This window comes from Sporolactobacillus sp. STSJ-5 (assembly GCF_024385605.1).
Classification (GTDB): Bacteria; Bacillota; Bacilli; order Bacillales; family Sporolactobacillaceae; genus Sporolactobacillus.
Genome location: NZ_JANFOJ010000003.1, coordinates 57,173 through 275,731, shown reverse-complemented (window position 1 = coordinate 275,731; position 218,559 = coordinate 57,173). Strand labels below are relative to the sequence as shown.

Annotated in this window: 205 protein-coding genes, 1 tRNA gene, 2 pseudogenes and 3 riboswitches; of the genes and pseudogenes, 66 read left to right on the top strand and 142 right to left on the bottom strand. The window is 43.1% G+C overall.

The genetic code is table 11. The features are described from left to right. Window positions 1-157: 157 nt before the first annotated feature. Entirely contained in the window at window positions 158-1,396 is a 1,239-nt protein-coding gene (gene fabF, locus NOM01_RS05500) for a beta-ketoacyl-ACP synthase II (RefSeq protein WP_255747074.1), read from the bottom strand. Between the two features lie 82 nt (window positions 1,397-1,478). Beyond that, entirely contained in the window at window positions 1,479-2,414 is a 936-nt protein-coding gene (locus tag NOM01_RS05495; protein ID WP_255747072.1) for a beta-ketoacyl-ACP synthase III, read from the bottom strand. Between the two features lie 202 nt (window positions 2,415-2,616). Here NOM01_RS05495 and NOM01_RS05490 point away from each other — a divergent pair, with 202 nt between their 5' ends. Continuing rightward, window positions 2,617-2,967 (top strand): YppG family protein, encoded by a 351-nt coding sequence (locus NOM01_RS05490; protein WP_255747070.1) that lies wholly within the window; start codon window positions 2,617-2,619, stop codon window positions 2,965-2,967. Between the two features lie 90 nt (window positions 2,968-3,057). On the opposite strand, the gene NOM01_RS05485 is transcribed toward NOM01_RS05490, so the two are convergent. Continuing rightward, entirely contained in the window at window positions 3,058-3,729 is a 672-nt protein-coding gene (locus NOM01_RS05485) for a hypothetical protein (RefSeq protein ID WP_255747069.1), read from the bottom strand. A gap of 433 nt (window positions 3,730-4,162) precedes the next feature. Continuing rightward, window positions 4,163-4,489 (bottom strand): metal-sulfur cluster assembly factor, encoded by a 327-nt coding sequence (locus NOM01_RS05480; protein ID WP_370645942.1) that lies wholly within the window; start codon window positions 4,487-4,489, stop codon window positions 4,163-4,165. Between the two features lie 183 nt (window positions 4,490-4,672). Between NOM01_RS05480 and NOM01_RS05475 the strand changes: the two genes are divergently transcribed. Further along, window positions 4,673-4,924 carry a NifU N-terminal domain-containing protein gene (locus tag NOM01_RS05475; RefSeq protein WP_255747067.1) on the top strand — a complete coding sequence of 84 codons (252 nt, stop codon included), beginning with the start codon at window positions 4,673-4,675 and terminating at the stop codon, window positions 4,922-4,924. A 145-nt stretch (window positions 4,925-5,069) separates the two neighbouring features. Here NOM01_RS05475 and nagE read toward each other — a convergent pair whose 3' ends face one another. Together nagE and NOM01_RS05465 are read right to left on the bottom strand one after the other, a co-directional pair. After that, entirely contained in the window at window positions 5,070-6,974 is a 1,905-nt protein-coding gene (gene nagE, locus NOM01_RS05470) for an N-acetylglucosamine-specific PTS transporter subunit IIBC (protein ID WP_255747065.1), read from the bottom strand. Between the two features lie 216 nt (window positions 6,975-7,190). Continuing rightward, window positions 7,191-7,391 carry a hypothetical protein gene (locus tag NOM01_RS05465; protein ID WP_255747064.1) on the bottom strand — a complete coding sequence of 67 codons (201 nt, stop codon included), beginning with the start codon at window positions 7,389-7,391 and terminating at the stop codon, window positions 7,191-7,193. A 315-nt stretch (window positions 7,392-7,706) separates the two neighbouring features. On the opposite strand from NOM01_RS05465, the gene NOM01_RS05460 reads away from it, so the two are divergent. Then, the gene (locus tag NOM01_RS05460) at window positions 7,707-9,626 is read left to right on the top strand and encodes a S53 family peptidase (RefSeq protein WP_255747063.1); all 1,920 of its coding nucleotides are present in this window, start codon (window positions 7,707-7,709) and stop codon (window positions 9,624-9,626) included. Between the two features lie 94 nt (window positions 9,627-9,720). Here the strand turns inward: NOM01_RS05460 and asnB (NOM01_RS05455) are convergent, their stop codons facing one another. After that, the gene (asnB, locus tag NOM01_RS05455; RefSeq protein ID WP_255747062.1) at window positions 9,721-11,571 is read right to left on the bottom strand and encodes an asparagine synthase (glutamine-hydrolyzing); all 1,851 of its coding nucleotides are present in this window, start codon (window positions 11,569-11,571) and stop codon (window positions 9,721-9,723) included. Between the two features lie 220 nt (window positions 11,572-11,791). Between asnB (NOM01_RS05455) and NOM01_RS05450 the strand changes: the two genes are divergently transcribed. Next, window positions 11,792-12,388, top strand: a complete 597-nt coding sequence (locus tag NOM01_RS05450) for a lysozyme family protein (RefSeq protein ID WP_255747061.1) — start codon at window positions 11,792-11,794, stop codon at window positions 12,386-12,388. Between the two features lie 47 nt (window positions 12,389-12,435). On the opposite strand, the gene abc-f is transcribed toward NOM01_RS05450, so the two are convergent. The 4 genes from abc-f to NOM01_RS05435 all read right to left on the bottom strand — a co-directional run bounded on the left by abc-f (window position 12,436) and on the right by NOM01_RS05435 (window position 16,587). Continuing rightward, window positions 12,436-14,052: a ribosomal protection-like ABC-F family protein gene (abc-f, locus tag NOM01_RS05445; RefSeq protein ID WP_255747059.1), complete on the bottom strand. Its 1,617-nt coding sequence runs from the start codon at window positions 14,050-14,052 to the stop codon at window positions 12,436-12,438. 127 nt (window positions 14,053-14,179) lie between these two features. Further along, window positions 14,180-14,314, bottom strand: a complete 135-nt coding sequence (locus tag NOM01_RS17195) for an RAxF-45 family protein (RefSeq protein WP_370645941.1) — start codon at window positions 14,312-14,314, stop codon at window positions 14,180-14,182. Window positions 14,315-14,462: 148 nt separating this feature from the next. Next, window positions 14,463-15,359, bottom strand: a complete 897-nt coding sequence (locus tag NOM01_RS05440) for an RpnC/YadD family protein (protein WP_255747057.1) — start codon at window positions 15,357-15,359, stop codon at window positions 14,463-14,465. A 370-nt stretch (window positions 15,360-15,729) separates the two neighbouring features. Next, window positions 15,730-16,587: a YitT family protein gene (locus NOM01_RS05435; protein ID WP_255747056.1), complete on the bottom strand. Its 858-nt coding sequence runs from the start codon at window positions 16,585-16,587 to the stop codon at window positions 15,730-15,732. 176 nt (window positions 16,588-16,763) lie between these two features. Between NOM01_RS05435 and NOM01_RS05430 the strand changes: the two genes are divergently transcribed. Beyond that, complete coding sequence (locus tag NOM01_RS05430; protein WP_255747055.1) at window positions 16,764-17,291, top strand: hypothetical protein; 528 nt, start codon at window positions 16,764-16,766, stop codon at window positions 17,289-17,291. Window positions 17,292-17,368: 77 nt separating this feature from the next. Here the strand turns inward: NOM01_RS05430 and NOM01_RS05425 are convergent, their stop codons facing one another. From NOM01_RS05425 to NOM01_RS05400, 6 genes and pseudogenes are all read right to left on the bottom strand, one after another. Then, a complete protein-coding gene (locus tag NOM01_RS05425) occupies window positions 17,369-17,851 on the bottom strand; it encodes a hypothetical protein (RefSeq protein WP_255747053.1) in 483 nt (160 codons plus the stop codon). Window positions 17,852-17,876: 25 nt separating this feature from the next. Beyond that, window positions 17,877-18,476, bottom strand: coding sequence for a TetR/AcrR family transcriptional regulator (locus tag NOM01_RS05420; RefSeq protein ID WP_255747051.1), 600 nt, complete (start codon window positions 18,474-18,476; stop codon window positions 17,877-17,879). Between the two features lie 154 nt (window positions 18,477-18,630). Further along, window positions 18,631-22,194 (bottom strand): annotated as a pseudogene (gene nifJ / locus NOM01_RS05415) (pyruvate:ferredoxin (flavodoxin) oxidoreductase); the annotation flags it as partial. Window positions 22,195-22,405: 211 nt separating this feature from the next. Next, window positions 22,406-23,569 (bottom strand): ABC transporter permease, encoded by a 1,164-nt coding sequence (locus NOM01_RS05410; protein ID WP_255747048.1) that lies wholly within the window; start codon window positions 23,567-23,569, stop codon window positions 22,406-22,408. Continuing rightward, window positions 23,556-24,698 carry an ABC transporter permease gene (locus NOM01_RS05405; protein ID WP_255747046.1) on the bottom strand — a complete coding sequence of 381 codons (1,143 nt, stop codon included), beginning with the start codon at window positions 24,696-24,698 and terminating at the stop codon, window positions 23,556-23,558. The genes NOM01_RS05410 and NOM01_RS05405 overlap by 14 nt, the downstream gene beginning before the upstream one ends. 15 nt (window positions 24,699-24,713) lie before the next feature. Continuing rightward, on the bottom strand, window positions 24,714-25,646 hold the full coding sequence (locus NOM01_RS05400) for an ABC transporter ATP-binding protein (RefSeq protein ID WP_255747044.1): 933 nt from the start codon (window positions 25,644-25,646) through the stop codon (window positions 24,714-24,716). Between the two features lie 176 nt (window positions 25,647-25,822). Between NOM01_RS05400 and NOM01_RS05395 the strand changes: the two genes are divergently transcribed. After that, window positions 25,823-26,896: a sensor histidine kinase gene (locus NOM01_RS05395; protein WP_255747042.1), complete on the top strand. Its 1,074-nt coding sequence runs from the start codon at window positions 25,823-25,825 to the stop codon at window positions 26,894-26,896. Continuing rightward, entirely contained in the window at window positions 26,893-27,513 is a 621-nt protein-coding gene (locus NOM01_RS05390) for a response regulator (RefSeq protein ID WP_255747040.1), read from the top strand. Before NOM01_RS05395 ends, NOM01_RS05390 begins: the two co-directional genes overlap by 4 nt. A 151-nt stretch (window positions 27,514-27,664) precedes the next feature. Here the strand turns inward: NOM01_RS05390 and NOM01_RS05385 are convergent, their stop codons facing one another. The 7 genes from NOM01_RS05385 to NOM01_RS05355 all read right to left on the bottom strand — a co-directional run bounded on the left by NOM01_RS05385 (window position 27,665) and on the right by NOM01_RS05355 (window position 41,132). Then, entirely contained in the window at window positions 27,665-31,069 is a 3,405-nt protein-coding gene (locus NOM01_RS05385; RefSeq protein ID WP_255747038.1) for an AAA family ATPase, read from the bottom strand. Beyond that, window positions 31,056-32,261, bottom strand: coding sequence for an exonuclease SbcCD subunit D (locus tag NOM01_RS05380; protein ID WP_255747036.1), 1,206 nt, complete (start codon window positions 32,259-32,261; stop codon window positions 31,056-31,058). Before NOM01_RS05380 ends, NOM01_RS05385 begins: the two co-directional genes overlap by 14 nt. After that, on the bottom strand, window positions 32,258-36,004 hold the full coding sequence (gene addA / locus NOM01_RS05375; protein ID WP_255747034.1) for a helicase-exonuclease AddAB subunit AddA: 3,747 nt from the start codon (window positions 36,002-36,004) through the stop codon (window positions 32,258-32,260). The genes NOM01_RS05380 and addA overlap by 4 nt, the downstream gene beginning before the upstream one ends. Then, entirely contained in the window at window positions 35,994-39,491 is a 3,498-nt protein-coding gene (addB, locus tag NOM01_RS05370; protein WP_255747033.1) for a helicase-exonuclease AddAB subunit AddB, read from the bottom strand. The genes addA and addB overlap by 11 nt, the downstream gene beginning before the upstream one ends. 199 nt (window positions 39,492-39,690) lie before the next feature. Then, window positions 39,691-39,981: a thiamine-binding protein gene (locus NOM01_RS05365; protein ID WP_255747032.1), complete on the bottom strand. Its 291-nt coding sequence runs from the start codon at window positions 39,979-39,981 to the stop codon at window positions 39,691-39,693. Window positions 39,982-40,005: 24 nt separating this feature from the next. Continuing rightward, the gene (locus NOM01_RS05360) at window positions 40,006-40,443 is read right to left on the bottom strand and encodes a peptidylprolyl isomerase (RefSeq protein WP_255747031.1); all 438 of its coding nucleotides are present in this window, start codon (window positions 40,441-40,443) and stop codon (window positions 40,006-40,008) included. A 14-nt stretch (window positions 40,444-40,457) separates the two neighbouring features. Beyond that, the gene (locus NOM01_RS05355; protein WP_255747030.1) at window positions 40,458-41,132 is read right to left on the bottom strand and encodes a phosphatase PAP2 family protein; all 675 of its coding nucleotides are present in this window, start codon (window positions 41,130-41,132) and stop codon (window positions 40,458-40,460) included. Between the two features lie 114 nt (window positions 41,133-41,246). Between NOM01_RS05355 and NOM01_RS05350 the strand changes: the two genes are divergently transcribed. Next, a complete protein-coding gene (locus NOM01_RS05350) occupies window positions 41,247-41,693 on the top strand; it encodes an OsmC family protein (RefSeq protein WP_255747029.1) in 447 nt (148 codons plus the stop codon). Here the strand turns inward: NOM01_RS05350 and NOM01_RS05345 are convergent. Continuing rightward, window positions 41,677-42,006 (bottom strand): hypothetical protein, encoded by a 330-nt coding sequence (locus NOM01_RS05345; protein ID WP_255747028.1) that lies wholly within the window; start codon window positions 42,004-42,006, stop codon window positions 41,677-41,679. The two genes, NOM01_RS05350 and NOM01_RS05345, sit on opposite strands and share 17 nt — an antisense overlap. A gap of 182 nt (window positions 42,007-42,188) precedes the next feature. On the opposite strand from NOM01_RS05345, the gene fabL reads away from it, so the two are divergent. Beyond that, a complete protein-coding gene (gene fabL / locus NOM01_RS05340; RefSeq protein ID WP_255747027.1) occupies window positions 42,189-42,944 on the top strand; it encodes an enoyl-[acyl-carrier-protein] reductase FabL in 756 nt (251 codons plus the stop codon). 198 nt (window positions 42,945-43,142) lie between these two features. Here fabL and NOM01_RS05335 read toward each other — a convergent pair whose 3' ends face one another. Continuing rightward, a complete protein-coding gene (locus NOM01_RS05335; RefSeq protein ID WP_255747025.1) occupies window positions 43,143-43,697 on the bottom strand; it encodes a superoxide dismutase family protein in 555 nt (184 codons plus the stop codon). A gap of 152 nt (window positions 43,698-43,849) precedes the next feature. Here NOM01_RS05335 and mscL point away from each other — a divergent pair, with 152 nt between their 5' ends. Next, window positions 43,850-44,311 (top strand): large conductance mechanosensitive channel protein MscL, encoded by a 462-nt coding sequence (mscL, locus tag NOM01_RS05330; protein ID WP_255747024.1) that lies wholly within the window; start codon window positions 43,850-43,852, stop codon window positions 44,309-44,311. 139 nt (window positions 44,312-44,450) lie between these two features. Then, window positions 44,451-44,732 (top strand): hypothetical protein, encoded by a 282-nt coding sequence (locus NOM01_RS05325; protein WP_255747022.1) that lies wholly within the window; start codon window positions 44,451-44,453, stop codon window positions 44,730-44,732. Here the strand turns inward: NOM01_RS05325 and NOM01_RS05320 are convergent. Continuing rightward, window positions 44,722-45,216: an NUDIX hydrolase gene (locus NOM01_RS05320; protein ID WP_255747021.1), complete on the bottom strand. Its 495-nt coding sequence runs from the start codon at window positions 45,214-45,216 to the stop codon at window positions 44,722-44,724. The two genes, NOM01_RS05325 and NOM01_RS05320, sit on opposite strands and share 11 nt — an antisense overlap. A gap of 215 nt (window positions 45,217-45,431) precedes the next feature. On the opposite strand from NOM01_RS05320, the gene NOM01_RS05315 reads away from it, so the two are divergent. The 3 genes from NOM01_RS05315 (at window position 45,432) to NOM01_RS05305 (ending at window position 47,939) form a co-directional block, all read left to right on the top strand. Then, window positions 45,432-45,707, top strand: a complete 276-nt coding sequence (locus NOM01_RS05315) for a YdbC family protein (protein WP_255747019.1) — start codon at window positions 45,432-45,434, stop codon at window positions 45,705-45,707. Between the two features lie 280 nt (window positions 45,708-45,987). Further along, window positions 45,988-46,902, top strand: a complete 915-nt coding sequence (locus NOM01_RS05310; RefSeq protein WP_255747016.1) for a 1,4-dihydroxy-2-naphthoate polyprenyltransferase — start codon at window positions 45,988-45,990, stop codon at window positions 46,900-46,902. A gap of 101 nt (window positions 46,903-47,003) precedes the next feature. Next, window positions 47,004-47,131: riboswitch (FMN riboswitch) on the top strand. Between the two features lie 205 nt (window positions 47,132-47,336). Next, window positions 47,337-47,939, top strand: a complete 603-nt coding sequence (locus NOM01_RS05305; protein WP_255747013.1) for an ECF transporter S component — start codon at window positions 47,337-47,339, stop codon at window positions 47,937-47,939. A 79-nt stretch (window positions 47,940-48,018) separates the two neighbouring features. On the opposite strand, the gene NOM01_RS05300 is transcribed toward NOM01_RS05305, so the two are convergent. Further along, complete coding sequence (locus NOM01_RS05300; RefSeq protein ID WP_093673370.1) at window positions 48,019-48,114, bottom strand: YjcZ family sporulation protein; 96 nt, start codon at window positions 48,112-48,114, stop codon at window positions 48,019-48,021. Window positions 48,115-48,212: 98 nt separating this feature from the next. Then, a complete protein-coding gene (locus tag NOM01_RS05295) occupies window positions 48,213-48,725 on the bottom strand; it encodes an acyl-CoA thioesterase (RefSeq protein ID WP_255747012.1) in 513 nt (170 codons plus the stop codon). Window positions 48,726-49,169: 444 nt separating this feature from the next. Between NOM01_RS05295 and NOM01_RS05290 the strand changes: the two genes are divergently transcribed. Then, window positions 49,170-50,141 (top strand): 3D domain-containing protein, encoded by a 972-nt coding sequence (locus tag NOM01_RS05290; RefSeq protein ID WP_255747010.1) that lies wholly within the window; start codon window positions 49,170-49,172, stop codon window positions 50,139-50,141. Window positions 50,142-50,426: 285 nt separating this feature from the next. Here the strand turns inward: NOM01_RS05290 and NOM01_RS05285 are convergent, their stop codons facing one another. The 3 genes from NOM01_RS05285 to lplA all read right to left on the bottom strand — a co-directional run bounded on the left by NOM01_RS05285 (window position 50,427) and on the right by lplA (window position 54,027). Next, a complete protein-coding gene (locus tag NOM01_RS05285) occupies window positions 50,427-51,530 on the bottom strand; it encodes a D-alanine--D-alanine ligase (RefSeq protein WP_255747009.1) in 1,104 nt (367 codons plus the stop codon). 143 nt (window positions 51,531-51,673) lie between these two features. After that, window positions 51,674-52,939, bottom strand: coding sequence for a M48 family metallopeptidase (locus tag NOM01_RS05280; RefSeq protein ID WP_255747008.1), 1,266 nt, complete (start codon window positions 52,937-52,939; stop codon window positions 51,674-51,676). Between the two features lie 98 nt (window positions 52,940-53,037). Further along, window positions 53,038-54,027 (bottom strand): lipoate--protein ligase, encoded by a 990-nt coding sequence (gene lplA, locus NOM01_RS05275; RefSeq protein WP_255747007.1) that lies wholly within the window; start codon window positions 54,025-54,027, stop codon window positions 53,038-53,040. Window positions 54,028-54,252: 225 nt separating this feature from the next. Between lplA and NOM01_RS05270 the strand changes: the two genes are divergently transcribed. After that, entirely contained in the window at window positions 54,253-54,903 is a 651-nt protein-coding gene (locus tag NOM01_RS05270) for a histidine phosphatase family protein (RefSeq protein ID WP_255747005.1), read from the top strand. 80 nt (window positions 54,904-54,983) lie between these two features. On the opposite strand, the gene hemH is transcribed toward NOM01_RS05270, so the two are convergent. The 3 genes from hemH to bcaP form a co-directional block, all read right to left on the bottom strand. Further along, window positions 54,984-55,937: a ferrochelatase gene (gene hemH, locus NOM01_RS05265; protein WP_255747003.1), complete on the bottom strand. Its 954-nt coding sequence runs from the start codon at window positions 55,935-55,937 to the stop codon at window positions 54,984-54,986. 316 nt (window positions 55,938-56,253) lie between these two features. Next, window positions 56,254-58,404: a transglycosylase domain-containing protein gene (locus NOM01_RS05260; protein WP_255747000.1), complete on the bottom strand. Its 2,151-nt coding sequence runs from the start codon at window positions 58,402-58,404 to the stop codon at window positions 56,254-56,256. Window positions 58,405-58,620: 216 nt separating this feature from the next. Continuing rightward, the gene (bcaP, locus tag NOM01_RS05255; RefSeq protein ID WP_255746998.1) at window positions 58,621-60,033 is read right to left on the bottom strand and encodes a branched-chain amino acid transporter BcaP; all 1,413 of its coding nucleotides are present in this window, start codon (window positions 60,031-60,033) and stop codon (window positions 58,621-58,623) included. 306 nt (window positions 60,034-60,339) lie between these two features. Between bcaP and NOM01_RS05250 the strand changes: the two genes are divergently transcribed. Continuing rightward, window positions 60,340-60,412, top strand: a tRNA-Ala gene (locus NOM01_RS05250). Window positions 60,413-60,431: 19 nt separating this feature from the next. Then, window positions 60,432-60,602 carry a hypothetical protein gene (locus NOM01_RS05245; protein WP_255746995.1) on the top strand — a complete coding sequence of 57 codons (171 nt, stop codon included), beginning with the start codon at window positions 60,432-60,434 and terminating at the stop codon, window positions 60,600-60,602. A gap of 8 nt (window positions 60,603-60,610) precedes the next feature. Here NOM01_RS05245 and NOM01_RS05240 read toward each other — a convergent pair whose 3' ends face one another. Then, window positions 60,611-61,117, bottom strand: coding sequence for a ClbS/DfsB family four-helix bundle protein (locus NOM01_RS05240; RefSeq protein ID WP_255746993.1), 507 nt, complete (start codon window positions 61,115-61,117; stop codon window positions 60,611-60,613). Between the two features lie 356 nt (window positions 61,118-61,473). Between NOM01_RS05240 and NOM01_RS05235 the strand changes: the two genes are divergently transcribed. Both NOM01_RS05235 and NOM01_RS05230 read left to right on the top strand, forming a co-directional pair. Then, window positions 61,474-63,414 (top strand): ABC transporter ATP-binding protein/permease, encoded by a 1,941-nt coding sequence (locus NOM01_RS05235; RefSeq protein WP_255746990.1) that lies wholly within the window; start codon window positions 61,474-61,476, stop codon window positions 63,412-63,414. A gap of 52 nt (window positions 63,415-63,466) precedes the next feature. Then, window positions 63,467-63,652 (top strand): annotated as a pseudogene (locus NOM01_RS05230) (GNAT family N-acetyltransferase); the annotation flags it as partial. 64 nt (window positions 63,653-63,716) lie between these two features. Here the strand turns inward: NOM01_RS05230 and NOM01_RS05225 are convergent. Both NOM01_RS05225 and NOM01_RS05220 read right to left on the bottom strand, forming a co-directional pair. Further along, window positions 63,717-64,013 (bottom strand): YggT family protein, encoded by a 297-nt coding sequence (locus tag NOM01_RS05225; RefSeq protein WP_255746989.1) that lies wholly within the window; start codon window positions 64,011-64,013, stop codon window positions 63,717-63,719. A 217-nt stretch (window positions 64,014-64,230) separates the two neighbouring features. Further along, window positions 64,231-65,586, bottom strand: a complete 1,356-nt coding sequence (locus NOM01_RS05220; protein ID WP_255746987.1) for a glucose-6-phosphate isomerase — start codon at window positions 65,584-65,586, stop codon at window positions 64,231-64,233. Window positions 65,587-65,797: 211 nt separating this feature from the next. Here NOM01_RS05220 and NOM01_RS05215 point away from each other — a divergent pair, with 211 nt between their 5' ends. After that, window positions 65,798-66,028, top strand: coding sequence for a DUF378 domain-containing protein (locus NOM01_RS05215; RefSeq protein ID WP_255746985.1), 231 nt, complete (start codon window positions 65,798-65,800; stop codon window positions 66,026-66,028). Between the two features lie 64 nt (window positions 66,029-66,092). On the opposite strand, the gene asnB (NOM01_RS05210) is transcribed toward NOM01_RS05215, so the two are convergent. Beyond that, complete coding sequence (gene asnB / locus NOM01_RS05210) at window positions 66,093-67,979, bottom strand: asparagine synthase (glutamine-hydrolyzing) (protein WP_255746983.1); 1,887 nt, start codon at window positions 67,977-67,979, stop codon at window positions 66,093-66,095. 172 nt (window positions 67,980-68,151) lie between these two features. Further along, window positions 68,152-68,364 carry a helix-turn-helix domain-containing protein gene (locus NOM01_RS05205; protein WP_255746981.1) on the bottom strand — a complete coding sequence of 71 codons (213 nt, stop codon included), beginning with the start codon at window positions 68,362-68,364 and terminating at the stop codon, window positions 68,152-68,154. A 168-nt stretch (window positions 68,365-68,532) separates the two neighbouring features. Here NOM01_RS05205 and NOM01_RS05200 point away from each other — a divergent pair, with 168 nt between their 5' ends. Next, complete coding sequence (locus NOM01_RS05200) at window positions 68,533-68,895, top strand: helix-turn-helix domain-containing protein (RefSeq protein WP_255746979.1); 363 nt, start codon at window positions 68,533-68,535, stop codon at window positions 68,893-68,895. 305 nt (window positions 68,896-69,200) lie between these two features. On the opposite strand, the gene NOM01_RS05195 is transcribed toward NOM01_RS05200, so the two are convergent. The 7 genes from NOM01_RS05195 to NOM01_RS05165 all read right to left on the bottom strand — a co-directional run bounded on the left by NOM01_RS05195 (window position 69,201) and on the right by NOM01_RS05165 (window position 74,102). Further along, on the bottom strand, window positions 69,201-70,418 hold the full coding sequence (locus NOM01_RS05195) for an NAD(P)/FAD-dependent oxidoreductase (protein ID WP_255746977.1): 1,218 nt from the start codon (window positions 70,416-70,418) through the stop codon (window positions 69,201-69,203). Between the two features lie 443 nt (window positions 70,419-70,861). Beyond that, the gene (locus NOM01_RS05190) at window positions 70,862-71,419 is read right to left on the bottom strand and encodes a YfbU family protein (protein ID WP_255746974.1); all 558 of its coding nucleotides are present in this window, start codon (window positions 71,417-71,419) and stop codon (window positions 70,862-70,864) included. Between the two features lie 252 nt (window positions 71,420-71,671). Then, complete coding sequence (locus tag NOM01_RS05185; protein WP_255746972.1) at window positions 71,672-72,040, bottom strand: TIGR02328 family protein; 369 nt, start codon at window positions 72,038-72,040, stop codon at window positions 71,672-71,674. 111 nt (window positions 72,041-72,151) lie between these two features. Beyond that, the gene (locus NOM01_RS05180) at window positions 72,152-72,517 is read right to left on the bottom strand and encodes a HesB/IscA family protein (RefSeq protein WP_255746969.1); all 366 of its coding nucleotides are present in this window, start codon (window positions 72,515-72,517) and stop codon (window positions 72,152-72,154) included. A 70-nt stretch (window positions 72,518-72,587) separates the two neighbouring features. After that, a complete protein-coding gene (gene dapF, locus NOM01_RS05175; RefSeq protein ID WP_370645937.1) occupies window positions 72,588-73,460 on the bottom strand; it encodes a diaminopimelate epimerase in 873 nt (290 codons plus the stop codon). A gap of 54 nt (window positions 73,461-73,514) precedes the next feature. After that, entirely contained in the window at window positions 73,515-73,745 is a 231-nt protein-coding gene (locus tag NOM01_RS05170; RefSeq protein WP_255746964.1) for a hypothetical protein, read from the bottom strand. A gap of 39 nt (window positions 73,746-73,784) precedes the next feature. Then, window positions 73,785-74,102 carry a DUF1462 family protein gene (locus NOM01_RS05165; RefSeq protein WP_255746961.1) on the bottom strand — a complete coding sequence of 106 codons (318 nt, stop codon included), beginning with the start codon at window positions 74,100-74,102 and terminating at the stop codon, window positions 73,785-73,787. A gap of 178 nt (window positions 74,103-74,280) precedes the next feature. On the opposite strand from NOM01_RS05165, the gene NOM01_RS05160 reads away from it, so the two are divergent. After that, window positions 74,281-74,502, top strand: a complete 222-nt coding sequence (locus tag NOM01_RS05160; RefSeq protein ID WP_255746959.1) for a NifU family protein — start codon at window positions 74,281-74,283, stop codon at window positions 74,500-74,502. A 57-nt stretch (window positions 74,503-74,559) separates the two neighbouring features. Here NOM01_RS05160 and NOM01_RS05155 read toward each other — a convergent pair whose 3' ends face one another. The 3 genes from NOM01_RS05155 to NOM01_RS05145 all read right to left on the bottom strand — a co-directional run bounded on the left by NOM01_RS05155 (window position 74,560) and on the right by NOM01_RS05145 (window position 77,061). Continuing rightward, the gene (locus tag NOM01_RS05155) at window positions 74,560-75,522 is read right to left on the bottom strand and encodes a hypothetical protein (protein ID WP_255746958.1); all 963 of its coding nucleotides are present in this window, start codon (window positions 75,520-75,522) and stop codon (window positions 74,560-74,562) included. A gap of 376 nt (window positions 75,523-75,898) precedes the next feature. Next, the gene (locus NOM01_RS05150) at window positions 75,899-76,666 is read right to left on the bottom strand and encodes a TIGR01457 family HAD-type hydrolase (protein WP_255746957.1); all 768 of its coding nucleotides are present in this window, start codon (window positions 76,664-76,666) and stop codon (window positions 75,899-75,901) included. A 104-nt stretch (window positions 76,667-76,770) separates the two neighbouring features. Then, entirely contained in the window at window positions 76,771-77,061 is a 291-nt protein-coding gene (locus NOM01_RS05145; RefSeq protein ID WP_255746956.1) for a YutD family protein, read from the bottom strand. Between the two features lie 258 nt (window positions 77,062-77,319). Between NOM01_RS05145 and NOM01_RS05140 the strand changes: the two genes are divergently transcribed. Continuing rightward, a complete protein-coding gene (locus tag NOM01_RS05140) occupies window positions 77,320-78,312 on the top strand; it encodes a M23 family metallopeptidase (RefSeq protein ID WP_255746954.1) in 993 nt (330 codons plus the stop codon). A 37-nt stretch (window positions 78,313-78,349) separates the two neighbouring features. Here NOM01_RS05140 and yunB read toward each other — a convergent pair whose 3' ends face one another. From yunB to NOM01_RS05065, 15 genes are all read right to left on the bottom strand, one after another. Continuing rightward, window positions 78,350-79,171: a sporulation protein YunB gene (yunB, locus tag NOM01_RS05135; RefSeq protein ID WP_255746952.1), complete on the bottom strand. Its 822-nt coding sequence runs from the start codon at window positions 79,169-79,171 to the stop codon at window positions 78,350-78,352. Window positions 79,172-79,298: 127 nt separating this feature from the next. Continuing rightward, entirely contained in the window at window positions 79,299-79,601 is a 303-nt protein-coding gene (locus tag NOM01_RS05130) for a YunC family protein (protein WP_255746950.1), read from the bottom strand. 55 nt (window positions 79,602-79,656) lie between these two features. Continuing rightward, the gene (locus tag NOM01_RS05125) at window positions 79,657-81,033 is read right to left on the bottom strand and encodes a bifunctional metallophosphatase/5'-nucleotidase (protein ID WP_255746949.1); all 1,377 of its coding nucleotides are present in this window, start codon (window positions 81,031-81,033) and stop codon (window positions 79,657-79,659) included. 194 nt (window positions 81,034-81,227) lie between these two features. Continuing rightward, entirely contained in the window at window positions 81,228-82,631 is a 1,404-nt protein-coding gene (sufB, locus tag NOM01_RS05120) for a Fe-S cluster assembly protein SufB (protein WP_255746947.1), read from the bottom strand. A gap of 140 nt (window positions 82,632-82,771) precedes the next feature. After that, window positions 82,772-83,227, bottom strand: a complete 456-nt coding sequence (sufU, locus tag NOM01_RS05115; RefSeq protein ID WP_255746945.1) for a Fe-S cluster assembly sulfur transfer protein SufU — start codon at window positions 83,225-83,227, stop codon at window positions 82,772-82,774. After that, window positions 83,217-84,437, bottom strand: coding sequence for an aminotransferase class V-fold PLP-dependent enzyme (locus NOM01_RS05110; RefSeq protein WP_255746943.1), 1,221 nt, complete (start codon window positions 84,435-84,437; stop codon window positions 83,217-83,219). Before NOM01_RS05110 ends, sufU begins: the two co-directional genes overlap by 11 nt. Continuing rightward, entirely contained in the window at window positions 84,437-85,744 is a 1,308-nt protein-coding gene (gene sufD, locus NOM01_RS05105; protein WP_255746941.1) for a Fe-S cluster assembly protein SufD, read from the bottom strand. The genes NOM01_RS05110 and sufD overlap by 1 nt, the downstream gene beginning before the upstream one ends. Before the next feature lie 27 nt (window positions 85,745-85,771). Further along, a complete protein-coding gene (gene sufC, locus NOM01_RS05100; protein ID WP_255746939.1) occupies window positions 85,772-86,554 on the bottom strand; it encodes a Fe-S cluster assembly ATPase SufC in 783 nt (260 codons plus the stop codon). Between the two features lie 265 nt (window positions 86,555-86,819). After that, window positions 86,820-87,659, bottom strand: coding sequence for a MetQ/NlpA family ABC transporter substrate-binding protein (locus tag NOM01_RS05095; protein ID WP_255746937.1), 840 nt, complete (start codon window positions 87,657-87,659; stop codon window positions 86,820-86,822). A gap of 73 nt (window positions 87,660-87,732) precedes the next feature. Beyond that, the gene (locus NOM01_RS05090; protein ID WP_255746936.1) at window positions 87,733-88,398 is read right to left on the bottom strand and encodes a methionine ABC transporter permease; all 666 of its coding nucleotides are present in this window, start codon (window positions 88,396-88,398) and stop codon (window positions 87,733-87,735) included. After that, window positions 88,391-89,410: a methionine ABC transporter ATP-binding protein gene (locus tag NOM01_RS05085; protein ID WP_255746934.1), complete on the bottom strand. Its 1,020-nt coding sequence runs from the start codon at window positions 89,408-89,410 to the stop codon at window positions 88,391-88,393. The genes NOM01_RS05090 and NOM01_RS05085 overlap by 8 nt, the downstream gene beginning before the upstream one ends. Window positions 89,411-89,562: 152 nt before the next feature. After that, a riboswitch (SAM riboswitch) is annotated at window positions 89,563-89,676 on the bottom strand. A gap of 141 nt (window positions 89,677-89,817) precedes the next feature. Beyond that, window positions 89,818-90,762: an anti-sigma factor domain-containing protein gene (locus NOM01_RS05080; protein ID WP_480952867.1), complete on the bottom strand. Its 945-nt coding sequence runs from the start codon at window positions 90,760-90,762 to the stop codon at window positions 89,818-89,820. A gap of 25 nt (window positions 90,763-90,787) precedes the next feature. Continuing rightward, a complete protein-coding gene (gene sigI, locus NOM01_RS05075; RefSeq protein ID WP_255746930.1) occupies window positions 90,788-91,546 on the bottom strand; it encodes an RNA polymerase sigma-I factor in 759 nt (252 codons plus the stop codon). Window positions 91,547-91,854: 308 nt separating this feature from the next. Continuing rightward, complete coding sequence (gene gcvH, locus NOM01_RS05070; RefSeq protein ID WP_255746928.1) at window positions 91,855-92,235, bottom strand: glycine cleavage system protein GcvH; 381 nt, start codon at window positions 92,233-92,235, stop codon at window positions 91,855-91,857. A 105-nt stretch (window positions 92,236-92,340) separates the two neighbouring features. Continuing rightward, on the bottom strand, window positions 92,341-92,709 hold the full coding sequence (locus NOM01_RS05065) for a Spx/MgsR family RNA polymerase-binding regulatory protein (protein ID WP_255746926.1): 369 nt from the start codon (window positions 92,707-92,709) through the stop codon (window positions 92,341-92,343). A 163-nt stretch (window positions 92,710-92,872) separates the two neighbouring features. On the opposite strand from NOM01_RS05065, the gene NOM01_RS05060 reads away from it, so the two are divergent. The 5 genes from NOM01_RS05060 to NOM01_RS05040 all read left to right on the top strand — a co-directional run bounded on the left by NOM01_RS05060 (window position 92,873) and on the right by NOM01_RS05040 (window position 98,431). After that, a complete protein-coding gene (locus NOM01_RS05060; RefSeq protein ID WP_255746924.1) occupies window positions 92,873-93,151 on the top strand; it encodes a hypothetical protein in 279 nt (92 codons plus the stop codon). Next, entirely contained in the window at window positions 93,151-93,486 is a 336-nt protein-coding gene (locus NOM01_RS05055; RefSeq protein ID WP_255747088.1) for a spore coat protein, read from the top strand. The genes NOM01_RS05060 and NOM01_RS05055 overlap by 1 nt, the downstream gene beginning before the upstream one ends. 173 nt (window positions 93,487-93,659) lie before the next feature. Next, window positions 93,660-95,645, top strand: a complete 1,986-nt coding sequence (locus NOM01_RS05050; protein WP_255746922.1) for a S9 family peptidase — start codon at window positions 93,660-93,662, stop codon at window positions 95,643-95,645. Window positions 95,646-96,696: 1,051 nt separating this feature from the next. Next, the gene (locus tag NOM01_RS05045; RefSeq protein ID WP_255746920.1) at window positions 96,697-97,506 is read left to right on the top strand and encodes a CAP domain-containing protein; all 810 of its coding nucleotides are present in this window, start codon (window positions 96,697-96,699) and stop codon (window positions 97,504-97,506) included. Window positions 97,507-97,798: 292 nt separating this feature from the next. Next, window positions 97,799-98,431, top strand: a complete 633-nt coding sequence (locus tag NOM01_RS05040) for a GDSL-type esterase/lipase family protein (RefSeq protein WP_255746918.1) — start codon at window positions 97,799-97,801, stop codon at window positions 98,429-98,431. A gap of 203 nt (window positions 98,432-98,634) precedes the next feature. Here NOM01_RS05040 and NOM01_RS05035 read toward each other — a convergent pair whose 3' ends face one another. From NOM01_RS05035 to gltB, 8 genes are all read right to left on the bottom strand, one after another. Beyond that, window positions 98,635-99,264, bottom strand: a complete 630-nt coding sequence (locus tag NOM01_RS05035; RefSeq protein WP_255746916.1) for a YpjP family protein — start codon at window positions 99,262-99,264, stop codon at window positions 98,635-98,637. A 188-nt stretch (window positions 99,265-99,452) separates the two neighbouring features. After that, window positions 99,453-100,433, bottom strand: a complete 981-nt coding sequence (nrdF, locus tag NOM01_RS05030; RefSeq protein WP_255746915.1) for a class 1b ribonucleoside-diphosphate reductase subunit beta — start codon at window positions 100,431-100,433, stop codon at window positions 99,453-99,455. A 63-nt stretch (window positions 100,434-100,496) separates the two neighbouring features. Then, window positions 100,497-102,602, bottom strand: a complete 2,106-nt coding sequence (gene nrdE, locus NOM01_RS05025) for a class 1b ribonucleoside-diphosphate reductase subunit alpha (RefSeq protein ID WP_255746913.1) — start codon at window positions 102,600-102,602, stop codon at window positions 100,497-100,499. After that, on the bottom strand, window positions 102,565-102,948 hold the full coding sequence (gene nrdI / locus NOM01_RS05020) for a class Ib ribonucleoside-diphosphate reductase assembly flavoprotein NrdI (RefSeq protein WP_255746911.1): 384 nt from the start codon (window positions 102,946-102,948) through the stop codon (window positions 102,565-102,567). Before nrdI ends, nrdE begins: the two co-directional genes overlap by 38 nt. 281 nt (window positions 102,949-103,229) lie before the next feature. Then, a complete protein-coding gene (locus NOM01_RS05015; protein WP_255746910.1) occupies window positions 103,230-105,383 on the bottom strand; it encodes an RNA degradosome polyphosphate kinase in 2,154 nt (717 codons plus the stop codon). Window positions 105,384-105,387: 4 nt separating this feature from the next. Next, complete coding sequence (locus tag NOM01_RS05010) at window positions 105,388-106,905, bottom strand: Ppx/GppA phosphatase family protein (RefSeq protein ID WP_255746909.1); 1,518 nt, start codon at window positions 106,903-106,905, stop codon at window positions 105,388-105,390. A gap of 323 nt (window positions 106,906-107,228) precedes the next feature. Then, complete coding sequence (locus tag NOM01_RS05005) at window positions 107,229-108,689, bottom strand: glutamate synthase subunit beta (RefSeq protein ID WP_255746908.1); 1,461 nt, start codon at window positions 108,687-108,689, stop codon at window positions 107,229-107,231. A gap of 54 nt (window positions 108,690-108,743) precedes the next feature. Next, window positions 108,744-113,291: a glutamate synthase large subunit gene (gltB, locus tag NOM01_RS05000; protein WP_370645930.1), complete on the bottom strand. Its 4,548-nt coding sequence runs from the start codon at window positions 113,289-113,291 to the stop codon at window positions 108,744-108,746. A 188-nt stretch (window positions 113,292-113,479) separates the two neighbouring features. Here gltB and gltC point away from each other — a divergent pair, with 188 nt between their 5' ends. Continuing rightward, the gene (gene gltC / locus NOM01_RS04995; RefSeq protein ID WP_255746906.1) at window positions 113,480-114,385 is read left to right on the top strand and encodes a glutamate biosynthesis transcriptional regulator GltC; all 906 of its coding nucleotides are present in this window, start codon (window positions 113,480-113,482) and stop codon (window positions 114,383-114,385) included. Between the two features lie 45 nt (window positions 114,386-114,430). On the opposite strand, the gene lipA is transcribed toward gltC, so the two are convergent. Both lipA and NOM01_RS04985 read right to left on the bottom strand, forming a co-directional pair. Continuing rightward, window positions 114,431-115,360, bottom strand: a complete 930-nt coding sequence (gene lipA, locus NOM01_RS04990; protein ID WP_255746905.1) for a lipoyl synthase — start codon at window positions 115,358-115,360, stop codon at window positions 114,431-114,433. Between the two features lie 39 nt (window positions 115,361-115,399). Continuing rightward, window positions 115,400-116,221, bottom strand: coding sequence for a lipoate--protein ligase family protein (locus NOM01_RS04985; protein ID WP_255746904.1), 822 nt, complete (start codon window positions 116,219-116,221; stop codon window positions 115,400-115,402). A gap of 618 nt (window positions 116,222-116,839) precedes the next feature. Here NOM01_RS04985 and NOM01_RS04980 point away from each other — a divergent pair. Together NOM01_RS04980 and NOM01_RS04975 are read left to right on the top strand one after the other, a co-directional pair. After that, complete coding sequence (locus tag NOM01_RS04980; RefSeq protein ID WP_255746902.1) at window positions 116,840-119,914, top strand: DEAD/DEAH box helicase; 3,075 nt, start codon at window positions 116,840-116,842, stop codon at window positions 119,912-119,914. Between the two features lie 2 nt (window positions 119,915-119,916). Further along, entirely contained in the window at window positions 119,917-120,471 is a 555-nt protein-coding gene (locus NOM01_RS04975) for a hypothetical protein (RefSeq protein ID WP_255746900.1), read from the top strand. A 9-nt stretch (window positions 120,472-120,480) separates the two neighbouring features. On the opposite strand, the gene NOM01_RS04970 is transcribed toward NOM01_RS04975, so the two are convergent. Then, window positions 120,481-120,984, bottom strand: a complete 504-nt coding sequence (locus tag NOM01_RS04970) for a hypothetical protein (RefSeq protein WP_255746898.1) — start codon at window positions 120,982-120,984, stop codon at window positions 120,481-120,483. A 702-nt stretch (window positions 120,985-121,686) separates the two neighbouring features. On the opposite strand from NOM01_RS04970, the gene NOM01_RS04965 reads away from it, so the two are divergent. The 3 genes from NOM01_RS04965 to thrB are packed head-to-tail and all read left to right on the top strand — an operon-like array spanning window position 121,687 to window position 124,941. After that, entirely contained in the window at window positions 121,687-122,973 is a 1,287-nt protein-coding gene (locus NOM01_RS04965) for a homoserine dehydrogenase (protein WP_304654774.1), read from the top strand. A 4-nt stretch (window positions 122,974-122,977) separates the two neighbouring features. Continuing rightward, window positions 122,978-124,036, top strand: a complete 1,059-nt coding sequence (thrC, locus tag NOM01_RS04960) for a threonine synthase (protein ID WP_255746896.1) — start codon at window positions 122,978-122,980, stop codon at window positions 124,034-124,036. Then, window positions 124,033-124,941 (top strand): homoserine kinase, encoded by a 909-nt coding sequence (gene thrB, locus NOM01_RS04955; RefSeq protein WP_255746895.1) that lies wholly within the window; start codon window positions 124,033-124,035, stop codon window positions 124,939-124,941. Before thrC ends, thrB begins: the two co-directional genes overlap by 4 nt. A gap of 250 nt (window positions 124,942-125,191) precedes the next feature. Here thrB and NOM01_RS04950 read toward each other — a convergent pair whose 3' ends face one another. Next, window positions 125,192-126,031 (bottom strand): MurR/RpiR family transcriptional regulator, encoded by an 840-nt coding sequence (locus NOM01_RS04950; protein ID WP_255746894.1) that lies wholly within the window; start codon window positions 126,029-126,031, stop codon window positions 125,192-125,194. A gap of 387 nt (window positions 126,032-126,418) precedes the next feature. On the opposite strand from NOM01_RS04950, the gene hisC reads away from it, so the two are divergent. From hisC to serA, 3 genes are all read left to right on the top strand, one after another. Then, window positions 126,419-127,507 (top strand): histidinol-phosphate transaminase, encoded by a 1,089-nt coding sequence (hisC, locus tag NOM01_RS04945; RefSeq protein ID WP_255746893.1) that lies wholly within the window; start codon window positions 126,419-126,421, stop codon window positions 127,505-127,507. A gap of 438 nt (window positions 127,508-127,945) precedes the next feature. Continuing rightward, on the top strand, window positions 127,946-129,115 hold the full coding sequence (locus NOM01_RS04940; RefSeq protein WP_255746892.1) for a pyridoxal-phosphate-dependent aminotransferase family protein: 1,170 nt from the start codon (window positions 127,946-127,948) through the stop codon (window positions 129,113-129,115). Further along, a complete protein-coding gene (gene serA / locus NOM01_RS04935) occupies window positions 129,108-130,712 on the top strand; it encodes a phosphoglycerate dehydrogenase (RefSeq protein ID WP_255746891.1) in 1,605 nt (534 codons plus the stop codon). The genes NOM01_RS04940 and serA overlap by 8 nt, the downstream gene beginning before the upstream one ends. Window positions 130,713-130,767: 55 nt before the next feature. Here the strand turns inward: serA and coaW are convergent, their stop codons facing one another. From coaW to NOM01_RS04910, 5 genes are all read right to left on the bottom strand, one after another. After that, the gene (gene coaW, locus NOM01_RS04930) at window positions 130,768-131,586 is read right to left on the bottom strand and encodes a type II pantothenate kinase (RefSeq protein ID WP_255746890.1); all 819 of its coding nucleotides are present in this window, start codon (window positions 131,584-131,586) and stop codon (window positions 130,768-130,770) included. Between the two features lie 79 nt (window positions 131,587-131,665). Continuing rightward, the gene (locus NOM01_RS04925) at window positions 131,666-132,814 is read right to left on the bottom strand and encodes an HAD family hydrolase (protein WP_255746889.1); all 1,149 of its coding nucleotides are present in this window, start codon (window positions 132,812-132,814) and stop codon (window positions 131,666-131,668) included. A gap of 60 nt (window positions 132,815-132,874) precedes the next feature. Continuing rightward, on the bottom strand, window positions 132,875-133,813 hold the full coding sequence (locus NOM01_RS04920; RefSeq protein ID WP_255746888.1) for a beta propeller repeat protein: 939 nt from the start codon (window positions 133,811-133,813) through the stop codon (window positions 132,875-132,877). 139 nt (window positions 133,814-133,952) lie between these two features. Next, window positions 133,953-134,747, bottom strand: a complete 795-nt coding sequence (locus NOM01_RS04915; RefSeq protein ID WP_255746887.1) for a TIGR00266 family protein — start codon at window positions 134,745-134,747, stop codon at window positions 133,953-133,955. Window positions 134,748-134,828: 81 nt separating this feature from the next. After that, complete coding sequence (locus NOM01_RS04910; RefSeq protein ID WP_255747084.1) at window positions 134,829-135,599, bottom strand: class I SAM-dependent methyltransferase; 771 nt, start codon at window positions 135,597-135,599, stop codon at window positions 134,829-134,831. 217 nt (window positions 135,600-135,816) lie between these two features. Here NOM01_RS04910 and NOM01_RS04905 point away from each other — a divergent pair, with 217 nt between their 5' ends. Then, window positions 135,817-136,401 (top strand): manganese efflux pump MntP, encoded by a 585-nt coding sequence (locus tag NOM01_RS04905; protein WP_255746885.1) that lies wholly within the window; start codon window positions 135,817-135,819, stop codon window positions 136,399-136,401. A gap of 184 nt (window positions 136,402-136,585) precedes the next feature. Here the strand turns inward: NOM01_RS04905 and NOM01_RS04900 are convergent, their stop codons facing one another. From NOM01_RS04900 to alsS, 3 genes are all read right to left on the bottom strand, one after another. Then, window positions 136,586-136,864 (bottom strand): hypothetical protein, encoded by a 279-nt coding sequence (locus NOM01_RS04900; RefSeq protein ID WP_255746884.1) that lies wholly within the window; start codon window positions 136,862-136,864, stop codon window positions 136,586-136,588. A 210-nt stretch (window positions 136,865-137,074) separates the two neighbouring features. Then, window positions 137,075-137,794: an acetolactate decarboxylase gene (gene budA, locus NOM01_RS04895; RefSeq protein ID WP_255746883.1), complete on the bottom strand. Its 720-nt coding sequence runs from the start codon at window positions 137,792-137,794 to the stop codon at window positions 137,075-137,077. Window positions 137,795-137,865: 71 nt separating this feature from the next. After that, window positions 137,866-139,557 (bottom strand): acetolactate synthase AlsS, encoded by a 1,692-nt coding sequence (gene alsS, locus NOM01_RS04890; RefSeq protein ID WP_255746881.1) that lies wholly within the window; start codon window positions 139,555-139,557, stop codon window positions 137,866-137,868. A 246-nt stretch (window positions 139,558-139,803) separates the two neighbouring features. Here alsS and alsR point away from each other — a divergent pair, with 246 nt between their 5' ends. Continuing rightward, window positions 139,804-140,694 carry an acetoin biosynthesis transcriptional regulator AlsR gene (alsR, locus tag NOM01_RS04885; RefSeq protein ID WP_255747082.1) on the top strand — a complete coding sequence of 297 codons (891 nt, stop codon included), beginning with the start codon at window positions 139,804-139,806 and terminating at the stop codon, window positions 140,692-140,694. Here the strand turns inward: alsR and NOM01_RS04880 are convergent, their stop codons facing one another. After that, window positions 140,695-141,804 (bottom strand): AI-2E family transporter, encoded by a 1,110-nt coding sequence (locus NOM01_RS04880; protein ID WP_255746879.1) that lies wholly within the window; start codon window positions 141,802-141,804, stop codon window positions 140,695-140,697. A 218-nt stretch (window positions 141,805-142,022) separates the two neighbouring features. Here NOM01_RS04880 and cls point away from each other — a divergent pair, with 218 nt between their 5' ends. Beyond that, window positions 142,023-143,471: a cardiolipin synthase gene (gene cls / locus NOM01_RS04875; RefSeq protein ID WP_255746877.1), complete on the top strand. Its 1,449-nt coding sequence runs from the start codon at window positions 142,023-142,025 to the stop codon at window positions 143,469-143,471. A gap of 73 nt (window positions 143,472-143,544) precedes the next feature. Here the strand turns inward: cls and NOM01_RS04870 are convergent, their stop codons facing one another. Both NOM01_RS04870 and NOM01_RS04865 read right to left on the bottom strand, forming a co-directional pair. Then, window positions 143,545-143,982: an acyl-CoA thioesterase gene (locus tag NOM01_RS04870; protein ID WP_255746875.1), complete on the bottom strand. Its 438-nt coding sequence runs from the start codon at window positions 143,980-143,982 to the stop codon at window positions 143,545-143,547. Window positions 143,983-144,086: 104 nt separating this feature from the next. Continuing rightward, complete coding sequence (locus NOM01_RS04865) at window positions 144,087-144,800, bottom strand: helix-turn-helix domain-containing protein (protein WP_255746873.1); 714 nt, start codon at window positions 144,798-144,800, stop codon at window positions 144,087-144,089. 311 nt (window positions 144,801-145,111) lie between these two features. On the opposite strand from NOM01_RS04865, the gene larD reads away from it, so the two are divergent. The 8 genes from larD to NOM01_RS04825 all read left to right on the top strand — a co-directional run bounded on the left by larD (window position 145,112) and on the right by NOM01_RS04825 (window position 153,518). Next, a complete protein-coding gene (gene larD, locus NOM01_RS04860) occupies window positions 145,112-145,822 on the top strand; it encodes a D/L-lactic acid transporter LarD (RefSeq protein WP_255746871.1) in 711 nt (236 codons plus the stop codon). Window positions 145,823-146,328: 506 nt separating this feature from the next. Then, window positions 146,329-147,234 carry a LysR family transcriptional regulator gene (locus NOM01_RS04855; protein WP_255746869.1) on the top strand — a complete coding sequence of 302 codons (906 nt, stop codon included), beginning with the start codon at window positions 146,329-146,331 and terminating at the stop codon, window positions 147,232-147,234. 270 nt (window positions 147,235-147,504) lie between these two features. Next, on the top strand, window positions 147,505-148,779 hold the full coding sequence (gene larA, locus NOM01_RS04850; RefSeq protein ID WP_255746867.1) for a nickel-dependent lactate racemase: 1,275 nt from the start codon (window positions 147,505-147,507) through the stop codon (window positions 148,777-148,779). Window positions 148,780-148,833: 54 nt separating this feature from the next. After that, a complete protein-coding gene (gene larE, locus NOM01_RS04845; protein WP_255746866.1) occupies window positions 148,834-149,688 on the top strand; it encodes an ATP-dependent sacrificial sulfur transferase LarE in 855 nt (284 codons plus the stop codon). Then, a complete protein-coding gene (larB, locus tag NOM01_RS04840) occupies window positions 149,681-150,451 on the top strand; it encodes a nickel pincer cofactor biosynthesis protein LarB (RefSeq protein WP_255746864.1) in 771 nt (256 codons plus the stop codon). The genes larE and larB overlap by 8 nt, the downstream gene beginning before the upstream one ends. Continuing rightward, window positions 150,448-151,659: a nickel pincer cofactor biosynthesis protein LarC gene (gene larC / locus NOM01_RS04835; RefSeq protein ID WP_255746863.1), complete on the top strand. Its 1,212-nt coding sequence runs from the start codon at window positions 150,448-150,450 to the stop codon at window positions 151,657-151,659. The genes larB and larC overlap by 4 nt, the downstream gene beginning before the upstream one ends. Before the next feature lie 78 nt (window positions 151,660-151,737). After that, window positions 151,738-152,466, top strand: a complete 729-nt coding sequence (locus NOM01_RS04830) for an MIP/aquaporin family protein (RefSeq protein WP_255746861.1) — start codon at window positions 151,738-151,740, stop codon at window positions 152,464-152,466. A gap of 50 nt (window positions 152,467-152,516) precedes the next feature. Beyond that, entirely contained in the window at window positions 152,517-153,518 is a 1,002-nt protein-coding gene (locus tag NOM01_RS04825; protein ID WP_255746860.1) for a HoxN/HupN/NixA family nickel/cobalt transporter, read from the top strand. 242 nt (window positions 153,519-153,760) lie between these two features. Here the strand turns inward: NOM01_RS04825 and NOM01_RS04820 are convergent, their stop codons facing one another. Further along, window positions 153,761-154,420: a VTT domain-containing protein gene (locus NOM01_RS04820; RefSeq protein ID WP_255746859.1), complete on the bottom strand. Its 660-nt coding sequence runs from the start codon at window positions 154,418-154,420 to the stop codon at window positions 153,761-153,763. 252 nt (window positions 154,421-154,672) lie between these two features. Next, entirely contained in the window at window positions 154,673-154,942 is a 270-nt protein-coding gene (locus NOM01_RS04815) for a glutaredoxin family protein (protein ID WP_255746858.1), read from the bottom strand. A 141-nt stretch (window positions 154,943-155,083) separates the two neighbouring features. Between NOM01_RS04815 and NOM01_RS04810 the strand changes: the two genes are divergently transcribed. The 6 genes from NOM01_RS04810 (at window position 155,084) to NOM01_RS04785 (ending at window position 159,115) form a co-directional block, all read left to right on the top strand. Continuing rightward, window positions 155,084-155,596 (top strand): GNAT family N-acetyltransferase, encoded by a 513-nt coding sequence (locus NOM01_RS04810; RefSeq protein ID WP_255746857.1) that lies wholly within the window; start codon window positions 155,084-155,086, stop codon window positions 155,594-155,596. A 115-nt stretch (window positions 155,597-155,711) separates the two neighbouring features. Beyond that, a complete protein-coding gene (locus tag NOM01_RS04805) occupies window positions 155,712-156,287 on the top strand; it encodes an ECF transporter S component (RefSeq protein WP_255746856.1) in 576 nt (191 codons plus the stop codon). An 87-nt stretch (window positions 156,288-156,374) separates the two neighbouring features. Continuing rightward, window positions 156,375-157,235: an energy-coupling factor transporter ATPase gene (locus NOM01_RS04800; protein WP_255746855.1), complete on the top strand. Its 861-nt coding sequence runs from the start codon at window positions 156,375-156,377 to the stop codon at window positions 157,233-157,235. Beyond that, entirely contained in the window at window positions 157,222-158,085 is an 864-nt protein-coding gene (locus NOM01_RS04795) for an energy-coupling factor transporter ATPase (protein WP_255746853.1), read from the top strand. Before NOM01_RS04800 ends, NOM01_RS04795 begins: the two co-directional genes overlap by 14 nt. Beyond that, a complete protein-coding gene (locus tag NOM01_RS04790; protein ID WP_255746850.1) occupies window positions 158,082-158,894 on the top strand; it encodes an energy-coupling factor transporter transmembrane component T family protein in 813 nt (270 codons plus the stop codon). The genes NOM01_RS04795 and NOM01_RS04790 overlap by 4 nt, the downstream gene beginning before the upstream one ends. 104 nt (window positions 158,895-158,998) lie before the next feature. Then, window positions 158,999-159,115, top strand: a complete 117-nt coding sequence (locus tag NOM01_RS04785) for a YjcZ family sporulation protein (protein WP_255746849.1) — start codon at window positions 158,999-159,001, stop codon at window positions 159,113-159,115. A gap of 201 nt (window positions 159,116-159,316) precedes the next feature. Here the strand turns inward: NOM01_RS04785 and NOM01_RS04780 are convergent, their stop codons facing one another. The 5 genes from NOM01_RS04780 to NOM01_RS04760 all read right to left on the bottom strand — a co-directional run bounded on the left by NOM01_RS04780 (window position 159,317) and on the right by NOM01_RS04760 (window position 163,741). Then, window positions 159,317-160,057, bottom strand: coding sequence for a YdcF family protein (locus tag NOM01_RS04780; RefSeq protein WP_255746848.1), 741 nt, complete (start codon window positions 160,055-160,057; stop codon window positions 159,317-159,319). 157 nt (window positions 160,058-160,214) lie between these two features. Further along, window positions 160,215-160,883 carry a DUF421 domain-containing protein gene (locus NOM01_RS04775; RefSeq protein WP_255746847.1) on the bottom strand — a complete coding sequence of 223 codons (669 nt, stop codon included), beginning with the start codon at window positions 160,881-160,883 and terminating at the stop codon, window positions 160,215-160,217. Between the two features lie 13 nt (window positions 160,884-160,896). Then, complete coding sequence (locus NOM01_RS04770; protein ID WP_255746846.1) at window positions 160,897-161,349, bottom strand: DUF3290 family protein; 453 nt, start codon at window positions 161,347-161,349, stop codon at window positions 160,897-160,899. 260 nt (window positions 161,350-161,609) lie between these two features. After that, window positions 161,610-162,647 (bottom strand): N-acetylmuramoyl-L-alanine amidase, encoded by a 1,038-nt coding sequence (locus tag NOM01_RS04765; protein ID WP_255746845.1) that lies wholly within the window; start codon window positions 162,645-162,647, stop codon window positions 161,610-161,612. A gap of 152 nt (window positions 162,648-162,799) precedes the next feature. Next, entirely contained in the window at window positions 162,800-163,741 is a 942-nt protein-coding gene (locus tag NOM01_RS04760; RefSeq protein ID WP_255746843.1) for an aldo/keto reductase, read from the bottom strand. A gap of 366 nt (window positions 163,742-164,107) precedes the next feature. Here NOM01_RS04760 and NOM01_RS04755 point away from each other — a divergent pair, with 366 nt between their 5' ends. The 5 genes from NOM01_RS04755 to NOM01_RS04735 all read left to right on the top strand — a co-directional run bounded on the left by NOM01_RS04755 (window position 164,108) and on the right by NOM01_RS04735 (window position 169,069). Next, complete coding sequence (locus tag NOM01_RS04755; protein ID WP_255746841.1) at window positions 164,108-164,794, top strand: response regulator transcription factor; 687 nt, start codon at window positions 164,108-164,110, stop codon at window positions 164,792-164,794. Window positions 164,795-164,798: 4 nt separating this feature from the next. Further along, window positions 164,799-166,157, top strand: a complete 1,359-nt coding sequence (locus NOM01_RS04750; protein WP_255746839.1) for a sensor histidine kinase — start codon at window positions 164,799-164,801, stop codon at window positions 166,155-166,157. Next, window positions 166,154-166,885, top strand: coding sequence for a PepSY domain-containing protein (locus NOM01_RS04745; RefSeq protein WP_255746837.1), 732 nt, complete (start codon window positions 166,154-166,156; stop codon window positions 166,883-166,885). The genes NOM01_RS04750 and NOM01_RS04745 overlap by 4 nt, the downstream gene beginning before the upstream one ends. Before the next feature lie 126 nt (window positions 166,886-167,011). Then, window positions 167,012-167,464 carry a PepSY domain-containing protein gene (locus tag NOM01_RS04740; protein WP_255746835.1) on the top strand — a complete coding sequence of 151 codons (453 nt, stop codon included), beginning with the start codon at window positions 167,012-167,014 and terminating at the stop codon, window positions 167,462-167,464. A 218-nt stretch (window positions 167,465-167,682) separates the two neighbouring features. After that, window positions 167,683-167,788, top strand: a riboswitch (SAM riboswitch). Between the two features lie 150 nt (window positions 167,789-167,938). Beyond that, a complete protein-coding gene (locus NOM01_RS04735; protein ID WP_255746833.1) occupies window positions 167,939-169,069 on the top strand; it encodes a vitamin B12 independent methionine synthase in 1,131 nt (376 codons plus the stop codon). Between the two features lie 163 nt (window positions 169,070-169,232). On the opposite strand, the gene NOM01_RS04730 is transcribed toward NOM01_RS04735, so the two are convergent. The 4 genes from NOM01_RS04730 to hemA form a co-directional block, all read right to left on the bottom strand. Continuing rightward, window positions 169,233-170,000 carry a LytR/AlgR family response regulator transcription factor gene (locus tag NOM01_RS04730; protein ID WP_255746831.1) on the bottom strand — a complete coding sequence of 256 codons (768 nt, stop codon included), beginning with the start codon at window positions 169,998-170,000 and terminating at the stop codon, window positions 169,233-169,235. Further along, a complete protein-coding gene (locus tag NOM01_RS04725; protein ID WP_255747080.1) occupies window positions 170,000-171,658 on the bottom strand; it encodes a sensor histidine kinase in 1,659 nt (552 codons plus the stop codon). Before NOM01_RS04725 ends, NOM01_RS04730 begins: the two co-directional genes overlap by 1 nt. Before the next feature lie 203 nt (window positions 171,659-171,861). After that, complete coding sequence (locus NOM01_RS04720) at window positions 171,862-173,085, bottom strand: L-lactate MFS transporter (protein WP_255747078.1); 1,224 nt, start codon at window positions 173,083-173,085, stop codon at window positions 171,862-171,864. Between the two features lie 536 nt (window positions 173,086-173,621). Then, on the bottom strand, window positions 173,622-174,980 hold the full coding sequence (hemA, locus tag NOM01_RS04715) for a glutamyl-tRNA reductase (protein WP_255746828.1): 1,359 nt from the start codon (window positions 174,978-174,980) through the stop codon (window positions 173,622-173,624). 422 nt (window positions 174,981-175,402) lie between these two features. Between hemA and NOM01_RS04710 the strand changes: the two genes are divergently transcribed. Then, window positions 175,403-175,549 carry a hypothetical protein gene (locus NOM01_RS04710; protein ID WP_255746826.1) on the top strand — a complete coding sequence of 49 codons (147 nt, stop codon included), beginning with the start codon at window positions 175,403-175,405 and terminating at the stop codon, window positions 175,547-175,549. A gap of 860 nt (window positions 175,550-176,409) precedes the next feature. Here NOM01_RS04710 and NOM01_RS04705 read toward each other — a convergent pair. After that, window positions 176,410-176,655: a hypothetical protein gene (locus NOM01_RS04705; protein ID WP_253059780.1), complete on the bottom strand. Its 246-nt coding sequence runs from the start codon at window positions 176,653-176,655 to the stop codon at window positions 176,410-176,412. After that, on the bottom strand, window positions 176,652-182,735 hold the full coding sequence (locus NOM01_RS04700) for a DNRLRE domain-containing protein (RefSeq protein WP_255746822.1): 6,084 nt from the start codon (window positions 182,733-182,735) through the stop codon (window positions 176,652-176,654). The genes NOM01_RS04705 and NOM01_RS04700 overlap by 4 nt, the downstream gene beginning before the upstream one ends. 685 nt (window positions 182,736-183,420) lie before the next feature. Between NOM01_RS04700 and NOM01_RS04695 the strand changes: the two genes are divergently transcribed. Next, window positions 183,421-184,725, top strand: coding sequence for a hypothetical protein (locus NOM01_RS04695; RefSeq protein WP_255746820.1), 1,305 nt, complete (start codon window positions 183,421-183,423; stop codon window positions 184,723-184,725). Between the two features lie 23 nt (window positions 184,726-184,748). Here NOM01_RS04695 and NOM01_RS04690 read toward each other — a convergent pair whose 3' ends face one another. The 8 genes from NOM01_RS04690 to NOM01_RS04655 all read right to left on the bottom strand — a co-directional run bounded on the left by NOM01_RS04690 (window position 184,749) and on the right by NOM01_RS04655 (window position 190,702). Continuing rightward, window positions 184,749-185,294, bottom strand: a complete 546-nt coding sequence (locus NOM01_RS04690) for a tyrosine-type recombinase/integrase (protein WP_255746817.1) — start codon at window positions 185,292-185,294, stop codon at window positions 184,749-184,751. A 2-nt stretch (window positions 185,295-185,296) separates the two neighbouring features. Further along, window positions 185,297-185,695 carry a sigma-70 family RNA polymerase sigma factor gene (locus NOM01_RS04685; protein ID WP_255746814.1) on the bottom strand — a complete coding sequence of 133 codons (399 nt, stop codon included), beginning with the start codon at window positions 185,693-185,695 and terminating at the stop codon, window positions 185,297-185,299. A gap of 24 nt (window positions 185,696-185,719) precedes the next feature. Then, window positions 185,720-186,487, bottom strand: coding sequence for an IS21-like element helper ATPase IstB (gene istB / locus NOM01_RS04680; RefSeq protein WP_255746811.1), 768 nt, complete (start codon window positions 186,485-186,487; stop codon window positions 185,720-185,722). Next, window positions 186,484-188,049, bottom strand: a complete 1,566-nt coding sequence (gene istA / locus NOM01_RS04675) for an IS21 family transposase (protein WP_255746808.1) — start codon at window positions 188,047-188,049, stop codon at window positions 186,484-186,486. The genes istB and istA overlap by 4 nt, the downstream gene beginning before the upstream one ends. 212 nt (window positions 188,050-188,261) lie before the next feature. Further along, window positions 188,262-188,405: a hypothetical protein gene (locus NOM01_RS04670; protein WP_255746805.1), complete on the bottom strand. Its 144-nt coding sequence runs from the start codon at window positions 188,403-188,405 to the stop codon at window positions 188,262-188,264. Between the two features lie 285 nt (window positions 188,406-188,690). Further along, window positions 188,691-189,821, bottom strand: a complete 1,131-nt coding sequence (locus NOM01_RS04665) for an ImmA/IrrE family metallo-endopeptidase (RefSeq protein ID WP_255746802.1) — start codon at window positions 189,819-189,821, stop codon at window positions 188,691-188,693. Next, a complete protein-coding gene (locus tag NOM01_RS04660; RefSeq protein WP_255746799.1) occupies window positions 189,802-190,470 on the bottom strand; it encodes a hypothetical protein in 669 nt (222 codons plus the stop codon). Before NOM01_RS04660 ends, NOM01_RS04665 begins: the two co-directional genes overlap by 20 nt. Before the next feature lie 64 nt (window positions 190,471-190,534). Next, entirely contained in the window at window positions 190,535-190,702 is a 168-nt protein-coding gene (locus NOM01_RS04655) for an XtrA/YqaO family protein (protein WP_255746797.1), read from the bottom strand. A 395-nt stretch (window positions 190,703-191,097) separates the two neighbouring features. On the opposite strand from NOM01_RS04655, the gene NOM01_RS04650 reads away from it, so the two are divergent. Further along, window positions 191,098-191,349 carry a hypothetical protein gene (locus NOM01_RS04650; protein WP_255746796.1) on the top strand — a complete coding sequence of 84 codons (252 nt, stop codon included), beginning with the start codon at window positions 191,098-191,100 and terminating at the stop codon, window positions 191,347-191,349. On the opposite strand, the gene NOM01_RS04645 is transcribed toward NOM01_RS04650, so the two are convergent. After that, window positions 191,346-191,576: a helix-turn-helix transcriptional regulator gene (locus NOM01_RS04645; RefSeq protein WP_255746795.1), complete on the bottom strand. Its 231-nt coding sequence runs from the start codon at window positions 191,574-191,576 to the stop codon at window positions 191,346-191,348. The genes NOM01_RS04650 and NOM01_RS04645 overlap by 4 nt on opposite strands. A gap of 180 nt (window positions 191,577-191,756) precedes the next feature. On the opposite strand from NOM01_RS04645, the gene NOM01_RS04640 reads away from it, so the two are divergent. The 3 genes from NOM01_RS04640 to NOM01_RS04630 are packed head-to-tail and all read left to right on the top strand — an operon-like array spanning window position 191,757 to window position 193,790. Beyond that, complete coding sequence (locus NOM01_RS04640) at window positions 191,757-192,053, top strand: hypothetical protein (protein WP_255746794.1); 297 nt, start codon at window positions 191,757-191,759, stop codon at window positions 192,051-192,053. A gap of 2 nt (window positions 192,054-192,055) precedes the next feature. After that, a complete protein-coding gene (locus NOM01_RS04635; protein ID WP_255746793.1) occupies window positions 192,056-193,198 on the top strand; it encodes an FtsK/SpoIIIE domain-containing protein in 1,143 nt (380 codons plus the stop codon). Beyond that, a complete protein-coding gene (locus NOM01_RS04630) occupies window positions 193,191-193,790 on the top strand; it encodes a replication-relaxation family protein (RefSeq protein ID WP_255746791.1) in 600 nt (199 codons plus the stop codon). The genes NOM01_RS04635 and NOM01_RS04630 overlap by 8 nt, the downstream gene beginning before the upstream one ends. Window positions 193,791-193,856: 66 nt before the next feature. Here NOM01_RS04630 and NOM01_RS04625 read toward each other — a convergent pair whose 3' ends face one another. The 32 genes from NOM01_RS04625 to NOM01_RS04470 all read right to left on the bottom strand — a co-directional run bounded on the left by NOM01_RS04625 (window position 193,857) and on the right by NOM01_RS04470 (window position 218,541). Continuing rightward, window positions 193,857-194,048 (bottom strand): hypothetical protein, encoded by a 192-nt coding sequence (locus NOM01_RS04625; RefSeq protein WP_255746789.1) that lies wholly within the window; start codon window positions 194,046-194,048, stop codon window positions 193,857-193,859. A gap of 16 nt (window positions 194,049-194,064) precedes the next feature. Then, window positions 194,065-195,342, bottom strand: coding sequence for a hypothetical protein (locus NOM01_RS04620; protein ID WP_255746788.1), 1,278 nt, complete (start codon window positions 195,340-195,342; stop codon window positions 194,065-194,067). A 148-nt stretch (window positions 195,343-195,490) separates the two neighbouring features. Then, the gene (locus NOM01_RS04615) at window positions 195,491-196,516 is read right to left on the bottom strand and encodes a glycoside hydrolase domain-containing protein (protein WP_255746786.1); all 1,026 of its coding nucleotides are present in this window, start codon (window positions 196,514-196,516) and stop codon (window positions 195,491-195,493) included. Continuing rightward, window positions 196,516-196,914 carry a phage holin family protein gene (locus tag NOM01_RS04610; protein WP_255746784.1) on the bottom strand — a complete coding sequence of 133 codons (399 nt, stop codon included), beginning with the start codon at window positions 196,912-196,914 and terminating at the stop codon, window positions 196,516-196,518. The genes NOM01_RS04615 and NOM01_RS04610 overlap by 1 nt, the downstream gene beginning before the upstream one ends. Window positions 196,915-197,072: 158 nt before the next feature. Further along, a complete protein-coding gene (locus NOM01_RS04605; RefSeq protein WP_255746783.1) occupies window positions 197,073-197,561 on the bottom strand; it encodes a hypothetical protein in 489 nt (162 codons plus the stop codon). Between the two features lie 18 nt (window positions 197,562-197,579). Continuing rightward, window positions 197,580-198,335, bottom strand: coding sequence for an NUMOD4 domain-containing protein (locus tag NOM01_RS04600; RefSeq protein WP_255746781.1), 756 nt, complete (start codon window positions 198,333-198,335; stop codon window positions 197,580-197,582). Between the two features lie 135 nt (window positions 198,336-198,470). Beyond that, a complete protein-coding gene (locus NOM01_RS04595) occupies window positions 198,471-199,196 on the bottom strand; it encodes a GDSL-type esterase/lipase family protein (protein WP_255746779.1) in 726 nt (241 codons plus the stop codon). A 19-nt stretch (window positions 199,197-199,215) separates the two neighbouring features. Further along, window positions 199,216-200,493: a hypothetical protein gene (locus NOM01_RS04590; RefSeq protein WP_255746777.1), complete on the bottom strand. Its 1,278-nt coding sequence runs from the start codon at window positions 200,491-200,493 to the stop codon at window positions 199,216-199,218. Window positions 200,494-200,567: 74 nt separating this feature from the next. Further along, the gene (locus tag NOM01_RS04585) at window positions 200,568-200,864 is read right to left on the bottom strand and encodes a hypothetical protein (protein ID WP_255746775.1); all 297 of its coding nucleotides are present in this window, start codon (window positions 200,862-200,864) and stop codon (window positions 200,568-200,570) included. A gap of 15 nt (window positions 200,865-200,879) precedes the next feature. Continuing rightward, window positions 200,880-202,697: a hypothetical protein gene (locus NOM01_RS04580; RefSeq protein WP_255746773.1), complete on the bottom strand. Its 1,818-nt coding sequence runs from the start codon at window positions 202,695-202,697 to the stop codon at window positions 200,880-200,882. Further along, the gene (locus tag NOM01_RS04575) at window positions 202,697-204,175 is read right to left on the bottom strand and encodes a phage tail protein (protein ID WP_255746772.1); all 1,479 of its coding nucleotides are present in this window, start codon (window positions 204,173-204,175) and stop codon (window positions 202,697-202,699) included. Before NOM01_RS04575 ends, NOM01_RS04580 begins: the two co-directional genes overlap by 1 nt. 12 nt (window positions 204,176-204,187) lie before the next feature. After that, on the bottom strand, window positions 204,188-205,012 hold the full coding sequence (locus NOM01_RS04570; protein WP_255746770.1) for a phage tail domain-containing protein: 825 nt from the start codon (window positions 205,010-205,012) through the stop codon (window positions 204,188-204,190). A gap of 4 nt (window positions 205,013-205,016) precedes the next feature. Continuing rightward, on the bottom strand, window positions 205,017-207,917 hold the full coding sequence (locus tag NOM01_RS04565; RefSeq protein WP_255746768.1) for a phage tail tape measure protein: 2,901 nt from the start codon (window positions 207,915-207,917) through the stop codon (window positions 205,017-205,019). A 218-nt stretch (window positions 207,918-208,135) separates the two neighbouring features. Then, window positions 208,136-208,540, bottom strand: a complete 405-nt coding sequence (locus NOM01_RS04560) for a hypothetical protein (protein WP_255746767.1) — start codon at window positions 208,538-208,540, stop codon at window positions 208,136-208,138. A 14-nt stretch (window positions 208,541-208,554) separates the two neighbouring features. Continuing rightward, window positions 208,555-209,370, bottom strand: a complete 816-nt coding sequence (locus tag NOM01_RS04555; RefSeq protein ID WP_255746766.1) for a major tail protein — start codon at window positions 209,368-209,370, stop codon at window positions 208,555-208,557. A 1-nt stretch (window position 209,371) separates the two neighbouring features. After that, window positions 209,372-209,704 (bottom strand): hypothetical protein, encoded by a 333-nt coding sequence (locus NOM01_RS04550; RefSeq protein ID WP_255746765.1) that lies wholly within the window; start codon window positions 209,702-209,704, stop codon window positions 209,372-209,374. After that, complete coding sequence (locus NOM01_RS04545; RefSeq protein ID WP_255746764.1) at window positions 209,701-210,063, bottom strand: HK97 gp10 family phage protein; 363 nt, start codon at window positions 210,061-210,063, stop codon at window positions 209,701-209,703. The genes NOM01_RS04550 and NOM01_RS04545 overlap by 4 nt, the downstream gene beginning before the upstream one ends. Then, entirely contained in the window at window positions 210,047-210,397 is a 351-nt protein-coding gene (locus NOM01_RS04540; protein ID WP_255746763.1) for a phage head closure protein, read from the bottom strand. The genes NOM01_RS04545 and NOM01_RS04540 overlap by 17 nt, the downstream gene beginning before the upstream one ends. Continuing rightward, the gene (locus NOM01_RS04535) at window positions 210,378-210,677 is read right to left on the bottom strand and encodes a hypothetical protein (protein WP_255746761.1); all 300 of its coding nucleotides are present in this window, start codon (window positions 210,675-210,677) and stop codon (window positions 210,378-210,380) included. Before NOM01_RS04535 ends, NOM01_RS04540 begins: the two co-directional genes overlap by 20 nt. Continuing rightward, window positions 210,677-210,838 carry a hypothetical protein gene (locus NOM01_RS04530; RefSeq protein ID WP_255746759.1) on the bottom strand — a complete coding sequence of 54 codons (162 nt, stop codon included), beginning with the start codon at window positions 210,836-210,838 and terminating at the stop codon, window positions 210,677-210,679. Before NOM01_RS04530 ends, NOM01_RS04535 begins: the two co-directional genes overlap by 1 nt. 14 nt (window positions 210,839-210,852) lie before the next feature. Then, window positions 210,853-212,121 (bottom strand): phage major capsid protein, encoded by a 1,269-nt coding sequence (locus tag NOM01_RS04525; RefSeq protein WP_255746757.1) that lies wholly within the window; start codon window positions 212,119-212,121, stop codon window positions 210,853-210,855. Next, complete coding sequence (locus tag NOM01_RS04520; RefSeq protein WP_255746755.1) at window positions 212,112-212,693, bottom strand: HK97 family phage prohead protease; 582 nt, start codon at window positions 212,691-212,693, stop codon at window positions 212,112-212,114. Before NOM01_RS04520 ends, NOM01_RS04525 begins: the two co-directional genes overlap by 10 nt. Continuing rightward, window positions 212,677-213,909 carry a phage portal protein gene (locus NOM01_RS04515; RefSeq protein WP_255746754.1) on the bottom strand — a complete coding sequence of 411 codons (1,233 nt, stop codon included), beginning with the start codon at window positions 213,907-213,909 and terminating at the stop codon, window positions 212,677-212,679. Before NOM01_RS04515 ends, NOM01_RS04520 begins: the two co-directional genes overlap by 17 nt. Before the next feature lie 17 nt (window positions 213,910-213,926). After that, entirely contained in the window at window positions 213,927-214,181 is a 255-nt protein-coding gene (locus tag NOM01_RS04510; RefSeq protein WP_255746753.1) for a Gp49 family protein, read from the bottom strand. 5 nt (window positions 214,182-214,186) lie between these two features. Continuing rightward, window positions 214,187-215,905 carry a terminase large subunit gene (locus tag NOM01_RS04505; protein ID WP_255746752.1) on the bottom strand — a complete coding sequence of 573 codons (1,719 nt, stop codon included), beginning with the start codon at window positions 215,903-215,905 and terminating at the stop codon, window positions 214,187-214,189. Then, window positions 215,902-216,252: a P27 family phage terminase small subunit gene (locus NOM01_RS04500; RefSeq protein ID WP_255746751.1), complete on the bottom strand. Its 351-nt coding sequence runs from the start codon at window positions 216,250-216,252 to the stop codon at window positions 215,902-215,904. The genes NOM01_RS04505 and NOM01_RS04500 overlap by 4 nt, the downstream gene beginning before the upstream one ends. Window positions 216,253-216,335: 83 nt before the next feature. Then, on the bottom strand, window positions 216,336-216,530 hold the full coding sequence (locus NOM01_RS04495; RefSeq protein ID WP_255746750.1) for a hypothetical protein: 195 nt from the start codon (window positions 216,528-216,530) through the stop codon (window positions 216,336-216,338). A gap of 5 nt (window positions 216,531-216,535) precedes the next feature. Further along, window positions 216,536-216,709: a hypothetical protein gene (locus NOM01_RS04490; protein WP_255746749.1), complete on the bottom strand. Its 174-nt coding sequence runs from the start codon at window positions 216,707-216,709 to the stop codon at window positions 216,536-216,538. Between the two features lie 278 nt (window positions 216,710-216,987). Next, window positions 216,988-217,296 (bottom strand): hypothetical protein, encoded by a 309-nt coding sequence (locus tag NOM01_RS04485; protein ID WP_255746748.1) that lies wholly within the window; start codon window positions 217,294-217,296, stop codon window positions 216,988-216,990. A 58-nt stretch (window positions 217,297-217,354) separates the two neighbouring features. Further along, window positions 217,355-217,585, bottom strand: a complete 231-nt coding sequence (locus NOM01_RS04480; RefSeq protein ID WP_255746747.1) for a hypothetical protein — start codon at window positions 217,583-217,585, stop codon at window positions 217,355-217,357. A 329-nt stretch (window positions 217,586-217,914) separates the two neighbouring features. Beyond that, complete coding sequence (locus NOM01_RS04475; RefSeq protein ID WP_255746745.1) at window positions 217,915-218,382, bottom strand: sigma factor-like helix-turn-helix DNA-binding protein; 468 nt, start codon at window positions 218,380-218,382, stop codon at window positions 217,915-217,917. Between the two features lie 15 nt (window positions 218,383-218,397). Next, window positions 218,398-218,541 carry a hypothetical protein gene (locus NOM01_RS04470; RefSeq protein ID WP_255746744.1) on the bottom strand — a complete coding sequence of 48 codons (144 nt, stop codon included), beginning with the start codon at window positions 218,539-218,541 and terminating at the stop codon, window positions 218,398-218,400. Window positions 218,542-218,559 lie beyond the last annotated feature (18 nt).

The window sequence follows — 218,559 nt, the reverse complement described above, 5'->3', positions numbered from 1 at the left end:
TTGTAAGAAAAAACGGGGAAAAAGAGTCCGGTCCTTAACTTCTGCAGAACGCGATCGCTTTCGCGTTGCATACAAGATGTATGCGTACATACTTACCTCTTTATTTGTGCAAAAAAACGCCTGCGAATGAATCGCAGACGCTTTAAAAAAGTAAATTTTAAACTTCGTATCTTTTAAACGCAAGTGTCGCATTATGACCGCCAAAACCAAATGAATTGCTAAGTACCACATTAACTTCTTTTTTCAGTGCTTCATTCGGCACATAATTCAGATCACATGCCTCATCCGGCGTCTCATAGTTGATGGTCGGCGGAACAATTCCTTCTTCAATTGCTTTAATACAAAGAATTGCTTCAACACCGCCTGATGCGCCAAGCAAGTGACCAGTCATTGATTTCGTTGAACTGATTGCCAAATCATAGGCACCGTCTCCAAACACTGCCTTAACAGCTTTCGTTTCTGTGGAATCATTGGCTTCTGTACTCGTTCCATGTGCATTTACATAATCAACTTGATTCGATTTCACACCAGCATCATCGAGTGCCATTTGCATCGAACGGATTGCACCTTTTGCTTCAGGATCCGGACGTGTCACGTGAAAAGCATCGCTCGTGGCACCGTATCCTGCGATTTCGGCATAAATATGTGCGCCGCGCTTTTGAGCCGATTCCAAAGATTCAAGAAGCAGCACACCTGCTCCTTCGCCCATGACGAACCCGTCACGATTTTTATCAAACGGACGGCAAGCCGTCTTCGGATCTGGATTCGTAGAAAGTGCCCGCGCCGACGTAAACCCGGCAAAGGACATATTTGTAAGTGGTGCTTCACTTCCGCCGCAAAGAATTGCGTCGTTGTCTCCACGCTGTATAGCCTTATACGCGCTTCCGATTGAATCTGTTCCAGTAGCGCAAGCCGTTACCGTGCACGAGTTAATTCCTTTCGTTCCAAGTAAAATAGAAACTTGTCCGGACGCCATATCCGGAATCATCATCGGAACAAAAAACGGACTTACACGTCTGAAGCCTCTTTCCAAAGCGACGCGCAGTTCTTTTTCGTAAGTTTCCATTCCACCAATACCAGATCCAATCCAGACACCGGTACGTTCAGCATTCGTTTCATCTATTGTATAATTAGCATCTTCGACTGCCATTTTTGCTGCCGCTACGGCAAATTGCGCAAAACGGTCCATGCGAAGCGCTTCCTTGCGATCAACATATTTTTCAGGATCAAAATCTTTCACTTCACCGGCAACCTTGGCGCGAAAATCGTCAGGGTTTACACGTGTGACAATACCAATGCCCGATTTGCCGGCAATTGCATTTGCCCATGTTGTCGCAACATCGTTGCCAAGTGGCGTCACAGCTCCTAATCCGGTCACAACGACTCTTCTTTTCATTCAATTCTCTCCTTTTGATAGGATTGGAACCTTTTTATCATTAGGTAATCAATAAATGATAGCTATACGATATAATTATAAATTATTTGCCCCATTTAAGCGTGAGCGCGCCCCAGGTGAGCCCTCCACCGAAGCCTACCATCACAAGCACATCTCCGTCTTTAACTTTCCCCTCTTCAACAGCGTCGACTAACGCCAGAGGAATCGAAGAGGCAGATGTATTTCCGTACTTCTGAATCGTCTTAATCATTTTTTCTTCAGGTATTTCCAGTCTCTCACGCGAAGCTTCCATAATTCTTATATTCGCCTGATGAGGAATAAGATAATCAATATCTTCTTTTTTCAGACCAGCTTTCTCTACGACATGAACAGCCGATTCACCCATTTGACGAACTGCAAATTTAAAAACTTCCCGTCCGTTCATTTTAATGTATTTGCCGTCCTGATACAAATAAGAGCCGCCGCTTCCGTCGGCGCCTAATTCAAAGGACAGAATTCCATGACCTTCCGAAACATTGCCAAGAACTGCCGCCGCAGCTGCATCGCCAAAGAGAACAGCGGTACCGCGATCATCCCAATTTGTAATCTTTGACAGTTTTTCAACACCGACAACCAGAACATGGTGAAAAGTGTCGTTGTCAATAAACTGTTTTGCTGTAACCATTCCATAAATAAACCCGGAGCATGCGGCACTAATATCCATTGCAGGTATCCGCCTTGCTCCCAGTCGATCTTGAAGCATGCATGCAACAGAAGGAAAAGGATGATCAGGCGTAACCGTTGCAACGAGAATCAAATCAATGTCAGAAGCTGTCAAACCTGCGTTTTTGATCGCCTGCTCGGCAGCGGCAAATGCCATGTCCGAAGTGTCTGTTTCATCATTGGCGATTCTCCGCTCTTCAATTCCGGTTCTTGTCCGAATCCATTCATCTGAAGTATCCATGACTTTCTCTAAATCAGTGTTCGTAACCACACGTTCGGGAATAAACTTGCCCATTCCCAGTATTCCTGCGGACATCCGCAAATCCCCTCTCAGATCTTAACAGTATATATAATGACTTGGTAACAATATAATACACTAAAAATCATTTGTCCAACAAGCTTCCCGATAAAAGGACACCTGTCTCCGGTTAAATCATCACCTAAAGGCGAATGAATCACACATTCATCACTTAAAGGCATAAGATATGATAAAGACCAGATGTAAAGGAGGGAGACTCTTGATTCAACCTGCTCAAAATCCAAGAGACAGTCACTTTGACCCATTTACGTATCTCATGTTCGGTTCACAAATCCCGCCAGTGCAACAAACACAAACCTATCAACCGCCACAAGCATTCTATCAGAACAGCGGCTGGCAAGCAAGTGGAATGCAAGTACCGCCTGTACAGCCGGTGCAACCGACACAGCCTGCACAACCCGGATTCTTAAAACCGTTTCTCGGCCAAGACGGACATATTGATGTGAGCAAAATGGTAAATGGCGCCACCCAGCTGGTCAATGTCATTAATCAGACAGCACCGGCGATCAAACAATTGTCTCCGCTGCTCAATTTCTTTAAAAAGCCATGATTGAAAATGGCAATAGTAAAAGAACTGCAAGGGTGAACTCAGATCCACTCAGCAGTTCTTTTAATTCGATCAAAAGAAAAAGAAGTTTAATCAAGATTTTCTTTGCAGCCATTTCTCATAATTCCGCGGTAAAAGGCTCCTGAGTTTTTCATTTATCGCATCATTCGAATCAAGTCCTTTTTTAAAATGGACGACATCAAGTCCTTCATGTTCCTGCTCCATTAACCCGTTAATTAGTGCTGCTATGATTTCACCATCGCACTTGTCGGAAATTAAATTCAAATCCGTCCGTAAAATAATTGCCTCTTTCCTCTTACTTTCGTGCAAAAGATTAATGAAGAACAGTTCCATTTCATTGGCAGCTCTTCCGCGAACAGAAGTCGGACAGGCCGCTCTTCTTTTCCCGTTTTTATCAACATGCTGCCCGCATACCTCCAGGGAAGAGAGAAAAAGCACACGTTGACATTGCGGCGAATCAGTAAGTAGATGACCCATCTTTTTCTTCAATTCATCATTGCTTTCCTGTTTCATCCGGAAAGTGTCAGCAAGAATAAGATGCTTTGCTACTGAACGCGGCTTGTCTCGGTCATTATGAAAAAGTGCGTTGCGACCCAAAAAAAGCTCATTCTCTTCCTCACGATCTTTCTCTTCATCAGTAACTGCCGAACTAATTGAATAGACGACAACTCCCGCCTCAAGCAGTCTTTCAGTAAGAAGAAAACCAATAGACGAGAGTCCGCCAAACACCATTGCTTCTTCCATCATTTTCCCCCCTGCTCACGCAAGAAAATATATATATAAAACGGGTAAATGCTCAAGAGCTGCATCAACTAGCACGACTGCAGGAGTCTTGTGCACGTTTGCTTCACAACCTTTACTTGGGAATAATTATTTACTTTTGTACATAATACATGGCACTTTATCACCATTGTATTTTCATTCAAGTGTCCAGTACCACCTTAAACGGGTTGAATGGTTCTTTATTTGTTAGAAAACTTGATTTCATCAGATTTTTGAAAGCAAATTTTTAGTTGCACTTACATGAACTATTGCTGATCTGTACTATTTTTTTGATATGTATAAAGAAGATATGCCAAAAATGGTGTGATCATCACCTGCGGGGGCTTTTGGGTTCGAAACACAAAAAGCCGAGGCAGGATATACATCCTGCTCCGGCTGATACGTGGCAAATGGTTTACTCTGATAGTCCAAGTGCAATTCTAGCATACCGCGACATGCGCTCTTTCGTCCACGGTGGATCCCATACAAAATTCACTTCTACTTGATTTACTTCTTCGATCTCTCCAAGCGTACGCTTAACGTCATAGGAAAGGGACGCAGACAATGGGCAACCCATAAAGGTCAGCGTCATGGTCACAATTACATTGTTTTCTTCATCTATGTCGACGCCATACACGAGCCCCAGGTTGACGATATCCACACCGAGTTCAGGATCAATAACATCTTCCAGCGCTTCAAGTATGCGGTCTTTCAATTCCTCAGAAGAACTGTTCTCAGCCACTGCAAATACCTCCTTCCTCATTTGGGTTACGTTTAGTATAACCGAATATCTGGTCTATTTCATCTCTCAGACAGTCTCTTGTCCACAGCCTCAGTATTCTAACAATGCGCTCCATTCCATCATGATATATAATGAAGAAAACGACACAATAGAATCCGTTTATTAACAGAAAGGAAGATACAGATGAACTTTACGATGACTTCTACGCCAAACCCGAACGCATTAAAATTCACCGCTGAAGGACCTCTTTTTTCAAATCGAGTCGAAGTTTTCAAAGATGACCAAACAAATTCCCCATTTTTAACAAAATTGATTGAAATAGACGGCGTCATCAGCCTTTTCGGCTTTAATGACTTTGTAACCATCTGCAAATCTCCGGATGCCGCATGGGAAAATCTGCTTCCTCACGTCAAAGAAACGCTCGAAAAATTCTAATGACACCATTACCTCTTCTTAAGGTGGATACTTCTTTCAATGTACAGGTTGCCTTATGTTTGCTGTATTTTTCAGTAAAACAATGAACGAATCAACAAAAAAAGTCTGTGCTATAAATGCGCAGACTTTTTCATTAATAAATCAATTAATCAAAGGTAATAATATCAGATTCGTTAAGTGCGACGTAACCACTCTTTTTAAGTACAACATGCTTTGAAGGATCAAGGTTTGTAAAAATTACAGGACTGATCAGTGATGGAACTTTATCTTTAAGTGCAGGAAGGTCAAAAGACATCAGTTTCTGCCCTTTTACAACTGTATCGCCTTCCTGCACATAATTAACAAACCCATCACCATTCAGCTTGACCGTATCAATGCCGACGTGAATCAGGATCTCTAAACCATCGCTTCCCGTCAAACCAATCGCATGCTTTGTTGGGAACACACCGCTAACCTTTCCATCGACAGGAGAAACAACAACCCCTTCATCCGGATCAACAGCAAATCCGTCGCCCATCATTTTTTCAGAAAAAACCTTGTCCGGAACATCGGTAATCGGAAGCATTTTGCCTTTAATGGGTGCGCATACAGATTCCGCCCCGACAGATACAGTGGCTAAACCAGACTCTGTCGATGAACCGTCCGCTTCTTCCTTCGTAAGATCCGCAGAAGATTTGATCAAGTTCTTCATCGCATCAGCCACAAATTCTACATCCGTGCCTATGATAATCTGCAAGCTTTTCTTATTCAGCTTGACTACTCCGTGCGCACCATGATGCTTGATTGCAGCACTGTCCGCTGCCTCTGAGTTCGCGACGGTTAGTCGAAGGCGCGTGGTACAATGATCGACATTTGTAATATTCTCTTTACCACCGATATCCTCAATAAACCGAGCAGCCATCACTTCATATTTATCATTCGTATTGAGGGCAAGGGCCTGATCCGGATTTTCTTCGACGAGGTCATCATCCTCACGACCTGGTGTCTTCAGATCAAACCATTTGATGGCAAAGTAGAAAACAACGAAATAGATCACAGCAAAAATAACGCCGACAACCAGCAGCAACAGCGGCTTTTGGGCAATTCGATAATTAATTATATAGTCAATTGCTCCTGCTGAAAAACTGAACCCGTCATGGATGCCTAGAGCATAGGTGATCGCTAGTGATAGCGCGGTCAACAAAGCATGGATAACATAGAGTACGGGTGCGAGGAACATAAATGAAAATTCAATCGGTTCTGTAACACCAGTAACAAAGGAAGTAAGCGCAATACCTGCGAGCATCCCGGTGACCGCTTTACGTTTTTCTTTTTTTGCTGCAGCGATCATAGCAAAGCATGCAGCCGGCAGACCGAACATCATGATCGGGAAAAAACCGGAAAGAAGCAGGCCGGCATGCGGATCACCATTGAGAAAACGGGTGATTTCACCGTGGAAACCTTTATACGTACCAAACTCAAACCAAACAAGTGTATTAATGACATGGTGCAGTCCAAGCGGCAAGAGCAAGCGGTTTAAGAGACCATAAATAGCTGCACCAAATACACCTGCGTCATAAAGCCATGTCGCAAGTTGTGACATACCGTTCTGAACATAAGGCCAGACATAACCAAAGATAAAACCAAGAACCAGCATTGCTCCTGAAGTGACAATAGGAACAAATCGGCGGCCGCCAAAGAATGCAAGCCAATCAGGAAGTTTAATATTGTGATAACGATTATAGAGCATGCCTGCAATGATTCCGGCAATAATACCGCCAAGAACACCAAGGTTTATTGTCTTATTTAATGAAGTCGCACAGGCGCTGAGTACGAAAAAACCCATTGCTCCGGCAAGAGCAGCTGCTCCATTGTTATCCTTAGCAAATCCCACGGCAATACCAATTGCAAATATTAATGCAAGATTTGAAAACACCGCATTTCCTGCAGCTGCAATGAACGGTATATTGAGCAAGTCAGGCTGACCGAAACGCAATAATAAAGCTGCTGCGGGCAGCGCAGCGATTGGAAGCATGAGCGATTTGCCTATTCTTTGAAGAAAACCCAACATAATATCTCTCTCCCCTGTTATCAATAATAAAAAGATAAAGTCATAGACCACAAAATGATGGATCGCTTCTCACAAACAAATACTTGCCTCCTTTATCTCTGTCACATTTTATCTACTATTCTGTCATTTTTGCATAAAAGCAGTGGGTTGTCTAGACATTCAATCAAATTATTTGTCAGATTAATTTACTTGTTATGTAATTTAATTTCACATTTATTAAACAATATAGAACAGAAAAATGTCTGCACCAAATGCAAATTCGAATTCAGTATTGTTAACGAGGCAGGTAGCGGCTGTATAGCTCAATGGATTCTGATACATTAAATCCTCTTCGCTTACCTTTAACACTTCAAAAATTTCGTGTTTACTCGTATCTGGTAAATCCGACAAATGACTATCTAAGGATCGCTTAATCATAGGTTTTCTCTTTTCTATTCGTCTACAATCAGCAAACGTAAACATGAGGGCCTTATGTACCTTTTTTTCTCTTACTCTAATCGTGTATATTTACTTTCTATGAACATTCCACAGGTTTTCAGTGACGTTTGTCCTATTCATTACTAGGCATTTACTCCTGTTTTTACCAATTAATCGCGAATATTGTCAAATTATTTCGAATAAAGATGCTTAATCTATCAATCAATCTAGCGTATAATCAATTTTATTTAATAGAGAAAAGGGAGCATCGTTCATCATTATATAAAATCGATTACATGGGGAGATGATTTACCAATGTTAAAAAAATGGGGCAAACTATTCTTTACCGCTTTTCTATCATTGATGCTTGTATTCAGTTTACTTCCTTCTTTTGCAGCTGCAGCATCGAGTAAAGCAGATCAAGAACTGACATCTGTAAAACAAGGAACCGGACAATCCGTATTGGAAAATGCTGATTATTTCGGAGATCTTCCAAATGAAACGCCGGTTTCTGTAGATATTGTCTTAAAAACCGGAAATGAACGCCAGCTGCAATCCTATATAGAAAAAACAGTTGATCCTAGCAGCGCATTCTATCACAAGTACCTGAGTGTCCCTCAATTTAAAAAAGCATTTGGTGCACCTGATATCACTGTTAAAGCCCTCACTCAATATCTGAAAAAATACCATATTCATTCTAAAGTATACGATAATAACTTGATTGTCTCCGCAAGTGGGACAGCAGGAGATTTCAACAAAGCATTCAGCGTCACCATTCGAAAAGCAAAGTTCAGAGGCAAAAGCTTCCATGCTGCCAAAAAAGGACCAAAGCTGCCACGCTTTCTCGCGACTCATGTACTGGCGGTTCTTGGCTTAACCAACTATTCCGAACTGACACCTCGTGCAGTGAAACGGCCGCTTAAAATGACACCGAATTCAAGCGGCGGGCCGCTTAATCTTGATCCTTCCGATTTAATTAAGCAGTACAATGTCGGTCCATTATATGATCAAGGGGCCAACGGCAAGGGACAGACGATTGGCATCGTTACCTTAGCAGATTTTAACACTGAAGATGCCTATAGTTTCTGGAAGCAAGAAGGTATTGATGTTAAAGCAGACCGTATTCACAAAATTCTTGTCGATGGCGGATCCGATTGGAACGGATATGAGGAGACATCGCTCGACGTTGAGCAATCCGGGGCACTCGCACCGCAGGCGGACGTTAATGTCTACGTTGGACCGAATACAGATGCAGGCTTTGTAAACGCATTTGCTACGGCGATTAACGAAAATAAAGCCTCTCAAATCTCTGTAAGCTGGGGACTCAGTGAATCAGCCATCAGCGCCGCGATTAAAGACCAAACGGAAGATCCGGCTTACGCACTTGTCTTTAATCAGTTATTTGAACAAGCAGCAGCACAAGGTATCTCGATGTTTGCTTCCGCCGGTGACGCCGGTGCATATGATGCAAGCCGCGATATGGGCACCTACAACTTAGCTGTTGACAATCCTGCCGACAGTCCTTATATTACCGCTGCCGGCGGAACAACATTGCCATGGTCCTACACAACGAAAACGGGTGTGCAGCTTAATGTATCGTCTGAACGTGCCTGGGGCTGGAATTACCTTTATCCATACTTTGATTCACTCGGACTCAGTACACCGGAAGGATGGGCAAACTATTACTTTGTCGGCGGAGGCGGAGGATTCAGCCAGCTATTCCGAACTCCTGATTATCAAAAAGGAGTTTCCGGTGTGAATCGATTTACAGCCGTTCAGCAATGGCAGCCAAGTACTGATTTTGGTTCAGTCACTCCGCTCAGTGATCCAAAAATCGTTTCAGGAACGTCAAGCGGTCGAAACATGCCAGATGTGTCGCTTAATGCAGATCCATATACAGGTTATAAAGTGTTTCTCTCCGATCCTAATGCGCCAGGCAGTAATTCCGGTTTTAGCACATTTGGCGGAACAAGTGTCGTATCCCCTCAACTTGCCGGCCTGACTGCATTAATGAACAGCAATCAAAAAGGTCGCATCGGATTTTGGAACAGCCAAATCTACCGATTCGCAAAGCAAAAGAGTTCTCCGTTCCATCCGCTGAATGCGACGGGAACGGAAAATACCAATCTCTATTACACCGGTACGAAAGGAACCATTTATAACCAGAGTACCGGACTCGGAACAATTGATGTCGCTTCACTTGCGAAACATTTTAAATATCCTTATACGCGCTAATCCAATTTTCAAATGATTGCGGAAAAAACGACTCCACCGTTAACACTTGGTGGAGTCGTTTTTTCTTTACACAGCATCGAAAACAACAATTCTGTTATTGATCAAGAATATTCACATTGTATGTTTTAAGCCATTCGTTCATTTGCGCCATATGGGCAATCAGCTGAGGACCGGACATCAGCTGACCGAACCATGGTGTTTTAAATGAATCGCCTTTCGTATCAATGAGCGCCTGCAATTTCTGTTTGTCTACCAATTCAAGTAATGGCGAACTTGGCGTATTAATAACTTTTTGCAGCCATGCCGAGACAGCTTCCGTATACTTTGGATGATACGTTTTTGGATACGGGCTCTTCTTACGATAAAGCACATCATCGGGCAGATAGCCTTTGAGTGCCGCTCGCAAAATACCTTTCTCATGACCGTCCAGCATTTTCATCGCCCACGGAACATTCCACATATATTGTACGATACGATGATCGGCAAATGGCACACGTACCTCAAGGCTGGCACCCATACTCATACGGTCTTTTCGATCAAGCAATGCAGTCATAAACCAGTTCATGTTAAGATAGAACAATTCGCGCCGTTTTGCATCGATTACCGATTCACCCTCGAGCTTAGGTGTTTCGGCAATCGTTTCATTAAATCGTGCCATTTCGTATTCTTTTAGATTTAATTTACTTCCCCATTTGTCATTGAGCAAATCCTGTCGCGCACCGATTGAACGCATCCATGGGAAGCCTTCCTTAGCTGATGTTTCCGGGCTGTGAAACCAAGGATAGCCTCCGAAGATTTCATCGGCGCACTCACCGGAAAGTGCGACAGTAAATTCTTTGCGAATTCCTTCGCAGAGCCAGAGAAGTGAAGAATCGACATCAGCATAACCAGGCATATCGCGAACGACAATCGCTTTTTTTAGATAAGAAACAAGGTGTTCATTATCAATGATAAGATTATGATGTACCGTACCAAGATATTTGGAGACCTCTTCAATAAAAGGCGCGTCACTGTTTGGCTGAAATTTACTTGTTTTAAAGTAGTGATCATTGCCAACATAATCAATTGAAAAAGTGTGAAGCGGCGGACGTTTCTGTTCTTTAAAATATTCGGAAGCAATGGCCGAAATACCGCTGGAATCCAGCCCACCAGACAGAAAGGTTGCCACCGGAACATCCGCATAAAGCTGACGTTTAACCGCGTCAGTAACAAGATAACGCAGGTTGGCAATCGTATCCTCCAAACTGTCAGTGTGAACATGACTCTCCACATTCCAGTAGCGCCAAATCTTCATACCGTCTTTTGTATACGTGAATGCATGAGCCGGGCGCAGATCGTCCATTCCTGCATAGACACCATGCCCCGGTGTTCGCGAAGGACCGAGTCCGAATACTTCATAGAGCCCCTCGCGATCAATTTCCGGACGTACATCGGGATGTGCCAGAATCGCTTTCAATTCAGAACCAAACAGCAGCCTGCCTCCCGATTTCTTATAGAAAAAAGGTTTAACACCCATGCGGTCGCGTGCGCCGAACAAGGACTCTTTGGCGGCATCCCAAATAGCAAAGGCAAAAATACCATTAAAATGATCGACGCAGTTTTCCCGCCATTCAATGTAAGCGGTCAGCAGCACCTCAGTATCCGAATGTCCTTGAAAGGTGTACCCTTTTTTTAATAAATCCGAACGTATTTCTTCAGTATTGTACAATTCACCGTTATAAACGAGCACATACTCGTTATGATTCACCGTTTTTTTCATTGGCTGACAACCGCCTTCCGGATCGACGACAACCAGACGCGCGTGTCCAAGCGCTGCATGCTCCGACAGCCATGTATTCAAATCGTCTGGCCCACGATGATCCATCGTCTCAGCCATTCGTTTCATTGTCTTTCCCTCGCCGCGTAAATCCTGCCGCCAGTCAATCCAGCCTGTGATTCCGCACATTTTTCATGTCATCCTTTCTTGCCGCCATTGGGCATTAACCTCAACACATCTTATGCAGAACTGCTGGGCACGTGAGAAATGATGCCATTCAGGTATTATCTGACGCCTATCTGACCAGTCAATAAACGATAGAATCATTCAATTTTTAATCAGACGGACGAAAAATGCGATTTTCATTGAAAAATATAATGAACGAAATGAAAAGGCAGAGGAATAACGGATGACCAAAATCATTAAATTAATCGTCTCTTCTTCACTGATCATCGGTATTGCTTTTGTGCTCCTCTATATCATTTCAAGCATGTATAGTCCTCAAGCAGATCATGTACCGCTTCTTAATGACCAGCGAGTCATCAGCCCTGAGGTTGAACATTATCGCCCGATTATTGCTCAAACAGCCAAAGCGAATGGTGTCGGACAATATACAGATATCATTATGGCGATTGCCATGCAGGAGTCAAAAGGAAAAGCTGCTGACGTGATGCAAGCCTCTGAAAGCTTGGGGCTGCCCAGGAATGCCATAAATTCCCCGCAAAAAAGCATTCAGGCAGGAACGCACTATTTTAAAAAAGCATTGACACGATCAAACGGGAATCTTGAGCTTGCTCTCCAAAGCTATAATTTCGGCCTTGGCTTCGTCGATTATGTTGAGGCACACGGCGGTAAATACACGCCAAAACTTGCTCGCCAATTTTCAGAAGAGAAGTCTAAAGAACTCAACTGGAGCAGCTACGGCGATCCTAAATATGTCGAACACGTCATGCGTTACTACACCAATGAAAAACAAAAACGCGCATTAACGAAAAAAAAGGATTAAAAGAATCCCGCGAGTTGGCATTCATCTCGCGGGATTTCTCTATTGGTTTAACGAGTATGTGCGGATTCTGAAAAATGTTCTTCCTTCGTCAGTCGACCGTTCTGAAGCCAGTAAATTTTGCTAAAACATTTGGTCAAAAAATAACGATCATGGCTCACTGCAAGTACTGTTCCCGTAAAATGGTTCACAGCTTCTTCCAAAACTTCGCGCGATTCAATATCTAAATGGTTTGTTGGCTCGTCAAGTACGAGCACATTGATCTTCTTCATCATCAAGTCAGCCAGGCGAATGCGTACACGTTCACCGCCGCTCAGTGAACCGATCTTGCGGAATACATCCGAACCGTAAAACATAAACTTTGCAAGTTCGTGTCTCGCCTCCCCTTCGGTCAAACGGGCATGCTCGCGAAAGACATCGATCACACGCCGCTCCTTTTCTGTTTCCTGCTCAAACACATGCTGTGACAATAGCCCAATATTTAAGTTGGTTCCTTGATGAATATTTCCGTGGCTTGGCCTTAATTTTCCAAGTAAACAGTTTAATAAGGTGGTTTTCCCGGCTCCATTTGGTCCAGCGATCGCTACTCGGTCTTGATAACGAATATCCATGCTTACATGTTCAAATAAAGGGTTATGATTAAAACCTGCGGACAGATCAAGACAGCTGAGCACGCGATTTCCAGTGCGGCTGCCACGTGCGAAATCGAGCGCCATTTTATCAGTCTCCATTTTTGGACGCTTCAGCCGGTCAATTCTGTCCAGCGCCTTTTCCATGCTCTTTGCTCGTCGATGCAAGGCAGCATTTGGCGGCTTTGCCTGATTTGCCCATTCTTTCAGACGCTTGATAGCCTCCTTCATTTTTTTGATTTTCTTCTGTTGATCTTCATAAGCAGCAAATTCATTCAGCAGTCTTTCTTGTTTTTCCTTAACAAAATAAGAGTAATTTCCATTGTAAGCAACCATTTCGCCCTCATCAAGTTCCAGAACCTTAGTTACCGTACGATCCAGAAAAAAACGGTCATGCGAGACAAGTAAAATGGTTCCTTTGTATTGCTTGATGTACTGCTCCAGCCATTCTAAAGCAAGAATATCCAGATGGTTCGTCGGTTCGTCAAGTAAAAGCAGATCGGGTTCAGATAAGAGCTGAAGCGCAAGCCCGACTTTTGTTCGCTCACCACCGCTCAGCGAGGCAAATGAGCGTCCCAACAGCCACTTAATTTCAAGGCCCTCGGCGACTTGGTCAATTTTGTAATCCATCTCATAGCCGCCCATTTCCTGAAACTGTTCTTGAACACGTGCATATTCAGTCAGCAGCTTTTCAAGCCGTCCTTCGATCGTACCCGCCAATTCCCTTTCCAGCGCTCTCATCTTTTTCTCAACCTTTATGCATTCCGCGAAAGCATGCATCAGTACTTCGCGCGCCGTACTTTCCTGCCCGTCCGGAAGCTGGCGCAAATAACCGATTGATGCCCCATTTTTTATCGCAATAGCGCCTTGATCCGGGGTATCAATTCGTGCGAGTAAATTGAACAAAGTCGTTTTCCCGCTTCCGTTCGGTCCGACAACCGCAACTTTTTCATTATCCAGCACTGAAAAACTGACATCCCGCAATATTTCATTTCCCGCTATATTTTTTCGTACATGATCTGCTTGACATATCATCATTTTCTCGTCACTTCCTTATTTTTTGCATGCAAAAAAATCCACGGGCGCTCATTTACCCATGGATGATTTTGATCTTGATTCAATTAAAAAAACAATTGAGTTCCGCTTCAGTGGGTCACGCGTCCATTCACAAAGCTATGCTGTTTTTTAAAAAAGGGCAGACTGATCCCTTGAAGAAAAATGCAGCAAAAATCGCGCGAACTGTGTACAAGAATGATTCCAATGTTGCGCGATACTTCGTGAATAGTGACAATAGACCCACCTCCTTTTCTGCTTTACACAAAGTTTATCAGATCGATCGGTTAAGCGCAATAACCTAGTCAATTCCTTTTTCAAAGCTGTTTTTCATTCCGCGATCATAGAAGGAGTTCGGCCACTTGAGCACTTCTTCACGGATATCCTCGCTTATTTCATTCATTGTTTGCCTCAAGCTCAGTGATCTCTTTGTTGCTTAATCCTGTCCACTCACTGATTTGCCCATGACTTATTCCATTTTGCAGCAACTTTCGCGCGAACTGCTTTTTGGCATTTAATTCACCTTTTTCAATTCCTTTTTTAATTCCTCTTTCCATGCCGTCCTCCACTCCGCGATCATAAAAGGAGTTCGGCCACTTGAGCACTTCTTCACGGATTTCCTCCGGGAGTTTTTTCGCTTGATCCATCAATTGATTCACCTCTTTCTCGTTTAATTGAAGATAGGTTTCAAAAAATCCATTGATCATGCTTTCACGCGCTTCTCCAAGATGCATGCCGATCATCTGCCTGATAAAGGCGAGCCGAACCTGCACACGTTCCTTTTTTGAGTAGTTCATCCTGCTCATGAGCGCGGCTGCAACCGGATTATTGCTGCGCATAAATTTTCGCCAATTCATTTGGGCAAGCTCAAGCTTCAAAAAATGGAATTCACTGATAATCATAAAATGAGGTACTTCTACCACAAATTCATCCGGTTCATCTCTTACTCCATCATAACTGAAAATGGCAATCGGTAAAACAGGTTTTCGAAATTTCAGATAGATCATGATGTAGTAGAGATACATCCGTTCAGAAAAATCATCTTGATAATAGTTTTGCGCCTCGATATGGACAATCAGGATTACATCTTTTTTGGATTTAAGCTTCGTTTCCGCAATGATGTCCGCCCTCTTCTTGTCGCCCTCGATTAGATCCGGAAACAGCTCCTCCGAAAGGAATGTTTTCTCAGACAGATCAAGCATGTGATAAATCTTTGGGAAAAAGGCTTCGAGAAACTCATCAAAAAATTCGTGAAGCAACACTTTGAAGCGCCGATCGTGGTCTGTAGGCATATGAGGCCTCCTTACGCGGTATGGTTGTCGTTGTGCAAGAGGGATTAGGAAGAAAATTTGGAGATAACAGAGAACAAGTGATCGTATACATAAAGGATAACCGAATCCGATTCATAATGTCTAGATAATTCACCAGAGTTTAATCCACACAGTATTAAAGCGCAGATTGGGAATTTTGCATCCCATCTACGCTTTTTTGTGCATTTACTGTATTAGTTCACATCAAAACTGACATGCCAATTGGCTCACATGACAGCCCATTCTTGGTCACAGATTGGTTCACACTTTCCGATTTTAATACAGCAGCGGAAGATTCACCAACATAAAAAAGAAACGGATTTCTTCGCCACTTCATTCACGCATTTTCCCATCATGCATCCTTCTTACGCACAAACAACCCGAAAACATCCGTCGTCTCGACAATATTGGTAAATGCGCGCGGATCGACTTCTTTGATGATCTGCTTCAACCGATACAGTTCATAACGAGTGAAAACAATCATCAGCAAGTCCTTATCCTTGTTCGTATAGCCGCCCTTTGCCGATATTTTCGTAATCCCCCGGTACATTTGAACGGAAATCGCTTTTTGAAGTTCGCTCGCCTTATCGGTGACAACCCAGGCAGTTAGTTTCACATAACTTGTGTGAATGGCATCGACAACACGAATGCTGACGTAGAGTTGAAGAAGCGTATACAACGCACGCCGCCAACCAAACAGAAAACCGGCGGAAAGAATAATTACTCCATTAAGTGCGAACATGTAAAAGCCGATCGGTCGATCCTTGACTCGCGTCAAAATCATGGCGATGATATCCATTCCTCCGCAGGATGCACCGAATTTCAGTGTAATCCCCGAACCGATCGCCTGCACCACTCCTCCAAAGACCGCATTCAGTAAGATATCATTGGTCAGTGGATGAAGCGGGATAACCGCCATAAAAAATGTTGTTAAAGCCACACTGATTGTACTATATAAAGTAAAACGGCGCCCGACTTTAATCCAGCCGGCATAGATAACCGGGATGTTCATCAAGAGAAGCAAAATCCCAGTACTGATATGAAAAGAGGTCGGCTCCAGCATTGAATTAACGAGCTGAGCAATACCAGTAATTCCTCCGGCCAGAACCTTTGCAGGTATGAGAAATAGGTTTAGGGCAGCCGCATTCAGCAGCGCGCCCGTAATAACGACCAATAATACTTTAAATTCTTGATAGAGTGATACTTTCATATCGCCGTTCCTTTCAGAATGGCAGCTCATATTCATCTCGTTCACAAGACAAAGCTGCCGATTCACCATGTATTATTAACAAATTAACACATGGACAGCCAATGCTCAAACCTTTTTATGAATCATTTTTGTAAAATCTGCACAAACTAAGCAAAACTTAATTTGGAGGCTCATTTATGAAACTGACACGTTTGCTTATTCTGCCTATTCTGATGCTTACTATGATCATCCCACAAGCAGGACATGCCGCATCCGGACATAATCCTATGGGTATGCCAGGCCATGATTTTAGGCATCAGTGGCTCTCGCAGATTATCGATCAATATGCACCTGCTGACCTTAAACAGACAATGAAAAAAGATATGGAGACACATCATCATCTGATGAGCGAATGGCGTCAAAGTGCAAATTTCAAAAAAGGTAACCGAGACTGCCAGAATACTTGTGAAAAGCAGGCAAAAAAGATCCAAGCCATAAAAAAAGATCAGGCACAAGGAAAAATTTCAGCTGAGGATGCCCATCAAAAAATAGCACAGTTGTTCCACCATGCTAAATTTGGCGGTCACCATCAAGCATTCGGCCAGTTAAAAACCGCAGTCAAACAAAATGATCGGACAGCAATTATCAAAGCTTTAGAACAGATTGATCAACACATTCAGCAATCCAATAACCGACTAGTCAAAAAGCTTGGCAAAACCGGATGATCGTGTAGATAATAAATGCCATTAGATTGAGTCTTAAGCATCGCAAATTCATTAATTGAGTTTGCAATGCTTTTTGTTTACCGTTTGCCCAGCCCACTAATGGAATAATGCTTTTTCACCGAGGGAAGCACGGTCACCGCTTGGATGGCAAGCCCAAGAAAGATGTAGAAGACATGGATAAACACAATGTCGTGCATAAGATAGGCCTCAATCGTTATCCATCCGATCAGGAGGAACCCAATGTAAAGTGAATGGTTCCACGCACCGGAAGCTGAAGAATCAAATCGGATACGTTCTCCAATAAGCATCGGTTTTTCAAAGATCAGCAGGAATGCGATATAGATCGGATAGAGACCGAGAACAGAAAACAGGATGATACCCGGAATCAGAAATGAATCGAAAGCCGTGTATTTCAGCAACTCAAGCGGCATATGCAGCAGTGTTCCATCTGGCGATAGAATTAATGCACCACCGCCAAAAACTGCACCGACACCAAGAAAGAAATGCAAGATGATCAAAATGAAGCAAGAAATTGTCTTTCCATTGTTCGTTTCGGTCATGATAAATCCTCCAATGAATTAATTTTTAGTCGTACATTTCAAGTCCAGCAAATAAATAGTCGGCGCTTGCCATCATCACGGCTGCGAGTTCAGCTCGTTCTGTGTCCGATGTGCAGTGCGCGTATTGCATACTGAGCATAAGCTGCTCATTGTTGAAAAGCGTTGCAATGAGTTCTTTCCTGCATTTCTTGATTTTCTTTCTCTGCTCCATAATTGTTAAAACTGAAACGTAATAGGCGATATTTTCTTGAATGAGCTCCTTCTTAAATACCTCCCCGGCTGTTTCATTATAAAAATGTTCGGAAAAAATGATTCTTGCCATCTGAGTCCAAGTTTTATTGATCTTCTCGCCATATGCCCTAATTAAGGATTGAAAGAGTTCAACTGCGTTCATTTGATCGAGCATCTGATCAATTTGCGATAAAGGTGGCCGGGACACATCCAGTGTTTGAGCAAATGTTTCACAAATATCATCCATGATTGCCTTTTTTCCGTTGTAATGATTATAGATCGAGCTTCCTTTGATTCCGACTTTTTGCGCGATATCTCGCATGGATACCCCATTGAATCCGCTCATCGAAAAAAGCTCCAGCGCACAAGCAAATATCTTCTGTTTTGTTAACATATCCATCACCTAACGATCGTTCGTTACCTTCATTATATCTGTTTATTCGTCTTTCGGTCAATTCTGATTTGAAAGATTTACATTCATTTAAAATTTGACAAATAAAAAACCGTCCGTTCGCTATGAACAGACGGTTAACTATCAATAATTATTTTTTCAATGCGGCGAGACTCTCTTTAATTTTTTCTTCCTGTCCGGTTAAGCGGGCATAGTGAAAGAATCTTTTTTCTGCATCTTGTTTCGTTTTTTCAAATAACCGATCAGCGATTTCAGAATTAACCTTTTTCAAGGCAGAAAAACGTGTTTGTTTCATCATAAAATCAGTTAATTCATCAAATTGCGGTCGTTTGAAATCAAGCTGCATCGGCGGTTCGCCTTTGACCTTGCGCTCGGGATCATAGCGGTAAAGCGACCAGTATCCGGATTTCACGGCATCCGTCGCTTCAGCAAGTGCGTTGGTTAATCCACCTCGCAGACCGTGTGATATACAAGGCGTATAAGCGATGACTACAGAAGGTCCCGGATAGCGTTCCGCCTCCGTGAGCGCCTTGATTGTCTGCATCTTGTTCGCTCCCGAAGCGATTTGCGCCACGTAAACATGGCCATAATTAATCGCCATCATGCCCAAATCCTTTTTCGCCGTCCGCTTACCGCCTGCGGCAAACTGAGCAATAGCCGCTGCCGGGGTTCCTTTTGACGATTGTCCGCCTGTGTTGGCGTATACTTCATTATCCGTGATCAGAATGTTGACGTCCGCCCCGCTGGCAATGACATGGTCGATTCCGCCAAAGTCAATATCATACGCCCAACCATCGCCGCCAATAATCCATTGGCTTGTTTTAATAAAGAGATCGCGTTCTTGGTAAATGGTTTCAAGCAGTGGCAGATGAACCTTCTCCTGAAGCAATCCGCGCTCGAGTTTTTCCGCACGATCCCTTGTTGCTTCGCTTTCCGTCATCTTTTCGATCCATTCGTTCATCAAGTCCTTTAAGCCGTCACTGACTTCATCACATTGCACTACGTCCTTCATTTGATCAGCAAGCCGTGCACGCCTTGTATCACGCGCAAGCTTCATACCGAGACCGAACTCGGCATTATCTTCGAAGAGTGAGTTCGACCAAGCAGGTCCGTGGCCCTGTTGATTTGTCGTGTAAGGAACAACGGGATTGGATGCTCCCCATATTGAGGAACAACCGGTTGCATTTGCGATCATCATCCGGTCGCCGAAGAGCTGCGTTAATAGTTTTATATAAGGCGTTTCGCCGCATCCGGAGCATGCGCCTGAGAATTCCAGCAGCGGCTGTTCGAATTGTGATCCTTGAATGGTCGCTTTCTTCACCGGATTGGTCTTTGCCTTCAGTGTCATTGCGAACGCCCAATTGACCGCCTGATCCTGCTGTGACTCCGCCGGTTTCATAAACAGCGCTGTTCCAGCCTTCGGGCAAGCTTCAACACATAATCCGCATCCGGTACAATCCGCAACGGAAACTTGAATGCGATAGTTCAGTCCGTCTGCACCGCGCATCGTCCGGACAATAAAGCCTTCCGGCGCCTTCTCCATCTCTTCTCCATTGGCAAGAAACGGCCGGATCGCTGCATGCGGACAGACGAACGCACACTGATTGCAATTGATGCAAAACTTCGGGTCCCATTCCGGAACCTGCAGCGCAACGTTTCGCTTTTCATAGGCAGATGTGCCCAGCGGCATACTGCCGTCCGCCATATTTTCCTTCAGCAGTGTGCTTACTTTAATCTTACCGCCTTCCTCGCGGTTCATCGGCTTTAAGATATTCAAGACATAATCCGGCTGCTTTTTAACTGAATTCATACTCATTGGTTTTGGCTTGTCATCCGCTTCACCCCATTGCTGCGGAATCGTTACCTCATGAAGCAAATCCACCGTTTGATTGATTGCGTCCACATTCAGCTGTGCGATCGCCATCGACTTGCGGCCGTAGGTCTTTATTGCAGATTGCCGAAGCCACTCAATGGCGTCAGCAAACGGTACAATATTGGTCAGCTTGAAAAAGGCGGTTTGCATGATCGTATTAATTCTGCGTCCCAGCCCGATTTTACCGGCAAGGCCGATTGCATTGATTGTGTAAAAGCGAATCCTATTTTTTGCTAAATAACGCTTCATTGACTTCGGTAAATGGGCTTCCAAGTGGTCGTCATCCCAGATCGTGTTCAGTAGAAAAGTTCCGCCTGTTTTCAAACCCTTGAGAAGATCATAGGAGCGCAAATACGACGATGCATGGCAGGCAATAAAATCCGCATGTTCAACCAAATAGGCCGATTTAATCGGTTGATCCCCGAAACGAAGATGCGATACCGTGAGGCCGCCGGATTTTTTCGAATCGTAGGAAAAATAGCCTTGAACATTAAGATCGGTATGGTCGCCGATTAATTTTATCGACGCTTTATTTGCGCCGACCGTACCATCAGACCCAAAGCCCCAAAACTTCGCTTGGAAGGTACCCTTTGGCGTCAAATCCAGACTTGGAAAAGCCGGAAGCGACAGGTGTGTTACATCGTCATCAATGCCGATTGTAAATCGTTTCTTCGGATGCGCGCTGCCAAGATGTGCGTATACGGCTAAAATGTCCGACGGAGTCACGTCCTTAGAACCGAGCCCATAACGTCCGCCGATCACTCGCGGATGGCGGTCGCTTTCATACAGAGCACTTTGAACATCAAGCAGCAACGGTTCTCCTGAAGCTCCCGGTTCCTTTGTCCGATCCAGAACAGCAATATTTTCAACCGTTTCAGGAAGCTTTTCCAACAGCTTTTCTGTCGGAAACGGGCGGTATAAATGGACGGACAGCAAGCCGACTTTCTCGCCTTGTTCAGTCAGATGATCAATTGCCTGTTCAATCACCGAGGTTGCCGAGCCCATGGCCACAATCACACGCGTAGCATCCGGTGCTCCATAGTAATTGACGAGATCATAATTCGTGCCTCTCAACTTATTTATTTCTTGCATATAGTGAGCGACAATTTCAGGCACTCGGTCATAATAGCTGTTAACCGCCTCCCTCTGTTGAAAGAAGAGATCCGGACTCTGGCTCGATCCGGTTGCTGTCGGGTGATTCGGGCTCATGCCTCTCCGACGAAACGCAGCCACCGCATCATGATTCAGCAATCGCTTAAAATCGTCATGGTCGATCACATCAATTTTTTGAATTTCATGACTCGTACGGAAGCCATCGAAAAAGTTTACAAAAGGAATCGATGCCTCAACCGTAGCGAGATGTGCAACTGTCGAAAGATCCATAACTTCCTGAACACTGCCTTCAGCGAGCATGGCAAATCCGGTCGCACGTGTTGCCATGACGTCCGAATGGTCGCCAAAAATGCATAACGCATTAGAGCTCACTGCGCGTGCTGCAACATTAAAGACAGCCGGAAGCAGTTCCCCGGCAATTTTATACATATTCGGTATCATCAGCAGCAAACCTTGCGATGATGTATATGTAGATGTAAACGTTCCTGTTTTTAACGAACCGTGAACCGTGCCGGACGCACCTGCTTCAGATTGCATTTCAACAACACGGACCGGACTTCCAAAGATATTCTTTTTGCCTTGGGCGGACCACTCATCGACCATTTCGGCCATAGGCGAGCTTGGAGTGATCGGATAAATGGATGCTACTTCGGTGAATGCATAGGATACATACGCAGCCGCCGTATTGCCATCCATCGTTTTTTTATTGGTCATTTTCTCTTCCTCTCCATCAAATCGCGTATTTAGAACACGCCTCTATTAAATCTACTTATCCCTATATCAATCCTTTTCTATTTTAGCGCTTCAAAAGTACAAGCGACTATGTATGCTGTGATAAAAATCGCACAATTTATACAAAAAAAAGACTGTTTCCCGAAATAGTTCCGGAAAACAGCCTTTCTTGCAATTTGTATCGAACCGCATGCTAGTCCATTAATCGTTTTCTTTTGCCGATCACAAGAGAAAGTGCAGCGAAGGCGACAGCGAAAGCAATCACCACAGTCATGCTATAAATAATAGATGAAAGATCAGACCATCCAAATTGAGTGAGCTTAGCGATATGAGCATTGGCCTGCACATACCAATACGTCGGTGTGAAGCTGGCAAGCTTAAGCACCGTATCATTCAAGAATTCCTGTGGAACGAACACCCCGCTTATAAAGCAAGGGCCAAGCGTAATCACATTGCAGACTGCGGACATCGCCTCAAGATTTTTCATCAAAGTACCGATCAAATAACTCATACTGGTCATACAACCCGTAAATACTAAGGAATTAATTAGGAAGTAAATGATATTTTGTGTACTGTAGCTGCCGGTGTCCAGCAGAAAATCAAATGCAATCAAAATGACCCAAGCGATAGCCGCAAACAATAGATTCGCCATAATCAGCTGAGCATTAACGCTGCCGGCGGAAAGCGGCGAGCAGCGATGCCGGCGGCTCAAATCCTGTTTGTTGAAGACAATCATGATCGTCGAAATGCCCATGATAAGAACGGCAGATAAAGCATAGGCAAAATAATTGAAATAGTATAAGGAAAAACTCCCCGAGGTTTTTGCACTCTGATGTGCTTTAATCTGTACAGGTGTCTCGCCGGATAAATTTTCTTGGAGGCGTTCTGCCAGCTCCTCTTGGCTTATACCTGGTTCATGCTTCGCGTAGAGTCGCGCCAAGTTCCAATATTGGTCGACATTAATGTCGACATAGGCATTCTGAATCGATCCGGGCACAACGGTTTTCTTCATTTGCGCCGATCCTCCGTTCAGCACACTGTCCGTGAAGCCCTTTGGAATGCGTAAAATATAAGTGACCTGACGGAAAAACAGGGCGTCCTGGAGTTCTTCCGTACGATCGGGCAAATTGACAAACTGAGCGCTGCGCGACAACTCATGGCGAAACGCTTCAGTCAGAGGGGTCTTTTCCTCCGAAATGAATGCCACTTTAGCTTTCTTTTGAGAATAACCGTTACTTAGTTCTGACGTCCCATTCGTTGCCAGTGCAATCGAGATGGCTAGAAAGATAACAATATAAATAGAGACTGAGATCCAGTTGTGCAGGAAAATTTTCAAACATAGCTTAAAGACTGGCATATTTCCGCCTCCTGACGATCAGATAGGTCGCGGCGCTGAATAGAACAATGAAAAGGAGCATTGCGCCTACGTTCAAGGCATACCGATTTAAAGAATCATAATAATAGAGTGCGTAGAATGCGTCGGTCAGCAGGTTTACCGGATTCAGCCAAACGAGTGGCGGAAGGTATTCGGCAATTATATACTTCATATCTAAGAACATCATTCCCGAGAGAAACGAGCCGACCATGGTTACCACCATTAAAATAGCGACTTTCAGTCCTCCGCCTTTTTTAATGAGCGCACTGATAAATGCCCCGAATGATAGGCCGAGCACGCTGCCGACGAGCGCGGTCAATAAGACATACCCTGTGCGCGGACCGAAGCTGATGTTCAATCCGAGGCGCAAATAAGTAAGCAAAATGAGAATTTCTGTGTAAAGAATAACTAGAGCGGCTGAACTGCCGGCAATAAATGCCTTAAGTTTGTGTACCGGCGCCATATTTACACGTGCGGCGCGGTCAGTGATATTCGCCTGAATATCGCTGACCTCTTTCATGCCCCAGAAACTTCCATAGAGACAGGCCATCGCAATTAAGGAATAAAAATAATTCAATATATTATTCGGTTCCGCGCTTCCACCCGAAATCTCCTTGACATAATTTTGACGGTTGCCGACATCATTCAACAATCCGTTCTGCAAGGCTTCAGGATGATCAGACGCGATTTGCATGACAGCGGAGTTACTGGAACGATATTGATCGGCAAAGGTTGTCATTATGCTCTGATTGAATCCGGATTCCTTTACGGTCAATTTAATCGTCTTTCCGCTTGTATAATAACCGTCAATCTTCCCCTGCTTCAGCCATTCAGCTGCCTCTTCCTGATTCGACGCCGCCTTCATATTAAACAAGCGCTTTTTTCCCTTCGAAACACTGTTCAATGCTGATTTAAACGGGGCATCGTACTGATTGTGACCGCTGACAACAACTGCTGCGTCAATAGGATGAAAGGTCTCATCGTCATTCAAGTTCATAAAGGCTAAGTAGAAAAATGTAGCGAGCAGAATGGGGAAAAGGAGTGTCCAAAACACCAACTGTTTGTCTCTGATTAAGCACTTAAATCGATAACGGAACACATGCGCAAACATTTGATTCATCTCCTCTCAGTCGCGAAGCTGCTTCCCGGTTATTTCAAGAAAAACATCATTCAGAGTCGGCAATTCAGAATAAATACGACCAAATCCAATTTGATTGTTTTTCAAAAAGTTAAGGACAGACTCGAGATTGTTCGTTCCCTTTCCTGATTTGATGATTAAACGTTTATCAATCTTATCAACCGAAACAACACCGGGAAGCGCGCGCAATTGACACAGCTGCGCTTCTTCAATAGAGAACGTTTCTACGGTGATCTTTTCACCTAGCGTAATCATTGCCTTCAGCTCCTCCTTGGTTCCTGAGGCAATGACCCGGCCCTTGTCCAGGATGACAATTCTTGAGCAGATCTGCTCTACTTCCTCCATGTAATGGGAGGTATAAACAATGGTCGCTCCCTGTGCGTTTAGTTTCTCGATACCCTCAAGTATTTTATTTCGACTTTGCGGATCAACGGCAACAGTTGGTTCATCTAAGAAAATGAGCTTCGGTTTATGAGCGATTCCACAAGCGATATTCAATCGGCGCAAAAGGCCGCCGCTCAATTTCTTCGGATAAAACTTTCGAAAATCCTCAAGCTCAACAAAAGCAATCGCTTCTTCGACCAGCTGCTTTTGCTCTGCCTTGTCTCGAACATAAAGGCCGCAAAAATAATTGATATTTTCATACACCGTTAATTCGTCGAATACCGCGACGTTCTGCATAACAATACCAATATTGCGTTTGATAGCGTAAGCATCCGGCGTCATTTTCTTACCGAAAATTTCAACTTCTCCTTTGTCATAGCTCAGCAATGACAGAATGCAGTTGATCGCTGTACTTTTCCCCGAACCGTTCGGACCAAGCAGACCGAAAATTTCCCCTTCTTTAATATCTAAAGATAAATGATCCAGAGCGACAAGGTCTCCGTACCTTTTCACCAAATTCTTTACATGAATCATCATTTACGTGTCTCCTTTCCTATCTGTATTCAGTTTAGCTGCTTCGTTATATCGATGTAAGTGTCGTTCATCATCGATGTTCATGACAATTGTCATCATTCCCCATTTGGAATTGTGTGCACAGAGAAAAAATGGTTAAATGAAAACATAAAAGGAATGAACGAAGACGGACGGTGGCTATGAATCATATTATTGATAAATTAATCCTTCTTGTTTGCTGTCTTGCCGTATACCTGTTCGGCCGGACGTTCGATAGTGATGTTGTCCCGATTCTGCTTGCTGTCATTTTCACCTGTCTGCTCAGCTATTTTGATCAGAGTCGTTGGCAAATCATTCTGACTGCATTCTTTTTGTTCATCGCACTGCTCTTGCCGTGGGCTTGTGTTTTTCTGCCATTAGTCTGCTATGATCTGCTTTTTTCAAAGAAACAATGGTTTTGCTTGCTAGCGCTGCTGCCTTTAACACTCTTTTTCCCGAATGCTCCTTTGGCTGCGGATACAGCACTCTGCGCACTTTTTGTTTTTTCCGCTCTATTAAAATACAGAACGATTGCATTTAACCAACTTGCAGAACGTTATTATAATCTGCGTGATACGACAAAAGAAATGTCTTTGCGTTTAAAGAAACAAAATCAGGATTTGCTGAAGAAACAGGATACCGAATTAACAATGGCAACGCTTGGCGAACGCAACCGAATTGCGCGTGAAATCCATGACAGCGTGGGACATCTGCTGTCGCGTGCACTGCTGCAAATTGGCGCTTTTCTCGCTGTGAAGCAGGATCCGCAAACGAAAGAAGCACTCTCCACTCTGAAGGATACCCTTTCAGAAGCGATGACGAGCATCAGAGCAAGCGTTCACGACCTCCATGACGAGTCCATTGATCTGCGTACTCAGCTCGTTGATCTGAATCATAAATTCACCTTTTGTCCGCTAGCCTTCGATTATTCTGTCCAAAACACGCCGGGAAGCAAGTTAACCTATGCGTTGATCTCGATCGTAAAAGAGGGCTTATCCAACATCGTCCGGCATTCTGCTGCCACACGTGCGGCAATTACGCTCCGCGAACATCCTGCATTTTATCAATTGATCATTTCCGATAACGGGCGGGTGCGAAACTATGATCCGAATAACGGAATCGGTTTAAAGAATATAAGCGATCGTGCCGAAGCCTTTAACGGTCTTCTCAATATCGAAACAAAGAACGGATTTGAACTCTTCATATCGATTCCTAAGGAGGAAGAAGGATCATGAATGTACTGATTGTCGATGATGATCGGCTTGTCTCCTCATCGCTCAAAACGATTCTCGAGGCGGATTCTACGGTTCATGTCTCCGGAATCGGCAACTCCGGAGCGGAAGCCGTTGCCCTTTATAACGAACTTAACCCCGACATTTTACTCATGGATATCCGGATGGACGGAATGACAGGGATTGAAGCGACCAAGATCTTGCTTGGAGAAAATTCTGAAGCAAAAATTCTTTTTTTGACCACTTTTTCGGATGACGATTACATTGTCGAAGCTCTTCGTATAGGTGCCAAAGGCTATATTTTGAAGCAGAATTTTGAGAGTATCGTTCCGGCTCTGAAGGCTGTTTTCAGTGGTCAGCGTGTATTCGGCGATGCCATCGTCAGTAAAATCCCCTCATTGATGAAACAAAAAGAACAGCCAAACTTCAGCCGGTTTAAACTGAGCGAACGTGAACTTTCCATCATTAAACAAGTAGCAAACGGCAAATCCAACCGTGAAATCGCGCAAAACCTTTTTCTCAGTGAGGGTACGGTACGCAATTATATCAGCACAATCCTTGAAAAGTTGGCGCTGCGCGACCGCACCCAACTCGCCATTTTCTACTACAAACAGCTTTGAGTAAAATGAATATCTTATTTGGGCAGTGTTGCGTATGATTGCGAATACAGGTCTGCTGCATTAATCGTTAAAAAGGCGGTTCAGCATTCAATTAATGAATGCTGAACCGCCTTTTTCCGGCTTTAATTGATCAAAACACTTTATTTAGATTTCAGAGCATTTCCATGTGCACGCGGCTTCCTCTGCCCGATGGGACCGCAGGCGAAACAATTAATCGTCGCGGCAGTCGCTCACGCATCTCAGGCACGTGACTGATGACACCGATTGCTAAACGCCGCATATGCAGCTTTTCGAGTGCGGTAACCACTGTATCAAGAAGCTCGGGGTCGAGCGAACCAAATCCCTCATCGAGAAAAAAGAATTGAAGCGGAACATTGCCCCGGAGCTGGATCTGTTCTGAAAGAGACAAAGCCAGAGCAAGCGAGGTTAAAAACGTTTCTCCTCCTGATAAAGACGAAACCGGGCGATAAACACCGCCGTTTCCATTGTCTCGAATAACAAAGCCGCCATCCTTATCTACTTCAAGCACATAGCGGTCATGCGTCAGTTCACCAAGCCGTTTCGATGCGGCGGCGCAAACCTGTTGAAGCTGCTCTTCCGCAACGAATTCTACAAATGCATTGCCGCGAAAAACGCGTTGCAATTTTTCATACTGATCGGAAGCCTTCTGATTTTTCTTTCGTTCCGATTCCAGCTTAAGGAACAATTTATGATCTTTCTCTAGATTTTCTCGTTCTTTTGAAGCGGCGCCAACGCGTTCTATCAGTGACTGCACCTTCTCCTTCAGTTCCATCCACTGCTGTCGCAATTCATCCAGTTGATTTTTAGAAACCGATTGATCACCGAGTTTTTCAGAGATTGACTGAATTTCAGAAGAAAGCTTTGTTGTCTTTTCTTCATAGCTTATCAGATTTTCAGAAAGCTTGACCCGCACGTCATCGCTTAAGTGAGCCTTTTGTACTTGATCACGCTTTTCAAATTGGGAAGCAGCGAGCCGTTCCTCCCATTTTGCACTTGCTGATTGATATGTCTTTTCCGCCCGTTCCTCTCGTGCAGAAGCATTTGTACAGTCCTTATCAACACGGTGATACGTGTCTATTGCGGCTTGAGTAATGCGTTCGGCAGATTCCATTTCTTGTTTCAATCGGACCATTTCCTGCTCAACATCGAGTGCCAATTGTTTCAGTGCCATATCTTCGCTTAATTCCAGCGCGTGTAATTGGTCGCGCCACTGAAGCAACGATCTCTCTGCCGCTTCCTGTCTGCCGACCCCTTCGCTCCATTGCTCGTCAAGGCTGCCTAAGGCCTCCTGATCTTGACCAGCTTTTTGTTCAAGTTGGCCAAGGTCTTTTTTCATCCGCTGTACCTCCAAGCGCAAGTGCTCCGCCTTTTGATCAGATTCACGGATCGCGTTAGCCTCTTCCTGTACTTTTTTGAATGAAGAAAAGCGGGTATTCCATTCATTTAACCGCAGATCACGTTCCCGTTTTCTTTCGATTGCTTGGTCTTTAAGGGACGACATCTTTTCTATGTACATGGCAGATCGAGCATCACATGTCGAGTGTTGTGATTCGATAGTACGCGCTCGGTCCAGCTGCGTCGCCAATTGATCCGCAACCTGCAGCTGATCCTGTTTCTCCTCTTTAATCGCGAGCGTGATTCGATTGAGCAGATCCTTTATACCGGAACGCTCCCATTCTGCGAAATCAACTGATTGATCCATGTCATGATTTTCTCGACTAGACGGTGATGCTGCCTGCACAGAAGCGGGAAAGGCTTTCGCCTGCTGCTCTAATTGTGCTGTGCAGATTCTGGTTTCCTGAAGTTGATTCATTAAGAATTCAGTTGTTTTCTGATAAAAAGTTCTCTTTGCATCAATTTCAGTCTCTGAAAGCATTTCATCTCCTGCCACCGGAGTTGGATGGTGAAGCGCGCCGCATACCGGGCACGGCTCGCCGTCACGCAGTGCAGCAACCAATTGCAACGACAGATTATGGCGATTGATCCGGTCGCGTTCTTGCTCAATTCCTTTGTTTTGCATGTCAACAAATGTCTGCGCAGATCGAATGAGCCTGCTTGTATTAACAGCGCGGTTATAAATTTCCTGATTTTGATTGAAAAGCGATGAATCTTTTTTATTAATCTGCTCCTGCTCACTTTCAAGATGCTTGATTTCCTGTTCGCATTTTTCAAGTGTGTCGCGCAGTTGAATCCATTCACCGCGTTTCTCGCTAAGATAAACATCTAGAGTATCGATCTCTTTTTTTTCTTGCAGAGCTTGTTGAATGAGCGTTCGTCTGTCGCTTGGCACTTCCAGTGCCGTCAGTTCACGCTCTTTCTTATCCAGGCTCGCCTTCATTTCATTAAAGTGCTTCTGCTCTTGCTCTAGTGCTGTTCGCGCCTTGCCTCGTTTTTGCTCGAGCGATTTTTTTTCTGTTTGGAGCTCTTGCAAAGCGTTCAATTCACTCTTAAGCTGATTTTGAATCGATGCGCCTTGGAGAAATTTTTGTTTACTCTCATCAAGCTTCGGCATTTGCTCATCCAAATTTTTCTTTATGCCTTCACGTTTCTTTTTTACCGCTTCAAGCTGTGCCTTTTCAAGATCAAATCGGCGTCGTGCTTCCACGTGTTCATTTTTTGCCTTTGTCGCTTCCAACTCTGTATCGCTCAACGCCTCTAGGTAAGGCATCAACTTATCCGCTGCCTCATTACGATCAAGCTTGATCCTTATTGTTTCATAGTTGTCCTTTTCCCGGATCAACTCCTGAAGTACCTGAGTCTTTGCTTCCTTGTCTTCAATCATGCTGTAGATCTGCTCAAATAATTGCTTCTCAGCTTCCACGTGCTCAAGCTTAGTCCGCGATAAAGTGAGTTCATGCTCAATCTCTGTGCATCGTTTGATTGCCGCGTTGACCGCCTCTATAGATGCATCACCAAGCATTGCCTGCTTCTCAACAATAATCTGGAGCTGCTGTTTCCGTTCGTCGAATGCTCGTTTCAGACGTGCAGATAATTCATCACCATATTTTTCAAGATGAAAGAGCCGTTGGAGCATCTTGCGACGATCATTACCTTTGAGTGTCAAAAATTCAGCGAATTTACCTTGAGGCAGCACAACCGCCCTTGTAAAATCATCATGTGTCAATCCAAGAATCTCTTGTACGGAACGCGTCAAATCACGTTCTTTATCAGCAATCACCTCATTGACGGCGTCAAGCTTCAGCAAACGGCAGCTTGCCAGACGCAAACCGCCGTCCTTTGTGCGCTTATAGCTGCGTTCCGCGCGGTATCGTTCCGTTTTATCTCCGGAAAGTTCAAAGGTGAAACCAACCGACATCTGTTCTTCAAGCTGATTTAAGATCCCGGATGTGTTATTTGCCGCACGCTCCACCGTTCCATAAAGTGCGAGCGTAATTCCATCCAAAATCGTCGATTTTCCGCTTCCTGTCGGACCGAAAATGCCGAATAATCCGTCCGCACACAACGCTTCAAAGTCAATATGCTGTTCCTCACGAAAACTATTCAATCCGTTTAAGGTCAATTCAATCGGTTTCATTCGGAACCCTCCCCGCCGCAACTTCACGCGCGGCTTCATCCTCGTCAATCAGCTGCATGAATAGACGAATAAGATCGGTACCAGGCTCAGCGCCATCTGTCTGCTTTTTATAAAATCGAACAAAAAGTTCATCAATAGGCAGATTAGAACGTTCAGAACGTTCTTTGTCTTCTTCAACACTGTTGTATATCGGTCTTATGGTGACGATCCGCGGACGTGCTTTACGTAGTGCTTGAATGTCATGCATGCTCATGGCTTCATCCAGCCGGATTTCCAAATCAATCCATGCTTCAGGATCACGTGCTTCATCAATCCACTGATGCACTTCATTTAAGCCATTCTCCGCATGCCATCGAGTCAGCGGACGACCCGATTTAAGTTCAATCTCTCTTAATGCAAGCGGTGCACCAGGCATACCCTCAAGAATACTAATTGATTTAGGCCTGCCGGCTTCTGAAAAACTATAAGCAAGCGGCGATCCGGCATATCTTGCCGGAACCGGTGAGTCCAATAAGTTTTGCGGTCGGTGCAGATGTCCGAGCGCAACATATTGAGCAGAACGAGGAAAAGCAGATGGATGGACTGTATAAGCACCGCCTACTTGAATCGGCCGTTCAGAATCAGATTCTTTGCCTCCTGCTGCAAAAAGATGAGTCATCAAAATGTTCACTGCATCCTTATTAAACGACTTTGCCTGCTCACGAAAAAGCGCAGCAAGACGTTCGTTATATGCAGCCTTAATCATGTCTTCATCATTGATTTCACTGAGACATTCATTTAAGCGGGATTCGGAAGGATAAGGAACACACCCGAGCACGAGTGTCTCGTCTGTCCTTTTGATCGGGATGACCAGGGGCTTAAGCACTGGCCGACCGACAATGGTTATGCCCTGCCTTCCGGCGAGTGGCCTGGAAGCCTCCAGCCGCTCCGGACTGTCATGATTACCGGCAATGATCAGAACAGGACGTTTTCCGCCGAGTGACAAGCGCTGCGCGGTTTCGTAAAAAAGTGCTTCGCTAGCAGCAGGAGGATTAACCGTGTCAAAGACGTCGCCCGCCATCAGAATCGCGTCGACATTTTCTTCGTCCGCAATGCAGCAGATTTCATCCATAACCTGCTCCTGTTCCTCTGCTCTTGAGCGGCCCTCAAGACTGCGCCCAAGATGCCAGTCGGCTGTGTGCAAAAGTTTCATGACTGATTCCCCCCGCTTGTCAGATCGATAAAGCAGCCAATATCAAAAGCATAAAGACCGACAAGTGCTACTTTCTGCTTCCAAATTTGTTCAATGGCTTGTCTGTACAGATCGAGCTGCACTTCATAACGACGTTTCAGTTCAGCTGCAGCAGTTTCCTGATCAGGAAAACGACCGGAAAGGTGATCGGTTTTATAATCCAAAAGAATTAATCCGTCTTTATCTTCAATAATGCAATCAATAACGCCTTGAACGAGCACCGATTCTTGATGATTTGATCGTTTCCATGTTGGATAAACATCATCTGTCGATAAAGCAAGACTGAACGGACATTCTCGGACAACTTTACTCGCTGCTCGCATCTTTTCTCCGATCGGTGTCTGGAAAAATTGATATACTGCTTCATAATCGAAACTCTGCTCCTGCACGTCAGTAATCACTTCATTTTCTACAAGCACGCGGCCTTGTTCCTGAAGCTGCTCCTGATCATCGACTTTATTTAAATTTAGATGCTGCATAAACAAGTGAAGTGCGGTACCTCGCTCAGTTGCAGAGAGTGCAGATTGCTGCAGGAATTGTGGACGGTCTCTGCCGATCGAGGAAAAATGTTCCGGGTCGCTAAGCAGGCGATCATCGGTCCCATCGCTGAAGTAGTCTTGCTGTGCTTTAATTTCCGTAACCGTCTGTTTCGCCATTGATGTGGTGGCCGCAAAATCGGGATACGACCACTCGAGACGCTTTGCGACCTCATCCTGAAATCCGGAATGGGAAACGACAGCTTTACCTTGATGAAGTCTCTGCAGACGTTCCCGATTCACGGCCTGACGATGATCCTCTGCTTGAGTAAGTCCTGAAGCAGCAATAATCTGTACGATCCATGAAGAGGGGTCCATTGATACTGCTCTCTTATCAGGCTGATCATCCAGCAAGTCATGAAGTGCTTCAGCTGCGTGATGACGCGCAACTGCCGGGAGAATCCAATCAAAGAAGGTTACGGCAGACGCACGCGCATCTTCCGGAAGCAGCCACTCCCTGGTTTGCAGAACAGGTCTGAATTTCTCTATTTGTTTTTTCGCGTCTTTAACGGTTCCAATCAGAATCAGTTTTTCTTTTGCCCGCGTAACCGCGACATATAAAATACGTAATTCTTCAGCAGTCGCATCCGCTTTCATTCGTTCTTTGATCGCCAAATAAGGCAGCGTGGGAACACTGGTACGCATGTCGGGATTAATCCATTTCGTACCGAATCCCAAATCTTTGTGCAAAAGTGCTGGTTCAGCGGTGTCACGCATGTTGAACCGTTTATTCATACCCGCAACGAAAACAACAGGGAATTCCAATCCCTTGCTTTTATGGATGGTCATAATGCGAACAACATCTTCCTGCTCACTAAGTGCACGTGCTTCCCCAAGATCGCCGCCGTTTTCTCTCATTCTTTCAATAAATCTGAGAAACCGAAACAGTCCGCGAAATGTCGTTTTTTCATATTGACGCGCGCGATCGTAGAAAGCTTTCAGATTTGCCTGGCGCTGCGTGCCTCCAGTCAATCCGCCGACATAGTCGTAATAACCGGTATCGCGATAAATTTGCCAAATTAATTCAGCAACCGAATGATTTTTAGAAAAATCACGCCACTCTTCAACCTTTTCAAGAAATAAACTCAATCGTTGTGCTAAATCTTGTTCATTGTCTTCTGTATAACGTTTTAAGGCATGATAAAAACCTGATTCCCGATCAGACATACGGATGGCAGCCAATTCATCCGCGTTTAACCCGATGATCGGGGAACGCAGAACTGCCGCGAGCGGTATATCCTGCTCCGGGTTGTCAATCACTTGCAGAACAGAGAGCATGACCGACACTTCCACCGTGTCAAAATAGCCTCTGGATAACTCTGCATAAGCGGGAATAGCGCGGCGTCCGAGCACATCTTTCATGACTGCCGCGGATGTGCTTGCAGAGCGCAGCAGAATCGCAATATCTCGATAGCGGATTTGACGCATATGTCCTAAATCACGATCAAAGACTTGGTAGGACGGGGATGTTCCGTCGCCGATCATCGCCTGAATTCGATCGCCGATCGCACTCGCCTCAAGTTCCGAGGAGTCCAGATCGTCTGCGCCCTCCGAATCTTCATCTTCAGCACCAGCGCGATTAATCATTTCCAGATCAATTGGACGGCTCTCCTGAGGGTAGCTCGCCCCGCAGCGCAATTCTGCTGCGGCATCATAAATCACACCGCCGACCGCCTCGTCCATGGTTTGTCGAAAAAGAAAATTCGCTCCGTCGACGATTTCCTGCCTGCTGCGGAAGTTGTTTGACAGATCAATAACTTGTCCATCGCTTTCCGGCGCGGAAAACAGTTTATATTTTTCAATAAAGAGTCCTGGTTCGGCTAATCGAAATCCATAGATACTCTGTTTTACATCGCCAACCATGAAGAGATTGCCTCCATGGGTACTGTCTTTAGTAATTAATTGAATAATCGTTTCCTGAACACGGTTGGTATCTTGATATTCGTCAATCATTACTTCATTGAATTGCGCGCGGAACTGTTCGGCAACCACAGACGGCACCTCGTGATTCGTCGAAGACCCTTCGCCGCGCAAAACAGTGAGACATTCATGCTCCAGATCGGAAAAATCGAGAACGGCTTTGCGCCTTTTTTCCTTTTTAAACTGCTTGGTGAATGCCTTTACAAGCTCAATGATCAGATCAACAGAAGGTGCCATATCACTTAGATCGTTCAGACATTCTTCAGAAGAGCGCGAAAACCATTGCTGCTGCAGCTCAGCAACTGTGGTCTTAATCTTATCTCGTATTTTCTTTACTTGATCCTTGAGCGCTGCGTCAACCTCTTTACCGCGAATCGCCTTCAGCTTGCCAAATGACACGGTCAGACACACAGAACGAAGCGTCTCCCAATCTGAGTCTACCTTAGATAGAATTTGCTGCAGTGCCGCCAAATCTTCAGTCAAAGTCTCCGCGTAAGCCGCAGGACCTCCCGGTTCGCCGCACAACCGTATCGCATCTTGAAGACTATGGACTGCTCCGGAAATCGTGCGCCATAATGCCTTCTTCAAATCAGACAGCCATCCGAATTGATCCAGTCCCCTTGCACTGTCCACACGATAGGCTTCAGCCATTTGATCCAGCCAATGCTCCGGCCAGGGATGACTCATCGAAAATTCATAAATACGTAAAAGCAAATGATTCAATGCATCATCGCTTCGGTCACTTGAATAGCGATCCACCAAACGATAGAATTCCGGATCGTCTGCTGCATAATACTTTTCGAGAAGATCATCCAAGACCTCCTCACGCATCAGCGCTGCCTCCGTTTCATCAAGCAGGCGGAAGCCTGGATCAAGATCAAGAAAATAATAGTATTGCTTGACGACCGACATGCAAAAGGCGTGCAGAGTCATGATTGACGCTTTGCCAAGCAGCCCCTGCTGCCTCCGCAAGAATAAATTTTCAGGCTCATCAACCAACCGCTTTTCGATTGCCTGTCCAATACGCTCGCGCATTTCAGACGCCGCTGCTTTTGTAAAGGTAACAATCAGCAAGTCATCGATATTCACACGTTGATCCAAATCCGTCATTTTTTGGATGATACGTTCAACAAGAACTGCGGTTTTTCCGGAACCTGCTGCTGCAGCGACAAGCAAATCATGACCACGTTCTGTTATTGCACGCCATTGTGCCTCTGTCCATTTTCTTTCTTTCGGGTTAGTGCTCATCCGGTTTCTCCTCCAACTTCGCCAATTTGCCTAAGACATCCTCGTCCTTCATCTTTTTCAACAAGCGATACTGATTGCCAGGTTGTGATTGATCAAAACGGCAAACCGGACGAAATGAGCAGTAGGTACATGGGACTTGCCCATTCATTTTAAAGGGGGTGATCGACACATCGCCGTCAATAATTTTACAACCGACGTCCGTCATCACCTCGCGAGTGTAGCGTCGAAGTGTTTTGAACTCCTGCACACCTGCGAGTGACGAACTTTTGTAGAAATCCCCGTTCTTTTTAATGCCGAATGGCGCAACATCCGAAATCTTTCCTTCTGCAGTCTTATCTGTCAGGAGCAGCGCGTCTTCATCTTCAAGAAGTAAACCTTTCATTTTAAAGTGCTTGTAGAGTTCACGTTCCAGCTGATCCTCCGGCAGTTTTTCATCCAAATTCAATACAGGGTTATGCACATGGAAATAAAGCACACCTGCAGGATCAGCTTCAGAACCCAGCCATTGTTTCGAATACGTGATGATGACATCAAGATAGGTCAGCATTTGAAGCGCAAGGCCGTAAAAAATCTCTGACAGATCAAGAGTTTTCGAACTCGATTTATAATCGATTATTCGTAAAAGCAACCGCCCCTGTTCGTCTTTGGCTTGATCCACACGATCGATTCGCCCGACAACATCCATTCTCGCTCCGTGTTTTAAAGGAAAGCTGAGCGGAGGCAGCGGTCGGCCGGGACCGAAAGGAAGCTCAAGACTCACTGGGGAAAAGCCACTCGACAATGCGTGACGGCGGAGGACACGTGCCACACGTGCCACGACCTGTGCCAACTTATGCTGCAGATATCGATAACGGTTCGAACTGGTCAGAATCTGTCTCTGCAGACTCGGTGCAAGCTCATTTACTGTGCCTGCTGCCAATTGATCGCATTCCTCCGGCGATAGATCTTGCCAGCTTCGATTTTCCTTCATAATCTGAGCGGTCATCTGTTTAATCGCCAAATGAAAAAGCTGACCGATATCAGGAGCGGCTAATTGAAAAGCTTCCCGTTCCTTGAGATTGAGCCCATAAGACGCAAATTGCGAAAATGGACAGGAATTGAATTTTTCCATTCGTGAAACGCTCGTCTGGATCGTCTGCCCATATAAGGCAAGAGCCGAATCCGGGCTGAGACGCTCATCATTGCGTGCAAACAGACCGGCCAATGCCATGTGTGCCGCACTGCCCCACTCGCGATGCACCGTAAACCAGTTATAGGCATCCCACCATAGTTCGGCAATCGGATACCCATTTTTCCATTCGCGAATTTGAGCGGAGAGAATACTTACCGTTTTTCTTGGTGTATTGATGAATGCAAGCTGCTCCTCATCCTTCAGGGTTCTTGGTTCTGCGGGCGCCAGCTGCACCTGCAAATCCGGGTAAAAGTGCCGCAGTCGAGAAATGAGTGGAGAGGGTCTCAGCGACTCGCCGTCTTCAGAAGCGAGCGGATAAGAAATAAAAAGGCGCTTCCTTGCTAGTGTCAGTGCGCGATAAATCAGTTCATTCTCACCAGCCATTTGTTCTGATTCGCCTTCAGCCACCGTTACGCCTTCATCGAGCAGCAGTTCACGATCCTTACCGGAGAACAGTCCCTGATCTGTTGGTTTCGCCGGCAGTACCCCTTCATTAACGCCCAGGAGGAGGACATCCTTCATTTCTGACGACCGCATCCGATCTAAACTGCCAACCAGCACTTGATCCAATGCCGGCGGGACCATCGCAAATTCCAGTGCATCAAGCCCCGTGTCGACAACCTTTATAAACAGATCGAGCGTCATCTGCTCGTCTCCTGCTGTTTCCACACATTGATCAAGCAGATCCACAACTGCTTTCCATGCCTGTCCGTGTGCCTTTGCTTCGGAAAGCTTTTGCTGTTGGTCCGCTGTTCTTGCCAGCCGTTCGAGCTTTTCGGGAATGGTCATATCGATCAGAAAACGGTAAAGTGCTTCGCATTGTTCGGAGACCGTCGTCGCATCTCCTAATCGTCGCTCCAAGGAAGCAATCGGCTGTGCAACAAGCATGCGGTATTTATTGATCGTCTTTTCTGCATGTTCTTCAGCTTCTGATTGTGCTCTCGTTTGCTCCTCCAGCCCCCTGTAGATCCGATAATGCCATGGATCTTCATCGGTCCACTTTTTCCCATAATAGCCGCGTGCGATTACATAGTTTTCCAGCTGATCCATGCCTTCGCGGGCTTCCTTTAAATTGAAATCAAATGGAATCAAGAAATCAGTTTTCACGCAGCGGAAGATCGGTTCATAACGCCAATTTTGTTGGATCGTTTCCAGCACTGAGCGAATAAATTCAATGAGAGGATGGTGTTTCATCGGACTTTTTTGATCAATAAAAAAAGGAATCTGATAATCTTTGAAAATCGTTTCAACAAGATCGCGATAGTCTGCCAGATTACGGACAAGCACCGTCATTTCACGGAAACGGTCACCATGGACACGTGCACAGTGAATGATATTGCGTGCCGCCTGCTCCACTTCCTCACGGCGATTTGCAGCTTCAGTCATCGTGACTCCATCCGTTTCCAGGCTTACTTGAGAAGGATACTGTCCGAAATGCAGACACATATTTTTTAAAGACACTGACTGATACCGTAATGCATCGGTTTGAAAGACAATGGGTTCAAGCATTTGATCATTCATCTCTGCTCGTTCCTTGAGCTGCAGAAACAATAGTGCGGGATGGCGAAACACAGAAAATTCATCCGGTGCCCGATCGTAGATCTGATCCGTTCCTAAAGCAATGGTGACCCGTCTGCATGTTGCCATCAGCCGTTCAACCACCAACATTTCCTGCGGCGTCATGGTCTGAAAACCGTCAATCCAGACTTCCGCCTGTTTCAGAAAATCAGCGTGATCCATTCGCTCCACCATGAGCTTTAGATAATCCTCACTATCAATATATTTTCCTTCCAGAGCTTGGCTGAACGATTGATAGATGAGCGACAAATCATGAAGCTTGTCCTTCAGAAGGAGCCGTTCCGCGCTGTCTCCTTTAAGTTGTTCCGCTTCAGTGATCATTGCTTCCGGTTCAAGACAAAAACGTTTAAATTCAATCAGCGTATCGCCAAGCAGATCGTAAAAGCCGTTCTGCTGAGATGCCTTTTGAAAGAGTCGAAGTTTCGTTTTATTCTGCTCAACAATTTTGCGCAGCAGCATCGACACACCGGTCGCATTCAAGTGTTTTCGCGTGGCTCCGCCTGCCTGCTGCAAGACGCGCAGTGCAAGACGCGGCATGCTGTACACATTCAATCGGGTCATCCCGCCAAGTCCCGCAGTGGATGCCAGTGCATACTCCATGCTGAATGTCATATGTTCGGGAACCAAATAAATGAGCGGTTCCCCATCCGGCCGTTCACGCAGATGGCTGCGAATTTCAGATAAGCACATCGCCGTTTTACCCGTTCCCGGCCGTCCCAATATAAATCGGACAGACATCAGTCTCCCCCCGTTTCATTGTATCTAAATAGATCTGAACAGATCGTTAATTCGAAAGTTAATTACTATAATTATAGCATATACAGAACATCAGTTCTTTTCATTCGCTTGACCAGCTAAATGAAGATTCATTGACAAAAAGCCGCAGAGATTCGCGTCTCTGCGGCTTTAGTTATACTCATTCAGTTATTCCTGCACTTTACTTCCGGTATTTCCCTACTTTTTCTTCGATCGAAGTACCTTGAGGGCGGAAATGAATTTTTACTTCCGCCGCGACTTCATCAGCACCCGCTTCGACCGTTGCATATACCGTTTTTTTCACGACATCGAGCAGCTCGTCAAGTTCTCCTTCAAGAATCGTTTCGAGTGCTGTTACCTCATACTTTACACCTGAGTTCTGAATGACTTTAATTGCTTCATCAACCAGTCCGTATGTGTCCTTTTCTTTTGAAAAGGGAAGAATTTGGAGCCCTACATTGCTGATTGGCATGTGAAAGTCCTCCTCAACACTGATTTAATCTTCGTCCCAAACTTTTACAGCCTTCATGACATCGCCGTTCTGCATTTTAAGAACTGCATCGAGTCCGCTGGTTACTTGTCCAAATACAGTATGCACGCCGTCCAAATGCGGCTGGGGTTCGTGAACAATGAAAAATTGGCAGGAACCGGTATCCTTTCCTGCATGTGCCATCGAAAGCGCACCGGCAACATGCTTATGCGGATTACCGTCAGTCTCGCATTTAATCGTGTAGCCGGCATCGCCCATCCCTGTTCCTGTCGGATCGCCGCCCTGGCTGACAAAACCCGGAATCACACGGTGAAAAGTTACCCCGTCATAGAAGCCTGAGTTCGCAAGCTTTTCAAAATTGGCTACTGTATTCGGTGCTTCCTCCGGGAAAAAATCAATAGCGATCACGTCGCCGTTTGCCATTGTAATCGAACCTTTTTTCATAAACATCCTCCGCTCTAACGCCTTTTATCGGCGCGTTTTGTCTCAACCTTTCTATTATATACAAAAATGAGAACAATCGCTGAAATACCGACTAAAAAACCGCCGACGCAATACCCCGCGAGAATATCCGTAAAGTAATGGACACGTAAAAAAGGCCGGCTGAATCCAATCAGCAAAATCATCGTCAGGCCGATAACAGCCCACGCGATTCGAATCCATTTTGTTTTTATTAACGGAAGAATAAGCAAAATGAGCAATCCATAGACAGTAGACGCATTCATTGCATGTCCGCTTGGAAAACTAAAGCCGGTTTCATGCACAAGGTGCTGGAACGGCGGACGATCACGCATCACCCAATTTTTCAGTACACTGTTCAGCTCACGCTCAAACAAAAACACGCAGGGAAGCAGAATAGACGAAAAAAAACGTTTGTAAACGAAGAGATAAATCATGAAGAGAGCAATAATCCAAAGCAGCAGTCTGCTTGAGGCAAAATCGGTAAACTCTGAAAAAAAAGTGACCAATATGGGAATTCGTATTGGATTAAGGCTCTGAACAAGTGCACGATCTGCCGCCTGAACAGCAGGTTGCCGGATCGCAATAACCAAAATTAAAAAAAGCAAAATACAGATCATGCTGAACCATAACCATGGAATGATTGATTTCTTTTCGTTTTCTGTCAATGCCACAATCGCTACCTCCTAATCTTAAGCATGATCCGTTGCAGAGCGTTTGATTTATGCTACGATAACAGAGATTCAATGCATGTCTCTCTTTTAATCATAGCTAAGGGGATGAACATTATGACAGATTTTCATTTTGAACTGAACGGTTCATGGACAGGATCCTGGGACGGCGAGGGGAAAATACAGACAAATGGTTTATCATCTGTTATTTCAGTTGATCCGGCCATGTCGGGAAAAGGCATCGGAACAAACCCGGATGAATTATTAATCAGCGCGCTCGCGTCCTGTTACATGATCACCCTAGGCATTCGATTAAAAAAAGAAAAGATTGCTTATCACCGTATCGATATCCATACCAAAGCGACGGTCACAAAAAAAGGCGGCCTGCATTTTGAGAAAGTCACCCATTACCCGATAATCCGTTTAGCTGAGCCGCTTACTGAGACACTTAATGACCATCTGACAACCTGCATCCATAAAGCGGAAAAGGACTGTGTCATTGCAAAAGCAGTCAAAGGAAATGTGAATGTCACCGTTGAACCGACGTTTATCGGCGAATCTTAATGTGAGTGTTTTTCACAAATGCTTTTCCTTTGTAAAAAGCAACTTGTGCAGAAAGAACCGATTGTTTTGCCTGACGCGCTGCATCTTGGATCTTGCCTTTTTTCTGAGTGATATCCGATTGAATGCGTGAAAGATTGCGTGTGAGTTCATCTTTTTCATTCAGAATTCCTTCAGTTTGATCTTCTAATTCTGCACTGGTCTTTGAAATTTTCTCAATTGATCCGTTCATCAATTTAACCGTCTTAGCAGCGGAAAAAATGAATGCGATGATTGATGCAACTACAAGCGCAAGACTTAGGTAAACGATAATCATTAAAAATACGCTCCTTCCATAGTTACCGGTAACTAGCCTAAACGTATCATACCCTATTACAGGCAAAAGATCATGGTACGATGATTCGTTTTTAAATATTTTTCTTGTCCTTCTTTTGAACCTTTTGTTATACTGAATCCGGTTTATTTTAAATCGGATGGATGTTTTTAAAGGAGCTAAACATGGAAAATAAAGTGGCATTAATTACGGGCGGAACCCGCGGTATCGGAAAATCGATCGCAGAAAAATTTGCGCAGAACGGATACAACCTTGTATTAAATTATGCACGTAAAAGTACGAATGCCGAACAAACGAAGGAAGCGATTGAAAGTCAATATGGCGTCTCTGTCCATATTGTGAAAGCAAATGTCGGTGAACTTGATCAAATTGACCAGCTTTTTGATGCAGCTGAATCTGCGTTCGGTCGTCTCGATGTCTTCATCAGCAACGCAGCGTCCGGCGTACAACGTCCTCTTATGGACATTCAAGAAAAGCATTGGGACTGGACACAGGATATCAATGCAAAGGCTTATTTATTTGCAGCCCAGCGAGCAGCAAAGCTGATGAATAAGACAGGCGGCGGCCACATTGTCGCACTGTCAAGTCTCGGCGCAGTCCGTGCGCTGCCGAACTATGTCGTCGTTGGTGTTTCAAAAGCGGCTGTTGAAGCGCTCACCCGCTATCTGGCTGTAGCGCTGGCGCCAATGAATATTACAGTGAACACCGTTTCCGGAGGCGCTGTCGACACAGACGCGCTGAAGCATTTTCCAAATCGTGACGAACTGCTCGATCAGGCAGCAAAACGCAATCCCGCGGGTCGGATTGTTGAACCTGAAGATCTTGCCGAAGCAGTCTATTTCCTTTGCACTCCTGCGGCATTCATGATCCGTGGTCAAACAATCACAGTCGATGGTGGTCTTTCTTTGCTTGCGGATTAATCCGCGTTACGTCTTAAAAACCGAATACATTCCCTGTCGACAATCGCCTGTTTTCTTTCAGGCGATTGTTTGACGTTCAGTCCACCTGCTCTCAATAAGAAGTATCGGAAAATGCGGTCGTTGGTAATGAAATTTCATCATGTTCAATTCGAATGTTCAAAAAAGAACCGGAGGATAAATCTCCGGCTCATCTTTTTCTTATTTAATTACACCGCATAATATTCTGTCTCCTGAGTTTCCGGAAGGATCTGTCATCTGATCGTCGCCTCTTTCATGAATGATTAAGGCGGAACCATCGGCATCTCTTAACGAATTTGGTTTACCCTCTTGCAACGTTACCATTGAATTGAAAAGTACCGTTTTTACATGACCATGGCTGTCCGCAAAGATATTCATCATATCTCCCGCATGAGGTCCCATTGGATTCTTCAACCCATGTTTTTTGTGTTCAGGATTAAAGTGACTGCCGGCAGACATGAAATCTGGAGGTGTACAGCTGCCATATTCATGAAAGTGAATCGCATGGATACCCGGTGTTAATCCGTCCGCCTCCAGTTCAATTCGAACGCCCTTTGGTGTCTCAGTTAACGTTGCCGTGCCCATTTCTTCATTTTTTGCATTAATTAACGAAACAATCAGCTTCCCGCTATGAATATCCTTAGCGTTCGCTTTCATTTCGGGGTAGTGCTCATAAGCGATCGTTGATAATGCGACAATCGCACAAAGCAGATATATGAATTTTCGATACTTCACCCGAATCGACCTCCTAACTGTAGGATGCACCGATTCATTCTGTTTTACTCTAGAAGATAAAGAAGAGAAGGGATTTCTTTAAAAAAAATGGCGAAAATGCTATGATTTTATTTATAGTCATTCTAAAATTTCACAGAAACCGGAGGGCACTTATGAAAACAATGAATGAATTCAAAAAATTTTTGGCACGCGGTAATGTGATTGACCTTGCCGTGGCAGTGATTATTGGGGCTGCTTTTGGACAAATTGTCAGTTCTCTTGTTAAAGATATTGTGATGCCGCCAATCGGCTTGTTGCTTGGAAAAGTTGATTTCAGCAATTTATATCTAAATTTATCCGGTCATGCATACAGCAGTCTCAGTGCAGCTCAGAAAGCTGGGGCTCCAACCATTAATTATGGACTCTTCCTTAACAATGTTATCAATTTTCTCATTATCTCAGTGGTCATCTTCTTCGCAATTAAGATACTGAATAAGACAACACCGAAAAAAGAGACAACAACAAAAAAATGTCCATATTGTCTATCATCGATTCCGATTAATGCGACAAAATGTGCAAACTGCACAGCTGATCTTCCGGATGAGACAACTGAACAGCCTATTCATTCTCATTAAAATAATAAAAAGCTTCGGAATTGATATAATTCCGAAGCTTTTTCATCTCGAAAAATTTACATTTGATCTCCCATTTACGACTTCTTTATGTATAATGAACTGTGGTTAATGAAAATTGAACGAAGGTTGATGTCGTCCTATGAATCGTTTGACAGTATTGGGCATATTACTCATTGCCTGCGGATTTTTCCTTTTCTTCTTAAAAAATAACACAGCCTTCACACGTATCATTCATTATCGAATAAAAAATCCGAGCCGTTTTATTTTGACGAGCAGCATTATGATTCTGCTCGCCGGTGTTTATTCAGTCTTAGCTCCCGTTCTGTCTGTCATGATGGGTGCCGATTATTGGATTCTTTACTTTATAGGACTTCTCGGCTGTATGATGCTTCTGATCCTGTTCTTGCTTCCTAAATCGTAACGAACTCCGGTAAGGGTCGAATCTCGGTTTTAGCAATCACGTTTCCTTCAAATGTACAATGGTAATCTGCAGGATCACTGCTCCCCACATCAAGCACGCGTCTCATAAAAAAACGAATAGTCGGGACGGTACCGAAATTGTCTTCTGACAAAACCCAAGAAACATCTTTGAACGCAAGAATGCCTTCACGAGTCGCACGCGGCAGATCAGTCAATTCATCACGCGACACATTGGCAATAAACACATACATTCCTTGAGCAGGCTCAACGTCTGGATTCCATGTGACAATTCCGCGAAATACGGGTGAAGTTAATTTGATGCCTGTCTCTTCCCACACTTCACGAATGACACAGTCCTTCGGAGATTCACCCTGCTCCAGTTTACCGCCGACACCATTCCACGCACCTTGCCATGGTGATTTTTGACGATTAATCATAAGCACTTTATCTTCATATTTCAAGAACGCTAATGTGTAGCTCAACATTTAGCTGTATCTCCTTTTCAGCGAATCTTTTCTATAAAACTACTATACCGTAATTGTCATTTAATTTTCTTATAGTATACCAAAAATGTGATCAAGTCATGAACAATGTAATTCCCATAAATAATTATCTGATAAATGCAATTGACAGAACGTTTGTTTGCATATAAACTATTATCAGAACATTTGTTCAAATAAAATGAAGAGGTGATTGTCGTATGGCGGATTCAAATTCAGAAGTAACCTTCAACATCGTCGAACACTATGGCGTACTTGCCACTGAAAACAGTGGCTGGACAAAGGAATTAAACCTTGTCAGCTGGAATACCCGCGAAGCTAAATATGATATTCGGAGTTGGGCTCCCGACAAGAAAAAAATGGGACGCGGCATTACGCTGACCGGAATTGAATGTGATGCGCTGAAAGGCTTGCTGAATAAACATCACACTCAGTTCACAAATCCTCCGGAAACAAGTCAAGCCGCACAATCATAACACAATTTTTTCTTCGTTATTTTCATTCCAAGCGGTCTTCCTCTCTGCCCCATATCTTTCTTTTGCTCATGCATCATAACCTTATTGTTGAACTCCTTAATTTTGAACCATTTTCCAGATGCATCTTATTGACACCAACAACTTTATTCCATAAACTTAAAAAGAAAATAGTGTCGAATTGGTGACAATTATTAGAAAAGCTCGTCCTTTGAATCTATGAAACTAAGGAATGAGTTCAAAATAGGAAACACATAAGAATTTTGTAGTGGGAGAGATTATAATGGGGGAATTAGCACCCGAAAGAAATACTGGCTTTAAAAAATGGTGGTTCATGCTTCGGCCCCACACATTATCCGCTTCTTTTGTTCCGGTTGCACTGGGAACCGCACTCGTACTGCCAATAAAAAGTCCTGATTTAGCTTTGTTTCTTGCCATGCTGACCGCCTCGATGCTCATTCAAATTGCAACGAATTTATTTAATGAGTATTTCGATTTTAAGCGAGGTTTAGATAATGAGGAGTCGGTAGGAATTGGCGGAAGCATTGTCCGCGATGGATTTCATCCGAAAACCATTATTCGACTGGCGTTCACGCTTTGTTGCATTGCCATGCTTATCGGCATCTATATTTGTGCAAACAGCAGCTGGTGGATCGCTCTTGCAGGTTCAATATGCATTCTCACCGGCTATCTTTATTCCGGCGGTCCTTATCCGATTGCTTATACACCCTTCGGCGAATTAATCTCCGGTCTTTTCATGGGCGTATTCATCATCTGGATCTCCTTTTTTATCCAGACCGGAACGCTGACTTTGAATTGTGTGCTGATCTCGATACCGATTGGCATACTGGTTGGCGGAATTAATATGGCAAACAATATACGCGATCTCGCTGGGGATCAGCAAAAAGGCAGACGGACGCTTCCGATCTTACTCGGTCGGCCAAAGGCAATCACATTGCTTGCAGGTTTATTCACCTTTTCTTATATCTGGATCTTTGGATTAATGATCCTAGGTGTCGAATCAGCTTGGATGCTCCTCGTATTCGCCAGCCTCCCAAAGGCAATTCAAGCAACCAAATTGTTTCGTAAGAAAACGAAAGCCATCCAGATGGTGCCTGCAATGAAAGCCACTGCACAGCTTCAAACTTTATTCGGCATCCTCCTATCTCTCGGACTTGTTCTCGATTACTTTATCTGAAACAGTCTGAGATCAAATTATTAGATTTGCATCGATAATTAAAGTCGATTATATTGCTGTAGCAGTTAAATTATTGTATAATACGAGTGTAATTAAATACGAAGTTCCTTCAGGGCAGGGTGTAATTCCCGACCGGCGGTATTGACAAACAGTCAGAGTCCGCGAGCCGCAAGGCAGATCCGGTGAGAAACCGGAACCGACAGTAGAGTCTGGATGAAAGAAGGATGATGCGACAGTATTTTTGTATTCTTCGCATTCTTTTCGCTGTGCTTCTGCACATCGATTTTGTTGAGCCCAAAGGAACGTTCCTTTGGGCTTTTTAATGCGTCTGGAACATGAAAATCCTGAAGAGCTGTACGGTTTTTACCACGAACCGCGCATAAGCCAGAAATGCTGCGCATGATCCCCAATACTACATTTATGGGGGTAATTACATGAACACATCTTTGAAGAAATTGGTACTGATTTCATTACTTTCTGCACTTGGTTTTCTGATTATGTTGATCGCTTTTCCCATTCCATTGTTTCCAGTATTCTTAACCATGGACTTTAGTGATCTGCCTGCATTGATCGGTGCACTTATTCTTGGACCGGGTGCAGGTATCGCCATTGAAGCGATCAAAAACATCCTGCATGTCTTGTTGACCGGATCGCTTACTGTTGTTCCAATCGGTGAATTTGCCAATTTTACTGCGGGCTCACTTTTCATTTTAGTAACTTGGGCATTTTATCGCCGTAAATCAACGTTTGTCTCGCTCTTGCTTGGCATGATATCGGCAACCGTAGTCATGACTGTGATTATGTCCATCCTAAACTACTACTTGATCTTCCCTGGATATGCTCTGTTTCTCGGTTTCAGCATCGACGCCACTGTTGGAATGGCACAATCTGCGAACCGAAGCATACACAACCTGCTCACGCTGATTGTTTACGGAGTCATGCCGTTTAACTTGCTTAAGGGTGTTGTGCTGACATTAATTATGATCCCGATCAGCCAGCGACTAAAGAAATTTATTCAAAAACGTATCGCAGCATAATTATATAGAAATAAAACACCCGCGGAAATCAATTCCGCGGGTGTTTTATTATTTCAATGTGCTCTTTTGCTTCTAGTCATTAATAAACGTAGGCTGTGCCCACAATGATCAACAAAATGAACAGAACAACGATTAACGCAAAGCTGCCGCTATATCCACCGCTTGGTGCACCCATATCGTCACTCGCCCCTTCATATATATTATTGAGCATGTGTCCCTTACTCAACACTACATGTTATGCTTATGACGCCATTTGGTGTGGACACAAGACAGTTATTCCCAAGGCTTCTTCAGCGTCAGCTCTGAGGTGAATTTCTTCGTTTGCTGTCTGCGCTCTTTCCGATTCAAGTAACGTCCTTCTGCACTTTCAAATAGCAGCTGCTCTTCTTCGCTCTCAGGAATGACTTTAGGAACAGCATTCGGCTTTCCTTTATCATCAAGTGCTACAAAGGTCAAAAAACACGTTGTGCATAATTGACGTACCCCGGTTCTAAGATTTTCATCAATTATTTTGACGAATACTTCCATGGATGTATTGTGGCTCCAGGTGACAAATGCTTCTAAACAAACCGATGAACCGGTATAGATCGGCCGCAGAAAATCAACCGAATCAATTGAAGCTGTAACGACAAGGCTTCTTGAATGACGTGTTGCAGCAATTGCAGCAATATTATCCACATACATCATGAGCTTTCCGCCAAAAAATGTACCATGATTGTTCGTGTCATTAGGCAGTACGTGTACTGAGGTTACCGATAATGATTCTCTAGCTTTTTTCGCTTGCATCGTTATCCTCCATTCATAATCCATAAATAATAGGAATGCCATCTTCGATCAAGGCATGTCCGTCATCAATGTGTCCATGCAAAAAAAATCAACGTTCTTAAATAAAAAACCTATTTCTAATACATCATAACTCTTCTTAAGATTATTTGCGTTCACTTATTTTTAAAGAAATGAAAGTTTCTGTCGAAAGATCTGCGACTAATCATTAACTTGGACAGAATTCTTCTTTATTTCCAATTTAAATAGGTCCTTAGGCCCTTTTACCACTAAAAATAGTAAAAAAATTAGCGGAAAATGTATTGACAAAATGATTAATAGTGATCTTGTGTTACAGAACTGTAATGTTGTTAAAACATGCCTGAGACATTCAACGTCTAGAATAGCCCTTGGATGTTAGCCATGGATTCAGGCCATGGCTTGATCACCTAAGGAGGTTTTCACTGAATGAATATCATTAAAAGGCTGACGGCAATGACGAGCTTAACGGTATGCCTCGGTGTGCTCACACCAACGACCATTGTTTTCGCCAAAACGAACAGTACAAATGATAATCACATCATGAAAAGTAATGATTCTGAACAAACACATGCAGTTGGTTTTGCAGCAAACGCTCCGAGCAGTCAAACAGACAATCAGGAGATCAACATAATTTTCGGAAATAGTTTGCTTCAACAGGGCGATTCCGGTCCGGAGGTGGCGAAGCTGCAAGATGAGTTGCAGCAGCTCGGTTACTACGGCGGAGATGTCGATGGTGTTTTCGACGAGCAGACCTATGAAGCCGTTAATGCTTTAGAGTCAAATCGTCAGGATTCAGAAAACGGTATAATCGGTTCAGATACAAAAACTGCTCTTTACACCGTTTACCGTAATACGGATGAATCCAAAGAAAATCAAAAAAAGCTTGTTGAAATTAAAATTCAGGAAAAAAAAGATGCAAAAGAACGCGCGCGTAAGGCTGCAGAAGAAAAAGCCAGGAAAATAGCTGAAGATGCGGCTCGACAAGCAGCTAAAGATGCGGCAAAAGAAGCCGCGAAAAAAGCCGCTGCTGAGCGTGCAAGCGCAAATGCATCCAAAAAGCCGCAAGTCACTAATACTTCCTATAAACCGGCAAATCCGCAGCAAGAACAATCTGCTCCATCAGGTAAATCAATTACCGTTGAGGCAACAAGTTATTCGCTCGGCGGACGTTCAGCTACAGGAATTGATTTCAGCAGCAATCCGAATGCCAAAGTGATTGCCGTTGATCCGAGTATCATTCCTCTCGGATCTCGAGTTATGATTCCGGGCTACGGTGTTTATACTGCCGGGGACACTGGTGGCGCGATTAAAGGAAATCGGATCGATGTCCATTTTGCTTCCCGTGACCAAGCGCTTAATTTTGGACGCAGGAGCATAACGATTACCATTCTCCAATAATATTATGAATCTCAAAGGCTTGGCTGACATATTCAGCCAAGCCTTTTCTATAACCCTTGTATTCTTTGGGCTGTGGACTGAAGGTGTTTAGACAGCCATACAGCTCGTCCAACCTGATTAAGCAACTTTTAAACAAAAGCAAACAAGAAAGAGCTTCTGCCATGCCACAGGGCTGCTGTAATGGACTGCTCAACCGAATCGTCATTTCATCTCTTTATGTACATGCACATCAAAAACACCGGTGATCTTTCTCACCGGTGCCTTTGCCGCTTTGGAGATATCCTGCTACTTTTCAATTTGATAATGAATGTGCTGTTTATCCTGATATATTTCCAATCCGAAGTCAACAAGCTTTTCAATTAATTGATGATAAGGGAGCCCTGTATGCTGCCAAAGCAGCGGGAACATGCTAAATTGCGTAAATCCGGGCATTGTATTGACCTCATTGACAATGACACGCTGATCCTTTTCACGGATAAAAACGTCAACACGTGCAAGCCCCGAAAGGTTCAATGCGACAAATGCACGTTTCGCCATCTCTTCAAGCTCCGCTTTTACTTTATCAGGCAAATCAGCTGGAATCACTAAAGTACTGTTTCCTTCATGATATTTCGACTGATAATCATAGAATGCTGCATTCTTCGTAATAATCTCGCCCGGAACAGAGACAGACAAATCATGATTGCCAATTACGCCAATTTCGACTTCGCGCCCGGCAATTCCCTCTTCAACAATAACCTTTGAGTCATAAAGGAATGCTTCCGTAATTGCTGCTGAAAGCTCTGTCTCACTTAGGCATTTGCTGATCCCGACGCTTGAGCCTCCGTTTGCCGGTTTGATAAAGCATGGATAGCCGATTGAATTTTTCACCTTAAGAATCATTTTCGGTGCATCATTTTTCCAATTAAATCGAGTTATGGATTCATAATTCGGACCGGGAATGTTGTGCGCGCTGAGTACATCCTTCATCATCACTTTATCCATAGTGACGCTCGATCCTGAAACACCGGAACCTACATAGGCGATATTCAGCAGTTCAAACATACCTTGAACCGTTCCATCCTCTCCATTTGGACCATGGAGGAGCGGAAAGACAACATCCGGTCGTCCAACAGCTGCGCTTGCAGGTGCTGACGGCGCAAGCCAGTGCTCAGCAGATGACTCCGCTGTGGCGTTTTCCTTAAGAAGTAATTGATGTTTGTACTCAATTTTTCCTTTGATTTCATCGCCGGCAATCCATCTTCCGTTTTGCTTAATATAGACAGGAAGCACTCGATACTTTTCTTTATCCATCGCATTAATTACGGAAAAAGCCGTAAGCAATGAAATTTCATGTTCTGTCGACTTTCCACCGTATAAAACTGCGACTGTCTTTTTCTCATTTTTCATCATAAATTCCTCAATTCCATAGCTGTAATGAGAATGCAGTATTCCATGTAATCGTTACCATTCAACAGTTACTTAGTTTATCACAATCCACTCGGGAGAAGAACGCTTTCTTGAAAAAATACAGGCTTCATTGGCTCAGATGATTATTTATTGATTTTTACATGCTCTAAATAAATAATACGCTCAAGCATCGTTGGATGATCATACTGAATCCATTTTACCAATGCCGGTGGATCCATTTCGCTAAGACTTGACGCGGACAGTTTCTGAAAGGAAGAGATGGCTGCTTTTTTATTTTGAGTCATTTCAATCGCATATTCATCTGCTTGGTGTTCAAAATGGCGAGACACCATATTTTGAACCGGATCACCTGCAAAAGACAAAAGTGACAAAATTAACAGCAGCATGGGCAGTGCAGAAAGATCACCGGGATGAACAATGTTCATTTTTGTCCCCCAACGTGCGCTCGCCCATAAATGTACTTTAGCAGCGATCCATAATGTAATCAATAAACCAATCAACGCCGCCGCGGTGCCCCAAATGATATGATGCATCACATAGTGTCCCATTTCATGTGCCATGATAAAAAGGACTTCAGCATGACTGAGCCGATGAACAGTCGTATCCCACAGCACAATACGCAGGTGAGACCCGATTCCGTTAACATAGGCGTTCATTGCGTTGGTCTCATTCGACATGTCCACCTCGTAGACATTATGCGCGGGAATGCCTGCTTTCGAAGCCATTTGAAGAATTTCCGACTTAAGCTCGCCATCTTGAAGACTCTGAAAATGGTTATACAATGGATCAATGACCACTGGCTGCAGATACATGATAAATAAGATGAATGGAATCGACAGCAGCCATGCCGGAAACCACCAGTTTTTCGGATATCGGCGAATCAAGAAAAAAACGGCGCTCATTGCAACAAAGCCGATCAGCGTTCCAATAGCGGTGCTGATCCCTTGATCTTTCAGCCAGTCCGAAAGCGGCTGAACAGAAACCCCGTAATGAAGTGAGAGCTGGTAAGACGCAAATTCAACCGGCAAGAAAACCAATGCAGAAATAACTGCCAAACCGACGTAGCATAGGAACATCTGTACAATAAAAAATGATGATAAACGCTCTGAGCACTTTCTCAGCCACAATGAGAATCCGCCGATCAGAACAAACAGATAGACACCCCACTCCAGCGGTATGGAAGCAAAGGAAAGAAAATGCCGCCAAGCATTAAGACTGCCGCTTTCCGCCAGCTGTTTCCTGTTCATGAACAAGGAGGGATCAGCTGCAGTCCCTTTCATAGTTGCCGGTATACCTGACTTCGACCAGACAAAAAAATAAGCAGCCATCACGAGAAGATAGACGGTATATAAAGCGATAAACCATCCTATCACTTTTTTTCTCTTCAAGAAGGATCCTCCTCATCTGCTACACTAATGATTGTCCGTCTTTAAACTGGGACGGGCTACTATCAATTTAGTCTTAGTGAGGTCTATTTAGAACATATTTAGAAAAGAGCAGCGAGCAATTCCTCTTCTCCCAACTTTCCGAAATAGTGGTGACAATCAATCGACGTTAGTTTTTCAGAAAGGACACTCTGATCATATCTTACCCCAATCAGTAATTTTTCAAATTCACGAACATCACCAACACCGAAAAAATCGCCAAAAACAGAGATTTGTTCAATGACACCCTTTTTTACATTCATACGAAAGTCCACACGTCCACCCGGAAAACGCTTTGCTTTATGCACATTGAATTCAGGTGACTTCCCATAAACCCAGTCCCAATTGCGATAGCGTCGTTTGGCAATATTGATGATGTTTGTCCAGTCATCGTCAGTCAGCTGGTATTCAGGTATATGATCCTCACCTTCAAAAATATAGTGAAGCAGTTCTGCTTTAAATTGGTGAATATCCATATCTTTTGTTAAATGCTCGCGAATATTGGTCACCCGGCTACGCACCGACTTAATGCCTTTTGATTCATATTTCGCCTTGTCCGGATGCAAGGCTAGTGTTACATGATCCAGATCGACATCAAAAAGCAACGTTCCATGACTGAAAATCCGTCCTTGAGTGACAAACTGTGCATTACCCGAAATTTTTTTCCCGTCAACCGTAAGGTCATTGCGGCCCTCAAGCTTTGCATCGACGCCCATATGATGTAGCGCACGAATCACTGGTTCTGTAAATTTCCTATAATTATTAAAGCTGTCTCCGTCGTCCTTCGCAATAAAGCTGAAGCTTAGGTTGCCCGGATCATTGTACACAGCACCTCCGCCTGACAAACGGCGAGTCACCGTGACCTCATTCTTCGTAATATAATCCATATTAACTTCTTCCACCGCATTCTGATTGCGTCCAACAATAACCGTTGGAGCCATTCGGTAGAACATTAAATAGGTTTCATCAATTGATAAATGCTTTAATGCATATTCCTCAAGAGCGAAATTAAGCGTTTGATCAAGCATATCGCGATTATTCAAATAAATCATGTTGTGTAGTACCTCCCTTTACTTTTTGGGTTCTCCTTTTTCATCTTAATTCCCTTTGTGATTCGCGTCTAGCAGGATCATGTAAGCAGATACAAATTCTTTCGTTCTTAAAAAATCGCTCACACCTCGCTTTACAAGAATAGGCAAGTTAGGATAATCTAAAATAGATTGATTTCTATAGAATGACAATAAAATCGCTTTAAAACTGTCAATGGGAGGATATAAATGAAAACCATTTATTTCGTAAGACATGGACGGACTTTATTCAATCAACTTTGGAAAGTACAGGGTATTTCGGATACCCCGTTAACGGACATCGGTGAACAAAAAGCTGCTGAACTTGGTGCGCTTTTTAAGTCACAGGACATTTCTTTTGATGCTGCTTATACAAGCGATCTGGGGAGAACAAGGCGTACATCCAGGCTGATACTCGATCACTCGTTAAATCCCGAACTCGTACCAATCGAAACGAATAATCTTCGTGAAGTGAGCTTTGGCAAGTTTGAGGGGGATTCGAATGACTTGATGTGGGGAGCAGTCAGTGATGCCTTGGGCAATTCGGAACTTCGCGGCGACTCTCCTGATGAAATAAAAATTAATTCTCTTGAATCACTGAAAGAATTGGACACAACCGGATTGGCCGAAAGCTATGACGATGTTAAAGGACGTATACGCGCTATTCTCAGTGTTCTGGCACACAGCGAAGAGGAAACCATTTTAGCGGTCAGCCATGGTCTCTATATCAGTTGTCTTATTTATATGCTATCCGATGAAAAAATACATGTTTCTTCTATTGAAAATACAAGTGTCACAAAAATTGTATTCGAAAACGGTGTATTCAAAATCGCTTATATCGGTCGTACTGAAAATCTATAAGAAGCAAAAAAAAAATGCCTTCAGGCTATACGGCCTGAAGGCATTTTTTTGTGTTATAGCTTTTGTGGATTCATTGATTCTCATTTTGCTGCCAGAAACAGATGCGACCGGCAAACGTTCAAAACGGCTGAAGACAATGCGTCGATAAAGAGCGGATCTGTGTCAGGCATCTGCGGACGATGGTAGTTTGCACCAAGTGATTCGACAAGTGCACGACATTCTTGATCATTATCATAGAGTACCTCTAAATGCTCAGCGACAAAACCAATCGGGCAGAAAATAAAATGCCTATACTCTTCTTTTTTGTGAAGCGCACGGATTTGATCAAGTACATCCGGTCCAAGCCATGGATCGGGTGTTTTTCCTGCACTCTGCCATGCCTGAGCATAATGCTTTATCTCCGCAGCATGCACAATTGCTTCCGCCGTTTCCTTTATTTGTTCCGGATAAGGATCACCATTTTTAATAATTTTTTCTGGAAGACTGTGAGCAGTAAACAGGACAACGGTTTGATTACGTTCACTTTCTGAAATGTCTTCAAAAGCCCTCAGCACGGCCTGCTTCCAAAAATGGATAAACTGTGGTTGATCAAACCAGCTCTTTATCGATGCAATAGTTATCCCGCCAAGCTCCCTTGCTTTAGCTTGAGCGCGATCAATATAGGATTGAACACTGAATCGAGAATAATGCGGCGCCAGTGCCAAAGAAACCGCTTGTTCAATACCATCACTGCGCATCTGAGTCACGGCATCTTCAATAAACGGATGGATATATTTCAAACCAAGGTAAGCGTGAAATTCATAGTCCACTTGTGCCGCGTTCAATTGTTCAGCTAGTGCATCAGCTTGATCACGCGTCAACCTTGCTAACGGTGAGACGCCACCAATCGCTTCATAACGGCGAGCAAGATTATCTATTTGTTTATCACTCGGTTTTCTGCCATGACGAATGGCGGTGTAATAGGGAATAATATCTTCTTTTTTATAGGGTGTGCCATAAGCCATCACAAGCAAACCAATCTTTTTTCTACTCATTGTATACAGAACCTTTCATTGCTTTTTACGGAATTGGCAATTACTTTAGCCTCAACCACTGAGGCTTCGAACGATGTAATAGAGAATATTTTTTCACATGCTCTATTTTATATCTTTTTAGGGTAAATGACGAGAAATCCGACAATGGACATGAAATGAGACTAGAAGCTTTGTATGCCAAATGGAAAATGTTTATCGGACATCTGCGCGACAGGTCGTCCATTCTGAATTATCTTTTGAACCCAAATGAAAACGGAATGGGAAAAGCAGCAAAGAAAGTGCACTGTACTGTACTTTTCTTTGCTGCATTATTCTATCAAAGCTTGGAGAACCAATTGAGTTCGACTGAAGGCGATGCTGCTCCAGTTTTCCCTGTCTGCGAATTGTAAGGGACGACATAGTAATTCTCTTTGCTCATCGGATTAACAAAGTCAATTCGATAGGTGTTTTTCCCTTTAACTTCACCTTTTAATATTTTCTTTCCATCCGATTCGGCATAAACTCGATAAACAATTCGTTTATCGGAACCTCCATTCCAAGTAAGCTGCAGTGCAGGAAGTGCATACTTACCAAGAATTCCTTTTGCCTGCAGCTGTGTTACCGCTGCCAAGCGAATCGGCTCATCGAGATCGTTGACATGCTTCGGTTTCTCGAACGTAAGCTTGCGTTCATTAGGCATACTGTTGATCACCGATTTATATAGTCTGACCGCGTCATTGCTTGAACCCGTTAAATACTGATTTTTATTCGTTTGGTCATAACCGATCCACACAGCACCAACCGCATCAGGTGTGTAACCGACAAACCATGCATCACGCAATCCATTTTTCGTGTATGCTGTTGATCCCGTTTTTCCAGCAATCTCGGCCTGACTGTATCCTGCTTGGCCTGTTCCGTTTTTCATAACCGACTGTAACATGCGAGTCATGTACCATGCCGTTTGTTCCGAAAATATTTTCTTTGCTTTCGGTTTTGCCTCGCCGATCTTTTTCCCTTGATGATCATAAATTGCCTGAATAAAATAGGGATCAGATTGACGTCCGCCATTATCGAAAGCTGTATACGCAGAAGCCATTTGCAGCGGTGAGACACCTTTAGATAAGCCGCCGAGCGCAATCGCCAAACCGTTGTCCGGCAGATTAATACCCATCTTCGATAAATAGGACTTACTTTTCGAAATACCGATCCGGTTGAGAAGCCAAACCGCCGGTGCATTTTGCGAAACAGTAACCGCGTCATACATCGTTATTTCACCGGTATAACTGCCGCTGTAATTTGTCGGCTTGTAGCTGCCGTAAGCGACTTTTTTATCTTGAAGCATTGAATAAGGCTGATACTTGCCCGAATCGAGTGCCGGACCGTAGACAGCCAACGGCTTAAAGGATGAACCCGGCTGCCGCTTGTCATTCACTCGATTGTAACTGCCTCGAACATAATTTCGACCGCCTTGCGCCGCGAGCACACCGCCGTTTTTATTCATCAGGACAAAAGAGCCTTCTGGCGTTTGATTTGGATTGCTGCCTTGAAAATAAATGTTGTTCTTAAATGCATTATAAGAAGCAGATTGTGCCTCCCGGCTCATCGGCACAACTATTTTATATCCGCCGCGGATCAGGTCGTCCGTTCCAATGTGATACTTTTTCGCCGCTTCTTCTTTGACTAGATCCATATAAGAATCAAATTCAGGATGCGTTTGAATCTTATGGATGTTCAGCCCCAGCGTTTTACCTTTCAACCGCACCGATTGTTCGGCAGTCAGGTAGCCATTTTTCTCAAGCAGCGACAGGACTAGATTGCGCCGCTCCAATGCCTTCTTTGGATGCAAAATCGGTGAATAGCCATTTGGTCCCTTTGGAAGTGCTGCCAAAAGAGCGCCTTCTTCTTCTGTTAACTGGCTGACATCTTTATTAAAGAAAAACTCAGATGCCATTTGAACACCGTAAATGCCATGACCAAAATAAACTTGGTTTAAGTACATTTCCAAGATTTGTTTCTTGCTGTATTTTCGCTCAAGACTGACGGCTATGGCCGCTTCCTTGAACTTTCGAAACCATGTCTTTTCATTAGAAAGATAGGCGTTTCTTGCCAGCTGCTGAGTAATCGTACTTGCGCCTTCTGCTTTATCACCTGCCATAACATCCGTTACCAATGCACGCATGATGCCGCGAAGATCTATGCCTGAATGTTTATAAAAACGCTGATCCTCAGTCACAATGAACGCATTCTGTACGTGCTTCGGAATCTTTTTCAAGGTGACTGGATCACGATTTTCAGCATAGAGCCTTGAGAGTTCATGCCCTTGCTCGTCAACCACTACTGATGTCCTGCTCAACACCAGCTTCTCATCATCTGTATAATGGTTGCCAAGTAGAAGAACAAAGAAATAGAAGAGAAGTCCGACGATTGCCGCGCCTAATATGAAATAACCAATTTGGAATAAGCGCGTGTACAGTATCTCCCTGTCCATTCGTCTTCCCCACCTTTCAATCAACCGTTTAGATCCTTACTATGTAGTCTTTACCATATCTCATTACACATTAGCAAAAAATACAAATGAGACATCATTTTACAAAAATTTTTCACAGGTTCATTGCTATAATTTCATCGTTAAGAAAAAACAGCCTGTATCCACAAGGGAAACAAGCTGTTCTCTCTATTCTTATTTAAAATGTTATCCGATTTATCAAGCTTTTTCTTGACTGGATGATTGGGTATCGCGAAGCAGCGTGCTGTGACGACGACCATAGAAGAAATAAACAATCATACCAACTATGAACCAAATAACAAAGCGCCAGAGTGTCGCTGTCTGCAAGTGAATAATCAGATAACCGCAGGACAACACGGCGAGAATAGGAACAAGTGGTACCAATGGTGTTCTAAAGCCGCGTTTCAAATCAGGTCTTCTTTTACGAAGCACAATGATGCCAATTGAGACAATAACAAAGGCGAACAGCGTGCCGATATTAGCGAGTTCGGCAACAATTCCGATTGGCAGAAAGCCGGCCGTGATGATCGTGACGACAGCTACCAAAAGTGTTGAAGTTACCGGTGTCTGATGCTTCTCACTGACCTTGCCAAGTGCTTTAGGAATCAATCCATCACGAGCCATAGCGAAAAAGATACGCGTTTGGCCGTACGTGATGACGAGCAATACTGATGTAATGCCGCAAATCGCACCAACAGAAACGAGTGCCGAGCCCCAGTTAATTCCAATTTGCTGCAGAGCAAACGCAACCGGAGCAGCTGTATGCTTGAACAAGCTGTATTTAACGACACCTGTCAAAATTCCTGATACAACAATGTATAATGCCGTACAGATTAATAGTGAATAAAGAATACCTTTAGGCAGGTTCTTTTGAGGATTCTTTGTTTCCTCAGCAGCCGTAGATACGGCATCAAAACCAATGTAGGCGAAAAAGATAACCGCTGCGCCGGAAACGACTCCGTTGAAGCCGAACGGCATAAACGGATGCCAGTTTGCAGGTTTCACATGCCAAACAGCCAGAACAATGAACAATGCAATAACGATCAACTTTATTGCAACGATAACGCCGTTTAAATTTGAAGTCTGGCGGATACCAGAAATCAGCAGCCAGCAAATTAATGCAATGATAATCATCGCCGGCAAATTGACTACACCGCCGTCTAGAGGTGCCGCAGTAATTGCCTTTGGTAAATCAATGCCTAAACTGCTCAGCAGCGTGACTGCGTAGCCTGACCAGCCAATCGCAACTGCACTGATCGCAACGGCATACTCAAGAATTAAATCCCATCCGATAATCCATGCCCAAATTTCACCAAGTGCAGCGTAGCTGTACGTGTATGCGCTGCCGGCAACCGGAACAGTAGAAGCAAATTCCGCATAGCATAAAGCAGCAAAGAAACAAGCCAATCCGGATAAAATGAATGAAATAATTAGTGCCGGTCCGGAGTAGGTTGCTGCTGCAACACCGGTAAGGACGAAAATGCCGGTGCCGATAACAGCTCCGATGCCGAGCAGAGTAAGATCCATCGCGCCAAGCGCTTTCTTTAATCCCTGCTTACCTTCTGTTTCCGCAATCAGGCTGGCAATCGGTTTTGTTTTAAAAATACTCACTACCAACGTCTCCTCTTATATGGATTAAAAAAAATTTCATAGACAATTATAACTCTAATGTTAGGAAATGTGACGTAAAAAGATTATATTTTATTACAAAATTTAAATATTTTATTGACTAAAGATTTAAATTTTGGTAATATTTTTAAATTTCGTTTATTATTTAACACAATCTCATGATATTTTAAAATAAATGCTAAAGTAAAAAGTTTACATCCACAAACAGATAATGATATAACCGCCTTTTTTGATACAGGGTTGACCAATTTTTCTCTCGGCAGTATAATCTTTGTCGTGGTCTTTTATGGGGCATTAGCTCAGCTGGGAGAGCGTTGCCTTCGCATGGCAGAGGTCAGGGGTTCGATCCCCCTATGCTCCACTTTCTAGAGAGCCGTTGCATGATTTTTGTGCAACGGCTTTTATTGTATCCGGAAACAGTTGAATACATGCTAACCGTTCATTCACGCTTAATTAAGCCAGTGATCAATGACGCATTGTTAGATGGCGGTATATCTTTTTCCCTGCTCACCTTCAATCCTCTCAGACCATTCTTCCATCAGATTCTGTAACAGCCAACTTAAATATTTCTTTTCCACTTTCTGATTTTGGTCCTGAAACTCCTAAATGGTGCGACAGAATTAATATGAATCCATTTCCACATCGGCCAATTTGCACTAGTCACCGTCCACCTTCGTATACCCGGAACAAAAAGTTCTTCATCACTCAAGCCATTAACCCATCCGCACCATGTTTCAATCTTATCTCTAAACAATGCACGAAGCTCCTCCAATGAATCATTGGCGTAGTGCTGATAAAACTGCTGATAAAGCATTCCTAGTTGATTCCATTTGTAATCAGGGGTTGGTGTAATCACCTGTTTCCCAGCTAATTCATCTTCCTCCCAGCTCATCACGAGCGTCAGCCATCCAATCTGATAAGCAAGCATTTCCTGTGGTGTTCGATCCACTTCATCAAGGCGAATGTTCCGGTTCGCTTCAGGAACATTTTCAAATTCTTGATCAAAAAGTCGATATGTTTTTCGAATTTCATCAATTAATGCTTCTTTGTTTTCATAACCTGTCATTTCAAAACTCCCTAATTATTTTTTTAAACTATTATAACAAGATGAACAGGACAACGGACTAATGTATCACGGACAAACAATCGTCGGCTGATTCATTGAGTAGTTATGGGAAGTTCAATAATTGGTGGAACGCATGACAATTGTCATTTCTAATTCGGATAAACATCACTATTTTGCCAAATTCCTATTGGTTACACTTAAATAGCGATGAGAATACGTCTTTAGGCTTAGAAACATTTAATGCCTCAGCACGGTTAAACATTTCATATCATCCATTATGCTATGGATGGGCAGTAAAACATAAGAATAAGAAACTCTCGCGAACATTCAAGCGGGATAATAACTGGAGGAACCCAATGAGCTACATTGAATTAAAAGACATTCATAAGTCGTACAAGCTTTCCGGAAAGCAGACATTTCCCGTTCTTCATGGGGTCGATTTAAAACTTGAACGTGGGGAGTTTGTCTCTATTCTAGGCGAATCCGGCGGTGGAAAATCAACGTTGATGAATATCATCGGTGGTATGGACAAGGATTACACTGGTGATGTCCTGATCAACGGCAAGGCATTGCATCAGATGAAAGAAAAAGAGCTGGATGATTACCGTAAGACAAATGTCGGTTTCATTTTCCAAAGCTTCAATCTGATCAATCACATGACTGTTCTGAATAACGTGCTGATCACTCTGAAAATGACGACGATGTCGGAAAAGGAACGCGTGGCGCACGCCAAGGACCTACTAACGACTGTCGGACTCGGTGACCATCTCCACAAAAGGCCGAATCAGCTCTCCGGCGGTCAGAAGCAACGCGTGGCGATCGCCCGCGCACTAGCGAATAATCCGGATATTATCCTTGCTGACGAACCGACAGGAGCGCTTGACAAGAAGAACAGTGAGCAGATTATGGAGCTTCTTGACACAATTGCCAAGCAAGGCAAATTAGTCATCACGGTCACACACTCGCAAAAGGTTGCAGACTACGGAACACGCATCATAAAAATTGACGACGGGCGGATCGCTGATGACATCCGTCTCAAAGATGCCTATCCGCTGCCTGAACATCGCGAGGAACCGAAAACAAAAAATTTGAGCATGCCCGCAACATTTAAAATGGCCCTTGACAATATTCGCCACAACTTGAAACGAAATTTGCTCGTTACGATTGGCGGATCGATTGGTATATTCAGTGTCATCATTATGCTAGCATTGGGCAGCGGTGTGCAGACCTACCTTCACGACGAAATCATGAAAAATATAAATCCTACGGTCGTTCAGCTCACCAAGAAAGGAATCTCGCAGCAAGACGGCGAGAGCAGCCAAATTAAAAAATCCGCTGCAGTTTCAGAAGACGATCTTGCGAAGATGAAAAAGATCAATCATGTCACATCAGCGGAAAAAGTACTCTGGCTCTCCTCAACACGCATTAAGCTAGGCAGTAAAATCGCTATCCCACAATATTTTCAGACTGTAGATGGAGCGATTCCTGAAAAAGATTTAGCTAAGGGAAGCCATATCCCAGGGGCAAACGAAATCGGGTTGAGCAAGGACGTCGCTAAGCAGCTTTCGAAAAAACCAAACAGTCTGATTGGAAAAACCGTTACTTTCTATGTCAACATGACGGACAAAAATCAACAGCCGATCGTCATGCAGAAAAAATTGAAAATCTCAGCCATTTTTAACGGAAACGCGCAAATGGGCCTGCTCACAGCTGACTATGGTACATTGCAGGATATGTACGATAAGCAGAAGCTGACGTTAAAGGCGAATATGGCAACCGTCAAGATCGACAAAATTGAAAATGTTAAGACCGTCCAGAACTACTTTAAAAAGCATGGCTACACGCCAAACGGAGCCGGCGCATTTCTTGATTCACTGACACTCTACATTTCCATCGCATCCTATGTACTCGCCGCGATTGCCGGCATTTCGCTTCTGGTCTCAGCAATCATGATCATTGTCGTTCTGTATATAAGTGTTTCTGAACGGACAAAGGAGATCGGCATCTTACGCGCGATCGGCGCACGGCGCAAGGACATTCGCCATCTTTTCTTCTCGGAAGCGAGTTTGCTCGGCTTATTCAGCGGAGCAATCGGAGTTGGGTTGGCATTTATTGCCGCCGCAATCGGCAATTATTTCGCCCGTCCGCATATGCACGTGTCCCTGCTTGATGTGACACCGGGCTTTGTCCTTTTCGGATTAATGATAAGCATACTGATCAGTGTCATTGCCGGCCTTGCCCCTTCTTCTAAGGCAGCCAACCTTGATCCGGTTGAATCATTACGTAAATTTGATTAACGGCTTCAATACGATCCCCTTTTATTTAAGGGGATTTTTTGTTACACTGTTTGCCTGGGCTGATCAACAAGGGATAAAAAGAATCATGTTGAATGTGCTTGAAACCAACACTAACGCCATTACTCTGTATAAAAAAATGGGATTTGCTGTTGAAGGCCTGCTCAGAGAAGACAAAAAGCTTTCCGATGGCAACTACTACAGCACTATAATTATGGGACGATTGAATAACCATCATTAATTGCGAGCAAAAGGTTGCACGTAAAAAAACGGAGCACCTACGCTCCGTTTTTCAGCAGTTATTCTTATTTTATTTTAAGGATGGCCAAGATCTTTTGGATCCCGAATCCGATAATGCTATACACAATTAAAGCGAAGACTGCAGAAAGATCGAGGCTGTGCTCATTAAAGACAATTGGATGAAAAATGCCTTGAAAAGGCTTAAGTATCGGCTCACTCAGACTGTTAAGCAGATTCACAAAAGGTGTCGGATTTGCACCGAAAAATTGCAGCAAGATATATAAAACAATGACAACTTGAACGAATGTTAAAAGGATGCTGATCAATTTGGGAAACATTCCGGTAGAGTTTCTTCGTTTCACGTGTCCTATTCCCTTCCTTTCCGAATCGTTTACAAAGCATGTCCGTCAAGGCATCACTGCACTATATGTTAAGGGATAATGTGACCTTAGTCAAACCCCAAACCGTTAATCACCCTTCCACCTTACACGAACAAACAGTCTATAACATACGGAATATCTCCAAAAAAAAGAAGCTCCACCCCTTTATGAGGCAAAGCTTCTTATATTATCTGGAAAATCAATGATTCAATCGTGCTTCAAGTGTTGCTTTTTCTGCTTCATAGCCAGGCTTGCCGAGCAGTGCAAACATATTCTTTTTATATGCTTCAACACCCGGTTGATTAAATGGATTCACGCCGAGCAGATATCCGCTGATCGCAACTGCTTTTTCGAAGAAGTAAATCAGGTAACCAAAGTGATAGGCATTCAGTTCAGGAATGGTCACCACGAGCTGCGGCACTTGACCGTCTGTATGTGCAAGACGCACACCTTCAGCAGCTTTTTTATTAACGAAATCCATCGTCTTGTCAGCAAGAAAATTCAGGTTGTCCAAATTTCCTTTTTCTGCTTTGATCGTCACATTCTTTCTTGGTTCGCCTACAAGCACTGCCGTTTCAAACATTACGCGACGGCCTTCCTGTACAAATTGTCCAAGTGAATGAAGATCCGTACTGAAATCAGCTGAAGAAGGGTACAATCCCTTGAAGTCTTTGCCTTCACTTTCTCCGAAGAGCTGCTTCCACCATTCTGAGAAATAGTGCAGATGCGGTTCAAAGTTGACAAGCATCTCAACCGATTTGCCCTTATTGTATAGAATGTTACGAACCGCTGCATATTGATAAGCAGCGTTTTTGCTCAAATCAGGTTCGCTGAAGTCATTCTGTGCATCTCTTGCGCCGGTCATGAGTTCATCAATATCAATTCCGGAAGCAGCAATTGGCAGCAGACCGACTGCCGTCAGCACTGAAAAGCGTCCGCCGACGTCATCCGGAATAACAAAGGATTCGTACCCTTCGTTGTCAGCAAGAGTTTTTAACGCACCTTTTGCTTTATCTGTGGTCGCATAGATTCTGCCCTTTGCTTCTTCTTTACCGTACTTATTTTCAAGAAATTCACGGAATACGCGGAACGCGATCGCAGGTTCAGTCGTTGTTCCTGACTTAGAAATAACATTAACCGAAACATCCTTATCCTTGAGCACATCAAACAATTCATTCAAATAGGTTGAACTAATGCTGTTGCCTGCAAAGAATACCTGCGGTGTTTTGCGTTCTCCTTTCGGAAGAATGTTATAAAATGAGTGGTTAAGGGTTTCAATTGCCGCGCGGGCACCCAAATAGGATCCGCCGATACCAATAACTACTAAAACATCCGAATCTGATTTAATTTTCTCTGCTGCTTTCTTAATCCTGGAGAATTCTTCTTTATCATATGCAGTTGGGAGATCAAGCCAGCCAAGAAAATCATTGCCTGCTCCGGTTTTTTCATGAATTGCTTGATGAGCAGTCGATACTTGCGCTGTCAGATAATCCAATTCATGTTGTGCAAAAAATGAAAGTGCATTGCTGTAATCAAAAGCAACTTTCTTGCTCATTTCATCGGCCTCCAATACTCAAAATAATTCCTCCTTAACTGTACAAGACCATGAGGGCAAATTCAAGTCATGATTCCCTTTTCTTTCATCAAATTGCAAACGATTTCACAGATCATTCACTAATTATATTTTATTCAATCATCATTTTTATGAATAGATGTGGGAAAAAAAGCCATGCTAGTCATGCACGCACATAAAAGGAGGTACGGTTATGAGCGGTTTGCAGAAAACATGTCTCGTACTACTTATCATCGGCGGAATAAATTGGGGGTTAATCGGATTTTTTCGGTTTGACCTTGTCTCTGCGATATTCGGTGGATCAGGAACTGCACTTTCACGCCTCGTGTATGGGATTGTCGGCATTTGTGCCCTGTATTGCCTAACAATCTTATTTAGACCAAACGAAGGTCTGGAGCGCGAACGGGAAACTCAAACCCATTAAGCTTCAGCAACACAAAAAAGGATCCTTGCCCTAGATGCAAGGATCCTTTTTTCATTTCAATTTTTTATGATTGGAGCGCAGGCTCATGCTCCACACTTACTGTTTTCTCAATATAAATCTGATGCCAGAGCATGAACATTAAAACGGTCCAAATTTTTCTACTGTTATCGATTTTCCCACTGCAATGATCATCCAACAATTTAAGCACATATGACTTATTAATATAAGTATCCGTATCGCTGTCATGGATAATTTTAAGCGCCCAGTCATGCATTTCATCCTTCAGCCAGATGCGGATCGGTACTGGGAAGCCAAGCTTTTTTCTAAATAGAATCGAATCCGGAACAATACCACGCATGGCTTCACGGAACGCATATTTCGTTGTTCCCTGTGCAGTTTTAAGCGAGGCAGGCAGCGAGCGGGCAACATCAAACACATTTGTATCCAAGAATGGAACACGCAGCTCCAATGAATGCGCCATCGTCATCCGATCAGCAACCACAAGAATATCTCCGCGTAGCCATGTTTCAATATCAACGAGCTGCATTTGGTCCAATTTGTTGTTCCCAGAAGCTTTTTTATAGATTGGATTCGTGATATCCGTAAATGAAGTGTTCTCAGAAAAAGTCTTCAGTACATATTTCTTCTCTTCTTCATTGAAGATAAACGCATTTCCAACATATCGTTTGGAAAGCGGTGTCGTTCCTCTAAGCAGGTAGCTACGTCCTTTTAACGTATCAGGAAGTCTTGACGCAAGTGCGTGAAGCAAGTTTTTCCCAAGTTCAGGGACGGAGTCAAACCATTTCAGAGAAAGCGGTTCTCGATAAATATTATAGCCGCCGAACAGTTCGTCAGCTCCTTCTCCTGAAAGGACAACCTTCACTTGTTTTCTTGCCTCCCGGGCAACAAAATAATTCGGAATTGCTGCCGGATCGGCGAGCGGGTTATCCAAATGCCAAACGATCTTCGGCATCTCTTTCATACACATTTCGGGTGTAATCTCAAGCGCGTAATTTTCGACACCAAGCTTTTCCGCAGAGTCTCTTGCAACATCAACCTCATTGTAGCCTTTGCTTGCAAACCCTACTGTAAACGTTTTAATCTTTTCATTAAAACGTTTAGCCAAAGCAACAATTGATGTTGAATCAATACCGCTGGATAAGAAGGCACCAACCGGAACATCGCTTCTCATGTGTATTTTCACCGAATCAATAAGCACGTCCTGTATTTTCTTTTTTGCATCATCAATTGACTGATTGACAGGAGCAAACGTTGGATGCCAAAACGCCTTATTCTGCAACGGCTTGCCATTTTTTTTAATAAGGTAGTGTCCAGGCTCCAGACTTCTTACATTTCCCGCAAGCATATTGGGCTCAGGAACAAATTGAAAGGTGAGATAATATTGCAAAGCCTTCTCTTCGATCGGATGCGTCTCGTCGCTAATGAGCAGGCTTTTCATTTCGGAAGCGAAGAAAATCCCATTGTCCTGCTCCATATAATAAAATGGCTTAATACCAAAGTGATCACGTGCAGCAAATAAGGTTTTGTCCTGCTTATCCCAAATAATAAAAGCAAACATTCCTCGCAAATAGTTGACACAATCTAAACCGCGATCAGCGTATAGAGCGACAATGACTTCCGTGTCCGATGTCGTTTCAAAACTGAAACCTTTCATAATTAATTCATTGCGCAATTCAACGTAATTATAAACTTCGCCATTAAAAATAATGTAGTAACGATCATTTTCATATGGAAGCGGCTGATGTCCACCTGCAAGATCAATAATACTCAATCTGCGAAAGGCTAACTGTACCTGATTATCCGTATAATACCCCACATCATCGGGTCCCCTGTGATTAATAATCTCTGCTCGTGAGGTCATCGAATTTTGTTCATGATTATCCGGTTCCAAATGAGGATTTCTTGCGATATATCCGCAAAATCCGCACATTAAAAAGTCTCCTTTCAGAGATGGCTGGTGAATGACTCACAAGCAACATTCCCCGTCTCAACATCGAGTATAATTCCGATACTAAGTTTAGCATTGACTCGTACAAATTCAAAGTTTTGACTGGTTTCATTACTTGTAAACTTTCCCATCTTCTTAAGAGACCATCATCGTATCAATTTTCCGCCTGGTCAGTAAAGAGCTCTTGAATCGGTACATCTAGTACCACTGCCACTTTAGCGAGTGTCGCAGCACTTATTTTACTTCTGCCGCATTCAAGATAATAGTAACCATTGGCGCTTTGATATCCGATTCGTGTGGCCATTTCTTGCAATGACATTTTTGATTCTCTTAACTGTCTCATTCTGTTCAGGTCAACAGTCAGCATAGTGATCCTCCTCATTACCTTATTGGTAATTTTAGTTAGAATTATAGCATTAAGATCTAAATATCATCAATCATTTTTCCTATTTGTCAAACAAAACACTATTAAAAAGGGAACATGATAGAATTTTCTTGTTTAGTGATAAAGCAAAATGTAGGAGGATTACTCCTGATGGTTAACACGTTGGGCAGCAGAATCCGTTTCCTGCGCGATGAAAAAAGTGTATCGCAGCTTGAAATGGCGCGTCAATTAAATATTTCCAATGCGCAGCTGAGCCGCTACGAATCAGGAGATCGCAAACCAGATCCTGAAATGATTGTGCAAATTGCGGATTATCTTCGTGTTTCTACAGATTATTTACTTGGTCGCACTGGTTTGATAAATGAGTCTGCATTAGGGTACGGCAGTCAAGAAGATAAGGAATTACTTATGAAGGTCAAAAAGATTCCGGAACTTGACCATCTGATTGATCAAATGAACGAGAATCCTGAAAAGGCAAATCGGTTAATGCAAATTTGGAAATGGCTGAAATGAGCAACAGGAAGCTCATCGTAAATGCCTTCAATTTTAATAGAACTCATTATTTTCATGCAATACACCCTTCAATGCCCCCCAACCATTGCACTCTATTTTTCGTGTCTTCAATCAATCCCTTTACTTCACAAATGGTTAATTTATGAGCAAGAAACGTGTTGCCAGAGACAATCGGACTTTCTTCATAGGTCTCTATTAACTACTCTATGTAAACACATCATTTAAAAAAATAATAGTCCCTCCGGCTGGCAGATTTGCTTATCCGCCAAACTAGAGAGACTATAATTATTTAATCGGCACAATGCTTAAAGAAGATTTAATTTGCCCTTCTTCAGCACGAGTGGAACACCGCCAAGCATGAGCAGGTAGCGATCATCAATTACCTTTTTCATTGCCGCTGCAGGCTTGCCAGTCAATTTATGGTCAAACACGACACCGATCGCCTGTTTTTCACCAAGTGATGCCACTGTACCCTTAGGCTTGTATACAAACGGTTCAGTCGCTTCACCCTTAAGGATATGTTTCATATTTTTCGCCAAATTTTCGGCTTCTTGAATGGCAATCTGAGCCGTTGGCGGATAAGGACGTTCCGCATTAGGAGGGAAGACAACAGCGACATCTCCGATTGCGAAAATGTGATCGTCCTCTGAAGCACGAAGATCTGCACTTACCTGGATTTTGTCGCGGTTCGTTTCAAATCCGGATTCAGCAGGAATGTGGTTAGCTTTGACACCGCCTGTCCAAACAACGGTACCAGCCTGAATTTCTTCCAATTCTTCGCTGTCCTTCTTTTGAACCTTAACGCCTTCGGAGGTCGCTTCTTTAATAAACGTACTTAATTTAAATTCAACGCCTTTACTTTCCAAATAGTTTTGCGCATAATTTGCCAATTCCCGATCAAACGGAGGCAGAACAAAAGGCATACCTTCAACATCCACAATTCGTACTTTACTAGGATCAATATCATATTCCTTGCAAAGTGCCGGAATCCGGTCAACAAGCTCTCCCAAAAATTCAACACCGCTCAATCCAGCACCACCGACAACAATAGTCAAGTCGCTGTCTTTTGCATCCGGGTCACTGTTGTAGCTTGCAAACCGATACTCGATGTGTTCGCGAATCTTACGTGCCGTGTTTACGCTGCGAATAGCAAACGCATTTTCTTCCAATCCTTTGATACCGAATGTATTCGACTCAAATCCGAGTGAAATGACCAGATAATCATAATCAATCTCACCGTTTTTGAGCAATACTTTGTGATTCTCACGGTCAATAGACTGAACAGAATCTTGCACAAAATGTACACGTTTTGTGTTGATCACATTTTTAATCAACATTCTTGTGCGATCATGGTGAATCGTTCCCGCTGCAGCTTCGTGCAGCCAAGTTGTTTGATAATGATAATTATGCTTATTGACAAGCGTAATATCCGCATCTTCCACACTTAATTCTTTTGTGAGGCGCACGGTTGCCATCATACCGCCGTATCCGGCGCCAAGTATAACGATTTTCGGCTTACTCATGGTTGTTCACAGCCACCTTTTTCTTTTTATAAAAAATATAAATACAGTTATTAGGTTGGTTTGCCGATGCATAACATCGGCCGACTAATATGCTCACTCTCGTTGAACTGAATCCAGCAAGCAAACCATCAATGCAATTGAAGTTGATTCGTTTTCCTCTTAATAATATGTCTTTTTTGTTAACAATTCAAGGATAATTTGTGTCAAAAATATTTATAATACGAAATGGACAAATCTTCCTCACGGATAACAATACGCGTCAAAATGTACTTCATCAACCAATTTGATTGTCATCCATGTATTGCTAAAAAAATCCAAATTCCTCCATTGATGGATATGAAAATTTCCAAATTAAGATACAATAAAAGCACCTGAATGAACAGATGCCGTTAGGTTGCCGTCAAATCATCAGACAGCTTCTATAATTAAATTGATCTCTAGGTTCAGAAATTATGTCCCAAGACATAATTTAGTTCATCTACTGTTAGGAACACATTTTCAGATGAACTAAATTGTCCTTCTTTTTTAAGCGTGAACCATCTTTCTAAGAGTTGATTATACCGTGGCAATGTAGGAAAATGTGAATTCAAATCCTCTAATTTTTTATTTTTAATCAGCTCTTTTACTTCATTAAATTGATCGTATTTGTTAATTAAGCATTCAGTAAAGGCGTAATGCGAAGTTTCGTTATTTCCATCGAACCCACTAAAAACAACTTCACTTTCATCAATGCTATTCCGATCATCAACAGCTAATTGTTGATAGCTCGAATACAGACTTCGAAACATACTCAAGACATTAATTACTTTTTTCTCAATGTCTTCATCTATATTATCGTTTACATAACTAAAATAATCATTATAGATATATGGATATCCATTGATCAATGCTTCAATTATGCCATCAAACTCTGCCGTTGAATGGGTATCCAATTTTCTTAAGATGATATATTGATTAGCTAAAATGAGTCGTTCGGTTTTTGACAGCTTTATTTGTTCCATTGTTTACCATCTCCATTTTTGCAGGATATGATTAGTCATTCAACAGAACTTGAAATAATTCCTGCTTCATTCGAACGATCGATATTAAAGAAAAAACACCTTTTAGTGATGAATCACTAAAAGGTGCTCGAAAAAAAAGACAGCCGCGAGTTTTTAGCTTTCCAAAATGAACGAAATCAATAGTCATTGTGAAAACCTAAAGAGCAGCTGACTAGGAATTGATTGATACACAATTTAATTTGCAAACTTTAGTTAAAGAGAGAGTTCAATACCTTTATTTTTCAAATTTAACAGGCAGGATTTCAAATAATCCTCATCATGCTCTGGATAAATAGGATCTTTTAAAGGTACGCATTCAAGTTCACTGTATTTTAAGCATTTTTTCCCACGAAAAAACGGATCTGCCCATTGCATATCAGGATTATATCCACGTTTCTTCATTTCTTTAATTACAATCATGTGAAACTGAAAAAGTTTGTATGGAGAATACTTAAAAACATAGTTAACGGTCGCATGCGGTCGGCCCCATCCATTTCCTCTTAGAGCTGCACATTCTCGATGTTGTCCTAGCAGTTGCTGTCTCGGTAAAAAGGGAATGAGTTTTTGATGCCAAAGTCTCAAGGGATCACGAACCTTTAAAGCAGTTTGCTGTACGTTTTAGAATTGAAAAGATAAGTCGCACCGTATTTAATAGTTAAATTTGCTAAATATGCTTCTAAGTAATCTGTTTTTTCAGCAGTCACACTGTTTTGCAGGCTGTCCTTCGTTGTCTGCAGTTTTAAATGAATGACCGCAGCCGCATGAAGAAATTGCGTTCGGATTATCGATTGTGAATCCGCCGCCGTCAAGATTTTGTTTGAAATCAATGGTGACTCCGTCGAGCATTGGCGCGCTGTTCTGGTCGACAACTACCTTAAAACCTTGGCCTTCAAAAGCGAGATCGCCGTCAATCATTTTATCATCGAATCCCATTCCGTAAGTCAGTCCGGAGCAGCCGCCGCCACCGACACCAACGCGGAGGAATAAGTTTTCTCCCGGTTCGTTCTCAATCATTTCCTTGACGCGAAAGCTGGCAGCATCAGTCAATGTAATATTCATTTCTTTCAGCTCCTTTTATGATTTAGTAACATTATATCGTGATGTGACCTGAATCACAAATAAACATCCTTTATGCCTGAAAATAGACCCCTTCACAAATCGTTTTTGCTTCACCGGTCATCATCACATGATTCGTATCGTTTCTCCATTCAATCTGTAAATCGCCGCCTTCAAGATGCACGGTTACCGGCACATTCTTTGCGACACGCTCTTCCAAAACAGAGGCAACAACACACGCGCATGCACCTGTACCGCATGCTTGAGTGATTCCTGATCCGCGTTCCCACACACGGTAGTTCACTTCCCGATCTGTAATCGGTTCAATGAAGCCGATATTAGCACCATTTGGAAAAAGAGGATCCGTATCGGCAAGCATCGCGCCAAGCTTGTGAATCGGCGCCTTAGCAATATCTTCCACAAAAAATAAGGCATGCGGATTTCCCATGGATACGGCAGTGAATGTATACCCCTTATCCTCAACGGATAGGGGCTCGCGAATAACCTTTTGTCCGCGTTTGTCTCCTGCTACAGGAATCCGCTCTCGTTCAAGAATCGGTTCTCCCATATCTACGGTCACCTCATCCACAACACCGTTCTGCACATGTACAACGGCCCATTTATTGCCAGAGCGGGTTTCAATTGCAAATCGTTTTGAATCGACCAGTTGATGCTCATAGGCGTATTTTGCGACACAACGAAGTCCATTCCCGCAATTCATCGCTTCGGAACCATCCTTGTTAAAGATACGCATTTGCACATCAGCGACAGTCGACGGCAAAATCAGAATTAAACCATCAGAACCAATCCCTTTATAAGGATCGGAAACGTGCTGTGAAAGTTCAGGAAAGGACGTGATCGATGATAAATCCCGCGTGATCCCGTCCAAATAGATGTAACAATTGCCAAGGCCATGCATTTTTGTAAACTGAATTTCCTGTCCCAAATTCATCACTCCAGTCCTATGTAAGCCGCTCAATATGATAGCGGTATGTCAGCGTCAGCGTAATACCTGTGTTGCCCAGATGTAATCACGATCCATCGTTTCAATAACGATTTTTTCATGACAGCAAGGCATAATTAGATTTGCTTTAATTCCCTCGAAAGCACCGTCAACAGCTTCTTTTTTAATCGAAAGCAAAACCGGCGATTTATGACAAAATGGACACTCTTCAAAATAGAGGTCGTTCGCAACCCTCTCATAGGGCCAGCTGTGATGAAAATCGAGCATATGATGTCCTCCTTTTTATCTGATCGATCGTGCGTATGCTTATTGGTTTGTTTGCCGAAGACACATACCGTGCTCAATTAAGTAGTGTACAATCGGCTTGAGTGTGATAAATCCCTCGCCAAGCACCTTCCCTTGTGATACCACAAGCGGATAAAAATAGTCATCGTCAAGAATTTTAGCACAATAGGCACGGTCTTCAGCTGTTTCCGGTTTATTAAGATCAATGTAACGGACTGAAATCGTTCCGTCAAATTTACGTGAAAGAGCTGCCTCCAGCCATTCAGCAGTTGCCTTTGCCGGCGGTGCCTGAACGCAGCTTGCGCAGACGGCTTCAGCTCCGTATACTGTTAGTTCCAATCCGTTCACCTCAAGATCACATGTAATTTACTAATTAATATAGCAAATTCACACGGCTGCGTCACTGATTTGATTTTTGACAATCGCTTCAGTTGTTGAACTGGTATGACTTATCAATAGATTTTCCAGATAAAAAAAGCTATAATGAGTCTAAATGCAACAGTGGAGGAGTGTGTGTATGTATAATCAAGTCGAAGAGGTACTGGAGAAGCTTCGTCCCTACCTGCTGCGCGATGGCGGAGATGTTGAATTGTTGGACGTGGAGAACGGCATTGTACGTGTCCGATTACTCGGCGCATGCGGCAATTGTCCAAGTTCGACACTCACGCTGAAAGCAGGCATCGAACGAGCACTCGTTGAAAATGTTCCCGGAATTAAAGAGCTTGAACAAGTCTTTTAAATAGAACTGGATAAAGCTGAGCACCGTTTGCTGAATTTGCGAACGGTGCTTTTTTTGTCATAATGGACGGGACAGCCATTCTGGGGCATAGAATCGATTTTTATAACGGTCTGCAAGAAATGAAAGCAGCCGCTCTTGATCCCTCACTTTTTCTTCTCCCTGGCGCAAAACCAATTCAAGGTCACGTTCGTTGGCATTTACGGAACCAGTAAAATATCGCTCACAGCATTCTATGAAGGTAAGCGGATAGAGAAGGCGTCCATACATCTTGGCAATTGCGGGCTCACTCAACGGAAAGCGCGCTTCGTAATCATCTAAAAAAGCTTTGGCTGTCAGCTCCGGATCACTTCGCACGCTTTGCCAAGCAAGTGTGCGAAGCCCTTCCGCCAAATCCCTGGATCGATCGTCAACAACCCAAAGAGCAGGATTATCTATAGGAAAACGTTCGTAATCGACAAATTGATCGTGTCCGATACAAAGCGGTTCCGCATTGGGGGAGTTGATGGATTCATCAACAGCCATCTGAATTGCATTTTCTGCACAGCCTGAAAAGTATGGAAAATGATCTACGAACACTTGCTCAAAAGACGAGCGCTGCCCTTCATTTTGACAAACATCATATTTTTTTTCCAATGTATCAAGTCGTTTCTCTAAGTTTTCTGTTCTCGATTGCCCTGTTGATTCGGGAAATGACGCCAAATCGACACCTGATGTCCGCGCGTGAAATTCTGCAAGCATTGCCCCGGCTGATCGTTCCAGCCGATCCGTTTGTAGTGGAGAATTCATCAGGACCCATGACTCTCCATTCACTTCCGTATCATAGCGGCCTTCACGGTTTCGCACCATTCGGCAGACCGGTAATCCGGCTTCGATCGCTAAATAATCCGCCCATCGTGCCAGCTGTTCTAAATTATGGTGATAAAATTGATTTATGGGATAAAAATAAAGCCTAATGGGTCCGTCTGTATTCTGCATATCGTAATCTTTGGCCACTACCGACCGCCAGTCAGGCATATTCATAATACGGCCGCCTCCATTGTCAGACTTCTACTTTATCCATTCTATTGATCAAAAGTATATTTCATCACCCGAACAAGCAATGATTTCCATAAGAAAAACCGAGCAAAAAGCGCCCGGTCTTTAATCTCCAGCCATGTGTGATTGGTTTGTGTCTTTACAGTGTTGAATCATCGCTTCGGTTGCTCGCTTGCCGCAGGCGTCTCGCACCTCCGCTTTGATTCTCGGTCAAGACACTGGTTTATTCGTTTAAATATGGGGTAAAATCTTATACTTTCTTTACTTGTTAAAAAACCGCATTAAAAATGCGGCCATATAAGCGGTTATTCAGTTAAAGAATTTGTTAAAAAATCATGATAATCGTCGTTATTAATGGCACTTATTCAAAGTTCCATTCACTTAGGGACTTTAATGCATACGAAGGCTGTACGGTCTTCGTCTTCAAAACTTCAGCAGACGTTACGCCAGTGTGAACAATGAGGGTATCAAGGCCCGCATTAATTCCTGCCATAATGTCTGTATCATAATTATCTCCGATCATGAGTGTGCGCTGCTTGGTTGTACCTAATTTCTCAAGCGCCAAATCGATGATAATCGGCTCCGGTTTCCCGATAAATACTGGCTTTACACCTGTGGACACAGTGATTACGGATGTCAGCGCTCCGTTTCCCGGTACCAGACCGCGTTCATTAGGAAGTGCGACATCCGGATTTGTGGAAACAAAGGCTGCACCGGAACGGACTGCCAGACATGCCTTCGCATATTTTTCATAGGTAATATGCCGATCCATACCAAATGCGACAAAATCAGGGTGCTCCTCTTCATAGGTAAAACCAGCGGCTTGCATCGCTTGCTGCAATCCTTGCTCACCAATGTAGAGCACTTTTGCGTTAGGCTTTTGCGCTTTTATATAGCTCGCTGTTGCAATGCTCGTTGTCAAGACGTCATCCGGCGTGCACGGAATACCAAACCCGGATAATTGATCGGCAACGGCTTCTTTCGTGCGCGTCGAATTATTAGTTACAAACAAATAACGCAGTCCTTTGCTTTTTAACGTCTTCACAAAGGTTACAGCTTCCGGTATTTCTTCTTTTCCCCAATAAACGGTACCATCAAGGTCAAGCAAAAATGCATCATACTTTTCCAACCGTCTCTACCTCCATGTTGTTTTACATTGCATCTTGTCTTTGAGCAAAATCAGACTTATCAATTGTCTGATTTTGTGCACACTAACAGACAAGGTTCATACGTTTATTTACCATCAATTTTTTTCAGTACAAAATAGGCACAGCCAAAGCTGCAATATTCAACAATGTAATCAACAAGTGTGCTTATTTTCGTATCAAAGGTTGATTTCGGATTATGGTTTTCATAGAAGCCGCGAAGCCTCAGCTGCTCATAACCCCAATCGCCGACTATGTAATCGAATTTGTTCAGGATTTCGCTGTATCGCTTTAAAAAGGCTTCCTCATTCCAGCCGTTCCGAACATCTTCTACAACTTCATATTTATGGTGTTCAACAGAAACGATTGAACCGGTCAATGGGATAACCTCCCCTCTTGATTGCCGTATAGCACATCATGGCATCTGCCCGCTTTTGGATGCAAAGCAGAGCATCATATCCGCATACTGTCCATTATAGCAGATCACGCGGCTTTCGTGAAAAGTGCAAAAACAAATCAATTTTACACAAAATAAGAAAGAAAAAAATTAAAGGAATGTAGTCTTCGCCTTCGCCAGTGGCTTGGCGAAGCCAAGTTTGCTAATAAAAATGAACGATGAAAGGATCGTTGTTAAATCATGTCGCTGCGGTCACGAATTATCTATAGCTTACTCATTATATTTTTTGTATCATCGCAAACCGTTCACGCACAAGTAAAGCCGGATACACAAGCTCAAGAGCGAAAGGCACTGTATTTAAAAACTGCATTGCTCACTGATGTTCCTTGGAATGTGCTTGCCGGATGCGACCAATATGCACGCAATATAAACGCGTTACGGCTTGAGAAAAAAAATAAAAATGAACTAATCAGCATTACCTTTCCAAAGCGCGTATGGGCAGGTCCGCTCAATCCTGATCTCAATGATGAGAATCCGAAAACCATTGCCTTATTCGGAGGTGTGGGTAAGGACGGGAATGGCGACGGCCATGCAAGTCTTGAAAGTCCTGAGGATCGGCTCTACACATTTGCCGAACAAATTGTTCAATCCGGACCAGGTGAAGAAAACATACGAATTGGCCTGTGGAACATCTATAACAGAGGCAAAGCCGTGGACCTTATCGAAGATTTTGCTCGACTCTTTGACTATGCAACGCCAGCTAAATTGGAACAGCACGCTTTTCCCGTCCCGACAAATTACAATTATGATTATGCCTCGACATGGGGCGCAAAGCGAGGATGGGGCGGAAATCGAATTCATGAAGGAACCGACATTTTCGCCGATTACGGAACACCAGTCCGTGCAACCGCTTATGGTGTCATCGAACTGATAGGCTGGAATAAATACGGTGGTTGGCGGATCGGCCTACGCGATCTGCATGGAAACTACCATTATTTTGCCCACTTGAACGGCTATGCACCCGGAATTCATCACAATGTTATTACGAAGCCAGGACAAGTCATTGGTTATGTCGGAAGCTCGGGATACGGTCCAAAAGGAACGATGGGAAAATTTCCGCCGCATTTGCATTATGGGCTGTACAGAGATAACGGACATGCAGAGTATTCTGTTGATCCGTACCCGGCATTAAGGATATGGGAACAGCAGGCAAATAAGAACGAATCCAAATGAGAACGCAACACTTGAGCGTGACTACGAGTGTTGCGTTTTACTGACCACTTTTCTTTTTTTCTTCTTTTTTAGGTGTCTCAATCGGTACTGCGGTCGAAATGCCGGATCCATTTGAGCTGTAATAGTAAGGAACACCGGGACTGAGACCTTTGCCGCCAAGCGGTATATGTTGCACAATTGTTTTCGTCTTCATTTCAAACGGAACAATAACATCAACCTTAATTTTGACATCAAGATACAACATAAACAGCGTGTTATTGATGCCCTCATTCTTATAGTTCCAACGGATGTCGCTCTCGACGTTACTGACCACATCCATTTCAACAGGAACACGCGGTCCGTAATTACTCAGCAATGCGTTATTTAGAACCTGCCCCAACGGGATGTCGGCGATCAAAGCCTCACCGTTATGATGTTTGCTGTATACTAGATCATCAGCATGACCATTGGTTAAGGAAATACGCCCTTTCTCAGCCGCTCTTAAAAACCAAAGAATTCGATTAGAAATAATTCCTTTTAAACGATTAGCTTCCTCAGTATTCAGATCGAAATCACTCACCGTATTCTCATCCGTACGGTGAGTGAGAATCAGTTTAGAGGGATCTATTTTCGGTAATTCATTAGGATCATTTTTCTCATTCACGTTGCTTAATACATTTTGCCCAATTCCATAATTGATCGCATAATTACTGATTTGTTCCGTTTGTGTGAGCGCGATACTCATTACGGCGGGCTTCATTTTCTCATTGACAATCCAAATTGCTAGGGAAACGCACAGAAAAAAAATGAAGAGTGAGAGAAACAGCGTATGCTTAATCGACATGTTCTTTCTTCTGTAGCGTCGGCTCGGTTTAAACATGACAACCCTCCTCCACATCATTTATATGACTGTGAAGGAGGGTTAAGTCTTTTTTCTATGGAAAACTCATGGCACATCATGCATCTGAATGATTCCGCAAAATCTATTCAGATTTTGATTGAAGAAATTAGGCCATTTTTTTCAAAGCGTCTAAACCAATCGTACCTGCATGAATGCCAAGCTTTTCCGCACCGACCGTCACTTCTGCCAGTGGTGCATGCAGAAGATCGTCCAGAGTGCGGACACCGACTGCCTTTCCGGCCAGCACGTTTCGATCAGCGAGCTTATCATTAAGTAAATTCACATCCAGCGCACCACACATAATGTAGCCATTTTTCCCAGCAATCACAAGCAAAGTCGTTTTCGGTAATGAGACACTGATCCCTTGATACAGAATGCCATCAATTGTATAAGGTTGCACGTCAATCATTATTAAGCCTCCCTCCCCACCTATCCTATGGGGAGAGTGGGCAATGGGTGAATTGTCATTTTTCTTTAAGCAATTGACCGAGCCGCCATGCAAGCAGATCGCGCAATGTTTCCGGCAAATAGAAGCGCTGCTCAGCTTTGACAATCGGAGGAAGAAATGAGCCTAAGGTAAACATATCGATCGTACCGACACTATATCGCCTTAAGTTATCAATCGGCTGCCCGTGTATTCGGACATTAACCAGTGAATCTGAAATTATTTCATACGAAAGTCCGCTAAACACAAGCCGGCCAAGCATTTTACCGCGAAATCCGAATCCTTTTAATTCAAAGGTTTGAAAGTCTTTTTTCCGTCCGAGACGAATCATTTCAACAATTTCTTCCCCCGTCACTTCGACGCGGCATGGATTAATCGGGTGAGGACAGATGCGATGAATCATGAATCGCGTAACAGGACCTTTCAACAGGTGATCCAGTATAACACCCGCATTCACCATTCCGATATCTGCATCACACCACTTGCGAAGCGCATCAGCCATTAAGTCGGTTAATTCTGATTTTGCAAACCAATCGACCGGATAATCGTGATCGAGCACGGCAATAACCTTCTGCATATTTGCAATGCCTTTTTGAGTCAGTTCGCGCACCTCATTGTTCGCGCTCTGATCAGATGGTTCACGAAGCGTTACAAGATCTGCACCTTTATAAACAACCTTTCTCTTTAGTTCATCATAATCAACGACGATATGACCGACGTATTGAAGAAACTTTCCGGTTTGGGCAATTAACGTACCGCTTACTATTTTCCCCTGTTCAAGCACATGATGCGTATGAGCACCGATAATAACATCGATTCCTTCAATTTCCCGTGCGACCTTTTCATCAAACGGCAAACCGACATGAGACAATAAAACGAGAACATCGACCTTGCCGCGTATCTGTGTCACCAGGTTCGTTAATTCGGAATATGGATCCTTAATGGTCCAACCAAGCTGGCTGTAAAAATGAGGAAAAGCAGCTGTCAACCCGATCAGACCAACCTTCACGCCCTGCATCTCCTGAATCACGTATGGCATGCACCATTGCGGACGCTTTCCGGTTTGCTGATCATAGAGATTGGCGAGCACAATCTTAAAACGTCTCATCAGATACGCAATGCTGAGTTGCTCTTTCGTAAATGTAATCCCCTCATTATTGCCAATGGTCACGTAGTCATAGTGTGCATCATTTAATAATTTTACGTTTCCTGTTCCGAGCAGCCCCTCTGTCATTGGATTTACACGGTCCATATGATCGCCTAAATCTAAGGTCAGAAACGGCTCTCCAGCTTCATTAAGGCGTTCTCGTTCCTGATTCAAGTAACGTACCAAGCAGCCCCACGAATCAAGATGGCTGTGAATATCATTTGTATGTAAAAAATGGAGTGTGATCAAACGTAAACCTCCCATTAAGAAACAAACCATGCAGCTTTTTAAAGCTGACATATCTATTTTATCCTCTGCAGCTTTTATTCTGTCAAGGAGGAGTCGCCTTTTTTAAATTTCTTTACCCAAAAAACACAAAACCTTTCAAACCGTCCGAAGGCGGATTGAAAGGTATCAATACTTGACTTGATCATCTATGCTTGTTAGCCGATCGAGCCTTCCATGTTATATTTAATCAGCCGGTTCATTTCGACTGCATACTCCATCGGGAGTTCTTTCGTAAACGGCTCAATGAAGCCCATAACGATCATTTCCGTCGCTTCTTGTTCGGTTAACCCTCGGCTCATCAAATAGAAGAGCTGTTCTTCGGAGACCTTGGAAACCTTCGCTTCATGTTCCATCGAAATATCCTTATTCAATACTTCATTATAAGGAATCGTATCCGATGTCGATTTATCATCCATGATCAAAGTGTCGCATTCAATATGGGCGCGGGAATTCTTCGCATTCGGTGCAAAATGAACCTTGCCTCGATAGGTTACATTACCGCCATTCTTAGCGATGGATTTCGAGATGATCGTTGATGATGTGTTCGGAGCCAGATGCATCATCTTTGATCCGGAATCTTGGTTCTGTCCCTTGCCGCCGATCGCGATTGTCAGCGTACTTCCCCGTGATCCTTCACCTTTTAGTACGACGGATGGGTACTTCATCGTAACGGCGGAACCGATGTTTCCGTCTACCCATTCCATCGTCGCATGTTCCTCACAGATCGCGCGCTGGGTAACAAGATTGTACACGTTGTTTGCCCAGTTTTGAATCGTTGTATAACGACAGTAAGCATCTTTGCACACATAGATTTCAACAATACCGCTGTGCAGTGAGCTGCTGGAATATACAGGCGCAGTACAGCCTTCAACATAATGTACAGAAGCACCTTGATCGACAATGATCAGCGTGCGTTCAAACTGACCCATGCTCTCTGAGTTAATGCGGAAATAGGCTTGAAGCGGTGTCTTGCAAACCACACCCTTCGGAATATAAACGAAGGATCCGCCGGACCAGCATGCTGCGTTCAACGCGGAAAATTTATTATCAGCAAAAGAAATCACTTTGCCAAAGTACTGTTTAAACAAATCTTCATGCTTTTGAAGCGCGGAATCTGTGTCAAGGAAAATGACACCATCTTTTTCAAGATCTTCCTTCATACTGTGATAGACAACCTCGGACTCATATTGCGCAGAAACACCTGCAAGGTATTTGCGCTCAGCTTCCGGGATACCCAGTTTATCAAAGGTATCCTTGATTTCACTCGGTACTTCATCCCAGGAACGGCCTTGGTTTTGTACCGGCTTCACATAATAGGTCAAGTCATCGAAGTTCAGTCCGCTTAAATCTGCGCCCCATTGCGGCATGGGTCTTTTATAAAAATGATGCAGTCCTTTCAAACGATAATTAAGCATCCATTCCGGTTCGTTTTTTTTCTTGGAAATTTCGCGTACGATGTCCTCAGTCAAACCACGCTTTGTTCGAAACACAGACACGTCTTTTTCCCGGAACCCATACTTATATTCTTCAATTTCGGGCAGCTGCTGTTCTGTAGCCATCGCGATATTCCTCCTTTTTCATCTTACTCAACGATACATCTGTATCGCCATTTATAATCACAGATACTTACTGATCTTAGTCAACAGTTGGCATGAGCAATTGCTTAGATTCAGTTTACCACAATTCACAGAATTGTTGATTATTGACGACTTTTTTCCTTATCCGCCTCACGTAATGCTTTCTCAACAGCTTTCCATGCTAAGGTCGCACATTTAATTCTAGCCGGGTATTGAGAAACACCGTGAAGTGCTTCAGCATCTCCGAGATCCAAATCATCATTATGCTCGCGCCCTTGAACCATTTCAGAGAAATCAAAGGTAAGCTGATGAATTTTATCAATCTCCAATCCCTTGATCGCCTCAGTCATCATAGAGGCGGAGGATTGACTAATGGCACATCCGGAGCCTAAATATTTTACATTGACAACCTTGTTGTCTTCTATTTCAAGTGACACTTGAATTTTATCGCCGCATGACGGATTATTCATGTTTACCGTCACACAGTGATTTCCCTCAAGTTCACCTTTGTTTCGTGGTTTTTTATAGTGATCCATAATAACAGAACGGTAAAGCTGGTCAAGATTATTAAACAACATGTCCAAAGAACTCCTTCGTTTCTTTAATTCCTTTGGCTAGTGCTTCAATTTCGTCCTCAGAATTGTAGAAATAAAAGCTTGCACGAACCGTTGATTCGCATTTTAAGCAGCTCATCAACGGCTGGGCACAGTGATGACCGGCACGAACAGCGATGCCCTCCGAGTCAAGCGCAGTCGATACGTCATGAGGATGTACGCCCTCAATATTGAATGAGATGAGTCCGGAGCGTTCGCTTGGCCCATATAATGTGACCCCTTCAATTTCTGAAAGCATATCGTAAGCCTTCGCTGTTATCTGTTCTTCATAATGCTGAATCGCATCCATACCGATACTCTGTAAGTAATCGATTGCCGCCCCAAGTCCGATTGCTCCGGCAATATGCGGCGTTCCGGCTTCAAGCTTCCAAGGAAGCTCTGCCCAGGTCGCACTCTGAAAACCAACTTCATCAATCATTTCTCCCCCGGTCTCAACCGGTTCCATGGCTTCAAGAAATTCTTGTTTGCCATACAGAATGCCGATGCCTGTTGGTCCGAGCATTTTATGTCCTGAAAAAGCGAAAAAATCCGCATCGAGATCTTGAACATCCACAGTCATATGCGGCGTGCTTTGCGCGCCGTCTACAACCATAATTGCGCCATGTTCATGAGCGATTTTCGCAATCTCTTTTACAGGATTAACAGTTCCCAGTACGTTGGAAACCTCCGTTACCGATACGATCTTTGTTTGATTCGTAATCGTTTTGCGGACTTTAGCAAGATCTAAAGTGCCGTCAGCTTCCATTGGAAAATAACGGAGTACAGCTCCCGTTTTCTTAGCAACCTGCTGCCAAGGAATCAGATTTGCGTGATGCTCCATTGGCGTGATCACAATCTCGTCTCCCTCGCTCAACCGCGCAAGACCATATCCGTAGGCAATCAAATTCAGGCTCTGAGTTGTACCCGTAGTATAAATGATTTCTTTTTCGCTGCTCGCATTGATAAAGCGGCGGATTTTTTCCCGTGCTTCCTCATAGCGGTCCGTTGCAATTGTACCCAACGTATGCACGCCGCGGTGTACATTGGAATTATAGGTCTCGTAATAATTAACCATTGTCTGAATGACGGAGACAGGTTTCTGAGAGGTCGCCGAATTATCCAAATAGACCAAATTGTGTCCATTGACTTGCTGCTTCAGGATAGGAAAATCTTGACGAATTGATTGAATATCCATTAGCCGACTTTCCTTTCAATTAAAGTTGTCAATTGTTTGCGCACACCTTCAATAGGAAGCAAATCAACAATCGGTGCAAGAAAACCTTCAACGATTAGTTTTTCCGCTAACTCCTGTTTAATGCCGCGGCTCATCAAATAGTAAAGCTGATCCGGATCTACTCTGCCAACAGATGCCGCATGTCCGGCGATAACGTCATATTCATCAATGAGCAGGATCGGATTCGCGTCACCGCGAGCTTCATCGCTGAGCATCAGGACACGCTGCGTCTGTTCACCATCGGCACCCGATGCACCATGTTCGATTTTCGTTCTTGCATTAAAAATGGAATTTGATGCATCTTTTTGCGCGGCACGGACAAGCAGCTGGCTTTGCGTTGCCTTACCCACATGACGCACATAATTATCGAAATTCTGTTTTTGAGACCCACTTCCGATACTTACTGCTTTAATGTCTGCAGCTGCTCCGTCTCCTTCGAGATTCGTTGCGTTCTCCGACAATGTGTTTCCGTCGTTCATCTGGCCAAGTGCCCATTGGATACGTCCGTCCTTTGCTACTTCTGCTTGGCGGCTGACATATGTGACAATCTGATCTGTAAATTCATCGACCGCGCCATATTTCACCTGTGCATTTTCACCTACAATAACTTCATTAACCAAGTTCGCCGCACCTTCGCCAACTGAGTTGTCGGAAAGATAGCTTTCTACAAAAGTAACCGAGCTGTTCTGTTCTGCAACGACTACCGTATGTGCCACGAGGCCGGAAGATGGGGCATCCTGATAATAAACAGCTTGGATCGGCTGCTCGATCACAACATTCTTTGGAATATAAAGAAAGGTACCACCATTAACCAGAGCTGCATTCAAAGCTGTCAGTTGATGTTTATCTATCGGTGTTGTCTTAAAATAGTAGTTCGCAAGCAAGTCGCCATGTTCCCGAATTGCTGTTGCCAAATCGGTATAAATAACGCCCTGATCAGTCAGTTCTTTTGAAAGTCTGCTGTAAACAGCAGAACTGTTTACATGAATCAGAACATTGCCTGCTTCTTCGCCGTTTTTCATCAGATTTTGAATACTATCAGGCAGCTCGCTTAATTGATTTACAGCACTGCTCCCGATCTGATAATTAAAGTTGGTAAAATTCCAATCTGCAATTCGTGTTTTTTCCGGCTTTGGAAGCGGAAGTTCTTCGGCTAGGCTCAAACCTTTTAACCGTGTATCTGAAAACCATTTCGGTTCTTTTCGTTCTTCAGCAAATTTTGTTAGTTCTTCCGCGTCGAATGGAAGATTTTTCAATTGCATGGACATCGTCACCCCTCCTCACATATGAAAACTTTATGCCTCAACCGTTTCATCATCAGTGATCCCAAGTTCAGCCTTCATGCCGTCATAACCCTCTTTTTCAAGTTGCAAGGCAAGTTCAGGTCCGCCGGTTTTCACAATACGTCCATTCATCATAATATGAACAAAATCAGGTTTAATATAATTTAGAAGCCGTTGATAGTGTGTAATAATCAAGCACCCGAAGTTTTCCGAACGCATTGAGTTAACACCTTTAGCCACCCATTTCAGAGCGTCGATATCCAAGCCGGAGTCAATTTCATCGAGTATTGCAAATTTCGGTTCGAGCATCATCAGCTGCAGAATCTCATTCCGTTTTTTCTCACCGCCGGAAAATCCTTCATTGACATAGCGTTCTGCGAAAGACTGATCCATTTCCAGCATCTGCATTTTCTTGTCCATCGTCTTGATGAACTTCATCAGCGGAATTTCATTGCCCTCTCCGCGTCTCCCATTGATCGCGGTTCTCAAGAAATCAGCATTGCTGACCCCGCTTACTTCGCTCGGATACTGCATGGCGAGAAACATTCCTGCCCTTGCGCGTTCATCAACGGCCATATCAAACAAGTTCTGATCGTCAAGATGTGCCTGTCCTGAGGTGACTTCATATTTCGGATGTCCCATCAATGCAGAAGCAACGGTTGATTTTCCGGTCCCGTTCGGTCCCATCAGGGCATGTATTTCTCCGCCCTTCATATTCAGATTAAATCCTTTAACAATGGACTTGCCTTCAACAGAAACGTGAAGATCGTTTATTTTTAATTCCGGTACAGTCATATCAAAACCTCCAATTTAAAAAGTCTAATTGCAGATTGAAATCCGTTCTCAATCTATTCTCATTATCATATTATATCAGATGTAAATAGATAGCAACCCAAAGGATAGTCCACAATTTACGAGTAAGTATGTATCCGTATTATACCGCTATTTTCAATTATCATAATAGAAGAATGAATAAAATATATAATATAATTTTTCCTGAACTAAATGAAAAATCGTCCAACAATTGCTGCTGGACGATTTTTTATTGTTCTTTATCTATTTATTCGGAAACAGGTAGAACCGCGCCTTTATATTTCTTATTGATAAAATCTTGGATCGTTTTAGAATGCAGCACATTGACTAGTTCTTTAATCGCTTTTTTATTTTGATCGCCTTTTCGCACGGCAATAATATTCGCATATGGAGAGGAAGCTCCTTCAAGGATCAAAGCATCTTTCTTTGGCTGCAATTTCGCTTGAAGTGCATAGTTTGTATTAATTGCATACAAGTCTGCCGCGCTGTTCTCATAAGCTTTCGGCAGAATGGCCGGATCGATCGGCTGCAAGAATTTCAGATGTTTGATATTGTCGAAATCCGTATAGTTCCCGTTTTTCTGAGCAAGTGTAGCAGCAATTGGATCAATACCGGATTTAATCTTCAAAAGTCCTTTTGATTGAAGAAGCAGTAAAATGCGTCCTTGTTCCGACTTGTTATTGCTGATCTGAACCGTTGCTCCGTCTTTCACTTCATCAACACTCTTGAATTTCTTGGAATAGATACCAAATGGTTCGATGTGGATTTTTCCTGCATTAACCAAATCCGTATTGTTTTGCTTATTATAAAGATCAAGGAATGGAACATGTTGGAAATAATTAGCATCCAATTGTTTTGATGCGAGTGCTTTGTTTGGCAGCACATAGTCCTGGAATACTTTTACCTTCAGGGTAATACCTTTCTTTTTTAACAATGGTGCGGCTTGCTTGAGAATTTCAGCATGAGGCACTGCCGACGCGCCAACAGTCAATGTTTGATTTTTCTCCGACTTTCCTGTTGATTGTCCGCATGCGGTAAGAATGAGAGCAAAAGCAAGAACTACAGCAAATACGATTGATTTTTTCATATTAACTCCCCCAAGTTCTGTTTGATTAATTTTAGTTACCATCATTTGTTTAATAAGTCAGCTTTTATGCTGTCTATCTCTTGTCAACACGGCGAGTAATATGATCGCCGACATACTGAATAATAAAGACAATCACTAGAATAATCACGGTCGCGATAAACGTAATTGTATTATTATTTGCTTGAAAACCTTCATTATAAGCAATAGTACCAAGTCCTCCGGCACCAACGACCCCGGCCATTGCCGTGTTGCCAATCAGTGCAATCAGCGTAACGGTCATTCCGGAAGATAGTGACGGCAGTGCTTCAGGAAGAAGTACTTTCCAAACAATGTGCCACTTGGTTGCACCCATTGCCTGAGCCGCTTCAATGACTCCCTTATCTACTTCTCTTAAACCGATCTCAACCAGCCGGGCATAAAACGGTGCCGCTCCGATAATGATCGAAGGCAGTGCCGCACTCGCTCCAATCATGGTCCCAATGATAATCACCGTAAGCGGGATCAAAAGAATGATCAAAATAATGAAAGGGATTGATCGAAACACATTGACGAATGAAGCAATAAACCTGTAGATAATCTGATTCTCATAGAGTCCGCCTTTTGCCGTTAAGTAAAGTAAAAGCCCTAAAGCGACTCCTAAAAAAAATGTAAACACACCGGAGATAGCTGTCATATAGAGCGTTTGACCGGTAGACAGCCACATACTTGGCCAATCAACATTTTGTAACCACTCAAACATTTTCCTTTGTCACCTCAACTCTCACGCCTTCTGAACGCAGAACGTTGATCGCTTTTCTAATGGATTCTGAAGCCCCTTGAATGGAAACGATTGTATGCTCCGATTGAGTGTTCGCTCCGTATGCTAATCCAAGCACCTTTACCGATAGGTTCGTGTTCCCGAGCAGCCGCGATAAGCTGTGTTGAAACGTGGCTTGGTCAGCAGCCGAAAGACTGATTACAGTTCCCTCAGTATGTATCACATCGGAAACTTTGATTTGAATCGGTGTACTTTTCCCAGTATGGTTGCCTACGAATTCTTGAGTAATGGTTTGTTGCGGATTCGAAAACACAGACTCAACTGTTCCTTGCTCAACAATTTTACCGCCGTCAAGCACAGCCACACGATCGCATATTTTTCGAATTACAGTCATTTCATGAGTAATCAGTATGATCGTCAGTCCAAGCGTCTTATTAATTTCCGACAGAAGGGTAAGAATTGAATCGGTTGTTTTTGGATCAAGTGCCGATGTCGCTTCATCACAAAGAAGGACCTTCGGATTGTTAGCCAGTGCTCGTGCAATGCCTACACGCTGTTTTTGACCGCCGCTCAGTTGTGATGGATACGCAGACTCTTTGCCTTCAAGTCCAACCATCCGAATCAATTCGGCAATCCGATCTTCTCTTTGTTTCTTTTTCAGCTTCGTTAATTCTAATGGGAAAGCAATATTCTCAGCAACAGTCCGCGACCACAGCAAGTTGAAATGCTGAAAGATCATTCCAATTGACCGACGTTCTTCACGCAGCTGGCGCTCATCCAAGTCTGTAAGACTTCGACCATCAATCGTGATCGTTCCTGACGTCGGTTTCTCAAGCAGATTAATCATCCGAATGAGTGTGCTCTTGCCGGCACCGCTATAGCCAATAATGCCGAACACTTCCCCTTCCTGAATAGCAAGGCTAACATCCGATAGTGCACGCACCGGACCCTGATCAGTCCGAAACGTTTTTTCAACATTGCTTAATTGAATCAACTTCGTTCACCGCTTTCAATTATTACAGTCGTAAAAACTTATCCTACGTTTTTACTTGGCATTTAATCTGTATTCTACTTGGTGGCATCCCTCTCTCCGATTTTTGTTTCAACCAATAAAAAAACCCGCCTTGAGAGAGGTGGGATTCGCCTCTCTCATCTGTCAGAAACATTTGTTTCTGAAGGAATTAGCACCTTTATTGCAACGATCTGCAATTAGGTTGCCGGGCATCATCGGGCCAGTCCCTCCGCCTCTCTGGATAAGAGTTTTTCTATTCAATTGAGTGTTAATAATTTACCACGCATAACTCAAGCTGTCAAACCATTTTTTCTCTTAACAGATACCCGATTATGCATATTAAAAAATCCAAGCAGATGTTTCTCTGCTTGGATCTTCATAGACAAAAATCAGGCATAACCCGCTATTCGAGTGTTCAAATAATTATAGCTGCTGTTCTCCCTGCTTTTAGCCGCCTCACCGACCTGAAAAGGATTTTGAAAGAGCGGTTTAAGTTGATTGGCCCTAAAGGACGCTTGCTCCGTAGATGGTCTGCTTCCTTGAGTATTATTCCGTTCTCTAATCAACGAATGCCATGGCAGTGAAACAGCTCCTGATACTTCGCGCATCTTCTCAGTGGATAATTGTTGGGCATCTTCAAGCGAGAGCGTCTTGCCGTACGCATTCGCTTGCAAATAAAGCAGATACTTTCCAACAGACAGGCCTCGTGCTTCGGCATCCTTTTTTCGTTCAAGAGATGCTTGAAGCCACTCAATTCCAATTCCGTTCGCTTGAAGGGATTGACTTGCTCCGCGATTAAAAGATGCGGTCAAGCCCTCTGTAAATACTGATTTTTGCGAGCGGCCGATTTGATTCGTCAAAACTGTTGTAACTAAACAAAGCGATCGCTTATCTGAAACGCCTTCGTTCCTCAGTTTTGAGAAGAGTGCTGAACTGAACTGCTGAAGAGGCATCTTTTGGACGACAGGGATACTCTGAAGCAGTTGTCTTGCTTCACTGTTTAAAGGCTGTACAGAGATAACCTGCATATTACGATCTACACTCGCTTCGATACTTGCCTTTAAATCAAAATACACATATGCAGCTACCGGCCCAGGAGGCGCATAAGTACTATGCGACAACGGAATAAAACAAAGCAGCGAAAATCCAAGTGCGATGATCGGCGTCAGTATCGATTTGGGAAGAAAGTTAAATCGGGCAAGGTGTTTGGAACGTACCGTTTGTCCAATAGAAAGATCAGCCATGCGTCTGAGCCTGACCGATTTGAAGTCGCCTTCATCAGTCAGAATGACAGCACGCCTCCCCTTTTTGGACACGAGTACACCCTGATTAATCAGTTTTCCTCCCCACCTTTCTCGGTCACTGAACCGTTTCTAATTCCGGTTCAATATATGACTTTAATGCACTGAACCCGCCAATATAGATCAGCGACAATGCTATTATATATTTTCGATTCCTTTCAATCGTTTTGCGGCTACACGATACAAATTGTAACAAATCTTTTATCGGCAGCTGCTTCTTTTTCTTTAAATAAGTTACTAATTCCTTGTGCTCAACCAGCCTTTTTGCCGATACTTTTGCATTTTCACGCGCATCCGCATGCTTCGGGCAATGCTTGCTCAACACATCAAATGTAATACCGTATTCGAGCAGCAGTGTTTGATAGCTTTCGATTTGCTCCATACGCTCGTTAATCCGCCGCTGCTCTTCAAAGTGATCAATAGCAGCTTGCTGTTCGATGAAACTTTCTTCCATCGTGTTTTCATCGGTCTGTTTTGTCTGATCCAAATAAATATGGCGTACTTGGCGGGATTCTTTGCGAATGAAATCAATAATTCTGCGTCGAATGACCATGTCTGCAAAAGTCAAAAACTTACTTCCCTGCCCTTTTTGGTACTGGTTAATTGCTTCGTTAAACGCAACTAAACCGATACTGAATTCATCCATTGTCTGATCTATAAAACGATTGCATACTTTAGAAACAACCTTTTTAATAAAAGGCTGGTAGGATTCGATAATTGAGTTTCGCAAGGATTCATCGCCTTGCTGTACCTGAAAAATATTCGTTTCAAGCGAAATATTAAACGCTCCGCCTAATGTTAACTGGTTTGCGCTCATCAAAACACTCACCTCTCGCTTTGGTCTTTAAGTCTTTGATCAATTCCAAATGGTAAAAATCAAATCTGTTGACCATCTTTTTTTTACAATAACATGTCCCATGGAAATGTAGGACTATTGTCAAAAACTTTTGTTAATGTCCCATTGTTCGAGGATTTTGTCGAAAAAGCAAAAAACCCTTGCCTCATTTATACCATGCTTCCCTATTGAAAAGAAAGCGACAATCTGGTAACAAAAAGATGACAAGGATTATTAAACTATTTTGTGAGTGACTTTATAAGTGCCTTATTGCCTGCATATGCCTTTCGTTAACCGATCAATTTCTCATATGCTGCAGCATCCAGAAGATTATCAAAGCTTGACGCATCAACAGATTCGAGTTCAACCATCCAAGCTTTTTCATAAGGCGATTCATTAACAAATTCCGGTGAATCTTCAAGTTCCTCATTAATTGCTGCAACAACGCCGCTTACTGGCGCATAGAGTTCAGAAACCGTTTTTACCGATTCCACACTGCCGAATGAATCGCCTGAGCCAAGTTCCGCACCAATATCCGGAAGTTCAACAAAAACAATATCTCCGAGTTCTTTTTGAGCAAACTCTGTGATACCGATACGGACTTTACCATCCGCTTCTTTCTTAACCCATTCATGATCCTTTGAATACAGCAAATCTGTAGGTACACTCATTATTTTGCCTCCGTTTTCAGGTACTGGATATTCCTTACATCTTAACGATACTTCTATTATAGCGTAAAATTTGGCAGATAAAACAAATGAATTTCATTCACATTTTCAACGTTTCATCCATTCGTTTTCAAACAGTGTTTCGCTGAACCCAACCGTTGCTTTATTTTTGTCATAGACAAGCGGTCGTTTGATCAGCATACCGTCTTCAGCAAGCCATTCAAGCCATTTTTCTTCTGGTTCATTCTTCTTACGATTTTTAAAATCGCCTTCACGATAGTGCTTTCCGCTCGTGTTGAAAAATTTTCCGATCGGAAGCCCGCTTTTGTCAACCAATTGCCTCAGTACATCGTAGTCGGGCGGATGATCGGCAATATTGATTTCTTCATATGGAATTGAATGTTCATCCAGCCATTTCTTCGCTTTTCGGCACGTTCCGCATGGCGGATAGCTATACATGGTCAGCACTTTACTCATCCTTTCTCTTCCCCTAAATGATCTTCTTTTATTATACCTGCCGTCATGAACCATGCAAAAAACAACACAAAAAAACAGTTGCTTCAACCAAATTTTTTGATGCCGACCGGACATACTAACAGAGAGCACCGCCACCACAACTATATAGGAGTGTGAAAAACACATGAACATTCAGCAACAGAGCGGGCAGACTCCAATGAATTTCGCACAACCACCTGCGATTTTATCGACAAAGGATTTTCTTTACATTGAAGACATCCTGTCTTGGAACCTCGAGATCATTAAAAAAGCAAATGCTTACGCTTCATTGTGTCAGGATCAGGATGTGATTCAGGCGATGAATCGAACATGTCAGTTGCACATGCGTCATTATCAAAACATCCTCAATCATTTGGGTAAACATGTTCAAGCAACTGCGATGGCAGGGGGAATGGCACGATGATGGAAAAACAACCGGTACAATCCATGCCAATTCAAAACACAGAGACGCAAGTTCCTAAGACACCGCAGATGAATGATCGCGATTATCTGAATGATGTACTTCTTACGGAAAAATATCTGTGTACCTCTTACGTTCATGCGCTTCAGGAAGCCAGTCACCAATCGTTGTATCAGGATGTCAAAGGGGTTTTTGATCAGACATGCGATCATCAACGTGACCTCTTCAATTTGATGTTCAACAAAGGCTGGTACAAAATGGAGTCGCAAGATCCACAGAAAATCCAGCAGACACAGCAGCAGTTTATGCAGTATGCACAACAACAGTTTCCTAAATAAGCATTAATCAAAGCATGATCAAACCATCCTGATCTTATTCAGGGTGGCTTTTTTTCAAGCATGGAAAAGCTGACCAAAATAAAAGTTATGATGAAATCTTCTGACAGCTTGTTAAAAAAGGATGTCGTTTTATCGCTAATCACCTATAATTGAATGAAAGGAGGGGAATCAATTTGAGCAAGCGACTGATAACGATTGACGATTTAGCGGCATTTACTTTTGCCGGTTCTCCTGCACTTTCAGCGGATGGAACTCAGGCGGTCTATGTCGTAACGAAAACAGATGTAAAACGAAACGGATATTCTTCATCATTGTATTGTACAGATGGAGAACATGCCCCTAGACCACTGACCCATGCCTATAACGGAACGGGTTTAGAGAAACATCATAGTCCCTGTTTCTCCTCGGATGGAATGTATGTCTATTATCTTTCGAACCGAACAGGAACTGATCAAGTGTGGCGAATTCCTTTTTTGGGCGGAGAATCGGAACAAATCACCGATTTCGAAGATGGCACAAATGATTTTGCACTTTCCCCTGACGGGCACAAACTTGTCTGTCAAACAACATTAAAAGATAAGAAAGGCTCTGACAATCCGGATGTCACGGTGGTTACGCGACTCAGATATTTGCAGAACGGCAAAGGCTTTGTTGACGGAACAACAGCTCTGTATCTCCTCTCCATCGTAGACAAGCATAAGGAACTGATCACAAACCCACATTGCGACGCAGAACTTCCTGCCTTTTCACCAGACGGGTGCCGACTGTACTTCTGCATGGGTAAGCCTCATCCGGATCAAAATGATTATCTTTTGGATTTATATGCTTATGATTTTTCCACGCGGACAACGGAACGCATTTATAAAGCACTAGGTTACATTGAGGATGTAAAAGTTTCACCGGACGGACAAATGGTTGCTCTCGCAGGAAATGAAGATGGAGAATGTACTCCGGAAAATATCAGTATTCTACTTGTGCCCGCAGCTGGTGGACCAGCAAAAAATCTGACACATAACGAGCACTTATCATTAGGTAATTTTATCGGCACTGACGTTCGTTTTGATGGCGGCCACAACTTGATTCAATGGTCTAAAGATGGTGAATCCTTAACGTACCTCGTTCAAGACGGTGCAATCAGCGGATTAAAGTCGATAGCTTTAAATGGTGTCGTCTCTACAGTATTCATGCGTAAAAAAACTGTAATGACCTCATTTTCGATGAGCAATGACAAAATCATTGCAATTTTATCGACACCTCTTTCGACAGGAGACCTCTATTTCCTGGGAAATGGCGACACGGTTCGACAAATCAGCAATCATAATCAAGAGCTTTTCAAACAATTCGATTTGAATGAGCCGATTTCGTTTACATATGACGGCGCTGACAACTGGAAAATCGACGGCTGGGTGCTTATGCCGCCCAAAACCGCCAGAACTTCAGAAAAAGTACCGGTTGTTTTGGAAATTCACGGCGGACCGGCAGCTGCCTACGGTGACTCGTTCAATCATGAATTTCAATGTTTGGCCGCTCAGGGCTTCGCCGTCGTCTACACAAATCCGCGAGGGAGCCGCGGCTACGGTGCTGAATTCTGTGCCGGATGTTATGGTGACTGGGGCAGAAAGGACAAGCTGGATATTCTTAAAGGACTCGATCACGTATTAGCGAATTTTCCGGAATGCGATCCTGATCGTCAATTTGTAACCGGCGGAAGCTACGGCGGATTTATGACAAATACGATTGTTGGGACAACGAACCGTTTCCGTGCAGCAGTCACTCAACGATCCATCTGCAACCTCTACAATTTCTATGGAACAAGTGATATCGGCTATTACTTCCTTACTCGTTATTTTAACGGTGCTGATCTGTGGAACAATGAGGAAATGCTGATGCAACTTTCGCCGATTCGACAAGCAAATCGAGTCAAAACACCGACTTGTATCATTCACAGTGAACAAGACCATCGCTGCCCGATTGAACAAGCAGAGCAATGGTATATCGCACTGCGCCGACTTGGTGTCGAAACACGCTTTGTACGAATAAAAGGAGAAAATCACGAGCTTTCACGAAGCGGAAAACCAAGAAATCGGCTTACTCGTCTTCAAGAAATCATCGATTGGTTTCAGCACTATAATTCGATTGCTTTGTCTCCCATTAAGTGATTGCCCCTTTAGCAAGACTTCATCGGAAGCAGCCGTCCGATCCACATCGGGCGGTTGTTTTTTTACACAAATAGGAAACATTCATGTCCCCCTTGAAGGGTGCTGGACACCGCTTAAATGAAAATACCATTGTGCTAAAGTACGATGATTACGTACAAAAGTATAAAATTATGCCGTGATGGCACTACGATTAGCGGCATTTCAGCACTAAGTTCATTTCAGACACGTAAGTGCGAGAGGCCTGCGGAGCGGCTCTGTTGATCGCAGGCCAAAGGAAACCCGCAGATATCAGCATGTCTGAGGAGGTCCTGAACTCCCGACAAGCGAGCAGCTGAAGTGTCGCTCAAATCACAAGGTTGATGGATCAAAGCTCCATTTGGAGTGAAGGAGCTTTCGCTAGTGTAAGGAACTTTCGCTAAATACGCATACGTCCTGTGAAAGTAGGTCCTGTATGCAACACGAAAGTCACCGCGTCCTGCGGAAGTAAGGATCGGGCTGTGCCCGGTTTTTCTTACAAGTAAAGAAAGTATAAGATTTTGTCTTGCTGGTATGATGATCAGCGTCATAGGATTCGGTTGGACGATCAGGTAAGCGCCTAATCTGAGAAATAAACGGAGAAATTCCGCTTAATTTGAAAATGAACGAAAAAAAAGCTTAAATAGACGGAGAAATTCCGCTTATCGAATCGAAAAACGTAAACATGGTAGGGTTTTGATTTGCATAAGCGGAAAAATTACCCTTATTTACCGGCGAAACAAGTGCCATGATGCATATAACCGGAAATTTTCCGCTTATTTTACTAATGAAGATCAGAATGCTTAATAGAAATAGAGGCGAGATGTAAGAACTTTCGTATGTTAGGACCGGGCGCTTTTTGCCCGGTTTTTCTTATATACTTAACTATTTCTTCTATAAAATGTCTGCAAAAAATAGGTTAACCAAACTCATGGGTAGATCTTCCACAAATCTGGTAACATCATGTAATTCAACCTTTTACCCCACTACCAATCTCCTAAACCCGAAACCTATTGACCAAGGAGGGAGTTACACAATGAAAAAGAAAGTAGTTGGTTTAACCATCGCAGGGATGCTTGCCCTGCCGCTCGTTATGGGAGGTGGCCAGGCACATGCGGCAACTCAAACAAAAGAAGAAATCTGCAAAGCTGCCGCAACAGACCTGCTCAACCCATGGAAATTGAAGGAGCAGCAAAATCCGAATTTGGAAGAGCTGCTGAAGAAACTCGGAATCACATTGGATTTCAGCCAAATTCAGGAACAGCTGGTGAATTTACCAGATGCAGATGCAGCTGAAAAGGCTGAAACTCCAAAGAAGGACGAAGACGCTCAAGCAGAAAAACCAGAGCAAGCGAAGCCTGCTGAACCGCAGCAATCTGAAGCACCGGCAAATTCTGAGAAACCTGCAGCCGATCATTCAGAAAAACCTTCGGACAACCAATCCTCAAACAGCGAAATGAACGCGTATGAGCAGAAGGTTGTTGATTTGACAAATCAGGAACGGACAAAAGCCGGTCTTCAGCCACTGAAGGCAGACAATAGCACTCTATCAAAAATGGCACGTGCCAAATCTCAAGATATGAGTGATAAAAATTACTTTGATCACCAGTCACCAACTTATGGTTCACCATTTGACATGATGAAAAAATTCGGTATCTCTTATAAATCTGCCGGTGAAAACATTGCCGCCGGTCAAAAAACACCTGAAGAAGTTGTACAAGGATGGATGAACAGTCCGGGCCACCGTGCAAATATTTTAAATGCAAGCTTTACTACAATCGGTGTCGGCTATGTTCAGGGCGGCTCCTACGGCTCCTACTGGACTCAGGAATTCATCGGTAACTAATCAACATCTATCACCACATTCAATAATCAACGATCCCAATAGAAAGCAGCGTTTCACTGTGTTTCACATGTGGACGCTGCTTTTTGCTTTGCTCCTTTTTTCCTTCACCTAATCCGTCAGCAGAACATGTTCTGAAATCATGAATACACTGGTAAAGAAAACTTGCCGATGCCGAGTCGTCGGATGCCAGTCGAACCTTAGCTTTTCTTATATTAGATTTTTGCTATTAATTCGCTTTTATACTTTCTTTTTGTATATTAAAGAGACAACTTGTGAACAGGAGGTGATCAAGTTGCGTTTGCATCCGCTTTACGTTGCTATTGGTGATTCACTAACTGTCGGAATTGGATCAACTTTCTTTCAACCGAACTTTGTTAAACTCTATCACCGCACACTTGAAGCCTATTATCAGACGCAGATTGAGCGACGTGTTTATGCAAGAAATGGAGCAACAACTGAGGAGATTCGTAATATACTTTCTCAGCCTGAAGTAGCTGAGTCGGTAAGTAATGCTTCATTCATTACATTGACCGGAGGAGGCAACGATTTTCTGAAGGCAGGAAGAATGTGGATGCGAACAGGCGATACGTCACCCATTATTGAGGCCTCTCAGGAGAGTCTGATCCATTTCGACCAGATGATCCAACGTATTGATACGCTCCATGCAAGCAACCCCAGCCCATTTATCGTTCGTGTGTTGAATTTGTATAACCCCTTGTTTTACATTCCAAATACCAATCACTGGCTGGAGGAATACACTAAACGGCTCACTGGTCTTGAACGCTATCCGTTTGTTCGCGTTGCCGATATATATCGTGCTTTTTCAGGACATGAACCGCAGCTACTCGGCTTCGACCACATTCATCCAAATCCAATCGGTTATCGCATCATGGCACAGATCACCGCGAATCTGGGCTTTGAATAGTTTCAATAACTTTTTTTCCGGCTGCTCATTCACAAATCCATTGCTTTCGGCTGATTTACATTAGAAAACTTGGCTTCGCCAAAACTTTGACAAAAGCGAAGACCTAGTATCCGGGTCGCCACAGGACGTGGCGTTATCCCGGATCGCTTATACTTTTTTATAGTACAAAAAACCGGAGCAATGCCCCGGTTTTTCCATTGGATTCATGCACGCCATTTTGGCGGCATATTCTTGCCCCAATATATCGTTTTTATCTCATGGTGCTGCTGAAAATCATCCAACGCCGTGTGATAATGAAAGTTAAAATAATAACCGTCAAGCGGCGGATGATCGCGCCGAACATGAAGTTTCAGGACCTCTTTGCCTGATTGCTTATTATACACATGCATGATCCGCTCGCCAAATCCCTGAGAAGGTGCATGAGTAACATCCAGTTCGCGAATCCATGCAAGGCTATGCACATCACCGATCTCCTGCAGTGCTTGAGCAAATGCAGGAACAATTTGTTCCGTGTATTGTCGATTAATTCGTTCCGTGATCCGTGATCCGAATTTAGTCGCACCCTGCTTTTCAGCTTCGCGTGCTGCGTAGCTTGAAAATCCGTCAAGCAAGTCTTCTTTGGAATCTTTCAGTTTCCAAGAATTATGACTCTCTTTTTTTGTTGCTAGTTCGGTTTCAAAACCAGAAGCGGCAACATCATTTCCTGCTTTTTGGACATTTTGCTTATCATTTTCTTTATCAAGGTAATGAGCAGGAAGAGTTGGGATAACCGTACCAAAGGTTAAGACCGCAACACAGGCGACCAAACTCTTTTTTATCCATTGAGGGATCACAGAACCAACCTCCAAACCAAACTTAGCTACACCTTATATTACAGTTATTCGAATGCCGAACAACGAGTAGGTCAGTCACATAAAGATAAACTCAGTGCGAACAATTCCTAGTTCTTATTATACTAGAAATTTCTATTTTTTTCTCTAATATGAAAAAAGCCCCGAACACAATGGATCGGAACTTTTCTTTATACATTATCGAAATTGAAATCTTCATTAGTCAATGGTTCAATGTTCAGCGGAACAACATAATCGCCTTTTGTCGAGAAGAAGTCATGATTAATCGTGCTTGTATCGATTCCATTTAATACGATTTGACTCACCGGACGATGATCGTACTTGTCATCATAGCCTAAATTCTGCAAGGCACGGTTCGCGTTATAATATACATAATCCATCACTTCATTGGTTAACCCGATCTTCGTATAGATCTTTGCTGTATATATCTTCTCAACTTCAATTAATCGGTCAAGGAGCTCTTCTCTCTCATTGTCAGCTTTTTGGCGCTCTTCATCTGTAAGATCCTCACGATACAGACGTTGTGCGACCATACCCGTGAAGCTTCCGTGAATCGATTCATCTTGGATAATCTTGCGGATAATTTCACCGCTGGCGATCATCCGGCCCTGTCCTGATAAGAAGACCGGATAAAAGAAGCCGCTGTAAAAGGAAAAGCTCTCAAGAAAAACAGAGGCGCACATCGCCATATACCGTTTAAACGGTGTCACATTTTCCCGCTTATCGTAAAGCTGATTATACCAGTGTGCAATCAGACGGTATTTTTCCTGAAGTTCAGGTTGATTGTTCACCCACTCGCCTAAGTAATAATCCGTTTCCTTTGACGAAATCAACGTTGAAAAAATATGCGAATAGGATTTTGCATGAATATGCTCCATCATCCCCATCCAAGCAAAAACTGCTTGCTCATGCATATTGTCATGGTGAATGGCCACAAGCGGCATTCCGTTATCGCCTTGCTCACGATCAAGACCGGTGAGTCCGGAAAGCACTTCAACATAAGTTGCCCGCTCATCCTCATTCATTTTCGACCAGTCTGAAAGATCTCGCGATACCTTAAACGCTTCCTCTGTCCAAAACTGGTTAATGTTTTGCTTCCAGTATACCTTTGCGATTTGATTGTCGCTGCTGTTCCAATTAATTGCCTTCATCGTAAATAATCCATCCTTCAATTGAACTTCTTGATCGTTAAAGCCTTAGAACGCTAATTGTGTTTAGACGGAGCAAGCCGTGCATTCTTCAGGCGACAAGAGCTGTGTTCGAGTATAGTAGAGAGATTTTAATCCCTTTTTGTGTGCATAGACATACAATCTTGCCAGTTGACGCGTGCTGGTCATGCTGTCGACATAAAGAATAGTCGATATTCCTTGGTCAACATGCGCTTGAATTTCAGCAATCATATCGATCACGCGGAACTGATTCGTTTGATACGCCGATTTGTAATACCACATGGTCTGCGGCGACAAGAACGGCATTGGATAGATTGTTTCACTGTTTCCGTATTTACGCCGTTCAATAACATTCACAACTGGCATGACCGAACTCGTTGCATTTTGCACATAACTGATCGATTGCGTTGGAGCGACTGCCAAACGATAGGCATTGTATAAGCCGTATTGCCCGACCTTTGCTTTGAGTTCTGTCCATTCTGCAGGAGTAGGAATATGAATACCCTTAAAGAGCTCCGCTGCTTTCTCTGTTTTCGGGCCGAAGAACTCATGCTCATATTTGGCAAAATACGTACCATCAGCGTAGTCCGATTTTTCGAAGCCCTTAAATGTTTTGCCGCGTTCTTTCGCGATCAGCATTGATTTTTCAATTGAATAGAAATTAACAAGCGAGAAGAACGTACGTGCAAAATCTCGAGCTTCTGCTGATTCATAGGCAAGCTGATTTTTTGCAAGATAGCCGTTTAAGTTCATCGCACCGAGACCGACAGAGTGCAGTTCACGGTTGGCAAGACTTACTCCCGGGGCGTTCGCAATTTCGGTCATCTCACTGACCTGAGTCAGTGCTTCAATACCTGCGTGTACCGAATCACGGATTTTTCCGGTCTCCATTACATTCACAATATTAAGTGAGCCGAGGATGCATGAAACATCGCGGCGAATGTCGTCAGGAACATTATAATCGTTAATTGTTGATGTCTCCTGCAGTTGAAAAATTTCAGTGCAGAGGTTCGACATCTTGATGTCCCCTAGACGATGGAGCGGATGATTCTTGTTTGCATTGTCTTTATAGAAAATATAAGGATATCCGGATTGCATCTGCATTTGAGCAATCAAATTCAGAAATTCGCGTGTATCCGCGCTCTTCTTTTTAACAGCAGGATTAGCAACAAGCTTATCGTACATTTCATCCATATTCATATCATCAAGATGCTTTCCATATTCTTTGAAAACGGTGTAAGGTGCAAACATATAAAAAGGTTTGCCTGCCTCGGCAAGTTCAAAGAATTTACCCGGAACAATCAGACCAATCGACAATGTCGAGAGACGAATATCTTCATCAGCATTTTCTTTCTTTGTATCAAGGAATTCCGGAGCATCCCAATGAAAGATATTCAGATATGCTGCACCCGCGCCAGGCCGCTGTCCCAACTGATCCGCATAGGAGAATCCGAGTTGCAGCTTGCGTGCGACCGGAACTACACCTTTGGCGACACCCTCAACCCCTTTAATCGCTTCACCGCGTGCACGTATCTTTGAGAGATTAAGTGCAACACCGCCGCCGATTTTCGACAGCTGTTGAGAGGTGCTCTCTATGTAATTAATAGAATTGAGCGAGTCATCCGCTTCGATCAAAAAGCAGGAAACCATTTCGCCGCGGCGTGCTTTTCCTGCATTAAGAAAAGTTGGCGTTGCCGGCTGATAGCGCTGCTCCATCATCGCACGCATCAAGCGAACGGCTAAATCATAATTTCCGCGCGCTAAGAACAGAGAAACAATGGCAACTCGTTCATCATAATTTTCAAGATAGTGAGATTTGTCATTGGTTTTCATCGCATAGTCACGATAAAATTTACTCACTGCCATGTAGGATTTGAACTGGAACTTATAGGCGACAGCCATCGAATGAATCTGTTCGATTTGCTCATCACTGTATTCAGCAAATACGTCATAATAATAGTGCTCGTCAACCAAATGGTGAAGCCGATCAAGTATACCATTAAAATGAATCGTCTTCGCGTGCACTTCCTCCATATAGACCTCAATAGCCTCTTTGTCTTTATCTAAACGGTAAAAACCGTCATCTCCGCGTGTCAGCACCTCATTGTTCAATTCAGTGTAAGACTTTGACTTTATCGCTTCGTTCGGCAAGTGCCTTCACCCTCTCTCGAAATTCATTGACATCTTTCTCAGTACCACCAAGCTCGAATTTATATAAAACTGGTACGTGGAACAACTCTGCAATTACATCTGCCGCATGTGCAAAATTATGACCCCAGTTTCGATTCCCGCTTGCTGCCACAGCAATGAGATATCTTCCGTTTCTTTTTAAATAGTCTTTCACTTGATCCGGAGCGTCACCAAATCCAATAGTATTTGTCACCAAAACATAAGGTTCATCAATAGGATCAGCACTGCTGATCGGTTGATGAGCGAGTCCTGTTTTAGCGAGAAACCTTTTGACGTTTCCTGTCATTGTTGCATATAAGATGCGCAAGCGAACGCTCCTCCTTCTATCAATGCAGTGAAGGTTTCTGCCACAAAAACCACTACATATAGTTTATGTTAAATAACATACCACAATATATAGTTATTTTTCAAGTGCAACGATCTATTACTTTAAAACGATATCTTTAATCATACGGCATGTCTCTCAGTGATTCAACACGTAAAAAGCACAGAAAAAGAGAGTACATTAATCTTGTTTGGCAAAAAAGCACCAGTGACAAGGGAAAATGCCTCTCGAACATTTTAGGATATTTTTTTATTTTATTCTATTTACTCATCTTCCGGATCAATTGATTCGTTCGTGTGCCCTTTAATTGGTGTAAAGGTTCGTTTTTCTCGAAGCGAATGATCACGACGAATGGTTCGCTGCTCTGCAAGTTTTGCCAGATGCTCCTGAACATTGAACGGAATTTTCCCTCGTCGATCCGGCTTCTCATAACGATGGTCACTGCCAAGCACACGCGTCTTCACATTGTCTCTCATCATTAAATCAAACAGGTCAATAATTGTTGTTTTAATTTGCTCATCCTCGATAGGAAACATTAGCTCGACACGTCGATTTAAGTTTCTCGGCATCAAATCTGCGCTTGCAAGAAAGGCCAGAGTCTCGCCTCCGTTGCCGAATAGATAGATTCGACTGTGTTCAAGATAACGACCAACGATCGAATGAACTTCTATCCGGTCGCTCACACCTGGTATACCTGTTCGAAGGCAGCAGATACCTCGAACAAGCAACTGAATGTCCACGCCTGCTGCCGATGCTCGATATAAGGCTTTGATAATGCCTTCATCCGACAATGCATTCATCTTTGCACGAATAAACGCAGGTTTGCCGCTTTGCGCATTCTTGATTTCCGTATCAATTAAATCGAGCAGACTGTTACGCAGCCATAGAGGTGCAATCACCAATTTATGAAAATAAGGAGGTTCTGAGTAACCGGAAAGCATGTTGAATACATTGGATGCATCAATACCCATCTGCTCGTTGCAAGTCAAAAGGCCCATGTCGGTATAAAAATGAGCAGTGATATCGTTATAGTTGCCTGTTCCAAAGTGCATGTAACGTTTAATACCGTCTTCTTCTCTGCGCACAACGAGCGCCATCTTGCAATGCGTTTTCAATCCGACCAGTCCATAGATAACATGACAGCCGGTTTTCTCCAGCTTCTGTGCCCAGTTAATATTATTTTCTTCGTCAAATCTCGCCTTCAGTTCAACGAGTACGGTCACCTGCTTGCCATTCTCAGCTGCCTTTTCCAAATAACGAATGATTGGAGAATTTCCTGAAACACGGTACAGAGTCATTTTAATGGCAAGCACGTGACGATCTCTTGAGGCTTGCCGAATCAGCTCAATCACCGGATCAAACGATTCGTACGGATGGTGGAGAAAAATATCTCCTGCACGCATGGCATGAAAAATGGAATGCTCCAGCAATTCATAGTGGACAAACGGACGATGCGGCGGATAAACCATGTCGCCCGGCTCTTTGATTTGTCCGGCAAGCTTTGATAAAAAGGTAAGGTCGATGGGACCGTTAACCCGATATACATTGTCAGCGCTGACTGAAAGCCGATCAAACAGCTTGGTCACGAGGCGTTCACTGATTCCCGCCTCCACATCAAGATGAATGACATTGCCTCGTTCACGAAGCCTTAGCTGTTTCTCAATTTCTTTCAGCAAATCCTCCGTGTCCTCTTCATCCACTTCAAGATCCATATCACGCATAACGCGGTAACATGATGCTTCATCAAGCTCATAACCAACAAAGAGCTGATTAAGATGCCTTCGAATGATGTTTTCAAGCAAAATAAAGCTTGTATGTCCTTCGCGATCCGGAAGCTTAACAACGCGCGGCAGCACGTTTGGTACCTGAACAGTAACAAATTCGCTTTGAGACGCTTTGCTGTCCTTTTTATGAATAAACGCCGCGATGTTGATACTTTTATTTAAAATCAGCGGAAAAGGACGCGACGAATCGACTGCCATCGGTGTCAGAACCGGATAAACTTCTCGGTTAAAATAATGGTCAATAAAATCAAGCTGTTTCTGGGAGAGTTCGTCTATATCCAGAATATGAATCTTATTCTCGTTAAGCATCTTCTTCAGCATTCGATTATAAGTCGTATACTGTTGATTGATCATTTGATGAGCCTTGGCGCTGATCGCTGACAACTGCTGATCTGCCCTTAAGCCAGAGGCATCCGGTTTGTTATAGCCTACGTTGACCATATCAATCAAAGACGCGACTCGCACCATAAAGAACTCGTCCAAATTACTTGCTGTGATTGATAAGAATTTTATCCGTTCGAGCAGCGGATTATCTTTATCTCTCGCCTCCTCAAGCACTCGCTCGTTAAAAAGCAGCCAGCTTAACTCACGATTGCTGAAATATTCCTCACGATCAAAATTATCCATTGCCATCCACCTATCCTCTTAAAATCGGTTTCAATCCAAATACTTCTTCAAAATAAGCCGCTTTTTCTTTAAACGTCTGCTTTTCCAGTGAAAGGTCATCATCAGAGCGGGCAGTAATTGTGACTTGATCGTTTTTCAATGAAACAGCGATACGCTCCACCTTTTGCTGACGGCTGTCATCCAGTGCATCAGCAATTCTTAACAGCGCCGCAAGCTTTGCAGCAATCAGTCTGCTTGTCGTAGGAAGCTTCCGAAAAGCAGACGAGTTGCTCGACGGCGTCTCCGCGCTATGATAGCGCGCGATATTAGCAATGATATCCCGTTCATTTTCTGAGATGCCGATGATTTCCGACGATTGAATAATGTAGTAAGAATGTATATAGTGGGCGTTCATATCAATGTAACTCCCAGTATCTTGCAAAATTGCAGCAAGCTGTAAAAGAAGTCTGTCCCTTTTATTCAGACCGTGCAGCCGTTTCAACCGATCAAATAAGTGAAGGGCAAAATTTTCAACACTGTTAATATGCTCCGTGTCGCAATTATAGCGTACAGAAATATTTCGAGCAGAAACAATGATGTCCTCTGTAAACGAGTGATCCAAAATATTCTTATGCATTTGTAATAATTCATGAACAATAATCCCATCGGCCAGATCGGCATCCGAAAGAATAATGCTTTCGGCTCCTGTAATCTCCAGTGTCATCTTCAAGATCATAGCAGATGGAAGCAGCTGCGATGCTGAATCGTAGGGCAACGTAAATTCCTTGGCCAACACCTGAGGAGGAATGGTCAAGATATGCTGATATAAATCATCGAAACGTTGACGGCTGATTATCTCGTCGCTTCCGCTCATAAACGCTTGTTTAAACGCGAGCAGATCGGTACCGACCAGCACAAAGTTGCGAATTGCGACTCCTTTTGGGGCAAATTGATGATAACCATCAATTTTACTACGAATATAATCCTCCATAATTTCCACAAAATCACCGGTTTTACTTTCCAAGTCACCAAGCAATTCACGGATACGAAGCGGACCAAGCTTGATATTTCGAGAAAAAATAAAATGGCCAGCATTATACACGGTCAATTGCATGCTGCCCGATCCGATGTCGATCATCATGGTGCCTTGTTGGATCAAGTCGCTGAACGTATCCGTGTTATAAGCGACAGCCTGATTATGAAGAAAACGCTCCTCAGCATTCGCCAGCCATTCAACATTGAGGCCGGTTTTAATTCGGATTTGTTCCTTTACATATTCAGCGTTTCTCGCCTCTTGAACCGAACTTGCTGCGACAGCACGATAATTGGTAACGCCGTAATCATCCAAAATTTGTACAAATCCGGCCAATTGACGGCAAGCCTGATCAACCGTTTGAAATTCAATCATCCTGTGGTTATAAATATCCGCGCCAATTGAAACGTCAGCTTTAACGTACTCAACGATCGACATTTTGGTCAGATCGGCAATTTTTAGAACAAGCGTCTGCAGCCCAACTGTGATCGATGCGAACAGTTTATGTCTCGCCACCGTCCTCACCCCATAACCTTAATCTCTTTTTCCAAATTCAAACACTTATTTCTTATTATACGGTATATTTCACTCTGTATGAGGAGCCGTTTCTATAATTTACAAAAATTTTACGTCGAAACAATGCGAAATTTGTCGCTTCAAAATAAAGATCAGATATTTTTGAATTAGGTTTTAAAGGATTTTGTTGTTCATACAATTTATTGGTTTATTCATGAACGGTAAACAACATAGTCGTTTCACATCACATGAATTAGAAAAAAGCCGACAAATGTCGGCTTTTATGAATGATGAATTTCACAATGAACTATTTATGAAATGATTTATTTGTGAAGCAAAGACAATTTCTTATCCAAATAAAGATCAACGGCAGCCGCTGCTTTGCGCCCCTCTTCAATCGCCCATACAATCAAGCTTGCTCCACGGCGAACATCGCCCGCTGCAAAGATACCTTCCTGGCTTGTCTGGTAGCTGCGTGAATCCGTTTCGATCACACGGCCTGAGGCGTCTTTAGTTACTTTGAAATCCTCAAATATTTTGTCTTCAGTGCCTTGGAAACCAATGGCGATGAGCACAAGATCGGCCTTCCAGCTTTTTTTAGCTGCATCATCCGTATCTTTCTTAAATGAACCGGTGATCAGCTCCTGCACATGTCCATCGGAATTTCCAATAAATTTCTGCGTTTCAACATAGTATTCACGCGGATCCTTTCCAAGTACCTCTTCAGCCTCTTCATAAGCATAATCCACCGAGAAAACATTTGGATGCTCCGGCCACGGATTATTGGCCATGCGTTGAGTTGGAAGCTTGCCGTGTTTGCCAAACTGAACAACACTTTTGCATTCTTGACGAATTGCCGTTGCCACACAATCTTCGCCTGTATCTCCGCCACCGATCACAATCACATGTTTTCCCTTTGCATCGAAATCAGGCTTTAGCGCTTCGCCATAGAGCAGGTGACGATTGCTTGCAGTCAAATACTGCATTGCCGGTGAAATACCCTTCAATTCGCGACCCTCGATCGACACCTCACGATGCTTGCCTGCGCCTGTGCAGAGAATCACTGCATCATAGTTTTCTTTTAGCGCTTCGACGCTGACTGTGTTTCCTACATCCGCATTTGTTCTAAAAAGAATACCTTCTTCTTCAAGCAAATGAACGCGACGGTCTACGACATCCTTTTCAATTTTCATGCTTGGAATACCATACATCAGCAAACCGCCTGGACGATCCGATCGTTCAAAAACAGTCACCTCATGACCAATTTTATTTAATTGGTCTGCGCAGGCGAGCCCCGCAGGTCCTGATCCGATCACAGCGACCTTTTTGCCCGTACGCCGTTTCGGCGGTTTCGGTACGACCCATCCTTCTTCAAAGGCACGGTCGATAATTGCTCGCTCTATGGATTTAATCGAAACCGGATCACTGACAAAGCCTGCGGTACATGATCCTTCACATGGAGCAGGACAGGCTTTCGATGTAAATTCAGGAAAATTATTTGTTTTCGCCAGACGGTCATAAGCTTCCTTCCAAAGCCCATGATAAACAAGGTCATTCCACTCAGGAATTAGATTGTGGATGGGGCATCCGGTTGTACCTCTGTTTATTGTGGTACCAATTTGACAGTAAGGAATACCGCAATCCATGCAGCGTGCCGCTTGCTCTTTTGCATCCTTTTCCACCAATGGAATTTTATATTCGCCCCAGTCATGCACACGTTCAACCGGCTTGCGTTCTTTTTGATTCTTTTTCTCTATATTCAGGAAACCCATTAATTGTCCCATAGGTAAACTTCATCCTTTCAAAATTTGTCCGCTGCAAAAGTCGGCGTCTTGAACTCAAACCGGTAAATAAGTGGAATTGCGCACACTTAAATTTCCTTGCTTTTTCAAGTAGAACGCTTGCTCCTTGGCTTGTTCTCCGGTCAATCCCTGCGATTCATACCGCGCAATTTGTTCAAGTATTGCTTCGTAGTCGCGCGGAATAATCTTGATCATTCGTTGGATGGATTCTTTCCAGTTCATGAGTACTTTTTTGGCTTTCGGACTGCCGGTATGATCCAAATGATTCTTAATCAACTGATAAACCTCATCCTGCTCCTGCTTATCCGTGAGCGGTTCGATATTTACCAATTCCTTATTAATTAGAGGAATCAGCTGATCACGTTCACCATCAGGAAGAACATAAGCAACACCGCCGGACATTCCAGCAGCAAAATTTCTTCCGATTGCACCAAGGACGACAACCCTGCCTCCGGTCATATATTCACAACCGTTCTCGCCGACTCCTTCGACAACAGCCTTAGCCCCGCTGTTGCGCACGCAAAAACGTCCGCCGGCGGTACCGCGCACATAAGCTTCACCGCTCGTTGCGCCAAACAAGGCAACATTTCCCATCATTGCTTGGGAATCTGAATCAACACCCTCAAGCTCTTCTGACTTAATAACTACTTTTCCTCCCGACAGTCCTTTGCCGACATAATCATTGGCATCTCCCGTCAAGATCATCGTTACACCTTTCGGAATGAATGCCGCAAAACTCTGTCCGGCACTCCCGGTAAAGGACAAAGTAATAGTGTCTTCAGGCAAGCCCTTACCTCCGGTCGAACGTGAAATGAAATAGCCAAGTGTCGATCCGACGGTTCGGTCGGAATTCTTTAATTTATAGACAAGTTGCACCGGACGCTTGTTTTCAATCGTCGGCAGACAGGTGGCAACCAAATTACGTTCGTCAAAACGGCGCTCGACGTGGTGCTCTTGAGCGCGGGCGAAGTAGCGTTTGGAAACATCGCTTTCTGCCTGATAAAGCAGGTCGGAGAGATCCAATGTGCGTGCTTTCCAGTGACTGTGTACTTCTTTTTTAATTCTGAGCAAATGCGCCTGTCCAATGACTTCATTAAGCGAACGATATCCCAGTTCAGCCAATTGTTCACGAATATCCTGAGCAATAAACGTCATAAAATGAACAATGTGATCCGGATTGCCCATAAAATTCTTGCGCAATTCCGGATTTTGCGTTGCGATGCCGACAGGACATGAATCAAGGTGACACGCGCGCATCATCAGGCAACCGAGAACCACAAGCGGTGCCGTAGCGAAACCGAACTCTTCCGCACCGAGACAAGCAGCAATCAAAACATCGCGCCCCGTCATCAATTTCCCATCAGTTTCAAGACGAACACGATCACGCAAACCGTTTTTCATCAAGGTTTGATGCGCTTCGGCAAGTCCGATTTCCCATGGAAGTCCGGCATGCTTAATACTTGTTTTGGATGCTGCGCCAGTCCCGCCGTCATGTCCGCTGATCAGAATTACGTCAGCTTTCCCTTTAGCAACACCCGCAGCAATGGTACCGACTCCGCCTTTCGCAACCAATTTAACGCTGATTCTCGCCTTTGGATTACTAGACTTCAAGTCATAGATCAATTGCGCCAAATCTTCAATTGAATAGATGTCATGATGCGGCGGCGGTGAAATTAGAGCAACCCCTGTTGTTGCATGACGGGTGCGGGCGATCCAAGGATATACTTTGCCGGCAGGCAACTGTCCGCCTTCACCGGGCTTTGCACCTTGTGCCATCTTAATCTGCAGTTCGTCTGCTTCAGAGAGGTAATAGCTTGTTACCCCAAAACGTGCTGATGCTACTTGTTTTATTGCGCTGCGGCGCCAGTCGCCGTTCTGATCATGCGTAAATCGATCGGCATCCTCGCCACCTTCACCACTGTTGCTTTTCCCGCCGATACGATTCATTGCAATCGCCATTGCTTCATGTGCTTCTTTGCTGATCGATCCGTAGGACATTGCACCGGTTTTAAACCGTCTCAGAATGTTTTCAACAGGTTCAACCTCTTCAAGAGAGATCGGCTTTCGATCCTTTTCAAAAGTCAGCAAGCTCCGAATGGTCGAGAACGGCGCTTTGTCTACCATTTTTTTATAGTCTTTATACAATTGATAATCGTTTGTCCGTGCTGCCTGCTGAAGCGTATGCACAATCAGCGGTTCAATTTTATGCTGTTCCCCGCCTTGGCGCCATTGCATTGTACTGCCTGGGTCCAATGGCTTCATTTCTCCTTGTAGGCATTCCTCAACAGCCTTTTTATGGCGCAACAAGGTTTCCGTCTCAATTTCTTCCAGCCCAATACCGCCGATCTGTGATACCGTGCCCTTAAAATATTTATCAATAAGAGCATTTGACAAACCAAGCGCTTCAAACGTCTGCGCTCCACGATAACTTTGAATTGACGAAATGCCTACTTTAGACATGATTTTTACGATACCGCCAACGAGTGCTTTAATGTAATTTTGCTCCGCTTTTTCCTCGGACAGATCCAAATGATTCGATTTAATTAAAGAATGAACGGTATTAAGTGCCAAATACGGATGAATGGCATCGGCTCCATAGCCAAGTAATGCGGCTACCTGATGACTGTCTCTCGGTTCGCCTGAATCAACAATCAAACTGATTTGCGGCCGTGTTCCCTGATTGATTAAATGATGATGCAACGCACTGACCGCAAGAAGAGACGGAATCGGCAAATGATTTTGATCCACATCCCGATCCGAAAGAATAATCAACGACACATCATCATGGATCATTTCGTCCACATGCAGAATCAGCTGATCCACTGCTTTGGAAAGTCCGAATTTGCCCTCTTCGGCAAGATAAGTCAGTGCGACCGTACGCGTTTTTAATTCTTGGTGTTGAAGATCCTGAAATGCCTTTCGATCAAGGATTGGGTGCTTCAACCGAATTTGCGATGTCACATGCTTGCTTGGTTCAAGTAAGCTGATTTGCGGGCCAAGCCATGTTATTTTCGACATCACCCGTGCCTCTCGAATGGCATCGATCGGCGGATTTGTTACTTGTGAGAACCACTGCTTAAAGTAATCAAATAACAATTGCGACTTATTGGACAAGACCGCGAGCGGTGTGTCATTGCCCATCGAACCGGTTGGTTCCTTTCCTTGTTCCGCCATAGGCTGAATGGCTTTCGTTGCGTCTTCATAGGTATAGCCAAACACTTTTTGTTGAAAAAGACGCTTACTGTCGGGAAGAAGTACCCCGGTTCCATGCTGTCCGTTTAGCTTGATTACCGATTTTTTCAGAAGATCCGCGTAATGAATCGATGAACAGATTTCTTTCTTCAACTCATCGCTCGGTACAATACGCCCTTTTTCGGTATCGATGAGCAGCAGCTGGCCCGGTTTCAGATGACAGCGTTCTCGAATGTTTTCTGGTTTCAGATCGGCGACACCTACTTCAGACGAGAATACAACTTTATCGTCATTCGTGATGTAATAGCGTGCCGGTCTGAGGCCGTTGCGATCGAGAATTGCTCCAATTTGTTTTCCATTACAGAATCCAAGTGCCATAGGACCGTCCCATGGTTCCATCGTTCTGCTATGAAATTCATAGAAGTCACGCAGATAATCAGGGAGTCCGTTATCTCCCTCCCAAGGCTCAGGTACCATCATCATTACCGCATGTGGAAGTGAAAAACCATGATAGGTTAAAAATTCGAGTACATTATCAAAAATAGCCGAATCACTGCCCTCAGGATCAATAATCTGAGGAAGTTTTCCGTCATTTAAACGTTTCGCTTTGGCATTAAACCAGCTCATATTGCCGCGAATTGTATTGATTTCTCCATTGTGTACAATCATCCGGTTTGGGTGGGCTCGTTCCCAGCTTGGGAAGGTATTTGTGCTGTACCGTGAATGGACTAAGGCAAGCGCTGAAACAAAGCGTTCATCCTGCAAGTCTGTATAAAAAGCCGAAACCTCTTTTGCCCGAAGCATACCTTTATAAACAAGAGTTTGGCTTGAGAGGCTGGCAACATATATTTCATCATTAAGTTTTGCTTCAATGGCTTTTCTAAGCAAATACAATTTCGAATCCAGTACCGGCCCTGCGTCTTGATTCGCCGTGCCGATAAACATTTGGTACATATATGGCGCCTTGCTTCTTGCCAAACGGCTGATTTCGTTTTCGTCGATTGGAACATCGCGCTCGCCGTATATTCTTAGATTTCGTGCAGCAATGCAGGCTTTAATTTTGCCGATTGCAACCAATCGGCTCGAACGATCCTGGGGCATAAAAAACATGCCGACACCATAATGTCCTACAGGGGGAAGCTCAAAGTCGCATACTTCCTGAAAATAACGGTCGGGAATTTGAACCAAAATTCCGGCTCCGTCGCCTGTTTTTCCATCGGCAGCCTTACCGGCTCTGTGATCGAGCCTTGCCAGCATCTCCAGCGCAGTCTTGACAATCTCATTAGACGCACGCCCTTTAATATCCGCGTACATACCGATTCCGCATGCATCATGTTCAAATTCCGGGCGGTAAAGTCCTTCCGGTTTCTCTCTCGTCTGAACTTTGCTCATCATAAACCTCATCCTTCCTTCTGTTCGCAATCACGCATCATATCTGTGTGAGTTTTCTGAAAACGTATTTTTTATCTCTTTATTAGGCCAAAAGTATGGTGATTTAATTTTACTCTTTCAATATCAATCTTTACAATATATAATTTAGAATAAATCAATCTCAATTTTAGATGAATGGTGTGCGAATAATGGAATTAAGGCAGATTCAATATTTTATAGAAGCGGCAACAAGGGAACATATAACACAAGCATCTGAAGCTTTGCATGTCGCGCAATCCGCGATCAGCCGTCAGATTGCGCTGCTTGAGGACGAACTCGGCGTTGCTCTTTTTTCGCGCAAAGGGCGCAACATTCAACTTACGCAAGCAGGAAAAATATTTCTGCAACATGCGGAACGGGGATTAATTGAATTTGAAAAAGCTCAAAAAAAGATTAAAGAATACCTTAATCCTGAAACGGGATTGATCCGACTTGGAATTTCAACAAGTTTGTCGGTACACACCTTGCCTATTGTTTTGCAAAAATTTCATGACATACACCCAGGCATTGATTTCCAGCTCCATCAGGGCACGGTCCCCTACCTAATTAAATTGATTGAACAGGGCAGCATCGATCTTGCCTTTGCTTCGCCGGTTCCGAAGCACCATGACGTTGTACGCAGCAGCATCCTTTATACGGAGCGAATGGTTCTTCTCATGTCGAAACAGCATAAAAAAGCCGGACATGGATCAATTCCGCTGAGCCAACTCAAAAACGAACGATTTATCACATTTCGCAGCAAGCTTTCCCTTCAAGAATTATTCCGTGATGCGTGCAGACAGGCCGGATTTACTCCGAATATCGTTTTTGAAGGTGAGGACATGGACACAATTAAGAGCCTAGTCTCATCCAATTTCGGTATTGCCTTAATGCCTGAAAATGCTGCCGCATATAATCTTCCGGACGACGTCACTGTTCTTGCACTCAGCACTCCGAAAATATCGCGTTCCGTTGGCGTGATACGGCCGCGCGATCGTGATCTCGCTCCTTCCGAGCAGCTTTTTTCATCCTTTATTGACGACTTTTATGAACGATTGCATCGTTTCGGGCAATAAAGTGCCGCGTCTGAAGTAAACAAGACGCGGCGCTCTGATGTATTATTATTCAGTTCCGGTTTCTTTTTCAGATTGACGAATCAATTCGTCATGACGGCGACGTGAATCCTCTCCAACTTGTTCATCAGCATGATAAGATGAACGGGCCAGAGGTCCCGCTTCACAGTGTCTGAAACCTTTTGCAAGTGCGATTTCCTTAAGCTCATCGAATTCTTCCGGTGTATAGTAACGGATGACATCCAGATGCTTTCGAGTCGGCTGCAAATATTGGCCGATCACCATGATATCCACATGATTCGCAAGCAAATCATCCATTGCCTCAAGAATCTCTTCTTTAGTTTCACCAAGACCGACCATAATACTTGATTTTACAGGTGTATTTGGGCTCAGTTCCTTTACCCGTTTCAAAACCGCGAGTGAGCGATCGTAGGTGGCGATTGCACGAACACGTTTCGTAAGTCTTCGAACCGTTTCAATATTATGATCGAAAATATCCGGTTTTGCATCCATGAGCGTCAGAATACTTTCATCATCGCCTTTCATGTCTGAAGGCAATACTTCAATGGTGCAATAGGGTGCCTTTCTTCGGATCGCACGAATAGTTTCTGCGAAAACAAATGCACCGCCATCCTTGAGATCGTCTCGGGCCACTGCGGTCACAACGACATGACGCAGACGCATCTTGCATACTGAATCTGCGACACGTTCCGGTTCGCGGAGATCCAGTTCTGTCGGTCTGCCGGTTTTGACCGCACAAAAACGGCATCCTCTCGTACATACGTCACCTAGAATCATAAATGTCGCAGTCCGGCGGGTTGCCCAGCATTCATGAATATTTGGGCATTTTGCTTCCTCACAAACCGTGTGCAAGCTCTCTTCCCTCATCAGATGTTTAATACCGCGATAGTCCTGATTCGTATTGATTCGTATCTTGAGCCAATCAGGTTTTCTCAAATAGGATCCGTGCTTTTCCACTGTTATTCCCCCTCGCGTTTTTCAATGACCGCTTTGCGCTTACCTGGATTTATTCCATTGGTCTGTTTCATACTTTTGTTCTGCCAGTGCCAAGACGTTTCGCTCATCGTCTTCAGTCAGTATCAGTGGCTGAAGCTTGATATCCAATCCTTCTTCAAAACCGTGATGGAAGGCCTCTTTGACTTCCTCTAAGTCAACGCTTCGCCCCAGTAGATCTTCCAGTGCAACCGCCTTACCGGAAAAGGCCCGTTTTGCCCGCTCCTTCAGCTTGGCGTTTGCATAATAAAAACAATCAAAGAGTTCGTCTTCATTAACTGAGATCGGAATTGATCCATGCTGAAGGATCATTCCCTTCTGCCTTGTCTGTGCGCTTCCTGCAGCCTTCCGTCCTTCAACGACCAGTTCATACCAGGATGCTTCCTCAAAGCACACTGGTGAATGGGCACTGCCCGGCTTTTTTTCGGGGATAGCAAGATCCGCACTTAATCCCATCGCTCTGAATCCTTCGAGCAATCCTTTGGACAAAACCCTGTAAGCCCCGACAACTGAGTGCGGCATGTCCGGATCATTTTCAGGAATAATGACACTATAAGTGAGTTCATTATGGTGGAGTACAGCGCGCCCACCAGTCAAGCGACGTACGCATTCAATGTGATGTGCCTTTGTTCCTTCCCAATCAATTTTTCCATCAGTCTTTTGAAAGTAGCCAATGGAGAGCCCCGGAGGATTCCAGCCATAGAAACGAAGGACTGGCTGCTTCCTGCCCTTTGCGCCGCATTCAAGCAGATATTCATCAAGTGCCATGTTATACGCCGGTGAATTGACGCCTGAATCAATAAAATACCACTCTTTCTCTTTCATTTGCAATCCCGCCTTTACTTTCTGGCTCCAACACATCATTCCCGTGTTATTTAAAACACTCAATAATTAGAACTCATCGTTAAATCTGTGTACACAGAAAATGTTAGCGCTAACAATATTATGAACCTTACAAGTATAGTTTCATCACCATCTGTGCCATAATGTTATACAGCGCTCAATTAACTTCTCTGTTTATCATAACAAGAATTCAATAAAATTGCATGTGCCTATCCATCTCGTCAGCTGATTATCAGGAATTGAAGTATCTTCTTAATGATCGCTATGATACACTTATAGGATAGTAATTTTATGCAAATGCAAGCATTCAATGGTCTAAATCATTAAATCTATGGCCAGTTGTTTCTATATAATATAGAATTTTGATTTCAGTTTTTATTTTTGGCTTTGTTGCAGGATTTTGTTGTTCGTACTATATTATTGACCTATTCGTGAAAAGCCTAATTTGCTCTTCACATCTTTCAGCTTGCTGAAAAATGTGCCGATTTGATGGCTCGAAGTATGAAAGCTTTTCCCCATCGTTCATCAACCCGGTGGTAAATGAGCCAATAAACAATATGATTGTTTAACATCACCAACTTTTTAAGGAGATCTTACTGGATGGATCGATTTCTTCAAATGACTTTTATTCCTCATATTGAGAATTCATGGAACTTTTTTATTTGGTTTACTGACATGAATGGTGAAGTCCTGCCCTTTCCGAACCGCTCCGCAGACAACGCGGAGATTCCGGAATGGCTGAGCGAAGCATCCTCATATCCTTTTTTCCCTTATAAAGCGAAGTTTATTGATGGTAAGAGCGACGCTGACGTTGACGGCGCTATTATGCCGATGGCCGGTGTCTTTCGTTTGATCCATGACGGGGTTATTCGGGAAGATCAAAAGGGCATTTTACCCGGACTCACTGTACAATGGTTTCGCCAAATATCAGAAACTATAGATAGTCTATTAGAAAATGGACTTTTTTATCCCTTTTTCTATCATCTGAAGCGTGGAAAAGATGAGCAATGCTATTTCTGTCAATGGATACCCGATGCCCGCGTTCTCACTGATAGCGGGTTGTTTGCCGATTGGCTGAGCCGGTTGCCGCGCCTCGCATTCTCAATAGATGAGCTGCAGGATCAGAAGGTGCAGCAATGGGTTTACCTAATTGTCATCTATTGGTTGAACGCCATGATTCGTTCCAATCAAAAGACAGATTTAAGCAATCAGCTGATTGAGCTTGAGAATAGTGATCACGATTCATTTCTGAATCAACTCAAAAGCGGCAGTCCTCTTACTGGAACAGACAAACCATGGATGATCCTTCATGACCAGCAACAGATCGAACAAATGGATCAGTTAGAATTTGAACTTGCAGGATGGGTCCGCCCTGTTGCGTCTGAGCAGTCAGGTTCATGGGAGCAGGCACTGTTGAACTATAAACGTGAACAAACTGAAGCCTATTTTGTTCCGGAAACAGCGAAAATAATCCTTAAGCCTGCGAATGCAGACAATTTGTTTTCTGCGTCATCCATTTGGGACTACACAATCAAAATTTCCGGCTGGCAAAATGGCAGACTTGCAGAGCGTTCACCTGAAGAGACTGCCGGTCCGGTCTCGCTCACCCAAGAAAATTGGCTGTCCCAATGTTTCGATCGGATAAAAGGGCAAATACCGGAATCAATCGTTTCGTTGTTCAAGGGCGTCGCTGACGGCTGCATCTCAATACATGAGCTCTCAGAACTCTATCAATACGAACATATCCTTGCAGACGCCTCGATCCTTGTCGTCTTTCCGGAAAATGTCGCGATTCAAGATGCTCCGTCAGTAACTGTTGATTTGGATATTCATCAGAAAAAAAATGGAAATGAAGCGTCACTGTTCAGCTTAGATTCGCTGATCACTTATGATTGGCGTATTGCAATTGGAGATATTCAATTAAGTACCGATGAATTCAGGCAGCTTGTCCGCGCCAATCAACCGTTTATCTATCAAGGAAATCAGTGGATCCATTTGCCTGTTAATCAAATGATGAAGGCTTACGAAGAAATGGAAGATGCGCTCAGCCTATTTGATAAGAAGCCGAGTGTTTCTGCAGCGATGAAAATTGAGGCAACCCGCCGCCGTAAACGAAACGGCCGAATCAATATTCATCTTGATTCGGAAATCGGCAATTATCTGAGCCAATTATTAAAAAAGCCTGCCCGCAGCGTTCAGCTGCCCGATGCATTTGTCGGCAGTCTGCGTTCCTACCAGAAACGAGGCTATACATGGCTCGTTAATTTGCGCCGCCAACATGTCGGAGGATGTCTTGCCGATGATATGGGACTGGGTAAAACGGTTCAAGCAATCGCCTATTTGGATTATATCAAGCAGCATCCCGAAGATTCACTTTCTGATTCCGCCCTTCCAAAGGGACCTGCTCTGATTATTTGTCCGACCTCGCTCGTTGCGAACTGGAAGCATGAATGCGCGACATTTTCGCCTCAGCTTGATCTGTATATTCATCACGGTACGGATCGGTTGCGCGGAAAATCGTTCCACGCGCGCCTTCGCGCATGCGATGTCGTCGTGACCAGTTATGCAATATACACAAAAGAAGCCAGCGAAATGCTGGGCTACAATTGGAGCTGTGTCATTCTTGATGAAGCGCAGGCGATCAAAAATCCGCACGCTCAAAAAACGCGTGCATTACGCCCGATTCAGACCGCACATCGTCTTGTATTGACGGGTACGCCTATTGAAAATCGTCTTGAAGAACTTTGGTCGATTATGGATTTCTTGAATCCGGGCTATCTCGGATCACTTGAACGTTTCCGAACTCAGTTTATTCATCCGATTGAGAAGAAAAACAACCGATCTAAAGGACGTCAGCTCACCCAAATGATTCGTCCTTTTCTCCTTCGACGTGAAAAAACAGATAAAAAGATTATTCGTGATCTGCCGGAAAAGGTTGAAGCAAAAAGGATCTGCAACTTGACAAAAAATCAAGCATCACTTTACCAATCCATAGTCAACAGATTGAAAAAGAACGTCGCGGAGACAGGCGGAATCCAGAGAAAAGGCCTGATTTTGTCGACGCTGACCAAACTGAAGCAGGTATGCGACCATCCTTCATTAGTCAGCGATCCGTCTGCAACCAGCGACCAGACGTCCGGTAAACTTGATTTATTGTTTCAAATACTTGATCCACTTTTTGAACAGGATGAGAAGGTTCTTCTTTTTACTCAATATGTAAAAATGGGGAAACTACTGCTTGAAGAAGTACAGCAAAAATATCCGGATGCTCAGGTTTTCTTCCTTCACGGTTCCTTAAGTGCCGAACAGCGCCAGAAAATGATCGATAATTTTCAGAATCCCGATCATAAGAAGACACTTTTTATCCTTTCACTCAAGGCTGGCGGAGTAGGAATTAATTTGACAGAAGCAGGATATGTGATCCACTATGATCGTTGGTGGAATCCGGCTGTTGAAGAACAGGCTACCGACAGAGCCTACCGGATTGGTCAAGAACGCAATGTCTATGTCTATAAACTAATTTGTGAAGGAACGCTTGAAGAACGAATTGATCAGTTGATCGAGCGAAAGAAGAGCTTGCAAAAACAGATTCTCAGCGGCGGGGAGTCCTGGCTGACTGAAATGAGCGATCAGGAACTGTTAAATCTGATTCAATTACATGAAGGAGTGGTGTAATCATGGCACGCAGACTTACGTTTCGTAATGCCAGACTGGCCGGATGGCTGGCTGATTATGCAGCAAGAGCACAGCAAAGCGCATTCGAACGCGGTCTGATGTTGTATGACAAGCATCGGGTATGGGATTATCATGCGTCGGATCAAGGATTGCACGCAAGTGTTGAAGATGTTCACAGCACTTTTTTTCAGGTCAATATTCACTGGAATAGCAAACAATCTAAGACGCCACTTCCCCCAAAAATCAGCACAATGACTGCCGATTGCGGCTGCACCTCAACCGCTCCCTTTTGCGAACACATAACGGCGGCCATTATTTATTGGGTCATACGCCTTGATAAAACAAATGAAGTCGATAAGGCTGAATCTGCGGTCGACCAGGGAGACAGTCCTGCCTACCGTGCGCTCGTTGCGCGTTTAAAGAAACGAGTGGCAAAGGAAACGCCAAGCTATAAGCATTTCGACACAAGCAAACTAATCATGCGTCCGGATCTTCAAAACAACGCCGAGGAAATTGTTAAAACGGTTATGGCCCAAGCGGCAAAAAAAAGAAAATAAGTACATCGATCAGCAGCCGGATCTGATCACACGTGCCAAAGCTTTGTAGTTCTCCTGCTGCTTATTCTTTAAGGACATAAGAGCATCAATATCTTGTTCAATGACTGTTCTGGACATTGCTGTCATTCCATAAGGGAGCAGTTCACAAATCAATGCATCAACTTGTTTCGCGGATGCATCAGCCGTCGCGGTGTAGGTTAAGTCTCTGTTGTCAATGATTGTACCTCTGTACTTTGAGATCAAATGGTTAACATGGCAAAACTCTTTTTCCGATAGGAGCGGCAAACATATTGTCACCAGCTCTCTCTCACCAATCTGCGGACCGTTTTGTACCCATTCATGAGCAATGCCTGATGCTTTTGTCTCCGCAAATTCGTAAGTCACAGCCTTTTCCTCTCCGTGACGCGTCACGGAGACGTTTTTTGCGCGTGATCTCTTGCCTCCCAACACATTCGAGAGACAGTCATACAGCTGTTTCTGATCCATTAATTCAACGTTCATGCTCTGTTTCATTCGTTCAGACACCCATTTCGTATATGCATCGCACAGATTTGAAGTTCAATAACTATTAACTCTGAAACAAAAAACCTTTCCGCCCCGCACAAATAAATGTGCAGGGGCGAAAAGGTTTGGCTTTTCACGTTCCACCCAGCTTCCCGATGTTTTCACAAACACCGGCTTAGCAACTGTAAACTCAATCTTGAGATCAGTCATTTTTGTAACAAGTGACCGGCACTCGTTCTGTCCTACTCTCTTCAGACAGACATTCAAGGGCGGTATGTTCATGTGCCGGTTACCGGGTTTTCACCATTCCCGATTCTCTGAAAACCATTTCCCACATGACAAGTCCCCATCATCACTTTAATTCATTAAACTATTGACGATTGGCATTTATACTAACGTATTTTTCACGGATGGTCAACCCCCATAGCTTCATTCTCATCTGATTTACATGATAATCTTTTTTTCGCTGCTCAAGAGAATTAAATCTATTCAAAACACCATGGCGTTTTCTCTTTCCACTCATACGCATTTGTCAAGAAAAATTGTCTTGTTGTTGCTCAATCTTCGGGTTATAATGCAAGATACATAACGTCGTTCGTTATTTGACTGAAAAATAGAAAAGTGCGGACAGTTGCGTTAACATACTGCCTGCGCCTTAATCTGTGATCACGTATACTTTTAGTAGCGTGTGCATACGAGGAGTGGTGAGAATTGAAGAAGGTGTCCATAGGCTTGCTTGGTTTCGGAACGGTCGGAACTGGCGTCGTCAGGCTGCTTACAAAAGACAGAGAACGACTTGAGGAACGTACCGGTTGTGAAATCCACCTGGAAAAAGTGCTCGTCCGCAACAAAAACAGACCGAGAAAAGTACTCATTGATAACCGAAATTTAACCACAGATGTCTATGAAATTCTTGACAATCCCGAAATAAATGTAATTATTGAATTGATCGGCGGCGTGGATCAAGCGTATCGTTATATTCTGCGAGCGCTTAAAAATAAGAAAAACGTAATCACTGCCAATAAAGACCTCATGGCTTCCTACGGCGAAGAATTACTTTTAGAAGCAAGAACCAATCATTGCGATCTCTATTACGAAGCGAGTGTTGCCGGCGGAATTCCTATTCTCAGGACACTTACCGACAGTCTGGCAGCTGATCGGATTCAGAAAATGATCGGTATTGTGAATGGAACGACCAACTATATTTTGAGCAAGATGAGTGGCGAAGGCTTGTCGTATGAAAAAGCACTCGCTTCTGCCCAAAAGTTGGGGTTTGCCGAAGCCGATCCTACATCGGATGTCGAGGGACTTGATGCCGCGCGAAAAATGGTCATTTTAAGTCATCTTGCCTATTCTATTCCTGTGAAACTGGACGATGTAAAAATTAAGGGTATCACTGATGTGACGCGTGAAGATATCGTTTTTGCTAAGAAGCTTGGATACACGATCAAACTGGTTGGCATCTCGGAGGTCAACAATGGCGACATTGATGTACGCGTCGAACCGACACTGCTTCCTAACGGCCATCCGCTCGCTTCGGTGGAAAATGAAAACAACGCCATCTATGTTTATAGTTCTGCATTAGGAGAAACCATGTATTATGGTGCAGGCGCCGGAGAAGGCCCGACTGCGGTATCCGTCGTTTCCGACCTTCTCTCAGTTGTCCGCAATATCTCGCTTGGCGTAACCGGCAATCATATTTTTCTACCAAAAAAAGAATTGCATGCCCGCAAGGATAATCTTGTCGAGAGCCAGTTCTTTGTTCGGATGCATATGAAGGATGAACCCGGCTCATTCTCAAAACTGACCGATCTCTTTAGGGAGCAGCAGATTAACCTCGGAAAACTATATCAGGAACCGATTCCGGGACGCGATGTTGCCGAAGTTGCCATTGTCACTCACGTCACGAACAAAGTACTTTTTGAAAAATCATTTGAAATGCTGAAACAGTTGGATGCCATTGTGAATGCTAAATACTTCCGTGTTGAAAGGGGCTAAAATCATGGCTTGGAAAGGTTTAATGGAACAATATAAGGATGTCTTGCCGGTTACGGATAAAACACCGCGATTGACGCTGCTTGAAGGAAACACACCGCTCATTCCCCTTGAAAAGCTGTCTGAAAAATTAGGCTGCGAGATTTATGGAAAATTCGAAGGTCTGAATCCAACAGGTAGTTTTAAAGACCGCGGCATGTTTCTCGCCGTTGCTAAGGCAAAGGAAAGCGGAAGCACAGGTGTAATCTGCGCTTCCACCGGCAACACGTCAGCATCGGCAGCTGCTTACAGCGCACGTGCAGGTATGGATTGCATCATCGTCATTCCGAAAGGAAAAATTGCATTGGGCAAATTAGCTCAGTCCGTCATGTACGGAGCAAAGATCTTTGAAGTCAACGGAAACTTTGACCAAGCTTTGGATATTGTTCGCTATACAGGAGCACATTCAGATTTTACCATTGTCAACTCAATCAATCCGTTCAGACTTGAAGGACAGAAAACAGGTGCTTACGAAATCGTTGATCAGCTCGGCAGCGCGCCGGACGTGCTTTGTATCCCCGTCGGCAACGCCGGAAATATCTCTGCCTATTGGAAAGGGTTCAAAGAACTCCGCGACAACAAGCAGATCGCTCCGCCGGAAATTCACGGATTCGAGGCAGAAGGATCCGCGGCCATTGTCAAAAATAAAGTTATTGAAAATCCCGAAACGATTGCTACCGCGATTCGAATCGGCAACCCCGCCAGCTGGAAGCTTGCGGTCGCTGCTGAAAAGGAATCAGGCGGAGAAATTGATTCCGTAACCGATGAAGAAATTATTGCTGCTTACAAGCTGATCGCTCGAACAGAAGGCGTCTTTGCTGAACCTGCTTCCTGCGCATCCGTTGCGGGCCTGATGAAACATGTGGCTGCAGGCAAAATCAAAAAAGGTTCGAAGATCGTGTGTATTCTGACTGGAAACGGTCTGAAGGATCCAACCACAGCAATGGATACGTTGACGATTGAACCGACAATTATCGGTGCCGAAGCTTCTGCTGTTGTCGATCATCTTCAACAGGTGACCAAATGAGCAAGCCGCTGGCATTTCAAATAAAAGTGCCGGGAAGCACGGCTAATCTTGGGCCAGGATTCGATTCTATTGGTTTGGCAGTCGGCCGTTATCTGCGTTTAGAAGCAGTCAAAGCAGACTCATGGTCCTTCCACTATGTGAATCAGCCTGCATTTCGCCCTGCTCTTGAAAACAATCTGATTTATGTTACAGCCAGGAAAATTGCCGATGAACATGGGAAAACACTGCCTGCCTACTCTGTGGATGTGTTTAACGATATTCCGCTCTCACGCGGTCTGGGCAGCAGCGGATCCGCCATTATTGCAGGTATTGAACTTGCCAATGTTCTGCTCGATCTTAATCTCTCCCTGGAGGATAAATCATGGATGGCTTGCCGTACCGAAGGCCATCCTGATAATGTCACGGCTTCGCTCTACGGAGGACTGGTTATCTCTACACAATCGAAAACGAGGGTAACAAGTGTACGGTTGCCCGCACCGAAATTTGATTTGGTGACAACCATTCCCAACTTTGAACTAAAGACAAGTGAAGCGCGCAAAGCCTTGCCTACAACAATGCCCTTCAAGCAAGCCATTGAAGCAAGCAGTATTGGCAATGTGCTCGTCGCGGCTCTGCTGAGTGAGGACGGCGTGTCTGCGGGCAAAATGATGGAGAGCGACAAATTTCACCAGCCGTACCGCGCAAAGCTGATCCCTGATATGGATGAGATCACTCACATAGCGCGTGAAAATGGAGCATTTGGTACCTTTTTAAGCGGTGCAGGTCCAACAGTCATGTCACTGGTCAGCAAGGATAAAAGTGCGAATTTGTGCAGTCTCCTGCAAAAGCGTTTCAAAGACTACGAATGTATCGTGCTGGAGCCGGTGAACGTTGGTGTGCAAACACGCATCGCATCCGCCAAATAATTTCCAAGTATAGGCATCTGACACTCAGTTTTCTTTTTAATAGAAACCTCCTGATCTGCTCAAACTAAGAGCAAATGAGGAGGTTTTTTGATGAAAGTTAAGATTGCCTGGGGCTTTATATTTTTATTTGCCGCAATTCTTGGCGGTTTATATATTTTATTTCTTGTCCTGCGTTCCCAATGATCGATAATCAAATGTCGTCTATTGTTTGCAGCGCCAACTCTGTAATCGTTTGCAATACAATTCAGAATCATCCCTGTAAAAGCGCATCCTGCTCGTGATTGTCAATTAACTGCAGCTTTTGGCGTTGCTCCATGACACTCACAAAAAGCGCGTCAATTAAAGTCACCTGGGCGGCACGTGCCACATAGGATTCTGATCTGAAATCAGTCGGAACAGAAACTGTGTGCAGTGAGACATCCATCAGTTCCGCAAGCAGCGATTTCATAAATCCTGTGATCCCAATCGCCGGACAGCGTTTCTGCTTCACCGTTTTAGCAACTTGAACTAGATGCTTATCTGAAGCCGAGTATGAAATAAATACCGAGGCATCACGCTCAGTCAATTGTGAAGCCGACAGCATTTGAAACTCACCATCACTCGGCGCGTAGGTCATGATTCCCGCGCGTACAAACTTTCGATGTGCTTCCTGAGCAATCAAGGCAGAACCACTGCTTCCGAAAAATGCAATGCGCTCTGAGTGTGCCAAAATAGAAACAGCTTTTTTAAAACCTTCGCTATTTAAAATCTGATACGTGTTTTCCAATGTGCGGATGTTGTCTTGAAACACTTGTTCCGCTAGACTTAAGACATCGTCTTCACTTGTCTTCGTCGTTTCTCCAAAGCGTTTATTTCGCGCAATGTCAGAAGCAAGTACTATTTTCATTTCTTGAAATCCTTTAAAATCTAATCGGCGGCAGAAACGAAAAACAGTTGCATCCGCCACCTTGATCCTCGCGGAGACTTGGTTAATACTGCTGTGAATTGTTTCCTTCGGATTATTTAAAATATAATCAGCAATTCTGCGTTCTTTTTCACTCAAGTGCGGATAGGCTGACTGAATACGAACAATACATTGACTCTCTGCCATTCATAGTCCCTCCTTCATTTATAATTCCATTGTACATCAAACGCTTACATTTGAAAATAATTTTCTGCAAACGTTTTCTATTTTTGCTTTTTGTTCAATTTTCACGTGTATTCATGCAAATTTTTAATAAAATGACGCATGACACTATTCTAGTCATCAAGTCATTTATCTTATTTTACCGCCTATTTTTCAGCTGTTAACTCTATTGACATTCTCTTTACATTTATACTTTTCCATGATTAAATGTAATGGATAAAGAGACCCCAGTATCTGCCGCATTTAAAATTTCTTGAAAATGAGACCGGACATACCTAGGTGGCAAAAGCCCTGTGTCCGAATAATGTGGTAGGAGAAATAATTCAAACTGGAACAGAAGGAGTGATCACAATGTTTAAAAAAACACTTGAAAATTTAAGAGCTTATGATCCCGGCCCATCCGTGGATGAAATAAAAGACATGTACGGCTTGAAGCGCATGATAAAGTTAGACTCCAATGAAAATGTATACGGTGCATCGCCAAATGTACGTAATGCAATCATAGATGATGCTCTGCTTCCTGAGCTTTATCCGGACTGCCAGAATTCTGATCTGAGGCGTGAACTTTCGCGACGATTAGGTATCAGGGAGGATCGTTTTCTCTTTGGCGCTGGTTTGGATGAAATTATTGTTTTAATCAGTCGCGCATTTCTTGAACCGGGCACAAGCATGGTCATGGCCTGGCCGACTTTTTATGAATATTATTGTCATGCTCAAATTGAAGGTGCAGCAACAAAGAAAATACCTTGTGACCAAAATGGAAAACATGACTGGAAAGCGATGCTTGAGGCTATCGATGAAACAACTAAGGTCGTTTGGATTTGCAATCCGAACAATCCGACTGGGACCTATTTAACGAAAACCGAACTGGATCAATTTGTTCAAGCAGTCCCTGAAAATGTGCTAATTGTCATTGACGAAGCTTATATTGATTTTGTTACAGCAAAGGATTTTCCAAATGGATTAAACTACCTTGAGAGCAAGGAAAATGTCCTTGTGCTCCGGACGTTCTCCAAATCGTATGGACTTGCCTCTTTCCGAATCGGTTATGCCATTGGAAGTCTGCCCGTCATTGAAGAAATTGGAAAGGTCCGTCCCCCTTTCAACAACCCGAGATTGAGTCAAGTTGCCGCTCTTGCCGGTCTCAAGGATGATACGTTTAAAGAAGCATGTGTGCTCAAAAATCGCGAGGTCCTTTCAATGACCACTGCTTTTCTTGATAAAAAGGGCATTTCCTACTTTGATACTCAAGCAAATTTCATTTACATTAAAGTTGCCGAGCCGAAACAGGTGGCGTTGTATTGCAAACAAAAAGGATTCTTAATAAACCCCTTTCAAGATGGCGTGCGAGTCACCATTGGCACCATGGAAGATATGAAACTCTTTCTTCAGATTCTTGAACAGGCGATTCTCGAAACTTCGGCGGAACCGAGTAAATAATTAGGTCTTCCGATATTTCTGAAGAAATCAAAATATTTTTCTTTACAAACAATCAGATAGCTGTTACAATTTGGACACAATAAGTTAAGCATTTAAATCATGACAATTGTGATGATGGAGACAGCATTGATTGCGGGATTTGTTCACAGAGAGCCGGTATTACGCTGGAAGCCGGTACAATTCACAATTAGTTGAGCACTCCGAAACAGATCGGCAGAAAATTGCTGTTGTGAAATCATGTGCAGCAATGTGTATGCGGGTCCGGCTTAAAGCCGTTATCGATTCAATGAAGACCGACATTTATATTTTATTGTCGGTAAATGAGGGTGGCACCACGAATATCAACGTCCCTCGCAGCATGAAACCATGCTGCGAGGGACGTTTTTATTTTTTCAGGGAGCAAAAGCCGCTTCCGCAAATCAAAGAGAAACAGGAAGGATGAGTTCATTGTTTTTAGATCAGACGTATTTGTTTACACCCGGCCCGACCCCTATTCCAAATCAAGTCAATGCCGCAATGGCACGCCCGATGATCGGGCATCGGAGTCCAGATTTTTCCGTACTGATTGAAGATGTCGCAACACGGCTCCAGCCTGTTTTCGGAACTAAGCATCCTGTCATGATTTTAACCAGCAGCGGTACATCGGCACTTGAGGCAGCAGTTGTGAATACAATTCACGAAGGCGACCACGCAGTCGTGATCGTTGCCGGATCGTTCGGCGACCGCCTGGCTTCGATTGCGGAAAATTATGGAGCAACCGTTCACCGCTTAAATATCGAGTGGGGCAAATCTTGTTCTCCTGAACAGCTTGAGGCATTTATCGATACCCTTGAAGGAACACCCATTAAGGCGGTGTTTGGAACATTCAATGAAACCTCAACCGGGGTTCTGAATCCGATCCACGCACTTGGAAAAGTTGTCAAAGAAAAAACCGATGCTCTATTTATCGTAGACGGTGTCAGCTGCATCGGCGCCGTCCCTGTTGACATGGAGAGCGATCATATTGATATTCTCGTCACCAGTTCACAAAAAGCACTGATGCTTCCTCCGGGTCTTGCATTTGCCGCATTCAGCGATCGAGGATTGAAAGCAATTCGCGAATGTCCGGAAAAGCGTTTTTATCTCGACCTGAAACGCTACGTCGACACTTATGAAAAACAAAAATCAACGCCGTTTACTCCGGCTGTCTCACTCATTCAGGGTGCGCAGGCTGTTTGCGACATGATCGAAGAAGAAGGCTGGGAAAACGTGATCAAGCGTCATGTGCTCCTGCGCGATATGATGCGAGCCGGGCTCCGTGAACTGGGGCTGCCGCTGCTGACAACCGAAGAAGACGCTTCGCCAACCGTTACAGCCGTTAAGCCGGAAGGTATCGCTGCTCCGGATATTCAAAAAGCATTGAAAAAAGATTTCTCAATTACTATTGCCGGCGGTCAAAAAGATCTTAAAGGAAAAATATTCCGTATCGGACATATGGGTTATTGCACGCCATTCGATATTCTTAAAGTATTGAGCGCACTCGAATTGACACTTGCAAAATTCGGACAGGCGCCTCGTTTCGGCGCAGCAGTTAAAAAGGCTGAGGAGGTCTACGCAAAAAATGTATAAGGTTATTGTTACCGATCCAATCAGCGAGAGCGGTTTGAAAGCTTTAACAAGCAATCAAGAATTTCAAGTTGATCAACACACCGGCCTTGAACCGACAGTTCTCACAGAAATGATTAAGGATTACGACGCACTGATCGTGCGCAGTCAAACACAAGTAACTCGCGACATTATACAAGCTGCGGACCGGCTGAAGGTGATCGCCCGCGCCGGTGTCGGCGTCGATAATATTGACATTGAGGCAGCTACTGAAAAAGGCATTATTGTCATTAACGCGCCGGCCGGCAATACGATCGCTGCAACGGAACACACGATGGCAATGATGTTGTCACTCGCCCGCAGCATTCCTCAGGCATACGGTTCGCTTACCTCCGGAAAATGGGAACGCAAACTTTTCAAAGGCGTCGAGCTCTATCAAAAGACCTTAGGCATTGTCGGCATGGGCAGAATCGGCACCGAAGTTGCCAAACGGGCGAAAGGTTTCCAAATGAACATTCTCGGCTATGATCCGTTTCTAACCGAAGATCGTGCGAAGAAATTGGGAATTATTAAAGCAAGCTTGGATGAAATTGCGGAACAAGCCGATTTCATCACGGTTCATACCCCGTTGACTGCTGAAACACGCGGATTAATCAACGCAGACTATTTTGCCAAAACCAAAAAGGGCGTTCGTATCATTAATTGTGCGCGTGGCGGCATTATTGATGAGCAAGCACTTGTCGACGCTGTAAACAGCGGTCAAGTCGCCGGAGCAGCGATTGACGTATTCGAACACGAACCCCCTGAAAACACCGGACTGACTCAGAATCCGCACATTATTGTTACACCGCATCTCGGTGCATCAACTGCCGAAGCACAGGAAAAGGTTGCTGAATCGGTCAGTGAAGAAATTGTCGGTATCTTTACATCGGGAAGTGTGCAGCACGCCATTAACCTGCCGCATATTTCGGCATCGGTACAGCAGAAGATCCGTCCATATCTCACATTAAGCGAACAAATGGCCGAATTTTTAATGCAAGTCTTCAAAAAAGCACCGAAAAAAATAAATATTAATTATTATGGTGAACTCTTTTTAGAAGACACAGGGCTGCTCACACGGCAAATGATTAAGGCACTGCTTTCCTATTACTTGGATTCTTCGATCAATATCGTAAACGTCATGCAAGTACTTAAGGCACACAGTCTCTCATACAGTGTACAAAAAAATGCAGCTCATAAAGGATTCACCAATTTTATCGAACTGGAAATCGTGAATGGCGACGACAAAGCGACGATTGCCTGCACCTATTTAACCGGGTTTGGCGGCCGTATTGTTTCAATTAACGGCTATCGCCTTGATATGGAACCAGAAAAATACTTGCTCTATATTGATCACATGGACGTTCCCGGCATGATCGGAAACGTCGGATCAATTCTTGGAAAAGGCAGCATCAACATTGGCAGTATGTACGTCGGACGCCAAACAATCGGCGGTAAAGCGGTCATGGTCCTCACTGTTGACAAACCTGTACCGGACAGCGTTCGTGATGAATTACTCAGTATTGAAGATCTTAATGATGTTCAGTTTGTTGAAATCAACATCCCGGAAGATGAAAATTAATCATAGCCAAAGTAAAGCAGCCGCCAATTCCGCTTTTCAGCGATTGGCGGCTGTTTTATTTTGTAAGAGCTGCACCTACAGCTCCGCAAAAGGATCCATACTGCGGAATAATTGGAACGAACCCCCATTGCCCACTGTAGCGAGTAACAATTTTTCGCAGCAAGGAATTATTGACGAAGGAGCTCCCGATATAAACGATCGTCTTTACGTCGGCTTTCTGCGCTGCCAAGACACTAAGCGAGGTGACCGTCTCTGCGACAAGTCCAATTACTGACGCAATCTGATCTGCCGAAGATGGCGATGCCGCTTCATCTGACACAGCGCCAAAATTACTTGCGGTCAAATCACCGGGAATCGGCGGTTTCTCACCTTCATAGATACGTGCAACTGTCAGATCGATCAAATCTCTTTTTCCATGCTCAGCGTACTGAATCAATGTCGAATAATTATAAACGCCTGTAAGCAGTCCGGACAGACCTAATATCGTACCTCCTCCAACTCCCGTTCCACCCATCCATTCCTGTGTCATTCCTTTAACATGATTTATCGACGTTCCGGTTCCGACATTAGTAAGGATAAAATCTGAGAGATCTGCATGTCCTTCTGCGGCGAGCAGCTCTCGGGCACCGGCGCATGATGCAGAGAACTCAGGTATGAGCGTATAATCAGACCGTTTCAGTTTTTCCCGAATCATGCTCGCTTTGCCGCCGGTAATGCAAAGGCAGCGGTGTGCACAATACGTATCCAGCCATGAAATACACTTCTGGATCTGCTTTGTGGGAAATGATTGATATACCCATCCCTTTTCAGTCTGCATAGCAATCTTGCATAGCGTTCCACCTGCGTCTATGCCTGCCGTTACACCATTCACCATCAATTCTCCTTCTTCCCTCATTAAGTCCGGATAAAAAAGAGGCAGGCCCGCATCGCCCGCCTAAAAAAATTTATTTTTTTTATTCTCCCAGAAGATGAAGCACCAAGTCCTTTACATCTGCAATGGAATCGAGAATAAAATCAGCACCATGTTCCTCTAATTCACTTCGAGCTTTCTGACCGGAAAGGCCGGTGAGGACCCCGGCAAATCGGCAGCCCAATTGCTTTGCGCAGAGCAGGTCAGCGAGTGAGTCACCGACAATCAAGGTTTGTTCTCCATCAGGCAGCTGCTCAGGGCGACGAGCGCTCCAGCGTTTTAGATCACTGTCCTTACCATGAAAGGAAGCGAGATACGTAAAAGGATGCGGCTTAGCAAGCGGTGCCGCATCGTATTTCTTTTCTGCGGCAAGTACATCGTCTGCGGTTACAATATGATTCGGATCAAGCTCGCCGATCCAGTTTAAATAGGTAAATGGTTTGAATGTCTCCAATCGCGGTCTGCCTGTAGCAATACCCACGCGCACACCATAATCATGAAATGCGTGAAACATTCCACGAATATACTCCGGATCAGCCAAAGTTACTTCTTCGTTCATAAAACCTTTCTTACCTGTTTGAACCGAGGGCAAGCCTGTTGCTGCCAGAACATTTTCATCACCAATATACCATTCCTGGGATGCGTGCTCGCCAATATGCCAAAAAGCACTTTTCGGCTGGAATGCTGAGGTTTCAATGCCAAGCCGCTTCAAAGCAATCTCATTAAGATAAACGATTAATTCCTGTTTTACTGCTTTGGTATCTTTATAATCATCCATAAAGCGCTTGAAATCAGGTTTTATCTGGTAATTCTTAAACAATGAGCGAAACGTATTCAATGTGGTTTGATCAATCGGTTTCTTCAGCAATTCTGCTGCCTGCGTCTTCACATCTTCAGGAAGCTGAGTCGTTAAATGAATCAGCTGTTCGGAAATCGTTATATAAATCATGTCCCAATTGGCATTCATTCCACGGGATTTTAAGAAGTTCAGTACATCATCATTAAGAAATATGTCTGATCGGATTTCAGCAATCTCTCCGTCTCTGTATTCCGTTTGGAAAGGTTTGCCGTTTCCGAGCCCTAAATAGTTCTCGCTGTACAGTAATTCGCGCACAGTAAGTGCCGAGGCGTCAAAATAGCGTTCTTCGCTAAGAAATACACCATCGACATCAAATAAAACCGTTTGAATCATCTCTTCACCGACCTTCACGTTATTTATATCAGTTTATCATAGGAAACCCTTTGTCCGCATTTAATTTCCATTTAATCCGCGACCTTTTTTCGCAATGATTGTCCAGTTTTGTCCGCTGTTCTCCGTTCGATACAAGTCACCGTGCTTAGTCATCATGACAGCTTCTCCGGAATTCGCCGGATTTTGAAGGATTTGAGTCACTGTGTCATTTTCCACTGTACCCATATCAAGATTTATTGATTTTTCTTGTTGAGGAATGATTTGGTAAAGTGCAGTTTCTTTTCCCGCAACAGCAACGAGCAGTGCATTTTGTTTGCTAAAACCGAATGCAGCGCTCGTAACCGAGTAGCCCTTCAAGTATCGATGAAAATGAGCGCCCAGATCCGTGCTGACATATAGACCTCTTGTAGTCCCAATCGCTAGTACACGTTTATCGACCGGTGAAGCTTCAAGAATCTGGGCATTCGCATCCAGATGTTTTATCTTCACGACTTTCCATGTAGCGCCGCCGTCATCCGAATAACGTAATGCAGATCCTTCACCTGCTATTGTTTGAAGGTGATACATACGTCCTGTCTTATAGCCGAAGGCCCACAGCCCTCCAAGAGGTTCATTCAGCTTTCGGTGGCCCAGCGGCTCTTGTTTCAATGTCTTCCACTGCAGATAGCCCGTCTCATTCATCTGAATAAAACCGGAACTGATGGCTAGAAACATGTCGTCATGCGCGCGGTTCTTAAGCTTTTCGGAGTGCCAAATACCCTTTTTATAGGTAAGCAGCCGCTTGTTCGTCCCAAGCCAAAGCGTCTTACCATCCTTGCTGTATCCCGCACCGAGCACGTGAGTAAATCGAACGCCTCCTGTTGAATTCGACGCATGAACCGCATAGATAATCCATACCGTCAGCCCCGCCAGCAAGAGAATAAAAATAATTTTGGCAATGAGCAGCCAAAAAACCCACGACACACTTTTCGTACCGGATGCTTCATTTTTTTTCTTCACTTCGTACCACTCCGTTATCTATCATTGCCTATAGTTTAAAGAATTTCTTGCCGAAAACCTAGAAAAATGCCCACAGATGAATCAAAACAGCGCTGTCGCCCACTTGAGCGCCAGCGCTGTCCAAAAAACTCATTTGCATTTAGTCGCCATTGAACAAGTTAAAAAGCCCTCCGGTGATGCTGCCTTCATCTTTGCTGCGGCCGGCAGGATTGCCTGGCATCGCACTGAATACGCGACTTGCAAGTCTGCTGAACGGAAGCGATTGTACGAGCACCTTTCCAGGGCCCCGCAAAGTCGCAAAAAAGAGACCTTCGCCGCCGAACAAAGCGGTTTTCACACCTCTGACAAACTCAATGTCATAATCAACACTGCTCGTCATGGCCACGAGGCAACCCGTATCGACCTTCAGGGTTTCACCCGGAGCAAGCTCAAGCTCTTTAATCATTCCGCCTGCATGGACAAACGCAAGTCCGTCGCCTTCAAGCTTCTGCATGATAAAGCCTTCGCCGCCGAAAAATCCGGCTCCTAACTTCTTTTGAAAAGCGATACCAACTGAAACCCCTTTTGCAGCACACAGGAAGGAATCCTTCTGACAAATCATCTGCCCGCCATACAGACTCAGATCAAGAGGAATGATCTTCCCTGGATAAGGCGAAGCAAAGGATACATGCCTCTTTCCTGCTCCTTCATTGGTAAATGCGGTCATGAACAGACTTTCGCCGGTCAGCAGACGTTTCCCCGCGCCGAACAGTTTCCCCATCACACCGCCGTTTTGACCGCTTCCATCGCCGAAAATCGTCTCCATACCGATGCCGTCTTCCATCATCATAAAACTTCCCGCTTCAGCAATCACCGTTTCGCGAGGATCTAATTCAATTTCCACGTATTGCATTTCCTGACCTTCGATTTTGTAGTCAATATCATGGTTGTTCACGTGTTCGTTCCTCCCGTTCATGGCTGCAATTGACTATTAAAAATACATTTTCTATTTCACTACAAAAATAGCCTGCCTGTTTTATTTAAACGCAATGATATAGTAATCCGTAACGGGTTCTTTAAAAGTCCCGGACGAGTCGATTGATTTGAGTTCATCATACAATTCTTTTTCAAAATTTGCTGCATCTTTGCCAAGCGTTGTTTTGCGGCAGGTGGATGTGGAATAAAGGTAGCCGATAATTGATGGAATATCACGCTCACGTTCAGAGTGTATCTGTCCTGTAAGCAGGGAATGAAACGAAGATTGAGCCACGAGCTGCTCATGTCGAACACTATGTTTCAAACGTTTGCTGTTAGGAAACCATTTATCGACAATGCGCTGAACAGCCTTCTGCCAATCAAGAGAGCGATCGCCGAGCATATGCCCCTGTCCGACAAGCGCAAGTGCACCGCCCGGTTCAAGTCGATCATAACTGAGCTTCAGTACAAGCTCGCGATCCATCCAATGAAATGCATCCCCGGCTGTAATCATCCGAAAGGAACCGAGTTCCGGATTCATTTGTTCAGAAGCCATCTTTAACCATTTCATCGTATGAATATCGAGTAATTCACATTGACTGCGGGCAGATTGGAGCATATCCGTACTGACATCAATGCCAATCGTTTCATCAAAATAGTTAGCCATCGGAAAAGTCAGTTTACCCGTTCCACAGCCCAAATCGAGCAGCCGTCCCTTTCCATCAAGTCCGCACTTCAAAGCCAAGGTCTGAATCAGTCGATCGCTATACTGACCGCGGTACTTCAGATAATAGTAAGCAGCGCCGTCATAAAGTCCATGAGTTTGTATCATCTGTTTCACTTGATCACCTGTTTCTCATCCTATTCGTTTCTTACATTCCGTTATCACACGAAAACTGATGATAGTTCGGTTAAAAAGATAGGGTATTCGTCTTTTAGCAATGAACACCTTTTCTATTTTAACATACTATACCTTCCGACCGAGTATTTTTAAAGCACAACAATTGAATTGCCGGTCTCAATTTTTTGATAGGTAAGGGGATGAGAAGATGCATTGGTTCATGATACTCCTAATCGGCATTGCGGCTAGCATCGATAATTTTGCGGTGGGCATGTCCTTTGGAATCAAGGGGAAGAAAATTACGTGGATCGCCAATTTGTTTATGGCTGTCGTTGCTTTGGCAACCTCACTTATTACAATCATTGCCGGTTCGCTTCTCGGCTTCACAATTCCAGAGTTTCTTGCAAATCTGATGAGCGGTGCAATCATACTTGGTATCGGTCTATGGTCGCTTGTCAGCGCTTGTACACACCGAATGACGCCTTCAAAGACAATTCCTCAGGCAGACCAAATTGACCGCGACCAGAATAACCTGATTTCCTTTAATGAAACGTTCTGGCTGAGCTTCGCACTCTCGTTCAACGCAATGGGTACTGCATTCGGTGCAGGCATTGGCGGATTAAATCCGGTCGGTGTGGCACTGACCGTCGGCATTCTTTCGTTCTTCTCAATAGATGCAGGGCAGCGATTAGGATTAAAGAAACTTCGTTCGCGAATGGGCACATTATCCGAATATGCGGCTTCAATTCTGCTGATCTGTATCGGCATCTATACAATTTTCACATCAATGTAACCCTCTCTTAAGCAAATGATTGTCTCCTGTCTTGGTGGTCTTAACGCCTGCACATGGAATATCTGTCCGCGACCATTCGATTTAATCCATGGTTCGGACTAGCGGGCATTCTGATCTTGGACGAGTCCTTTGATGAACAAATTGACAGCAAAAGATGATTTATAACGTGTTTCTCATCAATTTCTTAATGGAACGGTCCATCCTTAGAGTGACGGTACAGTTTAGACAGTTTCTTTACAAGCATGTATAAACCATACGCAGCAAGTGCATATACGGCCCCTATAATCGCGCCTTCAAGGAGTTCTGTTCGTCTTTCAATAAAGGCGGTATAAAACAATCCGAATGCAAAAGCAGCCGGGAACAGCATCACATCATGGGCATGAAAGAAAAGCTTCACGAATACCAGCAGCAGCATGATCGCACCAAATGCTGCAAATGCTTGGATAATGATCATTTGAACCATCAGTTTCACCTGCTTTCATTGTTTCTGAAACGCTACCTACTCATTTTTATGCAGAAGCCTGTTTTGAAATTCATTGGAGCATTGCTCTATGTGAAACTGCTCATGAATGATGCGCAGTACCGCTGATTAAAAGAAAAAATAATGCGGAGAAACGAAAAAAAATCCAAAGGGATGGCTCCTTCAGATTTTTTCTCTTATTTTTTATATTAATCAGCCTTCAGTAACCTTGATCTCTTTTTCAAGGTCTTTACGGGATAGATTTGCGTTCAGAAAACCTGCCGTTTCAGGAGTGTACAGGCTCATGTGCGATTTTTTATCAACAAGAACCGTTCCATGATCCAACGTATAATCAAAGACATGGCCGCCTCCCTTGCGCTCTTCATCAATAAAGTGAAGATGGAAACCGGAAACCGCAATGCCTTGTGTAAATGCCGGCGACCAGAAGCCTACGATCGTTCCTTTTACATTCTTAAAGTGGAAGATCGGCTGTGTTTTAACTGCCTCAGTCATCGGGATCGGCTTTTCTTGATAAGCAACGGTTCGTGTGCTTACTTCTTTAAACACCCCGTCAATTCGAAAGGCGTAAAATAAGTTCTCACTTTTCATTATTTTCTTCAGTTCATTTTCAAAAGCTGCCTTGTCGAGCGGCTGATCAAATTCTTTTTTGATCGTCGGCTGGAAATAAGTCAGCGAGCAAAATGGAGTCCTGTCTTCGCTTTTGAGCGGTGTAGCCGTACCGTCACCACGCAAACGATAGAATGCATCATCAAAAGCAATCATTTCTCCATCCAGATGTTCGAACGTGCCAATACCGAAATCTCCATAATTCTTGAATTCATCGTAGTTCATTGCCCCTTCAAAGACACCGTCAAGCAATGACGACATCGTTGAAAGCTGAAACAACTGACCGCTATTTTTTTCACTTGCCATAGTGGAAAAACCTTCTTTCCTGAATAAATAAGTTCACTGCGCCATTTTAAAAGTATGCATTACTGTATTGATTAGTTTAATTGGTTTGGAATCAGACTCTTGCCAAGAGCGATATTATCACTGTAATCAACCGGCACATCAATGATCACCGGTCCTTCGTTGTAGGCGAGGCCTTCTTTCAGAACGCTTTCGAGTTCTTCAGGTTTATTCACTCGCAGTCCCTTCGCACCAAACGCCTCAGCATATTTGACAATGTCAATTTTCCCGAAATCTATACCGGATGTCCGATCATATTTCATTTTTTGCTGAAAGGCAACCATGTCATACGTACCATCGCGCCACACGATATGAACAATCGGCAGCTTCAAGCGCACTGCTGTTTCCAATTCCATTGCCGAGAAAAGGAAACCTCCATCTCCAGACATAGAAATCGTCTTTGCGTGATTATTGACCAAGGATGCGGCCATTGCCCATGGAAGTGCAACACCGAGCGTCTGCATGCCATTGCTGAACAACAGGGTCTTTGGCTCATAGGAACGGAAGTGACGTGCCATCCAAATATAGTGCGAACCCACATCGCAAGTAACCGTGGTATCATCGCTGATCAAATGACGCAGTGTATGAATCAGGCTCAATGGATGTACAAGATTACCATTTGCTTTCTTTGGCGGTTCATCGCGTGCATCGAGCTTGTGCCGCATGCCTTCTAGATAAGAAATACTTTCTTGTGTCATATTTAGGTTTGTCAATTTATCCTTAATTCGCTGAACGGTCGATGGAATATCTCCTACGAGTTCAATCGAAGGCTGGTAGTAATGATCAATATCCGCGCGCACTTCATCCAAATGAATGATTGTACGTGCACCGACGTTGTTCCAGAATTTCGGATCGTATTCAACAGAATCGTAACCGATCGTTACCACAACATCCGCCTTTTCAAGCACCAAGTCGCCGGGCTGGTTGCGGAACAAACCGATACGTCCGAAGAAGTGTTCCTCCATGTCGCGTGGAATCAGACCGGCCGCTTGGAACGTTTCCACAACAGGAAAGGCAATTTTCCCAAGCAATGAGCGTACAGCAGAAACTACTGAAAAACGATTCGCACGCATACCCGCAAGTATAACCGGCATCTTCGCATTCTTGATTGCTTCTACTGCCTTGTCGATCGCTTCTTCAGAAGCAGTTCCCAGTTTTGGGCTTTCGAGCGGTCCCAGTGCATTCACAGTTGTTTTTGAAACGAGAACATCCTGTGGAAAACTGACAACACTGGCACCTGCCGATGTTGATTCAGCAGCACGAAAAGCATTGGTGACGACTTCCGGTACGTTCTTTGGATCAACAACTTCAGCGCTGTATTTGGAAATTGGTTGAAACAGAGCGGCGTTGTCCATCGATTGATGGGTACGTTTCAGTCGATCTGCTCTCGGAACCGCACCAACCAATGCGACAATGGGATCGTTTTCGACATTGGCTGTAACAATGCCGGTCGCAAGGTTAGATGCACCTGGTCCGGAGGTGACCAGACAAACGCCAGGTTTGCAGGTGATTCGTCCGATCGCCGCAGCCATAAATGCAGCATTCTGTTCATGACGACATACAATCAATTCCGGTCCGCGATCCTTTAGAACATCATACACCGCATCAATTTTTGCTCCCGGTATCCCGAATACGTATTTCACGCCTTGTTTGATCAGACAGTCAACGACAAGCTCAGCACCGGTCGCCAGTTTCTGTTCTTCTTTTTCCTTTTTTAAATCGCTCACGATTTTTTTCCTCCCTAGTTATGTGTGAGTGTTCTTCTATCTGCTGGCACTTTTTTTGAATGGTGCAACAGCAAATAGTCCGCGCTTTTTTTCATGTTTTCTGTGACTAATATCATTTTACCGCGTCTATTAACCAATGTGAAATATATTATTGAACGTCATGTAATACATAGTGTATATTAATCAAAAGATCATTTTTAGATCATTATTATTGAAAACTGTACGTCGAGGAGTGTTATGAACATTATGGAACTTCGCCATTTTATTTATTTCATCACGGTTGCAGAAGAACTTCATTTTGGACGAGCCGCCGCACGGCTGCAAATGACACAGCCTCCATTAAGTAAACAGATTCAGCAATTCGAAGAAGAGATCGGTGTCGCTCTTTTTAAACGAAATAAGCGCCATGTTGAACTGACAACCGCAGGAGAACTCTTCCTACCTGAAGCACGTGAAGTTGTTGCACAGGTGAATCAAGCCGTAGATACGGCTCAGCGTGCGCATCGCGGCGAATTCGGACGCTTAGTGATTGGATTCGTCGGATCGGCAACCTATGACATACTTCCGCAGATCATCAGAGAATACAGGAGTATTTTCCCACATGTCTCGATACGTCTTCACGAATTTTCCACACCGGATCAAGTGAACGCACTAATCGGTGATCGAATTGATGTCGGGTTACTGCACCCTCCGGTGAGCAGTTCTTTGATTGATACCATTCCGATCAAGCGTGGATTTGCCGCACTCTCACTTCCGAAGAATCATCCACTGGCGAAAAAAGAACGAATTCGGATTGAGGATCTGAAAGATGTTCCATTTATCTTAGTTTCACGTGACATTTGGCCCGGTCTGTACGATGAATTTCTATCTCTATTTCAACATGTCGATTTCACACCGAAAATTGTTCAAGAAGCAACGGAATATCAGATGGTCGTCGGTCTCGTCTCCGCCGGAATTGGAATTGGTGTCGTACCGGCTTCTGCAGAAAAGCTGTTCAATTTGGAGGTCGTGTATCGTAAAATCGATGATTATCCGCTTAAGGCCGTGCTCTCACTTGCCTATTTGAAAAAAAATACGAATCCGGCCCTGAAGCAGTTTGTCTCACTGACCAGGCGGATCCGTATTGAAGAATCATAATCATTTTATCAAACTGTCATCCTTGCTTTTGCGGCGCAATCGCACCAGACGAATCATGTGCGCAATAAATGTCTTGATCATTGCATAAGTCGGCACGGCAAGAATCATACCGATCGGGCCGATCCATTTGCCGGAGACAAGCAACAGTACGATGATTGTCAGCGGATGAGTGTTCAGTCGTTTGCCCATAACAAGCGGTGAAATCAGATGGCCGTCAAGCTGCTGAACAATGACGATGACAGCGAGAACGAGCAGCGCTTTCGCTGGCGAATCCATCAATGCGATGACCAGTGCCGGAGTTGCACCTAAGATCGGTCCAAGATACGGAATGATGTTGGTTACGCCCACAATCAATCCGAGAAGCAGGCTGTACGGCAATCCGATCACGGCAAACCCGATACTTGATGTAATGCCGACAAATGACGCGACAATAATCAATCCATGAATATACGAAGATAATGTATCATTCAGATCACTGAGAATGCGATTAACCTCTTCGTGATATTTGTGCGGAAAAAAACGAGTGACCGCACTAGGCAGACGGTTACCATCCTTAAGCATGTAGAAGAGAATAAACGGCACCGTTACCACGGTCAGCGTCACATTAACTAATACATTAAAAAACGTTGACAGCCCTGAACCTGCATTGTCCGTAAACGCTTTAAGCATCTTCTCAAGGCTGCTCTGAATTTTATCAATAGAATAATAATCTTGGTGGATCAGCCATTTAAATCCTTGAGAATCAGCCAAGTGTTCGATGCTTTTTCTCCAGCTTGTCATATAATCCGGAAGCTGACTAAATAACGATTTGACCTGCGACGTCAGCGGCGGACCGACAATCACCACAAGTAAAGCGATCAAGCCGGTCAATATAATGTAAATAATTAAAATGCTGAGCGTTCTTGGAATCTTCATTCGCTGGAAGATCTCCACGAAGGGACTAATCAAAAAGAAAAGGAATCCGGCCACAATAATTGGGAAAAACAGCGTTGTGATCAGAGTGACAACCGGAACAAAAATAAACGATATTTTTGTCAGTATGAAAATAAGCAGAGCTATTCCCAAGAGTTCGATCGTCCAGAAAATCAAGTTCGAATGTTTTTTTAGCACAGTTTCACACCTTTTCACAAGTCCGTGAAGGACCTATCTTCCACAAGTTATTATTCTAATTATAGCTTGATAATAAGAGACGAAGCAATGAAAATCATGCGAGGACAACTTTTGATACTGATTTTCAAAACACTGCAACGGCCAAACTCTAGCATGATTGGATTGTTTAGGGGTATAATCAACTATCATGTACTCGGCAGGAAAAAGGATGTGGCATAATGAGCATCACTTCAATCTTACTGACGATTTTACTTGGAACCAATATTCTGCTCGGTGCGACCGTCGTCTTTCTTGAACGCAAAAGCATCAGCTCTACTTGGGCGTGGTTGATGATTCTCAACTTTCTCCCAATCGTCGGATTCATTTTATATATTATCTTCGGACAAAATTTGAGCAGGCGCAAGATCTTTAAGTGGGATCATACGGTTCATCAACGAACAAAAGAAACGGTTGGCCGACAAATGCTCAAGATTGTCAATCATGAGCCCCCCTTCTCGGAACCGATTCTTCGTGATTATCACGGTCTTATTTATATGAATCTCAATAATGATGAGGCACCGCTTACCTTGAATAATAAGCTGTCTATTTTCACAAGCGGAGAATCCAAGTTTCAAAGTCTCCTGCAGGATATCCGTTCTGCAACACATCACATTCATATTGAGTACTATATTTTTCGTGGCGATTTTTTAGGAAATGAATTAATCGATACACTCATCCAAAAGGCTGAACAAGGTGTGATTGTCCGCCTGCTTGTCGATGATGAAGGTTCAAGACGACTGCCCAAGAAGCTTGTCCGTCGCCTGATTCATGCTGGCGGCAAGTTTTACACATTTTTTCCCGGTCGTCTGCCGCTTTTAAATTTACGTATTAATTATCGCAATCATCGTAAACTTGTTATTATTGACAGTTCAATCGGTTATATCGGCGGATTCAATGTTGGCGATGAATATCTTGGTCTCAGCAAAAAATTCGGCTTTTGGCGTGACACGCATTTGCGTATTGTCGGTGAAGCCGTGAACAGCATCCAATCGCGATTCTTTCTCGACTGGAACCAGGCGTCAGGAGAACAAGTACCCTTTCAATCCTATTATTCAATGAATGATCAGACGCAGTATGGGGAAGTTGGCATTCAAGTCGTCTCAAGCGGTCCTGATCAGAAATGGGAACAAATTAAAAATGCATTTATAAAAATGATCCTGTCGGCAAAAGAAACGGTTTATATCCAAACACCCTATTTAATCCCGGACGAAAGTCTGATGAACGCTATATTCATTGCATCACTCTCACATGTCGATGTTCGTATCATGATTCCAAACAAACCGGATCATCCATTTGTTTATTGGGCCACCTATTCCAATGTCGGACTGCTGCTTGAAGCGGGAGCACGTGTCTATCTTTATCAGAACGGATTTTTGCATGCGAAAACGATCATCGTTGACGATCGCATTGCAACCGTTGGTACATCGAATCTTGATTTTCGTAGTTTCAGTCTAAATTTTGAAGTCAATGCATTTATCTACCATCAAGAAACTGCTAAAGAGCTGTCTCAGATCTTTAAGCAGGATATCCGATTGTCAAAAGAACTGACTATGTCCGATTACCGCAATCGTTCCTTTATTATCAAGTTCAAAGAAAGTATTTCACGCCTGCTGTCCCCTGTTTTGTAATCAATGAAAGAGCCGAGCGGAAAATCCATCGCTCGGCTCTTTTTATTTTATTGCATTTCATTTATTCTTTCGTCTATTCGTTAATACGAATCTGTCTTAACGCAGGAACACCTTCAGGAGCATCTTGATGCTGCTTCAGAATTCCCTTGATCGCCTCGGTCAGCGGGACAACTTGCTTGGTTTTATAATCATAACCGATGAGCGTTACGCGGCCTCGTGCGTGCCAATTACCGCTTGGTCCCGCAATTGCATGTTCCACATCAAAACTAGATCGGGAAATCGTGCTGATCCATGTGTAAACGGTTATTTCTTCGTCATAGTTGATTTCTTGAATGTAATCACAGTGTGTCGAAGCAACAATCACGCGCCAGTCACTCAAATCCATGCTCGGCGTAAACCAGCGGAAGATTTCACGTTTCCCCTCTTCAAAGTAAGTATAGTAGACTGCATTGTTAACATGACCCATAGCGTCGCAGTCGACAAAACGTACCGGAAGTTTTGTAGTAATCATTCATAAGCCCCCATGATTTCCGATTAATCATTCTCTGGGAACTAGTGTACCACAACTGAGCTTGCCTGAGCGTCCGATCCGTCTTTCCAAATCTCGATTTGGCCTTAAGAAAGCTTCTCCGCACGATACTCCGAAGGAGAGCACCGTTCATATTTTTTAAACATTTTAGTAAACGAAGCATTGTATTCATAGCCTAATTGATAGGAGATCGTCAGTACACTCAATTTTGAATTGCCAAGCAGTTCCTTCGCACGATGAATACGAAGAAAATGGATATATTCAAGTGGAGTCATCTTCATTTTGCGCTTAAACCAATCGCAATAATAAGATGGTGTATAATGCTCCATCTCCGCAAGCGACTTCACGTCAATCTTTTCTGAATAATGCTGATGAATGAACCTTATGGATACACTTGCAGGCTTTTCCGCTATTTTATGAAACCAGTAATTGAGCAATAAAACAGCCTCATCATGATTTTCCTGCATTACTTCGTGAATGAGCAAATCCTTAATTGATTGCCAGATGATGCTCAAATCCCAAATTAATTCATTTTGTTCATCTAATTGATTGCGCAAATTTTCACGGATGTAACGTCCGGGAATTTCAATCACAAGACTTTCATTTGACTCAGCTGAACAGAGAGAATAAGAAAAACCGACAGGCAGCAAACAAAATTGAGAACTATTAATTCTTCTTTCGCCGGATTGAGTTACGATAGCCGTATATCCATAAATTGGAATCACAATTTTACAATGTGTAGTGCTGCAGTAGTGTTGTTCTTGGCTGAATGACATAAAGTAAAAATAGATGTCTTCCAATGAGCTGAACCTCCTGTCATCGTTTTGTCTGTTCCGGTTGACGAATGGCCGTCTTTCATACCTTTATATCAATTGATTCATTTAAAAAACCTGTCATTTGGTAGTATATCAGATAATGTAAGTTAACGCGTTAAGAGCAAGCTATTTTCTTGATAAATGTCAACCCAAATTCTAGAAGTCAACAAATTTGCATTTTGTAAACGTATGCAATGAAAAACGGCAAAAATTAATCCGAGAAATGGAAAAGAAATAGACTTGCATTCCTTTTATACTCTTCCTGTTAAAACAAATTGCAGGGGGAAAATGAATCAATGCATCAGTTAATCGCGGAATTTTTGGGAACGGCGTTAATGATTATTTTTGGTGTCGGTGTACACTGCTGTGAGGTGCTGAAGACATCGAAATATCAGAACTCCGGTCACATTTTCGCCATTACAACTTGGGGTTTCGGTATCACCATCTCATTATTTATCTTCGGAGATGTCAGCATCAATCCTGCGATGGTTGTCGCACAGGCAATATTAGGCAATATTCCATGGGCAAACGTTATCCCATTAAGTATCGCAGAAGTGCTCGGCGGTATTTTCGGTTCCATCGTTGTTTTTATCGCTTATTACGATCAATTCAATGCATCCAAAGAACTCGACCGTGTAAAGATTCGCAACATCTTTTCAACAAACCCAAATGTGCGCAATTTACCGCGCAACTTCTTTGTCGAATTTATTGATACGTTTATCTTTATTACCGCAATCTTAGCAATTGCTTCGATTAAAACTCCGGGCATCGTGCCGATCGGCGTTGGTCTTCTTGTATGGGCCATCGGCATGGGCATGGGCGGTCCTACCGGATTCGCCATGAACCTCGCTCGAGACATGGGCCCACGTATTGCCCATGCCATTTTGCCGATTCCAGGTGGAAAAGCAAACAACGATTGGCAATACGGTATTATTGTCCCAGGTATCGCACCATTCCTCGGTGCAGCTTGTGCCGCATTATTCGCTCGCGGATTCCTCGGACTGTAAATTTTAAATCAATTAAAAAACGTAAGACTGGAAGAGTCCTATATTGTGCTCTTCCAGTTTTTTTATTTATCAAGATCATTTCAATATAATCGGTGTAAATTTATAATGTTTGTTCCACTAATTTCTAAATTTATAACTCATCTTGCGCTCGTTTTACCAATGAAAAATAGATACTAACCTATGTGTAGCGTACTGAAACATGTAAGGATCCAAAAAATTTATTATTAAAATGTTACTTAAAATGTATATTTTTCTTGCTATTTAATTCACAATATTGTGCTGGAATTGTAACAAACAGCCGAGTTTCTACTTATATTTAATGATTTTCGAATCACGATTCATTTCACATTTACGGAGTGTCACTTCTTCCGAAATATCTTTACAAACAAATTATCTTCAGCGTACACTTATTCGAGTGATTGGAAACGAATTTGTTCAGTTGATTTAAAACTATTCATGTATCGCAATAATTCCAAACAGATTAGAGGTGTAAAAATATGGTGGACATGCCAAGCATTACAGAACTTGAGGATTTTCTGATATACGGTCGATTTAAAAATTTTTCTCTAGCAGCTAAAGAGGCTAAAGTGACTCAATCAGCGTTCAGCTTTCAAATGAAAAAGCTAGAACAAATCATAGGCGTTAAGTTGATTGAACGCTCTAATCGAGGCAGTAAACTCACTCCGGAAGGAGAATTCTTTTATCGAAAAATAAATGAAATTCTTCCGAATTTAAAATCGGCCATTTACGACGTGCAACAGGTAACCGGCAAAAAACCACTTGAACTGAAAGTTGGCGTTCTGACCTCATTGGGTGACGTGCTCATGAATCAGCATGCTGCCTATTTCCATCAAAAATATTCTAATATTTTCATTACCGTTTACAGTATGGAAAAAAGTAATTTGATTCATTCTTTGGAAAATGGACGCATTGATATTGCCTCTACATTTCTCTCGCCAGATATGCAGTTAGGTGCCTATGATAAAGCCTTTTTCAGATTGGATCGAATTGTCTATTACGCACCAAATCTATCTTTTTCCGGGAAAAAAATTACTGCCAAAACGATTTTACAATACCCGTTTGTCAAATACCCGACACATTATTTGATGAGCAGCCTTACTGACAACTATCTAATCGACAATGCCCATGCCGAACCTAAAGCAACAGTTCAGTTATCCACGCCTTATGCCATTGTGAATTATTGCAAAGAGAATAATTCGGGTGCTCTGCTTCCTGAACGCTTGCTTACAGCTCTGCAAGAAAATAAGGAGCCGGGAATGCAATATGCAATCGACCCGATTCTTGATTTGAAAACCTATCTCTTATACAAAAAAGAGAACCCCAAATATGAAGTAATGAAGCTGTTTATTGATTACGTTATTAAACTCAATAAAGCCTTTCGGATGGAATGACAATTCTGTCTCATTATCAAGACCTCACTTTTTGATTCTTCGCAGCGATCATTGCAAGTTTCCCCCATCGAAAAACTCTCTCATTTTCTTTTCTAATACACTCATTTTCACCCTCCTTCACAGCTTGTCATCATTTTTTCTTATAACTGTCATCTTTTATATTTGTTATACAAAACCTAAAAGTCTGTGTATGCTTCTTTATGAGCTCTTAAGTCAAGCAAAACTACGGAATGCGCATTCCATAGCGAACTCTAAAGAGGGATGAACGTAATGCCAACGATAAAATTACCTTATGACAAAAAACAACTCAATTTATCAATTGATGAAAATCATTTAGCCGGCATTCTCAAATCAGATACCGAAAAAAATCAAGGCAATCAATCAGAATCAGAAATTGTTGAAGCTTCACTTGATCATCCGATTGGTTCTCCAAAATTGGAAAGTTTGGTGAAAGGCAAGAAAAAGATTGTTGTGATCAGCTCTGATCACACGCGACCAGTTCCATCAAAAATTACAATGCCAATCCTTTTGCGCCGCATCCGTTCAGTTGAACCGCACGCAGAGATCAAAATACTTGTTGCAACCGGATTTCATCGGCCTTCCACTCACGAAGAACTTGTCAATAAATATGGAGAACGTATTGTTGCGGAAGAACAAATCGTGATGCACGTGTCCACCGATGACGAATCAATGATTAAAATTGGTACCCTTCCTTCCGGCGGCCCTTGTATCGTGAACAAAGCAGCAATCGAAGCTGATTTACTGATTGCTGAAGGATTCATTGAATCGCATTTTTTTGCAGGATTCTCCGGCGGACGCAAGTCGGTGCTTCCCGGCATTGCATCGTACAAAACGATCATGGCCAACCACTGCGGTGAATTCATTGATTCAGACAAGGCGCGTACAGGCAATCTTCATCATAATCCGATTCATAAGGATATGCTCTATGCGGCAAGAACGGCTGGTCTAAAATTCATTCTTAACGTCGTTCTAAATGAGAATAAACAGGTGATCAAAAGCTTCGCTGGGGATCTGGAAGAAGCACACAAAACGGGCTGTCAGTTCGTTGAACAGATGGCCGAAGTGAAAAAGATTCCAAGTGATATTGCCGTAGTCACAAATGGCGGCTATCCTCTCGATCAGAATATTTACCAAGCAGTCAAAGGAATGACCGCAGCAGAAGCTACAAACAACGAAGGCGGAATCATTATTATGGTTGCGGGCTGTGCTGACGGACATGGCGGTGAAGGATTCTATCACAATATCGCAGATGTCGATGATCCGGCAGAATTTCTTGAAAAAGCCACGCATACGGCTCGTCAGGAAACCGTTCCAGATCAATGGACTTCGCAAATTTTAGCACGAATTCTCTCCAGACACCATGTTATTATTGTATCTGATCTCGTTGATCCGAACCTGATTACGTCGATGCATATGGAACTTGCCCTTACTCTGGACGAAGCAATGAAAAAAGCATTTGCTCTTAAGGGAAAAGATGCAAAAGTAACCGTTATACCAGATGGTCTTGGGGTTATTGTGAAATAAACGGTGGATGTTTCAGAAACAGATATTCATTGATTCATTAAAGGAGCTGAACTTATGCTGCCCTCGCAAGCTTCTAAACTAGATAAATTGAAAACACTGCTGCACGGATACAAGAAAATAGCGATTGCATTCTCCGGCGGTGTCGACAGTACCTTTTTATTAAAAGTAGCTCAAGAAGAATTGCAGGATGGTGCCTTGGCACTAACCATTCAATCACCGACAGTCACTGAAGACGATTTAAAAGATGTTAAATCGTTTCTAAAAAACAATACTGTCAATTACAAAATTATTCAAATGAATCAACTTGAAAGAGCTGATTTTCGGCACAACTCAGCAAATCGCTGCTATTACTGCAAGGCGATGGAATTCAGCAGTATGTCCAAAGAAGCGCAAAAACAAGGCATCCATTGGCTGGCCGCCGGAATTAATCTTGACGACAAAGGTGATTTTCGACCCGGCATGCGTGCACTAAAAGAGATCGGTGTCGTCAGTCCGCTCAAGGAAGCGGGTATGACAAAAGAGGATATCCGCTTCTTCTCAAAGATGTATCATTTGCCGACATGGAACAAGCCGGCCAGCGCATGTCTTGCTTCACGTGTTCAATATGGAGAACACATTACTGAGGAAAAATTAAAGAAAATCAGCGCAGCGGAACGGGTTTTGAAAGAAATGAATATTCGTAATCTGCGTGTGCGTTATCATCACGGAAATATTGCGAGAATTGAAGTTGCACCGGAGGAACGCCAGATCTTCTTTAATACCGAAGTGATGGACCACGTGGCCGAACAGTTTCGCAAAATTGGATTTGCTTATACAACACTCGATCTGCAAGGTTATCGACGAGGCAGTTTAAATGAAACCTTAGATAATAAAACAAAAATCAAAGTGAGAATGAGTAGTCATGTATGAAGACAACTTAAGAGCCTTGTTGTCTCAAGTTAAAGACGGAACCATGGATCTTGACGAAGCAGCCGGACATTTAAAAACATTACCGTTCGAAGATCTCGGCTTTGCCAAAATTGACCATCATCGCAAGCTTCGCAACGGATTTCCTGAGGTCATCTATTGTGAAGGAAAAACAGTGAAACAAACACAGAAGATTGCCGATGTGCTTGCCCGAACAGGAAACACCGTTCTTGCAACACGCGCTTCGGAACAAGACTATCAAGGAGTATTGGAAGTTGTTCCTGAAGCCGTATATTACCGTGAGGCGCGCTGCATCGTCATTCATCCGTCGAAAACAAACACGTCAAATACGCATTATCTTGCCGTTGTCACTGCCGGAACCTCGGACATCGGGGTGGCTGAAGAAGCAGCAATAACTGCTGAAGCATTCGGCAACTCGGTAGAACGTATCTATGACGTCGGAGTTGCCGGCATTCATCGGTTATTCGCTCAGCTTGATAAAATCAGAAAAGCGGATGTCATTATCGTCATCGCAGGTATGGAAGGTGCATTAGCCAGCGTCGTCGGAGGTTTGGTTGACCATCCGGTCATTGCCGTTCCGACAAGTGTCGGATACGGTTCCAGTTTCAACGGTCTTGCTGCCCTGCTGTCCATGCTGAACAGTTGTTCCAGCGGCGTGAGCGTTGTCAATATCGATAATGGTTTTGGTGCCGCATACAGCGCCAACTTGATTATAAAAGAAATAAAGAATGGGTGTCAATCATGAAGGTTTTATACTTAGACTGTTTCTCTGGAATAAGCGGAGATATGCTTTTGGGCATGTTCATTGACTTAGGACTTGAAGAAACCTATCTGACCGAAGAATTAAAAAAAATGAATATGGGCGACTACACGATTCACTATTCAAAAAAACGAACAGGAGCCATTTGCGGCAGTGATGTAGATGTCGTACTTGCTCATGATGCCCATGATATGAAGCATCACCATGCTCATCATCGTAATTTGTCAGACTGCTGTGAAATCATCAATGAAAGTTCTCTATCCAAATGGGTCAAGACGATGTCAGTACGTGTGTTTGAAGAAGTTGCTCAAGCAGAAGCCCACGTTCACGGCAAATCAATTGATGACGTGCATTTCCATGAGGTTGGCGCAGTCGACAGTATTATTGACATAGTCGGCACATTTATCGGTTTAGAAAAACTGGGTATTAAGAAGACTTATGCCTCGCCACTGCACGATGGTCATGGCTTCATTACCTGCGCCCATGGTCAAATGCCCGTTCCGGTTCCTGCCGTAGCGCAAATGCTCGCGTCAAGCAACCGAACGATTCCCTATATTCAAGACGATGTGGCAACTGAACTGATCACACCGACCGGAATGGCCATTATTAAAACCATCGCCAGCAATTTTGGAACCATTCCTGTGATGGATATTCAACGAATCGGATACGGAACAGGCAAACGAGATACAGGTCAAATAAATGCTCTGCGGGGTATCCTCGGTGAACAATTAAGAGCAGAGAAAAATACACAGGATGAAGTCGTTCTACTTGAAGCAAATATTGATAACCAAACAGGTGAAATGCTTGGCTACGCGATGAACCACTTACTGTGTAAAGGGGCTTTGGACGTCTATTATACACCAATATATATGAAAAAAAACCGGCCAGCATTTAAACTCTCTGTACTTGCGAAACCTGAAGATGAAGAAAAATTCTCAGAAATTATTTTCAAGGAAACGACTACCCTTGGCGTACGCGTTTCTCATTGTCCGCGCTATAAGATGCAACGAGAATTTATTCGGTTATCAACACCCTATGGCCAAATTCATGTCAAACATGCCACTCGAAATGCCGTTGAGAAATGGGCACCGGAATTTGATGATTGCGCTTATCTTGCTGAAGAAAAACAGGTTCCACTGTCTGCTATTTATGATGCAGCCAGGCAAAGCATTCTTCAATTACAGAAAAGTTAAACCATGAGCACGATGTCCAAAAATTGACTCGTGCAAATAAAACTTAAAGAATATTGCAACGGAAGGAAAGATAACAAGATGACTTACTCATTAGCCGTTCGCTGTATTAGTGAACTCATCGGCACTGCAATTATGATCATTTTAGGAAATGGTGCCGTTGCAAACGTTGAATTAAAAGGGACCAAAGGCTACCACAACGGTTGGATGATTATTGCCGTTGGTTACGGTTTCGGTGTCATGATTCCCGTCATGATGTTCGGCCCGATCAGCGGCTGCCAGATTAATCCGGCAATCACATTGGGAACAGCTGTCGGAGGACTTTTACCATGGTCCGACGTGCTTCCCTATATTGTTGCCCAAATGATCGGGGCAATGCTCGGACAGATCTTATTAATTTTTGCTTATAAACCCTTTTATGATCAAACGGATAATTTTCAAGCAATCTTAGGAACTTGCTCAACAATTTCAGCATCAGGAAGCCATTGGGATGGCTTTATTAATGAATTCCTTGGTACATTTATTCTTGTTTTTGGCGCGATGCTGATCAGTCATTCACCTGCATTGATTCACGAAGCAGGAGTCGCTCAACTTGGGGTAGGGTTCCTTGTATGGGCACTTGTTGCATCACTTGGAGGTCCAACCGGTCCTGGACTAAATCCAGCACGTGATCTCGGGCCGCGTATTGTACATGCCCTTTTCCCCTTGCGGCAGAAAGGTACTTCTGATTGGAACTATTCATGGATTCCTGTCGTTTCGCCGATCATTGCTGCTATCTGTGCTGTTCTACTTTTTAAAGGAGTCTATTAATTTCCATCTATACTATGTTCTATTTTTTGTCATGAAATGAGGCTTTTCCAATGAAACCAACTATTCAAATTCATCGGCACAGTGTCGTTTACATTATGACATGTATTCTATTCAATGTAATGAGTTTCGTTCTTTTCTTCATTGTATCAGGCTTTCATCCGGCAATGATGGGAGCAGGTTTCATTGCCTATCTACTTGGCTTGCGTCATGCATTTGATGCGGATCATATTGCAGCGATCGACAATACCGTACGCAAACTCGTTGAGCAGAAACAGAATTCTTCCGGGGTCGGTTTTTTCTTTTCGTTCGGTCATTCAACCGTGGTCATCATTATGTCCTTACTTATGAGCCTGTTTGTTCACTGGTCTCAAAAACAATTTGGTATCATCAGTCAAATTGGCGGCTTTTTCGGTCCATTTATTTCAGGGGTGTTTCTACTTTTGATTGCTACATTAAATTTAATGACGCTCTCAAATTTAATTAGAGCATTTAGAAAAAGAGACACAAATATGGTCAATGAAGAAATGACAGACGCACCCTATGGATTTTTAACTCGGGTTTTCCATCGTCTCTTTCATTTTGTAAACCGTAGTTACCACATTTATCCAATAGGCTTTTTGTTTGGATTGGGCTTTGATACAACTACTGAGGTTGCTGTACTTGCTATATCAGCTGAAATGACAAAGGGATTCTTTTCAGTTCCGGCAATTCTTTCAATCCCTTTATTATTTGCGTCAGGCATGATTATTGTCGATACGCTGGATTCTGTCATGATGTCACGTGCCTACAAAATGGCGCTACTGAATCCCGCTAGAAAGATTATTTATAATTTAATCATTACAAGTTTGTCTGTCTTTGCAGCCGTGTCTATAGGCTTTATAGAATTGGGGCAAACATTCTCCAGCCTTTTTCAATGGAAGGGTTGGTTTTGGCATTTGATACGTTCGTTAACTTTGAATTCAATCGGCTATTTACTTGTTTCGTTACTACTCACATCATGGTTGATCGCATTTATCCTTTGGCGGAAAGATAAAGCAATACTAAGACAATAGTCAGAAACAAATTGCTTTGCCTATACTGACGAGTATTTTTGTACCAAACTAAAAAAAATACAATACATTTCTTTATCGTACATACCATTGTGTATCCGGTAATTCATTTTAGACAAAACAAACATACACCCCTACTCAAAAGACTCATCTTTTAAGTAGGGGCGTAATGCTTTAAATAGCTGAAATTAAATTCAAGCATGCAAATAAATCGGTGCTAATGATTCGAAAAATCAACAAAACAATTAATCAAAACGTTTTCCCTTGAACATATTTTTAATCATGACAAGCAGCATTGGCAAGAGCGACACAAATACGATCAACAGCATCATTAAAGAGAAATTGTCCTTAATGAACGGGATTTGTCCGAAGAAGAAACCGGCCATTAGGCCAGCCAATGTCCAAACGACACCGCCTAATATATTGTATAAAAGAAAAAATGGGTAATGCATGCGGCTTGCTCCTGCAATGAACGGGATAAACGTGCGGATGAATGGTGCAAAGCGGCCGAGAAATACAGCAAAGCCTCCATATTTATTGAAAAAGTGCTGCGCTTTCTCCATTTTTTCTCTATTGATCAGTTTGTGAAAACGATTATGACTTTCCAGCGATTGGCCAATCTCACGACCAATCCAATAATTAATGGTATCGCCAAGTACCGCAGCAATAGCAATTAAAATCACGAGCAGCCAAATGTTGAGTTCTGTGCCGCTGTGGGCAGCGATTGCGCCGGCAGCAAACAGCAGCGAGTCACCCGGAAGAAACGGACAAATGACCAGCCCCGTTTCAATGAAAATTACAATAAATAAGATTGCATACGTCCATGCACCATATTGATTCACAATTTGGGTAAGAAATTGATCAATATGCAGAAAGACATCAATAAACCACGATACAGAATTCATCAACACGTCTCCTTAGATTTTTCTGTTTCAAACAAAAATAAAAAATGTCTGTCGGCAAAGCTTGAACCTAACTTTCATCGTAACTTATTTTCTGTCATTAGAAAACCCCAATTTTCATTCTCACAATACTAATCAATGACTCTTAAAAATTTCTTAACAAAACCTGTGTTAAAAGATTATGTTGTTCATCACTTTTTTGGGCTCATTGAACAAAAAAAGCCCGAGATTAGAATCTCGGGTATCCAAACAAAATCAGCCGATTGCTTCTTTCATGAAGGCCGTGATCGTTTGTTCTTGTGAATCACTCAACGTTTTTCCGGTTTTCTTATCGATGAATGTCGGAACAGTCATAAATTGATACTTTTCTTTCAGCTGCGCAAACCGTTCTTCATCATCTTCACGCACGAACATTTCAATTTGATCATTGTATTTTCCGTCGAGCGCATGGTTCAGCACCATCTTTGCCCGATCACAATATGGACATACTTTTTTTGTTATCATCAATACTTTTTTTGCAGCCATTATGTTCACTCCCTTTTTTCTATTGTAACCAATGATCACTGATTCTGTCATGCAACCTGTTTCCTGACCATTGAACTGATCGCATATAAGAAAAATTGATGTATACTTAAGGCACAGCATTAATAATGGAGGGATTTTTAGATGAATCTGTTTGATGTAGATCAACCGGAAATGCTCAGTATCTCACCTGATCTCCGTCTCCGCAAATTCGACACGATCGTCCCCCAAGCTTCATCTTGGTACCAAGATGAAGAAACATTACGGCTTGTCTGCAGAAACAAAGCCGCACCATTTGATAAAGAACGTTTAAAACGGATGTATGATTACCTTGAGCAGCATGGCGAATTATACTACATTGAATGTGCAGAAAACGGATTGTTTCATGCCATAGGGGACGTTACACTATGTCCTCATGATCTGCCAATCGTCATTGGCGATCCAGTGTATCGCGGCAAAGGAATCGGAAGTCAGGTCATCCGCACATTAATAATGAGAGCAGTGAAACATGGAATGAAGGAACTCTATGTAGAAGACATCTATGACGATAATATCGGATCAAGGCGTGCATTCCAAAAATGTGGTTTCTCCGCATATAAAAAAACGCATTTCGGTCATTCATATCGGCTTTCCACAGCTTCGTTAACCATTTGCTGAATTCTATTGACAGTTCATGAGGCAAATAGTAAAATCATTCTTAATCCCCTGTAGATCAGTGGGTTTTATGGGCCTAATAAAATTATTCATCATTATTTTAAAGGAGAATCGAACAATGAGCAATCAAAAGAAATCATTTGGTGTTCGTGACATTGTACTCGTCGCACTGTTTGCCGCAGTAACGTACCTTGGCATCTCTGCTCTGAGAATCCCGCTTCCGGCAGCAGTCGGTGCACCATTCATTCATTTCGGAAATTCGCTTCTCGTACTCGCCGTCCTGCTTCTCGGAGGATTTCGCGGCGGTCTTGCAGGCGCAATCGGTCTCGGACTTTTCGATCTGCTCAGCGGCTATGCGTCAACAGCACCGGTAACCGTCATCCTCGCTTTTCTAGTCGCAGGCATCGTAAGCTTTGCCTTCCGCCTTCTGAAGCATGTTGACAAACCAGTGAATATCTTCGTTCTCGCGCTGGTTGCAGGTGCATCAAAAATTGTACTTGAGTTCCTGCACGGCTTGATTGAAAAACTGCTTCTCGGAAGTGCATTTGGACCCTCAGTGGTTGCTGCATTTACTAGTCTGCCGGCAACGGCGATTAATGCAGTCTCAACCGTGATTATCGTTACCGCTCTCTATTTCCCATTAAAGAAAGGATTGTCGGTTTTCGACTCAAACAAAGGAGTTTCCAAAATTTAATTAAACCGTGTATGATTAAGTTCGGACAGTTAATTGGTCCGAACTTTTTTATATCTGCACCTATTCTTACATTTAGGGAGAGTTCACATGAGCGCTCTGATTGAAACGAAGAACCTTCATTTTCAATATTTACATCATCAATCCCAAAACGAATGGATATTAAACGGGATTGATTTGACTATTCGAAACGGAGAATTCATTGCTATTCTCGGATCAAACGGATGCGGAAAATCAACGCTTGCCAAGCATTTCAACGCATTGCTGACGCCTTCAGATGGTACGGTACTTGTAAACGGCAGGGATACAAATGACGAGAAAAACCAATTCGAGATCAGAAAAACGATCGGAATGGTATTCCAAAATCCCGATAATCAATTAATTTCAACAATTGTTGAAGAAGATGTAGCCTTTGCGCCGGAGAATCTTGGTATAGCGCCTTCAGAAATTCGCAGTCGCGTAAATTGGGCACTTGATGCTGTTGATATGCTTGATTACAAAAGGCATACCCCTTTTAAATTATCAGGAGGTCAGAAACAGCGCGTTGCAATCGCAGGAATTCTTGCGATGCGACCACAGTGCATTGTCCTTGACGAACCGACATCAATGCTGGATCCAAAAGGCCGCTCCGATGTGATGAAGACCATTTGCCGACTTAATCGTGAATTGGGTATCACAATTGTGCTGATCACACATCACATGGAGGAAGCTGCACGAGCGAAACGAGTGATTCTGATGGATCAGGGACAAATTGCATCGGATGATACGCCTGAAAATACATTCGAGCAAATCGAACTCTTAAAGAAGCTAAAGCTGGATGTCCCGCAAATTACCGAATTAACCCATCGCATGCGACAGCATGGCATCCTTATTCCCAAACGAATGGTTCAAATCGACCAATGCGTGGACGCCTTGGCTGCTGCTTTGGAGGAACGTTATGGCCATTATTGAGCTTAGGACAATCAGTTTCCGTTATGGCGCCGGCACTCCATTTGAGAAGCAGGCGCTCCAAAACATTTCTTTATCTGTTGACCGTGGTGATTTTATTGGCATCATTGGTCATACCGGTTCTGGAAAATCAACGTTAATTCGTCACTTTAACGGATTACTCCGCCCCGATTCCGGACAAGTCCTCGTAAACAACGAGGATATTTGGAAAAATCCAAGACAAATTCGCTCCGTTCGTTTTCAGATCGGACTTGTCTTTCAATATCCGGAAACTCAAATCTTTGAAGATACTGTCGCTCAAGATATTGCATACGGACCAAAGAATATGGGGCTTGATCAAGAAACGATCAATCAGCGCGTTCTTGAAGCTCTGCATTTTGTCGGTCTAGACGATTCGTATTTGGATCGAAATCCGTTTCGAATGTCGGGCGGAGAGATGCGGCGTGTCGCAATTGCCGGCGTCATGGCGATGAAACCGGCGGTGCTAGTGCTGGATGAACCGACGGCCGGGCTGGACCCTGAAGGACGCCGCAACCTGCTTAAACACATAGAACAGTATCGTCGGAAAACAAATACGGCCATTATTATGGTTTCTCATAGTATGGAAGATATTGCTGAACATGTGCAGCGAGTGCTTGTCCTTGATAAAGGAAAGACCGCTTTTGAAGGATCGGTGCCCTCAGTTTTTGCTCATGCAGATGAACTGATGCAGCTCGGTCTTGACGTCCCGCAAATGACTAAAGTTCTGCTTGGTTTGAAAGCGAAGGGATACTCTGTCGACACCTCTGCTGTTACGATGGATCAAGCGGAGCATGAGCTTTTGAGATTATTTGAAAGGAAGGATCATGAATGACGCGCGATATTACTGTCGGCCAATTTCTTCCCGGCCATTCGCTCTTGCACCGACTTGATCCGCGGACAAAAATTGTCCTTACCTTTGTTTTTATTATTCAAGTTTTCATATCCAGAAGTGCGCTGAGTCTGTGTTTTCTCATCTTCTTGCTCTTATTTCTGATTGCTTGTTCTCATGTTCCGGCAAGAAAAGTGTTTCGAGCCGTACGGCCAATGATTCCAGTCATTGTCTTCACTGCTTTGATTAATATTTTCTACGTATCCGGTGATCCTGTATTTCACTATTCCTTTATCCGGATTACAGATCAAGGTTTATTTGTAGGGTTTACATTGCTTGTCCGCTTAACTGCGCTCATTGCCGGATGCTCGCTGATTACATACACAACCTCGCTGAATGCGCTCGCTGCAGGGCTTGAACAGCTTCTCGCCCCGCTTAAACGATTCCATTTTCCGGTTAATGAGCTTTCAATGACTCTATCGATCACGCTCCGTTTTTTGCCGACGATCGCCGAAGAATTTGATCGGATTATTGATGCTCAAAAAGCACGCGGTGCTGATTTCAGCAACGGAAACCTGATAAAAAAAATCCATGCCTATTTTCCAATCATACTCCCTTTGTTCATGTCCTCCTTCAGACGTGCATTCGAATTGACTAATGCGATTGAATGCCGCTGTTATCAAGGCGGGAACGGGCGAACGAAAATGAATGTACTCAAGCTGTCTCGATTGGACGTTCAAGCGATTGTCTTTTTTTGTGTTGCTTTTGGTGTCTCCATCGCTTTCAATCTGTTTTTTCCGTCATTCTTCTAAGCATTCGTGATAGGACATTGAAATCGATAATTGGTACATTCGCCCTCCCAAAACCGGAACTGCATACATATAATGCAGTATCCGATTGATGAGGGGGTGTTTTCATGGGCTGTCCAGATAAAGGCGGTGCCAGCTGCGGTAGCGGAATCGGCAACGGCTTTGCTTTGCTCGTTGTACTGTTCATTTTGTTAGTTATCGTTGGTGCTGCATTCTGTTACTGATCCGTTTGAGTTCTGAAGCGACTCATCCATCCGGCACCTGTTGATGCCGCAGTCTCTAGTTAAATGCATAGCCTCCTGAAAAAGAGCGTCCGTACTGTGGACGTTCTTTTTTTGCACAATCACAATCAGAATGTATGTATCAAACAGCCCAACTTCAGATATCTTCATACGCCGTTCGCTGCACATCTGCATTTCATGTCTTCAAAAAAGTGAAGCAAGGATCCCAACGTATTCCTTCAATGCCGTGAACGCAACACCGCCGTTAGATGGAACAAACTGCCCGGGATACAGGAAAACCTTTCTGCTTTCCAAGTAATCAGTCGGGTAAGCTGTGACGTGCATGCCCTGCTTATTAAAAATCAAAACGGCGCGCGGCATATGGAAAGCAGAGGTAACTAAAATAGGTCTGCGAAAATGAAAACGTTCAAGCAATTGTTTCGTCTTCTTGGCATTCGTTTTCGTCGTGATGCTTTTCTTTTCCACGATGATCTTGTCCTTCGGCACACCAAGCGCAATCAGCTGTCGTTTGCCGATCTCCGCTTCAACCCCACTATCCGGATAAACCTTCCCTCCTGATAAAATAATCGGCAGTTTTGTTTGCCTGTACAGTCTGTATGTAGTAAGCAGCCGATTCGCTGCGTTTCCGGAAAGCTGCCCGCTTCCATTCATGTCGGGGGTGTCGAGCGTTGCCCCGCCTCCTAGCATGACAATCACATCTCCCCTTGGCACAGTCGGCGGATGATAACGTTCTTCAAGAGGATGCACAAGCAGGATCCCGGTTAGCGGAATAAAGGAAAGATACATAAAGAGCGTTAAACCGCCTGTGAGATATGCAGATTTTCGCTTTTTTCGAAACAATTGAAAACTAAATGCAGCAAGCAATGTTACAAATAAACCTGGCGGCAGCAAAAAACCGTAAATAAATTTAATGACATACTCCATGCTTCACCTCTCCGATCAGATAATCTGGATTCATTCTTCTCTATAGTAATTGATGATAACTTCTTGAAAAAAGAGCATACTGAAAAAATTGAACGAAGCCTTAATTTAATCGTTTACTTGATGAGTACGTCTCACCCGCATTGGATTCCCTTTGTATTCAGCTCTCGGCTGCTATTTTGCGCGTTGTTTTCTTCATATCGTCAGTGAAAACGCTGATTGTTCCTTTGTAGTACTCTGCACAAAAGACATCATCAACAGAGTCAATCCCTTGTTCCAGAAGCAGTTCTTTAAGCCACTGTTCATCTTTTTCCAGCAAATCCAGCATATCATAATCAATCGATCCTTCTGCAACAAGGATAATCCCAAGCCGGTCGCTATCTTTTTTTAAAACCGTTAAATGACCGTTTTGCTCCACTTGAGCCCTTCGTACTTCCTGTATGGTGTAAACATCTTGCATACGCAGCATTGTTGAAAAATCAGAGACAGACAGATTTGCTTTTTTAAAATTTTCCGGGATCATCTTGCCCTTATTTATAACGATGATTGGATCTCCGTCAATCCACTTACGTACCTCGCTGTTTTTCGATTTGAGAATCCGTGTTGTGATAATCAGTCCGGACCAAATCAGAAGTACAATCAAAAATTGCAATATCGTGATATCGGGATTATAAATCACACCACCGATAATCCCGCCTAATACATAATTTTGAATTTGATCCGCTGCCGACATCGGAGCTAAGTTTCCTTTACCCGACATATTTATGAAAATAATCAAGCATATGAATCCGATGACGAGCTTTACTGCTACATCCATGTATGAAAACATGTCTTTTCCTCCTTTATTTATCGACCATTTTAATAGCCGTACCATTTAGAACATGAATTTGCTCCAGCACATAATGAGCCGGATCATCCTCGTTATGCTCTAATCGAAAAAAGTTTTTGCCCACTTTGTATAACATAATCTCTTCAGGAGTCATATGATTGGTATAAATCTGATTTACAGGAACATCCAGGTCTTTTGCCAGCTGTTTCATTTCGTTCAGTACTCCGCGGTATTCAGACTGTGTATGCTCCTTATTTACCCAATCATTGACTTGGATGCCGCCAAGCAGGATTAAGAGTACAAGAAGGAGAACACTGATCTCTTTATACTTATAAGGCATACGCTTTATTCTGAATCTTAATATCAAGAAGAGCAGGGCAAGAAAAATTGCTGCCATAAAGGCAATTTGCACATAAACAGCTGTGTCCGTCTGACTTTCTATGTAGTGGTAGCTGTAAAAATTCAAGAATATCATCCCTTTATGTTATAGAAGAATACAATCAAATTCTCTTTTCATTATAACGGAACAGATGAAATCTAATCGACGTGTACAAAAAACGTTCAGGATCAGTGTCATGACGGGACAGTAAAGATTGGCTGCAAAGTATGAACGACAGCAACTGTGCCCGTTAAAGTGAAACCGCGAAAAGCATGAGCACATGGTCGCGTAAAGGAATGCAAGCGCAAAAAAAGCATGCATTTGTGCATGCTCCATTCGTTTCTAAATCAAAACAGCATGTTCCATGTCTTCGGACCGACGATTCCATCTACCGCCAGTCCATGACGTTTTTGATAAGCCTTAACAGCTGACTCCGTCTTCGTACCAAAGATACCGTCAACAGTCAGTGACAACGCACGTTGAATCCGTTCCACATTTTTTCCTTGACTGCCTCGTTTGATCGCTGTTCCAGGATAAGTCACTACCGACGTTCCTGTTGATCCTGTCGCCTTCGCTTTCTGACTCACCGCTTTTGACAATGCCGCCCGAGTATCTGGTCCGACAACACCATCGACCGCAATTTTATAATCGCTTTGCAGAGCACGAACCGCTCGTTCAGTAGCCGTTCCGAAAATACCGTCAGCTCCCGCTTTGCCTATAGAATAACCGGCTTTAATCAATTCCTGCTGCAGTTCCTTGACAGCAGAACCCGTTGATTTATTTTGTAATAATGGGCTTTTCTTAGATGACGCAGTCTGTGTCGCAGATGCAGGTTTTGCTGATTGATTCGCTGCATTGTCTGCAGTGATCGTCTTATTAACAATTCCTTCAGCAATTGCTTTTCCGATTGCATCGGTTTTAGATGAAACAATCTCTGCATCCGTTTTTGTATCCACAAACCCGCACTCAACGAGAATTGCCGGCGATTTGGTATTCCTAAGCACATAAAGGCTTGTATTTTTCTTAATGCCACGGCTTCTCAGTCCGGTTACCGCGCAAATATTATTTAAAACGCGTGTGGCCGCTGCATCGGTTTTACTGTCATACTGATAAACCTCTATTCCGGTTCCACCACCGGCATTCAAATGAATGGATACGGCTAAAGCGAGACCGGTATGGGCATTCACATGCTGCACGATTGCAGACAAATTTTCATTTTGCGTTTTACCCTCGTTGTCTGTATCATCATAAACGGTTTGACCGTCAGCCCGCAGATATGTGATGACTGCATCTTTAATTTTACGATCCACGACTTCTTCCTTAATATATCCATGCGCACCGGGTACAAATGTATTATGTCCGGCATGAATACTGTATTTTGCCATGTTTCGACAGCTCCTTTTCTATATTCTTATGTCCGTCCATCTTTTTTTGAAAAAGACAGATCACTAGTATATAGAAAAAAGCACGTTTGCCTGGTGAACAAAAAAACAGCCGTTCATGAGATGAAAGCCTCACAAGCGGCTGTTTCATAATGTTATGCAAAAATTTGTTCAATGGCCGTATAGTCAGAATCACTCAACTGGAGACTTTCGCTTTGCAGGTTTGCCAGCAGCTGTTCAGGAGTTCTCGCGCCAGGAATAACCGGCCCAATCACCGGATTCTTTAAGTACCATGCAAGAACGAGCTGAGCCACGGTCGCATCATATTTTGATGCAATTGGTTTCAGCTTTTCAACCTTTGTAACATTTGCTTTCAATTGATCCGGTTTGTAGAGATCAATGTTCAAGCGATGATCTCCCTCCTCGAAGTGCGGCAAATTTTCCGGAGAATAACGACCGGTCAGCAATGCGGCAGCAAAAGGTTCATAAGGCACAAAAGAGATGTGCTGCTCATTCAAATAGGGAACCAATTCCTTGACAGCATCTTGTTGCAGCAAGTTGTATTGATTTTCCACAAGATCGACATAACCATCTGCATCGGCTTCTTTAACCTGATCCAAGTTGAAATTGGAAACACCGATTGCTCGAAGCTTTCCCGCTTCTCTTAATCGTTGCAATGCGCCGACCGCTTCTGCTTTCGGTGTATCCTGATCCGGAAAATGAATATAAAAAATATCCAAATAGTCCGTTTGCAGCCGTTTCAGACTCTCATCCACAGATTTAGTCAAGAATTCCGGAGTATTATTCAAAGTGACGGAGCCATCGGGTGCCACTTGCTGTGCACCTTTGGTAGCTACAATAACCTTATGCCGATCATTTTTCTGCAGCACCTCGCCGATCAGCTCTTCTGAATGCCCAAGCCCGTACATAAAAGCTGTGTCAATCATCTCAATGCCCTGATCAATCGCAGTCTGAACAACTTTTTTGCCTGTTTCATCATTAAGATTCGGAAAAAGATTGTATCCACCAATTTTATTTGTTCCCAGTCCGAGCGGATTAACTGTTAATTCTGTCCGTCCAATTTGAATCTTTTCCATCAGATCGCCAGCTTTCCTACAGATTACTTTTATCGTAAAAAAGAAGTGACAGCGTTGTCAAAAGTTATGCCTGTCAACTCAAAAGTACGAAATCTGTTCGTCCTGCATGCAGAGCATAGAAAACAATTGTAAACAGTTGTCTACTTAATGCTGTTTCGATTGGGTATAAGTAATAAGAAGCGAAGCCAATCGATCATTGTTGTTTGTTTCTCATCATTTTTTAATGCTTTTTTCAGCTGTCTTTCATCCAAAAATGAGATAATGGTATACAAACATTCGTGTACAAAAAGCTTCATGACGATACTTGGCACAGACTGCAGGCTTCCAAATATTTGGCAACCTACATCCAAAGAAAGGATTGTATCAATGAGTGAAAAGATTTTAGTTGTCGAAGATGAGCAAAAAATCGCTCGTGTCATTGAGCTTGAACTCGAACATGAAGGATATATCGTTGATAAGGCCGCGACCGGGCATCAAGCACTGGACAAGGCACAATCTGAAAAATGGGATCTTATTTTGCTCGATGTGATGATCCCGCAACTGAACGGAATGGAAGTATTGCGTCGGATTCGCTCCGCCGGCAGTTCTACCCCGATTATTATGGTCACGGCCCGTGACTCTGTGATTGACAAGGTCAGCGGTCTCGATCAATGGGCAAATGACTACATCACAAAGCCGTTTGAAATTGAAGAACTTCTGGCGAGAATCCGCGCTTGTCTGCGAAACTCACGACATTCGGAAGACATTCAAGAAAACCAAAAACTACAGATTCTTGATTTGTCGCTTCAAACCGGGTCCCGGGAAGTTAAGCGCGACAAGCAGACCATACAGCTTACCGCTCGTGAATTTGATCTGCTCCTGTTTCTGATGCAGAATCAAAAACATGTGCTCACGCGCGAACAGATACTTTCAACGGTTTGGGGATATGATTACTATGGTGATACGAACGTCGTCGACGTCTACATTCGTTACCTGCGAAAAAAGGTCGATGCCCCCTTCGCCCATCCGTTAATCCGTACCGTACGAGGTGTGGGTTATGTCTTAAAGGAGTAAACCAATGAAACTGCAGACCCGAATTCAGCTTCTGTCTACCGCGCTGCTTGTAGCCCTGCTTCTTCTGACCAACAGTGCCGTCTATCTGTTTTTCAAACAAATGACTCTCAATAACGAGCTTCATCGTACCTCTCAGCAGGCATCGACGATGATGGCGGCATTAAATGCAGAAAATGCGACTCAAGTCAGTCCAGAGCATATGATTCGCGGTTATTTGCCGGCCGAAGGTATGATCCGCATCATTGATCAGCGTGGAAAAACGAAGCTGGCCGCAGCAACAGACGCGCGCTTTCGCCGGTACGAAAATCATTTTTATCAAGGGGAACTGGAGCAAATGATTGATATTAACAATCAGCTTCATGCATTTGTCACAGTACCTATGATTTGGCGAGACGGAACCATTGTCAATCTTCAAATAATTCAAGCAAATGATACGGTCTATCAAACACTGAACCTGCTGAAAGTAATTCTTGTTCTCGCTTCACTTTTGATCGTGATTCCAACTTTTTTCGCAGCGAAGCTTTTGAGCCGTCTGATCTTGAACCCGATCGTTGCCATGATTCATACTATGAAAAGGATTCAGCAGAGCAATCATTTTCAAAAGATCGAACTGAAGCATGAATCGAAGGATGAACTTCACCAAATGGCACGCACGTTCAACACCATGATTGACCAGCTTCAGGAGAACTTTGATAAACAGCAGCAATTTGTCTCCGATGCGTCTCACGAACTGAAAACGCCGCTTACCGTCATTGAAAGCTATGTGCAGCTTTTAAAGCGCTGGGGCAAGGAAAAAGAAGACGTGCTTGATGAATCGATCGAAGCCATTCACTCCGAATCCTTACGTATGAAGGAACTGACGCGCCAGATGCTTCTTCTCGCACGTGGCGAGGAAAAACTTGTGATGAAACGTGAAGATCTCGTAGAATTGTGTCGAAGTACGGCACATAAGTTAGAGAAAGCATATGGACGAAAAATCACCGTTGAATCCGACTTGCCGCAAACCATCTTCAATATGGATGCATCAAAAATCAAGCAATTAGTAATTATCTTACTCGATAATGCACTTAAATACAGTCAAAAAGAGATTAAGGTCCATGTGCGACGGGACAAACAAACTGCTTGCATTGATTTTGAGGATCGAGGCATCGGTATTCCTGAAAAGGAACAGGAAAAGGTATTTCATCGCTTTTTTCGCGTCGACAAGGCACGAAGCCGAGAAACTGGCGGATCAGGGCTCGGATTAGCGATCGCCAGGCAAATCGTCGCTGCACATCACGGTGAAATTAAACTGAAAAGCATTGAACACATGGGTACCGTTGTCACGGTCGTACTCCCCATTTCATTGGAGGTGAGCCAATGAATCGTCGAAAAAAGATGCTGCTCCTTTTTTCAATGATCGCACTTATTCTGCTGACCGTTGCACTCATCCAATTCCTTCAACGCGAGCAGCTGCTCCCAAAAAATAAAATCAGAACATTGGCCGTGCATCAATTAGGTGGAAAGGTAAGCTCAGCAGTTCTTGAGGAGAAACGCTATGTCGTCACACTCGATAGAAACAATGGCCGCTACCGCGTCATTATGGATGCCGAATCAGGTAAAATTGTTCAGCTATCGATCATTAAAGCACCGTCGTCATCTGACCGCTATACTATTACTGAAGAGGATGCGAAAACGATTGCCGTAAAGCAGGTTCCCGGAAACGTTCAATCCATTGAAAAGGTTTCTGAAAATGGTAAAGCTGCGTATTCTGTAGCCATTCAGACGGCAAGCGGAACTGTGCATACCATTATTGATGCCGCTAATGGTTCAGTGCTGAACACTCAGCAGCCAAGCAAAGACGGTTTAGAAACAGTGATCAGTGAACAGGAAGCGCGTTCTATCGCTCTTAAGCAGGTTGACGGAGAAATTGTTCATTCAGAATTAGAAGAAAATGAGGATCAGTATGAATACAAAGTGACCATTAAAACAAAGCAGGACACAGCCGAAGTATACGTGAATGCGTACAGCGGAAAAACGACGGTAAGCTGGGATTCTGAGAACGAGGACGAAGATGAAGAGGATGAGGATGAGCCTGATGAAGATGAATAAAAGTATCTTAGCCTTTCTTTCCACGTTCTCATCAAATTTTAATCTGACACTTTTTTTAGCTTAATCTCCCCTGGATAAGATAAATAGGTAAACAAAAGATCATCTATTTTAGGAGGAGATTTTCATATGAAACGAATTCTTTCCATTGCAGCCATTGTCGGTGCCATTGTTTTAATAGGAACCGCCTATGGAATGATTGCCGGATCACCCAATCAGGCTTCGGCAGACGAAGCTACGGTTACAGTCGAACAGCCTGAGGCAGCAGAAGAGAACCAGCCGAACGAGCAAACTCAATCAAGCAGCACATCCAGTCAAACTTCCGGAGGGTTGACACCGACAAATATCTCAGCTTCAGAAGCCATCAATATTGCCGAAAAAGCTTACTCCGGCACTGCCACTGAAATGGACCGCGATGTGGATGACGGACAAATCCACTATGACATTGAAATCGTAATCAACCAGGACCAGTCAAGGGATGTCATTGTCGATGCCAATACCGGAAAAATAACCGTTGATCAAGATGATGATGATTACGATGACGATCATGATGATTTTGACGACGAAGATGATGAGGACTAATTCACTCGATAGGTGACCGAATCGAATAAGTATGTCCTATGAACCAGCTAAATTAGGCTGGCTTTTTTTTGAAATTAATGGATGAACACTTCCATGGTAAGGAAGGGGTCATTTCATACGATTTTCAGATTAAAACTCTTCAACAGACTTATAAAAAGTCTTGAATTTTATCTCATTTTGTCGTAAACTACAAATCAATCGAATAATTTAACGATAATTTCTTATCTAGAGAAGTTGAGGGACTGGCCCGATGACACTTCAGCAACCGTCGTTTCACGACAAGGTGCTAATCCCAGCTGGCAAGATGTGCCGGAGGGATAAGAAGAGACTTGAACGCGCAGCCTTCTTCTCCCTGAAGAAGGCTTTTTTGCATAAAAAAAGCTGAGTCAAAGCAATCTCTCCGGACGATACCACCGATCAGGCAGTTGCAACAGAATGATTAAACCAGGAAACTATTTTGAGGAGGAAACAGAAGTGACCGTAACCACTGCAAAACAAGCACCATTCAGATTTGATCAGGTAGGAAGTTTTTTACGACCGGCCGAATTGAAAATCGCCCGGGAAAAATTTGACTCAGGAGAAATTGACAAGGCAGCATTAACTCAAGTAGAGAACGAAGCAATAAAGAAAATCGTTGAGAAGCAAATCCAATTGGGATTGAAGGCTGTCACAGATGGTGAATTCCGCCGCAGCTGGTGGCATCTCGATTTTCTTGCCGCATTAAATGGTGTTGAAAGCTATGCCCAAAATGCAAGTTATAAATTCAAAGGGGCAAAAACACGCGATACAAACGTGCGCTTCGTTGACAAGGTTTCCTATAATCCGGAACATCCTTTTTTTGAAGCATTTAAATTTATGCAGAGCATCGTACCGGAAGGCATTCTAGTCAAGCAAACGATCCCCAGCCCGACTCTCTATTTCCGTGACCATCGCAGTGACGAAGCCGTTCATTTTTACGACTCACATGAAGAATTCTTGACAGATTTGGGTCTTGCTTATCATCAAACGATTCAGCGATTCTATGATCTTGGCTGTCGTTATCTTCAACTTGACGATACAACCTGGGCATTTCTGATCGATCAGATTATTAATGCCAAGAATGCTGAGGAGAAGGCAAAATATGAACAAATTGCCGAAGACAGTGTAACCGTAATTAACAAGGCTTTAGCGGGACTTCCTGAAGATCTGACCGTGACGACCCATATTTGCCGCGGAAATTTCCAGTCTACATTCCTGTTCTCCGGCGGTTATGGACCGGTTGCAAAATACCTTGCTCAACTTAATCTCGACGGTTATTTTCTCGAATACGACAACGAGCGTTCCGGCGACTTTGCTCCGCTCGGAGAGATTTTTAAAGAAGGATCCGGCAAAAAAGTGGTCCTTGGCCTTGTTACTTCTAAATTTCCCGAACTGGAATCCGTTGACGGATTGCAGAAACGAATTGAAGAAGCAACAGCGTATGTTCCATTAAAAAATCTCTGTTTGTCCACACAATGCGGCTTTGCATCGACCGAAGAAGGAAATAAGCTCACGGAAGCACAGCAATGGGCAAAAATAGATCTCGTCGTCACTACCGCAAAAAAAATCTGGAACAAAGTCAATTAACACCATTGTCAAAGCCGACTTTTTAACAAACAAGTCTTTATCAGATGGCACAAACCGCTCAGTCCTATTCCGACTGAGCGGTTTGTTTATCACTATCTTGAATTACCGATTCAGTAACTTTTTTTACAGCAAAAGGTTCAACAAAGTATGACCAGCAGAATAATTACGTATCTAAATGCATCCGCTGTCGAAACTCCTTCACTTTGCTTCTGCTGACCGGAATTTCAGCCTTAAGATCATTCAAACGTACCATATAGGTCTGATTAAACCACGGAACAATTTCACGTATTTTGGAAAGATTGACTGAATAAGACCTGTGACAGCGAAAGAACAGCTTCTGAGGCAGCATCGTCTGAAATTCAGACAGGCTCATTGGCATTGTATATTGCTGATCATTGGTATACACCAACGTTACCTTTTCACTTGCCTCAGCGTAATAGATGTCATCAACATCTTTGACAATGATTTTCTCATCATGACGCAGATTAATCCGCCGCGGACCGATTGTTTCATTTTGAGCTGCTGCTTGCTCGCGTTGATCAGCCGCTTCGCCTGTCAATCCATGATCACGCTGAAAGGCAGCCTCTAGTTTGGCAAGCATCGGCGCGATCCGCTTTTCATCATAGGGTTTTAAAATATAATCGAAAGCCTCCAGTTCAAACGCCTTTGCCGCGTGCTCTTTATAGGCCGTGGTAAAGATAATATACGGCTTCCGTTTGAACTTGCTGATGTTGCTCGCCAAAAGCATACCGTCAAGAGACGGAATATTGATATCTAAAAAGATCGCGTCGGTCTCGTTTTCTTGTAAAAATTTCAACACGTCAAGACCATCTTCAAAGCTGTCTGTAATTTCGATCGAACTATATGTTTTAATTAAAAATTCAAGTTCATCACGCGCTAATTGTTCATCCTCAACAATAATTGCTTTCATTAATCCACCTTCTTAATGTCGAAATAAACGTCAGTTCCCGGTGCCAAATGATGAATGATCAGACCGTTCCCATAAATTAATTTTACGCGCTGATGAACATTTAGCAAACCGATTTTCTTTGCCGGCATTTGGTCTTGATACAAACGATCAATCGTTGCCCGATCAATGCCCGGTCCATTATCCCTCACATGGATACGAACACAATGGCTCAATGCCTCGACGCTTATCGTAACCTTGCCTTGTCCGCCTGCTTTCAGCGCTCCATGCTTAATCGCATTTTCCACGAGCGGCTGTATCAGAAGGCTGGGGATTTTTAAATCAACCGGATCCAGATCATAGGCTACTTCCAGTCGGTGGCCGAATCTTGCACGCTCAATTTCAACATAGTCTTTCACCTGCTGAATCGCCTCATCCATATCAATCAATTCGTCCGTCCGTTCGATATTCGAACGCATATATCCGGATAAATGAATAATCAGTTCACGCGCTTTTCCAGGATCTCTGCGCGTCAGAGATGCAATCGTGTTGAGTGCATTGAAAAGAAAATGCGGATTAATTTTTGACTGAAGTGCCCGAAGCTCCGCCTTGCTCGCTGCCTCTTTTATTTGTTCCATTCGAGAAATCTCTAATAAAGTAGAGATCATCTGCGAGAGGCCGATCGCCAGCGTTTGCTGAGAGTAGGTCATTTTTGTCGCCTTGCGATAGTACGTCTTGAGCGTTCCAGTAACTTCATCCTTTTCCTTTAATGGAATAATCAGTACCGATTGAATTTGCGGCAGGTGATGCTCCGACGAATGGTTGGAGAAGGTAATATGTCCTTGACTGATCACCTTTTTCGTCAAATCGCTGACAATGTTTTTGCCGACCGTGTACCGCTCCTCTCCGAAACCAACATACGCGAGAACCGTTTCTGTATCCGTCATGGCCACAGCGTCTGCGTGAATTTCTTCTTTTATGATGCTGCAGATTTTTGCCAGCGAATCCTTATTAACAGAACGAAAATAAGGAAGTGTCTTATTGGCAATATCCAGAGAAAGCTTCGCCTGCATCGCAGCGATTTTCTCCTTTTCTCCTTCGACACTCATGACCAGTAGGACGATAAAACCGATATTGACCTCACCCAAAATCATGGGCAGAGCAATTTGCGAGACAATACTCCAGCCGAGTTTAAACGAACCGGCCATCAAAAGGATGAGCACCATCGTTAACAGCTCGCAGAACATCCCGCCGGCGATACCATATATCCAACGCTGCGATTTTTTCACCTTTTTATGGATCCATACCGAAACCACTCCGGCAAACGAACTGGTAATAAAACACGGAAGTGCTGAAACGCCTCCGATATCAATCAAATAGCGATGTGTACCGGAAACGATACCGGTAATCAATCCGACAATCGGCCCAAATAGAATTCCGCTCGACACAATTGTTGCGATACGGACATTCACCAGTGATCCTTCCACATGAATTCCTGAATAGGTACTTAAAATGGCAAACAAACAAAAAATGGATGTCAGAATCGCAAGCTCGGATGCCGAATGCTTTTCACGCTGCAATATCTCTTTAAACCGCGGAATTCTCGTAATTAAAAAAAGAAACACAATCAGCAATGCTGCCCGCTCAAATAATTGAAACAGCATGGTCACAAACGATGTCATAACGAATTTCACCCGCTCTCAGTTCATCCTGGTAACGATTTCATTACCATTTTAACAGACTTTTTTGGACCTGTATCGCTGCTTCTTTTAAACAACAAAAAGTTCTGCCTCAAACATCAACTGTGATGCTTGAAGCAGAAGCCTTTGCAAAAATCTCACGAGCCATCTATTTATATAATCCATTTTTCATCCTCAAAAATCAATTATCTTCTCTCTTCCTGTATTTTGCGTGCAGCGAATAAAGGGGCACGTTTCGTACCTGGGACATGGAGAAGCATCGCAACAACAGAGGCAGCAGCGCAAAGCAGCGCAATGAAGTTGAACGTTGGCGCGAATCCACCTAGAAATCCGGAGATGAAGGATACGCTTAAACCGCCGATCCCGAACCCTTGATAAATGATTCCATAGTTCCGACTTTGATTTTTCAAACCGAAGAATTCAGAAACAATGGTTGGGAAGATGGTGATATTCCCGCCAAAGCAGAATGCAACACTAGAGACACAGATGAAGAACAAAGCAAAGTTCAGTTTCAACTCACTGAGGACAAGTGCAGCTGCCGCAGTAATGAAGAGCGATACAGCAATCACCTTCAGCCGCTCAAAATGATCGGATGCGGTGCCCAGTACAATGCGCCCGGTCGTGTTGAAGATCGCAACCAGTGCCACCGCATTCGCGGCTGTTGCCATATTCAGTCCGGCAAGACTGACACCGATATTCGCCACGCTGCCGATCAGATACAATCCGCTCATGCATGCCGTGAACAGGACAAAGAACAAAAGATACGCTTCCTTCGTGTGCAGCATTTCCTTTAAGGTATAATCATTTTGGACCTTGACACTGCTTCTTTGCGGCTTTACTGCGACCTTTGCCTCTTTCACTAAGAACGCACCGGCAATGAGCAAGAGCATAATGATAACTCCCCAATAGAGGAAGGCTTGCACAACACCGACAGAGTTGATAAAAAATCCGAGAACATACTTAAACAGCAGACTTCCGGTTCCGTATGCGCCGACTGCAATTCCCGAAATCAAGCCCTTTTTCTCAGGGAAATACTGAATCGCATTTGAGAGTGTTGTCATGTAACCGATACCGTTCGATGCACCGACAAGAACCCCGGCAAAGATGTACAGCATCCACAGCGATGAAGAAATCGACGTAATCATCAGGCCTGCACCCATCCCCACTCCGCTGAGAATGAGCAGACCGCGAATCCCCAATTTTTTCTGAATGCTGCTGGCCGATAAAGTCGAGAAAGACAAAGCAAAACTCATAATAGAAAACGTCGTCGCGACTGCACCGACACTCCAGCCGTACGTATCGGCAAGCGGCTGATTAAACAAACTCCATGTATAGATGGTACCTAAACCAATCATTGCAATAACCGTTCCAATCAGTACTGACAGACGGGATTGTTTTGAGCTCTTCATTTCATTTGTCATGTTAATGACCTCTTTTCGCTCCAATTAGTTATAGAAAACTGTAAAATCAATTTTTCTGAAGGATTATTTCCTTTCCACACACTAATTGTAGCAACAAAAAGGCTTGTGAAAGCGTTAACAGAATGAGATGACGAAAACAAGGAATGAACGGCAGAGATTGCGGATTCAAGTTCGGATGATACTGATAAAAGCATCTCAGGAGCATTAGAAAAAATGGGCAAAAGCGCCCAGTCCATAAACCATGCCGGATTTTGAATACGCTCCGGTTGCTCGCGATCAATTGGGCACGGCCGCGGGCAGTCCGGGAGCCTCCTCAAGCAAACTGATGCCTGCGGGGTCTCCCTTGGCCTGCGATCAACTGGGCCGCTCCGCAGGAGTCTCGCACCTGCGCGTTTGGTTCACAACCTTTTGCTTTGGCAAAAATCATTTACATTCTTTCCTTGTAAAAAAATGGCGTGTCCATTTACGGGCCACCATCATGTATTGAAACAAATAGAAGAATTGCTTTTATAAATGAAACTTTCTTAACCCGTATGAATGGGAAGATGATTCTCCTTGCTTTTAACGGAGGAATTCGGGAGAAGGTCCCACTGGTATGCCTGAGCGGATCGTTCTGTGTCCGCGGCTATGTTAAAAATTTCGGCAAAATGTTTGACCGCACGGATACCTTGATCATGTCCTGCCAATTCTTTAATATTCCGGATCGGATCATGCAGAAGCTGATTAATCATGCTCTGTGTCTGTTGACTGATGACCTTTCGTTCTTGTTCCGTCATCCCAGGCAGTTTATTTTCAATACGCTTCATTGCCTCAGCATGCAAAGAGAGTGCTTTCTTACGCAAACCGGAGATGACCGGCACAACGCCAAGCGTCTGCAACCATTCTGTATATTGAACCAGTTGATGATCAACAAGTCGTTCAATCTGCCTCGCAGCGGTTCTTCGCGCTTCCAGATTGTCGTCGACAATCCGGTCCAGATCATCAATATCGAACAGACGCACACCGTTCAGCTGAGCAATCTGCGGATCAATATTTCTCGGAACCCCGACATCCACCAGAATTAAAGGACGTCCTCCCCGTCTTGCAAGAAGGGGTAGAATAGTCTCCTTAGTAATCAGAAAAACAGGAGCTGATGTGGATGCAAAAACAAGATCACTTTGCTCCATCCGAACAATTAATTCACTCAGATTCGCAGCCTGACCATGAAACTCTGCTGCTAATTGAACTGCTCGTCCTCTCGTTCGATTCATCACCGTCAAATGCCTGATACCGGCACTGGTCAGATGCTTTAGCGCCAGCCTGCTCATCTCACCCGCACCAATCATCAGCACCGACTTGCTTTCAAGCGAGTCAACCGTATTCTGAAGCATTTTAACCGCCGCATAGCTTATCGAAACCGGATGATCATTGATTTGTGTCTCATCTTGGGCACGTTTTGCCACATTCAATGCCTGCTTGAACAGTTCATTGAATAAAGTACCGGTTGTCCCGGTCCGTTGGGCTGTCAAAAAACTGTTTCTTACTTGACCGATAATCTGCGTCTCACCCAACACCATGGACTCCAATCCGCAAGTCACGCGGAACAGATGACGAATAGCTTCTTGATCTTCCTTAATGATCAAATATGGAGCAATACGTTCAGGATCAATCCCAAACCATTCAATAAAAAATTTTTCGCTATAATAACGACCTGCATGCAGCTGATCGCAGACAACATATAATTCTGTCCGGTTGCATGTAGATAGAATCACATCTTCAACAATAGTGTTTGCTTCTCTTAATTTAAGGAGTGCCTGCTCTAAATCCGACGGTTGAAACGTCAATTTTTCTCTCATGTTCACCGGAGTGTTTCGATGGTTGACTCCAATTGTCAGAATATGCATGAACCAGCTTCCTCCGATCTTTTTGTTCAAAGATGGACTTTGAACATCATGAACCTCTTTTTATTACAAACCAATAAATCAAAGCAGAACAAAACAGTGACTTTTATCACTTTAAAGTCACTGTTCATTGTATCATTTTTCCAAACAGGAAGCATCTCTTAGCAAATGAGACACGAATCCAAGCTAGAATAATTAAATTATACATTTGTCTTGCTCTGACTCATGCTCAGAATATCTCAGACGAAAAAAGCTGCACAACCTTTCATTCAAGGCCTGCAGCTTTCTTTACTCCATATGGAGACGGTAGGCGTACAACTTTTACAGTTTAACCCCACTACATAAGCATTTTATAGCCTTTTTCATCTAGCTGAGCCAGAAAAAAGGAGCAAACCAAAAATGCCCAAATTAAGTGCATCAGCATAATGATTCAGGAAAACAATCGTAAACTTAATACCTTGAAAAAATACGAAATAGGGCATCACAACGATCTGCTTACCGATCCCATCTATTGGGCGGTCGTTCATGAAATCGAATATCTTGATAAAGAAAACAAGGAGATCGAAGCCTAAGCCTCGTCTCCCTATAATCCTTCACAGTCGTCTCTATGACTCGTGCCAATCTTATGGTCACGTTTAGGAATGGCTCTTTTATTTCTTCAAGTAAATTCTGTAATGCCCAACATGATATTCCAGGCTTTTTTTGTATATTGCCATGGCATAAGCCCACTTATGCCATGTTTTAGGGACACTTAGGACAGAAACGAGGGACAGAGCTGCCAGGCAAGGGACAATGGTAAAAAGCAGGGCATCACAGAGAAAATGTGTGTCTCAACTAAGAAAATCATAGTCATTTAAAATTCCCCCACCTCATTTTTTATTTGTTGGTAGGGGAATCCGCCGTTTCAGTACAGAGAAGGTAAAGACTAGAAAGGTTGAATGCCAAGCTGATCTTCTAAAACCTGTATTTCTATGTGTAATTTTTCGATTTCTTTTCTGAGTTCTGCGTTCTCTTCAATCAGCCGATTGATCTGGGTGAGGTGATCAATATCTGCTTCATAAGCAGTTCCTTTCCATCTACGCCAGTCATTAAAGCGTTCGAGAACATCCTCATTTATTTCCTCCTAATTAGTGATAAATTTATCTTCCTTTAGCCATTGTGCCACATCTGTTGGCTTACACTTCAAACCATACTTCTGTAAATATCGGAAGGCATCTTCACAGGTCATCAGGTTACTCCTTTTTCACTCAGTCGTTCACGCTTCTGGATAGGTATAGGAACCTACTTTATTGCCAGTTTGGTTGACAATTTGAATCACATCGCCACGTTGATTCGTCAGAAAATAATATGGTGTCGTTCTCCAATTACCTGAGGAATCTTTATCGGTATGGACGGCACTAGTAAAGCGATAATCCTATTTTGTTCAAAATTATTATTTCATAAAAATACGTCCAAGTTGATCAATTAAATTCTCTAAGTCTATTCCGAGTTGATTTGGTTCATCATTTTTATCAAAACCTCTCTCTATAAGCTCCTCACTCACAGCACTTCGTAATTCATTTCCTAACTTTTCATCGATATCTATTTCTGAGTCATCTAAAACCCATAGAAGATCTGGCCTATGCGTCCCTAAACATTGTTTGAGCAATAAAATCATCGTGTCATTAAGCTCATTCACTTTTTTCTTACCCCTTTTGAATTTTTCGCATAAGTTGTTATTACCTTTCCGGCTTTATTAAGTACAACGACTGCGTTTTTTCCTATATATTTGACTCTGCCTCCTGATTGGTTCACCACTCGACTTGGTTTTTTTACAGCATCAAGTATAGCCTTGGCGGATACCCCCTTTCCCCCATCTCTTCCCATTGCTTGATTAAGTCCATGTCTTGTATATCCTGTTATTTTCCCCGCTACATTTTTAATTTTCTTAACTGTTTTTGCTAACTTATATACTTTTTTTGCTTTTTTATATGCTTTATAAACTTTATATAATTTATACGCTGTATATACTATAACAATCCCAATAATTATCGGATTATTCCCATCAGCATCTATCTTTATAACAGGATTGTTTTCCGCATAGGTGTACCCATTTTGAGATAATGTGTCATCATCATCACCCGGATCTGGATCCATGGATAAAAAGTTGCCATTCTGAGGGTCATAGTATCGTGCCTGTAAATAATAATGCTGCGTTTCTGAATCATAGGTGTAGCTGGCATAACGAACATCATTAGCTTTGGCAACGGCTCCGTCTTCACTGAGAATATTTCCATAGGCATCATACGTATAGGAACCCACATTATCGCCGGATTCGTTGACAATTTGTACCACATCGCCGCGTTGATTTGTTAGAAAATAATAGGATCTCGTCTTCCAATTTCCGGAGGAGTCCTTATCTTTAACGACCATTCCGACGACATGACCGTTCGGATCCCATTGGTAATAGTGATAGGATTGAAGTTCATTCCCCTTTTTCGTAATTTCAAGAATCAAATGGTTGCTGTCACTGTCATAATAGTATTCGTTGGTCTGATCGCCAACCATTTTTTTCGTACGCAAACCGTTTTCGTCGTAAGCATATCGTGCAACTTCCGTTCCATCAAGCTTCGATACACTCGTCTGATTGCCGAGTGCATCGTACGCATAGTTAAATTGATCATCCTGAGTCAGATTGCCATCGGCATCATAGCGAAAGGCAGTGCCATTCTTCGTCAGAATCTGATTGGCGTCATTGTAAGTAAACGTAGCGGCTGTTCCATTGACCTGACTGGCTGTTCGATTACCCACGCTATCATACGTATACGTATTCGTTGTTCCACCCGGAAGAACCTCTTTTGTCAGCTGACTGTTTCCATCATACGTGTACGTTGAATCCCCATCCGAATCTGAAGCCTTGGTGATGTTTCCCGAATGGTCATAGCTGTAAGAAACGTTCAGTGTTGCTGAACCGTCGGAGCCCTTTGTATACGATAATCCGGTTAAATGATTGGCCTCGTCATAGACATAGCTGTTGGTGAAAAGCCCGTTATTCAGATTGATTGCTGTCTTATTATGTGTCAGATCATAGGTATACGCAAGCTGAAGCAGGTCAGCTCCATCGGATTCAGTAACCTTGACATTGTCCACTTTTCCTTCCGGCGTATAGGCAAACGACTGACCCAAATTTAAAGGCTGCGTGCTATCCGTCATCGACACATTCTGCTTCGTCAGCTGACTATTGGCATCGTAGCTATTCTGAGTTTGGAAACTCCCCTGAATATAGTTGGTCAACAGTCCTTCAGCGGTATACGCCCACTTCTTCGTCACCAGTGGGGTGTTTGTGGTTAAATCCGTGTAAGTGCGCCCGGTTAGGTTGCCCGCATCATCGTACGTATTCGACCACTCCAAGACACTTTGTCCTGATTTTTGAACCGTGGCTTTCGTCATCTGATTGACTTCATCGTAATCATATTGCGTTGTAATCCCGGAATTCAAGGTTTCTTTCGCGAGATTCCCATTTGCGTCGTAAGTGTTCGATGTTTTCATCACAGTGGTTCCGCTAACCGGCAATTCTGCCGTCAAAAGCTGATTATTGCCGTTGTACGTATAGGTTTTGGTCTTTCCCTTCGCATTAGTCAGAGACGTCATGTTGCCGTTATCATCATAAGTGTAACTTGTTTTATTGCCGTTGCCGTCCGTTACGGATGTCTTAAGGTCTGCATTCAGCGGATCATAGGTGTACTGCGTTGTCCGCCCGTCAGCGTCCGTCTCACTAATCGTCTGGCCGTAATCATTATACGCGGTGGATGTGGTATTGCCTTTGGCATCCGTCTCAACTTCTTTTAGACTGCCATCTTGATAGTCCGTTGTACTGTAAGTCTGATTCGGATAAATAACTTTCGTTTGACGGCCATATTCATCATAGCTGTACTTAGTGATCTCTTCGCCGATCTGAGTTTGCGTCAAATTGGCACCGGTATACTGATTGGTTGTTTTTGTACCATCGGGATCGGTTTTTTCGATGACGTGATTTTGATCATCATACCGATAAGTGGTCGTCTTCCCATCCTTGTCGGTATCACTCAATGCATTCCCGCGACTGTCATACGTATAAGTCGCCGACTTCCCATTTTCATCGGTATCTGTCAGTACATTGTAATGATCATCGTAAATCACTTTTGACGTCGTTCCGTCTGCATTTTCCGTATGCGTGGCTGCATACGTATCATGGTCAGTATCCCGTTGATAGGTCGTCGTCCGTCCCGTCGTATCACTCACTTCATAGCTATTGTTCTCGTCATCATAATGATAGGTGGTGGAAACGGATTCAGCTCCGGACTTTTGCGGTTCGAGAATCGACAGCTCATGCTCATCATAACTGATTGTATCCTCATTCCCTTTGCTGTCGGTAAACTGTGTCAGGCGTCCTGCATCATCATAGTCATAGCTGTTCACTAAAGTGCGGCTTGTCCCGCTGGTATGCGTGGTAGTTTGTACAAGTTGATCGCCATCGTATTGATAGTCCACACTTCGATCTTTGAAGACGGCCTTGCTAATTTTTCCCTGATCATTATAGGTTAAGTCAATCGGATAACGAACTGACGTTCCGGAATGATCCACTTCATTAATCTGGGTCAGCTGATTATTTGCGTTATACGTAAATCGGATTTCATTTTGATTCGCATCTTGGTAAGCATTTATTCGAAACTGGGTTGCTTGAGTCGGATCCTGTTCAAATAAATTAGAGAACCCATCCGAATCCTTAAGACGATAGCCCGCCGCCCCACCAACAGATTCCTGAGTGAGCGTCAAATACTTGCCTTCAGGCGAGAGATAAGTATGATGTTCCGCGTCGTAAAAGAACGCATGTCTCGTTCCATCATCATCGTCGTAATAAATGGTCGGGTTCTCACTCGTGTCTTTTTTCGTCAAGCGTTCGTTACCAGAGAAGGTCCAGCCATTGCCCATTGCTGATCCTTTATTTGATCGCGAATTGTATGTGCGTGTTAGGGTAAAGTCAATGGGGCTGATCGTGAACAGAGATTGATCATCCAATTGCAATGCAAAGTTGCCCGCTGTGACATTGAAGGACACGGTTGCATTACCCAATTCATGTTTGTCATACGTGAAATAATCTTCTAGACCCCACAACTCTTCATGTTTCGTAATGCTGCAATATTGATTGGCGGTCGCTGCACTGAGTCCGCGTTCACCCGTCATTTTTTCTGTTTCACTTGAGGGAGCATTATCCTCGTTATAGCGATACGCACGTACATGAACTTGATAAGCTTTCTTATCAATGAGCCACTGTGGAGCACCAATCAGCGCATACTCTTTCGAAGGATCCATAGGCAAATCGGTGACGTTTGTAAATAAAGAGATCCCGTCCGAATTCCAGCTCGTTGTCTCTCCTGCATCATAGGAATGAAAGTCTTTCCCATCCCAAATCTCAACCTTGTATCCCCCTGCACCCGTGACTGGAGACCATTGAACCGACAAGGCTCCTTTATTATTGACAGGATCCGTTAAATCCCCCTGCATGGTGACATTGGTGGGCTTATCGAGCGGAATATAGCCGTATTGTGAATCAGAAGCTGAGGAAGATGAAGATCCGTTAACGGCTTTAATTCGTATGGAATAGCGATGGTAGGAAGTATAACTTCCTCCATCTTTCGCCGCGTTTTGATACACTGGATTGGGTTCAATCGGGAGTTCAACCCCTTGTTGATCATGATGCAACGTATAGCGACCACTGGCAATCTCACTTGCTGTCGGCCATATCTTTTTTCCCTTAGTCGACCAGCTGGTCACATTTCCCACATCAAACTCTTCAGAACTTTTTCCGTTATATACTAATACTTTATAGCTTGTTGCGTTCGGCACCGATTTCCATGAGAGATCAAGCCATCCGCGATCGGTGTTTGTTGTATCTGAATCCGGATAAGCGGAAGCCTTAACCGTAGGCAAATCTGGAGTCTCGACTGTTGTTGCTGGGATTGCCGCTTTGACTTCCGCAGAAACTGGACTACTGCCGCTCGGATAATTGGCCACGACACGATAGCCATACTCCTTTCGCGTGGTGGAGGTACCATTTTTTGCCGAATAAAAAGCACTTGGATTTAGCGCCAATTCGGTTCCTGATCCGTCCAGTTTATAGGTCGAACTACTCGAATAAGGAGTTTTTGGAAAGATCTTCTTTCCTTGGGAACTCCAGCTCGTCGCAGAACCGGTATAGACGGTTTCAAACCCCTTGCCATCAAACATCTGCAGACTATACGTGGAGGCACCGCTCACACTCGGCCAGCTGACCTTTGTATAACCGGTTCCTGACCCATCTTGAGCAGCCGTCACCGACGGATTTTTCATCGTCGGATAATGGTAGGAAATGACGAGTTTGGCTTTATTTGCACTTTCTGCCGCCGTTAGCTTCTTCCAATAGGTTTGCCCATTTCCGTTCTCATGAATGCGGAAGCCATAGTTCGGGTAGTCACCATTAACCCAGCCCTGAACAGCACTTTGTACATTAAATGAGGCCCATTGATCACGAGCGACGGAAGTACTGGACAGACTCGTGGAATTAGGGCGGTTATTCCATATCAAATCGTTGACGTACCATGGCCCCGTGGTGACCCGATCCACCCAAATGCTTGTTTTTTGCGTTGCGTAATAAGAATGAGTCACAAAGGTGTTCAGCGATGCTGAATCAATAATGGCCCCCTTTAAATCGCCAACGACTTCGAATTTCATGTAAGCATAGTTCGTTCCTGTTGTGCTGTCGTATTTACCAACTTTTAAGACATATTCACCTTGAACAGAGTCCCATTCTTTATTGTAATTAGTCGTTGGGTACGCACTTGAAATAAAGGTATCTCCCAATATATCAATGCTTACAGAAGGATCAATATAGACTGGATAAACTCGGTCTTTGGATTCCAGCCAGTCTTTACTGGCAATGACGTTAATGAGATAGCCTTGATCTGCTTTCTCTAGTGTATAATGAACATCATCAGATCGAGCCCCGCTGCCAAGTCCCGAATCAATAGCTGAATCTTCCATCACTGGGCGAGGGAGTTCGAATTCTTTATCTTCTTTCTTCTCATCTTTGTAAAAACCAATGGAGCCGTCCTTTTCAATCTGAGCTGCTAAAGTGGTTGTGACTTTGTACTGAAATTGATTGATTCCTGAATACTGATTGATAATCCAATCTTCTTTGACCTCGTTGTCGAGTGTAATATGACGCAGATCAATATTCGAAAAAATGTTTTGATAGATGATCTGATTTTTTTCATTTTTTGTTCGAACGGATTCATTTGACGAGTAAGTATGTTCTCCATCAGAGGCTTTTAATTGAGAGAAGGAAAGGCTGTACTTTCCATACTGATAGGCAATGGCTTTATTTTCATCAAATAGCTTTGGGAAGACGGCTTTTAGAGAAGTAGAATCGGTCTGTAGCTCATCCTTGTCTGAAGATTGAACCAACTCATTTGAAATTTTCTCCCATTTTCCATTCTCTTTATGATGAATCGGTGTAGCATAAATTTCTTTCGTTCGTTGCCCCTTGCTGTCAACAAATGTTTTTGAATAGGCATCTCGCTCTGAAACCAATTCTGTCTTTGTCTGAGACTTCTCACTTGTAGTGGCAGTAGAAGTAGACTGATGAACCTTTTCTTTTTGATCACTTGCACGATCTGCAGAAGCAACACTGGGCAAGAGACTGATAATTAACGTAGCACAGAGCACCGTGCAAATCCATTTTCTAAATTGTGTAAAAACCATTAACTTTCCTCCTGTTGATCCAAAGATTCTTGATCTTCAGACCTCTAATCTATGAATTAATTTGAGCATAGATTGATTATATTGGAGAAACAGAAATGAGCACAATAGAATTTACATAAATAACAATTGTTACTTTTCGACAAATTTTGCGCAGAGGTTAGCTCTCACTATATTTTCGTGTCTCAAATTGTTAGATTATTTCATTCAAGAATGAAAACCCACAATGCTATAAACGGAAATCATGGCTCGATGTAACATAATTAATTTCGGTCGAACAAATATATTCATTTTTGAAAAGAAATTGATGGAAATAAAAGCATGTTTTATAGCTGTCCCTACAACTACGCTGAGAGGATTGACCGACTGAGATCAAGCCATTTTCCACTTCGCTTTTCGGAAGATGATACAGGCTGTCTGAGAGGTATCAATTGTCCTTTGAAAAATACCCCTTCACTTATAGGACAATTCGTGTGACGAGTTCCCTTCAGGACCAATTCTGTGTAACTGGCTAAACTGCTGAAAGGCTTGTCCACCATAACTTTATCGACTGTCAAAATATGAGTTATCGTTACTGTGAATTGACGTGAATTCATAGCGAAGGCTACAATTAATGTAGGCTGAATGGTAGGAAGTCCGTTAATTCTTTTTTAAATTCACGTGGCATATTTGAAAGGATGGTGGAATGATGATCCCCGAACTGGATCCCTCGCTTGCTAATAAGTTTCGAAATAAGGTTAATGAACACAATTTCATTCGCTTGTATTTCGCTGAGTACGCGGATGAAGTTAATCGTGAAGAGAAAGATGTATGGAGTAAAATTTGCTCATGCATGGATTGGTTGAATGTGACGGTTGAAGGAATAGAGAAACCGATAAAGAGCAAGCACCAAAATATGGATTCACTTCATTTTGCTCACTTCTTGACCACTGTTGACATGATGCTAGAAGCAATCAAAAATGCTTGGTTGAGTATCAATCTGGCGACAAAACATAAACGGCCATACATAAAGGATCGGAGCATATTCCACGCATGTGAATTTGGACGCAGTTATTCAGATGAAGCTTATTTCAAAGAAATTCGCGCTTGGTTTGGTATACATTCTGTGAATGGTAATGAAGTAAAGCTTCATGGATTTGACAAAGATGTACGATTTTTTAGTAGTTGGTCGATGTCGAGGTTCTTCGATGATGATACATACGCCGTTCTATTATATTCAAATGACCGAAAAGCTGAGCAAATGTTTGGTGGAGAAAAAAAGGTATGTGTTAACGATCTTATTCGTTTCATTTTACTTCGATACAAGAGTTTGAATCAATTGATGAAGGACATTGACATGCTTTATGAGAATGTTAAAACCAAAACACGAAACACTCCAATTAAGTTTGATAAAACATGGCCGACCGCCCAACAGCTGGAGCAGCTGTATTTTCAAGCAAAAAAGCGAAAGCTTACAAGCGAGTGGTATGAAGAGGAAATTGAGGATTGTATTTCTTTTTTTAAGATTGATCTGTTGAATTTTGAACCTACAGAACGAGTAATTGTCAAAAGTTACTTAACAGAACTTGAGAAAATTATTCCTGCATACAGAGACATGGTACAAAACGTAGATGATACAGAAACGGACAGTTTCAAAATTTTTCACATTAGTTCTTCACTATTTTCAGACCGCCACTACGATATCTCCAAAACCTTAGAATATGCGATAAAAGACGGTGATTATCTATCGGGTGAAATTTCTTTGAGGATTTTAATTGAAGATAAAATACTTCCTGATTACAGTATGCAACTCTCCGGGGATTGTTTACAATTGCTAATTTATGCTTTAGATTATGATCATTATATTAAAGAACCTCCAAAGAAGAAAAAAGAAAATCACGGAGACATCCATATCATTGATGACATATCATTTCCCCCGGAAGAAATTATCATTCATATCAATGGAAAAGTTACCAAAAAACCTTATAAAGATGGCATTGATGACATCGATTAATAATATTTAAGAACAAATCTTGCTCAGATGAGCTTTACCTTGTCCACTGCTTTATCAATTGAATCCTGGGTGATGCCGATATACCTTAGGGTGACTTCAGGTGTCGAATGATTGAACAATTCCTGAAGCATGACCACATCATGATTGGCTTGATAAAAATGATAACCAAATGTTTTTCTCAGAGTATGTGTGCCGATTTCTTGAAGATGACACTTTTTAGCTGCAGTGTTTAGGATTTTATAAGCGGTGCATCGATGGATCGGTTTATTTTTACCTTCACGACTTTTAAAAAGGTATTCACCTTCTTTAAGGCTGTCCGCATACGGAATAATATACTTTTTAATGTATCCAGAGATCTTGAAGCGTTTCGTCTTCCCGGTCTTTTGTTCAACAATGGTAATGTGTGGCTTGTACAAGTCCTCCTTTTTTAACGTCAGCAAATCTGAAATTCTCAAACCAACGGTAATACCAAGCAAGAAAAAGATAATATCACGTTCTCTCTTGGCACGTAATATTTCATACATTTTATTAATCTTTGTTTGGTCACGAATTGGCTGTACGACATTCATTACTAAGCCTCCAATAACTGATTGATTTTTTTCTCTGCCCGACGATAAGTTGTTGATACCGTGCTTTTGGTAACCCCGACCAATTGGCCAATTTCTTCAAGTGGCAGCATCTTTGCATGATGCATCATATAAACGTCTTCTTCGCGTTCCGTTAAATTGGCAAGCATTTGCTTAATTAACTGCTGTTCCTCTGGGTTCACTTCGATCTGCTCTGCTTGTCTGCCTGCTGATTTATCTTCAATACTGTTTAAAATATCCGGGTCTTCCAGATATACACGAGCTCGCTCGGCACCCTTCTGATAACTGTCAGGATTCCTGCCGTGTTCAAGCCATTTTACAGCAAATTCTAAGTCGCGAATCATACTCCCGATAATCTGTTGATCATTTTCTGTAACCGTCAAGTAGTTTTGAACACTTTTTGCTAATTAATTTTGAACACTTTTCTCTTTGAAAATTGTGCTTCGGTGTTTAATTCTATAGCTGTCTTCATTTAGATGAATGACTTCCACCCGATGAAGAATTCTGTCTAATATAGCCGTTGTAATTCCCTGATCACCCATTAATTCTCCCCATTGTTTCGGTCCTTTGTTGGATGTCAGGATGATCGAACTTCGTTCGTACAGATAGTTTATCAGGTGAAAAAACAAATTGGCTTCTCGCTGATCCATTGCCAGATACATCAGATCATCAATGATGACAAGATCCGATTCCCGGAGCCTTTTTAGCTGCGTTTTGGATTTAGATAGGTACTCCTCTGTCTTGAGCAGATGGACGAGCTCCCCCATGGTTAAAAAGCTTACCTTGAAGCCTTTATAGATAGCCTCAAGGCCAAGGCCAATCGCAATATGGGTTTTGCCCACCCCTGGCGGACCAAGAAGAACCAGGTTATATTGTTGTTCTAGCCAATTCAACTCCCGTAACTGGTTAATCTGCCGACTGCTAATGGATTGTTGTTCGTCCATGCGAAATTCATCCAATGTCTTTTGATAAGGGAACTTGGCCCACTTCAATCGTCTCTCTACATTTTTTTCTTCTCTCCGCTTTAATTCGAAAGTTAGAAGTTCCTCCAATAATTCTTGATAAGTCCAAGAAGCTTGTTCCGCTTTTCGTAAGAGATGCGGGAGCCCATTGGCTGTCTCCGCCATCCGAAGATGGCGGAAGTGTTCTTGTATCTCTTTGACTGTACTGTTCATTGTCCCATGCCTCCAAGTATCTTGATATAATCGTCCATTTCTCTGATCGATGCAGCCGCTTGTCGTGTTCGCGTGACACGATCGTTTTGTGGTTTCTTAGTATGACGAGGTGCTTGTAGTTCCTTTGTTTCTTTTTGGCGGGCGAGATGTTGGGAAACATCTCGAAGATCATTTGCACTCCAGAGTTGGTCTTTTATACAGATACCCAAGGCTTCTTCAATTTCCTGGCGGAAATGATGGAGGGAATACTGAACGATTTGAAGCTGATCCCGAACATATCTCGGATACCGGGTACTCAATTCTTGAATGAATAACACGGCTTGATCACCGTCATTGAATTGACGGATAATCGTCTCCTTATAGGCTTGAATTCCTTTTGAACGATCACGAGCATGCTGCCTGTTTTTGATGAGCTCGCCTTTTCCGGTGCTTAGGATGTGCCGAGCCAGGACTTCACCTTGTGATTGCTTTTTGATGATTAATTCACTTTCATTGATTTCAATGAAAACTTTATTATCACCATTTCGACGATACGTTCCCAAGGGCACGGAATAACGATTGGATTTATATTTGATGACATTGTCCGGACAGACCGTTCTTGTTATACTGGAACTATAGTCGCTCTCAATGGAGAGTAGCGGAGAGACTGGTTTCAAGTGTTGCTTTTCGAGGGCGTGCACTTCAACTGGTCTCTTTTTTGTTGTATTGTGTACGTTATAATTTCCTGTCCGTTCTAACCAAGCGATGCCTTTTTCATTCCATGTATCGATGTTCGTAAAGACCCTATTCTTGGCAAAATTATACTTAACATACTTGACAACATTTTCTATTTTCCCCTTGCTTTGGGGGTCTGCTTTTCGACATAGATGTAAACGAAATTGACGTTGTTCTTTATAAGCCTGAAATTCACCGGTCAGAATAATGTCACCCGCATTTTCACTGACCGTGATTAAGTGATCTTGGTCATAAACCATTTCCTCCGGCATGCCCCCGAAATAAGCAAAGGCATTTTCATGGCATCGAATCGTGTCTTTGGTGGTGAAAGGTCTTCCCAGCCATTCCACGTATTTATATCGAGAATGGGACAGAACGAATGTGATAAAGTAGAGCTTCACCTCCTTGTTCTCTACGTTCTTAAGCGTTATTTCTCCCCAGTCCACCTGGACCTGATACCCCATTGGAAGTTCATCAACCGCTTCATGATCACGAGTATGTACGTCTTTTGAGATATGGTAAATTTCTCTCAGATCTTTAACGAATAGTCGAATGGTGCTCCCTCCAATGGTGAGACCCGGATGGTTTTCCTTCAACCAATCCTCAATTTGGGCGGAAGAAAGGTCGGGGTGCTCTCTTAACCAACTTATCATTTGATCCCGATAGGGATCGAGTTTCTTTCTCCTTTGGCTAAGAGAATTCGCCCAATCGCTTGCTTCCTCAAAAGACATTTTCAAAAACTTATAAACAGTATTTCTTGAAATGCCCAATTTCTTGGCGATTTTCGCCACTTTGAATCCTTGTTTACTTAACTGATTAACCTGTACATACAAGAGTAATTTTTCCACCTTTCGAATCCTCCAGACAAATCATGTTGAAAAACTATCATAACTTATCTGGATGACTATTTAGCGAAAAGTGTTCATTTCTATTTAGCAGAATCTGTTGATTTTAGTTTAGCAGTTACATTTTCTTGATCTGTTGCTTCATAAGTCTTTCTCATGATACGAATGGATTTTTTATATTCAAGAATTAGTTGCCTCATGCGCCATGATCCCCTTTATCTCTGTTTCAATGCGCCGCCCTTAACTCTTCGGTAAGTAGGCATACTCACATTCATCAACCGTTTAATGTCTTCATCTGTCAGCGGTTTTCCATTTCTCTGTTTTATATTACGTCTATTACTTTTATAATGGATTGCCATTCGTACACTCCCTCATTGACAAAATAAAAGAGGACACCGATCAACGCGAATGCGCGAATCAGTGTCCTCAGGCTTTCCTATCTTGGACAAAAGCTTAATTATTTTCAATTGATACGTTCATTATTCCGGGTAGTTACCTGAATAATTTAAAATTCTTTACTGACTTTAGTTTAACAAATTATTCCTCATTTGTCTCACTATTTACAGATTAATTCTCTGTTTTCCGGCTTTATCTATTAAAAGACACCAATTGACGCATACGCATTAATTTGGTGTCCTCATGAATCATTTATTCAATTGAATAACGTTTGTTTGTCTTTGCTCTCTGCTACAAAACAATAAGATTTCATCTTCTGTAATTCCAGTTAGAAAGGAAAGCTGGGAGATGAAAAAGTGTTTTTCTTTTTCCAAATACTCTACAGCATAAGACAACAGTTTTGGCTTCTCTTTTGGAATTTTGTCATCAAGCGGCTCAACGGTTCTCCACTTTTTTCTGCTGATTTGCTGCCTAAGATACAAGGCATAATCTGCAGTAAAGATCCCGAGCTGTTCGGCTCTATAAATAATAGCCTGTATAGAAACGAGCCAGTGACGCTTCAATGTAACGAGGTAATCAAGGCCGAGTGCCGTTAAATCCCCGACTATCCCCTCTTCTGGCATTAATAAAGAACTTGCAAATTGGTGTGCTTCGCGTTCTATTGATTTTGAGTGGTTTTTATTTGAAATGATGTTCTTGTCATATTTTAGGTGCAGCAATATATGCCCTAATTCGTGCGCAATATTGAATCTAATGCGCACCGATGACAAACGATCCTTATTTAAAACAATGTAAGGCCGGTTATTAACAATGCCTGAACAAGCATCAATCCCGTCACTATTAAAGTTCATAAAGACGATGATGATTCCCATTCTTTCACAAAGTGCCGTAAGATTTATTATCGGTCCACTTCCCAGACCAAATCTTCCACGGACATTAATTGCTAAGCTCTCAATTTCTTCTTCTGAGTATGCATGGTAAGGCACATTTTTTTCAATCAAAGTCTTATCAAAGGGAGGCAGAGACACTTTGAATTCAATCTTCTCAACAAACTGTTTGATTAAAATCATGGTTGCCTCAACCTGCTCTTTGTATTTCTTCGCCACTGAAGCCTTGCTTCTAAAAATAAATGAGTTGTCTTCCAAGTCTGCAGCACTTCCTTTTAAATAAAAAAAGGAAGGCTCAAATTTAAGAAAATAAGACAATCTCATGACATCATCTGAAGAAGGCGAGGATTTTCCATTTTCATATTTTGAAATTGCCTGATGACTCTTTTTCATTTTTTCTGCCAGTTCTTGTAATGTTATATTTCTAACTCTTCTGGCTAATTTAAGCCGTTCTCCATTAAACTTATCATACTCATGATTTAAATAATTCATTTCCTTCCTCTCCTTCAGCGTATCGCTGAAAGTCTTCATAACTAAAGTCCTTAACTGTTTCAATTTTTGATTTTGGATACTTACCGGTTGAAGCAGAGTATTCATCGAGTAAGTAGATCTTTGGCCCAAGTTTTCCGCTTTTCTCAGGGATCCCCAGTGTCACAAACAGCGGTGCCACCGATTGATAACCATGATTCACTTGAAAATATTGCTTGTTGTCACATTCAATGGATCCACTATCAAAATCCATATAGCTACTTAGTGGCTTTATTAGGCGGTCTCTGCAAAAAGCTTTTCGAGCACAATTGTTTCTCTGAGCAACCTGATTAAAATGTATTAAGGTATTTCCATCGAATAATTCCAAATAAAAATGAGAGTGATTTGAAGTTGATGCCATTCTATATTGAAAGGGTAATCGGTTATTTTTTACAGCTTGCATAGCCACAAATTCGACTGCCACATTCTTAATTTCAGGCAACAATCTTTTTCTGCCTCGTAACGATTGAAATACTGCCGTGTTCTTGATAAGAATATCAGACCATTTGTATGCATCAATAACAATCCGAGCCAGCTCTCGTCGAATTTCCAAGGGAACAGCTTTATTTATCGTCTCAATTGGTCCATCAAGTATTTTAACTGATACAGCCATTCAAATCACCTCACTATGCTTTTGCAACTATTTTACAAAAAAACATGTGTTTTTGCAACCACAATTAATATAAGTTCCCTTCATCATACTTTTTTCTCACAGCTTTCTCTTTTACTGTCTCAATTATAGTTAGCCCATGCTCAACTGTTTCAGTTATCTTTGATTTTTTCTGAACACCATCTAGGACAACAACCAGAGCTTTACATGGTTCAATGCACAAACACGTGAGCATTAAATATCTAACTCGACGCCTTGGTCACTGAGTTATTGTGAGCACACTCAAAATATACACACACATTTTGGACGAGCTTGATCAACTTGAAACTCGCACAGTGGACGAAACAATGAACGACCTTTACGGCACCAAAACGAAGCAAAATTAATGCAAAATGTTTTGCATTTCTCATATTTTCTAGTACATGACTTAGAATGCAAAATGCCCGAAAACCCTTTCGTATCAAGGCTTTCGAGCATTTGGAAATCTCCAAAGATTTTCTTGTAATGGAGACGGTGTCCGTATAACCAGCGGTCGCTAAGACTTATATTAAAGGCTTTCATAATAACTAATTTAAGCACAGCCAGTTTTTAGCCAACAAGGTTTGCTTTTATAAGGAGGAATGATTTAACATGAAACATACTGTAAAACGTGATCACGGTCATTACGAAAAATCGCGCATTGAAGTTGAAGATGTATCTGAGTGGACGTTCATTTCTTCCGCGCTCGAACAAAGCTTAAAAGAAACGAACAAAGGTCTTTCACGCTATGATACACAAAGCGATGAAGATTCAGATATGATCAATTATTTAACAGATAAGAAGCACAAACTTGAACATATGATTGCTACGCTTGATCCTAAGAATGAACGGACTTGGAACTAATCATTATTGCCCCATAAATCTTCCACAGTCGTCCCGAGCACTTTGGCCAACTTTATGGCCACGTGTAGGGACGGCTCTTTTGTTTTTCCTGAAACGATATTGGATAAGGATCCTTTCGAGATACCCACCTGTTGCGCGACAAATGTCTTCTTTAGTCCCTTTTGTTCAATCAACCTTGCAATTTTATTCATGGCTGCGATCACCTCTGTTAAAGTATTCTGCACCACACGGTCTTGTCCTTCTTTACATTTGTTCAGGTGGACAGGCAACAGACAAGCCTTTCCTACCATAGTATCTAGTGTAGCAGCTGCTCACCTATCCACTTGAGTAGACGTACTCAAGTATTCAGCTCGTCCCTGCCTGGTGCCATGGGATTCTGAAATTTTGTAAATAAGGATGTGTGAGTAATGGAATATTACGAACTAGATTGGCGGAAAGCGTTCGAACCGAAACCATGCGGAATTGTCTACGGAGTAACGACAAAATCGTTGTTAACATTATCGCCCATGATGGCAACTGGTGTGGCCATCATCGTAGGCGTTGGCGCGTTCGCCATCGTTATGGCCAGAGTTGAAAAGCGTCTTGCACAGAAAGATGATCCATTTGCCGAGAAAATACCCTGGATTGCTAAAGGTGTGCTAATGATTGGATTCGCTGCAGGATTTATCTACTTTGTTTTGAAAAATCCACTTTGGGGGTTATGATCATGTCCTTTTTCATTCGCTTTGATCCTTATTACCGAAAGCTGCAGCAATGTTTTCGCGTAGCCGGGCTTTGCCGTAAGAATACAATTGGCGGCACTGTTTATGAAGTACAGCCGTTCATTCATAGCGTGCAGCACAAACTGTCCGAAGTGATTTTAACATTCACGTTGCCCAATGGAATGGATCCAAAGTCAGTAAAAAAAGTTGACTATGCATTTAAGCAAATGTTTGGCAGCAACACCGCAGTTGATGGGGAACTGAAAAAATTTACGGTCCATGTCTACAAAAAACAGATGCCAAAGACACTCAAATACAGTCGCTCTTTAGTTGATCCTGCAATTGAAGGCATGAGCTTACCAATCGTGACAGGGGTGGATGCGACAGGAACATTCCAAGCATTTGATTTAAGAAATCACCCGCATGTCCTTGTTGCCGGCGCTACCGGGTATGGGAAATCCAGTGCATTGAGAGCGATCCTTACCACACTAATGCTCTATAAGTCGCCGGAAGAACTACGTTTTGTTCTTGGCGATCTAAAGTATTCCGAAATGACTTTATTCCGGGGATACAGCCATGTAGAGTCGGTCAGCACATCTGCAGCTACTTTGGCGCTTGAATTAGCAAAGGTGAGACACGAGCTCGAACGGCGGGGAAAGATGCTTGAAAAAGCGCGTGCCCTTTCCACTGTAGAAATCGGCGGGATTGCGGATATTGTGGTATGTATCGATGAGGTTGCGTTATTAAAAAAGGAAAAAGAAGTGATGGCTCTGATTGAAGACATTTCAGCGATCGGGCGTGCCCTAGGTGTCTATTTGATCTTGTCGATGCAGCGACCAGATGCCGATGTCCTGGATGGAAAGTTAAAAAATAATCTGAATGTGCGGATCTCGTTTAAGCAAGCAGATAAAATCAATTCTAAAATCATACTTGATCAGGCAGGCGCTGAGAAACTTCCCTGCCCCGGCAGAGCAATCGTGAAAACCATCGATACTCAAGTCGTTCAGGCGCCGTTTATTACTGCCGCTCAAGTAGAGAAATTGCTTGAACCATTCTTTACTCAAGTACCTTCCATCCTGCAGAAAGATCTGATTGAGCAGGAACAAGGACAACAATTCGGACTGCTTGAGGATGATGACGATGACTGAACGTGATGACGCAATTATGCGCGACATTGAACGGTTTCATTGCTTGAGCAGGGATAACATTATTGACCTGTATTTTTCAGACATACGAACACCTGTGACCTGTGCGAATAAAGTACTCAGGCGCTTGTCTGACCGAAAGAAAATAAAAGCTGACCGAACCGTCCAGCCTTATATGTACTTCCCAATTGATTCTAAGATGAGCACCAACAGCCAGAAGGTTGACCACTTTCAGGCAATCTTCAAAATATACTCAGCCATGCGGCGGCTAGGTGGCTTACGACAATTTTTTGTTGAACCTAAAATTGGTGGAAAAGGTACGGTTGAACCGGATATATTTGCAATCTGGCATGGTACTCCTTTTTTCATCGAAGCACAGTTAAGCAATTACAGTTCGGACATCATGCTTAAAAAAATTGCTCGTTATGAGCAATATCGAATCAGTCGCGTCTGGGAAAATTTATCTTGGCAGCGGAAAAGCAAAAAAGTTTTTCCAATCATCTGGATCGTTGGCCAACGCCAATATGATGGATTACAAGGCATTATGCAGACAAAAAGTGTGCAGGAGATGTACTCCAAAATGAAAAGAGCATGAAAAAGTAAATTTACTATTATAAACCCCCGGCAAGTTGCTGGGGGTTTTAAAATCATTGATGAACCATCATATACTATTATCTTTATTTATATCGCCATCTTGATGAATTTCATTTTTTATTTTATCAATTATGTCTTCTATTCCCTCCTGTTCCTCTTTTTTTAGCTTGAAATATGCTCTTTGTTTAGTTGGAATATGAAAAAAGTTGTTAATCACGTCTTTACCATTATTATCAGTCATTAATAAAGCAGCACTCATTTCGCTAACCTCCCAATTAATAATTTTTGAAAAAGTTATGATTTAAATTTGGGTCAAAATAATGTTTTCTCTTGATCCAAACAAATCCATCACCCTTGGTTATCAGAGCAACATCAATCGGTCCACCTACTGTTTCTAAATCTATACTTACCCTTCTTTTGAAAGAAGTAAGATTCACTAGTGCTTCTGCCATTTCAGCAACTTCTTCTTTGGGAAGAATAGTGACAATGTTTATTAATGGATTAATATAATATTGTTGTTGAATCTGGTTAATTCCAAAACTAAAATTTTTTAAAAATTTTTGCCCTGATTTTTTAACTGTTTCAAATTTTTTATCGGTTATTTCCAACATTCCCTTTAATGCATTCATGTATTCTGAAAAGGTTTCATTCAATACGCGAAAATAGTTATATTTAAGTCTAGGCTCTATTCCAGATATAAAAGAGTATGCCATCTCACTTTGAGCAAATGGTTTAATGGCAGCTGTACAAAAGTCAGTCGAAACATGTGATCCAACCGCTACAGTAGATTTTTCTTCCAGTTTGAGCTTTTTAAGAATAAACCCTTCAATGGAGTACTCGTAAAGCTTAGGAAATATTTCTTGTTCACCATATCCAGTAATAACCAATCCCGAACTAGAATTGGTATAACAATCCCTTGATATGAATGCAAAAATCATTCTAATTATTGCAACGATCGTATCTTCTTTTAATGGGATCATCATATGACGATTTAGCAAAGTTCTTATTAATTCTGAGAACTTCTGTTCAAAAGCAGCATAATCATCATCGCTAAAACTATTCGCAAGTTTTCTTTGTAAACAAGAACGATATTTGTTTTTTAATTCAGCGATTATCCATCCTTCTACTTGTTCGGGAACTGGTTGCGATTTCCTTTTATTTATAAAAAAGTTTATTTTTTCTTCAGTATCATGGAGGATTTCCCCAAATAATTCTTCAAATACTCTGCTAACTATTTCAAGCTCAGCTTGGTCGCTCCAAAATCTTGGGTCTTTTTCTATGAATTCAACAAATTTTTTGCAATACTCTTTAACTGTATTTTCTGGTTGATTTCCATACTGAGATCTAAAAACCTTGATAATTGTTTCCCAAGGGACAGACATAAATTCTGCTCCTCCATAAATCATAATTCCTATGGGATATTTTTTTGAAAGAGCAAATATTTTGTTAGCATAATTATATGCTTTTTGATTTCCCTTAGTACCAACAGTAACTGCGCTATCTGCGGCAAGAGCTACACAATGTCGATTTAGAATGCTTGTTTCAGCTGTCATATGATACATCACCCTATCTGAAAAGATTCTTCAGTTAAGGTAATTCGACATTATTTTTACATAGTCCTTCAATACTAATTATTATTAATAATTATTTTTTATGTATCCCGGCATAGCCGGGTATGATATATGTGTTCTTACAGTTATGTCAAAACAAAGTGTTCCAGGTCTGAATACCGACAATACCATCAACAGATAATCCGTGACGCTGCTGATACGCCTGGACTGCAACTTCAGTTTGTTTGCCAAAGATCCCGTCAACTTTGATTCCCAATGCATGCTGGATCCGTTCGACATCCTTGCCGGTACTGCCCTTCTTGATCAGGTGTCCTGGGTAGGGAACGACTGATGACCCACTCTTGTTTGGCTTACTCTTTACGGGTGCAGCCTTTTTCATTTTCAGTTTTTGACCAGGCAAAATCAGATCAGATTTAAGACCATTCCAAAGTTTGATGTCCTGATAGGCAATGCCGTATCGAGCACCAATTTCAGACAATGTATCACCAGATTTCACAATGTACGAATCTGGGACGGACTGATTTTTCTTTTTCACACTGGATGTCTTTGGCTTGTCCTCTTTGCTTGCGACAGCTTCCCACTCTCCTGCATTGCCTTTAATCTCGTTGTAATCAACGGTGACATCGGCAATAGTTTGGCCATTTTTATATTGGTACAGATCCGCATACTTGCTTACCTTCCCGCCGCTCCATGCATATGTCTGGAAATAGTAATCGGTGTACGTTGTTTCACTCAGCGCTTCGATCACGCCGTAAGAGCCATAGACACCTACTTTGTAATCCTTAAGCGTCTCATCCACACCTTTAAAAAATTGTTTGACAGCGGCCAGAGCGGATCCCTTAGCGTCAAAATCAACCGAGAAGTAAATAGCTGTTCCATTCGGTTGATTAATGCTGTGCGCCCAAGTCTCGGCTTCCTTGGCCTCAGAAACTCCTTTTGCGTAATTAAAAAAAGACGCCACATTATTGGTCGTCTGTCGAATCGAATAAATTTTAATGCCTACTGCTTGTAATGCTTTTACCTCTGCTGTTTCAAGCGTCTTCCAACTGGACGGACTGCCAATATACCGCCCAACCAATCGAATTCCTGCTGCATAGAGATCATTTGCTTTTTCAGCGCTTAACTTTGTAGCACAATCCATAGCTTTTACACTCATTATTTTTTCCCACCTTTCAAAATTTCTACGAGTTTAGTAATCTGATCCGGTACTGGCAAACCGGTTTTGCCAGCGTTTTCAATGATGCTTAATAGCTCGTTTGCCAGGTAAAAAAAGATTACCGCGTCGCGTGCAATGTGCTCGGTGCCTAAGGCTTGATCAGCTAAATGAGCGGCAGCTACAACAATAATGATCATGACTTTTTTGGCAATGCCATGAAATCCAACGCTAGATGATAGCTTGCCTAGATAGGCCGCTGCCACAACTCCTGAAACATAGTCAATAACGATGAAAGCAACCAAAATACTGATCAGCATGGACCAACCTCCAAATAGATAGCCGACAGCTGCCCCAAGCAGAACTGCAGCAGAACGATAGATAAATTCCAACGAATTCATGATGACGCCTCCTCATATAAAAAGTTTAAGATTTTAAATTTGAGCATAAAAAATAGACCCGCCTCGGGTCTTAGCAAAAGCTATCCTCCTTTATTGGGGTACGCAAAAAAGAGCCCAAAGGCTCTTTTGTGTATTGCACCAGGTACTTCCGGTGTTGATTATTTAATGACTTCTGTTCTTTGCCATTGTACAGAGTAGCGTATCTTCTTATTATTTGGAAAATAACCATTTATGAATAAACATGGCCGTTGATCTTTATTCATTTGTATCTCTCCATAAATAACATCCTTTAATCCACCTGCAGTATTCGATTCCGGGATAACATTTATGAATAATACCGTTTCCGGATTAAGTTGTTCAATACCTTGAATATGAGATGCAAAGTAGATCAGTTTTTCATCATCCGGTTGTTCAAATCCTTCAGCATGATAAAATGGTGGATTATTATTCATGATCTGAATAATTCTCTTGTTAAGTTCTTTATCTACTTTCCAGTCAACAAAAAACTTAATCGCAAATGGCAATGCAACTAGAACTAGTCCAAGGATCGCTAACATTGTCTCTATAACAAATTGTGTGCTACTCTGTATGCCTTGTAATTGATTGTTTAGGTCATTCAATTGTTGGACAATCTGGTCATGATTCATTTGTCATGCTCCCAAGTATTATTTTGCTTTGTCTAATTGCAAATTATATTTCTCAATTAAATTTCTTAATGTTCCATCCATTGGAGCCATTTTTCCACTTTCCCATCTCATGACAGTGTATCTAGAAACACCTAGAGAAGAAGCAAAGCTTACAATCGTCATTTTATTTTCTTTCCTTACTTTTCTTATTTCCAGACCGAGTTTTAGCTTTGCACTGTCGGGAACTGTTAAAAATTCATCACCGCCAAGCTGTTTCCAGCTTCTAAACTTCTTAATATCTGCAATGGATGCCTTAGATATTCCGTACATCCGCGCAAGTTCATCATATGAATCAGTGTGATTGTTTCTTATTTCTAATACTTGTTTTTCTGTTAAGACGTCGGAGCTAGCCGCTTCACCTATGTTTTTCCAAAGCCCAGTTTTTATAGCATGTCCAGTGTTTTCCTGATTGGAACACCATTCAAGATTATTGGCACTGTTGTTACCTTTGTTACCATCAATATGATTTGCAACGGCACCTACAAATGGTTCGCCATGAAAGGCTCGACATACAATTCTGTGTACCTTTACGTTTTTTCCATGCCCATCAACTGAAAAGTAACAATACATATATCCGTTCCTGTCCTGATGCTGTGCTAATGTTTTCCCTTTGATTGGTTTATTATATATTCCATTTTTATTTTTGACCTTCCTGTCTAAGCTCCTGACTTGTCCATGATCGCTAACTTGATAAATACCATCATAGCCTGCAACATCTTTCCAAAGCTCACTCATTGATATTGCCACCTTTGCCATACTTTTGATACATTTATTGTAGCATAAGTATGGTATGTATAGGCATTATGATAGTAAAAAAGAGACCAAAATTGGTCTCTAATTAATCATTTCTCTTGTTGCGCAGTAGCGTCCTTATTGGACATGCTTTCTAATTACATTTTCCCAAATCGTATATCCTTTGGCATTAAGATGAACACCATCAGTTGTTAAGCTTGGATTCATTTCCCCTTTTTTCACAAAAAGAGGATATAAATTAATGAATGTTACATTCTTCTTATCCGTCAATTGTTTGACTTGTTCATTCAGCTTAATGATATCACTATTCTTTACTCCCGGTAATGCTTGTGTGTTCTTCCTATCATTAACTGGAAGATTGCTCTGAATTATTAAATCTGTTTTCGGTGTTTTCTTCTTAACAGTATCAATTATTTTTTGGTAATAAGTAACAATGCTACTTATGCTTTCACCGTTACCCAGATCATTTATTCCGATCATTAAAAATATTTTTTTGGGATGGCCAGATGTTATTTCGTCAAGCCGATCATATACGCCCCAAATTCTATCCCCAGCAATCCCTCTATTAACTATGCTAGAATTATGATTAAATGATTCAGACCATTCATTATAATCAGTAAGACTATCACCCAAGAAAACAATATCACTATTACTCAATTTTAACTGAGAAAATAGATCTTTTCTATCATAGTAATATGGAAACAATGTTTTCGATGGTTGGTTAGTTATTTTATTTGTTATATAAGAAATTCCTCCTTTTTTATAAATTAAAATTCCAGACAATAGCAAAAATAAGATGTTAATTACTAATGATGCAGTGAAAATAATTTTCAGCTTTTTCATGTCTTAACCGCCTTTGTGCCTACTTTGACCAAACGATCTTTGGTAACAGTCGCTTTCTGCTTTTAGATTTCACTTTGTTAATAGTATCATGATTCACTACTGTAGTTTTAAAGTCAGGATTTCCCGATAGTAGTAACCCAACAACGAACCAATAAAAAACCATTACAGGAATATACTGTACCGCTCCATCCGAACAGGAAATTAGTAAATAAATAATCAGTCCTGAAACAAGACTCTTTTTATATTCTGATTTACTAAAAGAGTTAAATTTCATAAAATGCAGGATTATCGGTGTACACATAGCCAAAGTAAAAAAGATTATCCCTATTACCCCAAAAAACTCAAGTATAAAAACATAGGTTATTTCACCAATTCCATCAAAAGGTACGTAGGAAAATAAACCTATACTCTTTAGCAATTGAAATTGTTCGGATCTCCCACCCATGGATGAATCCAATATGAATGAAGAGTTCATTTGCATTAAATCTAATAGCTTTGTAATGGCAAAGAAAAATCCGGATATTCCCACAATCCCAAAAAGTACAGCTTTTATCTTTGATTTGTTAATATATACTATTTTTAGTAAATAATAAATGAATAACCCTACCCATACCGTTCTTGACAAAGTGAGAACAATCGACAAATTGACAATTATTTTCTTCACCTTGCTATTTTCAAGATAAGAATAAAGCGGAAGAATAATAAGTAAAGAAATACCATAAATATTACCATTATTATATGTTGAAATTAATTTTGATATATCTCCCCTCATATTATATTTATCAGTTAATGTCCCCGCATCATCGATATTCACCGTTAAATAAGGAATTTCAAAATATTTTCCTGTCGCCTGGAAATACAAGAACAAGAAGATCCCGTAAATTGCAATTATAAATACAGACCATTTAATCATCTTAAATAAGTAACTATAACTCATCTTATTTAGATAATATTCAAAAACCATAATCATTGCCCATGGCAAAAAAATAAAAGAAGCGATCATCGAAATAGCCATTCCTAAATTAGAAACTCCATTGCTATAAAAGTTCAGCAAAATTAATATCTGAAATGGAATGGTTGAAAAAATCACAATAATAATATTACTTCGTATCACCCTTTCTTTTCTTAACAAAATTCCAACTAGGGAAATGAGAAAGAATAGAGCAAGCAACATATAGCCAAATGTTAACGGTACTGCCCCAGCTTTAAACCCTCCCTTGGGAAATACAATCAAAAATAGGCAAAGTAAAAGAATAGGCAAGCAATATTTTTTTCTATTTATTTCTAACTCGTTCATATCATCTGCTCCAATATTATTATTTTAATTTAATAATAATATTTTAAATGACACAGGTAAACTAATTTTCTAAATTATATTGATTGACCAGATTCCATAATATCCATTGCGCCCTGAAATTCCGTTAACGTTTTCAGTGAGTCATATGCTTGGATCACAAAATTTTTTGCTGAAGATGTAACATCAAAAGTTATCCCAATAATTTCAGTTTTTAGAGCACGTGCTCCATTTGTAGCATCATCTCGCGATTTAAAAAAATCTGCTATAATTTTTCCAGCATCTTTACCACCGGATACGGTATACACGCGTACATACACATTATTTAGTGTGATACCTGTGTCAAATGTCGCTTGATTCAGTAATAATCCCATTATTAAAAACCCCCATTATGCACTAATTTGTCCAAATTCTTTTATCGTTCCCGGATCTCCTCCTGCGATAACAACAAAGCCGATAAAACCTCCTGAAGATGGATTTAGATAGTATGATTTTTCGCCTGTAAAGTAAGGTCCAGCAGTTGGCAATTGGTTGAATGCTGATGATACTGTCTGACCAACCGATGATCTATCATTAATAAATCTTTTTATTGGATTCACAGGATTATCAGATAGATCTGTATTGAGTAAACTTCCCGTTACACGCGAATTATACATTTCTAATACCCCACCACCTGAATGCAGGTCGCCATTAATTGTTGTCTTAATAAGTATCAATTTCTTGTATGTTGCATCAGCAGCTAATACAGGAGTTTTACAATGATCAAGTATCATCGCATACAATAATTTCGTCCAGTAGGTAAAGGCACAATTTTTAAATATGCCAGCAGATTGTGTTGATGCAGAATCTAAATCATGAATCTCACAGTTTTCAAAAATTGGTGCGTCTTCATACCAATCTGTCACACTGTTCACTAATCCACAGGTTAATTTATCGATTGTACAAGTATCATATTTACTCTTTTTCTGATCGCCTGTTAATTCTTGAAATGAAGTACCGGTTGCCTTTAATACACCAAAATCTCCTAATGCTTGATGAAAGTTTCCCTGAATACTACTCGATTCGATCGAAAGTTTAGATCCTGATGTTTGCCATACAGTTTCGATATTACCTTCTATTCTCAACGACTTAAACGACATCGTACCACCAAATAAATTAGCCTTGCACAAAGCATCATCACCTTGCAGCCGAACAACGTCATATGAGACACTATCACCGCCAAGTTGCCATGTAACATTCACACCATCCCCGAGTGCTCCTTCAGAATGTATGCAATCGAACTTGCAACATAAAGTATTTGGTGAAATAAAAATAGCTTTATATTTACAGTCTTCGGCTTGAATTCTTAAGAAATGTGATGTATTTGTGGTGTCGCCAGCATCATTGATACTTATTGCGTACTCATTCTCATTTCCACACTGTTCCACTGATATATCTTCTATAATAGAGTCATTGATTCGATTAATTTTCACGCCAAATCCGTCAAACTTATAGGCTCTTATTTTCCCGTGCTTTGCAAGTAAACAGCCATCAGACAAAAATCCATTTGAAATATGATTATTACCAAAAAGAACAAGTTTTCCCGTAATTGCAGTTCCTGATACAGTAAGTACAGTTATCCCATCGGCACCACAAATAAAACCAGAATCCGACCCATCTCCATAATCATTACGTACAGAATCAATCGGAACATCGTAAGCGTTCAGCGAAGCTGTCACATAGTACAAGCCAATAAGCAAGCACCGGAAATGGCTGTTATGGCAATAATCAAAACTTTTTTGAAGAGCAAGATCGTTGATATTATTATCCAAACTAGTCGCTGCTGGATATATTGCTTGGGCTGCTGAAAGCGTTGAATAAAATTCGCTTAATGTATGCACCTGACCATCATTAACCGCTCCGAACGAAGCAGGATTTATCGCAATATCTGCCAACTGCGCAGCAGTGTCCTCATTGACTGCCGCCTGTGCGGCTTCCGTTTTTCCGATCTCTCCAAGCACCATATCCCTTGCAACCGGGTAGGTTTGTCCATCTCGACCAAGACGCATATCAACGACTTCGGACGGCTGAGGCGTGCCCTGAATAAGAGTATCAACGCGATCCTTCTGTTCCTGCATGTCGTCTCCGACATTTTTAAATAGCCCGACAAGTTGTGTATAAAATTCCTTCATGTACTGGGTTGCTTGGAAAACATATGGCCATTTCATTATTCTGTGCCTCCTTCGAGTTCTGTAATGCGTTGCTCGTGATTTTCTAAGGTATCAAGTATGTTTTGTAAATCAATTGAGTTGGAACCCGAAAAAAGGATCCTGCCAAGTTTGGCAAAATCCTCTTTTTTCATGAGCCCGTCTTTTGTTACTGTGACGACTGGGATAGTGATTATCGGGTGACCGTCATCATCGACAACAATGAGATCGAGTTTCTTTTTATCCGCTGCAGCCATTAATCCATTTTTTGATTGAGTGGCTAGTCCGGGCATCTGAATTTCTGTTGGATCATATCCTTCAGCAAAGGTTGTCTCAGGGCCAACACTCACCTTGCTGTCGTCCAATCGCCCCTCTGATTTGTTCAGGTCGATATTCCCATCACTGGTGATGACGCTGTTGATTTTTTGCACTGCTTGCGATATATCCGTTCCCAATGCATCCGAATTAATTGATCCGCTGCTGCTGATTACTTTGTTGACTGTTTTGGTTGTTGACGCAAAACCAGTGATTACATCAACAACGTCCTGGGATTTGTTCGAAAAAGTAACCTCAGGTGCTTTTTTAACTGCTGGATATTTTTTATAAGCAATGACCTGAACATCAATATCCAAATCCATGGGTTCATAGATTAATAGCCGATGTTCACCACGATTTACTTCTTCATCCACCTTCAGAGGAACCGTCATACTTATTTCCGGCTCATCATTCAACTGTGTTGGCAAATAGGTCTGCATTGATTCCGGATTAGTAAAGCGATCATCACGAATCGGTTCAGCATGCCGTTCACCAAACTTTTCAACATTGGGGCTAGTGTACGTTATTGGGTCAAACACATAGGATCCATCTTCGTTCTGAGCACCAAAGCCTCGAATGACCGTTTTCAGATTGCTTGTATCAATCGACACGCTAATCTCGTCGGTGTTGTGTTGATACCGAATCTGCTTTGATGTGATCAATCCCCAGCTGGATGCTGGATGCAGCACTAAATGCTTATTGTCCGCTTCTACAACAGCGCCAAAGACGCTCAGTATTTTATTCAACATGTCCAGTGCATTGGCATCACCGAATTCATCCATTTGAATATGCGGAAAGGTTCCGATAACTTCCCACGTAAAACCCAAGACATTACTATCAAACGCCCAATGCATGGCATCTTCAATCGTCCAAGTCTTGCTTTGCTTTTCATATTGTCGATGATCCTGGCAAGTGAAATATATATGTGGTGCAGTAATATTTTTAATTGTTACCGGTCCGCTTGCTTTCGGCTCAAGACCTTTAATAACGAATTTTTGCCCTGCATAAAGGATCGTTGTTTCATTCTGTATCATCTCGAAAGTAACCGCGTTCCTCGGTGTCTTAATAACTTGTAGACTGATTGACCAAGCAGAATTTTTTGCCCATTCTTCTACTAAACTATCTGGATCAAAATCAATGAGTATTTCTTCATTTAGACTATCATTAACGATTAAATCATTCAACGCGATCACCTCCTATTTGTACAGAAAATAAAAGCCAAAAGTAGATTCAGGATTGTTTAATCCAGTAAGATCCATGTCATTCCATCCAGGCGCTAGGCTGATCAGTCCATGATTGGTATCACGACCGCAATTTACTCCGTTAAGCTTCGGATATACACCTTCAATGATCAACTCTTCAGAATCTCCAAGCGTTTGATTGTATTTAAAAACCTCACCGGTTGTTCGATTCGTCAAAGTTGGTGAACCGGTACCTTTAAGGCGAATTAATAAAAATTGGAACCGTGGATTGATTCGAATCGATCCCGCATTAAAAATACGAAAACTGTTTTCCTTATGTGTATAAATCAAATCCTCATTGATGGGGAAACCCTGCCCAATCATCTGGTATTTATCGGACTGCATATTGATCGGATCTAGATCCGTACGCCCGATGCTCTCACCAAAACCCCTAGGCGCCTCAAATTCAACTGTAAACGATCCCGCTCCATAACTTACCTTAGTGAATTGAAACGGCCTGCAGTGAACGAGGTAGCGAATTCCTGGCATGCGTGTCCATGTAATGTAGTAGGCATCATAATCGAATAGCTTTGACCAAATTTCACGAGTGGCTAACGTATAATCCCATCGATCAATCCCGTCAAATAAAAAAGTTGCTTGAATCACTCTTAGTCCAAAAGTAGTACCGTTATCTCTTTGACCATCTACACCAACGAGTTGCGTGTACTCTGTAACGGGTTGCGGACCTTGATCATCAACGCTGATAAGATGGGCACCTTTGATTTCATTGATTTCCAACTTTGTTCCATCTTTTTTTTCAATAATTAGAGTTTCCCGCATGCGATCAGCCCCCCATGTATGCCGCGGCATTGTATCTTTGTGCTTGACGGCGGCTGATAACCGATTCAAGTGCATCCTGGTCAATCACTACATCGTTGCTTTTCAGCAGCAGTTTCATGAGTAAGTCGATCTGTTGCTGAGCCATATCCAATTGTGCTGATAATAGCTTAGCTATGCCATCGGAAGATGATCCGAAGACAGCGGATGAACCTCCAGTGCCACCTGAGGTAGTAGAATTAACGGATGCAACGTCAGGAACATTTGGGATCGATGCATTGGCCATTTGATCAGCGGCTTGGCCTATTCCTTTAAGAGAATCTAACATACCGACTTGGAGGCCAGCCCCTACCATTTTGCCGACTTCATCACGCATCACACGTGACGGAGAGTGAATGCCAAGAGCTTTTTTAATTCCACCCGTAATGTTTCCTGCAATTGATTTAATCTTGTCCGTGATCGCACCCATCATCGATCCGATCCCGTTAATTAGCCCCCGAATGATGTTTTTACCGATTGATGCTAGATTGATACCCTTTAAAAAGCTAACCGCTGCGTTCCACCCTCTGGAAACCGCTCCTTTTATGCCGCCCATAACACTGCTTACCACACTACGAATTGCATTAAAAGCCCCACTGACTGCACTACGCGCACTGCTCACTGCACCGGATATATTCCCCCTGATAAAATTCCACACAGTCGAGATCACGCTACGAACACCATTCATTACATTTGAAATGACACTCCTAATCAGGTTAAATCCGCCTTCTACAAACCCGCGAATAGCTCCAACTCCGCCTGTAAAGATGCCCTTGATTGCCCCCCATATTGCTTGCAAGATACTTTTTGCTGCAGGTCCAAATGCGCGTAACGGAGCGAGAAGCTTTCCAACAAAATACAAGTTAACAATGCCCCAAATCAACTGAACAGCGCTTTGAAGCAAGCCTTTAATCGCATCCCAAGCACCTTTCCAATTACCAGTTAACAGAGATCCGAACAGTTTGAAAATATTTGCTATCACACCTACTGCTCCAGAGATCACGTTTTTAACCGCATCAAGCACGCTGACGATGATTGATTTTATCAAGAACCACGCAACTTTAACGATCGCCGTAATCGCCGGCATAACAGCCTGAAAAATGGCCTGGATCCCCTTCCATATCGTCATCACGTTATCTCGGAACTGTTCGTTTGTTTGCCATAGATTCTTGATAATCGCAACCAAACCGATAATTGCTGCCACAACCAGTGCAACAATGCCAATCACCGCACCGACTGGACCCGCGAGCATCGCAAATCCTGCAGCAATTGCAGGGAGAAAACCAATCAACAGCAAAATCGGACCGATTATCAGAGCAAGGGCTGCGGCCACTGCCGCACCAATCGCAATAAAAGACTGCATGCCTTTAGGCAGTGAGTTGAACTTATCGACAAGTCCCTGAACCGCACCAACCAGCACACGTAAAGCCGGAAGGAGTGCATCCCCTATGGTTTGGGCTGCGGTTTCCAGAGAACCTTTCAACAACTCGATAGCGCCTTTTAACGTATTCATTTTCTGTGCAGCCACGTCATCAGCTGAAACCTTGCCCATGGCAGTTGCCATATTAGTGGCGCCCTTTGCCCCTTCATTCATCATGATGTTCGCCGCTCGTACTGCATCGGTACCGAACATAGTTTTTAGCGCTGCTTGCTGCTGGGCCTTTGTTAACCCGCCGAGATGATCCTGTAAAATCTGAGAAACCTCAGCTAATCCCTTGAAATTCCCCTTTGAATCGATAAAAAGATTGTTCCCATCTTTTGTTATGATGCCAAGATCTTTCATCTTTCCGGCCGCTTTATCCGTAGCTGGCTGAAGGTTTAATAACATTGTCTTTAGAGACGTACCTGCATCGCTGCCACGCAACCCATTTTGGGCAAACTCAGCAAGCGCAGTCGTCGTATCTTTAAAGCTCCAACCAACACCTGAAGCCACAGCAGATACCATGCTAAGCCCATACTGCAATTCAGACACATCTGTAGCCGATGCATTTGCCGCACCTGCTAAAATGTCTGCCGCTTTAGATACGGACAAATTATCATTTTTGAAAGCGTTAAGTGCAGTGGATGCAATTTGAGCTGAATCAGCAAGGCTGAGGTCCCCAGCTGTTGCTAGTGACAATGCGCCCTTTAAACCTCCATGAATTACGTCCGTGACACTGACACCCGCTTTAAGAAGTTCTCCGATGCCTTCAGCCGCTTCTTTTCCGCTATACTTTGTTTCTGCGCCCATTTGTACAGCCAGGTCTTTCAGCGCACCTTTAAATTTATTTACTTCATCAGGAGCCATAACAGCGTAAGCATTGGCCATAGCCTGGTCAAAATCAGCAGCCGATTTGACTGCAAAACCAAGTCCGGCCGCTATACCTGCACCCGCTGCAGTTACTGTTTTCCCAGCCGTTTTCAATCCATCGAATGTGTTGTTCATCGACTTTTTAGCATCGTCAAACGACTCTTGATAGTCTTTTGCAACTTGGTGAGCAACGGAACCATTAGCTTTCAAAGCGGCACTTGCTTCCGCTAATTGTCCCTTGAAATGTTCAAGCTTTCCTTCTGTTGCCACAATTTCACGCTGGAAGGCTTGGTATTGCTTTTCGCTGATCTTGCCTTCTGCGAATTGCTTCTGAACCTGTGATTCAGCCTGTTTCAGCTGATTAAGCTTATCCTTCGTATTTTCAACTTGGGAGGCGAGAAGCTTTTGTTTTTGAGCGAGCAGCGTGACATTTCCCGGATTAAATTTCAACAAACGATTTACGTCATTCAGTTGTCCTTGCATCGACCGTGCCTGACTATTTACACTTTGCAGCGCCTTTTCAAGACCGGTCGTATTTCCGTCTATTTCAATTGTTATCCCTTTAATTCTGCTCGCCATCTTCTCACCTCCCAAATAAAAAATAAAAGCCCCCTGAGGGACTTAAAAATTATCAAAATCTTTTTGCTTTGCCTGTCTTTTATTACTTGATTTTTTCTTCGAATTCGTATTTTTAATGTACTCATCGATGTAATCCATCATTTGGCCAATATCCATGTCATCGATGTCCGCCCTTCTCAGGCCTGTTTTATAAGCCATAAAAAGCAGCGAATCAGTGGTTAATGGTTCGCCGCCTGATTCGCTGCTAATGAGTTTTTTTCCGTAGTGATCATCGCCGTCAACATTTCCTGCACTTGTGGCAAAACATCAATGATAGGGAACGACTCAAACTGGTCCAGCCATTCAAAAGGCTCGGGAATTTTGGGATCTGCAGTTTTTGCCATCGTCCAAACGATGTTGTAAAGCAGGTCAAAGTCGAGAAGATCAATGGCATCAACAGCGCCCTGTAGTTCACTTTTTTTACTTTTGCTTTTATTCACTTTTTCGTAAACATCTAGCAAAGGAACCAACTTGGTCAGTTCCTTGAAGTAGTCTTTATGAAATTGTGCTTTAAAACGCAAAGGAAATGCGCCTGAAGTTTTTAGACGCACTTGTTTCCCGGAAACTGTAATTGTCTTTTCCAAAATGATTCAACTCCTTATGCAACCGTTACGATACAAGTGTCAGAAAAACTTCCGTCTGCTGTTTTAGCTGTGATCGTTGCAGAACCGGCAGCGACCCCAGTGATAAGACCGGCATCCGATACTGTTGCAATAGACGGATCACTCGACAGATATACAACATTTCGGTTTGTCACATTAGCCGGACTAACCGTTGCTGCTAACTGTTGGATTGCATCGACAGCCAGATTAACTGTCTCTGGTACAATCGTTACGCCAGTAGCCAAAACGGTTGTCGGTTCAAATACCGAATCATACCAGCCGTTGTAGATTGCATCCGCTGCATCTTCTGTGCAACGTGCCTTAACCAGTCCATTATCTGGACGCTTACGGGCTTGGAAATTCAGCGTTGTTGTCTGTGGTTCGATAGAATCTTCGACCGTACCGCCTTCTTCTGTTGGCCGTGATGCCGAGCAGTAATAGATCACATGTCTGATCGATTTTACATCTCCGTCGAATTCGAACAATAGCGCAAACTTCTTATAACCCTTTGCGTTTCCGTCTTCCACTTGAACGCCATTTGCTAACAATTCCGCTAGAACCTCTGTTCTAAATTCATCGGGAATGAGAGCCATTTCAAGTTCGCCATCATAGCCGTTATTCACGGGTACATTGAAATAAAGGCCATCATCCGCATAAAACTCAGCAGGATCACCCTGCGCTTCAAGCGATAAATTAACAGCGCCTTTCCACGGAACCGGAATGCCGAACGTTAGTGTTCCGTCAGCATTTTCCGTGATGATTGCGTAATGTACATTTTTCAGCCCATAGCGCACTTTATTTTTTTTCGGCATTTTATATCAACTCCAAATCATATGTTTTTTCATATAGCTGTTCATCTTCAATCCATACCTCATCATCCTGGTAAGGTATCTCGTTATCATCCAGCAACTGTTCAATCGCTGATTCCGCAGCCAAGTCCTTTTTATCTGTATAAAGCTCTACAGTTATTCCCGGAACCCTTTGATAGACCTTCCCATCAGCCATAAAATGGTTTGATTCCGCAGATAAATAGCAAATAAAGGGCGGTGGCGGACACTCTGGATATTGCGTCGATTTCTTCCAGTGATGATAAAAAACCGGGTACCCGGTTTGTAAGAGCATCGTTTTCAGTTCTGCAAGTGTCATCCCTTCACCGCTTTCTCTGCCGCTTTAGTGAAGTTATCAATTACTTTTTCTTCAACCGGTGCAATATGCACACGCGGTGCCGTTCGGCTACCGTCTCGATTCATGTGCCCTCGTTCGAGTAGATGTGTCAATCGGTAAGTTGGTGCGCGGTTATAGACGACATAACCAAATGCAGTCTTTTTTCTAGCCCAATTCTTAGCATAGTCACCGGTTCGAGTTGGACTGGCTGCTTTCAACTCTGAAACGGCTTCCTTTGAAATGTTGTCTTTATCCTTGTTGAGCTTGTCCTCAACTTCATCGGAGTACTCTGACAGAGCACGAGCAATTTCATTTGTAAGCTGATTAAGCTTTATAGGCACCGCTCTTCACCTCGCAATACAGTTCCGTATATCCGTCCGAGCGCATGAAATCTCGATAAATGGAATACCGCTTTTCTATGTAGTCCACTCGATCTTCACCATCATACTCATCCGAATCTACCACAAGGACCAATTGTGCTTTTAACCCGACCTGACCCGCCGCGGCGAACTCTGCACGGGAAACGCTTATTCGTGAACAGAATATTTGTCTGGGTTTTTCAAACTCGATAGGTTGTCCAAGTTCATCCTCTGTCGTGACTACATCAATGAGTTTACATACATCGTCAAGTGATATATTCCGCGGATCACCGACACTAGCTTTCAGGCTCGGCATCAGCTGCACCCGCCTTCTGAATTAATCGATTATGGATCCGGAACTGGATACTGCGAGCAAGCGGCACATTTTCCATCCGCTTCCGATAAGACCAAGCCGCATAATCCACAAGCAGGATCTGATCATCTGCTTTCGTTAAATCAAGCGATGCCCCCATTCGAGCAATCTCGCTTTCTGATGTATCAAGCAATCCATTAAAATAGGCATCTCGCAGTTCATGCGTGATGCCTAAATCCAGCTTCAGCAAGCTTAATAGAGTTGTCTTTACTCCCTCATTCATCACTTATCACCCGCTTTCGCGGCGGGTGGTGTTCCGGCTAGGAAACCTGCCTTCTGCAATTCTTCGGCACGTTTCTTGCTAGTCGTTTCATATGTTGAGCCATGATGATAGATTTTCTTGCTTGTCTTATCAGCAAATTGACGCGCGACTGCATACTTCATCAATCATCAGCTCCTTAGGCTTGTGGTGTGATGGTTAAAAGAGCAAAAGCTTCTGGCTTCACCGGTTTGCCGTCAAAGCGTCCTTTGCCACGGAACGCTGTCTGATCTTCGACAAACTTAACTTCTTTCGAGCTGTCAATCGTGATGCTCTCACGCTCAACTAGCGTGTACTTGGAGAAGTCCCCGAAAAGGACTGTGTCTTCATCCAGGTTGTTATTGAATACAACACGCAAACCCACGAGATCCGGATTACGAAGATTTGGAAGCTTGCCAACCACGTTGCCTGAAGAATCCACGTTAATACTGAATTCAACGAGTCGATTATAATAAGTGCTGCGTTTAACGACAGCAACGATTTCGCCAACTGCATCAAGGCCAGTGTCAATCAAGCCAATTTTTTTAACCAGGTTGATGAGCAATTTTTCATCTGCAACAACGTCCGCTTTGTTTCCAGCCGGAATCTGTGGAATAATACCAACTGGTTGTTTGCCAGCTGCGCCGGTTCCTTTAACGATTGCAAGATCAAGAGCAAGGGCAATTGCGCGCGCAATTTTTTTCGTGACATAGGTATCCAAATTAATGATGCTGTCTTGCAGCAGATAATTGTCAACGAATGTTACCTTGCCGACTTTCCAGCCATCGAAGTCAACTTCACCGATCGTGCCAACATCACCAGTCGGAATCGCACCAGGCATTTCAATCCAAGATGCTGCCGTTGTGTCCGTGTCAATCAGAATTCGCGTTGTCCCTTTGACTTGAATCCGATCAACGAGCGGATACAGAGTCGTAAAATCGCCCATGATGTCCATGATTCGATTGACGATGACTTCAGGGATGGTCAGTTCGCCGCCCGACACCGCACGTAGATTTTTGAATTTCTCATAAAACTCACGAACTTCTTCCCGCTTGTAATATTCACCGGTCTTCAATAGTTCCCTTACCTGGTATTTGTTCATGCCTTCCTCTGCCCCCTCCTGGCTTCTTGTGTTCGAGCGCGTCTGCTTTGGCGGCTCTTTGCTGTTCAACTCTTCAAGTTCGGTTTCAAGTTGCGTGATCTCGCCCTCAAGTTTGCTTTTTTTCTCATCAAAGGCTGCTTTGTCGGTATCCAGCTTGTTGACTTCTTCTTCAACAGCTGCGGTTTCCTCTTCAGTTTGCGCTTCCTCAATCGCTTGCTCGACCTCTGCCGAACGTGTCTTGAGTGTTGTTTCTTCTGCTGTAAGAGCTTCAAGTGCCGCCTTGCGTTGCTGAATTTTCTTTGCCAGCATAATTTGTTTTAGTGCCATTTTTTCAGCCTCTCTTTCAAATTGTGTTTTTTCAATTCAAGTTGCTTAGTGCGGTGCTGTTCAATTTCCGCTTTTCGCGCTTGGATCGCCGTATCTTCGTAGGCAGGGAACGTGCATATGGATACTTCTTGCAGATCAATGTCGCGAAGCGTCCACTTAACCGTTCCGTCATCACCAAAGTCAACATCTTCTTTGTTGATGTTAAATCCGAATGAGCATTGTGAAACATCGCCACGCTTGACGCGCTCATAGACGTTCATTGCATCCGAATCATTTGAGTTGATCTTTATGCTTCCCCATAAGCCATGTGCATCGGCTCTCAGTTCGAGTGTACCGGCTTTATTACGGCCGAGAACCAACGTTGTGTCATGGTTAATCAATGCGCGAATGTCATTGCCAAGCGTATTATCAAAAGCGCCCGGAGCAACCTCTTCAAATCCACCTGGAAACAGCTCTGTCTGTTGACCGAATACGGCAAAATATCCTTCAATCACCGGATCCTGTCCATCAGCTTCTCTTGTTTTAAAACCAAGATTTGCTGTGCGCACCTGCTTTTTATTCCGATCCGCCACTTCCTCCACCTCCTTGTCCAGGGTTCAATTTCTTTTGATCGCCAATCATGCTTGCTGGTATAAAATTCTCAAGTATTTTCAGCTCATCAAGACCAGGAAGCGGCGTCTGGCCAAGCCAATCACGAACCTCATTGCCGGTCATGATGCCGCGCACGTACATATCTCCACCAACCGTGGCAAGCTGTTGAATGTCATATGCATAGAGCGAACGCGGATTAAAGCGGAAATAAAGGTCAGGCGAGTAAAGAAGTTTGCGTGTCAGCTCCTGGACAATTCCCTGGGCGATCGGTAGAATACGCGAATTAATAAATGCGTTGTACTCGTCTTTTTTAAAATCACCGACACCAACGAAAAAAGCCGGCACCCCAAAGATTCCCGCTACCGTTCGTTTATCCAATTGCACCGCGTCATTAATGGCAAGGTCATTAAGAGACAACGGCTTGACCTGATCAACTTTTATGAGTTCGGAAGGTACAATCCACGGTTTCCCGCCTCCGGTATCGTCAATATACCGTTGAAGAACCTTCTCGCGTCCCTCTTTACTAGAAAGTTCATCGGTCATCGCGTCAACCGAAATGATTACCGATGGCTTCCATTTGTCTTGCATAAAGCCATTTTTTGTTTTGCTTGCCTGTTTCAGATTGTCAACAATATCCTTCAGGACCACCCGGAATCCTTGTCCAATCCATGGGCGTTCCGGATCCGGGTTAATTACAAAATGCAGCACCTCATCATGGTTGTATCGATTGCCGCCATAAAGCACCTGATAACCATCCGGAGTATCCCAAAAGCTGAATTGTGAAGGTGGTAGTGGCTGAAGATCTGCGATATAACCGCCGCTATCCACTTTAGGATAGACAACGCTATTTCCCTTTCCGTCCAGCAAGAGATTGTAAACAATGCTGTACATCCAGTTCTTTCGCGTCATCAGCGAATATGGATTGATGTCGATTTTTCGTGACAATTCATTCTTTACACGAATATCGCCGTCTTCTGTATTCTGCATCAGCTGGATTGTCATGCTGCTGATCAGATCAGCAATGCGGTTCACACACATGCGGACTTCCGGATTGTCAGATAACCGAGTGTATCCGGTCACTGCGAGCGAGGATAAATCCTCTCCTGCAAGCCATTGCACAAGTGCAGTAGGTTGGGTTATCGGTTCCGACCGAATGCGCTGTCTACCGCGATTACGCCTGCTTCCTCGTTTACTCAACGCTCATCACCCTCCCTTCAAGATAGTGAGCACTGCAGCTTGTAGCCTTCGAGTTCCCAAATCTTGTCTTCAATCCGTTTCTTGGCCAAATCCTCGCCGATCTGTTCATCATAATTTTTGGGATCGACGCAAGCCGATTCGCCGACAATTGTAAAGCCATTCGGCAGCTTGGCGACAACAAGGCATTGCTTTCCGAAGATGCGGTGAAACACTTTATATTCAGATTCATTCATGATTTTATTGATCTGTTCTTGAGTTACTTTATTTACCAATCTGATCACCCTTCCAACCATTTTGATGCTTCTGTTTTCTTTTCCATATTTTCAAGCATTCGGATTGCAGCAAAAACCGACGCGTCGAACAAGTCGATTCGTTGCGTCGGTAGTACTTTTTCGTATTGAACCATATCATCCGTTTTTTCAACGGCCGCCACGTTCTGCACGCAATATTCATAAGCCTGCGAATGCAGATAATAGAGTTTTCCGTCTTTCGCTTTCTTTTCAATATGCCGGAATCCTTCAGACTTCTTGTAAAAATATTGCGGCTGATCAATAATCTTAAAGCCCTTCGATTTCATGGCCAAATAGAATTCACGGCTGAACTTGCGGTCAAAACCAACTTGCTTGATCTTGAATCCGGCATGCTTCATTTTCACAAACCAATTCACAATGTCGGAATGGTTGACGGTTGGTGTATTGCACATGTCCAGCCATCCATCATCCTTCCAGCCAAACAGTGGAATGTTGTCCTCCTCCGCTTTGGCTTTTGCAGCAACAATCGGGAACCATGCGTGTGTAATAGCGATATCCACATCTTTGTACACACCATACAAAGCACCCGCGGTTAAGTCGTGCATCTTCGATAAATCCGCACCGCCATACCATTGAATCGGCGCTTTGGCCAGCTGGCTCAGTGCCCATTCATATTGCCGATCGCTCGCTCTAAACTCGTCAATATTAAAGTAAGCTTTAACAGCGGCAGTATACACATTCAGTGATTTGGCAAAAAAGTCTTTCCGCTGCTGCGGATCGTTCTGCGCCTGCAGCGCGTCATTGATCATATCTTCCGGCCGGATCGTCACACCATAATTCGGATTCGCCTTTTCATGTTGCTCCGGATTCGTATAATCCACGTCGCCGTTCTTCGCTTCCTCCGCCTTTGCGATAAATACGAAATAGGCATCATCGGTGATCGTGCCGGCAAGGATTTTCAAGCAGTACTGCAAACGCTGATAGCAGAAGCTCGTCATATCATCGCCGGCGGTCGTGATTCCAATCATCAGCTTATTGCTGTAGGCTTTCATCGCCTCTTTGATGATGTTGTACTGTTTCGGCGTTTTATAGGCGTGCATTTCATCTGCAATCCCGATATTACAGTTGAGCGAATCTTGCTTATCCGGGTTGGCGGCCAGCGCCTTGACGTATAGTGATCCATCTCCAAGTTCGCCGGTAATACTGTGCTCCTGGTTGTTGTCGAGCACTCTAAAGTTGTCCTCTTCACCCATGTTCTTGAGGTTAAACAAAATAAAATTGAAACTCTGCAACGACTGATCAAGGACAGCTGACGTGATATAGATTTTTGAACCTGAGCGGCGGTTCAGCAGAGACAAGGCCCAGGACAGTGCGCCGACAAATCGCGTCTTCCCATTTTTTCTGGGTATAAAAATAAACGCCTCTTTGAAGCGTCTGAGTTTTGTTCCTGTCTGGTAGAATCCAAGCAGATTATAAACAATAAATTTTTGCCATGGCTCAAGCAAAAACGGAAGCCCCCGAAGAGGCGTACCATCAAGTTTTTCACCCTGATCATGAACAAACGTTTTCTCAATGATGCCAATGACAAACTCGGCATCCTTCGGCTTGAACTCCCACTTTTTATTTTCCAGGTCTTTTAAAAATCGTTCACATGCTTGGACTAATTCTTTACATGCGACTTTCTTTCCCTTTGCAACACTTTTGGCATATTCGATGACCGCATCATAATTCGGGAATTTCTTCATGAAAGATTTTTAAGTGCTTCAGCAAGCACGGATTTCTTTCCAGTCTCTGCTGTCACATTTTCAAATGCTTTCGGCGAGAGACACAACCGGTCCGAATATGCCAAAATGTCTTTTCTTAGGTTCTCCAGGGTTGCAACTATAGGTGATTTTTTCGCGCCGCCTTGGTCGGTCTCAACCTGGAATTGATAGCCGCCTTCTTCAAACTGAATTGTTAATTCAAGATACTGATGAACGAGTTCCGAATAGATGTCAATCAAGCGATTATACTGGGTTTTGTGAACACCGAGCTTTTTCATATCCTCGATCGTTCGCCGCTTGATTGTCTCTTTTGATGCTGCTTTCGTCATGCCTCTCACCTCCCGAAAAAAAGTTTTTGGAAACCCGCTCTATTGGAAAGAGTTCCATACACCGGTCTCCATGCCGCCCGTCGTCACTGCTCAGGGTGGGGGGGATTGTTCTCTGCCAAGAATGTTGTCAGTTCATCACGCTGTTCTTTTAGCGATTTCAAACGCGATTCATTGCCTTGTAGTTCTTCGAGTATGCCAAGTCTGCTCCGCTCTTCATACTCAATATCATTGTTCACTCGATTAAGTTGATTTTGAATCGTTTTGAGTACTGTACTCACGTTGATCACTCCTCACTCATCGTACAAACAAACTTACGAAACGCTTGCTTCTTCTCAATCAATTGCTCCTGCCGATCAGTCAACGATGGTTGTCTGAACACTTCAGTAAGTTTATCTTTGAGTGGATTACCAATCAATGCCGACTCGATTCTCCACACAGTATCATACATGTCCTGCATCTTGCTCCCTCCTCTTTGTCGCACGCTCTTTCCAGTACTTTCCCAATGTTGTAAGCTTGCCAGTCTTACGATCATGCATCGCATCACCATGACCATTGCACATGCTAATTAGGTTCCAGTCAGCTAATGCATACTCTGGATAATCCTCATACGGATAACAGTGGTGAACCATCTGTGCTTCACGTGACTTACCGTACCGCTTGCACTCTTGGCAGAGGTAACCGTCACGCCTTAGCACTCGCTTACGCTTGTGTTTCCAACATGACCTAGTGTAGAAGTTAACGGTCATGACTATTCAACCATCTTTCAGCTTCTTCACACGTGTTAACATCCGAAGGAACATTATAGGCCTTTGCGCCTTCCCCAACACCTTTGATGAAAGTTAAAACTAATTTATCAAACTGTGATTCTGCAAAAAGCGCTCGCCATTCAGTTTCATGTATGATCTCTTCATTCGTGTGCCAATGCATTCGAAAATCAATTAATCCATGTCTGCCATCATGTAGTTTCTGACCGCCTAAGAGAATATCAGGAATACTAGAAACAGAATCGATATGGATGTCATATGGTTTATTTTTACCTGCCATCTCCGTTCAACCTCTCCTTAAATTTTGGCATAATAAAAGCACTCCGAAGAGCGCTACATTACTGATTCTTTTTCTTCCTTTTCTCTTCCATGTTTCTAATCAAGTCCAGAAATTTAATTATGTCCAATCCATTTTCGCTAAACATATCTTCTGTAAATACGCCTTCATCCACAGTTGCTTTCGACACTTCAATAAGTCCATCAACTGGCACATCAAACATTTCACATTCAGGATCATCAATTTGTTTCTTTGCGAAAAGAACTTTTTCATGAAATGAGCAGTCAGACATTTTAACCATCTCCTTTTGAATATCATATCAAAAAGAGAACGTTTGTTCTACTAATTACATAAAATATAATGTTAGTACCCTATAAACAAACTTTTCTTCACTATATTGGGATTTCGTACCACAAGGAATATTTTTTTGTTTGCTTGTCCAGACTAATAATTAATTGGATGGTGACGTTATTTATGTACTTTTATCACTCGGATATATCATATTTAATTTCTTTGGATTGGCAACTCGTTGCATTTGTTTTGTTTTATCTTTCCAAATGGGCTTACTTAAATTATAAAAAAAAAAAATCAGTTAAATGATTAATATAAAAGTGCATTTGTTTAAAACAACCGTACCTGTTCCTTCTCCGCACAGACTTTCTTCTCCGCCCGCTCCACCAAGTTCTGCACGCTCGTCTTCGCAATATGTAACAATTCACCGATCTTTGCCATACTCAATCCTTCTCCAATGTAAAGCCGGTAAACATCTTCTTCCCGCTTCGTGAGATGTGCCCCAAGAAAGCTGCTTACCCGCTCATCATTGTCCGGATTATGGTGCCAGCCATGAATGTACAATGACTTCCCAATTTCATTAAGTATGGCTGGATCATAATAATAAACGCGGCTTTTGTCCGCATCAGCGTGTTTCCGCTCCGGATCCCGCCCACTCTCCATCCACTTCACCGCGTATTCCATGTCTCTGATCATTCCGCCAATGATCTTCTTATCTTCCGGATCCGCGGCTTCATAAGCTACTTTCATCTTCCGAATTGATTGCTTGTATTCATAAACCAATTTGCGCATGCTCATCCCGCCGCATCTCCTTTACTTTTGTTTCCATGCTCCACCCTTGGTTCTGTGATAAATGGGTGTATCGATATTCATCAGCCGCTTGATGTCTTCCTCAGTAAGCGGCTTGCCATCTCGCATTTTCTTATTGCGTTTTTTGCCTTTGTAATGGACAATCATTGTCGATCGCTCCTTTTC

Coding starts and splice junctions, on each gene's coding strand:
- fabF (WP_255747074.1), bottom strand. CDS start 1,396: ATGAAAAGAAGAGTCGTTGTGACCGGATTAGGAGCTGTGACGCCACTT.
- NOM01_RS05495 (WP_255747072.1), bottom strand. CDS start 2,414: ATGTCCGCAGGAATACTGGGAATGGGCAAGTTTATTCCCGAACGTGTG.
- NOM01_RS05485 (WP_255747069.1), bottom strand. CDS start 3,729: ATGGAAGAAGCAATGGTGTTTGGCGGACTCTCGTCTATTGGTTTTCTT.
- NOM01_RS05475 (WP_255747067.1), top strand. CDS start 4,673: ATGAACTTTACGATGACTTCTACGCCAAACCCGAACGCATTAAAATTC.
- nagE (WP_255747065.1), bottom strand. CDS start 6,974: ATGTTGGGTTTTCTTCAAAGAATAGGCAAATCGCTCATGCTTCCAATC.
- NOM01_RS05465 (WP_255747064.1), bottom strand. CDS start 7,391: ATGATTAAGCGATCCTTAGATAGTCATTTGTCGGATTTACCAGATACG.
- NOM01_RS05460 (WP_255747063.1), top strand. CDS start 7,707: ATGTTAAAAAAATGGGGCAAACTATTCTTTACCGCTTTTCTATCATTG.
- asnB (WP_255747062.1), bottom strand. CDS start 11,571: ATGTGCGGAATCACAGGCTGGATTGACTGGCGGCAGGATTTACGCGGC.
- NOM01_RS05450 (WP_255747061.1), top strand. CDS start 11,792: ATGACCAAAATCATTAAATTAATCGTCTCTTCTTCACTGATCATCGGT.
- abc-f (WP_255747059.1), bottom strand. CDS start 14,052: ATGATGATATGTCAAGCAGATCATGTACGAAAAAATATAGCGGGAAAT.
- NOM01_RS05440 (WP_255747057.1), bottom strand. CDS start 15,359: ATGCCTACAGACCACGATCGGCGCTTCAAAGTGTTGCTTCACGAATTT.
- NOM01_RS05435 (WP_255747056.1), bottom strand. CDS start 16,587: ATGAAAGTATCACTCTATCAAGAATTTAAAGTATTATTGGTCGTTATT.
- NOM01_RS05430 (WP_255747055.1), top strand. CDS start 16,764: ATGAAACTGACACGTTTGCTTATTCTGCCTATTCTGATGCTTACTATG.
- NOM01_RS05425 (WP_255747053.1), bottom strand. CDS start 17,851: ATGACCGAAACGAACAATGGAAAGACAATTTCTTGCTTCATTTTGATC.
- NOM01_RS05420 (WP_255747051.1), bottom strand. CDS start 18,476: ATGTTAACAAAACAGAAGATATTTGCTTGTGCGCTGGAGCTTTTTTCG.
- NOM01_RS05410 (WP_255747048.1), bottom strand. CDS start 23,569: ATGCCAGTCTTTAAGCTATGTTTGAAAATTTTCCTGCACAACTGGATC.
- NOM01_RS05405 (WP_255747046.1), bottom strand. CDS start 24,698: ATGTTTGCGCATGTGTTCCGTTATCGATTTAAGTGCTTAATCAGAGAC.
- NOM01_RS05400 (WP_255747044.1), bottom strand. CDS start 25,646: ATGATGATTCATGTAAAGAATTTGGTGAAAAGGTACGGAGACCTTGTC.
- NOM01_RS05395 (WP_255747042.1), top strand. CDS start 25,823: ATGAATCATATTATTGATAAATTAATCCTTCTTGTTTGCTGTCTTGCC.
- NOM01_RS05390 (WP_255747040.1), top strand. CDS start 26,893: ATGAATGTACTGATTGTCGATGATGATCGGCTTGTCTCCTCATCGCTC.
- NOM01_RS05385 (WP_255747038.1), bottom strand. CDS start 31,069: ATGAAACCGATTGAATTGACCTTAAACGGATTGAATAGTTTTCGTGAG.
- NOM01_RS05380 (WP_255747036.1), bottom strand. CDS start 32,261: ATGAAACTTTTGCACACAGCCGACTGGCATCTTGGGCGCAGTCTTGAG.
- addA (WP_255747034.1), bottom strand. CDS start 36,004: ATGAGCACTAACCCGAAAGAAAGAAAATGGACAGAGGCACAATGGCGT.
- addB (WP_255747033.1), bottom strand. CDS start 39,491: ATGTCTGTCCGATTTATATTGGGACGGCCGGGAACGGGTAAAACGGCG.
- NOM01_RS05365 (WP_255747032.1), bottom strand. CDS start 39,981: ATGCCAATCAGCAATGTAGGGCTCCAAATTCTTCCCTTTTCAAAAGAA.
- NOM01_RS05360 (WP_255747031.1), bottom strand. CDS start 40,443: ATGAAAAAAGGTTCGATTACAATGGCAAACGGCGACGTGATCGCTATT.
- NOM01_RS05350 (WP_255747029.1), top strand. CDS start 41,247: ATGACAGATTTTCATTTTGAACTGAACGGTTCATGGACAGGATCCTGG.
- NOM01_RS05345 (WP_255747028.1), bottom strand. CDS start 42,006: ATGATTATCGTTTACCTAAGTCTTGCGCTTGTAGTTGCATCAATCATC.
- fabL (WP_255747027.1), top strand. CDS start 42,189: ATGGAAAATAAAGTGGCATTAATTACGGGCGGAACCCGCGGTATCGGA.
- mscL (WP_255747024.1), top strand. CDS start 43,850: ATGAAAACAATGAATGAATTCAAAAAATTTTTGGCACGCGGTAATGTG.
- NOM01_RS05325 (WP_255747022.1), top strand. CDS start 44,451: ATGAATCGTTTGACAGTATTGGGCATATTACTCATTGCCTGCGGATTT.
- NOM01_RS05320 (WP_255747021.1), bottom strand. CDS start 45,216: ATGTTGAGCTACACATTAGCGTTCTTGAAATATGAAGATAAAGTGCTT.
- NOM01_RS05315 (WP_255747019.1), top strand. CDS start 45,432: ATGGCGGATTCAAATTCAGAAGTAACCTTCAACATCGTCGAACACTAT.
- NOM01_RS05310 (WP_255747016.1), top strand. CDS start 45,988: ATGGGGGAATTAGCACCCGAAAGAAATACTGGCTTTAAAAAATGGTGG.
- NOM01_RS05305 (WP_255747013.1), top strand. CDS start 47,337: ATGAACACATCTTTGAAGAAATTGGTACTGATTTCATTACTTTCTGCA.
- NOM01_RS05300 (WP_093673370.1), bottom strand. CDS start 48,114: ATGGGTGCACCAAGCGGTGGATATAGCGGCAGCTTTGCGTTAATCGTT.
- NOM01_RS05295 (WP_255747012.1), bottom strand. CDS start 48,725: ATGCAAGCGAAAAAAGCTAGAGAATCATTATCGGTAACCTCAGTACAC.
- NOM01_RS05290 (WP_255747010.1), top strand. CDS start 49,170: ATGAATATCATTAAAAGGCTGACGGCAATGACGAGCTTAACGGTATGC.
- NOM01_RS05285 (WP_255747009.1), bottom strand. CDS start 51,530: ATGAAAAATGAGAAAAAGACAGTCGCAGTTTTATACGGTGGAAAGTCG.
- lplA (WP_255747007.1), bottom strand. CDS start 54,027: ATGATTTATTTGAATAATCGCGATATGCTTGATCAAACGCTTAATTTC.
- NOM01_RS05270 (WP_255747005.1), top strand. CDS start 54,253: ATGAAAACCATTTATTTCGTAAGACATGGACGGACTTTATTCAATCAA.
- hemH (WP_255747003.1), bottom strand. CDS start 55,937: ATGAGTAGAAAAAAGATTGGTTTGCTTGTGATGGCTTATGGCACACCC.
- NOM01_RS05260 (WP_255747000.1), bottom strand. CDS start 58,404: ATGGACAGGGAGATACTGTACACGCGCTTATTCCAAATTGGTTATTTC.
- NOM01_RS05245 (WP_255746995.1), top strand. CDS start 60,432: ATGATTTTTGTGCAACGGCTTTTATTGTATCCGGAAACAGTTGAATAC.
- NOM01_RS05240 (WP_255746993.1), bottom strand. CDS start 61,117: ATGACAGGTTATGAAAACAAAGAAGCATTAATTGATGAAATTCGAAAA.
- NOM01_RS05235 (WP_255746990.1), top strand. CDS start 61,474: ATGAGCTACATTGAATTAAAAGACATTCATAAGTCGTACAAGCTTTCC.
- NOM01_RS05220 (WP_255746987.1), bottom strand. CDS start 65,586: ATGAGCAAGAAAGTTGCTTTTGATTACAGCAATGCACTTTCATTTTTT.
- NOM01_RS05215 (WP_255746985.1), top strand. CDS start 65,798: ATGAGCGGTTTGCAGAAAACATGTCTCGTACTACTTATCATCGGCGGA.
- asnB (WP_255746983.1), bottom strand. CDS start 67,979: ATGTGCGGATTTTGCGGATATATCGCAAGAAATCCTCATTTGGAACCG.
- NOM01_RS05205 (WP_255746981.1), bottom strand. CDS start 68,364: ATGCTGACTGTTGACCTGAACAGAATGAGACAGTTAAGAGAATCAAAA.
- NOM01_RS05200 (WP_255746979.1), top strand. CDS start 68,533: ATGGTTAACACGTTGGGCAGCAGAATCCGTTTCCTGCGCGATGAAAAA.
- NOM01_RS05195 (WP_255746977.1), bottom strand. CDS start 70,418: ATGAGTAAGCCGAAAATCGTTATACTTGGCGCCGGATACGGCGGTATG.
- NOM01_RS05190 (WP_255746974.1), bottom strand. CDS start 71,419: ATGGAACAAATAAAGCTGTCAAAAACCGAACGACTCATTTTAGCTAAT.
- NOM01_RS05180 (WP_255746969.1), bottom strand. CDS start 72,517: ATGAATATTACATTGACTGATGCTGCCAGCTTTCGCGTCAAGGAAATG.
- NOM01_RS05170 (WP_255746964.1), bottom strand. CDS start 73,745: ATGCTCGATTTTCATCACAGCTGGCCCTATGAGAGGGTTGCGAACGAC.
- NOM01_RS05160 (WP_255746959.1), top strand. CDS start 74,281: ATGTATAATCAAGTCGAAGAGGTACTGGAGAAGCTTCGTCCCTACCTG.
- NOM01_RS05155 (WP_255746958.1), bottom strand. CDS start 75,522: ATGAATATGCCTGACTGGCGGTCGGTAGTGGCCAAAGATTACGATATG.
- NOM01_RS05140 (WP_255746954.1), top strand. CDS start 77,320: ATGTCGCTGCGGTCACGAATTATCTATAGCTTACTCATTATATTTTTT.
- yunB (WP_255746952.1), bottom strand. CDS start 79,171: ATGTTTAAACCGAGCCGACGCTACAGAAGAAAGAACATGTCGATTAAG.
- NOM01_RS05130 (WP_255746950.1), bottom strand. CDS start 79,601: ATGATTGACGTGCAACCTTATACAATTGATGGCATTCTGTATCAAGGG.
- sufB (WP_255746947.1), bottom strand. CDS start 82,631: ATGGCTACAGAACAGCAGCTGCCCGAAATTGAAGAATATAAGTATGGG.
- sufU (WP_255746945.1), bottom strand. CDS start 83,227: ATGTTGTTTAATAATCTTGACCAGCTTTACCGTTCTGTTATTATGGAT.
- NOM01_RS05110 (WP_255746943.1), bottom strand. CDS start 84,437: ATGGATATTCAATCAATTCGTCAAGATTTTCCTATCCTGAAGCAGCAA.
- sufD (WP_255746941.1), bottom strand. CDS start 85,744: ATGTCCATGCAATTGAAAAATCTTCCATTCGACGCGGAAGAACTAACA.
- sufC (WP_255746939.1), bottom strand. CDS start 86,554: ATGACTGTACCGGAATTAAAAATAAACGATCTTCACGTTTCTGTTGAA.
- NOM01_RS05095 (WP_255746937.1), bottom strand. CDS start 87,659: ATGAAAAAATCAATCGTATTTGCTGTAGTTCTTGCTTTTGCTCTCATT.
- NOM01_RS05090 (WP_255746936.1), bottom strand. CDS start 88,398: ATGTTTGAGTGGTTACAAAATGTTGATTGGCCAAGTATGTGGCTGTCT.
- sigI (WP_255746930.1), bottom strand. CDS start 91,546: ATGAGCGCAAACCAGTTAACATTAGGCGGAGCGTTTAATATTTCGCTT.
- gcvH (WP_255746928.1), bottom strand. CDS start 92,235: ATGAGTGTACCTACAGATTTGCTGTATTCAAAGGATCATGAATGGGTT.
- NOM01_RS05065 (WP_255746926.1), bottom strand. CDS start 92,709: ATGAGTAAAGTGCTGACCATGTATAGCTATCCGCCATGCGGAACGTGC.
- NOM01_RS05060 (WP_255746924.1), top strand. CDS start 92,873: ATGAACATTCAGCAACAGAGCGGGCAGACTCCAATGAATTTCGCACAA.
- NOM01_RS05055 (WP_255747088.1), top strand. CDS start 93,151: ATGGAAAAACAACCGGTACAATCCATGCCAATTCAAAACACAGAGACG.
- NOM01_RS05045 (WP_255746920.1), top strand. CDS start 96,697: ATGAAAAAGAAAGTAGTTGGTTTAACCATCGCAGGGATGCTTGCCCTG.
- nrdF (WP_255746915.1), bottom strand. CDS start 100,433: ATGAAGGCAATTAATTGGAACAGCAGCGACAATCAAATCGCAAAGGTA.
- NOM01_RS05015 (WP_255746910.1), bottom strand. CDS start 105,383: ATGGCAATGGATAATTTTGATCGTGAGGAATATTTCAGCAATCGTGAG.
- NOM01_RS05005 (WP_255746908.1), bottom strand. CDS start 108,689: ATGGGACAATTAATGGGTTTCCTGAATATAGAGAAAAAGAATCAAAAA.
- gltB (WP_370645930.1), bottom strand. CDS start 113,291: ATGAGCAAAGTTCAGACGAGAGAGAAACCGGAAGGACTTTACCGCCCG.
- gltC (WP_255746906.1), top strand. CDS start 113,480: ATGGAATTAAGGCAGATTCAATATTTTATAGAAGCGGCAACAAGGGAA.
- NOM01_RS04985 (WP_255746904.1), bottom strand. CDS start 116,221: ATGAAAGAGAAAGAGTGGTATTTTATTGATTCAGGCGTCAATTCACCG.
- NOM01_RS04980 (WP_255746902.1), top strand. CDS start 116,840: ATGGATCGATTTCTTCAAATGACTTTTATTCCTCATATTGAGAATTCA.
- NOM01_RS04975 (WP_255746900.1), top strand. CDS start 119,917: ATGGCACGCAGACTTACGTTTCGTAATGCCAGACTGGCCGGATGGCTG.
- NOM01_RS04970 (WP_255746898.1), bottom strand. CDS start 120,984: ATGAAACAGAGCATGAACGTTGAATTAATGGATCAGAAACAGCTGTAT.
- thrC (WP_255746896.1), top strand. CDS start 122,978: ATGGCTTGGAAAGGTTTAATGGAACAATATAAGGATGTCTTGCCGGTT.
- thrB (WP_255746895.1), top strand. CDS start 124,033: ATGAGCAAGCCGCTGGCATTTCAAATAAAAGTGCCGGGAAGCACGGCT.
- NOM01_RS04950 (WP_255746894.1), bottom strand. CDS start 126,031: ATGGCAGAGAGTCAATGTATTGTTCGTATTCAGTCAGCCTATCCGCAC.
- hisC (WP_255746893.1), top strand. CDS start 126,419: ATGTTTAAAAAAACACTTGAAAATTTAAGAGCTTATGATCCCGGCCCA.
- NOM01_RS04940 (WP_255746892.1), top strand. CDS start 127,946: ATGAGTTCATTGTTTTTAGATCAGACGTATTTGTTTACACCCGGCCCG.
- serA (WP_255746891.1), top strand. CDS start 129,108: ATGTATAAGGTTATTGTTACCGATCCAATCAGCGAGAGCGGTTTGAAA.
- coaW (WP_255746890.1), bottom strand. CDS start 131,586: ATGGTGAATGGTGTAACGGCAGGCATAGACGCAGGTGGAACGCTATGC.
- NOM01_RS04925 (WP_255746889.1), bottom strand. CDS start 132,814: ATGATTCAAACGGTTTTATTTGATGTCGATGGTGTATTTCTTAGCGAA.
- NOM01_RS04910 (WP_255747084.1), bottom strand. CDS start 135,599: ATGATACAAACTCATGGACTTTATGACGGCGCTGCTTACTATTATCTG.
- NOM01_RS04905 (WP_255746885.1), top strand. CDS start 135,817: ATGCATTGGTTCATGATACTCCTAATCGGCATTGCGGCTAGCATCGAT.
- NOM01_RS04900 (WP_255746884.1), bottom strand. CDS start 136,864: ATGGTTCAAATGATCATTATCCAAGCATTTGCAGCATTTGGTGCGATC.
- budA (WP_255746883.1), bottom strand. CDS start 137,794: ATGGCAAGTGAAAAAAATAGCGGTCAGTTGTTTCAGCTTTCAACGATG.
- alsR (WP_255747082.1), top strand. CDS start 139,804: ATGGAACTTCGCCATTTTATTTATTTCATCACGGTTGCAGAAGAACTT.
- cls (WP_255746877.1), top strand. CDS start 142,023: ATGAGCATCACTTCAATCTTACTGACGATTTTACTTGGAACCAATATT.
- NOM01_RS04870 (WP_255746875.1), bottom strand. CDS start 143,982: ATGATTACTACAAAACTTCCGGTACGTTTTGTCGACTGCGACGCTATG.
- larD (WP_255746871.1), top strand. CDS start 145,112: ATGCATCAGTTAATCGCGGAATTTTTGGGAACGGCGTTAATGATTATT.
- NOM01_RS04855 (WP_255746869.1), top strand. CDS start 146,329: ATGCCAAGCATTACAGAACTTGAGGATTTTCTGATATACGGTCGATTT.
- larA (WP_255746867.1), top strand. CDS start 147,505: ATGCCAACGATAAAATTACCTTATGACAAAAAACAACTCAATTTATCA.
- larE (WP_255746866.1), top strand. CDS start 148,834: ATGCTGCCCTCGCAAGCTTCTAAACTAGATAAATTGAAAACACTGCTG.
- larB (WP_255746864.1), top strand. CDS start 149,681: ATGTATGAAGACAACTTAAGAGCCTTGTTGTCTCAAGTTAAAGACGGA.
- larC (WP_255746863.1), top strand. CDS start 150,448: ATGAAGGTTTTATACTTAGACTGTTTCTCTGGAATAAGCGGAGATATG.
- NOM01_RS04830 (WP_255746861.1), top strand. CDS start 151,738: ATGACTTACTCATTAGCCGTTCGCTGTATTAGTGAACTCATCGGCACT.
- NOM01_RS04825 (WP_255746860.1), top strand. CDS start 152,517: ATGAAACCAACTATTCAAATTCATCGGCACAGTGTCGTTTACATTATG.
- NOM01_RS04820 (WP_255746859.1), bottom strand. CDS start 154,420: ATGAATTCTGTATCGTGGTTTATTGATGTCTTTCTGCATATTGATCAA.
- NOM01_RS04815 (WP_255746858.1), bottom strand. CDS start 154,942: ATGGCTGCAAAAAAAGTATTGATGATAACAAAAAAAGTATGTCCATAT.
- NOM01_RS04810 (WP_255746857.1), top strand. CDS start 155,084: ATGAATCTGTTTGATGTAGATCAACCGGAAATGCTCAGTATCTCACCT.
- NOM01_RS04805 (WP_255746856.1), top strand. CDS start 155,712: ATGAGCAATCAAAAGAAATCATTTGGTGTTCGTGACATTGTACTCGTC.
- NOM01_RS04800 (WP_255746855.1), top strand. CDS start 156,375: ATGAGCGCTCTGATTGAAACGAAGAACCTTCATTTTCAATATTTACAT.
- NOM01_RS04795 (WP_255746853.1), top strand. CDS start 157,222: ATGGCCATTATTGAGCTTAGGACAATCAGTTTCCGTTATGGCGCCGGC.
- NOM01_RS04790 (WP_255746850.1), top strand. CDS start 158,082: ATGACGCGCGATATTACTGTCGGCCAATTTCTTCCCGGCCATTCGCTC.
- NOM01_RS04785 (WP_255746849.1), top strand. CDS start 158,999: ATGGGCTGTCCAGATAAAGGCGGTGCCAGCTGCGGTAGCGGAATCGGC.
- NOM01_RS04780 (WP_255746848.1), bottom strand. CDS start 160,057: ATGGAGTATGTCATTAAATTTATTTACGGTTTTTTGCTGCCGCCAGGT.
- NOM01_RS04775 (WP_255746847.1), bottom strand. CDS start 160,883: ATGTTTTCATACATGGATGTAGCAGTAAAGCTCGTCATCGGATTCATA.
- NOM01_RS04765 (WP_255746845.1), bottom strand. CDS start 162,647: ATGGCAAAATACAGTATTCATGCCGGACATAATACATTTGTACCCGGT.
- NOM01_RS04760 (WP_255746843.1), bottom strand. CDS start 163,741: ATGGAAAAGATTCAAATTGGACGGACAGAATTAACAGTTAATCCGCTC.
- NOM01_RS04755 (WP_255746841.1), top strand. CDS start 164,108: ATGAGTGAAAAGATTTTAGTTGTCGAAGATGAGCAAAAAATCGCTCGT.
- NOM01_RS04750 (WP_255746839.1), top strand. CDS start 164,799: ATGAAACTGCAGACCCGAATTCAGCTTCTGTCTACCGCGCTGCTTGTA.
- NOM01_RS04745 (WP_255746837.1), top strand. CDS start 166,154: ATGAATCGTCGAAAAAAGATGCTGCTCCTTTTTTCAATGATCGCACTT.
- NOM01_RS04740 (WP_255746835.1), top strand. CDS start 167,012: ATGAAACGAATTCTTTCCATTGCAGCCATTGTCGGTGCCATTGTTTTA.
- NOM01_RS04730 (WP_255746831.1), bottom strand. CDS start 170,000: ATGAAAGCAATTATTGTTGAGGATGAACAATTAGCGCGTGATGAACTT.
- NOM01_RS04725 (WP_255747080.1), bottom strand. CDS start 171,658: ATGACATCGTTTGTGACCATGCTGTTTCAATTATTTGAGCGGGCAGCA.
- NOM01_RS04720 (WP_255747078.1), bottom strand. CDS start 173,085: ATGAAGAGCTCAAAACAATCCCGTCTGTCAGTACTGATTGGAACGGTT.
- hemA (WP_255746828.1), bottom strand. CDS start 174,980: ATGCATATTCTGACAATTGGAGTCAACCATCGAAACACTCCGGTGAAC.
- NOM01_RS04710 (WP_255746826.1), top strand. CDS start 175,403: ATGATTCAGGAAAACAATCGTAAACTTAATACCTTGAAAAAATACGAA.
- NOM01_RS04700 (WP_255746822.1), bottom strand. CDS start 182,735: ATGGTTTTTACACAATTTAGAAAATGGATTTGCACGGTGCTCTGTGCT.
- NOM01_RS04695 (WP_255746820.1), top strand. CDS start 183,421: ATGATCCCCGAACTGGATCCCTCGCTTGCTAATAAGTTTCGAAATAAG.
- NOM01_RS04690 (WP_255746817.1), bottom strand. CDS start 185,294: ATGAATGTCGTACAGCCAATTCGTGACCAAACAAAGATTAATAAAATG.
- istB (WP_255746811.1), bottom strand. CDS start 186,487: ATGAACAGTACAGTCAAAGAGATACAAGAACACTTCCGCCATCTTCGG.
- NOM01_RS04670 (WP_255746805.1), bottom strand. CDS start 188,405: ATGGCAATCCATTATAAAAGTAATAGACGTAATATAAAACAGAGAAAT.
- NOM01_RS04665 (WP_255746802.1), bottom strand. CDS start 189,821: ATGAATTATTTAAATCATGAGTATGATAAGTTTAATGGAGAACGGCTT.
- NOM01_RS04660 (WP_255746799.1), bottom strand. CDS start 190,470: ATGGCTGTATCAGTTAAAATACTTGATGGACCAATTGAGACGATAAAT.
- NOM01_RS04655 (WP_255746797.1), bottom strand. CDS start 190,702: ATGCTCACGTGTTTGTGCATTGAACCATGTAAAGCTCTGGTTGTTGTC.
- NOM01_RS04650 (WP_255746796.1), top strand. CDS start 191,098: ATGAAACATACTGTAAAACGTGATCACGGTCATTACGAAAAATCGCGC.
- NOM01_RS04640 (WP_255746794.1), top strand. CDS start 191,757: ATGGAATATTACGAACTAGATTGGCGGAAAGCGTTCGAACCGAAACCA.
- NOM01_RS04635 (WP_255746793.1), top strand. CDS start 192,056: ATGTCCTTTTTCATTCGCTTTGATCCTTATTACCGAAAGCTGCAGCAA.
- NOM01_RS04630 (WP_255746791.1), top strand. CDS start 193,191: ATGACTGAACGTGATGACGCAATTATGCGCGACATTGAACGGTTTCAT.
- NOM01_RS04625 (WP_255746789.1), bottom strand. CDS start 194,048: ATGAGTGCTGCTTTATTAATGACTGATAATAATGGTAAAGACGTGATT.
- NOM01_RS04620 (WP_255746788.1), bottom strand. CDS start 195,342: ATGACAGCTGAAACAAGCATTCTAAATCGACATTGTGTAGCTCTTGCC.
- NOM01_RS04615 (WP_255746786.1), bottom strand. CDS start 196,516: ATGAGTGTAAAAGCTATGGATTGTGCTACAAAGTTAAGCGCTGAAAAA.
- NOM01_RS04610 (WP_255746784.1), bottom strand. CDS start 196,914: ATGAATTCGTTGGAATTTATCTATCGTTCTGCTGCAGTTCTGCTTGGG.
- NOM01_RS04605 (WP_255746783.1), bottom strand. CDS start 197,561: ATGAATCATGACCAGATTGTCCAACAATTGAATGACCTAAACAATCAA.
- NOM01_RS04600 (WP_255746781.1), bottom strand. CDS start 198,335: ATGAGTGAGCTTTGGAAAGATGTTGCAGGCTATGATGGTATTTATCAA.
- NOM01_RS04595 (WP_255746779.1), bottom strand. CDS start 199,196: ATGAAAAAGCTGAAAATTATTTTCACTGCATCATTAGTAATTAACATC.
- NOM01_RS04590 (WP_255746777.1), bottom strand. CDS start 200,493: ATGAACGAGTTAGAAATAAATAGAAAAAAATATTGCTTGCCTATTCTT.
- NOM01_RS04585 (WP_255746775.1), bottom strand. CDS start 200,864: ATGGGATTATTACTGAATCAAGCGACATTTGACACAGGTATCACACTA.
- NOM01_RS04580 (WP_255746773.1), bottom strand. CDS start 202,697: ATGAAATGGCCATATGTTTTCCAAGCAACCCAGTACATGAAGGAATTT.
- NOM01_RS04570 (WP_255746770.1), bottom strand. CDS start 205,012: ATGCGGGAAACTCTAATTATTGAAAAAAAAGATGGAACAAAGTTGGAA.
- NOM01_RS04565 (WP_255746768.1), bottom strand. CDS start 207,917: ATGGCGAGCAGAATTAAAGGGATAACAATTGAAATAGACGGAAATACG.
- NOM01_RS04555 (WP_255746766.1), bottom strand. CDS start 209,370: ATGCCGAAAAAAAATAAAGTGCGCTATGGGCTGAAAAATGTACATTAC.
- NOM01_RS04550 (WP_255746765.1), bottom strand. CDS start 209,704: ATGACACTTGCAGAACTGAAAACGATGCTCTTACAAACCGGGTACCCG.
- NOM01_RS04540 (WP_255746763.1), bottom strand. CDS start 210,397: ATGCCGAGCCTGAAAGCTAGTGTCGGTGATCCGCGGAATATATCACTT.
- NOM01_RS04535 (WP_255746761.1), bottom strand. CDS start 210,677: ATGAATGAGGGAGTAAAGACAACTCTATTAAGCTTGCTGAAGCTGGAT.
- NOM01_RS04530 (WP_255746759.1), bottom strand. CDS start 210,838: ATGAAGTATGCAGTCGCGCGTCAATTTGCTGATAAGACAAGCAAGAAA.
- NOM01_RS04525 (WP_255746757.1), bottom strand. CDS start 212,121: ATGGCACTAAAACAAATTATGCTGGCAAAGAAAATTCAGCAACGCAAG.
- NOM01_RS04505 (WP_255746752.1), bottom strand. CDS start 215,905: ATGAAGAAATTCCCGAATTATGATGCGGTCATCGAATATGCCAAAAGT.
- NOM01_RS04500 (WP_255746751.1), bottom strand. CDS start 216,252: ATGACGAAAGCAGCATCAAAAGAGACAATCAAGCGGCGAACGATCGAG.
- NOM01_RS04490 (WP_255746749.1), bottom strand. CDS start 216,709: ATGCAGGACATGTATGATACTGTGTGGAGAATCGAGTCGGCATTGATT.
- NOM01_RS04485 (WP_255746748.1), bottom strand. CDS start 217,296: ATGGCAGGTAAAAATAAACCATATGACATCCATATCGATTCTGTTTCT.
- NOM01_RS04480 (WP_255746747.1), bottom strand. CDS start 217,585: ATGTCTGACTGCTCATTTCATGAAAAAGTTCTTTTCGCAAAGAAACAA.
- NOM01_RS04475 (WP_255746745.1), bottom strand. CDS start 218,382: ATGAGCATGCGCAAATTGGTTTATGAATACAAGCAATCAATTCGGAAG.
- NOM01_RS04470 (WP_255746744.1), bottom strand. CDS start 218,541: ATGATTGTCCATTACAAAGGCAAAAAACGCAATAAGAAAATGCGAGAT.